General features: G+C 65.1%; 217 protein-coding genes and 1 tRNA gene (2 of these 218 running past the window's edge). 142 read left to right on the forward strand and 76 right to left on the reverse strand.

Features of this window, described 5'->3' with window-relative positions:
• From J2S32_RS01150 to J2S32_RS01165, 4 genes are all read right to left on the reverse strand, one after another.
• On the reverse strand, positions 1–979 hold the 5' portion of the coding sequence (locus tag J2S32_RS01150) for a mannose-1-phosphate guanylyltransferase (RefSeq protein WP_253515268.1). The gene continues 59 nt to the left of window position 1, outside the view; 979 of the gene's 1038 nt are visible here — the first part of the coding sequence; the start codon lies at positions 977–979; its stop codon lies off the left edge, out of view.
• A 99-nt stretch (positions 980–1078) separates the two neighbouring features.
• Positions 1079–2053 (reverse strand): hypothetical protein, encoded by a 975-nt coding sequence (locus J2S32_RS01155; RefSeq protein WP_253515270.1) that lies wholly within the window; start codon positions 2051–2053, stop codon positions 1079–1081.
• A 76-nt stretch (positions 2054–2129) separates the two neighbouring features.
• Entirely contained in the window at positions 2130–2918 is a 789-nt protein-coding gene (locus tag J2S32_RS01160) for a SapC family protein (protein WP_253515272.1), read from the reverse strand.
• Between the two features lie 66 nt (positions 2919–2984).
• Positions 2985–4433, reverse strand: a complete 1449-nt coding sequence (locus tag J2S32_RS01165) for an FAD-binding oxidoreductase (protein ID WP_253515273.1) — start codon at positions 4431–4433, stop codon at positions 2985–2987.
• Positions 4434–4589: 156 nt separating this feature from the next.
• On the opposite strand from J2S32_RS01165, the gene J2S32_RS01170 reads away from it, so the two are divergent.
• Positions 4590–5159, forward strand: coding sequence for a hypothetical protein (locus tag J2S32_RS01170; RefSeq protein WP_253515274.1), 570 nt, complete (start codon positions 4590–4592; stop codon positions 5157–5159).
• Positions 5160–5280: 121 nt separating this feature from the next.
• Positions 5281–6684 carry a DEAD/DEAH box helicase gene (locus tag J2S32_RS01175; RefSeq protein ID WP_253515275.1) on the forward strand — a complete coding sequence of 468 codons (1404 nt, stop codon included), beginning with the start codon at positions 5281–5283 and terminating at the stop codon, positions 6682–6684.
• 50 nt (positions 6685–6734) lie between these two features.
• On the opposite strand, the gene J2S32_RS01180 is transcribed toward J2S32_RS01175, so the two are convergent.
• A complete protein-coding gene (locus J2S32_RS01180) occupies positions 6735–9047 on the reverse strand; it encodes an ATP-dependent helicase (RefSeq protein WP_253515276.1) in 2313 nt (770 codons plus the stop codon).
• Between the two features lie 126 nt (positions 9048–9173).
• On the opposite strand from J2S32_RS01180, the gene J2S32_RS01185 reads away from it, so the two are divergent.
• Complete coding sequence (locus J2S32_RS01185; RefSeq protein WP_253515277.1) at positions 9174–9752, forward strand: hypothetical protein; 579 nt, start codon at positions 9174–9176, stop codon at positions 9750–9752.
• A gap of 263 nt (positions 9753–10015) precedes the next feature.
• Positions 10016–10447: a hypothetical protein gene (locus J2S32_RS01190; RefSeq protein ID WP_253515279.1), complete on the forward strand. Its 432-nt coding sequence runs from the start codon at positions 10016–10018 to the stop codon at positions 10445–10447.
• Between the two features lie 12 nt (positions 10448–10459).
• On the opposite strand, the gene rsmD is transcribed toward J2S32_RS01190, so the two are convergent.
• Genes rsmD through J2S32_RS01205 form a run of 3 tightly spaced genes read right to left on the reverse strand, consistent with a single transcriptional unit; the run spans position 10460 to position 12987 of the window.
• Positions 10460–11005, reverse strand: coding sequence for a 16S rRNA (guanine(966)-N(2))-methyltransferase RsmD (rsmD, locus tag J2S32_RS01195; RefSeq protein ID WP_253515281.1), 546 nt, complete (start codon positions 11003–11005; stop codon positions 10460–10462).
• Positions 11002–11769 (reverse strand): pseudouridine synthase, encoded by a 768-nt coding sequence (locus J2S32_RS01200; RefSeq protein WP_253515283.1) that lies wholly within the window; start codon positions 11767–11769, stop codon positions 11002–11004. Before J2S32_RS01200 ends, rsmD begins: the two co-directional genes overlap by 4 nt.
• A gap of 54 nt (positions 11770–11823) precedes the next feature.
• A complete protein-coding gene (locus J2S32_RS01205; protein WP_253515284.1) occupies positions 11824–12987 on the reverse strand; it encodes an aromatic ring-hydroxylating oxygenase subunit alpha in 1164 nt (387 codons plus the stop codon).
• A gap of 71 nt (positions 12988–13058) precedes the next feature.
• On the opposite strand from J2S32_RS01205, the gene J2S32_RS01210 reads away from it, so the two are divergent.
• Positions 13059–14786, forward strand: coding sequence for an AmpG family muropeptide MFS transporter (locus J2S32_RS01210; RefSeq protein ID WP_253515285.1), 1728 nt, complete (start codon positions 13059–13061; stop codon positions 14784–14786).
• A 7-nt stretch (positions 14787–14793) separates the two neighbouring features.
• Here the strand turns inward: J2S32_RS01210 and J2S32_RS01215 are convergent, their stop codons facing one another.
• From J2S32_RS01215 to purB, 8 genes are all read right to left on the reverse strand, one after another.
• The gene (locus tag J2S32_RS01215; protein WP_253515286.1) at positions 14794–16086 is read right to left on the reverse strand and encodes a bifunctional folylpolyglutamate synthase/dihydrofolate synthase; all 1293 of its coding nucleotides are present in this window, start codon (positions 16084–16086) and stop codon (positions 14794–14796) included.
• Between the two features lie 8 nt (positions 16087–16094).
• On the reverse strand, positions 16095–16943 hold the full coding sequence (gene accD / locus J2S32_RS01220; protein ID WP_253515287.1) for an acetyl-CoA carboxylase, carboxyltransferase subunit beta: 849 nt from the start codon (positions 16941–16943) through the stop codon (positions 16095–16097).
• A 151-nt stretch (positions 16944–17094) separates the two neighbouring features.
• The gene (trpA, locus tag J2S32_RS01225) at positions 17095–17883 is read right to left on the reverse strand and encodes a tryptophan synthase subunit alpha (RefSeq protein WP_437181913.1); all 789 of its coding nucleotides are present in this window, start codon (positions 17881–17883) and stop codon (positions 17095–17097) included.
• 414 nt (positions 17884–18297) lie between these two features.
• Positions 18298–19515 (reverse strand): tryptophan synthase subunit beta, encoded by a 1218-nt coding sequence (gene trpB, locus J2S32_RS01230; RefSeq protein WP_253515289.1) that lies wholly within the window; start codon positions 19513–19515, stop codon positions 18298–18300.
• 96 nt (positions 19516–19611) lie between these two features.
• On the reverse strand, positions 19612–20244 hold the full coding sequence (locus J2S32_RS01235) for a phosphoribosylanthranilate isomerase (RefSeq protein WP_253515290.1): 633 nt from the start codon (positions 20242–20244) through the stop codon (positions 19612–19614).
• 8 nt (positions 20245–20252) lie between these two features.
• Positions 20253–20927 carry an orotidine-5'-phosphate decarboxylase gene (gene pyrF, locus J2S32_RS01240; protein ID WP_253515292.1) on the reverse strand — a complete coding sequence of 225 codons (675 nt, stop codon included), beginning with the start codon at positions 20925–20927 and terminating at the stop codon, positions 20253–20255.
• Complete coding sequence (locus J2S32_RS01245) at positions 20924–21289, reverse strand: LapA family protein (protein WP_253515293.1); 366 nt, start codon at positions 21287–21289, stop codon at positions 20924–20926. The genes pyrF and J2S32_RS01245 overlap by 4 nt, the downstream gene beginning before the upstream one ends.
• Before the next feature lie 58 nt (positions 21290–21347).
• Complete coding sequence (gene purB / locus J2S32_RS01250; protein WP_253515294.1) at positions 21348–22658, reverse strand: adenylosuccinate lyase; 1311 nt, start codon at positions 22656–22658, stop codon at positions 21348–21350.
• 227 nt (positions 22659–22885) lie between these two features.
• Here purB and J2S32_RS01255 point away from each other — a divergent pair, with 227 nt between their 5' ends.
• Positions 22886–25636 carry a DUF3857 domain-containing protein gene (locus J2S32_RS01255; protein WP_253515295.1) on the forward strand — a complete coding sequence of 917 codons (2751 nt, stop codon included), beginning with the start codon at positions 22886–22888 and terminating at the stop codon, positions 25634–25636.
• Here J2S32_RS01255 and radC read toward each other — a convergent pair whose 3' ends face one another.
• Positions 25637–26347: a RadC family protein gene (radC, locus tag J2S32_RS01260; RefSeq protein WP_253522847.1), complete on the reverse strand. Its 711-nt coding sequence runs from the start codon at positions 26345–26347 to the stop codon at positions 25637–25639.
• Between the two features lie 60 nt (positions 26348–26407).
• Between radC and J2S32_RS01265 the strand changes: the two genes are divergently transcribed.
• The 8 genes from J2S32_RS01265 to J2S32_RS01300 all read left to right on the forward strand — a co-directional run bounded on the left by J2S32_RS01265 (position 26408) and on the right by J2S32_RS01300 (position 32946).
• Positions 26408–29632, forward strand: coding sequence for an intermembrane phospholipid transport protein YdbH family protein (locus tag J2S32_RS01265; protein ID WP_253515296.1), 3225 nt, complete (start codon positions 26408–26410; stop codon positions 29630–29632).
• A gap of 5 nt (positions 29633–29637) precedes the next feature.
• Positions 29638–29832, forward strand: coding sequence for a YnbE family lipoprotein (locus J2S32_RS01270; protein ID WP_253515297.1), 195 nt, complete (start codon positions 29638–29640; stop codon positions 29830–29832).
• 20 nt (positions 29833–29852) lie between these two features.
• Entirely contained in the window at positions 29853–30233 is a 381-nt protein-coding gene (locus tag J2S32_RS01275; RefSeq protein ID WP_253515298.1) for a YdbL family protein, read from the forward strand.
• A gap of 142 nt (positions 30234–30375) precedes the next feature.
• Positions 30376–30696 carry an AtpZ/AtpI family protein gene (locus J2S32_RS01280; protein WP_253515299.1) on the forward strand — a complete coding sequence of 107 codons (321 nt, stop codon included), beginning with the start codon at positions 30376–30378 and terminating at the stop codon, positions 30694–30696.
• Between the two features lie 54 nt (positions 30697–30750).
• Positions 30751–31539, forward strand: a complete 789-nt coding sequence (locus J2S32_RS01285) for a F0F1 ATP synthase subunit A (RefSeq protein WP_320180020.1) — start codon at positions 30751–30753, stop codon at positions 31537–31539.
• Between the two features lie 36 nt (positions 31540–31575).
• Positions 31576–31803: a F0F1 ATP synthase subunit C gene (locus tag J2S32_RS01290; protein WP_160726388.1), complete on the forward strand. Its 228-nt coding sequence runs from the start codon at positions 31576–31578 to the stop codon at positions 31801–31803.
• Between the two features lie 83 nt (positions 31804–31886).
• On the forward strand, positions 31887–32381 hold the full coding sequence (locus J2S32_RS01295; protein ID WP_253515300.1) for a F0F1 ATP synthase subunit B family protein: 495 nt from the start codon (positions 31887–31889) through the stop codon (positions 32379–32381).
• Positions 32374–32946, forward strand: a complete 573-nt coding sequence (locus tag J2S32_RS01300; RefSeq protein WP_253515301.1) for a F0F1 ATP synthase subunit B family protein — start codon at positions 32374–32376, stop codon at positions 32944–32946. Before J2S32_RS01295 ends, J2S32_RS01300 begins: the two co-directional genes overlap by 8 nt.
• Before the next feature lie 71 nt (positions 32947–33017).
• Here J2S32_RS01300 and J2S32_RS01305 read toward each other — a convergent pair whose 3' ends face one another.
• The 6 genes from J2S32_RS01305 to aroA form a co-directional block, all read right to left on the reverse strand.
• Positions 33018–33983: an NADPH:quinone oxidoreductase family protein gene (locus J2S32_RS01305; RefSeq protein WP_253515302.1), complete on the reverse strand. Its 966-nt coding sequence runs from the start codon at positions 33981–33983 to the stop codon at positions 33018–33020.
• Positions 33984–33988: 5 nt separating this feature from the next.
• Complete coding sequence (gloB, locus tag J2S32_RS01310) at positions 33989–34744, reverse strand: hydroxyacylglutathione hydrolase (RefSeq protein WP_253515303.1); 756 nt, start codon at positions 34742–34744, stop codon at positions 33989–33991.
• A gap of 145 nt (positions 34745–34889) precedes the next feature.
• The gene (gene rpsA / locus J2S32_RS01315) at positions 34890–36593 is read right to left on the reverse strand and encodes a 30S ribosomal protein S1 (RefSeq protein WP_253515304.1); all 1704 of its coding nucleotides are present in this window, start codon (positions 36591–36593) and stop codon (positions 34890–34892) included.
• A 456-nt stretch (positions 36594–37049) separates the two neighbouring features.
• Positions 37050–37670, reverse strand: a complete 621-nt coding sequence (locus J2S32_RS01320; protein ID WP_253515306.1) for a (d)CMP kinase — start codon at positions 37668–37670, stop codon at positions 37050–37052.
• A complete protein-coding gene (locus J2S32_RS01325; RefSeq protein WP_253515308.1) occupies positions 37667–37924 on the reverse strand; it encodes a CBU_0592 family membrane protein in 258 nt (85 codons plus the stop codon). Before J2S32_RS01325 ends, J2S32_RS01320 begins: the two co-directional genes overlap by 4 nt.
• Entirely contained in the window at positions 37921–39255 is a 1335-nt protein-coding gene (gene aroA, locus J2S32_RS01330; RefSeq protein WP_253515310.1) for a 3-phosphoshikimate 1-carboxyvinyltransferase, read from the reverse strand. Before aroA ends, J2S32_RS01325 begins: the two co-directional genes overlap by 4 nt.
• A 145-nt stretch (positions 39256–39400) precedes the next feature.
• Here aroA and J2S32_RS01335 point away from each other — a divergent pair, with 145 nt between their 5' ends.
• From J2S32_RS01335 to rimM, 5 genes are all read left to right on the forward strand, one after another.
• Positions 39401–39748, forward strand: a complete 348-nt coding sequence (locus J2S32_RS01335; protein WP_253515313.1) for a TIGR02300 family protein — start codon at positions 39401–39403, stop codon at positions 39746–39748.
• A 91-nt stretch (positions 39749–39839) separates the two neighbouring features.
• Positions 39840–39915 (forward strand) — tRNA-Ala (locus J2S32_RS01340).
• A 179-nt stretch (positions 39916–40094) separates the two neighbouring features.
• Entirely contained in the window at positions 40095–41576 is a 1482-nt protein-coding gene (ffh, locus tag J2S32_RS01345) for a signal recognition particle protein (protein ID WP_253515314.1), read from the forward strand.
• A gap of 34 nt (positions 41577–41610) precedes the next feature.
• On the forward strand, positions 41611–42111 hold the full coding sequence (gene rpsP / locus J2S32_RS01350) for a 30S ribosomal protein S16 (RefSeq protein ID WP_253515315.1): 501 nt from the start codon (positions 41611–41613) through the stop codon (positions 42109–42111).
• 8 nt (positions 42112–42119) lie between these two features.
• Positions 42120–42620 (forward strand): ribosome maturation factor RimM, encoded by a 501-nt coding sequence (rimM, locus tag J2S32_RS01355; RefSeq protein WP_253515316.1) that lies wholly within the window; start codon positions 42120–42122, stop codon positions 42618–42620.
• Between the two features lie 23 nt (positions 42621–42643).
• Here the strand turns inward: rimM and J2S32_RS01360 are convergent, their stop codons facing one another.
• Positions 42644–43558, reverse strand: coding sequence for an NAD(P)/FAD-dependent oxidoreductase (locus J2S32_RS01360; RefSeq protein WP_253515317.1), 915 nt, complete (start codon positions 43556–43558; stop codon positions 42644–42646).
• Between the two features lie 131 nt (positions 43559–43689).
• On the opposite strand from J2S32_RS01360, the gene J2S32_RS01365 reads away from it, so the two are divergent.
• The 14 genes from J2S32_RS01365 (at position 43690) to J2S32_RS01430 (ending at position 56730) form a co-directional block, all read left to right on the forward strand.
• The gene (locus tag J2S32_RS01365) at positions 43690–44004 is read left to right on the forward strand and encodes a hypothetical protein (protein ID WP_253515318.1); all 315 of its coding nucleotides are present in this window, start codon (positions 43690–43692) and stop codon (positions 44002–44004) included.
• Between the two features lie 51 nt (positions 44005–44055).
• Positions 44056–44796 (forward strand): tRNA (guanosine(37)-N1)-methyltransferase TrmD, encoded by a 741-nt coding sequence (gene trmD / locus J2S32_RS01370; protein WP_253515321.1) that lies wholly within the window; start codon positions 44056–44058, stop codon positions 44794–44796.
• Positions 44793–45161 (forward strand): 50S ribosomal protein L19, encoded by a 369-nt coding sequence (rplS, locus tag J2S32_RS01375; RefSeq protein ID WP_301298458.1) that lies wholly within the window; start codon positions 44793–44795, stop codon positions 45159–45161. Before trmD ends, rplS begins: the two co-directional genes overlap by 4 nt.
• A gap of 303 nt (positions 45162–45464) precedes the next feature.
• Entirely contained in the window at positions 45465–47711 is a 2247-nt protein-coding gene (locus J2S32_RS01380) for a S9 family peptidase (protein ID WP_253522856.1), read from the forward strand.
• Between the two features lie 85 nt (positions 47712–47796).
• On the forward strand, positions 47797–48822 hold the full coding sequence (locus tag J2S32_RS01385; RefSeq protein ID WP_253515324.1) for an aspartate-semialdehyde dehydrogenase: 1026 nt from the start codon (positions 47797–47799) through the stop codon (positions 48820–48822).
• Positions 48819–49376 carry a hypothetical protein gene (locus J2S32_RS01390; RefSeq protein WP_253515326.1) on the forward strand — a complete coding sequence of 186 codons (558 nt, stop codon included), beginning with the start codon at positions 48819–48821 and terminating at the stop codon, positions 49374–49376. The genes J2S32_RS01385 and J2S32_RS01390 overlap by 4 nt, the downstream gene beginning before the upstream one ends.
• Before the next feature lie 98 nt (positions 49377–49474).
• A complete protein-coding gene (locus tag J2S32_RS01395; RefSeq protein ID WP_253515327.1) occupies positions 49475–50122 on the forward strand; it encodes a 2-hydroxychromene-2-carboxylate isomerase in 648 nt (215 codons plus the stop codon).
• On the forward strand, positions 50119–50874 hold the full coding sequence (locus J2S32_RS01400) for an alpha/beta fold hydrolase (RefSeq protein WP_253515328.1): 756 nt from the start codon (positions 50119–50121) through the stop codon (positions 50872–50874). Before J2S32_RS01395 ends, J2S32_RS01400 begins: the two co-directional genes overlap by 4 nt.
• On the forward strand, positions 50871–51389 hold the full coding sequence (locus tag J2S32_RS01405) for a hypothetical protein (protein ID WP_253515329.1): 519 nt from the start codon (positions 50871–50873) through the stop codon (positions 51387–51389). The genes J2S32_RS01400 and J2S32_RS01405 overlap by 4 nt, the downstream gene beginning before the upstream one ends.
• A 69-nt stretch (positions 51390–51458) precedes the next feature.
• Positions 51459–53306, forward strand: coding sequence for a M2 family metallopeptidase (locus J2S32_RS01410; RefSeq protein ID WP_253515330.1), 1848 nt, complete (start codon positions 51459–51461; stop codon positions 53304–53306).
• A complete protein-coding gene (locus J2S32_RS01415; RefSeq protein WP_253515331.1) occupies positions 53300–54316 on the forward strand; it encodes a YncE family protein in 1017 nt (338 codons plus the stop codon). The genes J2S32_RS01410 and J2S32_RS01415 overlap by 7 nt, the downstream gene beginning before the upstream one ends.
• Positions 54313–54777 (forward strand): ATP-dependent zinc protease family protein, encoded by a 465-nt coding sequence (locus J2S32_RS01420; RefSeq protein WP_253515332.1) that lies wholly within the window; start codon positions 54313–54315, stop codon positions 54775–54777. Before J2S32_RS01415 ends, J2S32_RS01420 begins: the two co-directional genes overlap by 4 nt.
• Positions 54778–54787: 10 nt before the next feature.
• Positions 54788–55693: a 30S ribosomal protein S6--L-glutamate ligase gene (rimK, locus tag J2S32_RS01425; RefSeq protein ID WP_253515334.1), complete on the forward strand. Its 906-nt coding sequence runs from the start codon at positions 54788–54790 to the stop codon at positions 55691–55693.
• Positions 55694–55764: 71 nt separating this feature from the next.
• Complete coding sequence (locus tag J2S32_RS01430; RefSeq protein WP_253515336.1) at positions 55765–56730, forward strand: sensor histidine kinase; 966 nt, start codon at positions 55765–55767, stop codon at positions 56728–56730.
• A 13-nt stretch (positions 56731–56743) separates the two neighbouring features.
• Here the strand turns inward: J2S32_RS01430 and J2S32_RS01435 are convergent, their stop codons facing one another.
• The 5 genes from J2S32_RS01435 to rpsF all read right to left on the reverse strand — a co-directional run bounded on the left by J2S32_RS01435 (position 56744) and on the right by rpsF (position 60367).
• The gene (locus tag J2S32_RS01435; RefSeq protein ID WP_253515338.1) at positions 56744–57517 is read right to left on the reverse strand and encodes an SDR family NAD(P)-dependent oxidoreductase; all 774 of its coding nucleotides are present in this window, start codon (positions 57515–57517) and stop codon (positions 56744–56746) included.
• 27 nt (positions 57518–57544) lie between these two features.
• Positions 57545–58984, reverse strand: coding sequence for an AMP nucleosidase (locus tag J2S32_RS01440; RefSeq protein ID WP_253515340.1), 1440 nt, complete (start codon positions 58982–58984; stop codon positions 57545–57547).
• Between the two features lie 131 nt (positions 58985–59115).
• A complete protein-coding gene (rplI, locus tag J2S32_RS01445; RefSeq protein WP_253515342.1) occupies positions 59116–59766 on the reverse strand; it encodes a 50S ribosomal protein L9 in 651 nt (216 codons plus the stop codon).
• 11 nt (positions 59767–59777) lie between these two features.
• Positions 59778–60002, reverse strand: a complete 225-nt coding sequence (gene rpsR, locus J2S32_RS01450) for a 30S ribosomal protein S18 (protein WP_094062939.1) — start codon at positions 60000–60002, stop codon at positions 59778–59780.
• Entirely contained in the window at positions 60002–60367 is a 366-nt protein-coding gene (rpsF, locus tag J2S32_RS01455; protein ID WP_253515345.1) for a 30S ribosomal protein S6, read from the reverse strand. Before rpsF ends, rpsR begins: the two co-directional genes overlap by 1 nt.
• Before the next feature lie 214 nt (positions 60368–60581).
• Here rpsF and J2S32_RS01460 point away from each other — a divergent pair, with 214 nt between their 5' ends.
• On the forward strand, positions 60582–61532 hold the full coding sequence (locus J2S32_RS01460; protein WP_253515346.1) for a DUF808 domain-containing protein: 951 nt from the start codon (positions 60582–60584) through the stop codon (positions 61530–61532).
• The gene (locus J2S32_RS01465) at positions 61525–62163 is read left to right on the forward strand and encodes a glutathione S-transferase family protein (protein ID WP_253515347.1); all 639 of its coding nucleotides are present in this window, start codon (positions 61525–61527) and stop codon (positions 62161–62163) included. The genes J2S32_RS01460 and J2S32_RS01465 overlap by 8 nt, the downstream gene beginning before the upstream one ends.
• On the opposite strand, the gene J2S32_RS01470 is transcribed toward J2S32_RS01465, so the two are convergent.
• Complete coding sequence (locus J2S32_RS01470) at positions 62160–63587, reverse strand: glutamate ligase domain-containing protein (protein ID WP_253515348.1); 1428 nt, start codon at positions 63585–63587, stop codon at positions 62160–62162. The genes J2S32_RS01465 and J2S32_RS01470 overlap by 4 nt on opposite strands.
• A gap of 53 nt (positions 63588–63640) precedes the next feature.
• Here J2S32_RS01470 and J2S32_RS01475 point away from each other — a divergent pair, with 53 nt between their 5' ends.
• From J2S32_RS01475 to J2S32_RS01495, 5 genes are all read left to right on the forward strand, one after another.
• Entirely contained in the window at positions 63641–64465 is an 825-nt protein-coding gene (locus tag J2S32_RS01475) for an LD-carboxypeptidase (RefSeq protein ID WP_253515350.1), read from the forward strand.
• A gap of 22 nt (positions 64466–64487) precedes the next feature.
• Positions 64488–65426, forward strand: a complete 939-nt coding sequence (gene fabD / locus J2S32_RS01480) for an ACP S-malonyltransferase (RefSeq protein ID WP_253515351.1) — start codon at positions 64488–64490, stop codon at positions 65424–65426.
• Complete coding sequence (gene fabG, locus J2S32_RS01485) at positions 65426–66178, forward strand: 3-oxoacyl-[acyl-carrier-protein] reductase (protein ID WP_253515352.1); 753 nt, start codon at positions 65426–65428, stop codon at positions 66176–66178. Before fabD ends, fabG begins: the two co-directional genes overlap by 1 nt.
• Positions 66179–66325: 147 nt before the next feature.
• On the forward strand, positions 66326–67450 hold the full coding sequence (dnaN, locus tag J2S32_RS01490) for a DNA polymerase III subunit beta (protein WP_253515353.1): 1125 nt from the start codon (positions 66326–66328) through the stop codon (positions 67448–67450).
• A 54-nt stretch (positions 67451–67504) separates the two neighbouring features.
• The gene (locus J2S32_RS01495) at positions 67505–68575 is read left to right on the forward strand and encodes a DUF2855 family protein (RefSeq protein ID WP_253515354.1); all 1071 of its coding nucleotides are present in this window, start codon (positions 67505–67507) and stop codon (positions 68573–68575) included.
• On the opposite strand, the gene J2S32_RS01500 is transcribed toward J2S32_RS01495, so the two are convergent.
• From J2S32_RS01500 to J2S32_RS01515, 4 genes are all read right to left on the reverse strand, one after another.
• The gene (locus J2S32_RS01500; RefSeq protein ID WP_253515356.1) at positions 68572–69582 is read right to left on the reverse strand and encodes a zinc-dependent alcohol dehydrogenase family protein; all 1011 of its coding nucleotides are present in this window, start codon (positions 69580–69582) and stop codon (positions 68572–68574) included. The genes J2S32_RS01495 and J2S32_RS01500 overlap by 4 nt on opposite strands.
• Positions 69579–71330 (reverse strand): N-acyl-D-amino-acid deacylase family protein, encoded by a 1752-nt coding sequence (locus J2S32_RS01505; protein WP_253515358.1) that lies wholly within the window; start codon positions 71328–71330, stop codon positions 69579–69581. The genes J2S32_RS01500 and J2S32_RS01505 overlap by 4 nt, the downstream gene beginning before the upstream one ends.
• 61 nt (positions 71331–71391) lie before the next feature.
• Positions 71392–72879: an MFS transporter gene (locus J2S32_RS01510; protein WP_253515360.1), complete on the reverse strand. Its 1488-nt coding sequence runs from the start codon at positions 72877–72879 to the stop codon at positions 71392–71394.
• A 212-nt stretch (positions 72880–73091) separates the two neighbouring features.
• Positions 73092–74402 (reverse strand): FAD-dependent oxidoreductase, encoded by a 1311-nt coding sequence (locus J2S32_RS01515; protein WP_253522859.1) that lies wholly within the window; start codon positions 74400–74402, stop codon positions 73092–73094.
• Positions 74403–74585: 183 nt separating this feature from the next.
• Between J2S32_RS01515 and J2S32_RS01520 the strand changes: the two genes are divergently transcribed.
• The 6 genes from J2S32_RS01520 to J2S32_RS01545 all read left to right on the forward strand — a co-directional run bounded on the left by J2S32_RS01520 (position 74586) and on the right by J2S32_RS01545 (position 82452).
• Entirely contained in the window at positions 74586–76805 is a 2220-nt protein-coding gene (locus J2S32_RS01520; protein WP_253515362.1) for an EAL domain-containing protein, read from the forward strand.
• Between the two features lie 95 nt (positions 76806–76900).
• The gene (gene lepA / locus J2S32_RS01525) at positions 76901–78736 is read left to right on the forward strand and encodes a translation elongation factor 4 (RefSeq protein ID WP_253515365.1); all 1836 of its coding nucleotides are present in this window, start codon (positions 76901–76903) and stop codon (positions 78734–78736) included.
• Between the two features lie 85 nt (positions 78737–78821).
• Positions 78822–79148 (forward strand): DUF6481 family protein, encoded by a 327-nt coding sequence (locus tag J2S32_RS01530; protein WP_253515367.1) that lies wholly within the window; start codon positions 78822–78824, stop codon positions 79146–79148.
• Between the two features lie 310 nt (positions 79149–79458).
• Positions 79459–80649: a DNA adenine methylase gene (locus tag J2S32_RS01535; RefSeq protein ID WP_253515369.1), complete on the forward strand. Its 1191-nt coding sequence runs from the start codon at positions 79459–79461 to the stop codon at positions 80647–80649.
• A complete protein-coding gene (locus J2S32_RS01540) occupies positions 80649–81605 on the forward strand; it encodes a ParB/RepB/Spo0J family partition protein (protein ID WP_253515370.1) in 957 nt (318 codons plus the stop codon). Before J2S32_RS01535 ends, J2S32_RS01540 begins: the two co-directional genes overlap by 1 nt.
• Positions 81606–81609: 4 nt before the next feature.
• A complete protein-coding gene (locus J2S32_RS01545) occupies positions 81610–82452 on the forward strand; it encodes a hypothetical protein (protein ID WP_253515371.1) in 843 nt (280 codons plus the stop codon).
• Positions 82453–82464: 12 nt separating this feature from the next.
• On the opposite strand, the gene J2S32_RS01550 is transcribed toward J2S32_RS01545, so the two are convergent.
• Positions 82465–83319, reverse strand: a complete 855-nt coding sequence (locus tag J2S32_RS01550) for a hypothetical protein (protein ID WP_253515372.1) — start codon at positions 83317–83319, stop codon at positions 82465–82467.
• 468 nt (positions 83320–83787) lie between these two features.
• On the opposite strand from J2S32_RS01550, the gene J2S32_RS01555 reads away from it, so the two are divergent.
• From J2S32_RS01555 to J2S32_RS01570, 4 genes are read left to right on the forward strand one after another with little or no spacing between them, the layout of a single operon-like run.
• Entirely contained in the window at positions 83788–85728 is a 1941-nt protein-coding gene (locus tag J2S32_RS01555) for a TadE/TadG family type IV pilus assembly protein (protein WP_253515373.1), read from the forward strand.
• Positions 85725–86330, forward strand: coding sequence for a TadE/TadG family type IV pilus assembly protein (locus tag J2S32_RS01560; RefSeq protein WP_253515374.1), 606 nt, complete (start codon positions 85725–85727; stop codon positions 86328–86330). Before J2S32_RS01555 ends, J2S32_RS01560 begins: the two co-directional genes overlap by 4 nt.
• On the forward strand, positions 86327–86977 hold the full coding sequence (locus J2S32_RS01565; RefSeq protein WP_253515375.1) for a TadE/TadG family type IV pilus assembly protein: 651 nt from the start codon (positions 86327–86329) through the stop codon (positions 86975–86977). Before J2S32_RS01560 ends, J2S32_RS01565 begins: the two co-directional genes overlap by 4 nt.
• A gap of 47 nt (positions 86978–87024) precedes the next feature.
• The gene (locus J2S32_RS01570; protein ID WP_253515376.1) at positions 87025–87348 is read left to right on the forward strand and encodes a hypothetical protein; all 324 of its coding nucleotides are present in this window, start codon (positions 87025–87027) and stop codon (positions 87346–87348) included.
• 86 nt (positions 87349–87434) lie between these two features.
• Here J2S32_RS01570 and J2S32_RS01575 read toward each other — a convergent pair whose 3' ends face one another.
• Positions 87435–88700: a glutamate-5-semialdehyde dehydrogenase gene (locus tag J2S32_RS01575; RefSeq protein ID WP_253515377.1), complete on the reverse strand. Its 1266-nt coding sequence runs from the start codon at positions 88698–88700 to the stop codon at positions 87435–87437.
• A 44-nt stretch (positions 88701–88744) separates the two neighbouring features.
• On the reverse strand, positions 88745–89539 hold the full coding sequence (locus J2S32_RS15800) for a pyrroline-5-carboxylate reductase family protein (protein WP_335732863.1): 795 nt from the start codon (positions 89537–89539) through the stop codon (positions 88745–88747).
• 203 nt (positions 89540–89742) lie between these two features.
• Here J2S32_RS15800 and proB point away from each other — a divergent pair, with 203 nt between their 5' ends.
• Positions 89743–90891, forward strand: coding sequence for a glutamate 5-kinase (gene proB, locus J2S32_RS01585; protein WP_253515379.1), 1149 nt, complete (start codon positions 89743–89745; stop codon positions 90889–90891).
• A gap of 67 nt (positions 90892–90958) precedes the next feature.
• Complete coding sequence (locus J2S32_RS01590; RefSeq protein ID WP_253515380.1) at positions 90959–91876, forward strand: outer membrane protein assembly factor BamD; 918 nt, start codon at positions 90959–90961, stop codon at positions 91874–91876.
• Here the strand turns inward: J2S32_RS01590 and J2S32_RS15805 are convergent.
• On the reverse strand, positions 91777–92937 hold the full coding sequence (locus tag J2S32_RS15805) for a GGDEF domain-containing protein (RefSeq protein WP_253515383.1): 1161 nt from the start codon (positions 92935–92937) through the stop codon (positions 91777–91779). The two genes, J2S32_RS01590 and J2S32_RS15805, sit on opposite strands and share 100 nt — an antisense overlap.
• Before the next feature lie 130 nt (positions 92938–93067).
• Between J2S32_RS15805 and recN the strand changes: the two genes are divergently transcribed.
• The 4 genes from recN (at position 93068) to J2S32_RS01615 (ending at position 97871) form a co-directional block, all read left to right on the forward strand.
• Positions 93068–94732 (forward strand): DNA repair protein RecN, encoded by a 1665-nt coding sequence (recN, locus tag J2S32_RS01600; RefSeq protein ID WP_253515385.1) that lies wholly within the window; start codon positions 93068–93070, stop codon positions 94730–94732.
• Between the two features lie 101 nt (positions 94733–94833).
• Positions 94834–95193 (forward strand): endonuclease domain-containing protein, encoded by a 360-nt coding sequence (locus tag J2S32_RS01605; protein ID WP_253515387.1) that lies wholly within the window; start codon positions 94834–94836, stop codon positions 95191–95193.
• A 1-nt stretch (position 95194) separates the two neighbouring features.
• Positions 95195–97378 carry an NAD-dependent DNA ligase LigA gene (ligA, locus tag J2S32_RS01610; RefSeq protein ID WP_253515389.1) on the forward strand — a complete coding sequence of 728 codons (2184 nt, stop codon included), beginning with the start codon at positions 95195–95197 and terminating at the stop codon, positions 97376–97378.
• Between the two features lies 1 nt (position 97379).
• Positions 97380–97871, forward strand: coding sequence for a CinA family protein (locus J2S32_RS01615; RefSeq protein ID WP_253515390.1), 492 nt, complete (start codon positions 97380–97382; stop codon positions 97869–97871).
• On the opposite strand, the gene J2S32_RS01620 is transcribed toward J2S32_RS01615, so the two are convergent.
• Positions 97872–98543 carry an SDR family oxidoreductase gene (locus tag J2S32_RS01620; RefSeq protein ID WP_253515391.1) on the reverse strand — a complete coding sequence of 224 codons (672 nt, stop codon included), beginning with the start codon at positions 98541–98543 and terminating at the stop codon, positions 97872–97874.
• Positions 98544–98683: 140 nt separating this feature from the next.
• Here J2S32_RS01620 and J2S32_RS01625 point away from each other — a divergent pair, with 140 nt between their 5' ends.
• Positions 98684–100153, forward strand: a complete 1470-nt coding sequence (locus J2S32_RS01625; RefSeq protein ID WP_253515392.1) for an FAD-binding protein — start codon at positions 98684–98686, stop codon at positions 100151–100153.
• A 9-nt stretch (positions 100154–100162) separates the two neighbouring features.
• Here J2S32_RS01625 and J2S32_RS01630 read toward each other — a convergent pair whose 3' ends face one another.
• The 5 genes from J2S32_RS01630 to J2S32_RS01650 are packed head-to-tail and all read right to left on the reverse strand — an operon-like array spanning position 100163 to position 103965.
• On the reverse strand, positions 100163–100759 hold the full coding sequence (locus tag J2S32_RS01630) for a DUF2061 domain-containing protein (RefSeq protein WP_253515393.1): 597 nt from the start codon (positions 100757–100759) through the stop codon (positions 100163–100165).
• Between the two features lie 19 nt (positions 100760–100778).
• Complete coding sequence (locus tag J2S32_RS01635) at positions 100779–101486, reverse strand: DUF2459 domain-containing protein (protein WP_253515394.1); 708 nt, start codon at positions 101484–101486, stop codon at positions 100779–100781.
• Positions 101459–102415 carry a 50S ribosomal protein L11 methyltransferase gene (locus J2S32_RS01640; RefSeq protein ID WP_253515396.1) on the reverse strand — a complete coding sequence of 319 codons (957 nt, stop codon included), beginning with the start codon at positions 102413–102415 and terminating at the stop codon, positions 101459–101461. Before J2S32_RS01640 ends, J2S32_RS01635 begins: the two co-directional genes overlap by 28 nt.
• Positions 102357–103265, reverse strand: a complete 909-nt coding sequence (gene bla / locus J2S32_RS01645) for a subclass B3 metallo-beta-lactamase (protein WP_253515398.1) — start codon at positions 103263–103265, stop codon at positions 102357–102359. Before bla ends, J2S32_RS01640 begins: the two co-directional genes overlap by 59 nt.
• Positions 103255–103965: an SDR family NAD(P)-dependent oxidoreductase gene (locus J2S32_RS01650; RefSeq protein ID WP_253515399.1), complete on the reverse strand. Its 711-nt coding sequence runs from the start codon at positions 103963–103965 to the stop codon at positions 103255–103257. Before J2S32_RS01650 ends, bla begins: the two co-directional genes overlap by 11 nt.
• Before the next feature lie 108 nt (positions 103966–104073).
• On the opposite strand from J2S32_RS01650, the gene sdhC reads away from it, so the two are divergent.
• Genes sdhC through sdhA form a run of 3 tightly spaced genes read left to right on the forward strand, consistent with a single transcriptional unit; the run spans position 104074 to position 106796 of the window.
• On the forward strand, positions 104074–104454 hold the full coding sequence (gene sdhC, locus J2S32_RS01655; protein WP_253522862.1) for a succinate dehydrogenase, cytochrome b556 subunit: 381 nt from the start codon (positions 104074–104076) through the stop codon (positions 104452–104454).
• Between the two features lie 12 nt (positions 104455–104466).
• Entirely contained in the window at positions 104467–104853 is a 387-nt protein-coding gene (gene sdhD, locus J2S32_RS01660) for a succinate dehydrogenase, hydrophobic membrane anchor protein (RefSeq protein WP_253515400.1), read from the forward strand.
• Positions 104853–106796, forward strand: coding sequence for a succinate dehydrogenase flavoprotein subunit (gene sdhA, locus J2S32_RS01665; protein WP_253515401.1), 1944 nt, complete (start codon positions 104853–104855; stop codon positions 106794–106796). The genes sdhD and sdhA overlap by 1 nt, the downstream gene beginning before the upstream one ends.
• A gap of 61 nt (positions 106797–106857) precedes the next feature.
• Here the strand turns inward: sdhA and J2S32_RS01670 are convergent, their stop codons facing one another.
• Positions 106858–107154, reverse strand: coding sequence for a type II toxin-antitoxin system RelE/ParE family toxin (locus tag J2S32_RS01670; RefSeq protein WP_253515402.1), 297 nt, complete (start codon positions 107152–107154; stop codon positions 106858–106860).
• The gene (locus J2S32_RS01675) at positions 107141–107392 is read right to left on the reverse strand and encodes a type II toxin-antitoxin system ParD family antitoxin (RefSeq protein WP_253515403.1); all 252 of its coding nucleotides are present in this window, start codon (positions 107390–107392) and stop codon (positions 107141–107143) included. Before J2S32_RS01675 ends, J2S32_RS01670 begins: the two co-directional genes overlap by 14 nt.
• Positions 107393–107468: 76 nt before the next feature.
• On the opposite strand from J2S32_RS01675, the gene J2S32_RS01680 reads away from it, so the two are divergent.
• A complete protein-coding gene (locus J2S32_RS01680) occupies positions 107469–108770 on the forward strand; it encodes a M20/M25/M40 family metallo-hydrolase (RefSeq protein WP_253515404.1) in 1302 nt (433 codons plus the stop codon).
• Between the two features lie 108 nt (positions 108771–108878).
• Entirely contained in the window at positions 108879–110147 is a 1269-nt protein-coding gene (locus J2S32_RS01685) for an adenylate/guanylate cyclase domain-containing protein (RefSeq protein ID WP_253515406.1), read from the forward strand.
• 15 nt (positions 110148–110162) lie between these two features.
• Here the strand turns inward: J2S32_RS01685 and J2S32_RS01690 are convergent, their stop codons facing one another.
• The gene (locus J2S32_RS01690; RefSeq protein WP_253515407.1) at positions 110163–110813 is read right to left on the reverse strand and encodes a peptidylprolyl isomerase; all 651 of its coding nucleotides are present in this window, start codon (positions 110811–110813) and stop codon (positions 110163–110165) included.
• A gap of 147 nt (positions 110814–110960) precedes the next feature.
• On the opposite strand from J2S32_RS01690, the gene J2S32_RS01695 reads away from it, so the two are divergent.
• Positions 110961–111350, forward strand: coding sequence for a BlaI/MecI/CopY family transcriptional regulator (locus J2S32_RS01695; RefSeq protein ID WP_253515408.1), 390 nt, complete (start codon positions 110961–110963; stop codon positions 111348–111350).
• The gene (locus tag J2S32_RS01700; RefSeq protein WP_253515409.1) at positions 111347–113080 is read left to right on the forward strand and encodes a M56 family metallopeptidase; all 1734 of its coding nucleotides are present in this window, start codon (positions 111347–111349) and stop codon (positions 113078–113080) included. Before J2S32_RS01695 ends, J2S32_RS01700 begins: the two co-directional genes overlap by 4 nt.
• 72 nt (positions 113081–113152) lie before the next feature.
• On the opposite strand, the gene ypfJ is transcribed toward J2S32_RS01700, so the two are convergent.
• Positions 113153–114010, reverse strand: coding sequence for a KPN_02809 family neutral zinc metallopeptidase (ypfJ, locus tag J2S32_RS01705; protein ID WP_253515410.1), 858 nt, complete (start codon positions 114008–114010; stop codon positions 113153–113155).
• Between the two features lie 89 nt (positions 114011–114099).
• Between ypfJ and J2S32_RS01710 the strand changes: the two genes are divergently transcribed.
• The 6 genes from J2S32_RS01710 (at position 114100) to J2S32_RS01735 (ending at position 119112) form a co-directional block, all read left to right on the forward strand.
• A complete protein-coding gene (locus J2S32_RS01710; protein ID WP_253515411.1) occupies positions 114100–114867 on the forward strand; it encodes a 3-hydroxybutyrate dehydrogenase in 768 nt (255 codons plus the stop codon).
• A 6-nt stretch (positions 114868–114873) separates the two neighbouring features.
• On the forward strand, positions 114874–115212 hold the full coding sequence (locus J2S32_RS01715; protein WP_253515412.1) for a hypothetical protein: 339 nt from the start codon (positions 114874–114876) through the stop codon (positions 115210–115212).
• A gap of 137 nt (positions 115213–115349) precedes the next feature.
• Entirely contained in the window at positions 115350–116813 is a 1464-nt protein-coding gene (gene guaB / locus J2S32_RS01720) for an IMP dehydrogenase (protein ID WP_253515413.1), read from the forward strand.
• A gap of 3 nt (positions 116814–116816) precedes the next feature.
• A complete protein-coding gene (locus tag J2S32_RS01725; RefSeq protein WP_253515415.1) occupies positions 116817–118007 on the forward strand; it encodes an RsmB/NOP family class I SAM-dependent RNA methyltransferase in 1191 nt (396 codons plus the stop codon).
• Between the two features lie 103 nt (positions 118008–118110).
• Positions 118111–118617 carry a tetratricopeptide repeat protein gene (locus J2S32_RS01730; protein ID WP_253515417.1) on the forward strand — a complete coding sequence of 169 codons (507 nt, stop codon included), beginning with the start codon at positions 118111–118113 and terminating at the stop codon, positions 118615–118617.
• A gap of 18 nt (positions 118618–118635) precedes the next feature.
• On the forward strand, positions 118636–119112 hold the full coding sequence (locus J2S32_RS01735) for a hypothetical protein (RefSeq protein WP_253515418.1): 477 nt from the start codon (positions 118636–118638) through the stop codon (positions 119110–119112).
• Here J2S32_RS01735 and J2S32_RS01740 read toward each other — a convergent pair.
• On the reverse strand, positions 119073–119510 hold the full coding sequence (locus tag J2S32_RS01740; protein ID WP_253522866.1) for an RNA pyrophosphohydrolase: 438 nt from the start codon (positions 119508–119510) through the stop codon (positions 119073–119075). The genes J2S32_RS01735 and J2S32_RS01740 overlap by 40 nt on opposite strands.
• Positions 119511–119545: 35 nt before the next feature.
• The gene (locus J2S32_RS01745) at positions 119546–120496 is read right to left on the reverse strand and encodes an alpha/beta hydrolase (protein ID WP_253515419.1); all 951 of its coding nucleotides are present in this window, start codon (positions 120494–120496) and stop codon (positions 119546–119548) included.
• A gap of 175 nt (positions 120497–120671) precedes the next feature.
• Here J2S32_RS01745 and J2S32_RS01750 point away from each other — a divergent pair, with 175 nt between their 5' ends.
• From J2S32_RS01750 to J2S32_RS01780, 7 genes are all read left to right on the forward strand, one after another.
• On the forward strand, positions 120672–122675 hold the full coding sequence (locus J2S32_RS01750) for a 2-oxoacid:acceptor oxidoreductase subunit alpha (protein WP_253515420.1): 2004 nt from the start codon (positions 120672–120674) through the stop codon (positions 122673–122675).
• The gene (locus tag J2S32_RS01755; protein ID WP_253515421.1) at positions 122672–123706 is read left to right on the forward strand and encodes a 2-oxoacid:ferredoxin oxidoreductase subunit beta; all 1035 of its coding nucleotides are present in this window, start codon (positions 122672–122674) and stop codon (positions 123704–123706) included. The genes J2S32_RS01750 and J2S32_RS01755 overlap by 4 nt, the downstream gene beginning before the upstream one ends.
• Positions 123707–123805: 99 nt before the next feature.
• The gene (locus tag J2S32_RS01760) at positions 123806–124420 is read left to right on the forward strand and encodes a hypothetical protein (RefSeq protein WP_253515422.1); all 615 of its coding nucleotides are present in this window, start codon (positions 123806–123808) and stop codon (positions 124418–124420) included.
• Between the two features lie 84 nt (positions 124421–124504).
• Positions 124505–125512, forward strand: coding sequence for a metal-dependent hydrolase (locus J2S32_RS01765; RefSeq protein WP_253515423.1), 1008 nt, complete (start codon positions 124505–124507; stop codon positions 125510–125512).
• A gap of 110 nt (positions 125513–125622) precedes the next feature.
• Complete coding sequence (locus J2S32_RS01770) at positions 125623–127029, forward strand: cryptochrome/photolyase family protein (RefSeq protein WP_253522869.1); 1407 nt, start codon at positions 125623–125625, stop codon at positions 127027–127029.
• 38 nt (positions 127030–127067) lie between these two features.
• Positions 127068–128315: an SAM-dependent methyltransferase gene (locus tag J2S32_RS01775; protein ID WP_253515425.1), complete on the forward strand. Its 1248-nt coding sequence runs from the start codon at positions 127068–127070 to the stop codon at positions 128313–128315.
• Positions 128315–129517, forward strand: coding sequence for a serine hydrolase domain-containing protein (locus J2S32_RS01780; protein WP_253515426.1), 1203 nt, complete (start codon positions 128315–128317; stop codon positions 129515–129517). Before J2S32_RS01775 ends, J2S32_RS01780 begins: the two co-directional genes overlap by 1 nt.
• A 63-nt stretch (positions 129518–129580) precedes the next feature.
• On the opposite strand, the gene J2S32_RS01785 is transcribed toward J2S32_RS01780, so the two are convergent.
• The 3 genes from J2S32_RS01785 to purF all read right to left on the reverse strand — a co-directional run bounded on the left by J2S32_RS01785 (position 129581) and on the right by purF (position 132227).
• Entirely contained in the window at positions 129581–129931 is a 351-nt protein-coding gene (locus J2S32_RS01785; protein WP_253515427.1) for a PilZ domain-containing protein, read from the reverse strand.
• 113 nt (positions 129932–130044) lie between these two features.
• Positions 130045–130755 carry an SDR family NAD(P)-dependent oxidoreductase gene (locus J2S32_RS01790; RefSeq protein WP_253515428.1) on the reverse strand — a complete coding sequence of 237 codons (711 nt, stop codon included), beginning with the start codon at positions 130753–130755 and terminating at the stop codon, positions 130045–130047.
• Complete coding sequence (gene purF, locus J2S32_RS01795; RefSeq protein WP_253515429.1) at positions 130755–132227, reverse strand: amidophosphoribosyltransferase; 1473 nt, start codon at positions 132225–132227, stop codon at positions 130755–130757. The genes J2S32_RS01790 and purF overlap by 1 nt, the downstream gene beginning before the upstream one ends.
• A 169-nt stretch (positions 132228–132396) precedes the next feature.
• Here purF and J2S32_RS01800 point away from each other — a divergent pair, with 169 nt between their 5' ends.
• The 7 genes from J2S32_RS01800 (at position 132397) to J2S32_RS01830 (ending at position 141047) form a co-directional block, all read left to right on the forward strand.
• Entirely contained in the window at positions 132397–133638 is a 1242-nt protein-coding gene (locus J2S32_RS01800; RefSeq protein WP_253515430.1) for a lipoprotein-releasing ABC transporter permease subunit, read from the forward strand.
• Positions 133631–134317, forward strand: a complete 687-nt coding sequence (locus J2S32_RS01805) for an ABC transporter ATP-binding protein (RefSeq protein ID WP_253515431.1) — start codon at positions 133631–133633, stop codon at positions 134315–134317. The genes J2S32_RS01800 and J2S32_RS01805 overlap by 8 nt, the downstream gene beginning before the upstream one ends.
• Positions 134318–134364: 47 nt before the next feature.
• Entirely contained in the window at positions 134365–134643 is a 279-nt protein-coding gene (locus J2S32_RS01810; protein WP_253515432.1) for a hypothetical protein, read from the forward strand.
• A gap of 99 nt (positions 134644–134742) precedes the next feature.
• A complete protein-coding gene (locus tag J2S32_RS01815; protein WP_253515433.1) occupies positions 134743–135222 on the forward strand; it encodes a glutathione peroxidase in 480 nt (159 codons plus the stop codon).
• Positions 135223–135390: 168 nt separating this feature from the next.
• Entirely contained in the window at positions 135391–138882 is a 3492-nt protein-coding gene (gene dnaE / locus J2S32_RS01820) for a DNA polymerase III subunit alpha (RefSeq protein ID WP_253515435.1), read from the forward strand.
• 129 nt (positions 138883–139011) lie between these two features.
• The gene (locus J2S32_RS01825) at positions 139012–140613 is read left to right on the forward strand and encodes a long-chain fatty acid--CoA ligase (RefSeq protein WP_253515437.1); all 1602 of its coding nucleotides are present in this window, start codon (positions 139012–139014) and stop codon (positions 140611–140613) included.
• A 2-nt stretch (positions 140614–140615) separates the two neighbouring features.
• Entirely contained in the window at positions 140616–141047 is a 432-nt protein-coding gene (locus J2S32_RS01830) for a DUF1330 domain-containing protein (RefSeq protein ID WP_253515439.1), read from the forward strand.
• A 50-nt stretch (positions 141048–141097) separates the two neighbouring features.
• Here J2S32_RS01830 and J2S32_RS01835 read toward each other — a convergent pair whose 3' ends face one another.
• The 5 genes from J2S32_RS01835 to J2S32_RS01855 all read right to left on the reverse strand — a co-directional run bounded on the left by J2S32_RS01835 (position 141098) and on the right by J2S32_RS01855 (position 145811).
• Entirely contained in the window at positions 141098–141418 is a 321-nt protein-coding gene (locus J2S32_RS01835) for an endonuclease domain-containing protein (RefSeq protein WP_253515440.1), read from the reverse strand.
• A gap of 109 nt (positions 141419–141527) precedes the next feature.
• Positions 141528–142601 (reverse strand): PA0069 family radical SAM protein, encoded by a 1074-nt coding sequence (locus J2S32_RS01840; protein ID WP_367398963.1) that lies wholly within the window; start codon positions 142599–142601, stop codon positions 141528–141530.
• 170 nt (positions 142602–142771) lie between these two features.
• Entirely contained in the window at positions 142772–143299 is a 528-nt protein-coding gene (gene moaB, locus J2S32_RS01845) for a molybdenum cofactor biosynthesis protein B (protein ID WP_253515442.1), read from the reverse strand.
• Positions 143299–145029: a lytic transglycosylase domain-containing protein gene (locus J2S32_RS01850; protein ID WP_253515444.1), complete on the reverse strand. Its 1731-nt coding sequence runs from the start codon at positions 145027–145029 to the stop codon at positions 143299–143301. The genes moaB and J2S32_RS01850 overlap by 1 nt, the downstream gene beginning before the upstream one ends.
• Positions 145026–145811: a hypothetical protein gene (locus J2S32_RS01855; RefSeq protein WP_253515445.1), complete on the reverse strand. Its 786-nt coding sequence runs from the start codon at positions 145809–145811 to the stop codon at positions 145026–145028. The genes J2S32_RS01850 and J2S32_RS01855 overlap by 4 nt, the downstream gene beginning before the upstream one ends.
• A gap of 80 nt (positions 145812–145891) precedes the next feature.
• On the opposite strand from J2S32_RS01855, the gene J2S32_RS01860 reads away from it, so the two are divergent.
• From J2S32_RS01860 to J2S32_RS01890, 7 genes are all read left to right on the forward strand, one after another.
• Positions 145892–147541 (forward strand): electron transfer flavoprotein-ubiquinone oxidoreductase, encoded by a 1650-nt coding sequence (locus J2S32_RS01860; RefSeq protein WP_253515447.1) that lies wholly within the window; start codon positions 145892–145894, stop codon positions 147539–147541.
• Between the two features lie 107 nt (positions 147542–147648).
• Positions 147649–148461, forward strand: a complete 813-nt coding sequence (locus J2S32_RS01865; RefSeq protein ID WP_253515448.1) for a 4-(cytidine 5'-diphospho)-2-C-methyl-D-erythritol kinase — start codon at positions 147649–147651, stop codon at positions 148459–148461.
• Complete coding sequence (locus J2S32_RS01870; RefSeq protein WP_253522872.1) at positions 148461–149186, forward strand: N-formylglutamate amidohydrolase; 726 nt, start codon at positions 148461–148463, stop codon at positions 149184–149186. Before J2S32_RS01865 ends, J2S32_RS01870 begins: the two co-directional genes overlap by 1 nt.
• Positions 149187–149496: 310 nt before the next feature.
• Positions 149497–151344 (forward strand): dihydroxy-acid dehydratase, encoded by a 1848-nt coding sequence (gene ilvD / locus J2S32_RS01875; protein WP_253515449.1) that lies wholly within the window; start codon positions 149497–149499, stop codon positions 151342–151344.
• A 38-nt stretch (positions 151345–151382) separates the two neighbouring features.
• Positions 151383–151739: a hypothetical protein gene (locus J2S32_RS01880; RefSeq protein ID WP_253515450.1), complete on the forward strand. Its 357-nt coding sequence runs from the start codon at positions 151383–151385 to the stop codon at positions 151737–151739.
• The gene (locus tag J2S32_RS01885; RefSeq protein WP_253515451.1) at positions 151732–153117 is read left to right on the forward strand and encodes an NAD(P)H-hydrate dehydratase; all 1386 of its coding nucleotides are present in this window, start codon (positions 151732–151734) and stop codon (positions 153115–153117) included. Before J2S32_RS01880 ends, J2S32_RS01885 begins: the two co-directional genes overlap by 8 nt.
• Entirely contained in the window at positions 153114–154310 is a 1197-nt protein-coding gene (locus J2S32_RS01890; RefSeq protein ID WP_253515452.1) for a class I SAM-dependent RNA methyltransferase, read from the forward strand. The genes J2S32_RS01885 and J2S32_RS01890 overlap by 4 nt, the downstream gene beginning before the upstream one ends.
• Here the strand turns inward: J2S32_RS01890 and J2S32_RS01895 are convergent.
• The 4 genes from J2S32_RS01895 to J2S32_RS01910 are packed head-to-tail and all read right to left on the reverse strand — an operon-like array spanning position 154307 to position 157095.
• The gene (locus J2S32_RS01895) at positions 154307–155083 is read right to left on the reverse strand and encodes a hydrolase 1, exosortase A system-associated (RefSeq protein WP_253515453.1); all 777 of its coding nucleotides are present in this window, start codon (positions 155081–155083) and stop codon (positions 154307–154309) included. The two genes, J2S32_RS01890 and J2S32_RS01895, sit on opposite strands and share 4 nt — an antisense overlap.
• Positions 155080–155760, reverse strand: a complete 681-nt coding sequence (locus J2S32_RS01900) for a hypothetical protein (RefSeq protein ID WP_253515456.1) — start codon at positions 155758–155760, stop codon at positions 155080–155082. The genes J2S32_RS01895 and J2S32_RS01900 overlap by 4 nt, the downstream gene beginning before the upstream one ends.
• A gap of 8 nt (positions 155761–155768) precedes the next feature.
• Entirely contained in the window at positions 155769–156071 is a 303-nt protein-coding gene (locus tag J2S32_RS01905; RefSeq protein WP_253515457.1) for a phosphopantetheine-binding protein, read from the reverse strand.
• A 46-nt stretch (positions 156072–156117) separates the two neighbouring features.
• Positions 156118–157095, reverse strand: coding sequence for a GNAT family N-acetyltransferase (locus tag J2S32_RS01910; RefSeq protein WP_253515458.1), 978 nt, complete (start codon positions 157093–157095; stop codon positions 156118–156120).
• 26 nt (positions 157096–157121) lie between these two features.
• Here J2S32_RS01910 and J2S32_RS01915 point away from each other — a divergent pair, with 26 nt between their 5' ends.
• The 12 genes from J2S32_RS01915 to J2S32_RS01970 all read left to right on the forward strand — a co-directional run bounded on the left by J2S32_RS01915 (position 157122) and on the right by J2S32_RS01970 (position 172213).
• Positions 157122–158636 carry an acyl-CoA ligase (AMP-forming), exosortase A system-associated gene (locus tag J2S32_RS01915; protein ID WP_253515459.1) on the forward strand — a complete coding sequence of 505 codons (1515 nt, stop codon included), beginning with the start codon at positions 157122–157124 and terminating at the stop codon, positions 158634–158636.
• A complete protein-coding gene (locus J2S32_RS01920) occupies positions 158633–159859 on the forward strand; it encodes a pyridoxal-dependent decarboxylase, exosortase A system-associated (protein WP_253515460.1) in 1227 nt (408 codons plus the stop codon). The genes J2S32_RS01915 and J2S32_RS01920 overlap by 4 nt, the downstream gene beginning before the upstream one ends.
• Positions 159860–160021: 162 nt before the next feature.
• Entirely contained in the window at positions 160022–160666 is a 645-nt protein-coding gene (locus J2S32_RS01925) for an XrtA/PEP-CTERM system exopolysaccharide export protein (RefSeq protein WP_253515461.1), read from the forward strand.
• 14 nt (positions 160667–160680) lie between these two features.
• On the forward strand, positions 160681–162198 hold the full coding sequence (locus tag J2S32_RS01930; RefSeq protein ID WP_253515462.1) for an XrtA system polysaccharide chain length determinant: 1518 nt from the start codon (positions 160681–160683) through the stop codon (positions 162196–162198).
• Positions 162199–162213: 15 nt separating this feature from the next.
• Entirely contained in the window at positions 162214–163254 is a 1041-nt protein-coding gene (locus J2S32_RS01935; RefSeq protein WP_253515464.1) for a capsular biosynthesis protein, read from the forward strand.
• A 4-nt stretch (positions 163255–163258) separates the two neighbouring features.
• Positions 163259–164929 (forward strand): preprotein translocase subunit YajC, encoded by a 1671-nt coding sequence (locus J2S32_RS01940; protein WP_253515466.1) that lies wholly within the window; start codon positions 163259–163261, stop codon positions 164927–164929.
• Positions 164930–164942: 13 nt separating this feature from the next.
• Positions 164943–166160 (forward strand): XrtA/PEP-CTERM system-associated ATPase, encoded by a 1218-nt coding sequence (locus tag J2S32_RS01945; RefSeq protein ID WP_253515467.1) that lies wholly within the window; start codon positions 164943–164945, stop codon positions 166158–166160.
• 16 nt (positions 166161–166176) lie between these two features.
• Positions 166177–167046 carry an XrtA system polysaccharide deacetylase gene (locus J2S32_RS01950; RefSeq protein WP_253515468.1) on the forward strand — a complete coding sequence of 290 codons (870 nt, stop codon included), beginning with the start codon at positions 166177–166179 and terminating at the stop codon, positions 167044–167046.
• Positions 167043–168104: a FemAB family XrtA/PEP-CTERM system-associated protein gene (locus tag J2S32_RS01955; protein ID WP_253515469.1), complete on the forward strand. Its 1062-nt coding sequence runs from the start codon at positions 167043–167045 to the stop codon at positions 168102–168104. Before J2S32_RS01950 ends, J2S32_RS01955 begins: the two co-directional genes overlap by 4 nt.
• Position 168105: 1 nt before the next feature.
• The gene (locus tag J2S32_RS01960; protein ID WP_253515470.1) at positions 168106–169329 is read left to right on the forward strand and encodes a TIGR03087 family PEP-CTERM/XrtA system glycosyltransferase; all 1224 of its coding nucleotides are present in this window, start codon (positions 168106–168108) and stop codon (positions 169327–169329) included.
• Positions 169319–170302, forward strand: coding sequence for an exosortase A (gene xrtA / locus J2S32_RS01965; RefSeq protein WP_253515471.1), 984 nt, complete (start codon positions 169319–169321; stop codon positions 170300–170302). Before J2S32_RS01960 ends, xrtA begins: the two co-directional genes overlap by 11 nt.
• Before the next feature lie 12 nt (positions 170303–170314).
• Positions 170315–172213: an XrtA/PEP-CTERM system amidotransferase gene (locus J2S32_RS01970; protein ID WP_253515472.1), complete on the forward strand. Its 1899-nt coding sequence runs from the start codon at positions 170315–170317 to the stop codon at positions 172211–172213.
• On the opposite strand, the gene J2S32_RS01975 is transcribed toward J2S32_RS01970, so the two are convergent.
• The 4 genes from J2S32_RS01975 to J2S32_RS01990 all read right to left on the reverse strand — a co-directional run bounded on the left by J2S32_RS01975 (position 172210) and on the right by J2S32_RS01990 (position 175370).
• Positions 172210–172908: a pirin family protein gene (locus J2S32_RS01975; protein ID WP_253515473.1), complete on the reverse strand. Its 699-nt coding sequence runs from the start codon at positions 172906–172908 to the stop codon at positions 172210–172212. The genes J2S32_RS01970 and J2S32_RS01975 overlap by 4 nt on opposite strands.
• Positions 172909–173011: 103 nt before the next feature.
• Complete coding sequence (gene zapE, locus J2S32_RS01980) at positions 173012–174124, reverse strand: cell division protein ZapE (protein ID WP_253515475.1); 1113 nt, start codon at positions 174122–174124, stop codon at positions 173012–173014.
• Positions 174121–174588 (reverse strand): PaaI family thioesterase, encoded by a 468-nt coding sequence (locus tag J2S32_RS01985; protein WP_253515477.1) that lies wholly within the window; start codon positions 174586–174588, stop codon positions 174121–174123. Before J2S32_RS01985 ends, zapE begins: the two co-directional genes overlap by 4 nt.
• On the reverse strand, positions 174588–175370 hold the full coding sequence (locus tag J2S32_RS01990) for a succinate dehydrogenase iron-sulfur subunit (protein WP_301298487.1): 783 nt from the start codon (positions 175368–175370) through the stop codon (positions 174588–174590). Before J2S32_RS01990 ends, J2S32_RS01985 begins: the two co-directional genes overlap by 1 nt.
• 213 nt (positions 175371–175583) lie before the next feature.
• Here J2S32_RS01990 and J2S32_RS01995 point away from each other — a divergent pair, with 213 nt between their 5' ends.
• Positions 175584–176309, forward strand: coding sequence for an SDR family NAD(P)-dependent oxidoreductase (locus tag J2S32_RS01995; protein ID WP_253515479.1), 726 nt, complete (start codon positions 175584–175586; stop codon positions 176307–176309).
• A gap of 5 nt (positions 176310–176314) precedes the next feature.
• Here the strand turns inward: J2S32_RS01995 and J2S32_RS02000 are convergent, their stop codons facing one another.
• Positions 176315–177493, reverse strand: coding sequence for a sugar-transfer associated ATP-grasp domain-containing protein (locus tag J2S32_RS02000; protein ID WP_253515481.1), 1179 nt, complete (start codon positions 177491–177493; stop codon positions 176315–176317).
• Positions 177494–177499: 6 nt separating this feature from the next.
• Entirely contained in the window at positions 177500–178570 is a 1071-nt protein-coding gene (locus J2S32_RS02005; protein ID WP_253515483.1) for a phosphoribosylglycinamide synthetase, read from the reverse strand.
• Between the two features lie 106 nt (positions 178571–178676).
• On the opposite strand from J2S32_RS02005, the gene J2S32_RS02010 reads away from it, so the two are divergent.
• Positions 178677–179306, forward strand: coding sequence for a class I SAM-dependent methyltransferase (locus J2S32_RS02010; protein WP_253515485.1), 630 nt, complete (start codon positions 178677–178679; stop codon positions 179304–179306).
• Positions 179307–179345: 39 nt separating this feature from the next.
• Here J2S32_RS02010 and J2S32_RS02015 read toward each other — a convergent pair whose 3' ends face one another.
• Positions 179346–182117, reverse strand: a complete 2772-nt coding sequence (locus J2S32_RS02015) for an Rne/Rng family ribonuclease (RefSeq protein ID WP_253515486.1) — start codon at positions 182115–182117, stop codon at positions 179346–179348.
• A gap of 449 nt (positions 182118–182566) precedes the next feature.
• On the opposite strand from J2S32_RS02015, the gene J2S32_RS02020 reads away from it, so the two are divergent.
• The 9 genes from J2S32_RS02020 (at position 182567) to J2S32_RS02060 (ending at position 192374) form a co-directional block, all read left to right on the forward strand.
• A complete protein-coding gene (locus J2S32_RS02020) occupies positions 182567–183430 on the forward strand; it encodes an N-acetylmuramoyl-L-alanine amidase family protein (protein ID WP_253515487.1) in 864 nt (287 codons plus the stop codon).
• Between the two features lie 63 nt (positions 183431–183493).
• The gene (locus J2S32_RS02025; protein ID WP_253515488.1) at positions 183494–185992 is read left to right on the forward strand and encodes a penicillin-binding protein 1A; all 2499 of its coding nucleotides are present in this window, start codon (positions 183494–183496) and stop codon (positions 185990–185992) included.
• 43 nt (positions 185993–186035) lie between these two features.
• On the forward strand, positions 186036–186581 hold the full coding sequence (locus J2S32_RS02030) for a peroxiredoxin (protein WP_253515489.1): 546 nt from the start codon (positions 186036–186038) through the stop codon (positions 186579–186581).
• 77 nt (positions 186582–186658) lie between these two features.
• Positions 186659–187786 (forward strand): peptide chain release factor 2, encoded by a 1128-nt coding sequence (prfB, locus tag J2S32_RS02035; protein ID WP_253515490.1) that lies wholly within the window; start codon positions 186659–186661, stop codon positions 187784–187786.
• 1 nt (position 187787) lies between these two features.
• Positions 187788–188822, forward strand: coding sequence for a hypothetical protein (locus J2S32_RS02040; RefSeq protein ID WP_253515491.1), 1035 nt, complete (start codon positions 187788–187790; stop codon positions 188820–188822).
• A 17-nt stretch (positions 188823–188839) separates the two neighbouring features.
• Positions 188840–189670, forward strand: a complete 831-nt coding sequence (locus tag J2S32_RS02045; RefSeq protein ID WP_253515493.1) for a caspase family protein — start codon at positions 188840–188842, stop codon at positions 189668–189670.
• Positions 189671–189690: 20 nt separating this feature from the next.
• Positions 189691–190437, forward strand: a complete 747-nt coding sequence (locus J2S32_RS02050; RefSeq protein WP_253515494.1) for a class I SAM-dependent methyltransferase — start codon at positions 189691–189693, stop codon at positions 190435–190437.
• Between the two features lie 5 nt (positions 190438–190442).
• Positions 190443–191849 (forward strand): NAD(P)H-dependent flavin oxidoreductase, encoded by a 1407-nt coding sequence (locus J2S32_RS02055; RefSeq protein ID WP_253515495.1) that lies wholly within the window; start codon positions 190443–190445, stop codon positions 191847–191849.
• 90 nt (positions 191850–191939) lie between these two features.
• The gene (locus J2S32_RS02060) at positions 191940–192374 is read left to right on the forward strand and encodes a GNAT family N-acetyltransferase (RefSeq protein WP_253515496.1); all 435 of its coding nucleotides are present in this window, start codon (positions 191940–191942) and stop codon (positions 192372–192374) included.
• A gap of 4 nt (positions 192375–192378) precedes the next feature.
• Here the strand turns inward: J2S32_RS02060 and J2S32_RS02065 are convergent, their stop codons facing one another.
• A complete protein-coding gene (locus J2S32_RS02065; protein ID WP_253515497.1) occupies positions 192379–193395 on the reverse strand; it encodes a 2-hydroxyacid dehydrogenase in 1017 nt (338 codons plus the stop codon).
• Between the two features lie 108 nt (positions 193396–193503).
• Here J2S32_RS02065 and J2S32_RS02070 point away from each other — a divergent pair, with 108 nt between their 5' ends.
• The gene (locus tag J2S32_RS02070; protein ID WP_253515498.1) at positions 193504–193971 is read left to right on the forward strand and encodes an SH3 domain-containing protein; all 468 of its coding nucleotides are present in this window, start codon (positions 193504–193506) and stop codon (positions 193969–193971) included.
• A 66-nt stretch (positions 193972–194037) separates the two neighbouring features.
• On the opposite strand, the gene J2S32_RS02075 is transcribed toward J2S32_RS02070, so the two are convergent.
• Both J2S32_RS02075 and J2S32_RS02080 read right to left on the reverse strand, forming a co-directional pair.
• A complete protein-coding gene (locus tag J2S32_RS02075; protein WP_253515499.1) occupies positions 194038–194466 on the reverse strand; it encodes a hypothetical protein in 429 nt (142 codons plus the stop codon).
• A gap of 70 nt (positions 194467–194536) precedes the next feature.
• A complete protein-coding gene (locus tag J2S32_RS02080; RefSeq protein WP_253515500.1) occupies positions 194537–195733 on the reverse strand; it encodes a thiolase family protein in 1197 nt (398 codons plus the stop codon).
• A gap of 104 nt (positions 195734–195837) precedes the next feature.
• On the opposite strand from J2S32_RS02080, the gene J2S32_RS02085 reads away from it, so the two are divergent.
• From J2S32_RS02085 to J2S32_RS02195, 23 genes are all read left to right on the forward strand, one after another.
• On the forward strand, positions 195838–197268 hold the full coding sequence (locus tag J2S32_RS02085; protein WP_253515501.1) for a coniferyl aldehyde dehydrogenase: 1431 nt from the start codon (positions 195838–195840) through the stop codon (positions 197266–197268).
• Between the two features lie 131 nt (positions 197269–197399).
• Positions 197400–197774 carry an NADH-quinone oxidoreductase subunit A gene (locus J2S32_RS02090; protein WP_253515502.1) on the forward strand — a complete coding sequence of 125 codons (375 nt, stop codon included), beginning with the start codon at positions 197400–197402 and terminating at the stop codon, positions 197772–197774.
• 65 nt (positions 197775–197839) lie between these two features.
• Positions 197840–198382 carry a NuoB/complex I 20 kDa subunit family protein gene (locus J2S32_RS02095; protein ID WP_253522875.1) on the forward strand — a complete coding sequence of 181 codons (543 nt, stop codon included), beginning with the start codon at positions 197840–197842 and terminating at the stop codon, positions 198380–198382.
• Between the two features lie 6 nt (positions 198383–198388).
• Complete coding sequence (locus tag J2S32_RS02100) at positions 198389–199276, forward strand: NADH-quinone oxidoreductase subunit C (RefSeq protein WP_253515503.1); 888 nt, start codon at positions 198389–198391, stop codon at positions 199274–199276.
• On the forward strand, positions 199276–199809 hold the full coding sequence (locus J2S32_RS02105) for a hypothetical protein (RefSeq protein ID WP_253515504.1): 534 nt from the start codon (positions 199276–199278) through the stop codon (positions 199807–199809). Before J2S32_RS02100 ends, J2S32_RS02105 begins: the two co-directional genes overlap by 1 nt.
• Complete coding sequence (locus tag J2S32_RS02110) at positions 199806–201023, forward strand: NADH-quinone oxidoreductase subunit D (protein ID WP_253515505.1); 1218 nt, start codon at positions 199806–199808, stop codon at positions 201021–201023. The genes J2S32_RS02105 and J2S32_RS02110 overlap by 4 nt, the downstream gene beginning before the upstream one ends.
• Positions 201023–201691: a complex I 24 kDa subunit family protein gene (locus tag J2S32_RS02115; protein WP_253515507.1), complete on the forward strand. Its 669-nt coding sequence runs from the start codon at positions 201023–201025 to the stop codon at positions 201689–201691. Before J2S32_RS02110 ends, J2S32_RS02115 begins: the two co-directional genes overlap by 1 nt.
• The gene (locus tag J2S32_RS02120) at positions 201691–201831 is read left to right on the forward strand and encodes a hypothetical protein (protein ID WP_253515509.1); all 141 of its coding nucleotides are present in this window, start codon (positions 201691–201693) and stop codon (positions 201829–201831) included. The genes J2S32_RS02115 and J2S32_RS02120 overlap by 1 nt, the downstream gene beginning before the upstream one ends.
• Before the next feature lie 118 nt (positions 201832–201949).
• Positions 201950–203245, forward strand: a complete 1296-nt coding sequence (gene nuoF / locus J2S32_RS02125) for an NADH-quinone oxidoreductase subunit NuoF (RefSeq protein WP_253515511.1) — start codon at positions 201950–201952, stop codon at positions 203243–203245.
• A 44-nt stretch (positions 203246–203289) separates the two neighbouring features.
• Positions 203290–203832 carry a hypothetical protein gene (locus J2S32_RS02130; protein ID WP_253515512.1) on the forward strand — a complete coding sequence of 181 codons (543 nt, stop codon included), beginning with the start codon at positions 203290–203292 and terminating at the stop codon, positions 203830–203832.
• Positions 203825–204634: a hypothetical protein gene (locus J2S32_RS02135; protein ID WP_253515513.1), complete on the forward strand. Its 810-nt coding sequence runs from the start codon at positions 203825–203827 to the stop codon at positions 204632–204634. Before J2S32_RS02130 ends, J2S32_RS02135 begins: the two co-directional genes overlap by 8 nt.
• Positions 204634–206643 carry an NADH-quinone oxidoreductase subunit NuoG gene (gene nuoG, locus J2S32_RS02140; RefSeq protein ID WP_253515514.1) on the forward strand — a complete coding sequence of 670 codons (2010 nt, stop codon included), beginning with the start codon at positions 204634–204636 and terminating at the stop codon, positions 206641–206643. Before J2S32_RS02135 ends, nuoG begins: the two co-directional genes overlap by 1 nt.
• Entirely contained in the window at positions 206640–207686 is a 1047-nt protein-coding gene (nuoH, locus tag J2S32_RS02145; RefSeq protein ID WP_253515515.1) for an NADH-quinone oxidoreductase subunit NuoH, read from the forward strand. The genes nuoG and nuoH overlap by 4 nt, the downstream gene beginning before the upstream one ends.
• The gene (nuoI, locus tag J2S32_RS02150) at positions 207683–208168 is read left to right on the forward strand and encodes an NADH-quinone oxidoreductase subunit NuoI (protein ID WP_050601230.1); all 486 of its coding nucleotides are present in this window, start codon (positions 207683–207685) and stop codon (positions 208166–208168) included. Before nuoH ends, nuoI begins: the two co-directional genes overlap by 4 nt.
• A gap of 145 nt (positions 208169–208313) precedes the next feature.
• The gene (locus tag J2S32_RS02155) at positions 208314–208937 is read left to right on the forward strand and encodes an NADH-quinone oxidoreductase subunit J (protein ID WP_253515516.1); all 624 of its coding nucleotides are present in this window, start codon (positions 208314–208316) and stop codon (positions 208935–208937) included.
• On the forward strand, positions 208934–209239 hold the full coding sequence (nuoK, locus tag J2S32_RS02160; RefSeq protein ID WP_253515517.1) for an NADH-quinone oxidoreductase subunit NuoK: 306 nt from the start codon (positions 208934–208936) through the stop codon (positions 209237–209239). Before J2S32_RS02155 ends, nuoK begins: the two co-directional genes overlap by 4 nt.
• 6 nt (positions 209240–209245) lie before the next feature.
• The gene (nuoL, locus tag J2S32_RS02165) at positions 209246–211234 is read left to right on the forward strand and encodes an NADH-quinone oxidoreductase subunit L (RefSeq protein ID WP_253515518.1); all 1989 of its coding nucleotides are present in this window, start codon (positions 209246–209248) and stop codon (positions 211232–211234) included.
• A complete protein-coding gene (locus J2S32_RS02170) occupies positions 211234–212790 on the forward strand; it encodes an NADH-quinone oxidoreductase subunit M (RefSeq protein ID WP_253515519.1) in 1557 nt (518 codons plus the stop codon). Before nuoL ends, J2S32_RS02170 begins: the two co-directional genes overlap by 1 nt.
• On the forward strand, positions 212790–214253 hold the full coding sequence (gene nuoN / locus J2S32_RS02175; protein ID WP_253515521.1) for an NADH-quinone oxidoreductase subunit NuoN: 1464 nt from the start codon (positions 212790–212792) through the stop codon (positions 214251–214253). Before J2S32_RS02170 ends, nuoN begins: the two co-directional genes overlap by 1 nt.
• Positions 214250–214972 carry a biotin--[acetyl-CoA-carboxylase] ligase gene (locus J2S32_RS02180; RefSeq protein ID WP_253522878.1) on the forward strand — a complete coding sequence of 241 codons (723 nt, stop codon included), beginning with the start codon at positions 214250–214252 and terminating at the stop codon, positions 214970–214972. The genes nuoN and J2S32_RS02180 overlap by 4 nt, the downstream gene beginning before the upstream one ends.
• A 3-nt stretch (positions 214973–214975) precedes the next feature.
• A complete protein-coding gene (locus tag J2S32_RS02185; protein ID WP_253515523.1) occupies positions 214976–215749 on the forward strand; it encodes a type III pantothenate kinase in 774 nt (257 codons plus the stop codon).
• Positions 215746–217395 carry a ribonuclease J gene (locus tag J2S32_RS02190; RefSeq protein WP_253515525.1) on the forward strand — a complete coding sequence of 550 codons (1650 nt, stop codon included), beginning with the start codon at positions 215746–215748 and terminating at the stop codon, positions 217393–217395. The genes J2S32_RS02185 and J2S32_RS02190 overlap by 4 nt, the downstream gene beginning before the upstream one ends.
• Before the next feature lie 11 nt (positions 217396–217406).
• The gene (locus J2S32_RS02195; RefSeq protein ID WP_253515527.1) at positions 217407–217679 is read left to right on the forward strand and encodes a DUF1467 family protein; all 273 of its coding nucleotides are present in this window, start codon (positions 217407–217409) and stop codon (positions 217677–217679) included.
• On the opposite strand, the gene J2S32_RS02200 is transcribed toward J2S32_RS02195, so the two are convergent.
• Positions 217680–220304 (reverse strand): ATPase, encoded by a 2625-nt coding sequence (locus J2S32_RS02200; RefSeq protein ID WP_253515528.1) that lies wholly within the window; start codon positions 220302–220304, stop codon positions 217680–217682.
• A gap of 267 nt (positions 220305–220571) precedes the next feature.
• Here J2S32_RS02200 and J2S32_RS02205 point away from each other — a divergent pair, with 267 nt between their 5' ends.
• From J2S32_RS02205 to J2S32_RS02215, 3 genes are read left to right on the forward strand one after another with little or no spacing between them, the layout of a single operon-like run.
• Positions 220572–221750 (forward strand): hypothetical protein, encoded by a 1179-nt coding sequence (locus tag J2S32_RS02205; RefSeq protein ID WP_253515529.1) that lies wholly within the window; start codon positions 220572–220574, stop codon positions 221748–221750.
• A 35-nt stretch (positions 221751–221785) separates the two neighbouring features.
• On the forward strand, positions 221786–222748 hold the full coding sequence (locus J2S32_RS02210) for a hypothetical protein (protein ID WP_253515530.1): 963 nt from the start codon (positions 221786–221788) through the stop codon (positions 222746–222748).
• 2 nt (positions 222749–222750) lie between these two features.
• Positions 222751–224151: a sensor histidine kinase gene (locus tag J2S32_RS02215; RefSeq protein ID WP_253515531.1), complete on the forward strand. Its 1401-nt coding sequence runs from the start codon at positions 222751–222753 to the stop codon at positions 224149–224151.
• Here the strand turns inward: J2S32_RS02215 and J2S32_RS02220 are convergent, their stop codons facing one another.
• From J2S32_RS02220 to gltX, 3 genes are read right to left on the reverse strand one after another with little or no spacing between them, the layout of a single operon-like run.
• Positions 224152–224307, reverse strand: a complete 156-nt coding sequence (locus J2S32_RS02220) for a hypothetical protein (protein WP_253515532.1) — start codon at positions 224305–224307, stop codon at positions 224152–224154. It abuts the gene before it with no gap.
• A 37-nt stretch (positions 224308–224344) separates the two neighbouring features.
• Positions 224345–225631, reverse strand: a complete 1287-nt coding sequence (locus tag J2S32_RS02225) for a citrate synthase (RefSeq protein ID WP_253515533.1) — start codon at positions 225629–225631, stop codon at positions 224345–224347.
• A 10-nt stretch (positions 225632–225641) separates the two neighbouring features.
• Positions 225642–227093: a glutamate--tRNA ligase gene (gltX, locus tag J2S32_RS02230; RefSeq protein WP_253515534.1), complete on the reverse strand. Its 1452-nt coding sequence runs from the start codon at positions 227091–227093 to the stop codon at positions 225642–225644.
• Between the two features lie 28 nt (positions 227094–227121).
• On the opposite strand from gltX, the gene J2S32_RS02235 reads away from it, so the two are divergent.
• Positions 227122–228288: the 5' portion of a ComEC/Rec2 family competence protein gene (locus J2S32_RS02235; RefSeq protein WP_253515536.1), read on the forward strand. Its footprint extends 1035 nt past the window's final position; the window shows 1167 of its 2202 coding nt (coding positions 1–1167); it begins with the start codon at positions 227122–227124; its stop codon lies beyond the right edge, outside the window.

Consider the following 228288-nt stretch of genomic DNA (forward strand, 5'->3'; position numbering starts at 1 on the left):
CGAGGATGTCCTCGCCGTCGACGACCACGACGATATTGTCAGCACCGATCAGCGTTACATGCGGTCCGTCGCTGTCGATCATTGCGCCCTGCGCACCGATGATCTCTCCCGGCCCGACGATGACGTTGTCATCATCAGCGGTTTTGCGTTGGTGCAGCAGTGCGTCCCAATTGCCGATGTCCGACCATCCCATCGAGACATCGACCATGGCTGCACGATCGGTGTTTTCCATGATCGCGTAATCGACCGATTCCGGCGTGATTGCGGCGAAAAGCTCCGCGTCGGGACGAAAGTCTTCGCTTCCGGCGGCGCGGCTGTCGAAGGCCGCGGTTGCGGCTTGGGCCATAGCCGGACGATGCTTGGCGAGTTCGGACAGGAAATGGCCCGCACGAAAGGCGAAGATCCCGCCGTTCCAGGCGTAACCACCCTCGGCGAGGAAGCCGAGCGCGGTCTCCAAGTCGGGCTTTTCGACAAAACTGTGCACATGGTGGCCTCCACCAAGCGCTTCGCCGCGGCGGATATAGCCGTAGCCGGTCTCGGGAGCGGTTGCCTCGATGCCGAAGGCCACCAGCCAATCCCGGCTCGCCAACTCGGCGGCAGCCTCGGCGGCGGCTTCGAACGCCTGGCGATCGATAATATGGTGGTCGCTGGGGCAGACGAGCATGATGTCGTCCTTGTCGAGCGCTAGTGCAGCCAGCGCAATCGCAGGCGCCGTGTTCCGTCCCATGGGTTCGACGACGAACTGCGCATCGGGCGCGATATCTGCTGCTTGCGGCTTGGCAAACTCCAGATGTTTCTCGCCGATCACCACCAGCGGACGCGCAAACCGGCGTCGATCCGAACAGCGCTGGAGCGTCGCCTGGTAAAGTGTCTGCTCGCCGAGGAGCGGAATAAAAGGCTTCGGCTTCGCCGAGCGGCTACGCGGCCAGAGCCGGGTGCCGCTCCCCCCGCACAGTACGACTGGTACGATAGTGGGCAAGGAGTTCTCCATTAGTCCGTTCGGCGCGGTTCTGGCAGAAGTCGACAAGGCTTGGAAGGGGAAGCGCCCGGCGGTGTTACTTCGTAATCACCAAATGTGTCACTTTTCCGGAAGTTCTCTTGGTAGCTCTTGCTTGAAGAACATCGACCAATCGGCGCGCCCGTCCGTTCTCGACTGCTTGGCCGCCTCGATCGTCGCCAGTTCCGCTTCGATGAATTCAACGCGTTCATCCCACCCGTCGTGCGAGCGCTTGCGGAAGATCCATCCCCCATGCTTGGGTCCCCAGCGTCGCATGAAAGCGATCGCCGCTTGCGGATCGTAGCCTGCGTTTTGCAGCAACCAGGGCATCAGGCGGTCGGCATCGCGTTCGGACAGGCGGACAAGCTTCCGCTTCCAGCCGATCTCGCGGAAGGTCTGCGGATGACGAAGAATATTGTGCGCCATTTCATGCGCAATCGCTGCGGCGAAGGCGGCTTCCTCATAGGCAAGGCCAGGGAACCGTTCGCCGACAAGCACGCGCTCGCCATCCGCGGCAGCGTTGCTTTTCGAATCTATGAGTTCGAAGCGCGTTGGGCACGCGTCCACGCCTTCGATCGTCGCGGTACGGATCGTCCCTCCGGGTATCTGCCAGGTGATGTCTAGCGCCCCCAGGGCGAGTGCGCTGTCGATTGAATCACGAAGGCCGAATACGCGCTGCCAGCGAGGATCGGTTTTCGGCCAGTCCTGCGCGATTGTCTGGCCATTGATGGCCAGGATCGTGTTGTTGCGTTCTATTCCAGCTGCGGCCGCCGGGGACGCGGGAGCGACCGCCTGTACACCGATGTCGCCATGCAAGCCGAACAGTCGGTGCACGGCGACCGGGTCGCCATAGCTTTCCGCGTCGTGGATCAGCATGCCCGAGACCCGCACGGTTTGCGGGCAGAAATCGGCGTTGGCCGTCGCCAGGCGATAGCCGACGCGAAACAGCAGGTCTTCGCTACGTTGGAAAACTTCGAGCGGCTGCAGTTCGCGTGTCTCGGCGGAGTCCTGCTGCGCGAACGCCTGTATCGCCGGAAGCGCCAGTGCCAGCGCCACGCCGGTAGCGGCCGCGCGCAAGCGGCTGGGCGAGGGCGCGCGTCTCACTGCAAGACGCGCGCCCTTGCTCGGATTCTTAGGCAGTCGGGACACCGGCAGTCGCGGCGTCGGGCAGCGGCACCTTGCCCTGCTGGAGCTGGCGGCCGAAGATCGTGCGCATCATGTCCATCGAGAAAATCTGTGCCCAGATCAGCGGCAGCAGGCCGTTTTCGGTCCATTTGCGCAGCTGGTCGCCGCGCAGTTCGCGCAGCTTTTCCTGATTGATCATCTGGAACCCGCGATAGACGAACGGCTTGTCACTGCCCTGCTGGGTGATCGAGATTTCGCCTTCCATGAGAAGGTCGTGATCCTTCAGTTCCTTCATGAAGTTCTGCGTGCGCTGGCCGGCATGTTCGAACTGCTCGCAGAACTCGAGGATCTGCTTGGTGCCTTCGCTGGCTTCGCCATTTTCGAACAAGGCCTGGCCTTCTTCGAACTCGCCGATGTTCTCCGCGGTCGGATCGAAGCACAGCGACAGGTCCTCGCTGTCGGGCTTGAGCCGTGCGAGCATGAAGGGATAGCGGCGGACATAGGCGGGGATGTAGACCTGCTCGGTCACAGTGCCTTCTTCGTCCACGAAGGTGTTGACGCCGTCATTGAGGCCCATCAGCGCCAGCGGCACAGCTTCGGGGCCGGTCGAGAAGACGATCGGCATATCGCGCTGCGCCTGGACGAACTCGTCCACCGTCAGCGGCACGGCATGCTGCTTGGCGAGCCACGGTGCCTTGGTCATCGGACGCGAGCGGTAATTCGCATGGTCCTTGCTGTTGAGCGGCATCAGGTCTTTGAAGAACAGGGGCAGATTGGGCTGCGGCGCGCTGGCCATGGAACTCTCCGAAATTCGATTGAATTGAGCGGCAAACCCGATGGGCAAGCACACGAAGCGGGCGCTTTACGGCGTTGCGGCGTGCGGTGCAAGCGGCACCAGTTTGCCCGGGTTGAGTATCCCCTGCGGATCGAGCGCCTGCTTGACCTTGCGCATCAGCGAGAGCGCCACCGGATCGCCCAATCGCCCGAGTTCATCGCGTTTCATCTGGCCAATGCCGTGTTCCGCGCTGAGCGATCCGCCGAAGTCGGTCACGCGGTCATGGACGAACGCGCTGATCGCTTTCCCGTCGCCCATTTCCCATTCGCCGCGCACGGCACCGGCGGGGGCGAGAACATGGAAGTGGATATTGCCATCGCCCAGATGGCCGAACCCGACCGCGCGGGTGCCGGGAAACCGCTTTTCCACCTGCGGCGCCGCCGTTTCTACGAATTCGGCCATCCGTGCCACCGGAACCGAGATATCGTGCTGCATCGCCGGACCGATCGCGCGCTCCGCCGCGGAGATGCTGTCGCGTATCTGCCAGAAGGCTTCGGCCTGTGCCTCGCTGGTCGAGATCACGGCATCCTCGAGCAGGCCGTGCTCCATCGCACTCTCGAACACCTCGGCGACCAGGCTGTCGAGCTTTCCTGCGTCACCCGGGTCCGCGACCAGTTCCACCAGCGCATGCCAGGCATGCGTGCCCGCCAGGGGACTTCGCGCGGTAGGAACGTGGGCCAGGACCGATTCGAGGCAATGGCGGGGCAGCACCTCGAACCCCTCTAGCGCGTCGCTCGCGACCTTCTCGCAGTGGAGCAGCAATTCGCGCGCTGCCGAGATGCTGGGCAGGCCAACCCAGGCAACGCGGCGTTCGCCGATCTGCGGCACCAGCCGCAGGGTCGCGGCGGTTATGATCCCCAAGGTCCCTTCGGACCCGATCAGCATCTGCTTGAGATCGAAGCCGCGATTGTCCTTCTTGAGCGGGACCAGACCGGAGAAAATTTCGCCATCGGCCAGCACCGCTTCGATTCCGAGTACCTGCGCGCGCATCGTGCCGTGGCGCAGGACCTGCGTTCCCCCGGCATTGGTCGAGATGAGGCCGCCCACGGTGGCCGAACCCTTGCCCCCAAGCGTGAGGGGAAAGCGCAAGCCTTGCTTTTCGGCGGTCTCGTGCAGCGTCTGGAGCACCACGCCTGCGTCACAGGTAATTTGCTGTGCAGCGACATCGAAATCCCGGATCGCATCCATTCGGCGCAGCGAAAGCAATACGCTCGTGCCGCTCTCGTCGGGCGTGGCGCCGCCCGACATGCCGCTGTTCCCGCCCTGCGGGACGATCGGAATTCGGTGCGCTGCGCATAATTTGACGAACTGGGCGAGTTCGTCGGTCGACGCAGGCGAGGCCAGCCCGACCGCCTTGCCGGTGTACCGTCCCCGCCAGTCGGTTAGCCAAGGTTCGACTAGTTCGGGATCGCAGGTGAACCCGCGTGGTCCCAGGATGTCGGCGGCGGCGGCGCGAAAGGTGTCGGTCACGGTCATCTGCCGCATCCTTGCCATAGATGGACGGGCAAATGCCACCACTTGCCAATCGGGTCAGAACAATTAAGCCCGCATTCAAGCGTGGGGGCGCATCAGGCAACGCCATAACTTCCCGCACGTTAATCGACCTGCGGCCGAGGAGCGTTCGAACGAAGCATGCCCCTGCTGTCTCCCCTTTTTGCCATGCTCGTCGCATTGGGCACGCCGTCAGGCGCGGGGGAGGGTGCGGTCGCGCACCAGGCGCAAGTGTCAGAGGGCACCCGCCTGGATAGCGAGGCGCTATCGGCACGCGGTACCATCTGGACCGGATTTACCGACAGCCGCGGCATACCGGTCGCCAACCAGGTGCGGATCGAGCGCCGCGTCATCCTGCGAATCAGCCCGCAGCCCAGCAGCATGCGGCGCAGCTTTCTGACGGAACTGCCGCGCCAGGCCCCGTCGCCGCGGCTCGTCGAACGCCCTTACGGCAGCTGCGTCGATGCGAGCGATATCATCGGCGTATCCGACCGTGACAGCCGGCTGGTGATGTATATGCGCAACCGCCAGATCATTACCGCCGAGCTCGAGAAAAGCTGCAGCCCGCGCGATTTCTACCTCGGTTTCTATGTCGAGCAGAATGACGATGGCAAGCTGTGCGTCGATCGCGATCGCTTGCTGTCGCGCGCCGGGGCCAAGTGTCGCATTTCCAACCTCAATCGCCTCGTGGCGGTTACCGACGACCGCTGAGCAGCACTTCGCACCGTGATTTCTTGACTTTCGGCGTATTTCCAGCAAAGGGCGCGGCCAGCCGATGTTGCGGACGCGCAGCTTGTTGTCGGCCTATGTTCCAGGGACAATTTCGAACCGCATGACTTTTGCCGATCTCGGCCTTTCCGAAGACTTGCTCAGGGCAGTAAGCGAAGCTGGCTATACCGAGCCGACCGACATCCAGCGCGAGGCGATCCCGCCGGTGCTGATGATGAAGGATATTATCGGCATCGCCCAAACGGGCACCGGCAAGACCGCGAGCTTCGTGCTGCCGATGATCGACATCATGGCGAGCGGCCGTCGCCGCGCGCTGATGCCGCGTAGCCTCATCCTTGCCCCGACGCGCGAACTCGCTGCGCAGGTGGCGGAGAATTTCGAGAAATACGGCAAGAACCACGATCTCAAGCTCGCGCTGCTGATCGGCGGCGTGCAGATGGGCGACCAGGTCAAGGCGCTGAACGATGGCGTTGACGTGCTGATCGCTACGCCGGGCCGCCTGATGGACCTGTTCGAGCGCGGCAAGATCCTCCTCAATGGCTGCGAACTGCTGGTCATCGACGAAGCCGATCGCATGCTCGACATGGGCTTCATCCCCGATATCGAGTTCATCTGTTCGAAGCTGCCCGACGCACGCCAGACCATGCTGTTCTCGGCAACGATGCCGCCGCCGATCGAAAAGCTGGCCAAGAAGTTCCTCAACAATCCCAAGCGGATCGAAGTCAGCCGTGCAGCGACCACGAACAAGGACATCACCGCGTTCAAGGTACCCGTAAAGGCGCGCCAGAAGCGCGACACGCTGCGCTGGTTGCTTGAAAACGACCATGTCGAAACCGCGATCATCTTCGCCAATCGCAAGACCACTGTGCGCGAGCTCAACAAGAGCCTGCAGAGCTATGGTTTCGCTTCGAGCGAGATCCACGGCGATATGGATCAGTCGAACCGGCTCAAGGAACTCGACCGGTTCAAGGCCGGCGAGGTGAACATTCTCGTCGCATCGGACGTTGCTGCGCGCGGGCTCGACATCAAGGGTGTCAGCCACGTCTTCAATTTCGATACGCCGTGGCATCCGGACGATTACGTCCACCGCATCGGACGCACGGGCCGGGCCGGGGCCAAGGGCCGCGCCTTCACCCTCGTCGCCGAGGAAGATGCCGAAGCGATCGCCAATGTCGAGAAGCTGACCGGTGCGCAAGTTCCGGTGTTCGGCAAGAGCGACGTCCGGGTCGAACTGGTCGAGAAAGGCGCCAAGCCCGCCGATAAGGCGGTTGCAGCCGAGAAGGCCCCGGCACCCGAGAAAGCTTCGGCACCCGAGGACGAGGCAAAGCCGAAGCCCAAGCGCAGCCGCAAGCCGCGCGACGAGGACGATGCTCCGCGCGAAAAACCTGCGCGCAAGGCGAAGCCCAAGGGCGAACCGCGCAAACGCCGTGACGAGGACAGCGAGCCTGCCGCGTCGGGTGAGTGGAACGGGCCGCGGCCCGGCTTCCTCGACGTTTCCGCTATCTGACCAGCGGTTTCACCGCAGTCGAACCCTGCGACCCTGCCTGTCAGGCAGTCCTAGTCGTCAGCCAGTGTGACGAAGCTGTCGAGCACGCGCTTCTCGCCCGCCTTTTCGAATTCGATCGTCAGCTTGTTGCCTTCCTGGTCGGTCACGCAGCCATAGCCGAACTTGTCGTGGAACACGCGCGCTCCGATCGAAATGTCGCTGCGCGGTTGCGCGGCAAAGCTCGCCGCGCTGCGGCCGGGTTCGGCCAGGCGCTTGGGCGTCGCGTCATAGCCCGAGGATAGCGCTCGCTGCCACCCGGGGCCGCGGGCACCCGAACGATCGGGCCGGTTGGTCGAAACATGCGCGAAGGGATCGTCGGTCTCGCTCCAGTTCGCCCGCCATAGCGATGCGCCGCCGGTCATGGTGGTCTCGCTGGTGAGATATTCCTCGGGCAGATCCTCGATGAAGCGGCTGGGGATCGAGCTGGTCCATTGGCCGTAAATGCGCCGGTTGGCGGCATGCAGGATGGTGCAGCGGCGCTTGGCCCGGGTGATCGCGACGTATGCGAGGCGGCGCTCTTCCTCGAGACTGGCGAGGCCGCCCTCGTCGATCGCGCGCTGGCTGGGAAAGACGCCTTCTTCCCAGCCGGGCAGGAAGACATGGTCGAATTCGAGCCCCTTGGCCGCGTGCATGGTCATGATAGTGACCTTCTCGCCATCCCCGGCGCGGTCGTTGTCCATCACCAGCCCGACATGCTCGAGGAAATCGCCGAGCGTGTCGTAGTCCTCCATCGCGCGGGCGAGTTCGGTGAGGTTTTCCAGCCGCCCGGCGCTTTCGGCGCTGCGATCTTTCTGCAGCATGTCTTCATAGCCGCTTTCGGCGAGCACGCGGCGGAGCAGTTCGGACGGCGTGACCTTGTCCACCTGCTCGCGCCAATGGACGAACTGGCCGAGCAGGGCGACGAGGTTGTTCTTCGCACGCGCGGGCAATTCGTCGGTGTCGCACAGGTCGAGGCTGGCGGCGGTCAGCGGCATTTGTGTACGCCGTGCGTGGCGGCGCATGGCTTCCAGCGTCTTCGCGCCAAGCCCGCGCTTGGGCTGGTTGTAGATCCGCTCGAAAGCGAGGTCATCGGCGGGCTGGGCGATGGTGCGCAGATAGGCCAGCGCATCGCGGATTTCGGCGCGTTCGTAGAAACGGAAGCCCCCAACAATGCGGTAATTCAGGCCGATCTGGATGAACCGGTCTTCGAATTCGCGCGTCTGGTACTGCGCGCGTACGAGGATCGCGATCTGGTCGAGCGGGGCACCTTCGCGTTCCAGCCGCTCGATCTCCTCGCCCACGCGGCGAGCTTCCTCGGGACCGTCCCATACGCCGATGACGCGGATATTCTCGCCTGCCGGAAGCTCGGTCCACAGCGTCTTGCCCAGCCGTTCGCTATTGGCGTTGATCAATCCCGATGCCGCCCCGAGGATCTGCGGGGTGGAGCGATAATTCTGCTCCAGCTTGACCACCGCAGCGCCGGGAAAATCCTTTTCGAACTTGAGGATATTGGCGACTTCTGCGCCGCGCCATGAATAGATCGACTGGTCGTCGTCGCCCACCACGCAGATGTTCTTGCGGGCCTGGGCAAGCAGGCGCAGCCACAGATACTGGACCTGGTTGGTGTCCTGATATTCGTCGACGAGGATATATTTGAAGCGCTGTTGATACTGCGCCAGCACGTCGTGATGCTCGCGAAAGATGTTGAGCATATGGAGCAGCAGATCGCCGAAGTCGCAGGCGTTGAGCGCTTTCAGGCGGTCCTGGTAGAGCTTGTAGAACTGCGCGCCGCGGCCATTGGCGTAGCTTTCGTTCTCCACCGCATCGAGATCGCCGGGATTGAGCCCGCGGTTCTTCCAGCGGTCGAGCAGGCCGGCGAGCTGGCGCGCAGGCCAGCGCTTCTCGTCGAGATCGTTTTCCTGGATCAGCTGCTTGAGCAGCCGCAGCTGGTCGTCGGGATCGATGATTGTATAATTGCTCTTGAGCCCGACCAGTTCGGCATGGCGGCGCAGCATGCGTGCGCCGATCGAGTGGAACGTGCCCAGCCACGGCATTCCTTCGACCGCATCGCCGATATGCCGGCCCACGCGCTCGCGCATTTCGCGTGCGGCCTTGTTGGTGAAGGTGACGCAGAGGATCTCGCTGGGCCATGCGCGGCGCGTTGCGATGAGATGTGCCAGCCGTGCGGTGAGCGCCGCGGTCTTGCCGGTCCCCGCTCCGGCCAGCATCAGCACAGGCCCTTCGGTGGTCAGAACGGCCTCGCGCTGGGGCGCGTTCAACCGCGCTGCATAGGCGGGAAGCTGCGCATTCTCGGGCGCGTCGGACGGGGTGGGGAGATCGGTCATGAGGGTTCGGAACAGCTAGGGAACGCAGGGTCGCAAGACAAGCCCCGCGCGCAGGCATCCACCGGAACCGATAACCCTTTCGCTGCGTAAATTGGACGATGACAACGACGAATGGAGCAATCTCCGATGCGTAATCTTATCCTTGCCGGCGCCGCTGCGCTGGCCTTCACAGCCGCCCCGGCGCTGGCAGATCACCATATGGATGGCGAGGCCTATGCATGGTCGGCAGATCAGGAAGCCATGTACGATGCCTGGCCTGCCGACCGGCAAAGCGCCTATGATCGCTGGCCCGGCGATGTGCAGCAATATTACTGGACCCTCACCCCCGCGCAGACCGAGGGCTGGTGGGTGCTCACCGATGCCCAGCGTGTGAGCATCTACGAAATGACGCCCGAAGCGCGCGCACAGGCCTGGGCACAGGTGGCCGGGCAGATCGGTCCCGACGCCACGCCGGTGGCCCCTAGCGCAAGCGCCTCGGCCTCGACCGCCCCGCGGTTCGTGAGCAAGGAAGTCAGTCAGTCCACCCCGGCCGGATACACCTCCGCCTCGGGAGAAAATCTGCCCGTGTGCGACAGCATGCAGCAGGACGGCTGCATCAACAGCTGGGCCAAGAACAAGACGGGCAATCGCCCGCTTGAATACTGGCCGGGTCAGCCTGCGAGCGAGATTCCGGGCAAGCTGCCGGCCAAGAAGCCGGGTTCGTAAACGCACTCAAAGTCCGCGCAGCGACCGAAATTTATGCGCGCAATGTTTGGAAGGGGCGGGACTGCCGAGGCGATCCCGCCCCTTTTCGCGTGCGTGCTCGCAGGTTGCCGCATTTTGGGCACATTTGGCGACCGGACGTGTCGGGGACGGGTCTGGCGCCGGGGCGGTCCAGCGAAAGCGGCGTTGGTTCGGTATCCGGCGAGCGCATCTTCCGATGTGCCGCTGGACGGGCCTCGTCACGCCCCCACGTGAAAGGACTTATGATGCGTAAGACAATCTATTTTATCGCTGGCGGCGCGCTCGCCTCGCTGTCGATCCCCGCGATTGCCCAAGACATGTCGGCCGACGCGATAGCTGATGAAGCGGTGACTGCGGAGGCGGACCTTGATCTCTCCGCGGAGCAACAGGCATCCTACGATTCCTGGCCGGCCGAGCTGCAGGGACAGTTCGACGCCTGGCCCGCCGAAGTGCAGACCTACTACTGGTCGCTCACTCCCGAACGCAGGGAACTGTTCTGGCGCATCTCCGACGCCAACAAGCTGACCCTGAGCGTGTTGCCTGCCGAGCAGCAGGCGCAAGCCTGGATGCAGATCGAGGCCCAAGCCGCGACCCAGGTGGCACCGAGCGCAGGTGAACCGATGGCGGAGCCCGATCCGGCGACCGATATGGACTCCGACGCCACCGATCCGATGTAGTCGTGTCGTGAACTATCCGGCGAGGCGAAGCAGCGAAATCTTCGCCTTGCCGGTCTTTCGCTCGGCAACCAGTTCGAGCGTGCGCATGGCGCTGGCTTCCTTCGCGCCAGTTTCCAGCGCAATCCATGTCGCGGATCCGATCCAGCCAAGCCGGGTGAGACGCTCGAGCGCGACATAGCCGGCTCCCGTTTCGTAGGGCGGATCGAGCAGGATCAAGTCGTGCGGCGCCTTGGCGGTGCCCAGGCTCATGACCGAGGCTTGCTGCACCACACAGCGCGACCGTGCATCGAAGGTCTCGATATTGGTGCGGATGGCTTTCACCGCCTGGGCGTCCTGTTCGACGAACAGGCAGGATGCAGCGCCGCGTGACAGCGCTTCGAGTCCCAATGCGCCAGAACCGGCGAACAGGTCGAGCACCGCCAGGCCTTCGAAACTGCCCATGCGGCTGGCGAGCATGTTGAACAGCGTCTCGCGCGTCCGGTCGGCGGTCGGGCGGGTGAGTTCTCCCGGCGGCGCTACCAGCTTACGTCCGCGCCATTCGCCCGCGATGATCCTCAAAGCTGGCCCCCGCGCTTGAGCTGCTTGCGGAACCGTTCGACATCGGCCTGGCGAATTTCGACCGCCTGGCCGCGCGGCAGATCGGCGAGTTCGAACGGGCCATAGGCGGTGCGCAGCAAGCGGTTCACCTTGAGGCCGAGATGTTCGAGCACGCGCCGCACTTCGCGGTTCTTGCCTTCGGTCAGCGTCAACTGGATCCAGCGGTTCTTGCCCGATCCGCGCTCGAGATCGGCTTCGATCCGGCCATAACGCAGGCCGTCGACCTCGACGCCTTCGATCAGATCGTCGAGCTGCGCCTGCGTCACATCGCCGAAGGCCCGCGCACGATAGGTCCGCGGGATCGCAGAGGAGGGCAGTTCCATCGCCCGCTTCAACTCGCCATCATTGGTCAGCAGCAGCAGGCCTTCGGTGGTGAAGTCGAGCCGGCCAACCGGCATGACGCGGCCCGTTTCGCGGGGCAGGGCATTGCGCAAGGCGGTGTAGATCGTCGGGCGGCCGGCAGGATCGCGCTCGGCGGTGATCAGGCCGGACGGTTTGTGGAAGGCGAACAGCCGCGCTGCTTCGGCCTGTCCGACCGGCTTGCCATCGACGGTAACGCCGTTGAGATTCGCCAGCTTGACCGCGGGGGTGTCGAGCACCTTGCCCGCGATTGCGATGCGTCCGTCGGCGATCATCCGTTCGATCTCGCGGCGACTGGCGATGCCCGCACGGGCGAGCAGTTTGGCGATCCGGTCGCCTTCTTCGGGTAGTCGATTGTCGGCCATGGCCGCGCCAATACACACAAGTGCAATGCAGCGGAAGCGCTAGCTGTGTGGCGGCTAGGTCGCGGCGCGCAGGGCGTCCTCGACGGTCTCGTGATAACGCCGGATGCCGCCTTCCATCGTACCCAGCGTCAGCTGGGGTACGGCGCCCGTGGCAAGACCCTGCTGGCCCAGTTCCGCAGCGCGGAAATCCTCGCCCGCGAAGACCCCGCCATCGAGCAGCGCCCAGCTGCGTTCCCAGTGATCGCGCGCCTTGTCGGTCGAGGGGTGTTCGGGGATCAGCATGAAATCCTCGACCAGCGTGCGATCATGCGCCTGCGGCATCATCACCATGACATTGATATAGTCGGGGCTGGGGATGATCAGCGCGCCGGGCAGCAACTGGTAGGCATAGGTCACCACGCGGCGCAGCGCGGCCATATCCTCGAGATCGACATCGGCCATTTCCTCCAGCCGCCCGACCGCGCTGCGCGCATGCGGGCCGATCATGTCGCCGCTGGTCGCGCCGTCCTTGAAGAAGGGCCCGATGGTCTTCGCGTGCAGACGGGTGACATGATAGCTTTCGAGGAAGGCATCCATGATGAGCTTCCAGTTCCCCGCGACCTCATGCGTCTTGCGGCGGAACAGCACCTGTTCGCCCATGCCCAGCGCGTCGAAGTCCTTGCCGATGGTTTCGGCCACGCCGAAGTCGGCGGTCTCTTCCTGCGGGCAGAACCAGATCAGCCCGCCGGTCTCCCTGCTTGGCAATTCGACCAGGCCGTATTCGCCCTTGTCGAGACCGGGAAAGGTGTCGGGCCGGGGGAGGGCAAGCAGCCGCCCGTCCACCGCATAGGTCCAGGCATGATAGGGGCAGACGAGCTTCTTGGTGCATTGCACCTCGCTGCCCTCGACCAGCCGCGTGCCGCGGTGGCGGCAGACGTTGAGGAAGACATGCGCTTGGCCCGTGGCATCGCGCGTGATCAGCAGCGGGCGTCCGGTGGCATCATGCGGCACTGCCATGCCCGGATCGGGTAGCAGCGCGGAGGGGCACAGGATCTGCGGCAGGCGGTCATATATCGCGGCCTTTTCGCGGGCCCAGTAATCGGGATCGATATAGACGCTTGCAGGGACCGTGGTCGCCTCCGACGCATCGCGCTTGCACCCCGCCGCGATGTCCTTCGCCAGCGCCAGCATCCCTTCGGTCGGACGGCGCTGCGAATGTTTGGTGTCGACATCGTTCATGACGCCTGTTCCTCGCTCTCTCTCGTCGCTAGTGTCGCAAAAAATACGTCGAATTGGAAGGACGCTAGGGAATGGCCGCGGTCGCCGAAGAAACTAAGAAAATCTCCGCCTGGCGCGTGCTGGGCATGGCGCTGGGCAATCGCAAGACCGGTTTCATGCTGCTGTTCGGCTTCGCCAGCGGGCTTCCTTTCGCCCTGTTCCTCGGCACGTTGTTCGCCTGGCTGACCGAGGCCGAGGTCGATCTCGAAACGATGGGCATCTTCTCGCTGATCGGGCTGGCCTATGCGTTCCAGTTCCTGTGGTCGCCGCTGATCGACAAGGTCGACATCCCGCTGCTGCGCCGGCTCGGCAAGCGCAAGCAGTGGATCGTCCCGATGCAATTGCTGCTCGGGGCAATCCTGGTCACCATGAGCCTGCTCGAACCGCGCACGCAGCTGGGCATGTTTTCGCTGCTGGCGGGGATCGGCGCCTTCGCCAGTGCGACGCAGGACATCGCGATCAATGCGTGGCGTATCGATGTGGCGGACGAGGTGGCGACGATCGACATCCTCTCCACCGTCTACCAGATGGGCTTCCGGCTCTCATCGCTGGTCGGCGGCGCGCTCGGCCTGATCATCGCCGCGCGGATCGGCTGGCCCGAAACCTATATGATGATGGGCGGGATCCTGCTGGCAGTGGGCGCCGTCGGCCTGTTTGCCCCCAATGCCGAGGGTGCGGCCGAACTCACGGAGAACGACGAACAGGTCCGCGCGCTGCGCATGGCGGGCGAGCTGGCCCCGGCCATCCGCAACCGGGCTTTGGCAGCGGTCGGTCTGCTGTGGGCTGCGGCAATCGGCGCGGTGCTGGCCTTCATGATCATGTCGATGACCTATGCGCCCGAGGATCGGCCCAATCCGACCCAGTTCATCGTCGTCTGGGGTCCCTGGATCATCGTTGCGACGATCATCCTCCCCTCGCTCATCGCGGGGTGGCTATCGGGGCAGAAGAAAACCGGCAAGCACCTGCTGACTCACGATGCGCCGCCCGTCAGCGGAGGGTCCTATGTGCTCGATCACCTCTACCGCGCGCTGGTGCTGCCGCTGGTGGAACTGGTCGGGCGAATGGGTTGGTCGCTGGTGCTGATCTTTGCAGTCGTGCTCACCTATCGCATCTGCGATGCGATCTGGGGGACGTTTGCCTATCCCTTCTATCTGGGCGAGCTCGAATACACGAATGACGATGTGGCGTTTGCGTCCAAGTTCTTCGGCATCGGGGCGATCATCGCGGGGCTCGCGCTGGGCGGACTGCTGCTCACCACGATCGGGCGCATGGCGACGTTGCTGATAGGCGGGATCCTCGCGGCGCTGACGAACCTGCTCTATGCCGACATGGCGATCGGCGGACACACCATGCAGGCGTTCAGCGATGCGGTCGGCTTCACCTATCTCATCGAACAGGTTCCGGGCATCGGCGATGCCGCGCTTGCCAAGCTGACGATCACCATCGGCTTCGAAAACCTCGCCATCGGGATTGCGGGTGCAGCCTATGTCGCGTGGCTGTCCTCGATCGTGTCGAAGAAGTTCAGCGCGGTGCAATATGCGCTGCTGTCCTCGCTTACCCTGCTGGTCGGCACTTTGGGCCGCGGGGCATTGGGAGAGATGATCGAGAACCAGGGCTATTACGACGTCTTCGTCCTGACCACCTGGATCGGGCTTGGCGCGGCGGTGCTGGTGTGCGTCGAATGGTACCGCGAAAGCCGGTGGAAGGCTTCGGCCGGGATCGTCGCGCCCGAAGCGGGCGAAGCCGTACCCGCCAAATGAGGCGGCGCTAGTCGGGCAGTTCGGCGTTGAGCCGGAGGACCTCGCCCGCGAGATAGAGCGAACCCGCGATCAGCACGGGCAGGCCGTCTGCAGGCAAGTCGGCAAGCGCGGTCGTGATGTCCGGCTTGCTCACTGCCCGTGCCCCGAAAGCCGCCGCTGGATGCCACTCATGACCGGGGACGGGCACAACCGAAATGCTGGCCAGGCCGGGGGCCAGCGGTCCGGTCAGCGCCGCGGGGTCCTTGGCGTCGAGCATGCCGATGATGAGGTGTAGCCGTCGTCCCGCGAAATGCTCGCCCAGCATCCTGCCCGCGCCGGGATTGTGCCCGCCGTCGAGCCAGACTTCGCGCGCTCCGGCCAGGGGGCCATCCGCCAGCCGCTGGAGGCGCGCGGGCCAGCGCGCCTGCGCCAAGCCCTGCGCAATGGCAGCGGGCGAGACGGGAAGCCTGTCCTGATGGCGGAGCAGGGCCACTGCCAGCGCCGCATTCTGCGCCTGGTGCAGGCCCGGCAGCGCGGGGAGCGGCAGGGCGAGTTCGCCGCGCTCGTCGCGGTAGCGAAGCGCTTCGGCGATCTCGGTATCCCATTCCTCGCCCTGAATCGCCAGCGGCGCTGCCACGCGCGCAGCGGCGGCCATAACCTCGCCGCGTGCGTCGCCGGGATAGGACAGGCACACCAGCGGCGTGCCCGACTTGGCAATTCCCGTTTTCTCGAAGGCAATGCGCGCCAGTGGCTCTGTCGGTGCACCGGCCTCGGGCACCAGCAGGAAGCGCTCGTGGTCGATCCCCAGCGCGGCAATTCCGCAGGCGGCAAGCACTTCCGGCCCTAGCACATTGGTGGCATCGAACCGCCCGCCAAGCCCCACCTCGACCACGCAGGCATCGGCGGGCACCCGCGCGAATTCGGTGAAGGCGGCGGCGATGGTCACTTCGAAGAAGCTGGGATTGAGGTCTTCGCCGCTGTCGAGGACCTCGCACAGCAGCTCGGCCAGCCGTGCGTCCTCGATCAGCTTCCCGGCCAGCCGGATACGTTCGTTATAGCGCACCAGATGCGGGCTGGTGGTGACATGGACGCGGTATCCTTGCGCCTCCAGCATTGCGCGCAGGAAGGCACAGGTCGAGCCCTTGCCATTGGTCCCGGCGACGTGGAACACCGGGGGTAGCCGCAGCTGCGGATTGCCAAGCCGGTCGAGCAGCGCGCGGATCGTCTCGAGACCCAGCCGGCCGTCGGGCACGGACAGGCGGCCCAGCCGGTCAAGCTGGCGCTGCACTGCGGGGCTGTCGGAGCGGGCGAAATCCCGCATGCTGCGCGTCAGGCTGCCTCGGCGGGCGCCAGATAATCGAGCAGCGTCGCCAGCGTATCGGTCAGATCGTGGCGATGCACCACCATGTCGACCATGCCGTGCTTGTGCAGATATTCGGCGCGCTGGAACCCATCCGGGAGCTGTTCGCGGATGGTGTCCTGGATCACGCGCTGGCCGGCGAAACCGATCAGCGCGCCCGGTTCGGCGATATGCACGTCGCCCAGCATGGCATAGCTGGCAGTGACGCCGCCCGTGGTCGGGTCGGTCAGCACGACGATATAGGGCAGCTTGGCTTCCTTCAGCCGCCGCGTCATCACGGTCGCCTTGGGCATCTGCATCAGGCTGAGAATGCCTTCCTGCATCCGCGCGCCGCCGGCAGCGGTAACGACGATATAGGGGCAGTGCCGCGACAGCGCGCGCTCTGCGCCCTGACAGAAGGCGGTGCCCACCGCCATGCCCATCGATCCGCCCATGAATCCGAAGTCCTGCACGCCGACCACTGCCGGCTTGCCCTCGATCGCGCCCGATCCGACGAGGAATGCGTCCTTGTGCGGGCTCTTGGCGCGCGCCTTCTTGAGGCGGTCGGTATATTTCGCCGTATCGCGGAACTTGAGCGGGTCTTCCTTCACATCGGGGATGGGAAGGACGTCGTAGCCTTCGTCGAGCAGCTGGCGCAGCCGCTCGTCGGCGCCGATGCGGCCGTGTTGGTCGCAGCGCGGGCAGACGTAGGAATTCTCCTCATATTCCTGCGCGAACACCATCTGCTGGCAGCTGGGGCACTTGACCCACAGGTCCTTCTCGGTGCTGCGCTTGGACAGCGAGGTGATCGAATTGCGGACGCGCGTGAACCAGTTCATGCGTTGGGCCTATAGTCGGGTTGTCACAAAGCTCAAATAGTCAGCGAGCGGGCGGTAGACCGTCACCCCCGCGCAGGCGGGGATCCAGCTGAGCGATCGTCGGGCACACCGCATGCGTTATCTGGGCCCCTGCCTGCGCAGGGGCGACGGGTTAGCGGGCGGCGTGAACGGCTTCTGCCAGCGACGCGGTAAGTTCGCGCAGCTTGGCCGGCGCGTCGGTGCCATGCTCGGCCACCAGTTCGACCAGCGCCGAACCCACGACCACGCCATCGGCCACCCGCGCAATCTCGCGGGCCTGTTCGGGCGTGCGCACACCGAAGCCGACCGCGACGGGAATATCGGTCGCCGCCTTGATGCGCGACACATTCGCCTCGATCGATTCAATCGCCGCTTGCTGCATCCCGGTGATCCCCGCGACCGCGACGTAGTAGAGGAAGCCTTCGCTTCCTTCGACAACCGCGGGCAGGCGCTTGTCGTCGGTGGTGGGGGTGGCGAGCCGGATGGGGGCGATTCCCGCATCACGCAGTTGGGGGCCGAGCGCGTCGTCTTCCTCGGGCGGGATGTCGACGCAGATCACGCCGTCGACGCCCGCATTCTTCGCGGCTTGCGCGAACCATTCGGGTCCGCGGCGGATCATCGGGTTGGCATAGCCCATCAGCACCAGCGGCACCTCGGGATGGCGTGCGCGGAACTCGGTCGCGATGCGCAGTACACCGGCGGTCGTCGTGCCCTTGCCGAGCGAGCGGATATTGGCCTGCTGGATCGCGGGGCCGTCGGCCATCGGATCGGTAAAAGGCATGCCCAGCTCGATCACATCCGCGCCGCTTTCAACCAGCGCGTCGAGATTGGCCGCCGTGTCGCCGTCGCCTGCGGTCAGGAAGCAAACGAGCGCGGGGTGCGGCTTGGCGAAGGCTGCGGAAAGGCGATTCAGGGTGTTCATGGGGTCAGGTTCGTTCATCTAACTCGGCCGAAGTCTGAGACATGGACCGGGTGCTGCACTGTCCAAGGGCAGAAAAGCTTGCTGGCATGGATGGGCCTTTTTTCAGTGTGATCACGGATAAGGCAGAATGGTGGGCCATGCGGCGACAATTGCATGTTCTGCGTGGTGTAGGACAGGTCAGGTTTGGTGACAGTGATCGATAGGCCGGTCACGATTAGGCATTCTTTCTCGATGAGACCCGCAGCCAAATCAACGTGGTGAGCATGAAGCTACCAAGCATTGCCAACCGGATGGTGCTGACGTTGTCCCACGCGTCAAATATAAAGAGGGACGATGTGCCTAGGACTCCAATGACCACAAGTGGCAAAAGCAGGCCATAGCGACTGAGCCAAAAACGCTTGATCAAATTGACGATCAAATCTCCACTCCCAGCCGCTCTGCAACCGTGAAGATGTCCTTATCCCCGCGTCCGCACAGATTGGCGAGAATGACGCTGTCTTTCGGCATCTCCTTCGCGCGCTTGGCCACCGCCGCGATCGCGTGGCTGGGTTCGAGCGCGGGGATGATGCCCTCGGTGCGGCAGAGGAGTTGGAAGGCCTCCAATGCTTCCTCGTCGGTAATCGCGGTGTATTCGACGCGCTCCATATCCTTGAGCCAGGCGTGTTCGGGGCCGATGCCGGGATAGTCCAGCCCGGCGCTGATCGAGTGGCCTTTGGTGATCTGGCCGTCCTCGTCCTGCAGCAAATAGGTCTTGTTGCCGTGGAGCACGCCGGGGAAACCGCCGAGCAGGCTGGCTGCGTGTTCGTCGCCGTCGAGGCCGTGGCCTGCCGCCTCCACGCCGAGCATCTTCACGTCCGGATCGTCGAGGAAGGGGTGGAACAGGCCCAGCGCGTTCGAGCCGCCGCCGATCGCCGCGACCAGCAGGTCGGGCAGGCGGCCGATACGGTCCTGCATCTGCTGGCGCGCTTCCTTGCCGATCACGCTCTGGAAGTCGCGGACAAGCTCGGGGTAGGGATGCGGCCCCGCGGCGGTGCCGATGATGTAGAACGTGTCGTGGACATTGGCGACCCAGTCGCGCAGCCCCTCGTTCATCGCGTCCTTGAGCGTGCCGCGCCCGCTGGTCACGGGCACCACTTCGGCGCCGAGCAGCTTCATGCGGAAGACGTTGGGCGACTGCCGCCGGACATCTTCCGCGCCCATGTAGACCACGCAGGGCAGGCCGAAGCGCGCGCAGACGGTGGCGGTGGCGACGCCGTGCTGGCCCGCGCCGGTTTCGGCGATGATGCGCGTCTTGCCCATGCGGATCGCGAGCAGGATCTGCCCGATGCAATTGTTGATCTTGTGCGCGCCGGTATGGTTCAATTCGTCGCGCTTGAACCAGATCTGCGCACCCCCGACCGCCTCGGTCAGCCGCTCGGCGAAATAGAGCGGGCTGGGGCGGCCGACATAATGTTCGAGCAAATTGTCGAATTCACGCTGGAATTCGGGATCGGCCTGCGCCGCGCGATATTCACGCTCGAGATCGAGCACCAGCGGCATCAGCGTTTCGGCGACATAGCGCCCGCCGTAATCGCCGAAATGCCCGCGCTCGTCGGGCTGGGTGCGGTAGGAGTTGGGATTGATTTCGGTCATCGCTTTCCCCTTGCCGTTGCCAAGAGGCGAAGTCGAGACAGCTTTGCTATTTTGCAGAGCATCAGGACTGCGGACCGCAGGTATTCAGGCGGTGCGTCAGGCGCTCCGCACGGCGCGGCAGAAGTCGGCGATACGCTGCGGATCCTTGACGCCGGGCGCACTTTCCACCCCGCTCGAGGTATCGACCAGCGGTGCTTGGGTCGCGCGGATCGCCTCGGCGACGTTGTCTGCCGTGAGGCCGCCGGCCAGCGCCCAGTCGATCTTGTGGTCGTGCCCGGCAAGCAGCGACCAATCGAAGGCCGTGCCATTGCCACCCGGCAGCTTCTTGGCGGGGGCATCGAACAGCAGGCGATCGACCATGCCGATATATTTCTCGCTGCGGGTCAGCGTGCCCGCGTCTTTCAGCCCGACTGCCTTCCACACTTCATAGGACAGGCTCCGGCGTATGCCGCCGATCCACTTGGGCGTCTCGCTCCCGTGGAATTGGATGATGTCGGGCTGGATCGCGTTGAGCGCGCGCCCGGTCAGCTCGGGATCGGCATTGACCAGCAGCAACACCGCCTTGGCTTTGCCGCGAACCCGATCACGCAGTTCCCGGGCCTGGTCGAGCGCGACATGCCGCGGAGAGGGTTCGTAATGCACGAGCCCGATATGCGTCGCGCCCGCTTCGATCGCGGCGTCCACGGTTTCGGGCGTCGAGAGCCCGCAAATCTTGATCTGAACCGACATGGAGTGTCCTAGAGCGTCGCTTCGATATCGCGCGCGGCCTGCGCGGGATCTTCGGCGCGGCTGATCGGGCGGCCGATCACCAGCACGCTGGCGCCATCGTCGCGCGCCTGGCGCGGAGTGACGACGCGTTTCTGGTCGCCCACGGCGCTGCCTGCCGGGCGCAGGCCGGGAACGACGAAGAAGCCATCCTTCCACTGGTCGTGGACCGCCTTCATTTCCTGACCCGAGCAAACAATGCCGTCGAGACCCGCTTCGTGCGACAATTCGGCGAGGCGCTTCACATGATCGTGCGCGCTGCCCCTGATGCCGGTGCGCTCAAGGTCGCGATCGTCCATGCTGGTGAGCATGGTGACGCCCACGACCCTGGTATTCTCTCCCGCCGCGGCCTTGGCATCCTCGAGCATCGCGCGCCCGCCGCTGGCATGCACCGTGACGATGCTCGGTTCGAGCACGTGGATCGCCTGCATCGCGCCGGCAACGGTGTTGGGAATGTCGTAGAGCTTGAGGTCGAGGAAGATCGGCAGGCCAAGCTGGCCGATCATGTGCACCCCGTGCGCGCCATGTGCGCAGAAGAATTCGAGCCCCAGCTTGATCCCGCCGACATGGCCCTTGACCTTCTTGGCCAGATCGAGGCCGTCGCGCAGGTGCGGAACGTCGAGTGCAAGATAGATAGGGTTGGTCATGCGGGTTTCGACGGCTCGGGGTCGACCGGATTGACCGGTTCGGGCGGCAGGTCGCTGGCGGGTGTCTCGGCGGTGGGCGTTTGCGTCGGCGCGGGCGCGGGTGCCGCAGCCGGAGTTGCCAGGCGGGTGGTCGCAGCCTCCAGCGCATTGATGCGCCGCTGCGCACGCCATTTGCTGGCGCGGTGAACCAGCCACATCGGCACCAGGCCGAGCAGGAAGGAAATGATCACCAGCGCGGGCAGCTTGGTCTCGAGCACGAGGTTCGACCAGATCTGCACTTCGACCGGCTTCCAGTTGAAAAAGCTGAAGGCCAGCAGCGAGAACAGCAGCAGGACCCAACCGATGGTGCGCACGATTTGCATGAAGTGAAGCCCCTCTTGTGTCTTGTCGGGCGATGCTAGGCCGGGACCCGTCCCGCGTCTAGCCGAAGACCCGCGCGAAGATCGTGTCGACATGCTTGAAGTGGTATTCGAGGTCGAATTTCTCCTCGAGCTGCTGGGCGCCGAGCGCGGCGGTGACATCCTCGTCGCGCTTGAGCAGGTCGAGCAGCGTCAGCCGGCCATCCGATTCCCACACCTTCATCGCATTGCGCTGGACGAGGCGATAGGCATCCTCGCGGCTGACCCCGTTCTGCGTCAGCGCCAGCAGCACGCGCTGCGAATGGATCAACCCGCCCATGCGGTCCATGTTCGCTTGCATGCGCTCGGGATAGACCAGCAGCTTGTCGACCACGCCGGTCAGCCGCGCGAGCGCGAAATCGAGCGTGATGCAGGCATCGGGGCCGATGAAGCGTTCGACCGAGGAATGCGAGATATCGCGCTCGTGCCACAGCGCCACGTTTTCCAGCGCGGGCAGGGCATAGGCGCGGATCATGCGCGCCTGGCCGGTGAGGTTCTCGGTCAGGATCGGGTTGCGCTTGTGCGGCATCGCGCTCGACCCCTTCTGGCCGGGCGAGAAATATTCTTCCGCCTCGAGCACTTCGGTGCGCTGGAGATGGCGAACCTCGACCGCCAGCCGCTCGATCGAACCGGCGATAACCGCGAGCGTCGAAAAGAACATCGCGTGCCGGTCGCGCGGGATGACCTGCGTCGAGACCGGCTCCACGGTCAGGCCGAGCTTGTCGGCTACATGCTCTTCCACCTGCGGGTCGATATTGGCGAAAGTGCCGACAGCACCCGAAATGGCGCAGGTCGCAATTTCCGCGCGCGCCGCGAGCAGGCGGGTCTTGCAGCGGTCGAATTCGGCATAGGCCTGCGCCAGCTTGAGCCCGAAGGTCACCGGTTCGGCATGGATGCCGTGGCTGCGCCCGATGGTGGGCGTGTATTTGTGTTCCTCGGCGCGGCGCTTGATCGCCTCGAGCAGGCCGTCGAGATCGGCCAGCAGGATATCGGCAGAGCGGGCCAGTTGGACCGCCAGCGTCGTGTCGAGCACGTCGCTGCTGGTCATGCCCTGGTGCATGAAGCGCGCTTCGTCGCCGACATTCTCGGCCACCCAGGTAAGGAAGGCGATGACATCGTGCTTGGTGACCGCTTCGATCGCGTCGATCGCCTCGACGTCGATCTTGGGATCGGTTGCCCACCAGTCCCACAGCGCCTTGGCCGCGCTCGGCGGGACCACGCCCAATTCGCCCAGCTTTTCGGTCGCATGCGCCTCGATTTCGAACCAGATGCGATACTTCGCCTCGGCCTCCCACAAAGCGGTCATTTCGGGACGGGCGTAGCGGGGGACCATGGTGAGCTCCGGATGCGATAGGGGCTGAAACGTGGCGCTGCCGCTAGGCGGAGCGCAACCGAATAGCAAGGTTCGCGCGAGCCGGTCCGCACTGTGGTGCGCGCGGCACGCGCGGCGCGAAACAACAGCTTTCGGGCGGCGAAATATTGGCAGGCCGCCGCTTATCGCATAGATGCGCGGGAATTAGGGGGAGTTCCAAAGACTTGTCGTACCGTTCGCTTGTTGCCGTGCCGCTGTTTGTCCTCGCCGCTCCCGTGTTGGCGGGTGAGGAAGTCCGTTATGTCGAACCGCCCGCCTGGGTCGAACCGCTGTATGACGGCGGCCTTGCGGAATCGCGCGACAACATTCCCCTTTACGACCGGCAGGTCCGCCTCGAGGACGGGACCGTCACGCGCTACACCGATATCGCCTATTGGCTCGACACCACGCAGACGTTGCAGCAGGCGGGAACGATCCAGCTGGCCTGGCTGCCTGACAAGGGCGACCTGGCGGTGCACCGGCTCGAAATCCTGCGCGATGGCGCGGTCATCGATCTTCTTGCCGGGGGGCTGCGGCCCGAAATCCTGCGCCGCGAACGCGAACTCGAGCGGCGCTCGGTCGATGGCGTGCTGACCGCCGCTTTCGCCATTCCGGGGCTGAAGATCGGCGATGTGCTGCGGGTAACATCGTCGAGCACCCTGCGCGACCAGGCGCTGGCGGGCGAAATGCAGTTTGCCGAAGGAATTGTTGCCGAGCCGACCAAGATCGGGCTGGGACGCCTGCGGCTGTCATGGCCCGAATCGGCGCCGATACAGTGGAAGACGCTGGGCGATGTGGCTGCGCCCGAGAGCTGGAACGAGAGCGGGTATACCGTGCTCGATTTCAGCCTGCCGGTGGCCGAGCCCGACCCCATGCCCGAGGATGCGCCGGGCCGGTTTACGGTGGGGCCGCAAATCCAGGTCGGCAGCTTTACCGACTGGGCCCACGTCTCGCAGTCGATGAGCCGCTATTTCACGACCGAGGGTACCATTGCGCCCGCCGGCGCGATCGCCAGCGAGGTGGCGCGGATCGAACACGCCACCGACGTGCCGCTCGAACGCGCGGCGATGGCATTGCGGATGGTGCAGGACGAGGTCAGCTACCTGCTCAACGGCATGGACGGCGGCAATTACCTGCCCCAGGCGCCCGAATTGACCTGGGCGAACCGCTATGGCGACTGCAAGGCCAAGAGCCTGCTGCTGCTGGCCATGCTGCGCGCGATGGGGATCGAGGCCGAAGCGGTACTGGTCGATAGCGACAATGGCGATGCGGTGGCGATTTCGCAGCCGATCCCGGGCGCCTTCGACCACATGATCGTGCGCGCGCATATCGCCGGCACGGACTATTGGCTCGACGGGACCAATGCCGGGTCGCGGCTGGCGACGATCGACGAAGTGCCCGACTTCGGCTGGGCCCTGCCGATCCGCAGCGAAGGCGCCGACCTGATCCCGGTCACGCAGCGCTGGCCCCAAGCGCCCGACCGGCTGCTGAAAGTGACCTATGACATGTCGGCAGGGGTCGACATGCCTGTGCTGTATACCGCCGACATCGAATTTCGCGGCTCGATGGGTGCGCGTTGGCGCACGGAGGCTGCGCTGGACGATCAGATGATCGTGGTCGGGGCGGCGACCAAGTATCTCGAAGACGTCATCGGGGGCGTCGTTTACGACGCGCGCATTACCTATGACGACGAGGCCGGGGTTGCCCGGCTGGTCGCCGAGGGCATGGCCTTCGACCAGTTCGAATTCGATCGCGGCGTCGCCAGCCATTATGTGACCGGGGCGACCACCAATTGGAGCTTCCAGCCAGATCGTGCGCGCTCGGCATGGCGCGAGATCCCCTATCGCACCGGTGGCCCGCTGACGATGGCGGAACAGTGGACCTACCAGCTGCCCGAAAACAGCGACGCTGTTCAGCTGAGCGGTATCGACACACTCGACGAGCTCGCAGCGGGGACACGCTTCACCCGCGCCGCCGAACTGGGCGAGGAGACGTTCGAATTCCGGGATTCCACATCCTATGTTCCCACCGAGATTCCGGCGGCCGAACTCGGCGATGCGCGCCGTGCCATTCGCCGGATCGCCAGCGGGGACCCGGTGCTGCGCATCGAGGGCCCCGCGCGGCTGTGGGAGCTTGACGACAAGACCATCGCCCGGCGGCTCCAGCCGCATATCGACGGCGCGTCGAAACTGATCGAGCTCAAGTCCGATATGGCGGCCTTCCACGCCTTTCGCGGGACCCTGTTGACCCTGGCGCGCGACTACGAGGATGCGATCGCCGATTTGGATCGCGCGATCGATCTGGAAGGCAGCGCAGAGCTGTATCTGCTGCGCGGAGAGGCCTACAACGCCATGGGCGAATACGATTTGGCGCTGGCGGATGCGCAGACCGCTTTCGATTTGCAGGGCGATTTCGAATATGCCTCGAACCTCGCGCTGCGACTGTCGCTGGCGGGCCGCGCGGACGAGGCGCTCGACTTGCTCGACCGGCTGGGCCTGTCGGGGGACGAGGGCGTTGACGTCGACACCGCGTGGGCCGAAATGTCCGGCCATGCGGACCGCGCCGCCGAGGCGTGGGACCGGCTCCAGGTCGCTCTCGACCGGCAGCCCGACGACGTATCACTGCTCAATTCGCAGTGTTGGACCGCGGGTATCTGGAGCTACCAGCTCGAACTGGCCGAGGAGGTCTGCGACCGGGCAGTTGCGGTCTCGGGCAATGCGCCCGGCGTGCTCGATAGCCGCGCGCTTGCCTATTACCGTCTTGGCCGCAAGGACGAGGCGATGGCGGATCTGGAGGCGGCACTGGCGCAGGAGCCAGGGCAGGCGGCGAGCCTGTTCCTGCGCGGCCTGATCCGGCTGGAGAACGGTGACAAGAGCGGACGCGAGGATCTGATTTACGCCCGCCGTATCGAACCCGGCATCGATCGCCAGTATAAGGGCTACGGCCTGGTCCCGCGCTGATCAGATCAGGCCCTTCGCGCGCAGCGAGACATTGCCCTCGCGGCCGATGATCACATGGTCGTGCACAGTCACGCCGAGCAGGCGGCCGGCCTCGGCAATCCGCGCGGTGATTGCGATATCGGCACGGCTGGGCTCGGGATTGCCGCTGGGGTGGTTGTGCACCAGGATCAACGCGGTCGCGCCGATATCGAACGCCTTGCGGATTACTTCGCGCGGGTGGATCGCCGCCTCGTCGATCGACCCCTCGCCAAGCAGGTGGTCGAGGATCAGCCGGTTTTGCGCATTCAGGTAAAGCACGCGGACGCGCTCGTGAGCGAGATGCGCCATGTCGATCGCGAGATAATCGAGCAGCGCCTGCCAGCTCGCCAGCACCGGCTTGTCCTGTACTGCGCCGCGCGCCATCCGCCGCGCGGCCAGACTGCAGGCGTAGAGCGCCGCGGCGCTGGCTTCGCCCATGCCCTTGACCCGTTGCAGCGCCAGCGGATCGGCGGCGAGTACGCCCGAGAACGACCCGAAATGGGCAATCAGCGCCTTGGCCAGCGGCTTGGTATCGCCCTGGCGGATCGCGGCGAACAGCAGGAATTCGAGCAGTTCATAATCGGCAAGCGCTTCGGCACCGCCCGACAGCAGGCGTTCGCGCAGACGCTGTCGGTGCCCGGCACCGGCATGCGTCGCCGATTTATTCGTATCCGCCGGCAACCATTCCCCCATGCGCCGCGTTTGACGCACTTGCATTGCCTTTAGCAGGCAATACGCGCAAGTGTGGGATCGATGGAGCGGGCCGCGAGCGACGATGACATGACGGCCGCCGATTCCGTGCGGCGGGCAGGCTGGCGCCGCAAGCGCTGGGCGATTGCGCTTGGCTTCCTTGCGTTGTTGCTGGGCGCCGCGCTGGCGGTCTGGATGTCGCGCGAGCAGATTGTCGACGACATCATCCGTGACCAGCTCGATGCGAACAATATCCCCGCCAGTTACACGATCGACCGCGTCGGCGGCCAGACGCAGGTGCTGTCGCAGGTCGTGCTCGGCGACCCTGATGCGCCCGATTTTACCGCTGAACGGGTGATCGTAACGCTGCGGCACCGCTTCGGCGTGCCCGAGATCGGCGGGGTCACGCTGGTCGAACCACGTCTCTACGGGACCTATCGTGATGGCAAGTTCAGCCTGGGAAGCCTCGACCCGCTGGTGTTCGGGCCGAGCGAAAGCCCTGCCGGCCTGCCCAACCTCAATCTGACCATCCGCGACGGGCGCGGCTTGATCGAAACCGATTACGGGCCGGTCGGCCTCAAGATCGCGGGCGCCGGACTGGTCAGCCATGGCTGGGACGGGACGCTGGCAGCGCTTGCGCCCGGGCTTGCGCTGCCGGGGTGTGAAGCCGGCCGGACGAGCGCCTATGGCAAGCTCACCTCGACCTCTGGCGAACCGCAATTCTCCGGCCCGGTGCGTCTCGCCTCGCTGGCGTGCGAAGACCAGGCGCTCACGCTCGACGACTATGCGCTGGACCTCACGGTCGCGGCCGACACGCGATTGGCAAACCCCGCGATCGAGGCACGCCTCGAGGGCGGCGAAACGCGGTTTGCGGGCAATACCGCTTCCGCCATCATGGGCACGGTTCGCGCGCAAATGCGCGACCGGCTGACGACCGCGAAATATTCGCTCGCAGCACGCGGGGTCGATACCCCGCAGGTGCTTGCGGCGGTGCTGACCGCCGAAGGGCAGTTGCGTGCCAGCGACGGGGTCGAGCGGCTCCAGCTCGAAGGCAGCCTGGAAGGCAATGGGCTGCGGCTCGGGCGCGGATTGGTGGCGACGGTGGAATCGCTCGCGCGGACGGGCGAGGGGACGCTGGTCGCACCGCTGACCCGCAAGATGGCGAATGCCTTGCAGGCGGAGACCCGCGGCAGCGCGCTCGATGCCGATATCCGTTTGCGGTTCGATCCCGAGGGGTATTCGCTGCTCACCCCGCGCGCCGAATTGCGCGGCGGCAGCGGCGCGCGGCTGGTGTCGTTATCGCGCGTCGAAATCGCCGCACGTACCGGCGAAATGCCGCGCATCTTGGGCAATATCGCCACCGGCGGCGCGGACATGCCGCGGATCAGCGGGCGGATGGAGCGCAGCGATTCGGGCGGGTCGATCTTCCGCCTGGCGATGGAACGGTATGCTGCGGGCAGTTCGGTGCTTGCCGTGCCGCAGATCATGATCGCGCAGGGGCCGGGCGGGGCGCTCGGCTTTGCGGGCCGGGTGGAGGCCAGCGGCGCGCTGCCGGGCGGCTCGGCGACCAATCTGCAATTGCCGGTCGAGGGGCGGTACGGCGACGGACAGCTCGCTTTGTGGCGGTCGTGCACCGATGTCCGCTTCGATCGCCTCGAACTCGCCAACCTCGCCTTCGAGAAGCGCGGCCTGACGCTGTGCCCGCCGCGTGGGCGCGCGATTCTGAACAGCGGACCCGGCGGCCTGCGGATCGCCGCTGGAACATCGTCGCTCGATCTGGAGGGATATCTGGGCGAAACGCCGATCCGGCTCGCCTCCGGTCCGGTCGGTTTTGCTTATCCCGGTGTGATGACCGCCAAGGCAATCGATGTCGCGCTCGGCCCGGCGGACACCGCCAGCCGGTTCCGCGTGTCGGGGCTGGAGGCGCGCCTGGGCGACGATATTGCGGGGACGTTCAGCGATGCGGATATTGCGCTCGCGGCGGTGCCGATGAACCTGACGCAGGCCAGCGGCCAGTGGCGTTTCGCCGATGGCCAGCTGGCGATCGAGGAAGGCGAGTTCACGCTGGTCGACCGCGACGAACCCGCACGGTTCGAGCCGCTGGTCGCGCGCGGTGCGATGCTTGCGCTGATCGACAATGTCATCGCTGCGCAGGCCGATTTGCGCCATCCGGCGAGCGACCGGCTCGTCACCGCGGTCGATATTCGCCACGATCTGGCCAGTGGTGCGGGCTTTGCCGATCTTGCGGTGCCCGGCCTGCAGTTCGATGCCGGGCTGCAGCCGATGGAGCTGTCGAGCCTGACCAAGGGCGTGGTCGCCAATACCGAAGGAACCGTCACCGGACGCGGCCGGATCGACTGGGCGGCAGACGGGACCGTGACCAGCACCGGGCGCTTTACCACCGACGACCTCGATTTCGCCGCCGCCTTTGGCCCGGTGAAGGGCGCCAGCGGGACGATCGAGTTTACCGATTTGCTCAATTTGACGACTGCGCCCGGGCAGACGATTCGCGTCGCTTCGGTCAATCCCGGGGTCGAGGTGTTCGACGGCGAAGTCGGCTTTGCACTGCAAAACGGCGAATTGCTCGCGGTGTCGGGTGGCACCTGGCCGTTCATGGGCGGGCAGCTGATCCTGCGCGATGTCGATCTCAATCTCGGAGTCAGCGAGGAACGGCGCTACATCTTCGAGATCGTCGGTCTGGATGCCGGGACCTTCGTCACCGAGATGGAACTGGAGAACATCACCGCGACGGGGCTGTTCGACGGGACGGTACCGATCGTGTTCGACGAACGCGGCAATGGCCGGATCGATACCGGCGTCCTCATTTCGCGCCCGCCGGGCGGCACAGTCTCCTATGTTGGCGGACTGACCTATGAGGACCTCTCGCCGATCGCCAACTTTGCCTTCGATGCGCTGAAGAGCCTTGATTATTCGCAGATGCGGGTGATCATGGAAGGCCCGCTGACCGGCGAGATCGTGACCCGTGTCCGCTTCGACGGAATCCGGCAGGGGGAGGGCGCCAAGTCCAACTTCGTCACCAAGCGCCTCGCCTCGCTGCCGCTGCAGTTCCGCATCAACATCAAGGCCCAGTTCTACCAGCTGTTGAACAATCTCAAATCGCTGTACGATCCGGCATCGGTGCGCGATCCCCGTTCGCTGGGCTTGCTGTCCGACGATGGCACGCGATTGCTGCGCCGTTCGATCACCGGCGCCGAGGCCGAACCCATTATCGACCCGGACGACATCATTCCGGATGAAATCCCTATTCAGGAGCAGGAAAGCGAGTGAGGGCTATGAAATACCCCAAATTGACCGGGAGGATGGCGACCGCCATGCTGGCCACAGTCGCGCTGGGCGGATGCATTACCGTAAATGCGCCCGAAGAGCCGATCGTGATCGAGCTGAACGTCAACATCCGCCAGGAAGTGATCTACCGGCTCGCCGAGGATGCGGGCAATACGATCGAGGACAATGCGGATATCTTCTGATGGGTGACATTATGAACAAGATGACGAAACCGGTTCTGGTGGCTGCGGCCATGGCCACCGCGCTGGGCGGCTTCGCCGCACCGGCCTTCGCGCAGCGCGACCCCGCCTATGCCGCTGCCCGTTCCTCGGGCCAGGTCGGCGAGCGGATGGATGGCTATCTGGGTATCGTGGTCGGCGAAACGCCCGCGCTGCGCCGGATCGTCAACGACATCAACATCAAGCGCCGCGCGGTTTATTCCGAACGCGCCAAGGCGAACAATGCGACGATCGAGGAATATGCCCTGACTGCCGGGTGTCAGGCGATCCTCGCCACCGAACCGGGCGAGAAATACCAGGCGCCCGATGGCAGCTGGCAGACCCGCGGCACCGGCGCCCCGTTGCGCGATCCGCGTTGCCCGTAAGGAAAGCGGGTTTTTTGCGATACTTCGGGCGCCGCTAGCTCCGCTCCGTGTTGACTCGCCACGACCCCCCTTCTAAGGGGTCGGCGCCCTCGGCGGGCAAGTCCGTGCCCGTGCCGCGCAACCCCCTTAGAAGGAGCAAGGCATGAGCGACGACGAACCCGCACGGGAACCTATCGAGGAGGATGCGCGGATCGACGCGCTGGAGAAGCGGCTCTCGGCCGCCCAGCAGCGCGAAGAGCAGCGTAACCGTCCCACGGCTTCGGGTGCCGATGCGAATTATCGCAGCGGCAACCGGGTTCTGGCGGACCTTCTCGGCGGGCTTCTTGGCGGTGCGGTCATCGGTTATGCCATCGGCTATTTCACCGGTACCAATCCCTGGGGTCTGTTGATCGGCCTGTTCCTCGGAATAGTGGTCGCCTTCAGAAACATTTTCCGTGCGGCAAACAAGCGCCCCGACGAATGATCCCCGCGCGGGATTTCCGGGGCGTTCGTTACAGGTTCTAGGGACGAGACAGACGTGGCAGCCGAGCAGGCCAAAGTCGATCCGATGTACCAGTTCACCATCGAACCGCTTGGCGGTTCGGGCGGTTGGGAACTGGCCGGCTACAACATCGCCTTCACCAACAGCGCAATGTGGATGCTGATCACCACCGTGGTGCTCTTCCTCTTCGTGCTGGGCGGAATGAAGCGCGAGCTGGTGCCCGGGCGCTGGCAGATGACGGTGGAGACCTTCACCGGTTTCATCGACAACATGCTGGAAGCCAATATCGGCAAGGCGGGTCGCAAATACGTGCCCTATGTCTTCAGCCTGTTCATGTTCATCCTGTTCGCCAACCTCCTCGGCCTGCTGCCGCTGGGGATTTTCGGGCTGCACCCGTTTACCTTCACCAGCCACTTCACCGTCACCGGCGTGCTGGCGATCATCAGTTTCTCGATCGTGCTGCTGGTCGGCTTCTGGAAGCACGGTTTCCACTTCTTCAGCCTGTTCGTGCCGCAGGGCACGCCGCTGCCGATGATTCCGATCATCGCGCCGATCGAGTTCATCTCGTTCATGGTGCGTCCGTTCAGTCTCGGCCTGCGCCTGTTCGTCGCCATGATGGCCGGCCACGTGCTGCTCGAAGTGCTGTCGAGCTTCGTGATCGACGGCACCAATGCCGGCGCCACTTTCGGCCTGATGGTCGGCCTGCCCAGCTTTATCCTGATGATCGGCATCTGCGCTCTCGAGCTGCTGGTCGCCGGTATCCAGGCCTATGTTTTCGCACTTCTGACGTCGCTGTATATCAACGACGCCGAGAACCTTCACTAAGTCATCTATCAATCAGATTTTTCAAAGGAGTTTGTCATGGAAATGGAAGCTGCAAAGCTCATCGGTGCAGGCCTCGCAGCGATCGGTGCCGGTATGGCCGCGATCGGTGTGGGTAACGTCTTCGGTTCGTTCCTCGAAAGCGCGCTGCGCAATCCGGGTGCTGCCGACGGCCAGCAGGGCCGTCTGTTCATCGGCTTCGCCGCTGCCGAACTTCTCGGCCTGCTGGCGTTCGTCGTGTCGATGATCCTCATCTTCGTCGCCTAAACGCGACTGCCGATATCGCACCGGCCGGGGACATGCCCTGGCCGGTGCCGTGAATTTTTCGTACCCGCCTTTCGAGAGCTGCCATGCCCCAGATCGCACAGCTTGCCGAAACATGGTCCAGCCAGGTCTTCTGGCTGCTGGTCTTTTTCGGCATCACCTTCTTCGTCATCGGCCGCGGCATGGTGCCGAGGGTGATGGAAACCGTCGCCCAGCGTGACGGCCAGATCGCCGCCGATCTCGCTGCAGCCAAGGCTGCGCGCGATGCCGCCGACGCCGAGGAAGAAGCCTGGCGGGTCCGCGAGAACGAGAACCGCGCCGCGGCGCAGGCAATCGTGGCCGGGGCCAAGGACGAGGCTGCGGCCAAGTCCGAAAAGAAGCTGAAGGCGGCACAGGCGCGGCTCGACAAGAAACTTGCCGAAGCCGAAGACCGTATCGCCGAAGCCCGCACTGCGGCGCTGACCGAAGTCGAAGCGGTTGCTGCCGAAGCGGCGCAGGACATCGTCTCGCGTCTCGCCGGCGTCAGCGTGACCAAGCCCGTCGCCACTAAGGCCGTCAAGGAGGCCCTGAGCCATGGCTAACGCCGCGCCCGAAGTCTTCGCCACCGAAGCGGCCCAGGTCCTCGTCGAGGACGGCCACGGCGGTGCCGGAACGCATTCCGAACCCGAACTGTGGGGCCTGGCGCCGTTCCAGATCGTCTCGCTGTCGATGCTCGTCCTCCTGTTGATCGCGCTCTTCGGGGCCAAGGTCCACAAGACCATCGCCGGCGGGCTCGACGGCAAGATTGCCGCGATCAAGGACCAGCTCGACGAAGCCAAGCAACTGCGCGCCGAAGCCGAAGCGCTGCGCCAGGAATATGCCGCCAAGATCGCCGGTGCCGAAAAGGACGCCGAAGCGATGCTGGTCAATGCCCGGCACGAAGCCGACGCGCTGCTCGAAAAGGCCGAGGCCGACAGCAAGGCCATGGTCGAGCGCCGCAAGCGGATGGCCGAGGACAAGATCGCTGCAGCCGAGCGCGAAGCGGTCGACGATGTCCGCAATCGCGCGGTCAATGCCGCGACCCATGCCAGCCGCAAGCTGATTGCCGAAAAGCACGATGCCGCGGCCGACAAGGCGCTGGCCGATACGGTGATCGCCGGGATCTGATTTCGGCTGTCATGGTGATTTCGAAAGGGCGGTCCTGCGGGGCCGCCCTTTTGCGTTTCAGCGGGGCAATTCTACGGTTCGAGCACGAGCTTGCCGATGATCTCGCCATTGGCCATCGCTTCGAAAGCCTCGCGCCATGAGGCGAGGGGGAGGATGCGCTCGACATGGGGGGCGATCCGCCCCTCGCTGGCGAGCCGGTCGATCGCCTGCGCAATGCGGGCGCCGCGCTCGGGGAAACGACGGGCATATTCGCCCGCGCGGACACCGACGACCGAGAACCCCTTGATCAGCGGGATATTGACCGCGATTTCGGGGATGCGCCCGGCAACGAAACCGACCACCAGCAGTTTGCCGCCGAAGGTCACGCAGCGCGTGCTCTCGTCGAACACGTCGCCGCCCACGGGGTCGAAGACGAGGTCGCACAGCCGCCCGCCGGTCAATTCGCCGACCTGTTCGCGGAAGCGGCCGGTGTTGAGAATGGCCGCATCGGGCTGGGCGACGGCGCGCAAACGCTCCAGCTTATCCTCGCGGTGCGTGGCGGCGATCACCTTCGCGCCCATCGCGCGCGCCAGGTCGCAGGCGGCAAGGCCGACCCCCCCGCTGGCGCCATGCACCAGCACCGTCTGTCCGGCTTCCAGCCCGCCGATCTCGACCAGCGCGACATAGGCGGTGTGATAGGCCGCGCCCATCGCGGCAGCGTGCGCGAAGTCCATCGCCTCGGGCACCTTGCGCAGCGCGGCAGCGGGCAGCGCGACATATTCGGCAAAGGCGCCGATCTTGGCCCCGCCGCGGACCCGGTCGCCCGGGACGAAGCCGCTATCGGCAGGGGCTTCGAGGACCTCGCCGGCCATCTCGAGACCCGAGACAAAGGGCGGCTCGGGTTTGAACTGGTAGGTGCCCCGGGTCATCAGCAGGTCGGGGTAGTTGAGCGAGGCGGCGCGCACGCGCACCAGCACTTCGCCGGCAGGCTGGGCAATCTCGGCCAGCTCGACCCCCGACAGGTCGGGCGACAGTTCGCGGACGAGAACGGCCTTCATCGCGGTTAGAAACTGTCCTTGGCGGCGCGCAATGCGGCGAAGGTGTCTGCGGGGCTCGATCCGCCCCAGCGGTCGCGCAGATTGGCATCATCGGCCCGCAGGAAGGGGTTGGTCGCCAGTTCGCGCGACAGCAGCGTCGGGACGGTCGGTTCGCCCTTGGCGCGCTTCTCCTCGATCCGCGCGGCGTAGAGCGCAAGCTCGGCATTGTCGGGATCGGCATGGAGCGCGAACTTGGCATTCGCCGCGGTATATTCATGCGCGCAATAGAGCAGCGTATTGTCGGGCAGCTGGCGGATCCGGTCGAGGCTGTTCCAGAACTGCTCGGGCTCGCCTTCGAACATCCGCCCGCAGCCCAGCGCGAATACGCTGTCGCCAACGAAGGCCATGTCCGCCTCGGCAAGATGATAGGCGATATGGCCATTGGTATGGCCGGACACGTCGATCACGCGCGCCTGCCAGTCGCCCAGCGTGACGCTGTCGCCATTGCCGACCACGCGGTCGATCGGCGTAAGCCGCTCGACTTCGCGCGGTGCGATGACGGTGGCGCCGGTGGCTTCGACGATGGCCTTGTTCCCGCCCGCATGGTCGGGGTGCCAATGCGTGTTCCAGATCTGCGTGATGCGCCAGCCCCTGGCATCGGCCTGCTTGAGATATTCGGCGCCATCGGGCGTGTCGATCGCCGCGGTTTCGCCGCTGGCGGGATCGTGGAGCAGGAAACCGTAATTGTCGGACAGGCAGGGGAACTGGTGGACGTCTAGCATGCCGCGCAGCCTACGCGTCCCGTCCCCTATAGGAAAGGCCCGCCTGCCGGTGTGGCAAGCGGGCCTTCCTTAATCGACTGGATCCCCGCCTGCGCGGGGATGACGTTTCGCTAGGCACCCGCGATGCGGGCACCAAGCTGCATCGTCAGTCTTCCTTCTTCTTCAGCGCTTCGCCGAGGATGTCGCCAAGCGAGGCACCCGAGTCGGACGAACCGAACTGCTGCACCGCTTCCTTCTCTTCGGCGATCTGACGTGCCTTGATCGAGAAGTTGGGCTTCTTCGAACGGTCGAAACCGGTGACCATCGCGTCGACCTTGCCACCGACCTGGAAGCGGTCGGGGCGCTGTTCGTCGCGATCGCGGCCGAGATCGCTGCGCTTGATGAAGCCGGTCGCGCCGTCTTCGCCAACCTGCACTTCGAGGCCGCCATCGCGGACTTCGAGAACGGTGACGGTGACGGTTTCGCCCTTGCGGACGCTGCCGGCGGCACCGGCTTCGGTCGGCGCACCCTTTTCGAGCTGCTTCATGCCGAGGCTGATGCGTTCCTTGTCGGTATCGACATCGAGCACGACGGCTTCGACTTCTTCACCCTTGCGGTGCAGCGCGAGTGCGTCTTCACCCGAGATGCCCCAAGCGATGTCCGACATGTGGACCATGCCGTCGACGTCGCCATCGAGACCGATGAACAGGCCGAATTCGGTGGCGTTCTTGACTTCGCCAGCGACCTTCGAGCCAACCGGATGCTTCTCGGCGAACTCTTCCCACGGGTTGCGCTGGGCCTGCTTGAGGCCGAGGCTGATGCGCCGCTTTTCGCTGTCGACCTCGAGGACCATGACTTCGACTTCCTGCGAGGTCGAGACGATCTTGCCCGGGTGGACGTTCTTCTTGGTCCAGCTCATTTCCGAAACGTGGACCAGGCCTTCGATGCCCGGTTCGATTTCGACGAAGGCGCCGTATTCGGTGATGTTGGTCACGGTACCGGTCATCTTCATGCCGACGGGGTACTTCGCGGCAACGCCATCCCACGGATCGCTTTCCAGCTGCTTCATGCCGAGGCTGATGCGCTGGGTTTCTTCGTTGATGCGGATGATCTGGACGGTCACGGTGGCGCCGATTTCGATCATTTCGCTGGGGTGGTTGACCCGCTTGTAGCTCATGTCGGTGACGTGCAGCAGGCCGTCGATACCGCCGAGGTCGACGAAGGCGCCGTAATCGGTGATGTTCTTGACCACGCCGTCGATCACCTGGCCTTCGGCCAGCTTGTCGATCAGCTCGCTGCGCTGTTCGGCGCGGGTTTCTTCGAGCACGGCGCGGCGCGACACGACGATATTGCCGCGGCGACGGTCCATCTTGAGGATCTGGAAGGGCTGGGCCATGTCCATCAGCGGGGTAACATCGCGCACGGGGCGGATGTCGACCTGGCTGCCGGGCAGGAAGGCCACGGCGCCGTCGAGGTCGACGGTGAAGCCGCCCTTGACGCGGCCGAAGATGCGGCCTTCGACGCGCTTGCCTTCGCCGAATTCGTTTTCGAGCTTGTCCCAGGCGGCTTCGCGGCGGGCGCGGTCGCGGCTGAGCATCGCTTCGCCTTCGGCGTTTTCGACGCGGTCGACATAGACTTCGACTTCATCGCCGACGCCGGGCGCGGTTTCGGTTTCGGAGCGCTGGAATTCCTTGAGATCGACGCGGCCTTCGCTTTTGAGGCCGACATCGATGTGCGCCATGCCGTTTTCGATGGCAGTGACGGTGCCCTTGACGACGCGGCCTTCGAAGCCGCCGTCATCGGCGCCACCGAGCTGCTCGTCGAGCATGGCCGCGAAATCGTCGCGGGTGGGATTGGCTGAAGTTGCCATGTGTGAGTAGTCCTAACTTACGTTTGCTACCGGCCACCGGTTTTCCCGGGGTCTTTACCCGTCTCTGCGCACGATTGCGCAGGCCAACGGGGCAAGAGGGCCGCTGTACTCCCGCGAGGCCGGATGCCGCCGCGGAAGTCCTTTCAATCGGGGATTGAGAGAACGGGCGCGCGCCTAGGCGAAACAGGGGCAAAAGGCAAGCGAATTGCGGGGCGCCGCGATAGACATGGACCGCATGTTACACAGTCCTGGAGAGATTTATCCAGAGCCGGGCCCGCGTCTGGCGAAATGGCGAAATGGCGCGGTCTGTGGGGATTGGCGGCAGGCATGGCGATGACGCTGCCACCACTGGACCCATGTAGGAAAGCGGTGTTCGCGAAGCACGTCAGGCGAAGGCCGGGCAGGCGCATCAATCGCGTGCGGCGCCGAGTTCGCGGGCAAGCCGCGGCTGACTGGCTAGGAGGTGGCCTCCATCACCGCTTCGATTGCCGCCTCGATCGATTGCTCGCGGCTCAGCGGGCTGGTGTCGATGACCATTGCATCGGGGGCGGGGGCCAGCGGGGCGACCGTGCGATTGCGGTCGCGTTCGTCGCGGCGGCGCAGGTCGTCGGCGATCTCGAGCTTGGTGACATGCACGCCGCGCTCGCGCATTTCGAGGAAGCGGCGCTGCGCGCGCGCCTCGACGCTGGCGATGATGAACAGCTTGGCATCGGCCTCGGGCGCGATGACCGTGCCGATATCGCGTCCGTCGAGCACGGCGCCGCCATCCTGCGTGGCGAAGCGGCGCTGGCGGTCATACAGCGCCTGACGCACCGCGGGATGGACCGATACCCGGCTCGCCAGCCCACCGGTTTCCTCGTTGCGCAGATGCGGATCGAGCAGCAGCTCGTCGGGAAAGGCGCAGCCCGCGAGCGCGTCCCCGCCATTATCGGGGTCACCGCCGTCAAGGAAGACCTGCCGCCCGACCGCGCGATAGAGCAGCCCGGTATCGAGATGCGGCAGGCCGAAATGTTCGGCCAGCGCTTGCGCAATGGTGCCTTTGCCCGAGGCAGTCGGTCCGTCGACGGCGATAATCATCGTGCCTGTTTGCGCCCGCGGACCGCCTTGGCCAAGCCCCACACCGCAATCGCTGCCCAGAATCCTTCGAGCACGAGGCTCGGCCAATTGGTGTGAAACACCAGCGAGACGGTCAGCAAGGCGGCGCCCGCCAGATTGGTGCCATGCAGGATGAAGGGGTTCGGCTTCTCGGTGGAGGTCAGGTAGGCATAAGCGCCGATGACGCAGGCGGTGCCGACAAAACCGACCCAGGCTGCCCAGTCGAGTTCGGTCATGCCGCCGCGTCCGCCAACAGGCCGACGAAGCCGGGGAAGCTGGTCGCGATGGGGTCGACCGTGTCGAGCGCAACGCCCTCGCGGCTGGCAAGGCCGGCAATCGCCATGCTCATCGCAATGCGGTGATCGAGATGGGTGGTAACCGGACCGCCGCCCGCCAGAGGTGCGCCGCCAGTGCCTTCGATGATCAGGCCATCGTCGGTTTCTTCCAGCGTGACGCCCGCCGCGCGCAGTGCCTGCGCCATGGCGGAGAGGCGGTCGCTCTCCTTGACGCGCAATTCCTCGAGGCCGCTGGTAACGGTGGTGCCTTCGGCCAGCGCGGCGGCGACGAACATCACGGGGAACTCGTCGATCATGCGCGGGGCAATCGCGGGGTCGACCGTCACACCCGTCAGCGGCGCATGGCGCACGCGCAGGTCGGCCACCGGTTCGCCGCCGACTTCGCGCGCGTCCTGGTAATCGATGCGCGCGCCCATTTGCCCGAGCACTTCGAAAATGCCGTTGCGGGTCGGATTGAGGCCGACGTTTGCGATCACCAGGTCGCTGCCCGGGACGATGCTGGCCGCAACCGCAAAGAACGCCGCCGAGGACGGATCGCCCGGCACTTCGATATCGCAGGGGTGCAGGTCGGCGGGTCCGTGGATGCGGATGATGCGCGCGCCATCGGCCTCTTCGACGCTGAGTTCGGCGCCGAAGCCGCGCAGCATGCGCTCGGTATGGTCGCGCGTCGGAACGGGCTCGATCACGGTGGTGATCCCCGGCGTGTTGAGGCCCGCGAGCAGCACCGCGCTCTTCACCTGCGCGCTGGCGACGGGCAGGCGGTATTCGATCGGCACTGCGGGCTCGATGCCCTCCATCATCAGCGGCAGCGTGCCGCCGGGCGAGGGGGTGAAACTGGCCCCCATCAGCGATAGCGGATCGATGACCCGCCCCATCGGGCGCTTCGAAAGGCTGGCATCGCCGGTAAAGGCGGCAGTGATCGCGTGGCTTGCGACCAGGCCCAGCAGCAGGCGGGTGGAGGTGCCCGAATTGCCCATGTCGAGTGCTGCGTCCGGTTGCAGCAGCCCGCCCACACCGACACCGTCGACCACCCATTCATCGCCATCGCGCTCGATCTGCGCGCCCATCGCGCGCAGCGCGGCGGCGGTGGCGAGCACGTCTTCGCCTTCGAGCAGGCCCGAAATGCGGCTGCGGCCGACCGCCAGCGCGCCGAACATCAGCGCGCGGTGGCTGATCGATTTGTCGCCGGGCACGCGAATGCGTCCGGTCAGCGGTCCTGCGGGCGTGAAGCGGTGGGCGGTCAAGCGGGGGTTTCCGTATCGGCGGTTCATTCGGATGCGGCGCTTTGACAGTGGCAGGTGCTTCTGGCAAGGCGCGCGCGCTGTTGATTCCTGCGCTGCAGGTTCCCATCAATACGATTACGAATTCACGGCCCCTGCGCAGTTCGCCAGGGGCGGCAAAGCCTAAGGATTACACATGGTCAAACCGGAATGGGGCACCAAGCGGACCTGCCCGAACTGTGGCACCCGCTTCTACGATCTTAACAAGGACGATCCCGTCGCCTGCATCGAATGCGGCGAAGAATGGTCGCCCGAACCCGTGCTGAAGTCGAAGCAGCCGATTCTTGCCGAGGAAGAAAGCAAGAAGAAGAAGGACGCCGAGCCGGATAGCGATCTGAGCGGCGATGACGATGACGACGATCTCGATCTCGACATCGATGAAGATAACGATTCGCCCGACAATGAAGTCGATCTTGGCGGCGACGACGACCTCGGTGTCGAAACCAAGGCCAAGGGCGACGACGACGACGCGGACGAGAGCTGATTTTTTCGCTTGCCTTGCGCGGGGCGGCCCCATAAAGGGCTGCCTCCGCAAGGCTGGCGCGCCTCCCAGGGCGTGCCGATTGAAATGGCTCGGGGCCTTAGCTCAGCTGGGAGAGCGCTACAATGGCATTGTAGAGGTCAGCGGTTCGATCCCGCTAGGCTCCACCATTTCAACCACCGAGTGCGCTGGTAGCAGGCCGTGGCGACGGTTACGGCTTGCTTCCACCTCACCCGGGCACAGGTTTGGGTTTCATCGGGGATTTCCCCACGCTGACCGACGAGTTTTCGTCCGTCGGCGTTTTTCGCGTATTCGGGCCCTGTAGGGTTCGAAAGGAGTTTAGGCCGGCATGTTCGACAATCTGTCCGACCGCCTCGGTAATGTCTTCGACCGCCTGAAGGGGCGCGGCGCGCTGAGCGAAAGCGACGTGCGCGAGGCGATGCGCGAAATCCGCATCGCGCTGCTCGAAGCCGATGTCGCGCTGCCGGTCGTGCGCCGCTTTATCGATGCGGTCACCGAAAAGGCGATCGGCCAGGACGTCCTCAAATCGGTCACTCCGGGCCAGCAGGTCGTCAAGATCGTCGATGACGAGCTGGTCGACATGCTCGGCGGGACCGAGGTCGAGGGGCTCAATTTCGCCGCCAAGCCGCCGGTCGTGATCATGATGGTCGGCCTGCAGGGTTCGGGCAAGACCACCACCACCGCCAAGCTCGGCAAGCTGATCCGCCAGAAGCACGGCAAGAAGGCGCTGATGGCGTCGCTCGACGTCAACCGTCCCGCCGCGCAGGAGCAGCTCAAGGTGCTCGGCGAGCAGGTCGAGGTCGCCACGCTGCCGATCATCGAGGGCCAGCAGCCGGTCGATATCGCGCGCCGCGCGATGGAAAGCGCCAAGCTGCAGGCTGCCGACGTGCTGCTGCTCGATACGGCGGGCCGCCTGCATGTCGATGAAGCGCTGATGGCCGAGATGAAGGCCATCGCAGGCGTGTCGACGCCGACCGAAGTGCTGCTGGTGGTCGACAGCCTGACCGGCCAGGACGCGGTCAATGTCGCGCAGAGCTTTACCGGCGAAGTGCCGCTGACCGGCGTGGTGCTGACCCGCATGGACGGCGATGCGCGCGGCGGTGCGGCGCTGTCGATGCGCTATGTCACCGGCAAGCCGATCAAGTTCGCCGGCACGGGCGAAAAGCTCGACGCGATCGAGGCGTTCGATCCCCGGCGGGTGGCGGGCCGCATCCTCGGCATGGGCGATGTCGTGTCGCTGGTCGAGAAGGCCGCCGAGAGCATCAAGCAGGACGAGGCCGAAGCGCTCGCCAAGAAGATGGCGCAGGGCCAGTTCGACCTCGACGACCTGCGCATGCAATTGAAACAGATGCAGAACATGGGCGGGCTGGGCATGCTCGCCGGGATGCTGCCGGGCATGAAGAAGGCCAAGGCGGCGATGGCGGCGTCGAACATGGACGACCGGGTGCTGCTGCATATGGATGCGATCATCGGGTCGATGACGCCCAAGGAACGCACCAAGCCCGCGCTGCTCAACGCCAAGCGCAAGAAGCGCGTTGCGGCGGGTTCGGGCACCGACGTGCAGACCGTCAACAAGGTGCTCAAGATGCACCAGGAGATGGGCCGCGCCATGAAGCAGATCAAGAAAATGGGCGGTATGAAGGGCCTCGGCGCGCTGTTCGGCGGAGGCGGCATGGGTGCCGCCATGCCGGGCCTCGGCGGACCGGGAAGCGGTGCTGGCGGCCTGCCCGGAATGGGCGGCGGCAAGGGCCCCGGCGTGGATCCGTCCACGCTTCCCCCCGACCTCCAGAACCTGCTCAAGAAGAAATAAGTTTCAAACGTTTACATTCGAAAGGTAATACACAATGGCAGTTGCAATCCGGCTTTCGCGTGGTGGTGCCAAGAAGCGCCCCTACTACCGCATCGTCGTTGCCGATTCGCGCGCAGCGCGTGACGGCAAGTATCTCGAGCAGATCGGCACCTACAATCCCATGCTGCCCAAGGATTCGGGCGAGCGCGTGAAGCTCGACGAAGACCGCGCACGCCACTGGCTGAGCGTTGGCGCCACGCCGAGCGACCGCGTCCACCGTTTCCTCGACGCCGCGGGCATCCTCGAGCGCGAACAGCGCAACAACCCCAAGAAGGGTGAGCCGGGCGAAGCCGCCAAGGAACGTGCTGAAGAAAAGGCCGCCAAGGTCGCTGAAGCCGAAGAAGCCGCCAAGGCTGCCGAGGAAGAAGCCAAGACCGCTGCTGCAGCGCCTGCTGAAGAAGCCCCCGCTGAAGAAGCACCGGCCGAAGACGCCGCTGCCGCAGACGCTCCCGCCGAGGAAGCTGCGGCAGACGACGCCGAAGCCAAGGCCGAGTAAGCGGCTGCATGTCGGACAAACCCGTTACGCTTGCCGCCGTCACCGGTGCGCATGGGGTGACGGGCGAGGTCCGGCTGAAGCTGTTCGGCGAGGGGGTGGATGCCCTCAAGCCGCACAAGCGCTTCAATGCGGGTGAGACCGGGGGCACGCTGACCCTCGTGAAAATCCGCAGCGACAACAAGGGCGGTGCCATCGCACGCTTTACCGAGGTTGCGGATCGCACCTCGGCAGAGCGCTTGCGGGGCACCGCCCTGTCCGTCTCGCGCGAGGCGCTGCCCGCGCTGGAAGAGGGCGAATTCTATTTCTCCGACCTGCTCGGGCTTGCGGTGGTCAGCGACCAGGGCGAGCCGGTCGGACAGGTCTGCGCGGTCGAGAATTACGGCGCCACCGACATCGTCGAGATCGAACAGGTCGACGGCAAGAAATTCATGGTCCCGCTGACCGAGCAGGCCGTCCTGGGATGGACCGCCGAGACCCTGACGATCGCCGACGATTTCTGGGAGCGGTAACGGCCGTCTAAAAACTGGCTTGGCTAGCGCCTGAGCGGCCGTTCCGCCGCGAGATGGTTGCGGATCGTGGTCGCCGCGACACCCGCCTGGCCCATTGCATGGCTGATCTGGTCGAGCCCGAGCACCACGTCCCCCGCAGCGAACAGCCCGGGCACGCTGGTTTCGAGATGGTCGTCGACAATGATGCAGTCGCCTTCGGTCACCTCCGCGCCGCATCTCACCGCCAGGCCTGAGCGAACCACCGAGCCAAGCGCGGGATAGACCGTGTCGAAGGTCTTGCGCCCTTCGGCGGTATCGAAGGCAATGCGCCCGTTCTCGATCGCATAGCCGCCGCAGGGGCCGGCAATCCGCGCGATCCCCGCCTCGTCGAGCGCGCGCGAACACTGCGCCGATAGATCGTGGTCGCCATCCGGCGAAACCAGCGTCAGATCGCTGGTATAGGTGCGGACGAACTGCGCCTCCGCCGTGCCATGATCGCCGGTGCCGATCACCGCGACGCGCTGGTCGGTGACTTCATAGCCGTCGCACACCGGGCAATAGCGGATCAGCCCGCGCTGCATCGCTTCGGCGTGGAACTGCTCGTCGATTCCCTCGGGCCGGTTGTTGACCACGCCGGTGGCGAGCAGGACCGTGCGCGCGCGGAATTCCTCCTCCTCGCAGCACACCACGAAGTGGCGGTCTTCGCGCTTGAGGTCGGTGACCCGTTTTGGCTCGCGCATTGCGCCAAATCGGGCGGCCTGGTCGCGCATCCGCTCGAGCAGGTCATTGCCGTTGATGCCCTCGGGAAAGCCTGCATGGTTGTGGCTGGTCGGAATCCAGCTCGCGCGGCTGGTCCCACAGTCGAACATGCGGATCGAGAGGTGGTAGCGCGCGAGATAGATCGCGGCGGTCAGTCCGGCGGGCCCCGCACCCACGATGATGCAATCGTCGACATCCATGGCCCACCTACGCACCAGGCCCCGAAGTGTGCCGTTCGCAGAGGGATAATGGCTGCCCGACCGACCCGCGCTTTGCACCGGGCGGCGGCCATGCCACAACGTTGCCCCACCAAACGGAGGGCTGCAGACCAATGATCGACAATGTTGTATTTCTCGCGGGATCCTATGCCGCGATGGCAGCGGGGCTCAGCGCGGTCGTCGCCAAGGTTTCGCCTTCGATCGGGCCGCGCCTGCGCCATCTCTTCGCGGGCGGCGCGCCGCTGGCCGCGGTGCTCGGCGCGCGGCTGACCGAAGCCGATAGCGTCACCCTGCAGGGCATGGACCTGCTCGGCGCCGGAGGACTCGTGGTGCTCGGCGTCGTAACCTCGACCATGGTCGGCAAAGTCGTGCCGACCACCCCGCGCGTGCGCGCCAAACCTGCGGATCAGCGCCTGCCGATCCGCTGATGGTGGTTCGCGCTATGGTGCTGGTCGCGATTGGCCGCTAGGGCGCGCGCCATGGGTTTCGCCGCCACTATCCTGACGCTCTATCCCGAGATGTTTCCGGGACCCCTCGGGGTCTCGCTGGCAGGCCGCGCGCTCGAGCGCGGCGACTGGTCGTGCGAGACCGTGCAGATCCGCGATTTCGCCACGGACAAGCACCGCACCGTCGACGATACGCCTGCGGGCGGCGGCGCGGGGATGGTGCTCAAACCCGATGTGCTCTGCGCGGCGATCGCCAGCGTGGGCGAGGGGCGGCCGATCCTCGCCATGACCCCGCGCGGCAAGCCGATATCGCAGGCGCGCATCCGCGCCATCGCGCAGGGACCTGGCGTGGCCATTTTGTGCGGGCGTTTCGAGGGCTTCGACGAGCGTATTTTCGAGGCCTATCCGCAGATCGAGCAGGTCAGCCTTGCCGATATCGTCCTGTCGGGCGGCGAGACCGCCGCGCTGGCCATTCTCGACGCTTGCATTCGCCTGCTTCCCGGCGTAATGGGCGCGCCCGATAGCGGAGTCGAGGAGTCCTACGAAAACGGGCTCATCGAATATCCGCAATATACCCGACCTCAGCAATGGGAAGGGCGCACGATCCCTGAAGTGCTGCGATCGGGGGATCATGCGAAGATCGCTGCTTGGCGCAAGGCAAGGAGCGAGGAAGACACACGGTTACGCAGGCCGGACCTTTGGGATCGCTACAGTGGCGATCGGGACCGACCTGCCTCTGGCGCGCGGCGAAAAAACCAGGAAGACCAGGCATGAACCTGATCCAGCAGCTCGAAGCCGAAGCGATTGAAAACCTCGGCAAGGACATTCCCGAATTCCGTGCGGGCGACACCGTTCGCGTCGGCGTGAAGGTTGTCGAAGGCACTCGCGAGCGTGTCCAGAATTTCGAAGGCGTCGTCATTGCCCGCTCGAACCGCGGCATGGGCAGCAACTTCACCGTCCGCAAGATGAGCTTCGGCGAAGGCGTGGAACGTGTGTTCCCGCTCTACTCGCCGATCGTCGACAGCCTCACCGTGGTCCGCCGCGGTATCGTGCGTCGCGCCAAGCTCTATTACCTGCGCGGCCGCACCGGCAAGCGCGCCCGTATCGCCGAGCGCCGCGACAACGCGCCCAAGGCGTAAGCACCAACCCGTTTCTCTTCGTGAGAAGATTGAGGGCGGCCTCCCGTTGGGAAGGCCGCCCTTTTTCGTGGGAAGCGTGAAGGAGGCCGCAACTGGCCTCCTGTGTTTGACCCCGCGCGGCCGGTAAACCGGAATGGGCCGCCCGGGGTCATGGCCACTGTCGCCCCAAGGTCTTAGCCGAATTTCAACGCTCGCGCTTAAGCTGATATTAGGTGTGTTTGCACGGCGCGCGCTTGCTTTCGCTCGCGCTCGTTGCAAGGAGCCGCAGCCGATGCACCCCTGCCTGCATTGACCGGAGAGATGATGAGGCCGTTGAAATTGACCGCCGCGCTGGCGCTGGGCACCTGCCTCGCTGCGCCGCTTGCCGCACAGACCACCCCGCAAACCACGGAGACCGCGCCGATGGAACTGAGTTTCGAACGCGTCTTCGCGTCGCCCGACCTCGACGGGCCGAGCCCGCGCAAGGTCAAGCTGTCGCCCGATGGCCGCTATCTCACGCTGCTGCGCAACCGCGAGGAAGATCGTCAGCGCTACGATTTGTGGGCCTATGACCGCGAGAGCGCGGCATGGACGATGCTGGTCGACAGCGAGGCGCTGGGGACGGGGCGCGAATTGTCCGAGGACGAGAAGATGCAGCGCGAACGCGCGCGCGTCGGCAACCTCGCAGGCATTATCGACTATCAATGGACCGAGGATGGCACCGGCGTGCTCGTCCCGCTCGACGGCGATCTCTATCTCGCGCGGCTGGGCGGCGAGGTTGTGCGGCTGACCGATACCGAGGAAAGCGAGCTCAATCCCGCGCTGAGCAGTACGGGCAGCCATGTCTCCTTCGTTCGCGACCGGCGGCTGTGGGTCGGCGAAGTGGGCGGCGAAGCCCGGCCGGTCACGCCGCAGGAAGGCGAGACGATCCGCTGGGGCGAGGCCGAGTTCGTCGCGCAGGAGGAAATGGGGCGGATGACCGGCTATTGGTGGAGCCCCGAGGACCGCCGCATCGCGGTCGAGCGTTTCGACGAGAGCATGGTCGGCGTGGTTACGCGCGCGGCGATCGGCGCCACTGGCACCAAGGTGTTCGACCAGCGCTATCCGGTCGCGGGCAGCGCCAATGCCGAAGTCGCGCTGTATGTCATGGACCCCGATGGACAGAACCGCGTGCAGGTCGATCTGGGAGGGGACACCGACATCTATCTCGCGCGGGTCGACTGGGCGCCCGATGGCAGCGCGCTCTATGTCCAGCGCCAGAACCGCGCGCAGACCGTGCTCGATATGCTGAAGGTCGATCCGGCGACGGGGACAAGCGAAGTGCTGTTCACCGAGCGCGCCGCTGTCGACGATTACTGGATCAATCTGTCGGACGATTACAAATGGCTCGATGACGGCAGCCTGATCTGGTGGTCCGAACGCGATGGCTACGGCCATCTCTATCGCTATGCCGATGGCGCATGGACCCAGCTGACCCGGGGCGAATGGGTCGTGACCAAGCTGGTCGGGGTCGACCAGGATGCCGGACGGGTGTTTTTCCAGGGCACGAAGGACGATGTCCTCGCGCAGCAGGTCTATGCCTTCGACCTCGACGATCCGTCGCAGATCACGCTGCTGACCGATCCCGCCTATGCCAATTCGGCGAGCATGGACGGCAAGGCGCAAACGCTGGTCGTCAGCCGTTCGAACGACGACACGCCGCCGCAGAGCTATATCGCCGACCAGCAGGGGCAGCGGCTTGCGTGGATCGAGGAAAACGCGCTCGACGGCACGCATCCCTATGCGCTCTTCCTCGCCAGCCATCGCCCGGTGCAATATGGCACGCTTCCAGCAGAAGACGGGACGCCGCTCTATTGGGAAATGGTCACGCCCGAACTGGAGCCGGACAAGCGCTACCCGGTGTATTTCTATCACTATGGCGGGCCGGGACCGCAGATCGTCCACAAGGGGTGGAACGGCGCCTTGCCGCAGGCCGCGGTCGACCGGGGCTATATCTGGTTCGCGCTCGACAATCGCGGGTCGGCCAATCGCGGCGTCGCGTTCGAACAGCCGATCTATCGCGCGATGGGCGGGGTCGAAGTGCGCGACCAGAAGGCCGGGGCGGAGTATCTCAAGACGCTCGACTTCGTCGACCCGGCCAAGATCGCAATTGATGGCTGGTCCTATGGCGGCTATATGACGCTCAAGCAGCTGCAGGCCGACCCGGGGTATTATGCCGCGGGCATCAGCGGCGCGCCGGTCACGCGCTGGGAGCTCTACGATACGCATTATACCGAGCGCTACATGGGCACGCCCCAAGCCGATGGGGCTGCCTATGCCGCGACGAGCGCGATCCCCGACGCGGCCAAGATCACCGATCCGCTGCTGATCATCCATGGGATGGCCGATGACAATGTGGTGTTCGAAAACGCGACCGAGATCATCTCCGCCATGCAGGAAGCCAATGTGCCGTTCGAGATGATGCTCTATCCCGGATACACGCACCGCGTGTCGGGCGAACAGATCTCGCCGCATCGCTACAACACGATCTTCCGGTTTCTCGAGAGCCACGGCGTAACCCCGCCCGAATGACGCTTTAGCCCGTGCAATCGAATGTGCGCTTGCGGGTGCGTAGCTAATCGCTATCTCGGCGGCCTAGAGATACTGGAGACGTAATTTGGGTTATCGTGTTGCCGTGGTCGGCGCGACCGGGAATGTCGGGCGTGAAATCATGCAGGTCCTCGCCGAGCGCGGGTTCCCCTGCGACGAGGTGGCGGCTGTCGCCAGTTCGCGTTCGCATGGCACCGAGGTCGAATTCGGTGACACGGGCAAGATGCTCAAATGCAAGAATATCGAGCATTTCGACTGGACCGGCTGGGACATCGCGCTGTTTGCTGCGGGCAGCGGCCCGGCCAAGGAATTCGCCCCCAAGGCGGCGGCCGCGGGCTGCGTGGTGATCGACAACAGCTCGCTCTACCGCATGGACCCCGACGTGCCGCTGATCGTGCCCGAGGTGAACCCCGAGGCGATCCACGAATATGCCAAGCGCAATATCATCGCCAATCCGAACTGCTCGACCGCGCAGCTCGTGGTGGCGCTCAAGCCGCTGCACGATGCCGCCACGATCAAGCGCGTCGTCGTCTCGACCTACCAGTCGGTGTCGGGCGCGGGGAAGGCGGGGATGGACGAATTGTTCCAGCAGAGCCGCGCGATCTTCGTCGGCGACCAGGTCGAGCCGGTGAAGTTTACCAAGCAGATCGCCTTCAACGTCATCCCGCATATCGATGTCTTTCTCGACGATGGGTCGACCAAGGAAGAATGGAAGATGGTGGTCGAGACCAAGAAGATCCTCGACCCGAAGATCAAGCTTACCGCGACCTGCGTGCGCGTGCCGGTCTTCGTCGGGCATTCCGAAGCGGTCAGCATCGAGTTCGAGAACGAGATTTCCGCTGCCGAGGCGCAGGATATCCTGCGCGAGGCGCCGGGCTGCATGCTGGTCGATAAGCGCGAGGACGGCGGCTATATCACCGCGGTCGAAGCCGCGGGCGACAGCGCGACCTATATCAGCCGCGTGCGCGAGGACCCCACGGTCGAAAACGGCCTCAACCTGTGGTGCGTATCGGACAATCTGCGCAAGGGCGCAGCGCTCAATGCAGTGCAGATCGCCGAATTGCTGGGCCGCGAATGCCTCAAGAAGGGATGATCCGGAGCGCGCTCCGGCTTGCGCTGCCGCTGGCGCTCGCCGCCTGCGGCCAGTCCGAGCCCGCGCCCGAGCCGGTCGAGACCGCGTCGTCTGCTGCGAGTGTCGATCTGAGCGACGTCGTGATCGTCGTCGATGCCAATGGCCTTGGCGCGAAAGGCGAGGAACCACTGCGGTTCGGCGCAGCCCGGGACGATGTCGACCAGGCGATCGAGGCCGCCTTTGGCGCCGCGCCCGGAACTTCGAGCAATGAGGAATGCGGGGCCGGACCGATGGAGTTCAGCCAGTTCGGCGCGCTCCAGATTGCCTATTTGGACGGCAGCTTTGCCGGCTGGTTCCTGCGCGAGGGCGAGGGCATGGCCACGTCGGACGGCGTGCGTCCGGGTGAAACCACCTTCGCGGATCTCAAGCGCGACCGACAGGTCCGCGAGCTCGACACCACGCTGCCGGGTGAATTCCAGTATACCACCGCGGATTTCGGTACGATCACCGGCTTTGCCGAGGATGGCGAGACGGTCACCGCACTGCAGGCGGGGATAAGCTGCTTCTTCCGCTGACCGCCATCCCGGCGCAAACCGGGATCGCTCTCGATCTGGCGCGAGGCCGATAAAGGTCCCAGCTTCCGCTGGGGCGATGGAGATGTAAAAGTCTCTGCATGACCCTGACCGCAGAGCTCTATTTCAGCTTCCGTTCGCCCTACAGCTATCTTTCGGTCGGCCGGTACCGGGCCATGGCCGAGGAATACGATCTCGACATCGCGCTGCGCCCGGTCTGGCCGCTGGCGATCCGCGAACCCGATTTTTTCGAGCGCAACCATCCCAACTGGCTGGCCTATACGCTGCGCGACATGATGCGCGTGGCGCAGTTTCACGGCATTGCCTTCGGACCGCCGCGTCCTGATCCGATCGTGCAGGATCCCGCGACGCGCAAAATCGCCGCCGATCAGCCCTATATCCGCCGCGTCACGCGGCTGGGGCAGGCCGCGGCACGAAGGGGTAGGGGCCTCGTCTTCGCGCATGAGGCGGGGCAGTTGATCTGGGGCGGGCAGGAGAACTGGCACGAGGGCGACCACCTCGCCGCCGCGCTCGAACGCGCCGAGCTCGACGCGGCGGAGATCGATCGCGAGGTCGCCGCCGAGGAAGACACGCTCGACGCCGAAATCGCTGCCAACCAGGATGCGCTCGAGGCCTCGGGTCATTGGGGCGTGCCGACGCTGGTGTTCGGGAGCGAACCGTTCTTCGGGCAGGACCGTATCGAAATGGCGCAGTGGCGGATGGAGCAGCAGGGGCTTGCGAAGCGATGACCACCGAATTCTTCGACAGTTTCGACGGCACAAGGCTGGCGCTGCATCGGCATGGGGAAGGGCGGCCGTTCGTCCTCCTGCACGGCCTGTTTTCCAGCGCGCAGATGAACTGGATCAAATGGGGGCATCACGAGGCGATCGCGGCGCAGGGGTTCGAGGTGCTCATGCTCGATTTCCGCGTGCATGGCGACAGCGCCGCGCCGCATGATCCCGACAGCTATCCGAGCAATGTGCTGGTGCGCGACGTGGCCGCGCTCGTCGATCATCTCGGGCTCGACGATTACGACCTCGGCGGCTTCTCGCTCGGCGCGCGCACATCGCTGCATGGCGCGGCGCACGGCGTGCTGACGCCTGCGCATCTGGTCATTGGCGGGATGGGGACCGCGGGGCTGGGCGAATGGCAGCGCCGCGCGGCCAAGTTCCGCCGCGTGATCGACGAATTCGATGCCATTCCCCAGGGCGATCCCGACTATTTCTCGATGCAGTTCCTCAAGTCGCAGGGCGTCGACCGGGTCGCGGCGCGGCTGTTGCTTGGCACCATGCCCGATCTCGATCTCGCCTTGCTCGACAATATCACCATGCCCACGCTGGTGGTCTGCGGTGACGAGGACCGCGACAATGGTTCGGCCGCCGATCTGGCGAAACTGTTGCCCGATGCCGATTTCGCCGAAGTACCCGGGACGCATATGAGCAGCGTGACCAAGCCCGACCTCGGGCAGGCGATCGCCGACTGGCTGGGAGACAAGACATGAGCAGCACGCGCCCCGAATTGGGTTGGTGGATGTGGGGCCTCGTAGCCTTCGCCGTGGTAGTCGCGCTCAGTCTCGCGGTGACCGCTCCCGCCGATGTGACGCTCGGTATTGCCGAACACCAGGCGGCAGCGACGGCCGCGCGGGTCGATGAAATCCATGCGCAATGGCACGCGGGCGGCGTGCGGCCACTGGCGGTTTTCGCCATGATCGGCGATCTGGTATTCATCGCCATCTATGGCTGGGGTAGCTGGATCGCCGGGCGCAGCTTCATGGCCCTGGGCGGCATCGTCCGGATCATCGGTGCGGTCGTGGCCGCATCGGCGGCGGTATTCGTGCTGACCGACTATACCGAAACGCTGCTGCAACTGGTGCAATTGCTGCGCGATCAGGGGTCGGACCAGTTGGCGGGCATTGCTGCCACTGCGCGTCCGGTGAAGGTCGCCGCGTGGGTCGTGACCTTCCTCGGGGTAATCGCGGCATGGCTCATCCGCCGGTTTGCCGCGCCAACCGCTTGATTAAGCTGCGCGGCAGGTGCAATCCGGTAGCACGTGAAACCACATCATTCCGATCCTGAGAGGACCCGCATGAAATTCGCATCCGTCGCGCTCTCCGCGCTTGCCGTCTCGCTCGCAGCTCCGGCCATGGCCGATCATCATGCGGAGACATCCGAAGCGGCCACATCCGCCTATCCGATGACGCCGCAGGGCGCCGCCGACTGGGTCGCGATGGTCGAGCAGGACATGTTCGATTTCTCGGTCGAATACGGCCGGGTGCTGTGGCTCAACAACACCTATATCGTCCATGACAGCAACCAGCTGGCAGCGAAATACGGCGCGCAGGCGACCGAGAAATCGGTGACCTACGCCAATGAGGCGGCGCAATATGCGCGCGTTGCGGGGCTCGATCCCGAAGTCGCCCGCAAGCTCGATATCCTGCGCAACGGCATCGTCATGCCCGCGCCGGTCCGCGATGGCGCGGCGACCGAACTCAACGAAATCGCGACCAAGCTCGGCGCGGCGTATGGCCAGGGCACGGGCACGCTCAATGGCGAGGAAATCAACGGCAGCGATATCGAGGCCGAGATGGGCAATCTCGAGCGCACGCCTGCTGAACTCGCCGAAATGTGGACCAGCTGGCACGACAATGTCGGTGCGCCCATGCGCGAGGATTACCAGCGCATGATCGCGATCGCCAACGAAGGCTCGAAGGAGCTGGGCTTTGCCGATCTGGGCGCGATGTGGCGTTCGAACTACGACATGGATCCCGACCAGTTCGCCGGCGAGACCGAGCGGATGTGGCAGGAAGTGAAGCCGCTTTACATGGCGCTGCACACCTATGTCCGCAGCAAGCTCAACGAGAAATACGGCGACGATGTGCAGCCCGCCACCGGCGCGATCCGCGCCGATTTGCTCGGCAATATGTGGGCGCAGGAATGGGGCAATATCTACCCGCTGGTCGCGCCCGAAGGCGCGGGCGACATCGGGTACGACCTCACCGACCTGATTACCGCCAAGGGCCTCGACGAAATCCAGATGGTCCGCACGGGCGAGCAGTTCTTCTCTTCGCTCGGCTTCGACCCGCTGCCGGGCACCTTCTGGGAACGCAGCCAGTTCGTGAAGCCGCAGGACCGCGATGTGGTCTGCCATGCCAGTGCGTGGGACGTCGACAATGTCGACGATCTGCGCATCAAGATGTGCATCAAGAAGAATGCCGACGACTTCGTCACCATCCATCACGAGCTTGGCCACAATTACTACCAACGCGCCTACAACCAGCAGGACTACCTACACCTCAACGGCGCCAACGACGGCTTCCACGAGGCGATCGGCGACATGATCGCACTGTCGATCACGCCCGAATATCTCGTCCAGATCGACATGCTCGACGAGGCCGACGTGCCCAGCGCGGACAAGGATATCGGGCTGCTGCTGCGTCAGGCGATGGACAAGGTCGCCTTCCTGCCCTTCGGCCTGATGGTCGACCGCTATCGCTGGGGCCTGTTCGACGGGTCGATCCCCGCCGACCAGCTCAACACCGGCTGGAATGCGCTGCGGCTGGAATACCAGGGCATCACGCCGCCGGTCGCGCGCGACGAAAGCGGGTTCGATGCGGGTGCCAAATACCATATCCCGGGCAATGTGCCGTACACGCGCTATTTCCTCGCGCGGATCCTGCAGTTCCAGTTCTACAAGGCGGCCTGCGACCAGGCGGGCTGGGACGGGCCGCTGCACCGCTGTTCGTTCTACGGCAATGAAGAGGTCGGCAAGAATCTCGATGCAATGCTCGAAATGGGCGCCAGCAAGCCATGGCCCGACGCGCTCGAGGCGTTCACTGGTGAGCGCCAGATGAGCGGTGCCGCGATGGTCGAATATTTCGCGCCGCTCAAGGCGTGGCTCGACGAGCAGAATGCGGGCAAGACCGAAGGGTGGTAGGCCGCTTCGCCTCGTTCCTCGCGCTCCCGCTGGCGGCCGCCTGTGCGCCCGTCACGGGGGGCGGGGATGCTCCCTCGCTTCCCACGGCTGCGGATGTCGATGGCGCGCTGTTCGTGGCGGGCAAGTTCGGCAATACGCTGTCGAAGGTTGATCTGGAGAGCGGCGCGGTGGTCGCTTCGGTCGCCAGCTGTGCCAACCCGCATGAACTGGCGACTGCCCCCGGCGGGGCGCATGTCGCGCTTGCCTGTTACGGCGGGAAGACGGTCGATATTTTCCGCACTGCGGATCTCGAACGCGTCGCGAGCGTGGATCTGGGCGCAAATGCGCGCCCGCACGGGATCGTATGGCATGCCAATGGCGATCTCTATGCCACCGCCGAGGGCCGGCAGTCGATTGTCTGGATCCGCGACCCGCTGGGCGCAGCGCAAACCTTCGAATATGCCTCGGGCCAGCAGGGCACGCATATGCTCGCCATCGCGCCCGATGCCTTGCACGCCTGGACCACGAATCTGGGGTCGCGCACGGTCAGCCTGATCGACCTCAAGACTCGGCGCGCACCGCGTTCGGTCGAGATTGGCGAGGAACCCGAAGGCATCTGGCTGTCTCCGGACGGTGACACGCTGTGGGTGTCCGCGCGCAGCTCCAACGCGGCCTTCGCGCTCGACCCGCAGACGCTCGCGATCCGCCAGCGGGTCGAAACGGGCGCCTTTCCCTTGCGCATCACGCTGCGTCCGCAGGGCGATTACGCGGTCACCTCCGACCTCGCCGATGGCGGGCTGAGCGTGATCGATACCGCCAGCGGCGAAGTCGTGCGCAGTATCGCCGTGTCGAGCCCGGCAGAGGCGGAGGCGCGCACGCAGGTGACGATCCTGTTCTCGCCCGATGGTGAGCGGATATACGTCGCCGAAACCACCGCGAACACGATCGCCGAGGTCGATTTTGCCAGCGGCGCAGTGCTGCGCCGGCTGCCGGGTGAAGGCGGCGGTGACGGGATCGCGATCGTCGAATGAGCGCGAAACGCAACGCATTGCCCGTCGTCGGCTGGCGCGAGCTGGTCCACCTGCCCGAATTGGGGCTGCATGCCATGCCGGCCAAGATCGATACCGGGGCGCGCACGTCCTCGCTGCACGGTACGGTGCTTGAGGAATTCGAGCGCGACGGCGAGAAATTCGTCCGCTTCGCAGTCGATTTCGACCAGCAGCACGTGCGCCAGGTATGCGAGGCGGTGCATGTCGATATCCGCGGCATCACCAGTTCCAATGGCGAGACGCAGCGGCGCTATGTCATTAAGACGCCCATGCGAATCGGGGACCTGGAATTCCGCGCCGAGATCAGCCTCGCCGACCGCCGGGATATGAAATTCCCGATGCTGATCGGCCGTTCGTCTCTGCGCCGGCGTTTTGTAGTCGACAGCGGCTATTCCTGGTTGCAGACGCCCGAGCGCAAAACGACGAAGGGGCACAAGCCCTGAGGAGCCTCCGATGAAGATCGCCATGCTGGCGCGGAACGCCAATCTCTATTCGCACCAGCGCCTGCAGCAGGCGGCGGAGGAACGCGGGCACCAGTTCGATATCCTTAACACGACGCGCTGCACGGTGCATATCGCCAGCCACAAGCCCGAAGTGTTCTACAATGGCGAACCCTGCATCGGCTACGATGCGGTGATCCCGCGCATCGGCGCCTCGATCACCAATTACGGGCTCGCGATCCTGCGCCAGTTCGAGATGCGCGGCTGCTGGCCGCTCAACGAGAGCGTCGCCATCGGGCGCAGCCGCGACAAGCTGCGCAGCATGCAGATCCTCGCCAAGCACGGGCTGGGCCTGCCGCTGACCGCCTATGCCAACGATCCCAAGGCCGCTGAAGAGATCATCCGCGCGGTTAAGGGGCCGCCGGTGGTGATCAAGCTGCTCGAAGGCACGCAGGGCATCGGGGTGGTGCTGGCCGAAACGATGAGCAGCGCCAAGTCGGTGATCGAGGCCTTCCGCGGTGCCAACGTCAACATATTGGTGCAGGAGTTCATCAAGGAAGCCGGCGGCACCGACATCCGCGCGCTGGTGGTCGGGGGCAAGGTCGTCGCGGCGATGAAGCGCACCGGCGCGCCCGACGATTTCCGCAGCAATTTGCACCGCGGCGGCAGCGCGCAGCTGATCAAGATCACCCCCGAGGAACGCAGCACCGCCGTGCGGGCCGCGGGGCGCATGGGCCTCAACGTCTGCGGCGTCGACATGCTGCGGTCCAACCACGGCCCGGTGATCATGGAAGTCAATTCTTCGCCGGGGCTCGAAGGGATCGAGAATGCGACCGGCAAGGATATCGCCGGGATGATCATCGAATTCATCGAGAAGCGCGCGAGGGACGGGAAGACCAAGACCAAGGGGCAGGGGTGATCTTCCCTGCGCCGCATGGCGCTATGCGAAAAATATTTGGGCGCCGCCCGCAACGTGGATAGATTGGTCGCATGCCTGAGCTTGAGCACCTTGCCGAATCGTCGCTCGATCACCTGAGGCTGGTCCTTGCCGCCGGCCAGATCGGCATTTGGGAGCTCGATCTGGAAACCGGCACCGCATGGCGCAATTTCCGGCATGACGAGATATTCGGTTACGATGAATTACTTCCGCAATGGACCTATGAGCAATTCCTCGACCATGTGATCCCTGCGGATCGGGGGGAGGTCGATGACCGCCAGAAGCAAGCGCTGGAACGCGGCGAGGACTGGGTTTTCCAGTGCCGCATCACCCGGGCCGAGGGCGAAGAACGCTGGATCAGCGGCGCGGGGCGGCCGCTGATAGTCGATGGCGCGCCGACCAAGATCATCGGCCATGTGATCGATATCACCGATACCAAGCGCAACGAAACGCGGCTCGAAACCCTCACCGCGGAACTCAACCACCGCGTGCGCAACATGCTCGCCACGATCCGCGCGATGATTTCGATGTCGTCACGCAAGGCAAGCGATGTCGGCCGGTTTGGCAGGGCGCTGGAGGGCCGCGTCGCCGCCTTGTCGCGCACGCATGACCTGCTGGTGGAGAATGCCGACCAGCTGTTCAGCCCGCGAACGATCATCGAAGGCGAACTTGCGGCGTTCGAGGATGTCGCGGACCGGGTGACGCTGGAAGTGAGCGGCAGACCCAGACTGGAGGGGAATGTCGCCGAGGGCTTCACGCTGGTGGTGCACGAGCTCCTGACCAATGCCATCGCCCATGGCGCGCTCTCCAGCCCGGCAGGACGCGTGGCGATGGAGATCGAGAAAACCGCTGGCGGGATGCAGCTGGTCTGGGAAGAAAGCGGCGGTCCTCCGGTCGAGGCGGATATACAGCCCGGCTTCGGCACCCGCATGATGTCGATCGTGCTCGGCGGCGCGGGACAGGTCGAGTTCGACTACCGGCCCGAAGGGCTGCGCTGCGTGGTGACAATCACCGGCTGAAGGGGCGCAGGCCTCAGGCGTTGCGCGCCATCAACCCGCCATCGACCGGGATGACCGCCCCGGTGATATAGCTTGCCGCGGGCAGCACCAGCGACAGCGTCATATGCGCGACTTCCTCGGGTTCGCCATACCGTTTGAGCGCGGTGCGGCGCTTGGCGTAGATGGTCTTGTGTTCGTCGGGCACCGCGGCGGTCATCGCGGTGCGGATCGGTCCGGGGCAGATGCAGTTCACGGTGATCCCTTCCGGCCCGAGATCGACCGCGAGACCGCGGGTGAGGCCGGTCACGCCGGTCTTGGCGGCGACATAGGGTGTGTCGCCGGTTGTCGCACCGAGGCCTTCGGTGCTGGCGATATTGACGATCCGCGCGGCATCGCTGGCGCGCAGATGCGGGAGCGCGGCGCGGACCATGCGTTGATGCGCGGTCAGCATGACCGCCAGCGCGCGGTGCCAGACCTCTTCATAGGCGTCGCCATCATCGAGCGGGGCGAAGCTCGACACGCCGGCATTGTTGACGAGGATATCGATCCGCCCGAAATCCGCCGCGATCTGCGCCACGGTATCGGCGATCGCCTGCTTGTCGGCAACATCGAGCGCATAGGCACGCGCGCCATTGCCGCATTCTGCTGCCAGTTCTTCGCATGCCGGCAGATCGAGGTCGGTCACCGCGACCTGCGCGCCTTCGGCGGCGAACAGCCTGGCGGTGGCGGCGCCCATGCCGCTCGCCGCGCCGGTCACCACGGCCACCCGCCCCGCGATCGAGCGCGAGCGGTCCACTGTCTCGGTCATGCAGTCTCTCCCTTGCCGGGAGCAAGCTTACCTGAACGGCGGTTCGTTGAAAGCGCGCAATTTCCGGCTGTGGAGGCGCGGGCCTTCGGCCTTCAGCAGCTTGCACGCGGTCACACCGATCTGGAGATGCGCCGCGATGGCTTCCTCGTAGAAGGCATTGGCCTGGCCGGGCAGCTTGATCTCACCATGCAGCGGCTTGTCGGACACGCACAGCAGCGTGCCATAGGGCACACGGAAGCGGTATCCCTGGCCGGCGATCGTCGCGCTTTCCATATCGACCCCGACCGCACGGCTCAGGCTCATGCGATGCGCCGAACTGGTATAACGTAGCTCCCAGTTGCGATCGTCGGTGGTGACCACGGTGCCGGTGCGCATGCGCCGCTTGAGGTCGGCACCATGCGTCCCCGATACCTCTTGCGCGGCCCCGGCGAGCGCCTGCTGGACCTCGGCAATTGCGGGGAGGGGGATTTCCGGCGGCAGCACCGAATCGAGCACGTGATCGTCGCGCAGATAGGCATGGGCGAGCACGTAGTCGCCGATCTTCTGGCTCGGGCGCAGGCCGCCGCAATGGCCGATCATCAGCCACGCTTCGGGCCGCAGCACGGCAAGGTGATCGCAGATCGTCTTCGCATTGCTCGGGCCGACACCGATATTGACCAGCGTGATGCCTTCGCGGTTGGGACCGACCAGGTGATAGGCGGGCATCTGGTGCCGGCGCCATGCAGTGTCGGACAATTGCGCGCGGGCATTGTCGGTCTGCTCGGTCAGCATCATGCCGCCCGCACCGGCCAGCGCGGTATAGCCGTCCTTGCCGAGCTGCGAACCCGCCCAGTCAACGAATTCATCGACATAGCGGTGATAGTTCGTGAACAGGATGAACCGCTGGAAATGCTCGGTGCTGGTGCCGGTGTAATGCGCGAGCCGTGCGAGGCTGAAATCGGTCCGCAAACCGTCGAACAGCGACAGCGGGATGGGATCGTCGGCATTCTCGAGCATGATGCCGTCGGCCAGCTCGTCACCGATATCGGCCAGCTCGGTCGAGGGGAAATGCCGCGCGATGAGGTTGGGGTCGACACCGACCAGTTCCGCGCCGGCCTGGCCGTCGAGGACATAGGGGAAGGGGATTTCCTGCTTCGACGATCCGACCTCGATCTCGACTTCGTAATTCTCGTCGATCAGTTCGAGCTGCTCGCGCAGGTAGTCGCGGAACAGCGCGGGGCGGGTGACGGTGGTGGTGTAGAGGCCCGGCGCGTTGAGCCGTCCAAAGGCGCGGTTGCGATCCTCGGGCTGGTCGCCGCCGCGAAACCGCAGCCGCAGTTCGGGATAGGCATAGCTGCCGTCGCTGCGCCGTTCGGGGGCGGGAATCTCGCGTTCGCGGCCGAAGGCGATCACATCCTCGCGCAGCCGTTCCACTGCGGCGTCGTAGATCTTCTCAAGCCGGTCGAGGGTCTGTTCGATCGAATCCATGGGCGTTCCTCCTGCCTCTTGTTGTTTTCGCTTTCGCGTCTCGTGCCTGCACATAGGGTGTGCGGGCGGTACTTACAAAAAGGGCGCGGTGACCGAAGCCGCCGCGCCCTGTTTGATCGTGATCGCGGGGATCAGCCTTCGTCGCCGTCCGGCGCCGTGGCTTCGATCTTCGCTTCGGTCTCGCTCACGCCGTCTTCGAGCATGTCGGCGGGGATTTCGCCGGGCTCGAGGGTCGGGTCGGTCCGGTTGGCTTCGGCAGCTTCTTCGATCTCGCGCTGTTCGTCTTCGAACATCTGCGCCATCACGTCGATGCCCTGGCTCTGCAGTTCGGCTTCGTCGTCGCTGCGGGCGACGTTGGCCTTCACCGTGACCGAGACTTCGGGGTGGAGGTCGATGCGGACTTCATGCATGCCGATCGCCTTGATCGGATCACCCATGATGACCTGCTTCTTGTCGATCTCGTGGCCCTTTTCGCCCAGCGATGCAGCGATGTCGCGCACGTTGACCGAGCCGTAGAGCTGGCCGGTGTTCGACGCGGCGCGGATCAGGACGATTTCTTCGCCCTGGACCTTTTCGCCAGCCTTCTCGGCTTCGCCGCGACGTTCCGCATTTTCCTTTTCCAGGCGGTCGCGGTTCGCTTCGAAGACCTTCTTGTTCGATTCGTTGGCGCGCAGGGCCTTCTTCTGCGGAAGCAGGAAGTTGCGGGCATAGCCGTCCTTCACGGTGACCACGTCACCGATCGAGCCGAGCTTTTCGATCCTCTGAAGGAGAATGATATCCATGTGTCTTCCCCTTACTTCACGATGTACGGCAGCAGGCCGATGTGGCGAGCGCGCTTGATGGCCTTGGCCAGTTCACGCTGCTTCTTCGCGCTGACGGCGGTGATGCGGCTGGGGACGATCTTGCCACGCTCGGACATGAAGCCCTGCAGCAGGCGCACATCCTTGTAGTCGATCGCGGGGGCGTTCTTGCCCGAGAAGGGGCAGGACTTGCGGCGGCGGAAAAACGGGCGGGCCATCAGTTACGCTCCTCGCGGTCGCGGCGCTTCTTCGCATCGCGCTCGTTCTTGCGCATCATCACGCTGGGACCTTCTTCGTGCTCTTCGACACGGATGGTCATGTAGCGGATGACGTCTTCATTGATGCGGGTCTGGCGTTCGAGCTCCTGCACGACGGCGCCGGGGCCCTCGATGTTGAGCATCACGAAATGCGCCTTGCGGTTGCGGTCGATCTTGTAGGCGAGGTTCTTGAGGCCCCAGGTCTCCGTCTTGGTGACCTTGCCTTCGTTCTGCTCGACAATTTCGGTAGCGGTGGCGGCGAGCTGGTCGACCTGAGCCTGGCTCAGGTCCTGTCGCGCCAGGAAAACATGCTCGTATAGAGCCATGCCCTTGTCCTTTCACATATGGCCGATCGCTGGCTGATCCGCGGGATTGCGGGGCCCCTCCGGCTTTCTTCGTCATCCCCGAATCCGGTATCGCCGGACATGAGGGATGCGCGCACATAGCGGGATTGGCCGCGAATGCAAGCCACGTTCGGGGCTTGGCAGCGCGGAACCGGGAGGGCAGGGCGGCATTGCGTCTGCAACAAAGGAGTATTGCGTGCCTGGTGGATTAGTAGCCCTGCTCGACGACGTTTCGATCATCGCCCGCGCGGCGGCCGCCTCGGTCGACGATATCGGGGTGGCGGCCAGCCGCGCCGGCACGAAGACGGCGGGCGTCGTGATCGACGATGCGGCGGTCACGCCGAGCTATGTCACCGGCCTCAGCCCCGCGCGCGAGCTGCCGATCATCTGGAACATCACCAAGGGCAGCTTGAAGAACAAGCTGATCATCATGTTGCCCGGCGCCTTGTTGCTGAGCTGGCTGTTACCCAGCGCGATCATCTTCATCCTCATGCTCGGGGGCGGCTACCTGTCCTACGAAGGGGCGGAAAAGGTGATGGAGAAGCTGGGCAGCGAGAAACACGGCCTGACGGTGGATGACGAGATCGCCGATCCCGTTGCCTTCGAGAAACAGCGTGTCGCGGGCGCGATCCGGACCGATCTGATCCTGTCGGCGGAGATCATGGCGATCACGCTCAACGAAGTGGCATCGGAGGACTTCATCGTCCGCGCGGGCGTGCTGGCGATCGTCGGGATAGCGGTGACGCTGTTCGTCTATGGCGCGGTGGCGCTGATCGTGAAGCTCGACGACATCGGCCTGCACCTGCGCGAAAAGAGCTCCGAGCTGGCGCAGACCTTCGGCCAGTTCCTCGTCACCTCGGTCCCCTATCTGCTGACCACGCTGTCCTTCGTCGGCACGATCGCGATGCTGTGGGTCGGCGGCGGGATCATCCTGCACAGCCTCCACGAGCTCGGCCTGCATGGGCCTTCGGACTGGGCGCATGGCGTGCAGCACATGGTCGAGGGCGTCACCGGCGGCCTCTCCGGCATCCTCGGCTGGACGACCTATGCCGGCCTGTCCGCACTGGCCGGACTGGGGCTGGGCTTCGTGCTCGCGATCGTGATCCACAATGTGTTCAAGATCGGGAAGACGCACGGTCATGGCTGAGCGGCCGGTCCTCTACACCTGCGCGGGTTCGCGCGGGCTGCGTGCGACCTGGGCGGCGGAGGAGGCCGGGGTCGATGTCGAGCTGAAGCTGCTGCCGTTCCCGCCGCGCTTCACCGCGCCCGACTATCTCGAGATCAATCCGCTGGGTACGGTGCCCATGCTGGTCGAGGACGAGGTGCAGATGACCGAAAGCTGCGCCATCGCGCATTATCTGGCGACCAAGGGCAGCGACGCTTCGCTGACGGTGGCACCGGGGGAGTCGGATTATCCCGCCTATCTCGACTTCACCTATCACGCCGATGCGACGGTCACCTTCCCGCAGACCGTCTATATGCGCTTTGCCCTGTTCGAGAAGGACAAGGGCTGGGGCGAGGCGGGCGAAGCTTATGCGAAGTGGTTCTGGAAGCGGCTGGTCAAGCTCGAGCAGCGCCTCGAAACGCGCGAATTCCTGTGCGCGGATCGCTTTACCGTGGCCGATATCTGCTGCGGTTATGCGCTGATCCTCGCGGGCCGCGTCGGGCTGGACGAGGGCGTACCGCAATCGCTCAGGGACTACCGCGACCGGTTGACCGCACGCGAGGGATATCGCCGGGCCGTGGCGCGTGAGGCCGCGGGGCCTGCCGCGATTTAGGGCAGCCGGTCGAACAGGCCGCGGGCAAATACGCTCAGCGTATCGTCGCGCGCGCCCATGATGACGATCCGGTCGCCGGGCTGCGCGAGTTCGGCCAGCCGGTCGCCCACTGCCTCGCGCGTGGGGACGTGTTCCGCATGCCCGCCCGCTTCCTCGATCAGCCGCACGATCCGCTCGCTGCCTTCGCTGCGATCGACCGAGCCGCCGAAATAGACCGGATCGCACAGGATCACGCGGTCGCCATCGCCCAGTTCTTGCGCGAAGGTCTGGGCCAGTTCCTCGCCCATCTGGCGCAAGGGCCCGTAGCCATGCGGCTGGAAGAAGGCGAGCACGCGCCCCGGATGCGCCTTGAGCGTGCGCAGCGTGGCGGCGCATTTCTCGGGATTATGGCCGAAATCGTCGATCACGGTGATGGCCGAGGCGCTGGTGCCGATAATGTCGAAGCGGCGCGCGAGCCCTGCAAAGCCAGCCAGTGCGGCGACCGCCTTGGCCACCGGGATGCCCGCAGCGGCGGCCCCGGCGATGGCCGCCAGCGCATTGGACAGGTTGTGCCGCCCGGGCAGGTCGAGCGTCAGCGCATGCTCGCTCCCGTCATGCCGGTCGACGACTAGCGCGGCCTGGCGCATCGGGCCTTCCGCGACCGAGCCCGGTACCACGCCGATCTGCGCCTTTTCCTGTTCGATGCCGAAGGTGACGACTTCCTTCGCATGCGGCAGCAGCGCCAACGCTTCGGGATCGTCGGCATTAATCACCGAAATGCGGCTGCGCGACAGGTAATCGCCGAACAGCTGGCGCAGCTCTTCCATGCTCTTGTGGTCGAGACTGACATTGAGCAGCACGCCGACCGCGGGGCGATAGAGCGCGATCGAGCCGTCGCTCTCGTCGACTTCGCTGACATAGAGGCTCTGCCCGCCGACCACCGCGCTGGCATAGGGGCGTTCGGGTGAGACGAAGTTCTTCATCACCGCGCCGTTCATGATCGTCGGTTCGCGTCCGCAGGCATGGAGGATCCAGCCGAGCATGCCGGTGACGGTCGACTTGCCGCTGGTCCCGGCCACTGCCAGCCCCGCACCGCTGGTGTTGAAAAGGATCGAATTGAGCTCGGCGCGGGTAAGCCGCAGGCAGCCCAGTTCCTTGGCGCGCTTGGCATCGGGTACGGTGTCCTCGACTGCCGCGCTGGCGACGAGGATCTGCCCGGCCGAGACGATCCCGCTGCCGTCTTGGGGATGCAGCGTAAAACCCTGTTGTTCGAGCGCGGCGAATTTGTCGGGCGTGCGGCCCTGATCGTGGCTGCGATCCGATCCCTCGACCGTGCAGCCGCGACCTTTGAGGATCTGCGCCAGCGGCAGCATTCCCGATCCGCCGATCCCGCAGAAGAAGAAGGGACGGGCGAACAATTCATCTGGAGTGGGCATATCGCTCATGGCGGTGCAGCTATTGAGTTGTGCCGCGCGATACAAGCACGCTAGCAGGGCGCATGGTCAGAATTGCGATCTGCGCCCCCGGAAAGCGGTTGAAGCGCGAACGCGCCGCGGCGGTCGAAACGCTGGTGGCGGGGCGCAGCGACGTATCGTTGCAGTTCCACGTACAATGCTTTGCCGAAGACGGGCATTTCGCCGGCAGCGACGATGTGCGGCTCGCCGCCTTGCTCGATTGCGCCAACGATCCCGGTTTCGATGCGGTGTGGTTCGCGATGGGCGGCTATGGTTCGAACCGCATCGCCGCGCAGGCGATGGCGCAATTGAACGTGGCAGCGCGGGCCAAGTCCTATCTCGGCTATTCGGACACCGGCTTCCTGCTCGCCGCGCTGTACCGGCATGGCATCGGCCGCGTCGCGCACGGGCCGCTGGCGGGCGATGTCCGGCGCGAGGGCGGCGCCGCAGCGATCGAGCGCGCGCTCGGCTGGTTCAAGGGCGAGGAGGACGGTCTCGAACCCAGCCTCGACACGCGCCCCGCGGTGGCTTTCAACCTCGCCACGCTGGCGATGCTGGTCGGGACCGAGCTTGCCCCGGACCTGTCGGGCCATGTCGTCATGGTCGAGGAAGTGGCAGAGCATCTCTATGCGGTGGACCGGCTGCTGTTTCATGTGACGCAGCACCTTGGCGGCATCGCGGGCCTGCGCCTCGGCCGGATCAGCGATATCCCCGAGAACGACCGCCCCTTCGGCAGCGACGAGGTCGCGATCGCGCAGGACTGGTGCCGGCGCAGCGGCATTCCCTATCTCGGCAGGGCGGATATCGGGCACGACGCTGCCAACAAGATTGTCCCCTTCGGGCTTGAGGCGCGCGCCGCGCGCGACTAGGCGCGGCGGCGAGGAGAATTACATGACTGCATTCATCTTTCCCGGACAGGGAAGCCAGAAAGTCGGCATGGGCGCCGACCTCGCCGACGCCAGCGCGCATGCCCGCGCGGTATTCGAAGAGGTTGACGAGGCGCTCAAGCAGAAGCTCTCGGCGCTGATGAAGGACGGGCCGGAAAGCGAGTTGACGATGACTGCCAATGCGCAGCCCGCGATCATGGCCAATTCGGTGGCCACCGCCCGAGTCCTCGAAAAGGAATTCGGGATCGCTCTCGCCCAGAGCGCCGATTGCGTCGCGGGTCATTCGCTCGGCGAATACAGTGCGCTGTGCTCCGCCGGGGCATTCTCGCTGACCGACACCGCCAAGCTGCTGCGCCTGCGCGGCATTGCCATGCAGGATGCCGTGCCCATCGGCGTCGGCGCGATGGCCGCGCTGCTGGGCGCGGATATCGAGAAGGCCACCGCGCTCGCCGAAGCGGCCGCCGAAGGCCAGGTCTGCGAAGTCGCCAATGACAACGACCCGACGCAGGTGGTTATCTCCGGCCATGCCGAGGCGATCGACCGCGCGATCGAAATGGCCAAGGATCACGGGATCAAGCGCGGTATCAAGCTGCCCGTCTCGGCGCCGTTCCACTGTTCGCTGATGGGCCCTGCTGCGCTGCGCATGAAGAACGCGCTCGAAGCGACGCCGCCGCAGGCCTTTGCAGTGCCTCTGTTCGCCAATGTCACCGCCGCGCGCGTGACCGATCCGGCGCAAGAACAGGCATTGCTGGTCGAGCAGATCACCGGCCGCGTCCGCTGGCGCGAAAGCGTACTGGCGATGCGCGAAGCCGGCATCGAACGCTTCGTCGAAGTGGGCGGCAAGGTGCTTGCCCCGATGGTGGGCCGCATCGACAAGGAGGCGACCACGGTCAGCCTCGTGACCATGGAAGACCTCGAAAACTTCGCCAAGGAGAACGCGTGATGTTCAGCCTCGAAGGCAAGACCGCCCTTGTCACCGGTGCCAGCGGCGGGATCGGTTCATCGATCGCCTATGCGCTGGCCAAGCAGGGCGCGCGGCTCGCGCTGTCCGGCTCCAACGGCGACAAGCTGCGTGCCTTTCGCGAACAGCTCAACGACGAATTCGGCCACGACCATGTCGAGATCACCTGCGATTTGTCGAACACGACGCAGGTCGAGGAACTGATCCCGGCCACTGTCGATACGCTCGGGCGCATGGACATCCTCGTCAACAATGCCGGCATCACGCGCGACAATCTGGCGATGCGGATGAAGGATGACGAATGGGACCAGGTCATCCGCATCAATCTCGAGGCGAGCTTCCGCCTGATGCGCGCCAGCGCGCGGCCGATGATGAAGGCCAAGGGCGGGCGGATCATCTCGATCACCAGCGTCGTCGGCCATACCGGCAATCCGGGGCAGATGAACTATGTCGCTGCCAAATCGGGGCTTACCGGCATGTCTAAAAGCCTCGCGCAGGAACTGGCCAGTCGCAACATCACCGTGAACTGCGTCGCCCCCGGCTTCATCCGCACTGCGATGACCGAGGCGCTGACCGACGATCAGAAGGCGGCGATCAACGGCCGCATTCCGATGGGCCGCATGGGCGAGGGCGACGAGATCGGCGCCGCTGTGGCCTACCTTGCCAGCGACGAGGCAGCCTATGTCACCGGCCAGACGCTGCATGTGAACGGCGGCATGGCGATGATGGGCTGATTCCGCCCACTTTTCCCCAAGGAATTGCGGCGCCGCGGCGTCCGGCCTTGCCCCCCAAGCCCGCCCCGCTAGGGTGACTATCCGTATTCCGGCGCTGGTGGGGCGATTCCGGCCTGCCAGGCGCCCAAAAGGGACGAAAGTAGGACCATGAAGGCCACCATCGAACGCGCGACGCTGCTGCGTTGTCTCAGCCACGTGCAGTCGGTCGTAGAACGCCGCAATACCATCCCCATCCTCTCCAATGTGCTGATCGAGGCCGAAGGCGACAATTCGCTGAAGGTCATGGCGACCGATCTCGATCTGCAGGTTGTCGAGCATATGGATGCCAGCGTCGACAGCGCGGGCGCGATTACGGTTTCGGCGCACCTGCTGTTCGATATCGCGCGCAAGCTGCCCGAAGGGTCGCAGGTCAGCCTCGAGGCGGCGGATAACCGCATGGCGATCAACGCCGGACGGAGCCGCTTCTCGCTGCCCACGCTGCCGCGCGACGATTTCCCCGTGATCGTGGAAGGCGATCTGCCGACCAGCTTCGAACTGCCCGCCAAGACGCTGTCCGAACTGATCGACCGCACCCGCTTCGCGATCTCGACCGAAGAGACCCGGTACTATCTCAACGGTATCTTCTTCCACGTCTCGGACGACAATGAACCCGTGCTCAGGGCTGCCGCCACCGATGGCCACCGCCTCGCGCGCTTCACCCTGCCGCGGCCCGCGGGTGCGGAGGGCATGCCCGATGTCATCGTGCCGCGCAAAGCGGTGGCCGAATTGCGCAAGCTGCTCGACGAATCGCTCGACGGCAATGTCCAGATCGACCTGTCGGCCAGCAAGGTCCGCTTCAAGCTTGGCGGGACGGGCGGGGTGGTCCTGACCAGCAAGCTGATCGACGGCACCTTCCCGGATTATTCGCGCGTTATTCCAACGGGTAACGACAAGCTGTTGAGGCTCGATCCGAAGAGCTTCCACGAAGGCGTCGATCGTGTCGCGACGATCGCCACCGAGAAGACCCGTGCGGTCAAGATGGGGCTCGACAAGGACAAGGTCACGCTCACCGTTACCAGTCCCGACAATGGCACCGCGACCGAAGAAGTGCCGGCCGAATATTCGTCCGACGGGTTCGAGATCGGCTTTAACGCGGGCTATCTCAAGGACATCCTCAACCAGATCGATGCCGACACGGTGGAGATCCACCTGGCCGATGCTGGCGCCCCGACGCTGATCCGCAAGGACGAAAATTCGCCCGCGCTTTACGTGCTGATGCCGATGCGGGTTTAATCGCTCGCATTCGCACCGGCAGGTCGGTAGCCTGATCCGCAAGGAGAGGTGCGAATGCAGCAGGTTCATGTCCGCAAGGATGCCATTGCCACGGCCGAGCTGGTCGAGTGCGAGCAGGGGGAGTTGGCCGCAGGCGCCATCCGCCTCGCGATCGAGAGTTTCTCGGTTACTGCGAATAATGTGACCTACGCCGTCGTTGGCGACGGCTTCGGCTATTGGAACTTCTTCCCCGCTCCCGAAGGCATGGGCATCGTGCCCATGTGGGGGCACGCGCGGGTGATCGAGAGCAACCATCCCGAAATCGCGGTGGGCGAGCGGGTCTATGGCTACCTGCCCATGGCGACGCATCTCGATGTCGTGCCGGGCAAGGTCTCGGCGGGCGGTTTCGCTGACATGGCCGAACATCGCCAGCCGATGAGCCCGATCTACAACCAGTATTCGCGGCTCGCCGCCGACCCCGAGCATGACCCGGCGCGCGAGGGCGAACGGATGATCTTCGGGCCGCTGTTCAAGACCGGTTTCCTGATCGAATATTTCATGCGCTCGCAAGACTGGTTCGGTGCGCGGCAATTGGTCATCACCAGCGCCTCGTCAAAGACCGCAATGGGGCTGGCGAGCGTGGCAAAGCATCGTTCGCCCGCTGTGCGGCGGGTGGGACTGACCTCGGCGGGCAATGTCGCATTTGTCGAGGCGAGCGGACTGTACGACGAGGTGATCGCCTATGATCGCGTCGCCGAGCTGGAACAGGAGCCGAGTGTGGCGGTCGACTTCGCGGGCAATGCCGGCCTCCTGCGCGAAATTCACGAGCGGTTGGACGAGGTGTTGCAGTATTCCTGCCTCGTCGGGGCGACGCATATCGACGAACGCGGCGGGGGCACCGCAGAGCTTCCCGGGCCTACGCCGACGCTGTTCTTCGCCCCCGATCACGCGGTCGCGCTGTTCAGGGACCTCGGCCCCGAAGAAGCGGGCAAGCAGATGGCGGCAAGCTGGCGCGCGTTCCTCGCCGATGCGGGCGACAGCGTGACCATCGAACGGCTCGCGGGCCTCGCCGCCGCGCGCGACACCTTCACCGCCATGGCCGGCGGCAGCGTCGATCCCGCGAGGGGGATCGTGATCGAGCCCTAGATCTCGATCGCGATCTTGCCGAAGTGACCGCCGCTTTCCTGGTGGCGGAAGGCATCGGCCAGGTTTTCCAGCGCGAATGTATCGCTGATCTCGGGTTTCAACCCGTTCGCCTCGATCGCGGCGACCATATCCTGCTGCATCTTGCGGCTGCCCACGGTCAGGCCCTGCACCTTGAGGTTCTTGGAGAACAGCAGCGCGGTCTGCACCGGACCGGCAAAACCGGCCAGCACGCCGATCAGCGCGACATGCCCGCCGACGCGGCTTGCCAGCATCGATTGGTCGAGCGTTCCCGCACCGCCGATCTCGACCACGCAGTCGACCCCGCGGCCGCCGGTGATCTCCAGCGCCTTGGGGCCCCAGGCCTGCACTTCCTTGTAATTGATCAGATGGTCCGCGCCGAGCGCCTTCACCCGTTCGAGCTTCTCGTCCGAGGAAGAAGAGGCAATCACCGTCGCGCCGGCCGCCTTGGCGAATTGCAGCGCGAAGATGGACACGCCGCCGGTGCCCTGGACCAGCACCGTGTCACCCGGCTTGAGCGCGTAATCCACGAACAGGGCGCGCCACGCGGTCAGTCCGGCGCAGGTCAGCGTGGCCGCTTCGGCATGGCTGAAGCCCTTGGGCGCGCGGGTGAACCAATGCGTCGGCGCGGTGACCGCTTCGCGCGCATAGCCATCGATCCCGTCACCCGGTACGCGGGTGAAGGCACTGGTGGGCGGAGAGCCGTCGAGCCAGTCGGGAAAGAAGGTGCTGACGACGTGGTCGCCCACGGCGAATTCGGTCACGCCTTCGCCCACCGCGGTGACCACGCCCGCGCCATCGGACATCGGGATGCGGCCTTGCGGGGCGGGGATTATGCCCTTGACCACCGCATAGTCGTGATAGTTGAGCGAGCTTGCCTTCAACCCGACCGTAATCTCGCCGGGACCGGGCGCGGCGGTATCGTCGATGTCGCAATATTCCAGCGCGTCGAGCGTGGAGGGCGTCGCGCCCGTACGGATCGCTTTCATTCGGCTGCCTCCAGCAGTTCGACCCGCTGCGGACCGCGGATCAGCCCCCCGGGTGCCGCGCCGGTCCATTCGCCTTCGCGGAAAGTCACCTTGCCGTTCTTGATCGTGGCGACATAGCCTTCGGCCTTCTGCAGCAGGCGCTTGCCGCCGGCGGGCAGGTCGAAGGCGAGCCATGGCTTGCCCAGCCTGAGCCGGTCCATGTCGATGATGTTGATGTCCGCGAGATAGCCCGGCGCGAGCACGCCGCGATCTTCCAGCCCATAGAGCCGCGCGGTATCGTTGCACTGGCGCTTGATCGCGTTTTCCAGGCCGATCGTGCCGCGCGCCCGGTCGCGCACCCAGTGCTGCAGCATGAAGGTGGGCGAGGCGGCATCGCAGATCGTCCCGCAATGCGCGCCGCCATCGGACAGCGAATTCACCGTGTCGTCGGCATATTGCAGGTCTTTGAGGAAATCGAGATTGCCATCGGCGTAATTGAGGATCGGCAGGTAGATGAAGCCCTTGCCCTCGTCGCGGCAGAGCAGCTCGTAGGCATATTCATCGCCCGACAGCCCGGCGGCCTTGGCGCGTTCGAGAATGCTCTCTTCCGCGGTCGGTTCGTAATTGAAGTCGGGATCCATCTCGAACTGCATGTTCCAGCCGCCGCAGACCACCATGATCAGGCCCATGATGTCCTGATTGACCTCGGAGAAATCATGCTGTTCGGCGATCAGGCGCGCCTTGAACTCGGGATCGAACAGCTTTGCGCGCTGCTCTTCCCACGGCAGGTCCTCGATCTCCTTCCAGCTCGGTTTGAGCCGGAAGGGATGCACGGTGCCCTGCCACGCCATCACGATGCCGTTGCCGCGTAGCGCGATTTGCGCGACGATATTGGCGCCATTGTCGTTTTCGGCGCGCATGCTCTCGATCTGCTCGTCGAGTGGCATTTCCTTGGCGATCGACTGGAGCGCAGCGAAGGTGACGGGCAGGCCGGTTTCGCGGCTCATCTGCCCCATCCAGCCGAACTCGTCCCATTCGCGCATCATGTCGCTGGCCATTTCGAATACTCCGTGCCCCGCGCGGCCCATCGCGCGGCCGATCTCGACCAGTTCCTCGGCGGTCGCGGTGGTGCCGGGGACGACTTCGCCGCCGATATCGCGGTGCAGTACGGTGCGCGAGGTGGAGAAACCCAGCGCGCCCGCGCGTACGCCGTCTTCGACGATGCGGCTCATGGCGGCGATGTCTTCGGCGGTCGGCACGGCCCCGGGACGCTCGCGATCGCCCAGCACATAGGCGCGCACCGAACCGTGGGGCACATGCGTGCCGACGTCGACGGTGCGCGGCAGTTTCTCGAGCGCGTCGAGATATTCGGGAAAGGTTTCCCAGTCCCAATTCATGCCTTCGGCCAGTGCGGTGCCGGGAATATCCTCGACCCCTTCCATCAGGCCGATCAGCCATTCGTGCTTGTCGGGCTTGGCGGGGGCGAAGCCGACGCCGCAATTGCCCATCACCACGGTGGTGACGCCGTGCCAGCTCGAGGGGGCCATTTCCTGGTCCCAGGTGGCCTGTCCGTCATAATGCGTGTGGATGTCGACAAAGCCGGGCGTGACCAGATGGCCGTGCGCGTCGATTTCCTCGGCAGCATCGCCGCTGACTTCGCCCACCTGGGCGATCAGGCCATCCTTGACGGCGATATCGCCGGTAAAGCGGTCCTGGCCGGTGCCATCGACGATGGTCCCGTTACGAATGATCAGATCATATGCGGGCATGTTTGTGCTCCTCTCTCCACGGAGGAAGGTTCCACAATGCAACCGATGAGTCCAGCGCAGACTAGGCGGCCCGGTCGGGCATCCTCACCGTCAGCAGTGCAGCGAGGCCGATGACGAACAGCAGGTGGATCGACGTCATCCCGATCCGCTGGTCGCCCGACCACAGCGTGAACTGTTCGACCAGCAGCGGCCCCATCCACACGGTAATCGTGCCGGCGATAGCATAGAGCCCGAAGAATTCGCCGCTGCGCCCCGGCGGGGCGAGGGTGACGAGCATGCTCCGGCTCGACGAAATGCTGGCCGTGGCCGCGACCGCGATGACGCTGATCAGCCCGAGATAGACGAGGTCGGACAGCGTGCGGAAGACCAGCCCGTCCCACACCACGACATTCTCGACCAGCCCGAGGAACAGGCTGTCGCGCGTGATGCTGAGCTGGACCAGCCCGACGACGATCATCGCGAGGATTTCCAGCGCCAGCGCGCGCTTCACCCCGACCTTGCCCTCGAGCCAGCCGCCGAAGATCCCGCCGCAAAAGGCGCAGGCGCTGGCGAAGATCGCGTAACACAGCATTTCGAGGAAGTTCCAGCCGAGGAACAGTGCGACATAGACCGCGCCGAGCGCCAGCAGCGCGGCCATGGCATCGGCATAGAACATGCGCGCAACCAGGAATGTCATCAGCTGGCGGTATTGCGCCGCCTCGCGCACCGTGCGCCAGACGCTGCGCGCGCCATCGCGGAACGCCGCGATCCAGCTTGCCCCGGCGACGCCCGTATCGCGGGCGTTGCGGAAGAAGGGGATCGAGAACAGCACCAGCCAGACCGCGCAGATCGGGCCGACCATGCGGGCATGTTCGAAGCTCGCCAGATCGACGCCGAATTGCGGAACCGCGAAGGGCCAGCCGATCATCGCGGGCAGCACGAACAACAGCGCAATCGCGATGAAGATCAATGTCGCGGCGAGATTGCCCAGGCCCAGGCCGAGCCCCGAAATCATCGCCAACCGCCGCGGCTCCCCGGCGACGCTGAGCATCGCGTTATGCGTGACCTCGGAATAGGTGAAGCTGACATAGGCAATGACCAGCAGCGCCATTATCATCGGCACCGGCAGGCCCGCACCGCCCGGCATGGCGAACCACAGCAGCGCCGAGCAGATTGCGATCGAGCCGAGGAAAATGACCAGTATCGGCTTGAGCCGTCCCCCGCGATCGAGCGCCGCGCCCAGGAAGGGCGCGGTCAGCGCGGCAATGATCCCGGCCCATTTGGTGACCGAGGCGATCGTTGCCTGGCCTTGCGCATTGGCCGCAGCCAGCGCCGCCTCGGGCTCCATCGCGTCGAGTGCCCCGCTGGCCAGCAAATCCGCACCGATGATGTCGCGCGCGAAATAGGGCGCGAAAATGTAGATGACGACGAGAACGTAATAGGGATTGCGGGCCCATTCGAAGACCGCCCAGGCAAAGCCGGTTCGGCCCAGTGCGCCGCCTTCGCCGGAAGTCGGGCGAATGTGTTGGTGGGAGAGCGGATTGGCGGCCAGCGCCGGATCCCCGGCCACCTAGCTGGGGCTCCCCGACGATCTGTCCTTGGGGCGCAAGGAGACCGAAATCTCCCGCACCGATTGCTCACGGGGGCCGCAGCCGCCGGTGCGCCGCGCAGCTTCGCTGTCGAGCCTGGTCATGTTCGAGGGTCTCTCCGCTGATATTCTTATCGTTATAGTTGCGACCGCGGTGGTTCATGCTGCGGCGACGCGAATTAGGCAAGCGCGGCTTATTCCCCGCGCGCAGCGATCATGCTGGCGATATCGACGAACTTCTCGCGCGGCGCGCCGGCGCGGGCGGCCGCGATTTCGGCTTCCTCGATCTTCTGCCAGTCGCGGAAGGTCACCACGTCGAGTTCGCGCTCGCGGGCGAGCTGGTCGAACCCGTCGCGGCCGCGTTTGTCCGAACCGGCGCCGATGTCCGCGTCCACCACATCGATCACCGCATAGCCATCGGGCCGGTTGGTGCCGATCGTGCCGCTGGGTCCGCGCTTGGCCCAGCCGACGCAGTAAAGGCCGGGTCCGATCCGCCCCTCGTCATTGGCGAAGCGGCCGGCGCGCTCGTCGAAGGGCACCCCCGGTATCGGGGAGGTCTGGTAGCCGATACAGGTCACCACCAGATCAGCAGGCAGGCGGTAGGTCTCGCCCGTGCCCACGGCGCGGTCGTCCTCGATCGCTGTCCGCTCGACCTCGACACCGGTGACCTTGCCATCTTCGCTCAGGATCGCCTGCGGACTGGCGTAGAAGTCGAACGCGATCGTGAGCGGCTTCTCGTCCGCAGCCCCAGCGGGAAGGGCGGCGAATTCGCGTAGCAGGGTAACCGATTTGCGCTGGCCCGGCTCGAGCACGGCGTCGTCATCGACCGGCGGCAGGTCGGCCTCATCGACCCGCGGCCGCGCGCGCTCGAGATGCAGGAGTTCGCCCAGCTCCTTGGGCGTCATCATGATCTGGTGCGGGCCGCGGCGCCCGAGGATGGTGATCGTCTCGATACTGCTGGTGCGCAGGGTGTCGAGCGCATGGGTGACGATATCCGACCCGGCGAACTCGCTTTCGGTCTTGGCCAGGATCCGCGCGACATCGAGCGCGACATTGCCCATGCCAATCACGACTGCATGCTTGCCCGATAGCTGCGGACCGAGCGCGGCGAATTCGGGATGGCCATTGTACCAGCCGACGAAAGCCGCGCTGCCGATAACGTTGTCCGCTTCGGCCCCGGCAATCGGCAGCGCGCGGTCGACCGGCGCGCCGGTGGCCAGCACCACCGCATCGTAAAGCTCGCCCAGTTCGGCAATGGTGATGTCTTCGCCCACCGCGACATTGCCGACAAAACGTACCGTATCGCCGATCGCAGTCTTCTCGTAGCGCCGCGCGACGGCCTTGATCGACTGGTGGTCGGGGGCGACCCCGGTGCGGATCAGCCCGAAGGGTACGGGGAGTTTGTCGAACACATCGATGCGGGCGTCCTCGCCCCATTTCTTGACTGCCGCTTCGGCCGTGTAATAGCCCGCCGGGCCCGACCCCACGATCGCGATGTGCCGCATGTCCTTCTCCCACAAGACGGACAATCCATGCACGCGCGCCCGCTGGCTGGCAAGCCGATGCGGGCAACCGTAAACCTCCGGTAAACATGGTTAGCCGCCTGTTAAGGTACATTTGCTATGATTGGACTTCGCCGGGGGGCACCGGACTGCACCCGTGGGCAATCAATCGGAGCATCAATACACATGGCAGGGTTCTTCTCGCGATCGGTGCGGGCAACGGCGGATGAGGATGCAGCGTCGGACGAGGCCCCGCTGCGCCCGATCGCTGCTTCCGATGCCATCCGCCGGGTCGAACTGCTCGACAGTTTCGAGGCCGCGGGACTCGGCTGGTTCTGGGCCACCGACGCGCAGGGACGCCTGATCTATCTGTCCGATAATGCCGCCGAGAAGCTCGGCTGGTCCGATGGCGAGGCGATCGGCAAACCTCTGGGCGAATTGTTCATTCCCGAACGGGCCGACGACCCCAACAAGCCCCAGCGCCCGCTCGCCTTCCTGCTGAGCGCGCGCAACTCGATCAGCCAGCTCAATGTCCGCCTGGCCTTTACCAAGGACGAAGTCTGGTGGGAAATCGCCGGTAAACCCCAATTCGACGACAAGGGCCGTTTCACGGGCTACCGCGGCAGCGCCAAGGACATCTCTACCAGTCGCGAAAGCCGGCTCGACGCCGAACGGCTGGCGCAATTCGATCCCGTGACCGGACTGGCCAATCGTCATCGCCTGACCACGCGCCTGACCGAGACGCTCAAGGCCTATCGCAACTCCAAACGCGCTTGCGCGCTGCTGACGCTCGATCTCGACCGGTTCAAGCAGGTCAGCGACACACTGGGCCACCAGGCCGGCGACGAACTGCTCAAGCAGGTCGCGTCGCGGCTTGAGCGGATTGTCGCTGGCGCGGGCGAAATCGGTCATCTGGGCAGTGACGAATTCCAGATTGTGATGCCCGATGTCGATGATCGCGGCGCGCTCGGCGAACTTGGCCAGCGGCTCATCCAGATGCTGTCGCAGCCCTATTCGATCAATGGCGCGCGCGCGATCATCGGGGCCTCGATCGGCATCGCGATCGCGCCCTACGATGGGCTCGATACCGAGGAATTGGTCACCGCGGCCGATCTGGCGCTCTATGCAGCCAAGGGCGGCGGGCGCGGCCAGTACCGGTTCTATTCGAGCGACCTGAAGGATGGGGCGAGACATCGCCGCCAGGTCGAGGAGGATTTGCGCGACGCGATCTCCAATGGCCAGATTTCGATGCACTACCAACCGCTCGTCTGCGCCAGGACCCACAAGGTCGAGAGCTGCGAGGCGCTGATGCGCTGGGATCACCCCGAACATGGCGATATCCCGCCCGCGGTCTTTATCCCGGTCGCCGAGGATATGGGTATCATCAGGGATATGGGCGAATGGGCGCTCAACGAGGTTTGCCGCGACGCCAAGCAATGGCCGGTCGATCTGCGCGTCGCAGCGAATGTCTCGGCAATGCAGTTCGCGCATGACGATTTCGCGCAGACCGTCCGGAATGCGCTGACTAACAGCGGACTGGAGCCTGCGCGTCTCGAACTCGAGATCACCGAAAGCGTGTTCCTCGGCGATACCGGGCGCGTGCAGGCCATGTTCGCCGAACTCAAGGAACTGGGCGTCAAACTCGCGCTTGACGATTTCGGTACGGGCTACAGCTCGCTGAGCTATCTGCGCACTGCACGGTTCGACACGATCAAGATCGACCAGAGCTTCGTTCGCGGTGCGACCGAGGAAGGCAACAACAACGCCGCGATCCTGAGTGCGATCGTCGGGCTTGCCGATGCGCTGGGTATGGAAACGGTGGCCGAAGGGGTCGAGGCAAAGGACGAGCTCGAACTCGTCACCCAGCGCGGCGCAACGCTGGTCCAGGGCTTTATCTTCGCCCGCGCAATGCCGAACGCGGATTTCCTCGAGCGGCTGGCCGATGGGCAACTGACCTACGACGCGCGGGGGCCGGCCAAATATCGCGCTGCGCGCAAGACCGTGTTCCGCCGGATCGGACTGATCCACGAAGACAATCGCTACAAGGTCGTGATGCGCAACCTGTCGAAGACAGGGGCGATGATCGAGGGCCTGCTCGACGTCCCGCTGGGCACGCAGGTGGTGCTCGATCTCGGCGGCGGGCAGTTGGCGGTGGCAACCGTACGGCGTTCGAAGGGATCGCTGCAGGGCGTCGAGTTCGAGAACCCGCTGATCAGCGACGGGGCCGAGGGGCTATGTACGCGTCACCGCGTGTCGCCCTATCAGATCGAGGCTGCCGGGCGTCCGCTGGCCGCGTTGCCGGACGATCCCTATTCGCTGATCATGGGCGAGCAGGAGGGCGCGGGGACGCCGAAGCAGTTCGTCGAGGTCGAGGTGGGCACACCCAAACCGGGCACCGGTTACTGACCCCGCGAGGATACGGTGCTTGGCGAGTTAGCCTCCCCCGGCTAAGGCGCGCGCAAGGCACTGCGTGTGCCGCCTTTTCCGTTTAAGCAGTTTGTATGACCGACCTTACAAAAATACGCAATTTCAGTATCATCGCCCATATCGACCATGGCAAGTCGACGCTTGCCGACCGGCTGATCCAGCATTGCGGCGGGCTGACCGATCGCGAGATGTCCGAGCAAGTCCTTGATAACATGGACATTGAGAAGGAACGCGGGATCACGATCAAGGCGCAGACGGTGCGCCTCAACTATACCGCCAAGGATGGCGAGACCTATGAGCTCAACCTCATGGACACGCCCGGCCATGTCGACTTCGCTTATGAAGTCAGCCGCTCGCTCGCCGCGTGCGAAGGCGCGCTGCTGGTGGTCGATGCGGCGCAAGGCGTCGAGGCGCAGACGCTCGCCAATGTCTACCAGTCGATCGAGCACGACCACGAGATCCTCCCCGTCATCAACAAGATCGACCTCCCCGCCGCCGAACCGCAGCGCGTCGCGGAGGAAATCGAGGAAATCGTCGGTATCGAGGCCACCGGCCCGTGGCAGGAAGGCGGCGCGGTGCTCACTAGCGCCAAGTCCGGCATCGGCATCGAGGACACGCTCGAGGCGCTCGTCGCGCGCATTCCGCCCCCCACGGGCGACCGCGACGCGCCGCTCAAGGCCATGCTGGTCGACTCATGGTACGACCCCTATCTCGGCGTGGTCATCCTCGTCCGCGTGATCGACGGCGCGATCAAAAAGGGCCTCAACGTCAAATTCATGCAGGGCGGCACGCAGCACCTGATCGACCGTGTCGGCTGCTTCACTCCCAAGCGCACCGACCTGCCCGAACTGGGCCCGGGCGAGATCGGCTTCATCACCGCGCAGATCAAGGAAGTCGAACAGGCGCGCGTCGGCGACACGATCACCACGGTGAAGGGCGGGGCGGTCAAGGCGCTGCCCGGCTACAAGGAAGTCCAGCCGGTGGTGTTCTGCGGGCTGTTCCCCGTCGACGCCGCCGATTTCGAGAAGCTGCGCGAAAGCATCGGCAAGCTGCGGCTCAACGATGCCAGCTTCAGCTTCGAGGCCGAAAGCAGCGCCGCGCTGGGCTTCGGCTTCCGCGCGGGCTTCCTCGGCCTGCTGCACCTCGAGATCATCCAGGAACGCCTCACGCGCGAATACGATCTCGACCTGATCACCACCGCCCCCTCGGTGGTCTACCGCATCCAGCTCAACAAGTCGCGGACCGACCCGGCGCAGGAGCTGATGCTTCACAACCCCGCCGACTATCCCGATCCCAGCCGTATCGAGCAGATCGAGGAGCCGTGGATCAAGGCGGTGATCTACACCCCCGACGAATATCTCGGCTCGATCCTCAAGCTGTGCCAGGACCGCCGCGGCATCCAGGTCGATCTGACCTATGTCGGCGGCCGCGCGCAGGTGACCTACGAACTCCCGCTCAACGAAGTGGTGTTCGATTTCTACGACCGTCTGAAATCGATCAGCCGCGGCTATGCCAGCTTCGACTATGAACAGATCGGCCTGCGCGAGGGCGACCTCGTCAAGATGAGCATCCTGGTGAACAACGAACCGGTCGACGCGCTGTCGATGATCGTCCACCGCGATGTCGCCGAAAGCCGCGGGCGCGGCATGTGCGAACGGCTGAAAGACCTCATCCCGCGGCACCTGTTCAAGGTGCCCATCCAGGCCGCGATCGGCGGCAAGGTGATCGCGCGCGAAACCATCGCCGCGATGCGCAAGGACGTGACCGCCAAATGCTATGGCGGCGACATCAGCCGCAAGAAAAAGCTGCTCGAAAAGCAGAAGAAGGGCAAGGCCCGGATGCGCGAGTATGGCAATGTGAGTATCCCGCAGGAGGCGTTCATCGCCGCGCTGCGCATGGGCGAGGAATAGCCCCGCGCCCCCGGCGCCAGTGCTGTCCAGCCCCCATCAGCCCGCGGCTCACCCCGCCGGCCAACCAGAAAAGAGATTACCGCTTATGTCCGGATATAAGGACCCCAATCTGCAAGACCGCCTCGCCCTGGCGCAGAAGGCGCGCGAGGAGGCGCTGAAGAAGCTGGCCGCCGCGCCCAAGCTCGACGAGGCGACGATTGCCAAGCGCAAGGCCGCACAGGAAGCGCGCGAAGCCGCCATCGCCGAAAAGAGCGCCGCCAAGCGCGCCGCGATCGCGCAGGCCAAGGCCGAAAAGCAGGCCGCCGCCAAGGCCAAGGCCGAAGCCGACGCGGTGCCCGCCCCGACCGAAGCCGAACTGAAGGCCGCGCGCGACGCGAAATACGCGGCGCGGAAGAAGCGGAAGAAGGGGTAGGGGCGAGCGGGGGGCGGTGCGATACGATCCTACGTATGGGCGAAGAGTAGGTCTTATTCCGAGGATGCTGGATCGCCCGTATGTCGGCTCGTCCCGCGCAGACAGGGCGGAATGTGACTATCCCGCAGGACGGGTTTAGTGTTGCGCTGCGGATCAGGGAGGAACGAGGGTAGCTTCGTGCTACGAATATTGGGTTGGGTCGCTATTCTCGTCTGCTTTTTTCCAAGGCCTTGTGTTTCGGATACAAGCCCCTAGAATCCTGCGAAATTCTACAGATTGAAGTGGGCGGACCCAAAGGGGGGGAGGGGCAATGCGCTACATGGGCACCAAGCGTCACCTGACCGCGCAAATAATGGAGTTGTGCGGGAAAAGCCGTGACGGCCCGCTGCTCGACCTATTCGCGGGTACCTGCTCGGTCGGGAGGGCTTTGTCACCCCAGCGCAATGTTTGGTGCAATGACGCGCAGTTTTTTGCGTCGCAGCTTGCTACCGCGATTTTTACTTCGGTTTCGTTGCCGCCAAATGCGGACTCTATCGCGTCTAGTTGGGCGATGCCGATTGCCGCTGAAGAGATCGCCCTCTCGGAGGGCCACGTTGGGCTGGCCAAAGCCGAAAGTGATGCCGTTCGTGGGCAGGACTTGCGAGCCGCACAACGCATCTTCGAAAAATGCAATGCTGCCGCGCAGGAGTTGTCGAGGGAGAGGTTGGAGCCACCGCAGGCACTTCTCACTGCCTTGTATGGGGGGACATATTTTTCCATTAGCCAGGCGCTCGAAATGGATGCAATCCGTTCCGTAATATCTCGCTGCTCTCGAAGCGGTGAGATTGATCAGGATGAAGAGCGGTGGCTGCTTCTCGCCATGTGTGAGGCCGCCGATCGAATCGCAAATACTACTGGTCACTTTGCGCAATCACTATTTCCAAAAGACTCTAACTTCTCGCGCTATTCGCGGCAAAGGGATCGATCATTTAGATACGAGTGGTTGGCCTCATTGAAACGGCTGATGCCAATCGGTGGCCGTAATTGGCGGACGAAAAATATGGCCTTCCGAGGAGACGCCCTTGAGTGCCTCGAGAATCTAAAGAGCAATAGCGTACGACCAGCGATCGTCTACGCCGATCCGCCCTACACAAAAGACCAATACTCACGCTATTACAGCGTGCTCGAGACAATCATGCTGGGCGATTTCCCAGAGCTGACTGGTCGCGGATTGGTTAGAAAAGATGGGTTCAAATCTCAATTTTCGCAAACTTCTTCCGTAGAAGGATCGCTGATTTCTTTAATTGAAGGGGCGATGAATTTGGATGCTGATCTCATTATAAGCTATCCATCAAACGGTCTATGTGGGAACGCTGAGGAACTTGTGGTTGAAACGTCGCGCATTGCGTGTGGACGACTGCCTGAAATAGCAGAAGTTCAACATATTCACTCAAGCCTTGGTGCTTCTAAAGGTAAGGCGAAAGCTGCCGTAATCGAGAAATTATACAGGATAGCAGCGTGATGGCCGGCGCGAAAAGCACATTAAGGCAAATTTCGCCACTCAAGATTCAACCGAACCCGGAAAACCCACGCCTTATTTTTCGGCAGGAGGAGATGGACAGCCTTCTTAGGTCTATAGATCGGCATGGGATTCAGGTCCCCGTTACTGTCTACGAAGACGGTGGTCAGTTTTACTTGCTTGATGGTGAGCGGCGGTGGAGGTGCGCGAGCAAACTGAACCTCTCATCTATACCGTGTATCATTAAAGAAAAGCCGACAGAACTTCAAAATTTGGTTTTGATGTATAATATCCACGCCCTTCGTGAGCAGTGGGATTATTTTACTATCGCTTCTAAACTTGAACGAGTTATTGATCTATTTAAGGAAGAGAATGGAGAGGAGCCCAATGAGCGGGTTCTGTCGGAACTAACCGGACTTACAATCGGTGCCATTCGGCGTTGCCAAGCGCTGCTGGGGCTTCCTGAGCGCTTCAAAGAAATGCTTATGATCGAGCTCGAGAAACCGAAAGCTCATCAGAGAATTACAGAAGATTTTTTCATAGAAATGGAAAAATCTCTTAAGGCGGTGGTGAAGAGAATTCCGAAGTATGGAAGCAGACTAGACGAGGTCAGAGATACGCTAATTGAAAAGTTTCGCTCGAAAACTATTGGAGCTGTAACTGATTTTAGGATGCTATCCAAAATCGCGACGGCTGTTGAAAACCTGGGGGTTGCTCAAAAGCAAGCCGAACGAGAAATCGATAAGGTATTTGATAGAAAAACGAAGTATAGCATACAGGATGCTTATACTAGGTCAGTTCAGTTTGAGTATGTCGAAAGGAAAATTGAGCGGGAGGCGACAAATCTGATCGAGTTTCTAGGGGAGATTATCGAGGACGACAGGTCTAGTGAGTTAAATCAAGATGTGATCAGCGAACTTCGCCAATTACAAGATCTCCTTAAGAAGATTCTGGGTTAGAAACGTGACAGATGTCTCACTAACCTCCGGAACGGATTGGCTTCGCGACGCGGCGGAAAGTCACTTCAAGGATGTCTATCAGCTCGGCTCGGTGTCGGGGCCTGAGCAAATTGATGCAAAGCTTCAATGGGTCCCAGACTTCCACTTTTTGATCCATGACCACCTAATGGTGGCAGTTGAGGTGTCAGAGACTGCATATCCTGCGATATTGGCCATCCGAAGGGTTGATCTCGAGAAGCTGCAATTTCCGGTCTCAGTTTACAGCGTTTGCCCGGAGCAAGTTTACCTGGCTGAGCAAGCGGACGCGAAGCGGTTGATCAACGATGGGTATGGGCTGCTCACAGTTGATGACGAAGGATTCGTTCAAAAGCGAGCTTCGCCAACGCCAATTCTGCAGGTAATTCACCAAGAGGAATTTAAGGAACGCATTGCTCCCCTGCCACAATCAGCTCGAAAACGATTAGCTCGTTGCTTTGAGGCGTACACACAGAATCCTCCGCTCGGGGTTTCTGATATCACCGAGGTAGTTGAGGGCATGGTCCTTAAAGCCGGACGTTCTGCGGCCAACAAGGGTTGGATTGAAAAGAAGAACGCTAAACCGGGCAATCCATTTGCCACTCTCAAAGCTATGCAGGGGTCAGCGCAGATACAGAACTGCCTAGCCGCTGTAGGCGGAGTGCAAGCGTATGTTTCCACATGGCGTAATCTTAGCCACCACTTCCCAAAAAACCGCAAGAAAGCGGGTCAAAAGTATCGAGAATGCAGACATGCATTCATCGATGGAATTCACCATATTCAAAGTTTCAAGGAGTGCATGGGCAAGTTAGGGATACGCGTTACCTTTTAGGGATGTTGGACATTAGTCTTGGCTGTCATCCTTGATCGACCGACAGCGAGGGCCGCTGTCCTCAACTGGCTCCTCCGGCACCTCCCTTGCGCCCCTCTCCGGCAACGGTAACGGCATCGCCTCGTCCGCCTCGCCCCACTGCGCCTCGGGGTTCTGGTAGAGCTCGTGCTCGGGGTCGTCGTAGCAGAGGTAGCCTTCCTCGCGGTCGAGCGCCTCCAGCCGCCGGTATTCCTTCCACGCGGCGCGGGTGCGGGGGCTTAGCTGGGCGTACCAGTTCTCGTAGGACGCGTTCAGCTTGGTGTTGAGCGAGCGCAGCGTCTCTGCCTCTTCCTCGCCCGCGGCGGCGTTGCGCTCGGCCTCCCATTCCGTGCGCCATTGCTGCTTGAGCCGCTCGAGCTCCATCTTGCCCACCGCGTTGAGGCCCTTGGGCTTGCCTTCGGCAAAGCGCTCGGGCGCGCGGTTGCGCAGCATGAACATCAGCAGCCGGTCGTTATGCACCGTGCGGCTGCCGACGAGCTTGCCATAGGAATAGACCGGCACCTCGACCCCGTTCAGCGCGCGGTCCATCGCGACATCCTCGATCCGCTGCATGCCGAGATCGAGCGCGGCCTGCCATGCGGCGCGGAAGCTGGCGGCCTCGGGGTGGCGGCGCAGGAGGTAGGCGCCGACTTCGGCACGGCCGACCGCGCGGCAGGCGCTGGCGACGCTGCCGGTATCCGCCAGCGCCTCGATAAAGGCGCGCTGGACCTGCGGCTTCCACCCGTTCGACCGCTCGCGCAGGCGCGGGACGGGGGTGAAGGCGGGCAACGTGCCGCGCGCGGTGTGGGGGTGTTGGGTGGGGTTGGGGTCGGGGTTCGGGTGGTCCATCTGCGGGGATGGAGCAGATTTGGCGCGTGTAGGAAAATTCGGGGAGGGGGGAGAGGGAGGAGGAGGAGGAGGAGGAGGGGTCTTTGTTTTGCGAACCCGCATCCGCGGGTTCGTCCTCGCTAGATGTGCAGCAAGCTGCACCCGCTGCGGGCGGGCGGTCGCCCTTGCCTCGCCTGCGGCTCGGGATCATCGCGACCCGCTATCCTACCGCGCGAGTCCCGTTCGCGACCAGCGAACGGCAAGGCCGACCGGCCGCCCGCAGGGGCCCGCAGGAGCGCAGCGACGGAGGAACAGCCCCGAGGATGCGCCCGCGGATGCGGGTGCGTAACACAAAAAACTCCCCCGCAGATCCGGTGGGTATGCGAAATCTCTCCACCCGCTTACCGAATCTTAACCTCATCACGATAACGATCAGGCGGGGGCGGTACATCGGTGCCGGGTCCAACCCCATTTCGAAAGTGTTGACCGATGGCCTTGCTGTGTCGTCTGCTCGCGCAATTGTCGCGGGATACACGGGGTAACGTCCTGCCCATCGTCGGCGCGGCGCTGGTGCCGCTGACCATCATGATCGGCAGCGGGGTCGACCTCAGCCGCGCCTATATGGCCAAGAGCAAGATGCAGAGCGCGTGCGACGCCGCCAGCCTCGCCGCGCGGCGGGTGATGAAGGACGACGCGCTGTCGAGCGAGGTGGAGGCCACCGGTAAGGACTTCTTCGGTTTCAACTTTCCGCAAGGTCTGTACGGCACCGCCGGGTTCACCCCCGTGATCAGCCGCTCGGGCCCGGGCGTGGTCCGCGTGGCGGCGGAGACGACGATCCCGACGGTGGTGATGAACCTGTTCGGCTTTGGCTCGCTGCCCGTCTCGGTCAGCTGCGATGCCTCGCTCAATTTCGTCAATACCGATATCGTGCTGGTGCTCGATGTCACCGGCTCGATGGCCGAGAGCATCAGCGGGTCGACCAAGATCGCGGCGCTGCAGGATGCGGTGCTGGCGCTGTATGACGAACTCGCGCCGACGCAGGCGCAGCTCCAGGCGCAGGGATTGCGGCTGCGCTACGGCGTGGTGCCCTATTCGAGCACGGTCAATGTCGGCCGGCTCGTCTATGGCCAGAATGCGGGCTACATGCGCTCGAACGTGACTGTCCCGTCGCGCGTGGCGAACTTCAACCAGGCGGTCTACACCAGCAATGCCCCGACGCAGAGCGGGTCGTGGGAGGTCTATAACGGCAGCCTGTCGAACAGCGAATGCGAGAATTACGTGGGTGCGTCCAACACCAGCGGCGGGGGACCGCCGCCCAGTCCAACGACGGTGACCCGCTACCGGGGGACGTCGTCGAGCAACAGTTACAACCAGTCGCAGAACTGGGGCTGGTCGAATGCGCCCGACACCTCGGGCACCAACCGCAGCTGTCGCCGCTGGAAGAGCGTCGAGACCACGACCTATAAGGACAGCGGCACCAAGGCCTTCAGCAACTGGACCTATCGCCAGGTAGAGTACGACACGTCGGACTACATCAAACCGGGCGGCAAGCTGACCTTCGCCACCAGCGCGGCGGGCACCGTGCCCGCGCCGGGCGGGAGCTACAATGCGCAGCAGCTCGCCGCAGTGGGTACCGGCGTGAGCACGGCCGATGCGGTGTGGAACGGCTGTATCGAGGAACGCGACACCACCACCGGGATCGACGGCGGGACCAGCATGACGATCCCGTCGGGTGCGAAGGATCTCGACATCGACCTGATCCCCGGCAGCGATGCGACGCGCTGGCGCCCGATGGTGCCCGACCTGATCTTCACCCGCACTGCCGGCACCGCCTCGACCACCTCCAATGCGGATGCCGCCAATACCAGCGGCTGGATCAAGAACTATGCCTATAGCCAGGGCTACTGGGCCTGCCCGACCGAGGCGCGCCGGCTCGCCGAATGGGACCGCACCGCGCTCGACACTTACGTCAAGGGCCTGCAGACCGTCGGCGGCACCTATCACGACATCGGCATGATCTGGGGCGCGCGGTTCATCTCCACCGGCGGCGTGTTCGGCGATGGCTGCGACTATTACAATTCGATGCCGTGCAACCGCCATGTGATCTTCATGACCGATGGCGCTCAGACCGCCTATTGCAATGTCTATACCGCTTACGGGGTCGAGCAGAACGACATGCGCACGACCGGCTCGGGCAATTGTTCGAACCAGCTGGCGCGCCACGAGCAGCGCTTCCGCATGGCCTGCAACGCGGCCAAGAACCTCGGCGCTTCGCTGTGGGTCATCGGTTTCGACACCGCGCTCACTGCCAATCTGAGCGGCTGTGCCAGCAGCCCCGGACAAGCTTCGACCGTCGCCGACCGCGCCGCGCTGATCAGCAAGTTCCGCCAGATCGGCAACCAGATCGGCGCGCTGAGGCTGACCCAATGAGGAGCCTCGTCAAACGCTTGCGGCGGGACGAGCAGGGCGCGGCGATCGTCGAGTTCGCGCTGGTGCTGACGCCGCTGCTGTTGTTCCTGATCGGGGGGCTGGACCTCGGATACCAGGCCTATCTCCGCTCGGTCATCCAGGGTGCGCTCAACGATGTCGCGCGGACCGGTTCGCTCGAGGGGCCGACCTTCAACTGCACGGGCGACACGGTAGAGGAGCAGATCGGCTGTGCGATCCAGACGCGTTCGGACGTGATCGCGCGCGGCGCCACCTACCAGATCACCATGCGCAATTTCTACGATTTCTCAGGCATCGGCCGCAGCGAGAAGCTGGTCACCGATTACAATTCGAACGGCCAATACGACCTGGGCGATTGCTTCGTCGATCTCAATGCCAACGGGGCCTACGATACCAGCGCGGGCCGGACCGGCGTCGGCGGGGCGGACGATGTGGTGTTCTACGAAGTGCGGCTGAGCATGCCCCGGCTGTTCCCGATCCACAAATTCATCGACACGACGCCCGACTATCACATCTATGCCACGGCGGCGGTCCGCAACCAGCCCTATGCGGCGCAGAAAGTGCCTTCGACGGTGTGCGTATGAGCCGGAAAACACCCTCCGCAGCACGGCGTTTCATCCGCGCCCTGATCCGTTCGCGGCGCGGGATCGCGTTGACCGAATTCGCCTTCGCCCTGCCGATCTTCGTCACGCTGCTGTTCGGCGGGCTCGAGGTAATCAATCTGGTGATGGCCCACATGCGCATCAGCCAGATCGCGATTTCGGTGGCCGACAATGCCGGACGCGTGCGCCAGGGGATCGACGAGGCCGATATCTACGAAGTCTTCGCGGGTGCCGACCAGGTCGGGCGCGGGGTCGATTTCGCCACCAACGGGCGCGTGATCCTGTCCTCGCTCGAACCGAACGGCAGGACCGGCGGCCAGGCAGGCCAGATGATCAACTGGCAACGCTGCTACGGTGCGCTGGCCGCCACACCGCGCTACGGCACGCAGGATGCGGGCCGGACCGATGGCTCGCTCCGCGATGGGCTGGGTTCGACGGCGAGCAAGATCAAGGCCGCCGACGGGACCGCAGTGATGTTCGCCGAAGTGTCCTATCGCTACACGCCGCGGATCCTCCCCAGCATCGTCGCCAACGGTCTGGAACTGCGTTACGAAAGCGCGTTCAACGTGCGCGAACGGACCAACCAGAACCTGACCAATACGCAGAATCTGGCGACCAATTCCTGTTAGGCCAATTCCTGTTAGGCGAGGGGCGACCCTACGGCTTGAAAGTACCCATGATGGACAAGAAATTCGCGCTGTGCATGGCGGGCGGCATCTTGCTGGTCGTCGCTTCGACGATGGGCGAAGACGGGCCGGTGACGCGGCTGGCGGGGATGGATGCAGAGGACGCGCGGCAGGGCCAGCAAATCCTGCGCGAACGGGCCGGCGCGGCGCCCGCGGCACCGGCGGCGAACAGCGCTGCCAGCGCGGATTGGTACGCGCCCGATCCGGGACCTGTGCAACCGGCGATTCCCGTCTACCGCTATGAGAATGTCGAAGTGCACGTGCCGCAGGAAGTGTTCGACCCGGCGGTCGCCGCAGCGAGCGAGATCCGTTAGGGTCCCCAAACGCAAACCTCCCCGGATACCGACAAGGGCACCGGGGAGGCTTTAATTCTACTCAGCCGCCGGAGCGGGCGGGATGGTTACGGACGGATCTGGCCGTCGCCGTGGACGAGATATTTGAAGCTGCACAATTGTTCGAGGCCAACCGGCCCGCGCGCGTGCATCTTGCCCGTCGCAATCCCGATTTCCGCGCCCATGCCGAACTCGCCGCCATCGGCGAACTGCGTGCTGGCGTTGTGCATCACGATTGCGCTGTCGATGCTGGTCATGAACTTGCGCGCAGCGTCGTCGTCCTCGGTCAGGATCGCATCGGTGTGATGGCTCGAATGCGCTTCCACCCAGGCGATACCTTCATCGAGCCCATCGACGATCTTCACGCTCGCGATGGGGTCGAGATATTCAGTATTCCAGTCTTCCTCGGTCGCCTGCTTGAGGCGGCCGTCGATCGCCACCGCATCGGCATCGCCGCGCAACTCGCAATCGGCGCCCATCGTATCGGCGAACTTCGGGATGAAGGCTTCGGCCACTGCGCGGTCGACGACCACGCTTTCGGTCGCGCCGCACACGCCGGTCCGGCGCAGCTTGGCGTTGCGGATCACCTTGACCGCCTTGTCGAGATCGGCGGCGGCGTGGACATAGCTGTGACAATTGCCGTCGAGGTGGAGCAGCGTGGGCACGCTGGCCTGGTCGCGGACCAGTTCGACCAGCCCGCGTCCGCCGCGCGGGATCACCAGATCGACGAATTCATCGGCCTTGAGCAGCGCAGCGACGGCGTTGCGGTCGGTCGTGCCGACCGTCTGCACCGCATCCTCGGGCAGGCCGGCAGCTTTCAGCCCGGCGCGCATGCAATCGACGATCACGCGCGTCGAATAGCGGCTTTCGCTGCCGCCGCGCAGGATCACCGCATTGCCCGATTTGAGGCAGAGCGCGCTGGCGTCGGCGCCGACATTGGGGCGCGATTCGTAAATCATGCCGATCACGCCGATCGGCACGGCGACGCGTTCGATGGTGAGGCCGTTGGGCCGCTCGAACGTCGCCAGCTGGCGGCCGACGGGGTCGGGCAGTTCGGCGATTTCCTCCAGCGCGCCGGCCATGCCCGCGATCCGCTCCTCGGTCAGGCGCAGACGGTCGATGAAGCTTTCGGGCTTGCTGCCTTCGACGCTCTTTACATCCTTTGCATTGGCTTCGAGCAGGTCGGGCGTGCGGTCGCGCAGCGCCTTCGCGGCTTCGCGCAGCGCGGTGTTTTTCGCCTCGGTGCTGGCCGACAGCAGGCCGCGAGCTGCCTTGCGCGCGCGCTGGCCGAGGTCGTGGATATGCAATTGCGGGTCGAGTGTCTGGTCGGTCATAGTATCTCTCATATATCTCGTTTCGGGGCGGGAGTCGCTGGCGTTCAGCGCAACTCGACCGCCCGGTCGTAGGCTGCCTGCAAGGTATCATGCAGGCGTTTGGAAAGGCCGCCATCTGCATTGAGGGCGCCGAGACCGGCGGCAGTGGTGCCGCCCTTGCTGGTCACCGAATTGCGCAATTCCTCAAGGCTGGGCGCCGACGGTTCGCTGGCCATGGCGATCGCGCCGCCAATGGTGCCGAGCACCATGTCGCGCGCTTCGTCCTCGTCGAAACCCTGCGCCATGGCCGCTTCGGCATAAGCGCGGGCGATCTCGAAGACATAGCCGGGGCCCGAACCCGCCACGGCGGTCACCTTGTCGAGCTTGTCTTCGCTGCCGACGGTAATGGTTGCGCCCGCGCGGCGCATGAACGCTTCTGCATGGGTGACATGGATCGAACTGGCATGCGGGCCGGGGCAGATGCCGCTGACGCCGCGGCCGATCGCCGCGGGCAGGTTGGGCATCGTGCGGATGACCGGCGCATCGCCCATCAGCTTGGAGAGGCGCGCTCCCGAATAGCCGGCGGCGATCGAGAGGACGTATCCTCCCGGCGCCAGATGCTCGATATAATCGGCCATGATGTCGTCGATCAGCTGCGGCTTCACCGCGGCAACGATGCAGTCGAATCGCTTATCGGCGATCTGTTCGCGGTCGGTGACGAGAGTGACCTCTTCGGGCACGTCGCTACCGGCTGGATCGACCACGGTGATCCTTTCGGGTCCCTCGACCCATTGCGAAAGTAAAGCGGAGCCCATTTTTCCGCATCCGACAATACAAACAGTTTTTATAATGACTAAAATCCGTTTCCGAGCGCCATGGCTCTTGTGTAATCTTGTGCTTACTTGACTATAAGAAGAGCTTCCTGGAAGCTTACTGCCTTAACTATACCAAATACGATCTTATTCATGTTAGGTCGGTATTTTCAAAAAGGCGGTTGTGCAGTGCACAACCACTATCTATATTGTGCTCGAGAAATTTCAAGCCTACGCAACATTCGAAAAATATGACCCAAAAACGAAACATCGTCGTCAAAATCGGTTCGGCCCTCCTTGCCAACCAACAGCTCCTCACTCCGCGTTATGGCTTCCTCCAGCGTCTGCTGGAAGACATTGCCCAGTTGCGCGCCGAAGGTACCAATGTGATCCTGTGCTCGTCGGGCTCGGTCGCACTGGGCCTGCGCATCATCGGGGAAACGCCCGAAAGCGCCGGAGTATCCGACAAGCAGGCCGCCGCCGCTTGCGGCATGCCGCTGCTGCTCAATGCCTATAAGCAGGTCGGGCACGAGTTTGGCTTCGAGATTGCGCAGGTGCTGCTGACGCTGGGCGATTTCGAGGATCACCGCCGTTTCCTCAACACGCGCAACACCGTGCACCGCCTGCTCCAGTCCAACGTGGTCCCGATCGTCAACGAGAACGATACCATCACCACCGAGGAAATCCGTGTCGGCGACAACGACCGGCTGGCGGCCAAGGTCGCGCAGATGGTCGGCGCGGACGATTTCGTGATTCTCACCGGTGTCGACGGCCTTTACGACCGCAATCCCGACGATCCCGAAGCGCAATTCGTGCCCGAGGTCGAGGATGTCAGCCTGTATATGGACGCGACCAAGGGCAAGAGCACGCTCGGCACGGGCGGAATGGAGACCAAGCTGCTGGCCGCCAACATGGCGCAGGAAGCGGGCGTCACCACCTGGATCGCGCAGGGCGAGGCGGATCACCCGGTCTCCAGCGTGCTGGCGCAGACGCGCCGCTCGACCAAGATTCTCCCGCATCCCAATCCGCTGTCGGGCTGGGACAGCTGGATCGCCAACCGCCTGCAGATGGCGGGCAGCCTGGTGATTTCCGACACCACCGCATCGGGGCTGGGGGGCGATCGCCCGATCCGCCGCGGCGACGTGATCTCGATGACCGGCGATTTCTCGCGCGGCGACGTGCTCCATATCTACGACAGCAAGGGCATCGAACGCGCCCGCGGGCTGAGCGATTTCACCTCAGAGGAACTGCGCGTGCTTACGAGCAATCCCGATACGCAGGCCGAACAATTGCTCGGTTATCGCACCAAGGGCGAAGTGATCCGCAGCGCCAATCTGGTGATGCTCGAAAACCGCCACCTGTTGTGGGATGCCCCCGAAGAAATTTCCAGCGCACAATAGCGCTCGGGGGACAGCGGCGCGAACTTCACTTGGCGTTCATCGGGACGCTGGTTATAGGCTGCTTCCCATGACAACCCAGACCCGCTCCACCCCCAAGCTCATCCTCGGCGCCGCGCTTGCGGGTGCGACGCTTCTCACCGCCGGATGTGCGGGCCGCGACAACGGCCCCCGCGACACCGCCTATGTCGCGCGCGACGTGGAATCGCTGTACTGGGAGGCCAAGCGCCGGCTCGACAACGGCCAGGCCGAAATGGCCGCCGCGCTGTTCGACGAGGTCGAGCGCCAGCATCCCTATTCGCCCTGGGCGCGCCGGGCGCAGCTGATGGGTTCGTTCAGCTATTACGTTGCGCAGGATTACAACAAGGCGATCCAGGCGGCGCAGCGCTTCCTGCAGATCCACCCGGGCAACAAGGACGCGCCTTACGCCTTCTACCTGATCGCGCTAAGCTATTACGAGCAGATCAGCGACGTCCAGCGCGACCAGAAGATCACCGACCAGGCGCTCACCGCGCTCAACGAGATCAACCGCCGCTTCCCCAACAGCGATTACGCCGCCGATGCGCGGCTCAAGATCGACCTCGTGCGCGATCACCTCGCGGGCAAGGAAATGGAGATCGGCCGTCATTACGAACGCTCGGGCAAGTGGATCGCGGCGCAGATCCGCTTCCAGAACGTGGTCGACAATTACGAGACCACCAGCCACGCGCCCGAAGCGCTCTACCGGCTGACCGAAACCAGCCTTGCGCTGGGAATTCCCGCCGAAGCGGTGAAATATGCCGCGGTGCTCGGGGCGAACTATCCGGGCAACGACTGGTACGACAAGGCGTATGAGCTGGTCCAGGACCACGCAGCGGGCGTGAACCCCAGCGGATCCGCGCCCCCGGGTCAGGCGCGGCGTGCGCGCAAGGCCTCGACCTGCGCGCTGGACGCCGCCTCCGCATCGAATGACATGACCCGGTTGCGGCCTTCGTTCTTGGCGCGATAGAGCGCGCGATCGGCCTCGCCATAGAGCGCGGTCCAGTCCTCGGGACCGGCCACCACTGCATCCGCCACCCCGATGCTGGCAGTGATCTGTTCGCCATGCGGCATGTAGGCGCCGCGAATTTCGCCCAGCACCTGCAATGCGATAGCCGGGTCGAGCGTGTCGGCGCTGGCGAGCAGCGCGAACTCCTCGCCGCCCAGCCGTGCCGCGCAGATCTCGCCGCGCGCATGGATCGCCAGCAGCTCGGCGAAAGCGCGCAGCACGTCGTCGCCCATATCGTGACCGAAGCGGTCGTTGATATTCTTGAAGCGGTCGATATCGACCACCATCAGCCGCACCGCGCGGCCGCGCTCGGCAAAGCCCTCGAAATGCTCCATCAGCGCGCGGCGGTTGGCGAGGCCGGTGAGCGGATCGTGCCGCGCCAGCTCGGCCGATCTGTAGCGTTCCTCGACCAGGCTTAGCAGCAAATGGTGGTGGCGCCGCATCATCAGCAGCTGGAACCCCACCGCGATGACCACTGCGGTGGCCAGCACCGCGTCCATTACCTGACCCGTGCTCGCCAGCGCAGCGGCCACCGGACCCAGCGTCACCAGCAGCACCGACAGGCCGATGCCGCGCACCGCGGTCAGGCAATAGCCGAGCATCAGCGCGCCGAGCGACATGATCGCAGGGTAGTAGATCCGCGTTTCGACCGGCGCACTCGCCCAGCTGGCAATGCACCAGATGCTGCCGACCGCGGCGGAGAGCAGGCACAGCTTCCACACCGTGGCGATGGCCCGCCGCGCATCCTGCGTGGTCGAGGTGTCGAAATCGATCGGGCGCGCCAGCAGGATCAGCCCGAGCGTGGCAAGCGCCAGCACCACCAGCGGCAGCCCGTAGGCGACCAGCGGCCCCGCGCCCGGGCTCGCCCCATAGGCGACCACCGGCAGGCTGAGGATAAAGCCGGCAAACAGCAGCCGCGCCTGGCCGATCATGTGGTGGGCAGTGAGCATGGTGAAGTCGTCCCGCAGATGCGCGGGAATGCCCGGCCCGCCAAGGCCGTTCAGGATGCTTCGCCAAAACACCCCTATGCCATAATATAGCATTTGCTAATTCGACGTTTACGGATGCGCCGGATCGTGTGGCTGCCAAGCTTGTCGATTGCGCGCAAAGGCTTGCTGACTTGGCTTGCGGCAGCGGCTAACAGGGCCTGGCATGCTGACCCGGCTCTCCATCCGCAATATCGTGCTGATCGAAGCGCTCGACCTCGCCTTCGGGCGCGGGCTGGGCGTGCTCACGGGCGAAACCGGGGCGGGCAAGTCGATCCTGCTCGATGCGCTGGGGCTGGTGCTGGGCAACCGCGCCGACAGCGGGCTGGTGCGCAGCGGCGAGGACAAGGCCAGCGTTTCGGGAACCTTCGACTTCAACACCCTGCCGCGCGGCCTTGCCCGATTGCTCGACGATGCGGATATCGAACTGGAGGACGGCGAACCGCTGATCGTGCGGCGCCAGCTCAAACCCGATGGCAAAAGCCGCGCCTTCGTCAACGACCAGCCGGTCAGCGTCGGCCTGCTGCGCGACATGGCGGGTTTCCTCGTCGAACTGCATGGCCAGCATGACGACCGCGGGCTGGTCAATCCGCGCGGGCACCGGGCGCTGCTCGACCGTTTCGCCGGGGCGGACACCGCGCGGGTCGCGGAGGCGTGGAGCAAATGGCGCAGCGCCGAGGAGGCGCTGGCCGAAGCGCGCGGCGCGGTGGAAACCGCCAAGGCCGACCAGGATTTGCTGCTCGCGCATCTCGCCGAACTGACCGCGCTCGAACCGCAGGCGGGCGAAGAGGCGCGGCTCGCCGCAACCCGCGCGGACATGCAGAAGGGCGAGAAGCTGTCGGGCGATCTCGAGGAATTGCGGCATTTGTGGGAAGGCTCGGACTCGCCGCTCGCATCGCTGCGCGTGGCAGCACGGCGGCTCGACCGGATCGCGCCCGAACATGCGCTGCTGGCCGAAGCGCTGGGCGCGCTCGACCGCGCGGTGATCGAAGCGGGCGAGGCGGAGGAAAAGCTGCAGGCCGCCGCCGAGGCGCTGGTCCACGACCCCGCCGCGCTCGATGCCGCCGAAACGCGGCTGTTCGAACTGCGCGCGCTGGCGCGCAAGCACCGCTGCGAAGTGGACGAGCTGCCCGAGACGATGCGCGCCATGCGCAGCCGGCTCGAAAGCATCGAGGGCGGCGAGGCCGAGCTCGATGCGCTCGAAGCGGCGGCGAAGGACGCGGGCGCGGGCTACCGCGCGGCGGCCGAAGCGCTGCACGCCAACCGCCTTGCCGCCGCGCTGCGGCTCGACGAGGCGGTGACGCGCGAACTGGCGCCGCTCAAGCTCGACGCCGCGCGTTTCCGCACTGCGGTGACCGCCTTGCCCGAGGACAAATGGGGCGCGAGCGGCATGGATGCGGTCGAATTCCTCATCGCCACCAATCCCGGCGCCGATTTCGCGCCGCTCACCAAGATTGCCAGCGGCGGCGAACTGTCGCGCTTCATCCTCGCGCTCAAGGTCGCGCTGGCCGAGCAGGGCGGGGCGGCGACGGTGATCTTCGACGAGATCGACCGCGGCGTCGGCGGCGCGGTCGCCAGCGCGATTGGCGAACGGCTCGCGCGGCTCTCCGCCGACGGGCAATTGCTCGCGGTAACGCACAGCCCGCAGGTCGCCGCGCGCGGACGCATGCATTACATGATCGCCAAGTCGAGCGACGGCACGGTGACCAAGACCAGCGTCGCGCTGCTCGACGAAGGCGGGCGGCAGGAAGAGATCGCGCGTATGCTCTCGGGAGCCGAAGTTACGCCTGAAGCCCGTGCACAAGCCGATCGGCTGCTGGAGGGGGTGTGATGCCCGCGCCAAAGGCCCCCTCTTCTTCAGAGGAGGGGGTTGGGGGTGGTGGCGTCTCGCCAGAGACGCTTCGCGCCCGAGCCGCCCGAATGCGCCGCGATATGCCCGAGCCCGAACGGCGCCTGTGGAATGAATTGCGCGGCAAGCGGCTTTCCGGCTTGAAATTCAGGCGACAGGTCGTGATCGGGCACCGGATCGTCGATTTCTTCTGTCCCGCGAAAGGGCTGGTGATCGAAGTGGAGGGCGATACACATGACCCGGTGGCCGATGCGGACCGCGATGGGGCGATGCTTCGGGACCATGGGTTTGCCACCGTGCGTTTCACCAATCACCAGATCATGCGCAATCTGGACGGGGTGCTGGAGAAGTTGACGAGCGTGCTTGAAGAAACAGCGGATCGCTGGCCGAAAGGTCGCGAACACCACCCCCAAACCCCCTCCTCTGAAGAAGAGGGGGCTTAAAATGGCAATCGACATTACCGAAGCCGAAGCCGCCAATGAATTGATGCGGCTGGCGAAACAGATCGCGCATCACGACCGGCTCTACCATGCCGAAGACGCGCCCGAGATTAGCGATCCGGAATATGACGCGCTGGTGCGGCGCAATGCCGCGCTGGAGGCGGAATTTCCGCATCTGGTGCGTGAGGATTCGCCCAGCCGCAAGGTCGGCCATACGGCCACCACCTCGCCGCTGAGCAAGGTGACGCACGAGGTTCGGATGATGAGCCTCGACAATGCCTTCAACGCCGAAGAGGTCGAGGAATGGGTCGCCCGCGTGCGGCGCTTCCTCTCGCTGTCCGAAGACGATCCGGTGGCGTTCACTGCCGAGGACAAGATCGACGGCCTGTCGTGCTCGCTGCGCTACGAGAAGGGCGCTCTGGTGCGCGCGGCGACGCGCGGGGACGGGCAGGTGGGCGAGGACGTGACGCCCAATGTCGCGCATATTCCCGACATTCCGCAGCAGCTTTGCGGCGATGCGCCCGAGGTGTTCGAGATCCGCGGCGAGGTCTATATGGGGCGCGCCGATTTCGAGGCGCTCAACGCGCGGCTGATGGATGATGCGCGCGCTGCGGCGGAGGAAAAGGGCGAGGAGCTCGACCCGGCCAAGGTCCGCCAGTTCGCCAATCCGCGCAATGCCGCCGCCGGATCGCTGCGACAGAAGGATGCCGAAGTCACCGCGCAGCGCCCGCTCAAGTTCTGGGCGCATGGCTGGGGTGCGGCTTCCGATGTGCCGGGCGGAACGCAGGAAGAGGTGGTCCGCGTGATCGAGCGCTGGGGCGTGCCCGTCTCGCCGCTGTTCGCGCGGTTCCACGATGCCGCAGCGATCCTCGCACATTACGAGACCATCGCCGCCGCGCGGCCCGACTTGCCCTATGAAATCGACGGCGTGGTCTATAAGGTCGACCGGCTCGACTACCAGCAGCGGCTCGGCTTTGTCGCCAAGGCACCGCGCTGGGCGCTGGCGCATAAATTTCCCGCAGAACAGGCCGAGACCACGCTCGAGAGCATCGATATCCAGGTCGGGCGGACGGGCAAGCTGACTCCGGTCGGGCGGCTCGCCCCGGTCCTCGTCGGCGGGGTCACCGTGACCAATGTCACGCTGCACAATCGCGACGAGATCGCACGGCTGGGCGTGCGGCCGGGCGACCGCGTGGTGGTCCAGCGCGCGGGCGACGTTATTCCACAGCTTGTGGATAACCTCACGCCCGAGGCGGACCGCGAACCCTATGTTTTCCCCGGCCATTGCCCCGAATGCGGCAGCGAGGCGGTGGCGGAAGAGGGCGAGGTCGACGTGCGTTGCACAGGCGGTCTCATATGTCCCGCACAACGCACGGAAAGGCTTAAGCATTTCGTCAGCCGCGGCGCGCTCGACATCGACGGGCTGGGCGAGAAGACGATCGACCAGTTCTTCGCGCTCGGCTGGCTCGAAAGCCCCGCCGACATCTTCCGCCTAAAGCAGCGGCGGGCGGACATTCTCGCGCTCGACGGGTGGAAGGAGCGCTCTGTGGATAATTTGTTGGAATCTGTGGAAGCGCGCCGTGGACCCGATGCCGCGCGGCTGCTGTTCGGGCTGGGGATCCGCCATGTCGGCGCGGTCACCGCGCGCGATTTAATGAAGGGGCTGGGCGATATCCGCCTGCTGCCCCGAAAGGCCGCCGAGTTCCGCACCTACTGCGTCGAACACCCGCGCGCCGAGGGCGAGAAGGAAAGCCCGTTCAACACGCGCATGGTCGAGGCGGTGAAACGCATTTTTGAAGTCCGCACCGACGGGATCGGCACTGCGGTGGGCCATGCACTGGCCGACTTCTTCCATGAAGAGCACAACCGCAGCGTGTGGAACGATTTGATCGGCGAGGCACCGGGCGAAGGGGTGGTCGAGCCCCAGCGCTACGAGGTCGAGACACGCGACAGCCCGGTCAGCGGCAAGACGGTGGTGTTTACTGGCAAGCTCGAGACGATGAGCCGCGACGAGGCCAAGGCGCAGGCCGAACGGCTGGGCGCCAAGGCCAGCGGATCGGTCAGCGCCAAGACCGATCTGCTGGTTGCGGGGCCGGGCGCGGGCAGCAAGCTGAAAAAGGCCGCCGAACTCGGGATCGAGGTGGTGGACGAGGCCGGCTGGGCCGAAATCGTCAAGGCGGCCGGCTGACATGCTCGAGCAGACCCATAAACAGGCGCTGCGCATTGCCGATCTGCTGCGTCAGCGCGGCGAGAAGGTCGCGGTAGCCGATGGCGCGACCGGCGGGCTGGTCGCGGCATCGCTGCTGACCGTGCCCGGCGCGCTCGACTTTTTCGTTGGAGGCGGAGTGGTCTATTCCTTCCGCGCCCGCGACGTGCTTTTCGATCTTCCGCGCGAGGCCTATGCCGGAATGCGTGGGGCAAGCGAGGATTATGCGCTGCTGCAGGCGCGCGCGATCCGCGACAATTTCGGCGCGCAATGGGGGCTGGCGGAAAGCGGTTCGGTCGGCGGGTCGAGCCACCCCAGCGGTGCGCCCGCGGGGCGCAGCTGCGCGGCGGTGGCGGGGCCCGGCGGGTTCGAATTCACCCGCCGGACCGAGACCGGCAGCGACGACCGGATCGCCAATATGGAAGCCTTTGCGCGCGCCGCGCTGGCGACGCTGGAAGACGCGCTGCGCGGCTAATCAGCCGCCCGGCATGATGTGGATTTCGCGCACATCCGCGCTGCGCGGCTGCGACAGCGCAAAGACCACCGCATTGGCGACATCGTCGGGCTGGATCTTGTCGGGCTTGGGCTCATCGAAGAACGGCGTGTCGACCATGCCGGGGGTGATCAGCGTGCAGCGGCCGCCCCATTCGCGCATTTCCTCGGCCAGATTGCCCGCGAAGCCCTGCACGAACCACTTGGTCGCGCCGTAAACCGAGCCCTTCATGTGGTCGCGCCCGGCCTTCGACCCGGTGACCACGAAATGCCCCCTGGTCTTGCGCAGATGCGGCAGCGTGGCATGCGCGGTGGTGAGCACGGCGAGTACGTTGAGATGGATCATGGCGTGCCACTCGTCGGGATCGCCCTGCTCGATACCGGGAGTGGAGGTGCCCTTGCCGGCATTGGCATAGACCGCGTCGAGCCCGCCGAAATGCTCCACTGCCTGCGCCACCGCCTCGTCCAGCTCGTCGCGCGTGGTCACATCGCAGGGCAGCGCGAGCGCCTGCTCGCCGATGTCCCCGGCAAGGTCTGCCAATGTATCTTTCGAGCGCGCGAGCAGCGCGACGTTCCAGCCCGCCTGTGCCGCAGCGCGGGCGGTGGCGGCGCCGATGCCGGTCGAGGCGCCGGTGATGAGCAGCGTCTTGGTCATGGGGTCTCCTGGTTCCGAATGCTCCTCCAACAGCGGTCCGGCCGGGCGGAGGTTCCGGTGCGTATTGTCGTTCCTGTCCTCGATTCCCGGCCCGCGGCGGGTTATGGCGTGCGCACAAGGGGTTGGCAGGGGGAAACGCCATGATGGGGTATTATCGTCGCTATTGCGAACGGCGCGCGGACGCGCGGGCCGTGGGCACGAATGGCAAACGCTGGATTCGCACGTGGATCAACGTCTTTCGCACCGAGACCGAAGCGCGGGTGCCGCAGGACGAGGCGCAGCTGGCCCAGCTGATCTGCGAGGGCGAGTTCAGCTGCGTGGGCAAGTCGCATTCCTATAACGGCGTGCAGGTGGTCCCCAGCGTCACCGCGATGATGATGCGCGAGGGGGGGCTGACGACGCTGGCCTATGACCCGGCGAGCGAGACCGTGCGCGTGGGGGCCTCGGTCTCGGTACGCGATCTCAAGGTATATCTACGCGACGAGCATCGCCGCGGGTTGCACAATGCGGGCAATTACATGGAGCAATCGGTGATCGGCGCGCTGGCGACCGGGACGCATGGCTTCGGCCCGCGCGCGGTGATGGCCGATGCGATCGTCGAGCTGACCTTCCTCGACGGCAGCGGGCAGCGCGTCACGCTCAAGCGCGGCGATCCGGAGTTTGGCTATGTCGCGCTGTCCTTCGGGACGATCGCGCCGATCTTGGAACTGGTGCTCGAGACCAAGCCGCTCGAATCCTATGTCTCGGTGAGCTCGATGAGCCGCCTGTCCAAGCTCGACGAGCTCAAGCAGGGCGCGCTCGCGGTGAACTGGGCGGTGATGCCCTATACCAACCCCGAAGACCCGGTGATCATGCTTCACGCGCTGGCCGAATGCGACCAGGCGGGGGCCATCGCCACGCACCCCAAGGCCAGCGGCGGCAGCGGCAAGTTCGCCGCCTGGTTCCTGCGGCGCTATTACAAGCTCGACCGGTTCCTCCCCAAGCTGCGCCGCCCGATGCAACGGATCATCGACTGGCTCGACCTGAAGCAGAGCGAGCGGGTGATCACCGATCCCGACGATCTCGATTACCTCTACGATCCGCAGCCGGGGCTGAAGGAAAACCGTGCGCCGAGCATTACGCGCGGGCTCTTCTCGACCACCTATACCGGTTATAATCTCGCGTTCTTCGTCCCGCTCGAGAAAGCGCCCGCGGTGGTCAAGTTCATCATCCGCGAGGCCGACGGGCTGCGCGATCTCGGCTTCTTCCTCAAGGGGATCATCTCGGTGCGCGAGATGCCGGGCGAGGCGGGGCCGCATTTCGCGGCCAATGCCGAGCGCCCGATGGCCGCGATCGACCTGTTCGCCGATCCGCGCGATTATGCCTGGCTCGAACGGCTCCAGCGGCTGGTGATGCATTACGAACCCGACACGCGCCCCCATTTCGGCAAGAGCGCGCTGGGCCCCGAGTTCTGCAAGACGCTGGACAATGCGCATCTGGCCGAGCTGATGCGGATCCACCGCCGCTATTATCCGCAAGGCCAGCTGATGTTCTCCGAACGGGTGCGCGCGATGCTCGATGTCGGGCGCCCGGTCGCAGGTGTGCCCGCGGCGGATGCGGGTCTCGCCTGAGGCGCTGCGCTAGGAGGCGGCGCTTTCGGACAGCCGCGCGTCGAGCGGATCGTTTGCCATGCGGGCCGCTGGCGCGCCTGCGACGATGCCGTAGCCGATGTTCGCCCACACGCGCTCGTGAAAGAAATAGAGCACCAGCTTGGTTGCCACTTCGAGCCCGCCGATCGAGAGCGCGGTGGCCACGCTGCCGGTAAACAGCCACGCCAGCAGCGTCGTGTCGAGCGAGGCAAGTACACGCCATGTCGCGGTTTTCGTCGTGCTGCGGCGGTAGCTTTCGCGGCGCCTGGTCCCCAGCAGCTCGGTGCCCCAGCGGTTCCATTCCCAGAACCGTTCATGGAGATAATAGAGCACCATCTTGGTCGCCACTTCGGTCAGCGCGATCAGGCTGGCCGCACCCATCGCCTCGCGCGGACTGTGTTCGAGCCCGAACATCGGCCCGAGATAGGTGATCAGCAGGAAGGACAGGAGCAGCGTGTCGAGCGAGCCGACCACGCGCCACGAGACCGCCTTGGCGAGCGAGCGGCGGCGGGTGATCAGCGGATGGACGGGTGAGGCGGAAGAACCGGTCTCGGGCCCGGATATCGAAGGCTCGGGAGCGTCTTGCATGGCGGCCACCTAGCCGCGCCTAGCGGGCGCTGTCGAGCGTTTCATAGGGAACCCAGCGCATCACGCCGCCGGCCAGCGGGGTCCAGCGACCCGTGCGGATACCCGCTTCGGCCAGCGTGTCGCTGGTCCACTGGTTGCAGGTGTTCCCCAGATGATAGGTCCCCGGCGCGTCGTAGAAGACGTCATGGGCGTAATATCCGCGATAGGATATGCGCGCAGCGGGCGGCAGGACCTGGCGCTCGATCGCCGCAACCAGCAGGGCGTATTGCCTTCGGGTTATCCGCAGCGGGCGGATCGTGTCGCTGGGTGCGGGCCGGGTGTAATGCGCGATATGGAGCAGGCTGTCGCCGCCCACCGCCGCGCCCAGGATCGTGGCGGGCGTGATATCGCCCCAGGTCGGCGTGTTGAGGAAGACCTCGCGCTCGCCCCAGCTGACCGACACATGCGTATAGGGGCGAAAAGGCGCATCGAGATCGCCCACCGGGAAAGCGGGCCGCCAATCCTTCTGCGCGGTCACCAGCGGCATGACGATTGCGGTATGCACGCCATTGGTTTCGATCATGATCTCGACGCCGGTGGCGGGCTCGACCCAGTCGCCATTGCGCGGGAGCGCGCTGCCGATCCACGCGGCGAGGAGGAACAGCGTCAGCAGGGAAAGCGGCACCGCGATCGCCCAGGCGGCCCATTTCGCCGCGTGGTTCACCGCACGCGGCTTTTGCGCAGCCACAGGATCGACCAGTCGCCGCGCACCAGCCGCCGTGCCAGCCGGAAGCCCTGTGCGCGGTAGGCACGGCGCACGCGCGCCTCCTGCGTTTCGAGCAGCCCTGCGAGCAGCAGGTTCCCGCCCGGCGTAATGGCGGCGGTGAAGGACGGCGCAAGTTCGACCAGCGGCACGGCCAGGATATTGGCGATGAACAGGTCGTAGGGACCGCGCAGCGCCAGCAGCGGATCGTCCATCCCGTCGGCGATGACCATGGTCAGTTCGCCGGGACCGTGGCCTTGGCGGACCGCGTTGGTCGCCATGTTGTCACGCACCACGCCCGCGCAAACCGGGTCGATATCCGATGCGGTAGCGGTGGCGTGCGGCCACAGATGGATCGCGGCAAAGGCGAGCAGGCCGGTGCCGGTGCCGATATCTGCATGGTTGCGCGCGATCACGCCCTCGCGCTTCATCAGGTCGAGCATGGCGAGGCAGCCCGCAGTGGTCTGGTGCTGCCCCGTCCCGAAGGCCTGGCTGGCCGGAACGATGAAATCGACCATTGCCGGGTCGGCCGGATGTTCGGGCGTGCGGACATGGAACCGGCCCGCACGGATCGGGTCGACGCCTTTCTGGCTTTCGGTCACCCAGTCGGTATCGGGCAGCTTCTCGACCACGAAAGCGGGCGGCTTGCCTTCAAACAGCGCCGCCACGCGTTGCAGGTCGGAGGATTTCGGCTGGCGATCGAGATAGACTTCGACCGTCCAGTCATCGGGCAAATGGTCGGCGACCTCCATTCCGGTGACCACCCATTCGACCGGCCAGTCGGGCGCATCCTCATGCGCGACCAGCGCGGCCTTGGCGACGGGCTTCGACACTTCGGCGAGGATCTTCCACGCATCAGCCACCGGCTTCATCCGCCAGTCGCTTGTCGAGCCGGGCTTCGACTGCGTCGGCATAGTCGGCGCAGGACATCCCGCCGATCAGCAAACCGCTGGCCGCGCGCGCGACCATCTCGCTGGCCGAGGGATGCGGTGTGAGCAGGAGGTCGCATTTCAGGTCGCGCAGGCGTTGCAGGCCCGCGCGATAGGCGGCGACATAATCGGGATGGTCGCCGAAGCGGTAGTCGTCGCGGCTCACCGGCGAAAGCGAATCGGCATAGACGATGCCGATGCACTCGCCCGCCGCATCGCAGGAGTCCCACGCCCAGCTCAGCGCGCCCGGTGTATGCCCCGGCGTGGCGATCGCGGTCAGCGCGGCGGTTTCGCTGCGGATGGTCTCGCCACCATGCACCACGACATCGACGGCGACCGGTTCCATCGGATCGTGCATGCCATATTGCGGATCGTCGGGATCGTCCTGGCTGCTGCGCAAGACCGCGGCGGCGCGCGGCGAGGCGACGACATGCGCGCCGCTCGCCTGCTTGATCGCCGCATGCCCGCCGACATGGTCGAAATGCTCGTGGCTGTGCAGCAGGCTGGCGATCTCGTTGGGGCGGAAGCCGAGCTTGCCGATATTGTCGAGCACCACCTGCGCGCCCGCTACGGTGCCGCTGTCGATCAACACGTGTCCCTGCGTGCCCGCGACGAGGATGGCGGAGATACCGCAAGTGCCGACGTAATAGGTCGAACCGTGGATGCGGTAGGGCGGGGCGGGCTTGTCCCATTCGTCCCATTCGGAACAGGTCGCCGCCCATTGCTGCGGGGTGACCTGTTCGCTCGGCGGCAGCGGGGCCAGCGTCTGGATCGGCGGCGCGCAGGCGGATGCGAGCAACGCCGGGGCGAGGGCGGACAACAGTCTAGCGGACATAGCTGGCTCCATTGGCATCGAGCGTGGCGCCCGTCATGCTGGGCGGCGCATCGAGTGCGCAGAATTCGACCAGCCTGGCAATCTCTTCGGGCTCGGCCACGCGCCCCAACGGGATATCCGCGAGCAGGCCGGGCCCGCCGCGGCTGTCGAGGTAATCGCCCGCCATCGAGGTGTCGGTAAAGCCCGGGGTAATGGCGAAGCTCAGGATACCCTCGCGCGCATATTGGCGGGCGATGGTCTTGTGCATCGCCAGCATCCCGCCCTTGCTTGCCGCATAATGCCAATGCGCGGGCGAATCGCCGCGGTGCCCCGCGCGGCTGGCGACATGGACGATCCGGCCCGCCGCGCCGCGCTCCTTCCAGTGCCGCACCGCGAACCGGCTGAGCTGCGCCGCCGCGGTCAGATTGATCCGCATGGTGTCCTCCCATGCATCGAGCCAGGCGATATCCGAACGGTCGATCGGATTGGGATCGAACAGTCCGGCATTGTTGACCAGCACGTCGATCTGCCCGCCCGCCCGCGCGAGCGCTGCCTGCCACACTTCCTGCGGTGCCCCCGGTTCGCAGAAATCGGCGGGGATGGTGTCGATCGAATTGCTCCGCGTGGCCTGGCCGATGACCTGGGCGCCGCGGGCCTCGAGCGCGGTTTTTGCCGCCGCCCCGATCCCGCGGCTGGAGCCGGTAAGAAGAATGCATGTCATGCAAACCCTATTCGAAAAATTTGCGCAACTTGTCAAGGCCGCGCGCCTTGTCACACACGCCCATATCGCTAAGGGAAGCACTCCAATTGTCTCAACCGGAAGATGACCATGGCCAACCGCCCGATGGCGCCGCACCTGCAAATCTGGAAATGGGGTCCGCATATGGCGGTCTCGATCCTCCACCGCGTGACCGGCGACGGCATGGCGCTGGTCGGTCTCGGCGTGCTGCTGTGGTGGCTGGGCGCAATGGCCGCGGGACCCGAGGCCTATGGCCAGTTCGAAACCCTGATGGGTTCGCCGCTGGGCATGGTCGTGCTGGTCGGGCTGAGCTGGGCGTTCTTCAGCCACATGATGAGCGGCCTGCGCCACTTCGTGCTCGATCTCGGGGCCGGCTACGAACTCGACACCAACAAGACCTGGTCGGTCCTCGCACCGCTGTTCGGCATCCTTCTCACTGCGGGCTTCTGGGCCCTCATCCTGCTTCGCTAAAGGGCAATACCCATGGGTAACGGAACCTCCATCGGACGCGTGCGCGGGCTCGGCTCGGCGCATGAAGGCGCGCATCACTGGCTGCTGCAGCGCTTCACCGCGATCGGCAATCTGGTGCTGATGCTGTTTCTCGCGGTCAGCCTCGCGCTGCTGCCCGACTATTCCTACGGCACGGTCGCCGGCTGGGCCTCGCAGACGGTGCCCGCTACCGCGCTGGCGCTGCTCATCGTCTCGGTCTTCTGGCATGCCCGCCTCGGCCTGCAGGTGCTGATCGAGGATTATGTCCATACTCCCGGAAACAAGTTCGCCTGTATCGCTGCGCTCAACCTGGCGGCGATCGGCGGCGGTGTCTTCGGTCTCGTTTCGATTGCGCGCATCGCGCTTGGAGGAATTTCCTGATGACTAGTGGTGCGAACAATGGCGCGCCGCCGCACGGTGGGCGCGACGATACCAATACGGGCAATGTGGACAGTTCCAACCAATCTCCGACAACCGCTCCGGCAACGCCCGGATCCGCCCCTGGAACGAAACGGCAGGGCGGCGCCGCCGCCTATCCGATCGTCGAGCATACCTATGACGTAATCGTCGTCGGCGCCGGCGGTTCGGGCCTGCGCGCCACGATGGGCGCCGCCGAAAGCGGCCTCAAGACCGCCAACATCACCAAGGTTTTCCCGACCCGTTCGCACACCGTCGCGGCGCAGGGCGGTATCGCCGCCAGTCTCGGCAACAACACGCCCGACCACTGGCAGTGGCATATGTACGATACGGTCAAGGGCTCCGACTGGCTCGGCGACCAGGACGCGATCGAATATCTGGTGCGCGAAGCACCGCAGGCGGTTTACGAGCTGGAGCACGCCGGCGTGCCCTTCAGCCGCAATGACGACGGCACGATCTACCAGCGCCCGTTCGGCGGGCATATGCAGAACATGGGCGAAGGCCCGCCGGTGCAGCGCACCTGCGCCGCGGCCGACCGGACCGGTCACGCCATGCTCCACGCGCTCTACCAGCAGAGCCTGAAGTACGACGCGGACTTCTTCATCGAATATTTCGCGCTCGACCTGATCATGAAGGACGGCGTCTGCGTCGGCGTCATGGCCATGTGCCTCGATGACGGTACGATCCACCGCTTCCGCGCAAAGGCGGTGGTGCTGGCGACCGGCGGCTATGGCCGCTGCTATTACACCGCGACCAGCGCGCATACCTGCACCGGCGATGGCGGCGGCATGGTGCTGCGCGCCGGACTGCCGCTGCAGGACATGGAATTCGTCCAGTTCCACCCCACCGGCATCTACGGCGCGGGCGTGCTCATCACCGAGGGCGCACGCGGCGAGGGCGGCTACCTCACCAATTCCGAGGGCGAGCGGTTCATGGAACGCTATGCGCCGAGCGCGAAGGACCTCGCCAGCCGCGACGTCGTCAGCCGCTCGATGGCGCTTGAAATGCGCGAAGGCCGCGGCGTGGGCCCCGAAAAGGACCACATCTACCTCCATCTCGACCACATCGATCCGACCGTGCTCGGCCAGCGCCTGCCGGGGATCACCGAGAGCGGCAAGATCTTCGCCGGGGTCGACCTGACCCGCGAACCGCTGCCCGTCACTCCGACGGTGCATTACAACATGGGCGGCATCCCCTGTAACTATCACGGCGAAGTGATGGCGGGCGACAAGAACGATCCCGAAAAGATCGTCCCCGGCCTGTTCGCGGTGGGCGAAGCCGCCTGCGTTTCGGTCCACGGCGCCAACCGCCTCGGTTCGAACTCGCTGATCGACCTCGTGGTGTTCGGCCGCGCGACCGGCCACCGCCTCAAGGAACTGATCAAGCCGGGCACCAGCCATGACGAGCTGCCCGCCGACAGCGCCGACCTGTCGCTCACCCGGCTCGACCATTTCCGCTATGCCGATGGCGGCACGCCGACGGCGGAGCTGCGCGCGGACATGCAGAAGACCATGACCCGCCATGCCGCGGTGTTCCGCGACAGCAAGCTGATGGCCGAGGGCGTGGAAAACCTGAAGCAGATCAACAAGCGGATGGAGGACGTGAAGGTCTTCGACCGCTCGCTGATCTGGAACAGCGATTTGATCGAGACGCTCGAGCTCGACAATCTCATGGCGCAGGCCAATGTCACCATGGCTTCGGCGGAAAACCGCAAGGAAAGCCGCGGCGCGCATGCGCATGAGGATTTCCCCGACCGCAACGACGCCGAATGGATGAAGCACACCATCGCCTGGTTCGACGGCTGGGGCGGCAATGGCGGCGGCGTGAAGATCGATTACCGCCCGGTCCACGAATACACGCTGACCGACGACGCGAAGTACATCGAGCCGAAGAAGCGGGTTTACTGATGCGGGCGGGGCGCCCGCCGGTTTACGGCCGGCGCCCGAGGCGTTCCCGACAGGGCCTGCGCTAGAGACTGTCGTCCGCATCCATGCGATTGTGCAGGATGCGGACGATGTCGATCGCCGTCTCGCCGACCCGGTAGAAGATCAGGTGCTCGCCGCTGGAGAGCTTGCGGAAGGCGCCAAGTCGGCTTTCATAGGCTGGGTGCATGAGTGGAAAGCGTGACAGGCCCTCTATGTCGTGGCGCAGGTCCGAGACGTAGCGGCGCGCCTGATCTTTGCCCCAGCGCGCCTTGGTATAGACGGCGATGTCGTCGAGATCGGCTTGCGCGGGCGATAGGAGGCGAACCTCATACATCGTCATCGGGCCCGAAATGGCGCTCCATGAAACTGTCCCAATCGAACGGGCGGGCGGGGCCGCTGTCGAGTCCTTCCTTGAGCGCGCGGTCGAGCGCTTCGCGCTTCGCATCCTTCGCAATGTAATGCCGCATGGCTTCGCGCACGACCTCGCTCGTGGTCGCGAATTCACCGCTTTCCACCTTCTTGCGCGCGAAATCGGTGTAGGGTTTGCCGAGGGCGATCGAAGTGTTCTTGCTGACCATGCGTCTCAGGATACCAAAAATTGGTATTCGCGGCAATCGCGTTGACTTTGTCCGTCCGGCTTGGCCAAGTCCGGCGATGCGTTTCGTTCTTCCCGCGCTGGTCTTCGCCGCCGCATTCGCCAGCCCTCTCGCCGCGCAGCTCACTGCGCCCGAACAGGCCATTGTCGCTACCGTCGAGGAAGGGTTCGAGCGCGATGTCGCGCTGCTCGAGGAAATCACGCTCATCAATTCGGGTTCGCACAACCATGCGGGCGTGAAGGCGGTTGCCGACATGCTGGCGCCCAAGTTCGCGGCGCTCGGCTTTGACGTCGAATGGATCGACCAGTCGGCTCAGGGGCGCGCAGGCCACCTGTTTGCGCGGCACGAAGGCGCACCGGGCACCACGAAGATGCTGCTGATCGGCCATCTCGATACGGTGTTCGAACCCGATTCCCCGTTCACCGGCTTCGTCCGCGAGGGCGACAGCGCCGCCGGCCCCGGCGTGGTCGACGACAAGGGCGGCATCGTGGTGATGCTCGCCGCGCTGCGCGCAATGCAGGCGGCAGGTACGCTGGAAGGCGCGAATATCGTCGTCGCGCTGACCGGCGACGAGGAAGATGCGGGCGAACCGCTGGAAGCCGCGCGCCGCGACCTGGTCGACGCGGGTAAATGGGCCGATGTCGCGCTGGGTTATGAAGGGCTGTCGGTGCTGGACGGCAAGGACGCGGGCGTGATCGCGCGGCGCTCGTCGGGCAGCTGGACGCTGACCACGCACGCGGGCAGCGGGCACAGCTCGGGCATCTTCTCCGACCATGCGGGCTATGGCGCAATCTACGAAATGGCGCGCATCCTCGATGCCTTCCGGCGCGAATTGCCCGAGGAAAACCTCACCTACAACGTGGGCTTCATGGCGGGCGGAACCCCCGCCGAGCTGGGCGAGGACGGCCTTTCCGCCACCACCAGCGGCAAGACCAACATCATCCCCTCGCAGGCGGTGGCGCGCGGCGATCTGCGCGCGCTGACCCCGGAACAGAACGAGGCGACCGCCGAGCGGATGCGCGCCATCGTCGCGCAGCACCTGCCGGGCACCGAGGCGACCATCGCGATCGAGTTCCGCTATCCGCCGATGGCGCCGACCGCGGGCAATGCCGCGCTGCTCGACCGGCTCAATGCGATCAATGCCGATCTCGGGCGCGAGGCGATGCAGCCCTATCCCCCGTCGCGGCGCGGGGCGGCCGATATCAGCTTCGTCGCGCCCTATGTTGATGGCCTGGCGGGGATGGGGCCGGCGGGCAGCGGGAGCCATGCCGAGGGCGAGACGATCGACTTGCGCTCGATCGTGCGGCAGGCGCAGCGCTCGGCCATCCTGATGAGCCGACTGGCGCGCGAAACCCGCTGATATTCGCACTGCGCCCGGCCGGGCCGGGCACCTGCCTGCGCCAGCCGCTGGTCTTGCCGCGCGGCATTGGGTAGGTTCGCCGGTGCAGGGGGCATTGGGGGGCAATCGATGCTGGGGCGTTTCGAAGATCCGGATACTGAACGCGCCTATGTCGAGGGCGAGCGGCTGGCGCGCATTCCCGGTACCCGCTTCCTTGCCGGGATCGGCATTGTTACGCTGCTTTCCTATATCGGGTTCAATCCGCTGCATTTCCCGCGCGAGGGAGTGATCGCCTACAATCTCGCGGCGGGCATCTTCATCGCCGCGCTGGTCGGGATCATCGCGCTCACCTTTACGTGGTTCTATGTCGAGCGGGGATGGGTCGACATGCTCATCTTCACCGCGCTGGGCGTGGCGATGATCATGCTGATCGACGCGCTGGGCGACCAAGCCGCGATCACCGGCATTTCGCGTTTCGGCATGGCGATCATAAACCTCGGCATCTTGATGGTTTTCGCCAGCGTCGGCTTCGTCGCGACCACCCGCTATTACCTCGCCTGGGCCGGGGTCGTGCTGGTGATCTATCTCGCCTTCCTGGTGCAGGCCGACCGGGGGATCGTGAACAAGGTCTATACCTTCACCAATTTCACCACCTTCTTCACCTTCGCCACCTTCGTGAACTGGGACATCGACCGCCGCGCGCGCAAGACCTTCGCCGCAGGGCAGGCGCTCGAACTCGAACGCCGCAAGACCGAGGAACTGCTCTTCAACGTGCTCCCGCCCGAAGTCGCTGCGCGGCTGCGCGAAGGGCAGGCGGTGGCCGATTCTTTCTCCGACGTATCGGTGATCTTCATCGATATCGTCGGCTTCTCCAAGCTAGCGCGCAGGCTGTCGCCCGGCATGCTGGTCAAGGTACTCAACGAAGTCTTCTCGATCGCCGACGAGTGCGCCGACCGCACCGGAGTAGAGAAGGTCAAGACCATCGGCGATGCCTATCTGGCGGTTTCGGGCGGGCAGGCCTCGGGCGATCGCGGCGCGGGCGAGGCGATCGCTTTTGCCTGCGACATCATCCGCAGCATCCGCGCCTTCGCGCAGGAAACCGACCTCGACGTCCAGGTCCGCGTCGGCATCCACACCGGCCCGGTGGTCGGCGGCGTGGTTGGCAGCCGCCGCTATGCCTATGACTACTGGGGCGACACGATGAATGTCGCCAGCCGGGTCGAAGGTATTGCCGAACCCGGCGGTATCGCGGTGAGCGAATCCACCTATCTCTCGGCGCGGACCGCGATGCCCTTCTCGGGCGCGGAACTGCACACGCTGAAAGGGGTGGGGGAGGTCAAGATTTTCCGCATCGACCGGGCCAGCGTATGCGGCGATGCCGGGGGGCCAACCGCCTAGCTGCCGGGTATCCGGTCAGTCCGTGCCGGTCGGCGCATCCACCCGGCGCATATCGATGATTTCGACCGGATCGGCCAGCAATTGCCCCTTCATCCAGCCTTCGCCCTTGTCGGGATCGGGCGGGAGCGCGTGGATCGCATGGACCACGTCCATCCCGTCGACCACATGGCCGAACACCGCGAAGCCCGCCTGCAGGCTCGGATCGGACGAGGCCGGGGTCGCATCGAGCCCGGTCTGGTCCTTGATCATGATCGAGAAATCGCCCGTCGCGCTGCCCGGATCGTAACGCGCCATCGACAGCGCGCCATCGGTATGGCTGAGGCCGGTCTGGGTCGTCGGTTCATGCGCGATCGGGTCGAGCACGCGGTCGGGGTGCATCTGCGTGCCGCCCTGCAGCAACCCGTTGGGCGATTCGCCCCAGTCGAGATGCATCGCGCGGTAGAAAGTGGTGCCGTCGAACCGGTCCTCGTCGACATAGCGCAGGAAATTACCTGCGGTCACCGGTGCGCGCTCGATCTCGATTTCCACCGTGATATCGCCCATGGCGGTTTCGATCACGACCAGCTGGGTGGCGTAGATCTCCGCCTCGGGCAGCGAGTCGTCCTGCGCGGCGATCGGCGTGGCGAAAAGGGTGAGCGGGGCCAGCGCGGCCAGAATCCGTGTCATTGATCCAGAGTGATATGTCGTTGGTCGAGAAGCAAGGACCTTTCCCGCGCATTCATCCACGCTTCAGGTTTACATTCGTAGTCGCTGTGGCTACAGACGTAATCGAAGAATTACGCGTGACGATCAGACGACGATCAGGAGGTGGGAATGAGCAAGCGCAAGGACGCCCCGGGCGAGCGGATCAGCGAAGCCGAGCACGCCGTCATGGAAGTGCTGTGGGACCGCAACCCGATCTCCGCCGCCGAAGTGTGCGAGGCGATCTGCGCCCGGCGCGACTGGTCGATCCCGACCGTCAAGACGCTGCTCAGCCGTCTCGTCCAGAAGCAGGTGGTCAGCACCGAGCCCCAGGGTCGCAAATTCCTGTATCGCCCGCTGATCGAGCGGTCCGACTATGTCGGTGGTGAAAGCCGCCGCCTGGTCGACCGGCTGTTCGGCGGCCGCGCCGCCCCGCTTTTCGCCCAACTGGCCGAGAGCGAGGCGCTCACCGACGACGACCTCGTCGAAATCGAAGCGCTCTTGAGGGAGATGCGCAAATGACCGAGCTAATCCGCGAATATTGGAGCCTGTTCCTGCTCGATACGCTGGTATGGACCGGCGCACTCATCGGCGTCGCGCTGCTGCTGCGCCGCCCGGTGGCCAAATATCTCGGCGCGGGCGCGGCCTATGCGCTGTGGTTCCTGCCGCTTATCCGGATGCTGTTCCCGCCGGTGACACTGCCTGCATGGATGCGTCCCGACCTTTCGGGTGGTGGCGACGCCGGCAGCGAGGTGATTGCCGCCGATCTGGCGTTTGCGCCGAGTGCCGAGAGTGGGTTTTCCTACAGCGAATTCGTCTCCCCCGCCGCGACTGCGCCGCTCGACACTCCGATCGACCTGCTCACACCGGTGGTGATCGTCTGGCTGGTCGGCGCGGCAATCTTCATGGGCCGCCGGTTCTGGCTGTATGGCGAACTGCGCCGCGAATTGCTCGAGGATGCGCGCCCCGTCGGCGAGGTCGGCCCGATCCGGCTGATCGAGACCACTGCAATCTCGGGTCCGATGGCCTTCGGGGTGTTCGACAAGGTTGTGGCATTGCCCGATGGCTTCATGGCCAGCCGCGAGCGCCAAGTGCGCGATCTCGCGATTGCGCATGAGCTTGCCCATCACCGCGGCCACGACATCCTCGTCAATGTGCTGGTCCAGCCGCTGTTCGCGATCCACTGGTTCAACCCGCTGGGCTGGATGGGCTGGTCCGCCATGCGCCGCGACCAGGAAGCCGCCTGCGATGCGCGCGTGGTGGCCAGCCGCAGCCGCGAAGAACGCGCCGCCTATGCCGCGATCATCGCCGATTTCGCCCGCCGTCCGCAGATCGCGCCGCGGCCCGCGCTGGCGGCGCCGATGGCCTGTCCCGTGCTCGGCGACAAGTCGATCATCCATCGGCTGCGCAGCCTGCCGATGACCGACCATTCGCGCCGCCGCCGCTTTGCCGTACGCGGCGCGGTGGCCGCCGCCGTGTTCGCGCTGCCGATGACCGCCAGCATCGGGTATGCCGAAGGGATTGCCGCCCACGTGCCGGAAGAGCCCTTTGCGCTGCAAACGCCCGTCGCGCCGCTGTCGCCGCTCGCGCCGGAAGCGCCGGATGCCCCGCAAGCGCCCGAACCGCCCAGCGACCGCGAATTCGTCGCCGCGATGGAGCGCACGATCGAGCGTGAGTTTGACCGCGCCGAGCGCGATATCGAGCGCGCCGAACGCGAGCTCGAACGGGCACGCGAATCGATGGCACGTGTCGAGCGCGACCCGGCGCGCCATGCCCGCTGGGACGGCCGCAACTGGGACCAGATGAGCGACAAGGAAAAGCGCGCCTTCAAGAAGGAAATGGCGCAATTGCGCGAGGACCTGGCGGATGGCGGCAAGGTGCAGCGCGAACTGCAGCAGATCGAAGCGCGGCAGGTCGACCGGGCGGAAAGCCGACGCGAGGTCCAGCTTGCCCTGGCCGAAGCGCATGCCGAAGTGGCACAGGTCCGCGCCGAGGCAGTGGCGGAAAAGGCCATCGCCAGCGCGCCGAAAGTGGTGATGAAATGCCTCGACAAGGACCGCGCGGTCACCACCAAGGTCGATGCCAAGGGCCGCACCACCATGTATGTGTGCGAAAGCTATGGCGATACGGTGGCGCTGAAGGCGCTCAAGCACACGCGCGAGTCGCTCGCAGCGGATCGGAACTGGTCCGATGAGATGCGTGCCGAGATCCTCGCGGATATCGACGCGGAGATCGAGCGGCTGTCGCGCTGAGCCCCTGCAGCGCTAGCCTAACGGACGCGGGCGACGGGAGCGCGCCCTTTTTCGCGCCCGCGGGCGCGCCGATCAGCCGATATTGGTAATCCGGTCGCAGGCGCGATCATCGCCCTGCAGGCCCAGCCGCAAGGCATCGCTGCGCTGCTGCGACGTGCCGTGGGTGAAGTTCTCCGACGATACCCGCCCGCCGGTCAGCCGGTCGTCGCCGATCGCGGCGGCGGCCTGCATGCCTTCCTCGATATCGCCCGGCTCGATCAGATTGCGGTTCTTGCCCGCCCAGACCCCGGCATAGCAGTCCGCCTGCAATTCCATCAGCACCTGCAGCTGGTTCGCCCGGCTGGGGTTCTGCTGCTGCGCGCTGCGGATCTGGCTGGAAATCCCGGTGATCGTCTGGATGTGGTGGCCATATTCATGCGCGAGCACGTAATAACGCGCGAAATCGCCGCCCGCGCCAAGCTGGCGTTCGAGCGTGTCGTAGAAGCTGGTATCGATATAGATCGTCTGGTCGGCGGGGCAGTAGAACGGCCCCATCGCCGAGGTCCCGCTGCCGCAGCCGGTGTTCACCCCGCCGCCGCCATAGAGGTCGAGCGTGGGCTGGCGGAACTGGTCGCCATAACCCTGCGCCTCGAAAGTGCCCGCCCAGGTCTGGTTGAGCGATTGCAGGCCGTTGCATGCCTCGCGCGCAAATTCGCTGCTGGTGCACACTTCCTGTTCGTTGGTGTTCGCCGGGCCCGCCTGCTGCTGGCCCTGCTGGACGCCTTCGACCATGCCCGCGGTCTGCATCGGGTCGAGCCCGAAGACGAAATAGCCCACTGCGGCGATCACGATCGTGCCGCAGCCGATCCCGCCTGCCTTGCCGCCGGGGACACCGCCGCCACCGCTCGATCGTACGTTGATATTGCCGGTATTGAACGGATTGAGCCGCATGCGCTCCCCCTTATGCCTGACCGCTTTACAGCGCTTGGTATGTGCGCAATGGCCGAAATCGACTATTCCCACAACGTCCGGAGAGCCAAATGTTTCACGCCGAATTCCTCAAGGGCAAGCGCGCACTGGTGACCGGATCGACCAGCGGCATCGGCCTCGCCATCGCGCGCGCGCTGGCGGGGGCGGGGGCGCAGCTGGTCCTCAACGGCTTTGGCGATGCGGGTGAGATCGCCGGATTGTGCGAGGAACTGGGCGCGACGCACAGCGGAGCGGACCTGACCGATGTCGCGCAAATCGAGACGATGATGGCCGAGGCGGGCGAGATCGACGTGCTCGTCAACAATGCCGGGATGCAGCATGTCGCGCCGGTGGAGGATTTCCCGGTCGAGAAATGGGACACGATCATCGCGCTCAACCTGACCGCGGCGTTCCATACCACGCGGCTCGCCGCGCTCGCGATGAAGCGCAAGGGGTGGGGGCGGATCATCAACACCGCCAGCGCGCATTCCAAGGTCGCCAGCCCGTTCAAGTCGGCGTATAATTCGGCCAAGCACGGGCTCGACGGCCTGACCAAGACCGTGGCGCTCGAACTCGCCGAATTCGGCGTGACCGCCAATTGCATCAGCCCCGGCTATGTCTGGACCCCGCTGGTCGAAAACCAGATCCCCGACACGATGGCGGCGCGCGGGCTGACCCGCGAGCAGGTCATCAATGATGTGCTGCTGGTCAAGCAGGCGACCAAGAAGTTCGTCCAGCCCGACGAAATCGGCGCGCTCGCCGTGTTCCTCTGCCGCGACGAGGCGCAGAATGTGAACGGCGCCAATTGGAGCGTCGATGGCGGCTGGACCGCGGAGTAAGCGCGCGTGCCGAGTATGCTGGTGCCGTTCCTTGTGGCCGCGGGCGCAAGTCTCGTCCTCGGCGTGGGGGGAGCCTTTGCTGCCCTGCGCGAACCCGGTCTTGCGCTGAAACCCCTGTGGGCAGTCCTCGCCTTCGTCGGCGTGGGCGGTGCGGCACTGGTTCCGCACGCACCGGAACAGCTTTACTGGTTTCTTGGCGCGGCGATCCCGACGGTGTCGTTCAGCGCAGCGGCGGGCAGCTGGGAGCCCGAGGTCGTGCGCGCCCTGTTTCCGCTCGGCGCACTCGTGGCGTGGGGCCGGATCTACCTCCATCGCAATCGGCAGCGGTCGGGGCATCGAGCGTAGGACCGCGCCGACCGAAACGGGATAATCTGCGCGCCTTAACGGGCCAGCTCGCAAAGCGCGGTTATGGGCACTAGCTAGTTTCCCCATCCGTCGTTACATGGGCCGCCACATTTCTCCCCCGGCAGGCGATTCTCCACGTGGCACATTTCGACATTCCCCTCGGCCTTACTTTCGACGACGTTCTCCTGCGTCCGGCCGAGAGCGATATCCTGCCGTCGATGGCGCGGACCGCCAGTCGGCTGACGCGCGAGATCGGCCTCAGCATCCCGGTGGTGTCCAGCGCGATGGACACCGTAACCGAAGCCGACATGGCGATCGCCATGGCGCAGCTGGGCGGGATCGGCGTGCTGCACCGCAATCTCGAAGTCGACGAACAGGTCGCTGCAGTGCGCGCGGTCAAGCGCTATGAAAGCGGCATGGTGGTCAATCCGATCACCATCCACCCCGAAGCCACACTGGGCGAGGCGCAGGACATCATGTCCGTCAACCGCATCAGCGGCATCCCGGTGACCGATCGCGACGGCAAGCTTGTCGGGATACTGACCAATCGCGACGTCCGCTTTGCCGAGAACCCGCGCCAGCCCATCGGCGAACTGATGACGACCGAAAACCTCGCCACCGTGCCGCTCGGCACCGGGCAGGAAGAGGCGCGGCGGCTGCTCCACCAACGGCGGATCGAAAAGCTGCTGGTGGTCGATGATGCGGGGCGCTGCGTCGGGCTGATCACGGTCAAGGATATCGAGAAGGCGGTCGCCTATCCCGATGCCACCAAGGACCCCACCGGACGCCTGCGCGTCGCTGCCGCGACCACCGTGGGCGACAAGGGCTTCGAACGCACCGAAGCGCTGATCGATGCCGAGGTCGATGTGGTGGTGATCGATACCGCGCATGGCCACAACATGGATGTCGCGCGCGCGGTCGAGCGAGTGAAGAAGCTGTCGAACAGCGTGCAGGTAATCGCGGGCAATGTCGCCACTGCCGAAGCGACCAAGGCACTGGCCGGGGCAGGCGCCGATGCGGTCAAGGTCGGGATCGGCCCGGGCTCGATCTGCACCACGCGCGTGGTCGCGGGCGTCGGCGTGCCGCAGCTGACCGCGGTGATGGACAGCGCCGAGGCGGCCGAGGAATACGGCATCCCCGTCATCGCCGATGGCGGCCTGCGCACCAGCGGCGATGCCGCCAAGGCGCTGGCTGCGGGCGCGAGCACGGTGATGATCGGCTCGATGCTGGCCGGGACCGAGGAAGCGCCGGGCGAAACCTTCATCTACCAGGGCCGCAGCTACAAGGCCTATCGCGGCATGGGCAGCGTCAGCGCGATGGCGCGCGGCAGCGCCGACCGCTATTTCCAGGCCGATATCAGCCAGCAGAAACTGGTCCCCGAGGGGATCGAGGGACAAGTGCCCTACAAGGGCCCGGCCAGCGCGGTGGTTCACCAGCTGGTCGGCGGGATCAAGGCGGCGATGGGCTATACCGGCAGCGCCACGATCGACGATTTGCGCAAGCGCGCGCAATTCGTCCGGATCACCAATGCCGGGCTGGCCGAAAGCCATGTCCATGACGTGGCGATCACGCGCGAAGCGCCCAACTATCCGACGCGCTAGGCCATGACGCCCGCTGCCCGGGTCCAGACTGCGATCGAGCTGCTCGACCGGATCGTCGAGGCCGCGCGCGCGAAAGCCGCGCCCGCCGACCGCATCCTCGCCGAATGGTTCCGCAACAACCGCTTCGCCGGGTCGAAGGACCGGCGCGCGATCCGCGAGCTGGTCTATGCCGCGATCCGCGCCTGCGGTCCGGTGCCCGCCAGCGGCCGCGCGGCGATGCTGCGGCTGGCCGAGACCGATCCCGCGATCGCGCCGCTGTTCGATGGCTCCAATTATGGCGCCGCGCCGATTGCCGAGGGCGAGCCGGTCGCCGAGGGCGGCGTCGCGCCGTCCTGGCTGATCGCGCGACTGGCGGCCTCGGGTGTCGAAGGCGGCGAGGCCGAGGCCCTGCTCGACCGCGCGCCGCTCGATCTGCGCGTCAACACGCTCAAGGCCGAACGCGCCACGGTGACGCTGCCCGAGCCCGCCGAACCCACCGCCGCCCCGCACGGGCTACGGCTCGCCACTGGTACGCCGGTCGAGCAATGGCCGGCTTTCCGCGCGGGCGAGATCGAGGTGCAGGACACCGGTTCGCAGCTCGCCTGCCTCGCGGCGGGCGCGCAGCCGGGCGAGACCGTGATCGATTTGTGCGCGGGCGGGGGCGGCAAGACGCTCGCGCTGGCCGCGGCGATGGACAACCAGGGGCGGCTGATCGCCTCGGACACCGATCGCAACCGCCTCTCGCGGCTGGCTCCGCGCGCCGACCGCGCAGGCGCGGCGGATATCGCCACCATCCTGCTCAATCCGCAGCGCGAGATGGAGGCGCTGGCCGAGTTCGCCGGCCAGGCCGATGCGGTGCTGGTCGACGCGCCCTGTTCGGGCACCGGCACCTGGCGCCGCAATCCCGAAGCGCGCTGGCGGCTCGACGAACAGGAACTGTCCCGGTTAACCACGCTGCAGGCCTATCTGCTCGATGTGGCGGCGCAGCTGGTGAAGCCCGGCGGGCGGATCGTCTATGTCACCTGCTCGCTGCTCGACGAGGAAGGGGCAGGGCAGTTCGACGCCCTGCTCGCCCGCCACCCCGACCTGCAGCCGCGCGCGCTTGCGCTGCCGCTGGGGCGTCCGCGCGGGCAGGGTATCCGCCTGTCGCCGGCGCCCGATTCCACCGACGGGTTCTTCATTGCCTGTGCAGCGCGGGTTCAGGCCGCTGCGTGAAGACGGGGATTATCACGCTTGGGCCTGACCGCTTCCCGTGTTAGCCATAAGCATTATGGCTGACCCGCCACCTATTCGACGGACGACCCCGCTGGAGACGATTATGCGTTTTGCCCCCGCCGCTGCCGCCCTTTCGCTGGCGCTTGCCATGACATCGAGCGTTGGCTGGGCCGGGGACGACGCGCCGACGCCGCGCGCGGCCGTGTTGATTGCCGAGGGCGAAGCGGCGCTGGCGCAGGGCGATACGCAGGGCGCAATCGACGCGTTCGAGGCGGCGCTGGCGGTCGATCCGGGGCATACGCCGATCTTCCTGCGGCTCGCCGAAGCCGCCCGTGCCGACAGCCTGCAGGGCAAGGCGATCCGCTATTACCGCGAAGCGCTGACGCGCGAGCCGCGCAACCTGGCCGCGATCGCGGGCGAGGGCGAAGCGCTGGTCGAGAAGGGCGCGATCGAAAAGGCGCGCGGCAGCCTGGCCAAGCTGGAATCGCTGTGCGGCCAGAGCTGCGCCGAAACGCAGCAGCTCAACGCGCGTATCGCCGCCGGACCCCCGGCGCGCGTACAGACGGCCGAGGCAAGTTTACCGAACGGTATTACCTCGCAGGCTAACTGACCTCCGCAAGGAGGTCGCATGCAGCCACAAAGAGTTTCGAAATCCGCCGAGATCATGTGGGTCTTGGCGCTTACCGCGGGCGTGTTTAGTAGCATTGGGCTGCTAAGCTTTCTCATCCTTCAGGGGGCATCCGTCGCGGGCTTCGAAAACTCTGTGACGCGCGTGCGCGAATATCAATATCCTTGGTGGCTGTACTGGTTGGGCTCGGTTCTATTATCGGTGATCGGAGCATTGCCGAACATGGTTGCCGCACTGGCGCTGGCCTTACTTTCCCGACGCTGGAGCTGGGCGAACCATCCGGTTTTGTGGGTGCTGGTGGCTGCAGCCGCAGTTCAGGTGCTTTACGTTTTCGTTGGCATTGATGAACGGCGCACTCTGGGCGAGTGGCTGATCATAACCATTTCCGCAATGATCGCCGGTGTCGCCGGCTGGCACGGGCTGCGTTTGGCGCGGCGTCAGACCAGCTCGCGAAACGCGTCCACCACGGCGCGGTAGACGCGTTTCTTGAAGGGCACGATCAGGTCGGGCAGCTGCTCCGCCTCGACCCATTTCCAGTCGCAGAATTCGGGCGGATCATGCGCTTCGAGGTCGATGTCGGCATCCGCGCCGGCAAACCGCGCCAGATACCACACCTGTTCCTGCCCGCGGTACTTGCCGCCCCATAGCTTGCCGATCAGCTCTTCGGGAAGGTCGTAACGGATCGGCTCGTCCATCGCCTTGAGGATGGTCACATGCTCGGGACGAACCCCGGTTTCCTCGCCCAGTTCGCGCAGCGCGGCATCACGCAGGTCTTCGCCTTCGTCGACGCCGCCCTGCGGCATCTGCCACCAGTCGCCTTCCTTATTGTCGATCCGGCGACCGACGAACACCTTGCCGTCGCCGTTAACCAGCATCACACCCACACACGGGCGGTATCCCAGCGTTTCGCTCACCTGTATCGCTCCACCATCAGTTTCGTCGCGTCGAGGAACGCTTCGAGATCCCTCTGACCGCTCGGTATCGCTTTTCTCAGCGTGGTAAACCCGTGAATGATGCCGGGAAACTCGAGATAGACCACTTCCGTGCCGAGTTGCACCAGATGTGCGGCGTATTCCCGGCCGGAATCGCGCAAGGGATCGAGACCCGCGGTGCACACGACGGTCGGCGGGGTGTTCGTGCAATCGCCGACCATCGGCGTGTGGCGCGGATCGCCCGCATCGCCGCCATATTGATCGTTGAACCAGGCCATCGCCGCACCGGTCAGCAGGAAGCCTTCGGTGAACATCGCGAAGCTGCTGTGTTGCGAGGTGTCGCTGGCGACCGGATAGATGGGGGCCTGCACGATTACCGGTACGTCGGCGGGCTCGTTCATCAGCTGGTTGGTGGTGACGATGGTCAGATTGCCGCCCGCGCTGTCGCCGGTGATGACCAGCCCGGTGATCGTCCGGTCAAGTTCAGCGGGCGATGCGGCGAGCCAGCGCGCCACCGCCTCGCAATCGTCGGGCGCGGCGGGGAAGGGGTGTTCGGGCGCGAGGCGGTAGTCGACCGAGATGACCGGCAGGTCGAGATGGTGCGAAATCTCGGTGCACAGCGCGTGATAGACTTCCAGATCGCCGATCACGAAACCGCCGCCGTGGATGAAAATCACACAGGGGCCGGGCGCGCGCTCGGCCTTGACGTCGTAGAAGCGCAGCGGGATCGGGCCCGCGGGACCGGGGCATGTCAGATCGCGCTGCACCGCCATCGTCCGCGGCTCGGCCTCGGCCACCGCGCCCATCGCGCGCATCTGCTGGCGCGCTTCTTCGGCACCGACTTCCTCGACCCCCTTGCCGCCCATTGCTTCGAGCATGTCGAGGAACCCGCGTACATCGTCGCGGACATAATGTTCGGTATCGGCCATTGCGTTCTCTCCCATATGCGTTTCTTTTTGGGACTTAGCGTGTTCGCAGCGCTTTTCCATGCGGCTTTTTTGGCCTAGCAGAGAAACTTCATTGCGAGAGGATGGGGCGCGCCCTAGGTGGCGCTTCCCATTGGAAACGGCGCCGCAAGCGATGGCGCAGACAAGGAATATCCGGATGGCAACAGCCGCCACCGCCCCGCAGGACGGCCTCCCCGCAACCCCCGAAAGCGTCGTTGTGCGCTTCGCCGGCGATTCCGGCGATGGCATGCAGCTGACGGGTGGGCAGTTCACCCTGTCGACCGCGCTGGCCGGCAATGATCTGGCCACCTTCCCCGATTTCCCCGCCGAAATCCGCGCGCCGCAGGGCACGCTGTTCGGCGTCTCGGCCTTCCAGATCAATTTCGGCAGCCGCGAAATCAACACCGCGGGCGATGCGCCCGATGTGCTGGTGGCGATGAACCCGGCGGCGCTGAAGACCAATATCGCGGCGCTCAAGCCCGGCGGGCTGGTGATTGCCGACACCGGCGCGTTCACCAAGCGCAACCTCGACAAGGCGCATTACGAGGCCAATCCGCTCGAGGATGACAGCCTCGCCAAGTACGACCTGCTTGCCTTCGACATCAGCGAAAAGACGATCGAGGCGGTCAAGCCCTACGGCCTGGGCAACAAGGATGCGCTGCGGTCCAAGAACATGTGGACGCTGGGCCTCGCGCTGTGGATGTTCGACCGTCCGCGCGAACCGATCCACGACTGGCTCAAGGCCAAGTTCAAATCCAAGCCCGAAATCGCCGATGCCAATATCGCCGCGCTCGATGCGGGCCATGCCTATGGCGAAACCGCCGAGCTCGCGGGGCCGCTCAAGCAGGTCCATATCGATCCGGTGCCCAGCGCGCCGGGGCTTTATCGCACCGTCACCGGCGCCGAAGCGGTCAGCTTGGGCCTGGTCGCGGGCGCACAGCTGGCCAGCCTGCCGATGTTCTTCGGCGGCTATCCGATCACCCCCGCCAGCGCGATCCTGCACCATCTCGCGCGGCTCAAGGAATTCGACGTCACCACCTTCCAGGCGGAAGACGAAATTGCCGCGATCTGCGCTGCCATCGGTGCCAGCTATGCGGGTAGCCTCGGGATCACCAGCTCTTCGGGTCCGGGCATTGCGCTCAAGGGCGAGGCGATGGGCCTCGCCATCATGACCGAATTGCCGCTGGTGATCGTCAACTCGCAGCGCGGCGGCCCGTCCACGGGCCTGCCGACCAAGACCGAGCAGAGCGATCTCTACCAGGCGGTCTATGGCCGCAATGGCGATGCGCCGATGCCGGTGATTGCCGCCAGCAGCCCGGGCGATGCCTTCGAGGTGGCGATCGAGGCCTGCCGCATCGCGGTGCAATACATGACCCCCGTCATGCTGCTCACCGATGGCTATATCGCCAATGCCGCCGAGCCGTGGAAAGTGCCCGATCCGGCCACGTTCGAACCGTTCCCGGCGCAGTTCCTGACCGAGAAGAACGCGGTCGACGATCAGGGGGCCGAGACCTTCCTGCCCTACAAGCGCGACGAGAAGGGCGCACGGCCCTGGGTCAAGCCCGGGACGCCCGGCCTGATGCACCGCATCGGCGGGATCGAGAAGCACGAGCTGAGCGGCAATATCGACTATTCGCCCGACAACCACCAGCGCATGACCGACCTGCGCAAGGGCAAGATCGACGGCATCGCCGTGCCCGACCAGGAAGTCTGCCTCGGCAACACCTCGGGCAAGCTCGCGGTCGTCGGTTGGGGCAGCACGTTCGGCCCGATCCACCGCGCGGTCGACAATGCGCGCCGCCAGGGGCGGGACGTGAGCCACATCCATGTGCGCCACATCTGGCCGCTGCCGAAGAACCTCGGCGACCTGCTGCGCGGGTTCGAGCATGTGCTGGTGCCCGAAATGAACACCGGCCAGTTCAAGACCGTGCTGCGCGACCAGTTCCTCGTCGATGCGACGCCGCTGACCAAGACCAGCGGCCAGCCCTTCCAGATCGCCGAAATGGAAGAAGCGATCGGCAAGTATTTCGACGGCGTCGAAGGCAATGAAGGCGGCGAGGTCCCGGTCAATGACGACCAGTTGCCGCATCTGGAATCCGGACATGACGACGGATCGCTGAAGAACCAGTCGTCACCGCAATCGCAGGAGCTCGGCTCGTGAACGCACCCGTAAAGATCGAAACCACGCTCAAGGACTGGGAAACCGACCAGGAGGTCCGCTGGTGCCCGGGTTGCGGCGACTACGCGATCCTCAAGGCGGTGCAGCGCACGCTGCCGCAGCTGGGCGCGGACCCGGCCAACACCGTGTTCATCAGCGGGATCGGCTGTTCGAGCCGCTTCCCCTATTATGTCGAGAGCTACGGCTTCCACACCATCCACGGCCGCGCGCCCGCCTTTGCCACGGGCGCGAAGCTCGCCAATCCGGACCTCGACATCTGGTTGGTGACCGGTGACGGCGATGGTTTGTCGATCGGCGGCAATCACCTGATGCATGTCCTGCGGCGCAATGTGAACATGCAGATCATGCTGTTCAACAACGAGATCTACGGACTCACCAAGGGCCAGGCCTCGCCCACCAGCCGCGAGGGCACCAAGTCGCCCTCGACCCCGATCGGCAGCTACGACCATCCCGCGCGCCCCGCCGCTTTCGCGCTGGGTGCCGGCGCGCGCTTCGTCGGCCGCGGGTTCGACGTGTCGAAGCACCTGCCCGATGTGCTGAAAGCCGCGCATGCGCACCAGGGCGCTGCCTTCATCGAGATCTTCCAGAACTGCATCGTCTACAACAAGGACGTGTTCAACGATTTCGCTGCGCCCAAGGGCGCCGAGGACCAGCAGCTGTGGCTCGAAAACGGCAAGCCGATGCTGTTCGCGAAGGATGCCAAGGGCATCGCGCTCGACCGCGACAAGCTCGAGCTCAAGGTGGTCGATGTGGTCGATGGCGACTGGGAAGCCGCGGGGGTGATCGTCCACGATGTCACCAACCGCTCGATCGCGCATATGCTCGTCGAGATGCCCTTCGGGCCGTTCCCGATGGCGCTGGGCGTGCTCTATGACGATCCGCGCCCGACCTTCGAGGCCGCCGCGATGGCCGAAAAGGCCGCCGCGAGCCAGGGCAAGGAGGCCAATCTCGCCAAGCTGCTCGGCAAGGGCCAGACCTGGACCGTCGACGGCACCGCGCAGGATCCTGTTTGACGCGCTGACAGCATTTCGCAGTTTTTCGGACCGATCGCGGTTCGGCTCCGTTGGTTGGACATATCCCTGCCGCTGCAGGGTCCAACCAATGGAGAAGACATGAATATTTCGATCAAGACGACTGCACTGTCCACGCTTGCGCTGGCGCTTGCCGCCTGCGGCGACGACGTGGCCGAGGACCCGGTAGTCGGCAGCGAAATGGCCGATACCGAAACCGCGATGGTGGACGAATACGATCCCATGACGCGCGATTACATGCTGGGCGACGATGCGCAGACGCGCCGCGATGCGTTCGATTCCGACGCCTTCCGCAGCGAATATCGCACCTATCGCGACGAGGTGGTGAACGAGCAGGTCGCACAGGCCGATGCTACCGACGCCTCGCAGGACATGAGCGATGACGAGCGCGAGGAAATGGATGCCGCGTCGCAGGAACGCGATGGCGAGACCAACATGCGCCTGCGCCAGAACATGACCTGGGGCTATCTCGACCGTAATGACGACGACCAGCTCTCGGTTGCCGAATATGCGATCTGGGCGATCCCGCTCAATCCGCAGCACGAGGCGATCAACGACCAGGGCGAGCCCGAGCTGAAGGCCGACACGATCAACAAGGCCGCCGACAGCTTCTTTTATTACGACATGGACGGCGACACCTATCTCGACCGCCGCGAATTCACCGCCGCGCGTCGCGGTGAAACGTCCGATTCCTGATCGAGGCTGAACCTATGGGACGAGGGCGGCGGGGTAACCTGCCGCCCTTTCCTTTTGGACGGGGCGAGCTAACACTCGCGCGCAATGGACAATATTACACACAGCCTCGTCGGGGCATTGATCGGGGAGGCGGGGCTCAAGCGGAAGACCGGGCTGGCGATGCCCGCGCTGATCATCGGCGCGAACCTGCCCGATGTCGATGCGGCCTGTTTCTTCTGGCTCGACGGGGTCGAACACCTCGGCTTCCGCCGCGGGATCACGCATGGACCGATCGCCTGGGTGCTGCTGCCGCTGTTACTGGCGGGGCTGCTCTATGGGTTCGACCGCTGGCAGGCGAGGCGCGGCAAGCGGCCCGAGGCGCGCCTGCCGGTCAATTTCAAATGGCTGTACGCACTCGCGCTGCTCGGCTGCCTGACGCATCCCGCGCTCGACTGGCTCAACGTCTACGGCATCCGCCTGCTCGAGCCGTTCTCGAGCCGCTGGTTCTACGGCGACACGCTGTTCATCATCGATGTGTGGCTGTGGGCGCTGCTGGGTTTCGCGACATGGTTTTCGCTCCGCCGGGAGAAGCGGGGCGGAGAGTGGCGAAGGCCTGCGCGGATCGCGATAGCGGTGGGGCTGGCGTATATTGGAGTGAATGCGGGTATTACTGCTCAACAGGAGAGGCACGGCTCTCTGCATGCAGTAATAGCATTCGGAGAGCACATTCGGATCGGTGATGGGTTTGTCTTGGAAGGACCAGTTGCAGCTGAAGTGATTGCCAATCCGGTGCCGTTTGCTTTTTGGAAGCGCGAGCTCATGTTCGGGCGGGATGGCAGATGGCTACAGGAGAAGTGTTGGACTTATGATGATTGCTTCGCTGAACCCCTCGGCGAGCCAATATGTGAGTTTCCCGATATGGTGGTCGGGCATACAGACAACAGCCAACTTGACGCCTTCCTCTTCTGGTCCCGCGCCCCCTTCGCCGAACGCGCACCCGATGGCTCGGTCATCCTCCGCGACGCTCGCTTCTACGATCCGCGCGCGCGGGATCGGTTCTCGGTGGCGCTGCCCGATGTCGAGTGCGAACCTCTAGCCAATCCGTCACCCTGAACTTGTTTCAGGGTCCATCCTGCCTCCCGCTCGACCTGAGTGGGCCGAAGAATGGGTGCTGAAACAAGTTCAGCATGACGGGGTTGATAGGTGGCATCGGGAGAAGACTTATCGCTAACCCACATATCGTCTGGCTGCGGCGCGATTTGCGCATGGCCGACCAGCCTGCGCTCCATGCCGCCGCGCAGGCCGGCCCCGTCATCCCGGTCTATGTGCTCGACGACGAACGCGCAGGTGATCATGCCTATGGCGGTGCCTCGCTGGTCTGGCTGCACTATTCGCTCGAAAGCCTCGGCACATCGCTTGGGAAGCGTCGCTCGAAGATCGTGCTGCTCCGGGGCGACGCCCCGCAGGTGCTTGCCGCGCTCGCCGACGAGGTCGGGGCCACCTGCATCCACGCGATGCGTCACTACGAGCCGTGGTGGAAGGAAGCCGAGGACGAACTGCGCGATGCGCTTGCAGGTTCGGGGGGCGAGGAGCGCAGGCTGTGCCTCTACGACGGCAATTACCTGCTTCCGCCCGGCAGCGTGACCACCGGTTCGGGCGATCCGTACAAGATCTACACCCCGTTTGCGAAATCCATGCTGGAGGTGATGCCGCCGCGCGACCCGTTGCCCGAGCCCGAGACGCTGTCGTCGCCCGATAGCTGGCCCGACAGCGACGAACTGGCCGATTGGGCGCTGCTTCCGACCAATCCCGACTGGGCGGACGGCATCCGCGATTTCTGGGAGTTCGGCGAGGACGCCGCGCATGACCGGCTCGACTGGTGGGCCGATGTGGTGGGCGAGTACGACGAGGGCCGCAATCTGCCGTCCGAAGACACAACCTCGCGTCTCTCGCCGCATTTGCACTGGGGCGAGATCAGCCCCGCGCAGGTGTGGCACGCATTGAAGGACAAGCGCAGCGACGGCTGGAACACCTTCGCCAAGGAAGTGATCTGGCGCGATTATGCGCAGAACGTGATCGACCAGTTCCCCGACTACCCGCGCGAAAGCTACCGCGACTACGACGAACGCACGCTGTGGCGGAACCCCAATGCGGGGCATCTGATCGCGCAGGACCTTGCGTGCTGGCAGAAGGGCATGACCGGCTATCCGGTAGTCGATGCGGGGATGCGCCAGCTGTGGCGCACCGGGTGGATGCACAACCGCGTGCGGATGATCTGCGCCAGCTTCCTTGTGAAGCACCTGCTGATCGACTGGCGCTTCGGCGAACAATGGTACTGGGACTGCCTGGTCGATGCCGATTACGCCAATAACGGCGTCAACTGGCAGTGGATCTCGGGCACCGGGGTGGACAGCAACATGTTCGTGCGGATCATGGCCCCGCTGACGCAGAGCGAGAAGTTCGGCGCCGCCGATTACATTCGCGAATATGTCCCCGAACTGGCCGATCTGGGCGACGATTGCATCCACGACCCGCCCGACGGGAAGCGCGGCGACTACCCGGCCAAGATGATCGGCCACAGGGAAGCGCGCGAGCGGGCACTGGCGGCGTACCGGTCGGCCAAAGGCTAGCTTGCGTCCGCCGCCGCGCCGCGCAATAGCAGCGCGCGATGGATATGCCGACTACCCCCCGCACGCACGACCTTATCGCCGGATCACAGCGCTTTGCGCGCCGGCCCGGCTGGTTCGCGCGGTTGGTGGCGCCCGGTTTCGAGAGAATTCTCGACCGGATCGATTCCGCGCTGACCTCGGGGACTATCCACGGCGTCCTGCCCGATGGCAGCCGCCGTACGCTGGGCGGGCATGCACCGGGGTTCGAATGCGAGGTCGAGCTGCGCAGCTGGAATGCGCTGATCCGGCTGGCGAGCAATGGCTCGGTCGGCTGGTACCAGGCATGGGAGGCGGGCGAATGGTGGAGCCCCGACCCGGTCCCGCTGTTCGCGCTGTTCATGCAGCATGCGTCGCGGCTGGGCGATACCGCCCGCGCCAAGGGCCCGTTCCGCCACGCGCTCAAGCTGGCGCATCTGGTCAATCGCAACACGCATGAAGGCGCGCGGAAAAATATCAGCGCGCATTACGACCTCGGCAATGATTTCTACGAGGCGTGGCTCGACCCGACGATGAGCTATTCCTCGGCGCTGGAGCCTGGCGAGGACGGCCTCGAGGCTGCGCAGCGGCGCAAGTGGGATGCGCTGGCCGCGCGTATCGGCGCAGCGCCCAAGGTGCTCGAAATCGGCTGCGGCTGGGGCGGGTTGGCAGGCTTCCTCGCCGCGCGCGGGGCAGACGTCACAGCGATCAGCCTGTCCGACGAACAATTGGCCTGGGCCGCCGCGCACCACGGCGCGGGGGTCGATTTCCGCAAGCAGGACTATCGCGATTGCGAAGGCCAGTTCGACGCGATCGTCAGCGTCGAGATGGTCGAGGCGCTGGGGCGCGAATACTGGCCGACCTTTATGGACTGCATCGCGCGCAATCTGAAACCGGGCGGGCGCGCGGCGATCCAGTATATCGCGATGCGCGACGATCTGTTCGATGCCTATGCCAAGAGCGCCGATTTCATCCAGGCTTATATCTTCCCCGGCGGGCTGCTGATCCGCACGAGCGAGTTTCGCCGGCTGGCGGAGGAGCGCGGCCTCGCGTGGCAGGACCAGCGCGATTTCGGCGGGGACTATGCCGCCACGCTCGCACACTGGCGGCACAATTTCGACGCGGCGGCTGCCGCAGGACACCTGCCCGAAGGATTCGACGAGCAGTTCTACGATTTGTGGCGCTATTACCTGATGTATTGCGAAGGCGGGTTCCGCGGTGGCGGGATCGACGTCCACCAGGTTACACTGGTGAAAGAGGGAGAGATGTGATGCGTGGATTATTGATTTCGGTGGCGGCCCTGGCGCTGACGGGTTGCGCGGCGGCTTACGACACCGTCGCAACCGCACCCCCGGCACCGCCGGCGGTAACCCAGTCGATGCCCGCGCAAATGGCGAGCCTGGATCCGGGCGATTCGATCCTGTTCTGGAACGACGCGCGCCGCTCGGCCGCGTTCCGCGATATGGAATCTGCTTTCCCCGGGCTCGAAGTGGCACCTGCCAACACGGTCCGCACGCTGCCGCGGCAGGAAGGCCGCGTGCCCGCCGCGCTGCGGGCGGATATCCGTGCCTATATGGCCGAAACGCAGGCGGCCGGCCTCATGGTCCTCAAGGACGGTGCGATCGTGTTCGAGGATTACGGTCTGGGTTTTGGCCCGACCGGACGGTGGACCAGCTTCTCGGTCGCCAAGAGCTTTACCTCGACCCTGCTGGGGGCGGCAATCGCGGATGGCGCGATCGCCAGCGTCGATACGCCGGTCACCGACATCATCCCCGCGCTGGCAGGCACCGCCTATGACGGGGTGAGCGTCGGCCAGATCGCCACGATGACCTCGGGCGTGGCGTGGAACGAGGATTACACCGATCCCGACAGCGACGTCGCGCGGATGCTCGGCGTGGCCCCGGTGGCGGGCGAATCGCAGGCTGTGACCTATGCCCGCACGCTGACGCGCGAGGCGCCCGCGGGCGAGAAATGGGTCTACAAAACGCTCGAGACCAATCTGCTCGGCCTGATCGTCGAACAGGCGACCGGCCAGTCGCTCGCTGCCTATGCGGCCGAGAAGATCGTCGAGCCCGCCGGGTTCGAGGGCGGGCTGTTCTGGATGCAGGACCTGACCGGCGGCAATATCGGTGGCTGCTGCCTCTCGCTGCGATTGTCGGACTATGCCCGCATGGGCCAGTTCGCGCTCGAGGGCGGGGAGGGCGTGGTGCCCGCAGGCTGGTTCGCCAAGGCGGGCTCGCCGCTGGTCGATTTCGCGCCCGAGGCCCCCGGCTTCGGATACGGCTACCAGTGGTGGACCTATCCCGGCGACATGTACGGCGCACAGGGAATTTTCGGGCAGGCGATCACCATCGTGCCCGATGAGCAATTGGTCGTGGCCGTGGTGAGCAATTGGCCAACCGCGACCAGCCGCGCGCACCGCGACGGGTTCCGCACGCTGGTGGGCAGGCTGGTCGAAACGCTGGAAGACTAACTAGGGGCGGGCAGGGTGGCGGTGTCCGGGTAACGGCGCACCGTCCCCGGATTGTCTCGCCGTTCAGTAGGGCCGGTAGGCGGCGCCTTCGCTGGTGTAGCGGGCGAGAATGTTGTCGTGGACGATCGAGCCCAGCAATTCGCTGAAGGCGCAGCCGACCATCGAGTTTTCCCACCACACGACCTGTGCCTGCAGCGATTCAAGCCCGGGCAGGGTGAGCCAGCACAGCTGGCCTTCATGCATGCGGTTGAGCGCGGCGGCGGAGAAGCCCGACACCGACAGGTCGTGGATCACGGTCTGGAAGGCGCGGCCGCCGCTGGCGCGCAATTGGCCGGGGATGGCCAATTTGGCGCGCGGTGCACAGCGGTCTTCCTGCGCGGCCAGCGTGTATGGATCTTGCGAATGTTGGATCATGACGGGCGCCCCTCCTCGATCAATCCGGATGAAGTGTGACCCGGCGTATGCGCAACGGGATTTAACGAGTATCGCGGATCAGGGTTTAGCATTCGTCGCCGAAGCTGGTTAATTCACCCGTCGACGCGCTCGCGGTGGAAGCCGGTGAAATCGTTAACAAGCAATTCGACAAGACGGTCGGCGACCGTGGCAGGGTCCTTGACCGATTGCGGGTCTTCGCCCGGATAGGCCTTGGCGCGCATGGCAGTGCGCGTGGCGCCCGGATCGACCAGCGCGACGCGAACCTTGGAGATCTTCTCGACCTCCTGCGCATAGCTTTCGAGCAGATTGTCGAACGCCGCCTTGGTCGCGCCATAGGCGGACCAATAGGCGCGCGGGCTGGCCCCGACGCTGCTGGTCAGGCCGATCACCCGGCCCGCCTCGGCGCGTTTGAGCAGCGGGTCGAAATTGGCCAGCAGTGCCTGCGTGGCGAGGAAATTGACGGTCAGCGCCTGGCTGAGCTGCTTGCCGTCGATCTGCGTAACCGGTGTGAGGGCCGGCAGATAGGCTGCGGAAATCACGAGATAATCGAGCTTGTCCCAGCGGCCTGCAATGGCCGAGGCAAGCCGTGCCAGCCCGTCGCTTTCGGCAAGGTCCACCGGGGCGATGGTCGATGCCCCGCCGACTGCGTGGATCGCATCCTCGACCGCTTCTAGCGCGGGAACGTCGCGGCCGGTCAGCACCACATGCGCCCCGGCGGCGGCCAGCGCGCGGGCGGTGGCGGCGCCGATCCCCTTGCTTGCCCCGGTGACGAGCGCGAGGCGATTGGCGAGCGGCTGGTCCATCAGGCGACCTGTTCGGAGGTGAAGGAGAGCTGCTGCTGCTTGTCCTCGCGCCGCATCAGATCGGTGAGCGAAGTGGGATAGTCGCCGGTGAAACAGGCGTCGCAGAACTGCGGGCAGGCCGAATTGCGCGGTTTTTCGCCGACCGCGCGATAGAGACCGTCGATCGAGACGAAGGCGAGGCTGTCAGCCTTGATGAATTCGCGCATCGGCTCGACATCCATCCGCGCGGCGAGCAGCTTGCTGCGTTCGGGCGTGTCGACGCCGTAGAAGCAGCTATGCGCGGTGGGCGGGCTGGCGACACGGAAATGCACTTCGGTGGCCCCGGCCTCGCGCATCATCTCGACGATCTGCAGGCTGGTGGTGCCGCGCACGATGCTGTCGTCGATCAGGACGATGCGCTTGCCCTCGACCAGCGCGCGGTTGGCATTGTGCTTGCGCTTGACGCCGGCATGGCGCGCGCCGTCGCTCGGCTGGATGAAGGTGCGGCCGACATAATGCGAGCGGATGATCCCCAGTTCGAACGGGATCCCCGCTTCCTGCGCATAGCCGATCGCTGCGGGGACGCCGCTGTCGGGTACCGGAATGACGAGGTCGGCTTCGACCGGCGTCTCGCGCGCCAGTTCGGCGCCGATCGCCTTGCGTGCGGCATAGATGCTGCGCCCGTCGAATACCGAATCCGGACGGCTGAAATAGACATGCTCGAAAATGCAGGGCCGCGCCGAATGATTGCCGAAGGGATGCAGCGAATCGATATTGCCGTCGAAATCGACCTTGATCACTTCGCCCGGTTCGACCTGGCGGACGAATTCGGCGCCGACCACGTCGAAGGCGACGGTTTCCGACGCGAACAGCGTGGCATCGCCGATCCGGCCCATCTGCAGCGGGCGGATGCCCAGCGGATCGCGGCAGGCGATCATGCCCTCGGGGGTCATGACGATCAGCGCATAGGCGCCTTCGAGCAGCCGCAGCGCATCGATCAGCCGGTCCATGATGGTGGGGTAGCGGCTGGTCGCGACGAGGTGGATGATGACCTCGGTGTCGCTGGTCGACTGGAAGATCGACCCGCGCCGCACCAGATCCTCGCGCAGCACGCCTGCGTTCGAGATATTGCCGTTATGCGCCACCGCGAAGCCGCCACTGGCAAGATCGGCATAGAGCGGCTGGATATTGCGCAGGCCCGAGCCGCCGGTGGTCGAATAGCGGACATGCCCTGCCGCCATCATGCCGGGCAGTTCGGCGATCGCTTCCTGGCTGGAGAAATTGTCCGCCACATGGCCAAGCCCGCGCAGCGTGAAGAATTCGGTGCCGTTGAAACTCGTGATACCCGCGGCTTCCTGGCCGCGGTGTTGCAGCGCGTGGAGGCCCAGGGCGGTGACGGCGGAAGCATCGGTCGCGTTGACTGCGCCGAACACGCCGCACTCTTCGCGCAACTTGTCGCCATCCTCGTCTAGAAACGGGTGCGTGAGGTTCATCGAAAGGCCTGTCCGCCGCGGCTGATCGGGATGCGCGCCCAATGGCGGTGTTACGAACCGATTACAAGGGCAGTGCGACCAATGCCCGCCCATCCGACACGATTTCATTGCGCAGCAAGGATTGCCTGCCTAAACGCGCTGCACTCCGCAGCCATAAACCAGGGCCGTCTTGATCCTCTCCCCATTCGAATGGACTATCGCCAAACGCTATTTGCTTCCAGGCAAGGGCGAGGCCTTCATTGCCCTGGTGGCAAGCATCTCGATCGGCGTGGTGATGCTGTCGGTCGCCATGCTGGTGGTGGTGATGAGCGTGATGAACGGATTTCGCGCCGAACTGCTCGACAAGATCGTCGGCCTCAACGGCCACGCCATCGTGCAGGCCTATGGCGGACGGATGGACGATTGGGAGAACATTCTCGAGGAAGTGCGGCAGACGCCGGGTGTGGTCGATGCGAGCCCGCTGATCGAACAACCGCTGCTGACGAGTTTCAACGGACGCGTCGAGGCGATCATCGTGCGCGGCAACACTGACGAAGACATCGACGAACTCGCAAGCAAGGCAGTCAGCGGCAATTTCGATGCGCTGCAAGCGGGCGCAAGCAAGGTCGCGATCGGCATTCGGCTGGCCGAGAATATCGGCGCCCGCGTCGGCGACACGATCACGATCATCAATCCGCAGGGCCGCTCGACCCCTTTCGGCACGGTTCCGCGGCAGGTCGGTTACGAAGTCGCGGCGATCTTCGAAGTCGGCGTCTATGACTATGATGGGGCTTTCGTCGTCATGCCGATGCAGGACGCGCAGACGCTGATGCTGATCGGCGATACCGTCGGCATGATCGAAGTGACGGTGGAGGATGCCGACGAGGTCGGCGAGATCCTCGAACCTGTCCAGCGCGCGGTCGAGGGCAGGGCGGTGGTCGCCGACTGGAAAACCATCAACGCGACGCTGTTCGAGGCGCTGCAGGTCGAGCGCGCGGCGATGGCCTTCGCGCTCAGTTTCATGGTGCTGGTGGCGGCGTTCAACATCCTCTCCAGCCTCGTCATGCTGGTGCGCGCCAAGACGCGCGACATTGCGATCATGCGGACCATGGGCGCGTCACGGCAAAGCCTGATGAAAATCTTCGTCACCACCGGGTTTACCGTGGGCGCAATCGGCACAGTCGTTGGGCTTGCGCTGGGCTTCTCGATCCTCGCCGGACGGCAACAGATCGTGCAGGCGATCGGCGCGCTGACGGGACAGAATCTGTGGGACCCGCAATATCGCTTTCTCACCACGATCCCGTCGAAGGTCGATGGCAGCGAAGTGACGATGATCGCCTTACTCGCGCTGGGCCTCAGCTTCCTCGCTACGCTCTACCCCGCGTGGAAGGCGGCGAACACCGATCCCGTGCAGGTGCTGCGTTATGAGTAATATGGGCGTGAAACCGGTGGTCGAGCTCAAGCAGCTTACCCGCAGCTTCGAGCAGGGCGGCGAGCGGATCGACGTGCTGCGCGGGGTCGACCTTGCGATCCGCCCGGGCGAGATCGTCGCGCTGCTCGGGCCTTCGGGATCGGGCAAGTCGACGCTGCTCCAGGCGGTAGGCCTGCTCGAGGGGGGCTTCGGCGGCGAGATCGTCATTGGCGGTCATTCGGCGGAAAAATCGAACTCGCGCGCGCGCACCGTGCTGCGCCGCGACCATCTCGGCTTCGTCTACCAGTTCCATCACCTGCTCCCCGATTTCGATGCGCGCGAGAATGTCGTCCTGCCCCAGCTTGTCGCCGGCCGCCCGCATGTGGAGGCAGAGGCGCGCGCCGAACAATTGCTTATCGCGCTGGGGCTCGGGCACCGGCTCGATCATCGCCCGAGCCAGCTTTCGGGCGGCGAACAGCAACGCGTCGCGGTTGCGCGCGGGCTGGCCAACAAGCCCGATCTCGTGCTGGCCGACGAACCGACCGGCAATCTCGACGAGGCCACCGCCGACAAGGTGCTCGCCGAATTCCTCGGGCTGGTGCGCGGCGAAGGCAGCGCAGCGCTGATCGCGACGCATAACGAACGCCTGGCACAGAGGATGGACCGTGTGGTCCGGCTGCACGACGGCGTGCTGGCTTAGCGGACCCGCAAGCCGCTTCGGTCGTTGGTCTCGCGAAGGAGATTTCAATGACCGACCACCCCAGCACTTTCAAAGGCGACGACAACCACGCTCACGGCATCCAATGGGACGACCGTGCCAGCCTGCACCGCGTGGATGATGGCGACGGCGTGCTCGACGCGGCCAAGGGGCTGCGCAGCGGCACTTTCGCCGAACTGATCCGCCACATGATGCTGATGCCAGAAGCCGAACGAGCGCAATATTGCATCGAGAAGGCGGGCGACCGCGAATATCACGCTGCCGAGGTAGCGGGCCTGTCGCAGCGCCCGGATTTCCCTGCCGCCTGAACAGGCGCTCTGCGCGCCGGTGATGGCCGCCCTTGTGCGGTCAGCGCCGCGCGTGCAGACCCTGTCCCACTTGTTCGTCGCTGCAAGGAATACCCCCGCATGACCACTATCGCCGATTTCGCCGTCACCACGAACAAGGGCGACGAGCTCGCCCTTTCGGAAAAGCTGGGCAAGGTCCTGCTGGTGGTCAACACTGCCAGCAAATGCGGTTTCACTCCGCAATATGACGGGCTGGAAGAACTCTACCAGGACTACCGCGACAAGGGCTTCGAAGTGCTTGCCTTCCCCTGCAACCAGTTCGGCGGCCAGGAGCCGGGCGATGCGGGCGAGATCGCCGAGTTCTGCAAGGTCAATTTCGGCCTCACCTTCCCGCTGATGGCCAAGGTCGACGTCAATGGCGACAATGCCAGCCCGCTGTTCGACTGGATGAAGCGCGAAAAGCCCGGCGTGATGGGATCGAAGGCGATCAAGTGGAACTTCACCAAATTCCTGATCGACCGTTCGGGTCAGGTCGCGAAGCGATACGGGCCGACCGATGCGCCCAAGACGATCGCCAAGGACATCGAAAAGCTGCTGTAGCTCCTAGGAAATGACTGTCGCCTCTGCCTAGGCGGGGGCCCGGGTGATCAAACTTTTGGCGAATCGTTTCCGTTATCTGGATCCCTGCCTTCGCAGGGATGACGGAACGGAGGAAAGCGCGGCGCGCGCGGGTTGGCGAATCCCCTCCCGCGCCGCATATTGGCACGCATGTCCTTCAAGCCCTTCGTCCCGTTCCGTATCCTGTCGGCCTATACGATGCTCGAAGGCGCGATCGACCCCAAGGCGATGGCCAAGCTGGCGAAGGAACGCGGTTTTCCCGCTATCGCGATCGCCGACCGTAACGGGCTTTATGGCGCGGTCATGTTCGCCAATGCCTGCAAGGCCGAAGGCGTGCAGCCGATCATCGGCGCCCTGCTGGGCGTGGCGCGCCCGAGCCGCGACGAGGGGGCGGAAGGCAAGCAGGTCGATTACCTGCCGCTCTACGCGCAGGACGAGGCGGGATACGACAATCTGTGCCATCTCGTGTCGAAGGCGCATCTCGAACGCCCGCTCGAATTCGAGCCGCATGTGCGGATCGGCGACCTTGATGGCCGCACCGATGGGCTGATCGCTTTTACTGGTGCAAGCGAAGGCGCGGTCACGCGGCTGCTTGCCGAAGGCCAGCAGAGCCATGCCGAGGCCCTGCTCGACCGCCTGCAGGTGCTGTTCCCCGACCGGCTCTATATCGAACTGGCACGGCGCGGCGATCCGATCGAGGAGCGCGCCGAAGCGGCGCTGGTCGATCTCGCCTATGCGCGCGACCTGCCGCTGGTGGCGACCAATCCCGCCAATTTCGCCGAACCGCATATGCACAAGGCGCATGACGCGATGCTGTGCATTGCCGGCTCGACGCATGTCGATGCGGAGGAACGCGCGCGGTCGAACCCCGAAAGCTATGTGAAGACCTACCACATGATGGAGGAGGCCTTCGCCGACCTGCCCGAAGCGGTGCAGAACACCGTGGTGGTTGCGCAGCGCTGCGCTTATGCGCCGCCCTATCGCAAGCCGATCCTGCCCAGCCTCGCGGGCGACCTCGAAGGCGAGGCGCGCGCGCTGGAGGAAGATGCGCGCAAGGGGCTGGAGGCGCGGCTCGCGCCCTATGGCGAGATGAGCGAGGAGGAACGCAAGGTCTATTTCGACCGGCTGCAGTTCGAGGTCGACATCATCAACCAGATGGGTTTCCCCGGCTACTTCCTGATCGTTGCCGACTTCATCAAATGGGCCAAGGACCACGACATTCCCGTGGGACCGGGGCGTGGTTCGGGTGCGGGCAGCCTTGTCGCCTGGTCGCTGACGATCACCGATCTCGACCCGATCCAGCTGGGCCTGCTGTTCGAACGCTTCCTCAACCCCGAACGCGTGTCGATGCCCGACTTCGACATCGACTTCTGCGAAACCCGCCGCGGCGAGGTGATCCGCTACGTCCAGCAGAAATACGGCCACGACCACGTCGCGCAGATTATCACCTTCGGCAAGCTCAAGGCGCGCGCGGTGCTGCGCGATACGGGGCGCATCCTGCAAATGAGCTACGGCCATGTCGACCGGCTGTGCAAGATGGTGCCCAATCACCCGACCGACCCGTGGACGCTGCCGCGCGCGCTCAATGGAGCGGCCGATTTCAAGAACGAATACGACAATGACAATGAGGTGAAGCGGCTCGTCGACCTGGCGATGCAACTCGAGGGCTTCCCGCGCAACAGTTCGACTCACGCGGCGGGCGTGGTGATCGGCGACCGGCCGCTGGCCAAGCTGGTGCCGCTTTACCGCGATCCGCGCTCGGACATGCCGGTGACGCAATACGACATGAAGAATGTCGAGAGCTCGGGACTGGTCAAGTTCGACTTTCTCGGGCTGAAGACGCTGTCGGTGCTCAAGAAGGCGGTCGACCTGCTCAAGCGGCGCGAGATCGATATCGACCTGTCCCAGCTGCCGCTCGACGATCCCAAGGTCTACGAGCTGATGAAGGCGGGCAACACGGTGGGCGTGTTCCAGCTCGAATCGGAAGGCATGCGGCGCACGCTGACTGCAGTGAAGCCGACCAATTTCGGCGACATCATCGCGCTCGTCTCGCTCTACCGCCCGGGCCCGATGGACAACATCCCACTGTTCGGCAAGCGCAAGGCAGGCGAGGTCGCGATCGAGTTTCCGCATGCCAAGCTCGAAGGCATCCTGGCCGAGACCTACGGCATCTTCGTCTACCAGGAACAGGTGATGCAGGCGGCGCAGATCCTTGCCGGCTATTCGCTCGGGGACGCCGATCTGCTGCGCCGCGCGATGGGCAAGAAGGTCCAGGCCGAAATGGACATCCAGCGCGAACGCTTCGTCACCGGGTGCAAGGAAGTCAGCGGGATCGAGAAGGCCGAGGCCAATGCGCTGTTCGATTTGATCGACAAGTTTGCCGGCTATGGTTTCAACAAGTCGCACGCCGCCGCCTATGCGCTGCTCGCCTACCAGACCGCGTGGCTCAAGGCGCATTACCCGGAAGAATTCTACGCTGCCTCGATGTGTTTCGACATGCACCAGTCCGAAAAGCTGGCGATCTTCGTCGACGATGCGCGCCGCGGCGGGATCACGGTGCTGCCGCCCTCGCTCAATCATTCGGAGGCGGAATATACCGTCGAGCAGACCGACGATGGTTACGCCGTGCGCTACGCGCTGGCGGGCATCCGCAATGTCGGCGAACGCGCGATGGAAGCGATCGTCGAGGAACGCGAGGCGGCGGGCCGGTTCGAAAGCCTCAAGGACCTGTTCGAACGCCTGCCCAAGGGATCGATGAATTCGCGCCAGCTCGAGGCGCTCATCAGCGCGGGCGCGCTCGACAAGTTCGAGCCCAATCGCGCGAAGCTGATGGCCAATGCCGACATGCTGCTCGCGGTGGCCGATGCGGCCGAGCGCGAGCGCTCGAGCGGCCAGGCGGGCCTGTTCGGCGGCGAGGACGCAGCGGTCGATGACGATCTGCGATTGAAGGACGCGGAAGACTGGTCGCTCAGCGAGGCGCGCGCCCGCGAGAAGGAGAACATGGGCTTCTCCTTCAAGCAGCATGCGACCGCTGCCTATCGCGAGATCGCCAGCGCGCAAGGTGCCCGTTCGCACGCCTCGCTGATGTCCGGCGGCGTGCCCGGTGGCGGGCGCATGGGCGCGGTGATGGCGGTGCAGGTCGAAGGCGCCAGTAAGGGCACGACCAAGCGCGGCAAGCCCTTCGTCCGCGCCGATTTTTCCGACGCCTCCGGCCAGTTCAGCGCCGCCTGTTTCGAAGAGGGGCTGGTCGAGAAGTTCCTCGAATGGGCCAGGAGCGGCACTTGCGTGAAGCTCGATGTCGAACTCGACAGCCCGAGCCCCGACGAACCGCCGCGGATCACCGTGCGCGGGGCGGTCCCGCTCGACGCGGTGCGCGGGAGCATGGCGATGCTGCTGACGCTGGAGATCGAGAGTGCCGAGGCGGTGACCCAGCTGGCGCTGGCGCTGGGCGAGGGCGGGCAGGGGGGCGACGAGGCGGTCGCCACGCTGCTCACCGGGGACCCGGCCCCGCCCGTCGTGCGGCTGGGCCGAACATTTTCTATCGACGGCGAGCTCGCCGAACGCTTGGCAAGCGTGCCCGGCCTTGCCAAGGTGCAGTTAACCGCGCGACGGGGGAAGGCAAACCTGCGCCTCGTCGCTTGAGGACAAAGTCATTGCGAGCCGCAGGCGAAGCAATCCATTTCCCGCCGTTGCTCCGATTTGCGACGAGTGAAGCTGGATTGCCGCGCCGCCTTCGGCGCCTCGCAATGACCAGAATGGAGAGGAATACATATGTCGCTTGGCGCGATGCAGGACTGGGGCATGCGGATCTCGCATGTGATCGACCACGCAGCCCGGGAAGCCCCGAACCGCGAAATCGTCACCCGCTGGGCGGATGGCAGCGAGACCCGCACCGACTGGGCGGGCGTGCGCCGTGATGCGAAGAAGATGAGCCAGGCGCTGCAGGCGCTGGGCCTCGGCAAGGGCGACAAGGTCGCCAGCCTCGCCATGAACCACGCGCGCCACCTGGTCAGCTGGTTCGGCGTCGCGGGGATGGGCGGGGTGCTGCACACCTGCAATCCGCGCCTGTTCGAAGACCAGCTCGAGTACATCGTCAATCACGCCGAGGACAAGGTGATGATCTACGATGCGGCGTTCCAGCCGATCGTGGACAAGATGCGCGACAAATGGCCCACGGTCGAACATTACATCTGCTTCGACAGCGGCGAGCACACCACCAGCTTCGAAGACTGGATCGGCGAGCAGGACGGCGACTTCGAATGGGTCGATGGCGACGAGCGCGACCCCTGCATGATCTGCTATACCAGCGGCACCACGGGCAATCCCAAGGGCGTGCAGTACGAGCATCGCTCGACGCTGCTGCACGCGCTGGCCGGACTGCAGCCGTCGACCTTCAACTTTACCGCGTCCTCGGTGATGCTCCCGGTGGTGCCGATGTTCCACGCGGCCAGCTGGGGCCTGCCCTATGCCGGGGCGATGGCAGGGATCAAGTTCGTCTTCAGCGCGGTCAACGACCCCGCAGTGCTCGACGAGGTGATGAAAACCGAGAAGGTCACCGATTCGGCGGGCGTGCCCACGGTGTGGCTGGCGCATTTCCAATATTGCGACGCCAACAATCTCGAACTGCCCAAGCTGCGCGCGGCGACGATCGGGGGTTCGGCCGCGCCGCGCTTCATGATCGAACGGCTGATGAAGAACGGCACCCGCGTCCAGCATGCCTGGGGGATGACCGAGACCTCGCCGATCGGCACCGTTGGCGGCCCCACGGCCGACTGGGACCAGCTGACCTTCGACCAGAAAGTCGAGAAGACGATGAAGCAGGGCCGCCCGATCTTCGGCGTGGAACTGCGCACGGTCGATCTCGATGATCCGACCAAGGTCCTGCCGCGCGACGGCGAAAGCTCGGGCGCGCTGCATATCCGCGGGCCCTGGGTGGTGAAGCGCTATTTCAAGGCCGAGGAAGACGCGATCGATGCGGACGGCTGGTTCAACACCGGCGACGTGGCGATCCTGCATCCCGACGGCACGATGCAGATCACCGACCGGACCAAGGACGTGATCAAGTCGGGCGGCGAATGGATCAGCTCGGTCGAACTCGAAAACGCCGCGGTTGGCCACCCGGCGGTCGCCGAAGCCGCCGCCATCGGCATGATGCATCCCAAGTGGGACGAGCGCCCGGTGCTGTTCGTGGTCAAGCAGGAAGGCAAGGAAGTCACCGCGGAAGAGGTGATCAACTTCCTGTCCGACAAGGTCGCCAAGTGGTGGCTGCCCGATGCGGTCGAATTCGTCGACGACATCCCGCACACCGCGACGGGCAAGATCAGCAAGAAGGACCTGCGCGAACGGTTCAGCGACTACGCGCTGGAGATCTGACCATGGCCGACAGCTATATCGATCCGAGCCCCGCGAACTTCCAGGCGTTCAAGGACCTGCCGCGCGACGAGCCGATCCACATGCTCAACCTGCTCGAATATCGCGAGCAGGCGGAATATCCGGAAGGTCACGAACACGCCGGCAAGGGCTGGAGCGGGCGGCGCGCCTATGAGGAATACGGCAAGACCAGCGGCCCGATCTTCCGCCGCGTGGGCGGTGAGATCGTCTGGCGCGGCAGCTTCCAGACCATGGTGACCGGCCCCGACGCCAAGCGCTGGCACGACGGTTTCGTCGCGCAATACCCCAATTCGGGTGCCTTCTTCGCAATGATCAAGGATCCTGAATACCAGCAGGCAGTGGTCAACCGCACCGCCGCGCTGGCGGACAGCCGCCTGATGCGCTTCACGCCAGGCGAAGCGGGTGAGGGGTTCTAGTAGCCTCCCCGGTAGGGGGAGGGGGACCACGAAGTGGTGGAGGGGCACCTTCACTGCTCGGGCAGGTCGCTCGCTCGCGCGTCGCATATGTCCAGTAAGCGCGTTATCGTCGCTTCGATATCGTCCATCACTGCCGCGGCGGGGATCCGCGTAGTTGCGATTCCCTGCGAGCGCAGGAACGCCGATTTGGCCTGATCCCTTTTTATTGTTTCCGCGCTGTCATGCGCCCAGCCGTCGACCTCGATGGCGAGCCGCAGCCGCGCGCAATAGAAGTCAATGATGTAGGCGCCGGCGGGATGCTGGCGGCGGAACTTGAGGCCGCGCGGACGCCCGCGAAGATGTCGCCAGAGAATTCGTTCGGGCACCGACATTTCGCTACGCAGTTGCCTTGCGCGTTTGACTGTGTCCCGTGGTCCAGTGATCATAGGATGTGCCCCTCCACCGCCTTCGGCGGTCCCCCTCCCCAGGGTGGGGAGGCTGTCATAGCAACCGCATCTGTCCGCCTAGCGCGGGCGGCCTGAACTGCGTGCAATCCAGCTCGAACTTCGCCTTGCCCAGCCCGGCGCGCTTGCAGGCGAGGCGGAAGCGCGCGCGGAAGAGATCCGCCCATACGCCGCTAGGCTTCATGCGAGTGTGAAAGTCGGGATCGTTGTCGCGTCCGCCGCGGATCGAGCGGACGATGCCCATTACCTTGTCGCCGCGCTCGGGATAATGGACCGAGAGCCATTCGCGGAACAGCGGGGCGACTTCGTGCGGCAGCCGCAGCGGGATCCAGCCGGCGCTGTCGACCCCGAGCGCGGCCGCGCGCTGGACGATCTCTTCCATGAACTCATCGGTGATCGCGGGTATGATCGGCGAGACCGAGCAATGCGTCGGTACCCCCGCCGCGGCCAGTTTCCCCAGCGCCTGCAATCGCTTGGCCGGGGCCGCCGCGCGCGGTTCGAGCTTGCGCGACAGTTTCGGGTCGAGCGAGGTGACCGAAATCGCCACCGCCACCAGCCGCCGCTCGGCCAGTTCGGCCAGCAGGTCGAGATCGGCGAGCACGCGATCGGACTTGGTGGTGATCGTCACCGGATGGCGCGCGTCGAGGCACACTTCGAGCACCTGCCGCGTGATCCTGTAGCGCGCCTCGATCGGCTGGTAGGGATCGGTATTGGTCCCCATCGCCAGCGGGCGCGGGCGGTATTTGGGCTTGGCCAGCGTGGCGCGCAGCAGCTGCGCCGCATTGGGCTTGGCGAACAGCTTGGTTTCGAAATCGAGCCCGGGCGAGAGGTCGTGATAGGCATGCGTGGGCCGCGCAAAGCAATAGACGCAGCCATGCTCGCAGCCGCGATAAGCATTGACCGAGCGGTCGAAGGGCACGTCGGGCGACTGGTTGAAGCTGAGGATCGTCTTGGGGAATTCCTCGGTCACCTGGGTGCGCAGTTTTACCGGCAGGCCTTCATCGGGGGCGACCAACTGCTCCATATAATCGCGCCAGTCGCCGTCCTCCTCGCGCGTGGCGAGGCCGAAGCGCGTGGGCACCGCTGCGCCCTGTGCGCCGCGTCCTGACATGGCAGGGGCGAGTCGTCGTTCCATGCACGAGAACATACACGGAACAAAGCTGGCCTTCCATAGTCATTGCGAGCAAAGCGAAGCAATCCAGCGCTCCGTTGGTCCGGCTTGCGCAAGGAAGATGCATTGCCGCGGAGCCTTCGGCTCCTCGCAATGACTGGCTGGCGAATTTACCGCTCGCGCAGCCGCGGCATCAGTTCGACGAAATTGCAGGGGCGGAAGCGGCTGTCGAGCTGATGTAGCAGGATCTTGTCCCACCCGTCCTTCACCGCGCCGTTCGATCCGGGCAGCGCGAAGATATAGGTCCCGCGCGCCAGCACGGCGCAGGCGCGGCTCTGGATCGTGCTGGTGCCGATGGTTTCGAAGCTGAGCCAGCGGAACATCTCGCCGAAGCCGGGAATGTCCTTGTCCTTCACGCGGTCGAGCGCCTCGGGCGTCACATCGCGCCCGGTCAGCCCGGTGCCGCCGGTGGTGATGACGCAATCGATCTGGGTGTCGTCGATCCAGCGGTGCAGATGCGCGGCGATCTCATTCTTGCTGTCGCGGCTGATCTCGCGCGTGGCGAGGGTGTGCCCCGCGTCCACGATCCGCGCGGCGAGAATGTCGCCCGAGCTGTCATCGGCCAGCGTGCGCGTGTCGGAAACCGTGAGCAGCGCGATACGGACAGGTTTGAACGGGAGGCTCTCGTCGATCGGCATCAGCGTAAACCCGGGAACATCGGCCAGTCGTTTTCGGCCAGTTCCACCCGGCTGGGCGCCGGGGCATCCGCCTGGCGCAGATACATCCAGTAATTGCGCATCACGATGGCGACATAGCCGCGCGTCTCCCAATAGGGGATCGATTCCATATACAGCAGCGGGTCGCCCTGGTCACGGATCTCGCTTTCCCAGCGCGAAACCGGCGAAGGCCCGGCGTTATAGGCAGCCATGACCTTGGGCAGACGGCCCTGCGTGTAGCTCGAACTGCCCAGCGATTCGAGCGTGCGCTGCCCGAAGGCGAGATTGACTGCCGGGTCCTTGAGATCGGCGCCGCTGCTCATATTGATCGAGGCGGCATATTCGCGCTGCGTGATCGGCATGATCTGCATCAGCCCGATCGCGCCCGCGGGGCTGACCACGCGTTCGCGGAAATTCGATTCCTGCAGCGCATGCGCGAAGGCCAGCGCGGGGTCGACGCGCCAGCCGCCCACCGGGGTGCGGAAGGTGACGGGGTAGCGCAGGCTGGGATGCGCGCCTTCGCCGCGCGGCGCGTTATAGGCCATGAAGGTCTGTGCCCCGGTCAGGCCGAGCGCGCGCGCCAGCCGCGAGAGCGCGGGGTAATCATCGGGGTCGCCCGTGCGGACCAGCCAGGTCAGGTCGCGCTCGGCCTCTTCGCGCCGACCGATTTCGGCCAGCATGACCGCCTGCCGCGCGGCTTCCTCGTCGCGCAGGCGCCGCCAGTCGGCTTCGGTCAGATCGGGCTGCGCATGCGTGCGCGGCAGGTCGCGGCCCATCTGTTCATGCGCGAGCATCCCGTAGAGCGTTTCGGGAAAGCGGGCCGCGCCGCGCAATTGTTCGTCGGCCTTTTCGGGAAAGCGGCAGCGGATCAGCGCGCGGCTGGCCCAGTAATGCGCCGCGGCGGCGAGATTGGGGCTGACTGCACCCGCTGCGCTGCGCTGGAACGCTTCGGCGGCCTTGTCGCAATCGCCCAGCCGCCAGGCGGCGAGGCCCGCTGCCCAATCGCCTTCCGCGACCCAGGCCCCGCTGCCGCCGTCACGCGCGGTATCGGCCAGCGCCCAGGCCTGCGCGTCCTGGTTCTCGATGTAGTAGCTCCACGCGACCCGGTAGCGCCATTCGCCGCGCGCCTGCGAACTCAGCGTCGCGTCCACCCCGTCGAGCAGCAGGCGGGCGCCATCGGGATCGTCATTGGTGATCCGTTCGAGGATCGCCGCCTTGACGCTTTCGGGCATCGTCCCGTCATTGATCGCGCTGGGCCGGATCCGCTTGGTCGAGCCGGGCTGGCGCACCAGATCGCGCGCGCGCAGCAGGCTGGGCGGATTTTCGAGACCGCGGGTTAGCCCGAGCCGGACGATTGCCTCGGCCTCGGGGAGGCGCGCATAGCGGTCGAGCCAGCTTTCGATCCGCCCGAGTTCGATCCGCGGGCTTTCGGGGTGGAGATAATAGCTCGCCAGCGCCGCGCCGTGCAGCGGCCCGTCCGCGCGGCCCGCCAGCATGACCTCGACCCGGTCCCAATTGCGGCTGTCGATCGCTTCGAACAGCGAGCCGTAAAAGGCGCGGTCGTCGCTCGACAGCAATTGCGGCAGCGCGGCGGAATGCGAGCGGGTGAAATATTCGACGCTGCTCTGCTGCGCGAGCGCGGGCGCGGGCGCGGCGGGCAGCGCGGCGACGAGGATGGCGGCGAGGGTGAGGGGGAGTGGGCGAATGGTCATTGGGTCCAGTCCAGCCAGCGGTTCCAGAAATTCTCGCGCCGCGCAGCCGAGCGCGCGAGGTTGCGCAGATCGGGTGCGGCGAGCAGCGGATGGGGCTTGCCCGCACAATCGATCGACAGCGGCTCGCGCGCGCGTTCACGCGCAATGCCGAACAGTTCGAGCTGTGCGCGTCCGAACAGGAGCACGCGCTGCGGCGCGGCCAGCGCAATATGATGCCGCGCTACCTCGCCCAGCCCGCTGGCGGCCAGCCGCGTCCAGTCGGGCATGGCCGTGGGCACGGGGAGCGCGCTGGCGACATAGACGTCATGCGCTGCCAGCCCCATCGCACGCAGCATCGCCTCGGCAAATGCGCGCGCGCCCCCGCTCAGCAGGCCATCGCCATCGTCGTCGAAGGGCTGGGGCAGCAGCACCATCAGCGCGGCACCCGCGACCCCGCGCGGCGGGACGCGCCGGTCGAGCGCACCATCCGCCAGCGAAGGCGCCGTCATCCACCATTCGCGAAATTTTTCGAGCGTGTCGGGCAGTTCGGTCCGATCGATGCCCGAGGCCGTCCCGTCGGGCTGGTCGAGCGCGCGCTCGAGCGCGGTCTTGCGTTTGACCGGCGGCGGGGCGGGCGGCGGGGGAGCCGCTACGGCATCGTCGCTCTTGGGTTCGGCGAGCCAGCCGCTTGCCTCATCGGCGAAATCGGCATCGACGCCGGCCTCGCGCCACCAGTCGAGCGCGCCTTCGAGGCTCGCGAGCGCTGTAAAATCGCGCGGGTTCGGCGGGTCGGCGTGCATCATTCCTCGAAGCGCAGGTCTTGACCTCAATAGCGCCACCAATCAAGGCACTCGCACAAGTTACGCGACGAAAAGAGAGAGTCATGAGCGAACGCGAATCGATGCCCTGCGACGTCGTCATCATCGGCGGCGGTGTCGCCGGCCTGGCGGCAGCAATCCGGTTGAAGCAGATCAACGAGGACCTCGAGGTCGTGGTGCTCGAAAAGGGCAGCGAAATCGGTGCGCACGTGCTGTCGGGCGCGGTGGTCGATCCCAGGGCGCTGGACGAATTGCTGCCCGAATGGCGCGACATGGACTGCCCGATGGCGGAAACCCCGGTGACCGAGAACCACCACTGGGTGCTGTCGGCAACCGGCCAGTCGGACCTGCCCGAATTCCTGCTGCCCCCCTTCATGGGCAATCACGGCAATTACACCGGCTCGCTCGGCAATCTCGCTCGCTGGCTGGGTGAACAGGCCGAGGGTCTTGGCGTAATGGTCTTCCCCGGCTTCCCCGCGGCAGAGGTGCTGTTCGACGAGCAGGGCGCGGTGACCGGCGTGGTGACGCAGGACATGGGCATCGCCGAGGATGGCTCGCAGAAGGGCGATTACCAGCCGGGCATGGAAATCCACGCCAAGTACACGCTCTTCGCCGAGGGTGCGCGCGGCAATCTGACCAAGAAGATGAAGGCGAAGTACGACCTCGAGGCCGATTGCGAGCCGCAGGTCTACGGGCTCGGCATCAAGGAACTTTGGGACATCGATCCCGCCAAGCACGAGCCGGGCCGCGTGATCCACACGCAGGGCTGGCCGCTGAGCGAAACCGGCACCTGGGGCGGGGGCTTCCTCTACCACCAAGCCAACGGCCAGGTAGCGCTCGGTTTCGTGACTGCGCTCGATTACAAGAACCCTTACGTCTCGCCCTATCAGGAATTCCAGCGCTGGAAGCACCACCCGGCGATCGCGGCCATCCTCGAAGGCGGCAAGCGCGTGGCCTATGGCGGCCGCGTCATCAACGAGGGTGGCTGGCAGTCGGTCCCGAAGCTGGCCTTTCCCGGCGGTGCGCTGATCGGTTGCGCCGCAGGCTTCGTCAACGTGCCGCGGATCAAGGGCAGCCACACCGCGATGAAGAGCGGCATGCTGGCGGCGGAAAGCATCGCCGCGGCGATCGCCGGCGGTGCCGAGCACAGCGAGCTGATGGATTACGATGCCGCGGTCCGGTCGAGCTGGATCGCCGAAGAGCTGCAGAAGGTAAAGAACGCGCAGCCCGCGGTGGCCAAGTGGGGCGAAGACCTCGGCACCGTGCTGGCCGGCATCGACATGTGGATGCGCACGCTCAAGATCGGCCTGCCGATCACGATGAAGCATCACCGCGACCACGAGATGCTGCAGCGCGCCGATCTGCATCAGAAGATCGCCTATCCCAAGCCCGACGGGAAGCTGAGCTTCGACAAGCTGACCAATGTCGCCTTCAGCTACACCAATCACGCCGAGGACCAGCCGGTCCATCTGAAGGTGTGCGACTGGGAGCTGCAGAATACCAGCGAACTGGCCGAATACGACGGCCCTTCGAACCGCTATTGCCCCGCAGGCGTCTACGAATGGCTTGCCGACGAGGACACGGGCGAGATGAAGTTCCAGATCAATTCGCAGAACTGCATCCACTGCAAGACCTGCGACATCAAGGATCCGAACCAGAACATCGAATGGACCACGCCTGAAGGCGGGGGCGGCCCGAACTACCCGAATATGTGATCGCCGGCGTCGCTTGCTCTGTCATTGCGAGGAGCGAAGCGACGCGGCAATCCACGGCAGCGCCCTGGATTGCTTCGCTTCGCTCGCAATGACGAGGGAGCCTACGGGTGGCCATTGCTGAGATCGCATACGCCAAGATCAATCTCGCGCTGCATGTCCGCAACCGGCGCGAGGATGGCTATCACGAGCTCGAGACGCTGTTCGCCTTCGTCGATGCGGGCGATGTGCTGACCGCGTCCGCCGCGGCGCAGGACAGCGTGCGGGTGCTCGGGGAATTTTCCGGCGGGCTCGACAATCCCTTCGACAACCTCGTCGCCAAGGCGCTGGGCAAGTTTCCACGCGCCGAGGGGCTGGCGGTGACGCTCGAGAAGAACCTGCCCGTCGCGGCGGGGCTGGGCGGCGGGTCGGCCGATGCGGGCGCGGTCTTCCGCATGGTGCGCGAACGCTACAGCTTGCCAGAGGACTGGCACGCACGCGCCACCGCGCTGGGGGCCGATGTGCCCGCGTGTGTTGAGAGCCGTACCTGTATCGGCCGCGGGACCGGAACCGAGCTCGAAGCGGTGGACGAAAGCCTTGCGGGCACCCCCGTGCTGCTGGTCAACCCGCGCGTCCCGCTCGCCACCGGTCCGGTGTTTGCGCATTGGGACGGCACCGACCGCGGTGCGCTGCCAAAAGGCGATGCCGGCACCATTGCGCTGGAGGGGCGCAACGACCTCGAAATTCCGGCCATTTCGCTGTGTCCGCAGATCGCCGGCGTGCTCGCCGCATTGCGCGGAACCTCGCCCGTGCTCGCCCGTATGTCAGGCTCCGGCGCGACGTCTTTTGCGCTGTTCGACAGCGACGCCGCGCGTGACGAAGCCGCGGCACGCATCGCCGCCGAGCATTCGGGATGGTGGCAGCTGAAGGGATCCCTGCGATGATGATCGACAATCTGCCTTACCGCCAGGTCGGCACCGAGGACCTGCGGCCCGGCGGCCTGCTGTGCGTTGCCGATCACGCGTCCAACTTCGTTCCCGAAGACATCGAACTGGGCATCGATCGCAAACTGCTCACCGAGCATATCGCGGTCGATATCGGGGTCGAGGGGATCGCCGACCGTCTGGCGCGCCGCCATGGCATGCCCGCGCATATCGCCTGCGTCAGCCGGCTGGTGTGCGACATGCACCGCAAGGAAGACGAAGCCGCGGTCGTCCCGGCGACCAGCGACGGCCATCTGATCCCGGGCAATATCGGCGCCAATATCGAGGCGCGGCTCGACCGCTTTCATCGTCCCTATCACGCGGCGCTCGCCGATCTGATCGCGGAGGCGAAACCCAAGCTGCTGGTCGCGCTCCACAGCTTCACCCCCAGCCTCGCCACCAGCGACGAGGAGCGGCCATGGGAAGTCGCGCTGCTTTACAACCAGGATGATCGCGCGGCCCGCCATGCGATCCGCCTGTTCGGCGAGCAGGGCCTCAATGTGGGCGACAACCAGCCCTATTCGGGCAAGCAGCTCAATGCGACGATGGACCGCCATGCCGAAGCGCACGGCATCCCTTATTGCACGATCGAAATCCGCCAGGACCAGATCGCCAACGAGGCCGGTCAGGCACGCTGGGCGGTGATGATTGCCGACGTCATGGGCCGCGTCGCGCTGGAGTTCTGAGCTGGTCCTTTCGCCTGTTGCCGGGCGGAGGCGGTGCCGCGTTTCTCCTTGCGAAGGCGTGGAGGCAAATTTCCTTCCGCTTTCCCGTCATCCCCGCGAAGGCGGGGATCCAGCTGACGTGGCGTTAAAGAACGAAGGGCATCTGGGCCCCTGCCTGCGCAGGGGCGACGCGGCGGTTGCGGGCCCGAAGGTTCCTCCGGTCCCCAGCGCGCAAATCCCGCATCTAGCTTCGCGTAAAGATTTTCCGCTTCGACCCGCACCCGCGATCCTCTAGTCTGTCCTCCTCCCCGAAGCCGACCGGACCAATATCATGCCCGCCTATCGTTCCCGCACCACCACTCACGGCCGCAACATGGCCGGCGCGCGCGGATTGTGGCGCGCGACGGGCATGAAGGATGGCGATTTCGGCAAGCCGATCATCGCGGTCGTGAACAGCTTCACCCAGTTCGTCCCGGGCCATGTCCACCTCAAGGACCTCGGCCAGCTGGTCGCGCGCGAGATCGAGGCAGCGGGCGGCGTGGCCAAGGAATTCAACACCATCGCGGTCGATGACGGGATCGCGATGGGGCACGACGGCATGCTCTATTCGCTGCCCAGCCGCGACCTGATCGCCGACAGCGTCGAATATATGGTCAACGCGCATTGCGCCGATGCGATGGTCTGCATCTCGAACTGCGACAAGATCACCCCGGGCATGCTGATGGCCTCGATGCGGCTCAACATCCCCAGCGTGTTCGTGTCGGGCGGGCCGATGGAAGCGGGCAAGGTCGTGCTCAAGGGCAAGGAAGTCGCGCTCGACCTCGTCGATGCGATGGTCGCTGCCGCCGACGAAAGCTACACCGACGAGGAAGTGACCGCGATCGAGCAGAATGCCTGCCCGACCTGCGGATCGTGCAGCGGCATGTTTACTGCCAATTCGATGAACTGCCTGACCGAGGCGCTCGGGCTTTCGCTGCCCGGCAATGGCTCGACGCTGGCGACGCATGCCGACCGCAAGGGCCTGTTCGAACGCGCCGGGCGGCTCGTGGTGACACTGGCCAAGCGCTATTACGAAGAGGACGATGAAAGCGTCCTGCCGCGCACGATCGCCGGGTTCGAGGCGTTCGAGAATGCGATGAGCCTCGACATTGCGATGGGTGGATCGACCAACACCGTGCTCCACTTGCTCGCCGCCGCGCATGAAGCGGGGGTCGATTTCACCATGAAGGATATCGACCGGCTGAGCCGGCGGGTACCGTGCCTGTCCAAGGTCGCGCCCGCCAAGAGCGATGTCCATATGGAGGACGTTCACCGCGCGGGCGGGATCATGTCGATCCTCGGCGAGCTCGAGAAGGCGGGGCTGCTGCACACCGCGCTCCCCACGGTGCACAGTCCGACGATGGGCGATGCGCTCGACGATTGGGATATCGGCCGCACGCATAACAACAAGGTGCGCGAATTCTTTGCTGCCGCGCCGGGCGGGGTGCCGACGCAAACAGCCTTCAGCCAGGCGCGCCGGTGGGACGAACTCGATCTCGACCGCGAAAACGGGGTGATCCGCAGCGCCGAGCACGCCTTCAGCAAGGATGGCGGGCTCGCGGTGCTTTACGGCAATATCGCGCGCGACGGCTGCATCGTGAAGACCGCGGGTGTCGACGAGAGCATTCTGAACTTCTCGGGTCCGGCGAAGGTCTATGAGAGCCAGGACGACGCGGTCACCGCGATCCTTACCGGGCAGGTGGTCGAAGGCGACGTGGTGGTGATCCGCTACGAAGGGCCGCGCGGCGGGCCGGGCATGCAGGAAATGCTCTATCCGACCAGCTATCTCAAATCGAAGGGGCTGGGCGCGGCCTGCGCGCTGCTGACCGACGGGCGATTCTCGGGCGGAACTTCTGGCCTGTCGATCGGCCATGTCTCGCCCGAGGCGGCCGAAGGCGGGGCGATCGGACTGGTCGAAACCGGCGACAGGATCGAGATTTCGATTCCCGAGCGCTCGATCAACCTCGCGGTGGCAGACGAGGTGCTGGCCGAGCGCCGCGCTGCGATGGAGGCCAGGGGCTGGGCACCGGCCAAGCCGCGCGAGCGCCGCGTCTCGCCCGCGCTCGAAGCCTATGCCGCAATGACCACCTCTGCTGCGCGCGGCGCGATCCGCGACGTTTCGCAGATCAAGCGCGGCTGAGGCTTGCTCCGCGCCCCCGCGCATGGCAGCGGCGGGGCATGGCAATTTTACGGCGCTTCCTCCCTGTGCCGGTGCTGGCGCTGATGGCGCTCGGCGCCTGCGAGCTGTCACCCCCTATCAATGCCGAGGGCGGCACGCCCGTCGCCTGTGCGCTGCGAGGGGCGAGCGACTTTGCGAGCGAGTGCCGCCTTGTCGAAATGGACGAGGGCGTCGAACGCTATTTCGTCATGCGCCATCCCGATGGCGGCTTCCGCAAGCTTGCCCGCGCCGATACCCCGGCGGGGCTGGTCGAATTCGACGGAGCGCAGCGCGCCAAGAGCCAGCGGGTAGGCGATGAGATCGTCCTCTCCATTGGCGACGACCGCTATCGCTGGGATGCACCAGGCGATGAATGAGCCGATCCTCACCGTCGCGCAGATGCGCGCCGCCGAACGCGCGGCGATGGCCGCCGGGACCACCGAATGGGAATTGATGCAGCGCGCGGGCGAAGGTGCGGCGCAATGGGTCATGCGGGTCGCCGCGGGACGGCCGGTGACCGTGCTGTGCGGGCCGGGCAACAATGGCGGTGACGGCTATGTGATCGCCGAAACCCTCTTGCGAAACGGGAACACGGTGCAGGTGATTGCGCCGGTCGAACCTGCCACCGATACCGCGCGCAAGGTGCGGACGCAGTTCGGCGGTACCGTCTCCGCGGAGGCAGCGCCGCGCCATCCGGTCGTAGTCGATTGCCTGTTCGGATACGGTCTAACGCGGCAGGTCGAGGGTGTATTTGCCGCTTTACTCGAACAAGTCGGCACAAGAGACTGTTATAGAATAGCAATCGATGTGCCTAGCGCAGTTTCCAGCGATAGCGGCGAAGTGCTCGGCCCGCTGCCGCAGTACGATATGACGCTGGCGCTGGGGGCCTGGAAGCAGGCCCATGGACTGATGCCAGCGATGGCCGCGATGGGCACGCGGAGGCTGGTTCCGATCGGACTCGACCTCGGACCGGTCTCGACTGGCTTCTCGTCGCGGCCGCATCTGGCGGTACCGTCGCCCGAAGCGCATAAATACCGCCGCGGACTGCTCGCGATCGTGGCGGGTGCGATGCCCGGCGCACCGCTGCTGGCCGCCGAAGCGGCGATGCGCGCAGGCGCGGGCTATGTGAAGCTCCTCAGCGAGCATTCGCACCCCGATGCGCCAGCGGATCTGGTGATCGAACAGGACAGGTTCGGAGAGAGCCTTTGCGACGAGCGGATATCGGCCTTGCTGGTCGGTCCGGGACTGGGGCGCGATGGGGACGCCCGGAGGCGCCTGGCCGACGCTCTCAAACAGCGGCAGCCTGTCGTACTCGATGCCGATGCGCTGCACTTGCTCGGGCCGAATATGCTCGGGGGAGCCGACGTCACGACGGTTTGCCTCACCCCGCATGAGGGTGAACTCGCCAAGCTCTGCGAGGCTTTCGGCGTGAGTGGCGACGGCAAGCTTGCACGCACGCGACGCCTTCGTGACGTCACCGGCATGACCGTGCTCGCCAAGGGCCCTGACACGATCCTCGCAAGTGACGTCATGACGCACTTCTTCCCGCGCGGGTCGAGCTGGCTTTCGGTCGCCGGCACGGGCGATGTCCTTGCGGGCATCGTCGCCTCGCGCCTCGCGGTGCATGGCGACCCGCAGCGCGCCTGCGTCGAGGGCGTATGGCTCCACCAGGAGGCGGCGCGGATCGCATCACCCGCTTTTTCGGCCGGGGACCTTGCCCGCGCGGTCAAACCGGCCATGGCGTCGTTCCTGTGAGCGAGATCGAAATCATCCAGCGCATCGCCGCACGCGGCGACGGCATCACCGCCTCGGGCCGCCATATCGCGGGCGGCGTGCCCGGCGACCGTATCGCGCCCGACGGAACGCTGACGCCGGGGCCGCATCATGTCGCCCCGCCGTGCCGACATTTCCCGACCTGCGGCGGCTGCCAGCTGCAGCATGCCGACGAGGAGGCGCTGCGCCAGTTCGTCACCGACCGCGTGGTCCATGCCGCCGAGGGGCAGGGCATCGCGCCGGCAACGCTGCTCGAAACGCATTTGTCGCCGCCCCGGTCGCGCCGCCGGGCCACGCTCCACGGCATGCGCACGGGGCGCAGTGCGGTGCTGGGCTTTCGCGAGGGCGGCTCGCACCGCATCGTCGATATGCGCGAATGCCATATCCTCACACCCGAACTCTTCGCGCTCGTCGCTCCGCTCAAGACCCTGATCGCCGCGCATGGCGGGCGGCAGGCGGTCGATATCGAGCTGACGCTGGCGGACCAGGGAATCGATTGCCTGCTCAAGGGCATTGCAGCCGAGGGGCTGGCGGCGACCGAGGCGCTGCTCGATTTCGCGCGTGATCACGCACTGGCGCGGCTCTCGCTTGATAATGGCTTTGGGCCCGAGACGCTGTGGGAACCCGAACCGCTGACGGTTACGCTGGGCGCGGTCCCCGTCCCGTTTCCGCAGGGCAGTTTTCTCCAGCCAACCCCCGATGGCGAGGCCGTGCTGATCGAGGATGCACGCCGGTATCTCGCCGGGGCGGAGACGATTGCGGACCTCTTTTCCGGCCTTGGTACCTTCGCCTTCGCACTGGCCGGGCCGCGCAAGGTCCTCGCGGTGGAGGCGGCGCGCGAGCCGCATCTCGCGTGCAAGACCGCGGCGAATATGCGCGGGCTCCCGGTGCTGACGCTGCACCGCGACCTGTTCCGCAACCCGCTGCAAAGCGACGAGGTGAGCCGGTTCGGCGCGGTCCTGCTCGATCCGCCGCGCGCAGGGGCACGCGAGCAGGTGGCGCAGATCGCCGCCAGCACGGCCACGCGGGTGGTCTATGTCAGTTGCAACCCGGCGAGTTGGGCACGCGATGCCAAGCTGCTGGCCGAGGCCGGGTTCCGGCTCGAAACGCTGCGTCCCGTCGGCCAGTTCCGCTGGTCGACGCATGTCGAAGTGACGAGCTACTTCACCCGCTAGCGGCGCAGCGTCTCGAGGATGCGGCTGCGCAGCCAGGCGCGCGCTTCCACGCTTGAATAGGCATGGTCGGCACCGGGGCAGCGCGCGATCCGCGTATCGTCGGCGTCCCAGCGCTCGGCAAAGACCTGCGCGGTCCGGTCGCCATCCGCGAGCAGGAATTTCACCGGACCCGTGAATCCGGCCAGCCCGGTACGCATCTTGTCTGCGAGCGACGAGGATTTGCTGCGGGGCCGTGCCGCCCGGACCATCCCTTTGGCGAGCTTGCCGAGGTCGACCCGGCCTGAAACAAGCCGTGCAAGTTCCCGTGGATTCTTGAGTTTTTCGGCATAGCGCGAACGGACCGCGGCGGGGGGCGGGATATCGTCCTCGTCCTCTTCCATGGTCCAGGGGTTGCTCAGCACCAGCGCATCGCATTCGGCGCCGCTCGCCAGCATCAGCGCCGATGCGGCATCGCAATTGCCGAACCCGGTCACCCGCTGGACCTGCGGCGCAATCGCCCGAAACGCGAGAAGAGCGGCCGCTATATCCTTGCTCGACTTGCGGAAATCCCGATTGTCGCCCTCACTGTCGCCGATCCCGCGTCGGTCGAAGCGAAACACGGGAAAACCCGCCGCGGCGATCGTCGCCGCCAGCCGCGCCTGGCCGTTGAAAGCGCCCGCGCGGATCTCGTTGCCGCCGCTGACCATGAGCAGCCCGGTCGTTCCCGGTGCGCTGTCGAGCGTCGCAGCGCAGCGCACACCCTGGCATTCGAAGGTGAGGTGGAGGCGAGTCACAGGCCGTGAATGCCAATCGCGACGATCGCCGCGAGCGCATCGGCTTGTTCGGGGTCATCGTCATTCTCGGCGCGCAGCCACAGCGGTTGGCCGCCGACATCGGAGTGTTCGATCACGATCTGCGCGCCGGTGGGCGTCGCTTCCTCCGCTTCGAGCTCGCGGACAAGCTGTGCGCCGAGTGGCCATCCGGCCAGCTCGATGCCTTCGGTCCGCGCGGTTTCGAGCAGCCCGTCCGAGGTCTCGTCACGCCCCGCTTCGCGCGCCGCGATAATCCGCGCGCGCAGCAGGCTGCGCAGGACCTGTCGGGGTTTGACCGGGGCATAAAGCCATCCCGGAATATCGCCGGGCACCAGCCACCCGCCGGAGCGGATCGCGAGGACGTGCGTAGCGCGAAAATGCGTCGCTGCTGCGGCTACGGCGGCGCGCCATTGGCCCAACGTCTGCTGCATCAGATCGGCCGTGCTTTCATTGCAGCCGGGCAGGTCGGGGAGGAAGCAATCCACCTCGCGGGTATCGATCCTGCGCATGATTTCAAATATTTGATGGCGAAACTTGTTGGCTTCATCGAAGAGCGGAGGGATCACCAGCAGGCGCTGCGCCCGCGCGGCATCGAAGCCGAGCACCATTTCCTCGCCCATGCGGCCATTCGGCAGCGGACAAGGCCATGTGGCATACATGGTCGAGGTCAGGCCCCGATGGCCTTGGCTTCGGCAAAGACGAGCAGGCCGCCGTAGCTTTCGAGCATTTCACCATCGACGTCTTCATCGTCGATAACGATGTCGAGCCGATCTTCCATTTCAGTGAACAGGCCGGCGACGGCCATTGAATCGAGTTCGGGGAGATGACCGAACAGGCCGGTGTCGTTGTCGAAACCGTCGACCTGTGCCTGGTCCAGCCCGAGTACGTCGCGCAGAATCCCGCGCAGCGTCTGATCGATCTCGCTGCGGCTCGGCCCGGTCGGCGCGGCATGTGCGGTTTCGGCGGTCATTCCTGCGGCTTCCCCTGCGTTTGGCCTGTGCATAAAGGCGATGCCCTTAGCTGGGGCGATTGTGCGGTGCAAGGTGGCGCACCCAGGCCTTGGCCGCGGCCGGCCAGGCGCGTGGCTGGCGCCAGTCGAGACAGGTCAGGCGATAGCGCGGGCGGTTCGCCTCCATCCAGTCGCGCTTATAGGCATCGGTGCCGGTGCCGAAATCGACCAGATCGACCTTATCGGTGTCGATCACCTGTTCGAATAGCGCGGCGCTGAGCGTCGTCCCGGCAGAGAGCGGCTTGGCCGCTTCGATATGCGCCAGCTTGTGAATATAGGCGGTGCCGTTCTCGACCGTCCAGAACTGCGCTGCCACGGGGACTCCATCGGCGCGCGCGATACCCAGCCGGAGGCGACCGGCTGCGCCCTCCGCCCGGGCAAATTGCTCCAGGATATCGGCGCGTTCTTCGGCGGGCTTCCAGCTTTCGGCATAGACCGCCTGATAGTCGCGCCAGGCGGTCTCGTCGAAATGGTCGAGGATATCCACGTCCACCTTCTTCGCCTTGCGCTTGAGCGTGGTGCGCATCTTGCCGGGGCGCTGCGCCCAGTAGTCGGCGAAACGGCGCCCTGCGACCCGGAGCACGTGGTTCTCGTCGCATTGTGCGCGCCAGATCCACCAGCCGGCCTCGCGAAAGGCGCGTTCGAGAGCGGCGGTGCTGCCGTCTTCCGCCGGTAGGGGTGCCATATCGATCCGGTGTGTCTTGCTGCGCAGGTCGCGGGCGAGCGCGGTAAGCAGGTCGGTATTTTGTCCCAGTGGCCGCCAGGTGAAGGAAAACCAGTTTGCCAGGCTGGCAAGCCCGGCAGGCTGGTGCTGCAGCGGCAGGGCCAGCTGCTCGCCATCGCGTTCGGCAAGCGCGATCAGCGGGCGGATGTCGCCCGTCTCCAGCAACGCAAACCATGCGAGCCTGTCGAAAGGACCCGCACCGGGCCCATCCAGCCCTTGCAGTTTGGTAACCGTGTCGTGATAGCTGACCGCGATGCCCACCGGAATTCCCTCGCCTCGGAGCGTTAATGCCTGATCCCACGCCCTATCCGCTCGATCAACTGGCCGAGCGCGGGGATGCACAGGCGCCTGCGCTGGTGCTGCGCGATCGCACGCTTAGCTTCGAGGAGTTGAGGAACCGTGTGACGCTGCTCGCCGGATGGCTGGCAGGCCGGGCGGGGAAGGGCGCCCGCGTCGCCAGCTGGGCGGCAAAGGGCGAGCTGACCTGCCTGCTGCCGCTGGCCGCAGCGCGCGCGGGGCTGGTGCATGTCCCCATCAATCCGCTGCTCAAGCGTGCACAGGTCGCGCATATCCTCGGCGATAGCGGCGCGGTCCTGCTGATGGGGACCAAGGCGCGCCTGGCGTCGCTGGGCGACGGCGACGTGCCGCCGGGGTGCGATGTCGTGGACGAGAACGACGTCTTTGCGGCGGCCGAGGCAGAGGGCGCGTCACTGACCGCGTCGACCCACGATCCCGACGATCTGGCGGCAATCCTCTATACCAGCGGCTCGACCGGCAAACCCAAGGGGGTGATGCTGAGCCACGCCAATATGTGGCTGGGTGCCGTCAGTGTGGCGGATTATCTCGGGCTCGCCAGCGACGATGTCACGCTCGCCGTGCTGCCGCTCAGCTTCGACTATGGTCAGAGCCAGCTGCTGTCGACTTGGTATGCGGGGGGCTGCGTGGTCCCGCTCGATTATCTCTTCCCGCGCGATGTCGCAAAGGCCTGCGCCAGGCACGGCGTGACGACGCTGGCAGCGGTTCCCCCGCTATGGGTCCAGCTGACCGAGATTGAATGGCCGGGTGACGCCATTGCAAGCATGCGCCGACTGACCAATTCGGGCGGCGCACTGACCATCGAACTCGTGCGCGATTTGCGCGCTATTTTCCCGCAAACACGCCTGTTTCCCATGTACGGCCTGACCGAGGCCTTCCGTTCGACCTTTCTCGATCCCGAGTGTGTCGATCACCATCCCACATCGATGGGCCGCGCCATTCCCTTCGCCGAAATCCTCGTCATCGCCGATGACGGAACTCTGGCCGAACCGGGCGAGGAAGGCGAACTGGTCCATTGCGGACCGCTGGTGGCGCAAGGCTATTGGCAGGACGCTCAACGCACGGCGGAGCGCTTCCGCCCGGCGCCCGCAATGTCCGCATATGGCGGGACCGCGGTGTGGTCGGGCGACCGCGTCCGGCGCGACGAGGATGGCCTGCTCTATTTCGTCGGGCGGCGCGATGCGATGATCAAGAACGCGGGCAATAGGATCAGCCCGCAGGAAGTCGAAAGCGCGGCGCTCGCCACCGGCCTGGTCGCCGAAGCGGTCGCGCTGGGGGTTCCGGACGAGCGGCTCGGCCATGCGATCCACCTCGTCGTACGTCCCGCGGCGGATGCCACCGACCCCGAGACCGCGCTGCCCAAGGCGCTGCAGAAGGAGCTACCAAATTTCATGCAGCCGCATGCGATCCACTGGCGCGATACGCTGCCGCTCAATCCCAATGGCAAGCTCGACCGGACCGCGATTGCGGCGGAGCTGGGCGCATGAAGCCGCTGGGCCCCATTCCTGCCGGCTATGCGGCGATCGGCGGCGAGCTGGCCATCGGCGGCAAGCCGGTAAGCCATTGGGTGGAACAGGCCGGACGGACCCCGCTGTTCGTCTATTCGCGTGATCGCATTGCGCAGCGTTTCGAGATGCTGCGCGCTGCCATGCCCGACCGCCTCAAGATCAATTATGCGATAAAGGCCAACAGTTTCGGCCCGCTTCTTTCCTTTGTTTCAACGCTGGCCGACGGGCTCGATATCGCGTCGGGCGGCGAGCTTGAACTGGTTCGGGCGACCGGGTTCGACCTGGGCCGAGTGAGCTTCGCCGGGCCGGGCAAACGGGACATCGAACTCGAAGCCGCGATCGCCGCGGGCGTCACGCTCAATCTCGAAAGCGAAGCCGAAGCGGGCCGCGCGCTCGCGATCGCCAAACGGCTTGGCATGACGCCGCGTCTCGCGGTCCGCGTCAATCCCGATTTCGAGCTCAAGGGATCGGGGATGAAAATGGGCGGCGGGCCCAAGCCCTTCGGGATCGACGCCGCGCGGGTCCCCGCGCTGGTCCGGCAGATCGTCACCGCGGGGTGCGACTTTCGCGGCCTGCATATCTTCACCGGCAGCCAGGCGCTGTCGGCTGAAGCAGTGATCGACATGCAGGCCAAGGTACTCGACTGCGCGCATCGCATTGCAGTCGACGCCGGGGTCACGCTGCCCAAGCTCAATATGGGGGGCGGCTTCGGCATCCCCTATTTCCCGGGCGACGAACCGTTGGACATTGCCGCTGTCGGAGCCGCGCTGGAAGAGCGCTTCCGCGACCTGCCCAAGACGCTGGCCGACGCCGAACTGTTCATCGAACTCGGTCGCTACCTCGTGGGCGAGGCGGGCGTTTACCTGACGCGGATCGTAGATCGCAAGGAAAGCTACGGCGAAACCTATCTCGTCACCGACGGCGGATTGCACCACCAGCTCGCCGCCTCGGGCAATTTCGGGACGGTGGTGCGGCGCAACTACCCTGTCGCCATCGCCAGCCGCTTTGCCGCCGAGCCCGCGGAGGAAGCTAATGTCGTCGGGTGCCTGTGCACCCCGCTCGACCGGCTGGCCGACAAGGCGCACCTGCCGCGCGCCGAGGTCGGCGATCTAGTGGCGGTGTTCTGCGCCGGGGCCTATGGCGCCAGCGCCTCGCCCAGTGCCTTTTTGGGACAGGGGCCTGCCGCCGAAATGCTAGTCTGAACCCGATCTGCTAAATCCCGCGAATCCTTCGATTTCTGCGGGTGCCAGCCGCCATGGCTAACCGTCTGTTCACCTTTTTCGGGCAATAGTTCGCCCAAACACGGGGGTATCGGGCGCAGCATGCGGCCCGCGCATCCCCTGACACAAGCAGGAAACCGACCTATGCGCTTCACCCGTATTGCCTCTCTCGTCGCCGGATGCGCCGCCAGCACGCTCGTGCTTGGCGGGTGCGCGGGCGGCGGTGGCACGGAACTGCCCCCGGCGACCTTCGTCGCGATGCAGGAAGGTCCGGGCGAGGAATATGTCATCGGCCCGCTCGACGAGCTGACGATCCATGTCTGGCGCAATCCCGAACTCGGCGCGGAAAATATCCAGGTGCGCCCCGATGGCCGCATCACCATTCCACTGGTCAAGGATATGCCGGCGGTGGGCAAGACGCCCTCGATGCTGGAAGAGGATATCCGCCTCCAGCTCAGCCAGTATATCGAGGACCCGCTGGTCTCGGTGATCGTCAATGAGTTTGCCGGCACCTTCAGCCAGCAGGTCCGCATCGTCGGTGCGACGGCGCAGCCGGCTTCGCTGCCTTACCGCGCGAACATGACCGTGCTCGACGCGATGATCGCGGTGGGCGGCCTGTCCGAATTTGCTGCGGGCAACCGCGCCAAGCTGATCCGCTTCGACAAGCAACTGGGCCGCCAGCGTGAATACGCCTTGCGCCTGACCGATCTGCTCAAGCGCGGCGACAGCAAGGCCAATGTCCTCCTCCAGCCGGGCGATGTGATCATCATCCCCGAGAGCACGTTCTAGGGAGCTGCGGGGGCATGCAGGAAGTCTTCGACGAACTTCGCAGCGCGCTGCATACGGTGTGGAACCGCCGCTGGCTTGCGCTCGCCGTGGCCTGGGGGGTCTGCATCCTCGGCTGGCTTGCGGTTGCCTTCATCCCCAACAGCTATGAAAGCCGGGCACGGATCTATGTCGAGCTCGAGGATGTCCTGTCCGAACAGCTCGAAATTTCCGGCGACGGCAAGCAGGCAATCACCAAGGTCCGCCAGACGCTGGTCAGCGTGGTCAATCTCGAACGCGTGGTGCGCACGACCAAGCTCGGCGAGAAAATTGCCACCGACAATGAGATGCAGAGCGCGGTAGCCCGCCTGACCGAGAATATCGTCGTCGAGAGCGAGCAGGACAATCTGTTCGAGATCACCGCCACGGTTGGCAAGTCGAACCTCAGCGACGCGGAAAACGCGGTACTGGCCAAGGACGTCGTCCAGAGCCTGATCGATATTTTTCGCGAATCCAACATTGCCGGCAATCGCGGCGACGTTGCCGATACCATCGCCTTTCTCGACGAGCAGCTGGAAGACCGCAAACGCGAACTCGAAGCCGCCGAACAGCGCCGCCTGATTTTCGAGGCGAAGCATCCCGATCTGATCGGTGGCACCGGCACCGTAACCGGACGGCTCCAGACGATGCGCACCGAAATGCGCGGAATCGACGCCGATATCGCCGCCGCGCAGAGCGCCCTGGCAGCGATCAACGGCCAGCTCGCCAGCACACCGCGCAGCATCATGACCGCCGAAAGCGGCGGGGCACGCGGCGCGCTGATGGCGGCGCAGTCGCAGCTCGCCGCGATGCGCTCGCGCGGCCTGACCGACAGCCACCCCGATATCCAGTCGCAGCGGCGCCAGATCGATGCGCTGCGCGAACAGGCGGCCAATGAACCCGCCGGGTCCAGCGGCACGCCCAATCCGGCCTATACCTCGCTCACCTCGATCCGCGCCGAGCGTCAGGCCAATGTGCAGGCGCTCCAGGCGCGCAAGGCAGCGCTGCAATCGGACATTTCCGGCCTGATCGCCGCGCAGGCCGACGAGCCCGCCGTGGCCGCCGAGGCCAACCGCATCAGCCGCGATTACGAAGTCCTCAAGGACAAGTATGACGACCTGCTCAACGATCGCGAGGAAATGCGCCTGCGCGGACAGGTCGAAACCGAGCGCAGCGCCTTCCAGTTCGAAGTCATCGACCCGCCGACCGCGCCGCGTAATCCGGCAGCACCCAATCGGCCGCTCCTGCTACTCGGAGTGCTCATCGCCGGTCTTGGCGCGGGCGCCGGGGTGGCCTTCGTGATGGGCCAGCTCAAATCCAGCTTTACTACAGCCGACAAGCTCGAGCGCACGCTCGACCTGCCGGTCATCGGCACCATTTCGCGTTCGATGACCACGGCCGCGCGCAAGCACGAGAAGCTGCGGCTCAAACAGTTCGTCGCGGGCGTCGGAGCGTTGGGAGCGGTCTGCTTCCTGCTGCTGGTCGTCGAAATGGTCCAGGTCGGCTCGGTCGCCTGAGGGGGGAATGTGTCAGTGAACAAGCCCACCAATATCGAACCGCCCAAATCGGGCGATGCGAAGCCCAAGCGCACTTCGCTGCTCGAACGTGCCAGCGGCGCCTTCGGCCTCGACCGGCTTGCCCCGGCGGCGGTGCCCGACAAGCTCGAAGACGAGAAGGCCAAGAAGTTTGCGCCCAAGCGCAAGTCGGAGCCCTCGACGCCGCCCGAAATGCCCCGGCGCCGCGCATCCGACCGCTTCGCCCAGCCGCAGCCCGCTGGCGCGGCCACGCCGGTGCCACCTGTGCCGCCTGCGGCACCGTCGGAGCCGGACAAGCCGGTGGTAACGCTGACCGGGCCCAGGCAGCATGTCGTCCGCTCGCTCCTGCGCGAGCAGGGGCTGATCGATCCCGATGGCGGTGCGTCGATGCTGCTCGAGGAGTTCCGCATCGTGAAGCGGCAGGTCCTCGCGACCGCCAAGGCCAAGCCGGGCCCACAGGCGCGCCGCGTGCTCGTCTGCTCGCCGCATTCGAACGAGGGCAAGACCTTCTGCGCGCTCAATCTGGCGATCGCGCTGGCGGGTGAACGCGATATGGAAGTCGTGCTGGTCGATGCCGATTTCGGCAAGCCCTCGATCATGGCCAAACTCGGTCTCGAACACGGCAAGGGCTTCATGGATGTGCTCGCCGATCCCACCGCGAAGGTCGAGGACGTCGTGGTCGGCACCGATATTCCGGGCCTGTGGGTACTCCCCGCGGGCCAGCGGACGGGGCGCGACAGCGAGTATCTCGCCAGCGAGCGAACCTGGAAGGTGCTCGACAATCTGACGCTCGGCGCACGCAACCGCATCATCGTGTTCGACAGCCCCCCCGCACTCGCGGCAACGCCTGCAGCCGATCTGGCCAAGCATGCCGGCCAGGCGCTGCTCGTGGCGCGCGCGGATATGAGCGGGCGCGCTGCGTTGGAAGACGCGGTGGATCTCCTGTCAGCCTGTCCCGACATCAAGCTGCTGCTCAATGATGCGACGTTCAGTCCGAGCGGTCGCAAGTTCGGCAGCTATTACGGATATGGGGAGTAAGCACATGAGCTATCGTGTGAAATTCCGTCATCTCGCCACGACGGCTGCGGCCCTGGCGCTTCTGCATGGCGCGCCGCTGCAGGCGCAGTCCTACCAAGGCGCCGATGCCGGCGAATCCGGCGGTGAGGGGTTCTCCTCCGACCGTGGCCGCACCAGCATCGATCCCTATATCGAAGCCAATTCGCTCGCCAGCTGGCAAATCTCGCCCGGCAGCGACGTGGTCACCTATACGCAGCTCGCGGCAGGCGTCGACGCATCCATCGCCGGGCGCAACAACGGCGGCAGCGTGTCGCTACGTTACGAACGCAATTTCGCGCATCAGTCGGAGGGGTCGGATTCGGACACGATCACCGGCCTCGCGCGCGGCTATGCGACGATCATCCCGCGGGTCCTGACTTTCGAGGCGGGTGGGCTGGCAAGCAGCACGCGGGTCGATGCGCAGGGCCGTTCGGTGATCAATCCGCTGGTCGACGACAATCTCTCCACCCAGACTTATTCGGCCTATGCCGGGCCCAATCTGCAGACCCGCATGGGCGCTGTCGATGTGAGCGCCAATTACCGCATCGGGTACACACGCGTCGACGGCCCCGATTTCCTCACCCAGTCGGGAACGCAGGCCGACCTGTTCGACGAAAGCGTCACGCATAGCGCTACCGTGCGTGCCGGGACGCGTCCGGGCGACCCGCTGCCAGTCGGCATCGGTGTCGGCGCCGGATATTATCAGGAAGACGTCTCCAACCTCGATCAGCGCGTCCGCGACGCCTATGTCCGCGGCGATGTAACCGTGCCGATCACCCCCACACTGGCCTTCGTCGCCGGGGCAGGGGTCGAGGATGTCGAAGTGTCGAGCCGCGACGCGGTGCGCGACGCGGATGGCAACCCGGTCATCGGCGACAACGGCCGATATGTGACCGACACCGCCAGCCCGCGCATCATCGCCTATGAGGCGAGCGGGCTGATCTGGGATGTCGGCGTGGTCTGGACGCCCAGCAGCCGAACCCAGCTCGAAGCACATTTCGGTCGCCGCTACGATAGCGAGACCTTTTACGGCAATTTCAGCTGGCGTCCGAGCAGTCGGAGCAACCTTTCGATCGGCGTCTATGACGGGATCCAGGGCTTTGGCGGGCGCCTGAACAATGCATTGGCCGCCTTGCCGACCGATTTCACCGTGACGCGCGATCCGGTTACGGGTGAGCTGACCGGCTGTGTCAGCACGCTCGACGGCAGCGGCTGTCTCGACGGCCTGCTTGGCTCGGTGCGCTCCTCGGTCTTCCGCGGACGCGGGGTCGTTGCCAGCTACAGCCGCCAGATCGGCCGGATGACCGCTGCGATCGGCGCAGGGTACGACCGGCGCAAGTTCATCGGCGCACCAGGTACGGTGCTGGAACTGGCCGACGGGATCGTCGATGAAAGCTACTATGTCGCGGCGGGGGTCTCGGGCCCGGTCGGACAGCGTGGCAGCTTCTCGCTCAACAGCTATGCCAACTGGTTCGACAGCGGGACTGCCGGATCCGGCGATGTTCGTGTACTCGGCAGTTCGGCGAGCTATTCGGAAGAGGTTGTCCGCAACCTTTCGGCACGCGCCGCGGTCGCCATCTCGATGCTCGACAGCGATATCGCGCCCGACAATTTCACGACCGCATCGGCCCTGCTCGGCCTGCGCTACGATTTCTGATAGGATCGGTTCGATGTACGAAGAATATTATGGATTCAGCGAGCGGCCGTTCCAGCTCACGCCCGATCCGGCGTTCTATTACGAGAGCGTCACGCACAAGAAGGCGCTGAGCTATCTCGGCTATGGCCTCAACCAGGGCGAGGGCTTCGTGGTAATCACCGGCGAAGTCGGTGCGGGCAAGTCGACGCTGGTCGCGCATCTCAAGCAGAAGCTCGACGATGATCGCATGACCGTGGGCGAAGTGGTCACCAGCGCGCTCGACGGCGAGGAGATGATCCACGTCGCCGCGCGCAGCTTCGGGCTCGACGTCACCGGCGGCGACAAGGCCGCCGATCTCGCGGCAATCGAGCTGTTCCTGCACGAGGAAGCGCGCAACGGACGCCGCACCTTGCTGATCGTCGACGAGGCGCAGAACCTGTCGATCGGCGCGCTCGAAGAATTGCGGATGCTGTCGAACTTCCAGCTCGGGTCGCATCCGCTGCTGCAAACGCTGCTGCTAGGCCAGCCCGAATTCAAGCAGTTGCTTGCGCATTCGGACGAACTCGAACAGCTGCGCCAGCGCGTGATCGCCGCGCATCATCTGGAACCGATGCAGCCGGGCGAGATCGAACCCTATGTCATGCACCGCCTGTCGCGCGTCGGCTGGAACGAGAATCCGGAAATCGATGGCGGCATCTGGGTCAAGCTGCACAAGGCCACCGGGGGTATCCCGCGCAAGGTCAACCAGGTGATGACCCGCCTGCTGCTGCTTGGCGCAGTCGAGGAGCAATCGGTGCTCGAGGTCGACATGCTCGAAGCGGTCGTCGAGGAAATGACCGGCGACGCGGCTCCGGCCGAGGCGCCAGCCAAGCCGCGCCCCGATCGCGAAGGTCCGGCGGCAGATGCGATTGCGCGCGCGAAGGACGAGGCACGGCAGGCATCCAACGAACTCCCTGCTGCGCCCGTTGCGGCCCCCGCCGAAGCCGGCGGGGCGCCCGACAAGGGCCTGCTCGACCATCAGATCGAAGCCATCGAGGCGGCCTTCGCCGAGCGCGACAAGCATATGTCTGCGCTGCGCCGCGAGGTCGAGAAGCTAAGCCAGGAGCGCGCGACAGACGATCTGCCCGCGGATGTCGACCAGCGGCTCGCGTCGATCGAGGCGCGTCTCGACGAGCAGGAGCGTTCGCTGCGCCACGTGCTGACCATGATGATCGACTATTTCGAATCGCAGGGTTCGCGCGCTGCCGCGTAACATCGGGGAGAGCGCGTTGAGCGATAACACGATCGTCAACGGCCTCTCGGTCGATGTCGAGGACTGGTTCCAGGTGGGCGCGTTCGAGAACACCATTGCGCGCGAGGACTGGGACGGGCTCGAATTGCGTGTGGGCGACAATGTCGCACGCATTCTCGATCTGTTCGATGCCGCGGGGGTCAAGGCGACCTTCTTCACGCTGGGCTGGGTGGCCGAGCGTAACAAGCCGGCCATTCGCGCCATCATCGATCGCGGGCACGAGCTGGCCAGCCACGGCTATGACCACACCCGCGTGTTCACCTTCATGCGCGAGGAATTCGCCGCCGATCTCGCCAAGGCGCGCGCCATCCTCGAGGATGTCGGAGGTGCGCCAGTCACCGGCTATCGCGCGCCGAGCTTCTCGATCGATGCGCGCAACCCCTGGGCGCATGAAGTGCTGGCCGAGCATGGCTATGCCTATTCCTCTTCTGTCGCGCCGGTGGTTCACGACCATTACGGCTGGCGCGAAGCACCGCGCTTTGCGTTCAACCCGGTAGCGGGCAGCGACCTTATCGAAATCCCCGTAACGACCGCGCTGCTGCGCGGCAGGCGGCTGGCTGCGGGCGGGGGCGGGTTCTTCCGCGTGCTTCCCTATGCGTTCAGCCGCTGGGCAATCAGGCAGGTGAACCGCGATGGCCGGCCCGCGGTGTTCTATTTCCACCCGTGGGAAGTCGATCCAAACCAGCCGCGGGTCGCGGGGGCACCGCTGCGTTCGCGGCTGCGGCATTACACCAATCTGTCGAAAATGGCGGATAAGCTCACCGGATTGCTCGGCGATTTCGCGTGGGGCCGGATGGATGCGCTGGCGGCGCGGGAAAAGCCGCGCAGCCTCGATTGGGCAGCATGAAACCCCAGTCCGCCCATTGCGGCACAATTCGCCAGGCCGACCTGCACGTCCCGGCCGAAGCCGCCCGGATCGAGGCGTTCGTCGCGGAGCACGGCGCGACGCCCTTTCACCGCCCGGCCTGGCTGCTTGCGATCGAGCAGGGGACGGGCCAGCGCGCGCTTGGCCTGGTCGCCGAACGCGCAGGTGTGCTCGAAGGTTGGCTGCCGCTGACCGAGGTACGCTCGCCGCTGTTTGCTTCCGCCCTCGTGTCCAGTGCCTTTGGCGTCGGGGGCGGCCCGCTGGCCGATAACGAGACCGCTTCGCTGCTGCTATGCCGTGCGGCCGAAGAGCTGGCGCAGCGCCACGCGGTAAGCTCGGTCGAAATCCGCGGCGGCAGCGCGCCCGAAGGCTGGCAGGCGATTACCGGCAAGCACGCAAATTTCTCGCGTCCGCTGGCCACTGACCGCGAAGCCGAGTTGCTCGCCATCCCGCGCAAGGCCCGCGCCGAGGTCCGCAAATCTCTGCAGTCGCCGTTGGAAATTGTCACCGGACGCAGCGCGAACGATCTTGCGGCTTTCTACCCCTGCTATGCCGCCAGTGTGCACAACCTCGGCACGCCGGTATTTCCGCGGCAGCTGTTTGCAGCGGTGCTCGACCATTTCGGCGAGGATGCCGACATCATCACCGCGCTGCATGACGGGCAGGCCGTATCGAGCGTCTTGTCGCTCTACCATGATGGTGCGGTCATGCCGTTCTGGGGCGGGGGCGGGTTCGCCGCACGCGCACTCAAGGCAAATGAACGGTGCTATTTCGAATTGATGGACCATGGCCGCGCGCGCGGATGCACGCGCTATGATTACGGTCGCTCGAAAATTGGCACCGGGCCGTACAAGTTCAAGAAATGGCAGGGCTTCGAACCCGAACCGCTGACCTATTGGACGTGGACCGCGCCGGGCAGGACCGCGCGCAATATCGATCCGACCGACCAGGGCTATTCGTCGAGCATCGCGTTGTGGAAGAAACTGCCGCTTTCCGTCGCTACGCGCGTCGGGCCGTGGATTGCGCGGGGGCTCGGCTGACATGGGCGAAGTGCTGTTCCTCGCACACCGCGTGCCCTTTCCGCCCGATCGCGGCGACAAGATCCGCTCGCATCACCTGCTGGCTGGGCTGGCAAAGCTTGGCCCCGTGCATGTCGGTACCTTTGGTGAAACCGTGCAGGACATGGCGCAAAAGCCGCTGCTGGTGGAAATGGCCCGCACGCATGCGCTGATCGAGCGGAGCAAGCCGCTTCACCTTGCCGGGGTCGAGGCGCTGCTCAAGGGCAGGGCGGTCAGCCTGACCGCGTTCGATGACGAGGCGATGCACCGCTATGTCGCCAAGACGCTGGGCAACCACCGTATCGACACCATCTTCGTTTTCTCAGGCCAGATGGGGCAATATATCCCCGACAGCTTCGACGGGCGTGTCGTGTTCGACATGTGCGATGTCGATAGCGCCAAGTTCGCCGCCTATGCCGAGGCCGGCCAGCGCAAATGGATCAACCGCCGCGAAGGACGCTTGCTCGCCCGCGAGGAAGAACGGCTTGCCGCGCGCGCCGATGCCACCTTGCTGATCAGCGAAAACGAGGCGGACCTGTTCAGATCCCGGCTTACCCGGCCCGAGGCGGTCAGCCTGCATGCACTGGGCAATGGCATCGACGCGCAGTTTTTCGACCCGGGGCGCGTGAGCTCGCATCCCGACCTCGACGAGGGCGAAGGGCCGCAGATCGTCTTTACCGGGCAGATGGATTATGCGCCCAATGTCGCGGCTGCGGAGTGGATGATCGCGCATGTCATGCCTGCTTTGCGCAAGACGCATGCGCGGGCGCGCTTCCATATCGTCGGCCGCGCGCCGGTGCGCGCCTTGCGGGACCGCCATGGCGAGCACGGAGTGCGCGTCTGGGGCGAGGTAGAGGATGTGCGACCGTTCCTCAAATCCGCCGATCTGGTGGTCGCGCCGCTGCTGATCGCGCGCGGGGTGCAGAACAAGGTGCTCGAGGCGATGGCGATGGCGTGCCCGGTGGTGGCGACCCCCGGGGCGGCGACCGGGATCGACGCGGCCCATGGCGAGCATCTGATCATCTCCTCGCCCGACCCGCAGCAATTGCTCGCTGCGATCGATCGCCTGCTTGCCGATCCGCTGCACGCGCGCGCGATGGGTGAAGCCGCGCGGCGGTTCGTCCTCGAGCGGATGAGCTGGGACAAGGTCGAAACGGAGCTTGCCGAACTGGTCCGCGGCGCCGAGTTGCCTATCGATGCAGCGTGACCTGCCACTACCGCGCACCGCTGGGCGTAGCGCTCCGGGTGTGATGCTCGCTATCGCCTGGGCGGCGCTGTTCGCGCTGACCTTCGCCGAATGGCGCGCGATGGCGCATCAGTGGTGGGATATCGACACTTACAGCCATATCCTGCTTGTCCCCCCGATCATCGCCTGGCTGGTCTGGATCCGCCGCGACGAACTGGCGCGCGCCGGCGCAGCCGGATGGTGGCCGGGGCTGGCGTGGCTCGTCTTCGGGCTCGTCCTCTGGCTGGTGGGGCGGAGCCTCGACATCAACACGATCGGGCAAGGCGGCGCAGTGGTCGCCATGCAGGGCGCGGTCCTCGCGCTGTTCGGATTGCGGGCGGCCCTGATCCTCGCCTTTCCGCTCGTCTACGGCTTTCTCATGGTCCCCGTCGGGGGCGAGATCATCCCGCAGTTGCAGATGATTACTGCCCAGATCGCGAGTGCGCTGACGCGGCTGAGCGGGATCGAGATGGTCGCGCAGGGCATCCATATCGACACCCCCGCAGGGCTGTTTATCGTCGCCGAGGAATGCGCCGGCGTGAAATTTCTGATCGCCATGCTCGCGCTTGGCCTGCTGGTCGCACATAGCTGTTTTACCAGCTGGAACAGGCGCGCGTGGTTCCTGCTGGCCTGCGTCGTTGTCCCGGTGATCGCCAACGGCATCCGCGCCTGGGCCACGATCTTCCTCGCGCAATATGTTGGGGCAGAGGCTGCCGGCGGGTTCGACCATCTCGTCTATGGCTGGCTGTTCTTCGGGATCGTCATCGCGCTGGTCCTGGGCGCGGCATGGCGCTGGTTCGAGCGTGAGCCTGAAGACGCAGGCTGGACTGCCGACGAAGTCGCTGCCTTTCCGCTGGTTGCGCGCTGGGAAGGCCGCGCTGGCAACCCGGCTCTCGTCCTTGGTGCGATACTGCTGGCCGCAGGAAGCTTTGCCGTGCTCACGCAGCTGGGCTAGGCACGCTCGCATATGTGCGGAATTGCGGGGATTTTCCATTACGAGACGGTGAAACCGGTCGATCCCCGACGGGTCGAGCGGATGACCGATGCGCTCGGCCATCGCGGTCCCGACGGCAGCGGCGTTTGGACCGCGCCGGGTGTGGGCCTCGGGCATCGCCGGCTGTCGATCATCGACCTCGAAGGTTCGCCGCAGCCGATGCACGCCGCCGATGGCCGCGCGGTGATCTCCTTCAATGGCGAGATCTACAATTACCGCGAATTGCGCCGCGAGCTCGAACAGGGCGGGGCGCAGTTTCGCACCCATGGCGATACCGAAGTGATCCTCGCCGCATGGCAGAGATGGGGCCCCGACTGCCTCGCGCGGCTCGATGGCATGTTCGCCTTCGCGCTCTACGATCTCGACCGGCGGCAGCTGTTCCTCGCACGCGACCGGCTGGGGGTGAAACCGCTCTACCTTGCGCGGCTCGAGGGCGGGGCGCTGGCCTTCGCCAGCGAAATGAAGGGGCTGCTCGCCAACCCCCTGATGCGGCGCGAGGTCGATCCGCTGGCGATCGAGGATTACATGACCTGGGGTTATGTCCCCGATCACCGCGCAATCCTCAAGGGCGTCGAAAAGTTGCCCGCGGGTCATTTCCTGCTGCTCGAACATGGCCGCGAACCGGGGTCGCCACGCCAATGGTGGGATGTCGATTTCGCCGCGCGCGAGAAGGGGCGGACCCAGGACCTCTCGGCGCAATTGCTCCATCTCATGCGCGAAGGCGTGACCAGCCGGATGGTTGCCGATGTACCGCTCGGGGCCTTCCTTTCGGGCGGGGTCGACAGTTCCTCGGTCGTCGCACTGATGAGCGAGGCGAGCGCGCAACCGGTCACCAGCTGTTCGATCGGCTTCGATGTCGCGAGCGTCGACGAGACGCGCCATGCGCGGCAGGTCGCCGAACTGTTCGGCACCGACCACCACGAGCGGATCGTCTCGTCCGACCAGTTCGGCGAGATAGACCGGATTGCTGCGATTTTCGACGAGCCGTTCGCCGATGCCAGCGCGCTGCCCACCTTGCGGGTGTGCGAACTCGCGCGCGAGCAGGTCACCGTGGCGCTGTCGGGCGATGGCGCGGACGAGGCTTTCGCCGGCTATCGCCGCCAGATGTTCCATGCGCGCGAGGAACAGGCGCGCTCGGTCCTGCCGCGCGCCTTGCGCGAACCGGTGTTCGGCGCGCTCGGGCGGGTCTGGCCCAAGGCCGACTGGGCGCCGCGCCCGCTGCGCGCGAAGACGACCCTGCTGTCGTTGGCCGAGAGCGGCGAGGCGGGCTATGCGCGTGCGTTGGCAATCCTCGCGCCCGAGCAGCGGCAGGCGCTTTATGGCGAGGTCCTGCTGAGGCAGCGTGGCACCTATCGCGCCGAACAGCCGCTTGAAAAGCTGATGCGCGAGGCGCCCGCAAGGAGCGGTCTCGACAGCGCGCAATATGCCGATCTCAAGTTCTGGCTGCCCGGCGATATCCTGACCAAGACCGACCGCACCAGCATGGCGGTCGGGCTCGAGGCGCGCGAGCCGCTGCTCGATCATCGGCTGATCGAATTCGGCGCCCGCTTGCCGCAGCGCCAGCGCCTGCGCGGCACCACCGGCAAATGGCTGATGAAGCACACGATGGAGCGCTATCTGCCCGAAGACATCCTCTATCGCCGCAAACAGGGCTTCGTGACCCCGCTGGCGGAGTGGTTCCGCGGTCCGCTTGCGGGAGAGGCGAGGGCGGTCGCCGCGAGCGAACTGCTTACCGGGAGCGGGTGGTTCGCCCGCAAGGCGCTGTCACGCCTCGCGGACGACCATATTTCCGGCCGCAGCGACCATGGCCGGGTGCTGTGGCAATTGCTGATGCTGGAGCGATCGCTCCGGCAATTGAAGCCCAGCGCCTAGCGCGCGTCGACCAAGACGATCTCGGCGTCGTCGAGCGCTTCGACCACGATTTCGCTCTCGCCCGTCACGGCGATCCCGTCGCGCGGCTGCGCTTCGTGCCCGTTGACCGTGACCCGGCCCTTTGGCGCAACCAGATACTGGTGGCGTTGGCCCGAGGTGTTCCAGACCGCGCTCTGGCCTTTCGCCAGCGTCGCCGCGGCGACCTTCGCATCCGTCCGGATCGGCAGCGCATCATCGGCTTCGGCATCGCCGCTGGCGAGCACTTCGAAGCCGCCTTCGCGCGTGGCCTTGGGAAACTCGCGCTGGCCCCAGCCGGGCTGCTCACCCTGCCGATCGGGAATGATCCATATCTGGAACAGCGTGGTCGCCTCGTCCTCGCGATTCATCTCGGCATGGGTGATGCCGGTGCCCGCGCTCATCACCTGCACGTCGCCCGCGGCGGTGCGGCCTTCATTGCCCAGACTGTCGCGGTGCGTAATCGCGCCGCTGCGCACGAAGGTGACGATTTCCATGTCGCGGTGCGGGTGCGGCGGGAAACCGCTCTGCGCCGCGATCGTGTCGTCGTTCCACACGCGGATGCTGCCCCAACCCATCCGGTCGGGGTCGTGGTAATTGGCGAAGCTGAAATGGTGCCGTGCGTCGAGCCAGCCGTGGTCGGCATGGCCAAGCGTGGCGAAGGGTCGGATATCGATCATGGTTCAGTCTCACATCGGCGGGGTGTTGACGCCGGTATGCGGGTGATGTGGGGGCGGCGCGAAAGCCGTCAAGAAACACCGATGTAACTGCCTCGCGGCCCGGCTAGTCGGCGCCGTGACCCCGCGCCATGTAATCCGCGCTCTGCATTTCCTTGAGGCGGCTGACCGTGCGCTCGAACTCGAACGCACCATCGCCGGCGGTGTAGAGGTTTTCCGGTTCGGCCGCCGCCGCGACGAAGAGCTTCACATTGTTCTCGTACAGTGCATCGACCAGCTTGGTGAAGCGGATCGCCTCGTTGCGGTTGTCGGGCGACATCGCGGGGACACCGACCACGATCACGGTATGATAGGCATGCGCGATCGCGAGATAGTCCGCCGCCCCGCGGTTCTCGCCGCACAACCGCTTGAAGCTGAACACGCCGACACCCTTGAGGCTCTTGGGCACGTGGATCGTCCGCCCGCCGCCCAGGTCCAGTTCGGCGCTGGGAACGTGTTCGGCATCCTCGGGCGCGTAATCGGTGAGGCGGAAAAAGGCCTCGCGCACCTGCGCGGTCGCCTCGTCGCCCAGCGGGGCGTGCCACGTCTCGATATCGCCCAGCCGGTCGAGCCGGTAATCGGTCGGACCGTTGAGCGGCAGCACGTCCATTTCGTCTTCGACAAGATCGATGAAGGGCAGGAAGAGCGAGCGGTTGATCCCGTCCTTGTAGAGATCGCGCGGCGGGCGGTTGCTGGTGGTGACCACGGTCACGCCCTCGTCGCGGATCAGCGCGGTGAACAGCCGTGCCATGATCGCCGCATCGGCGGTGTTGTTCACCACCATCTCGTCGAAGGCGAGACAGCGCACATCGGCGGCGATATCGCGTGCGACCTTGCCGGTTGGATCGCCGGGATCGCTGGTTCGCCGCTCGCGCATGCGCCGGTCGACCTCGAGCATGAACTCGTGGAAATGCGCGCGGCGTTTCTCGGCGATCCCCAGCGTCTCGACGAACAGGTCCATCAGCATCGACTTGCCGCGCCCGACGCCGCCCCACATGTAGACGCCCTCGGGCCGCGCCTTCTTCGGCTTGAACAGCTGTGCGAGCAGCCCGCCCGAACTCTCCGCCTCGAGGTCCTTCTGCAGTCGGTCGAGCCGCTGTGCGGCGCGGCGCTGGTCGGGATCGGCCTGCAATTCGCCCGCCGAGACGAGCCGCTCGTAGCGGGCTAGCATTCCGGTCACGCGGCGGCGCGGGGCTTGATCTTCTTGACGATGCCCGAGAAGCTGGCGACCGCGTGGTCTTCCTGGACCACCGTGCCGCGCACGAACACCATGCTGCCCGTCTCGCGGACGATCTCGCACACCGCGTCGAGCGGCATGTCGGGCTTGCCGCCGCCCACGAACTGGGTCGATAGCTCGACCGTCACCGACGGGCCCGCATTGCCGCTGCCGATATTGTGCATGGTGGTGAACAGCGAAATGTCGATCAGCGACAGCGTCACCGCGCCGTGGATGATGCCCTGCAGGTTCAGGTGGCGCCGTTCGGGGAACATGCGCAGCCGCGCCTTGCCGTCATCGTCCACCCGGGTGATGAGCTTGCCCATCACCGCGCCGTTGAACAGCGTTTCGTCCTTCAGGTTCCAGTGGCGCCAGCCCGGGTTTTCCGGGTCGGGGCCATGGTCGAACACCTCGTCGCGCAGGGCCATCAGATCGCGCGTTCGGCGATCATTTTCTTGGTTTCGGCGATTGCCTTGGCGGGGCTGAGGCCCTTGGGGCAGACATTCGCGCAGTTCATGATCGTGTGGCAGCGATAGAGGCGGAAGGGGTCCTCCAGCTGGTCGAGCCGTTCACCGGTCATCTCGTCGCGGCTGTCGGCCAGCCAGCGATAGGCCTGCAGCAGGATCGCCGGGCCGAGGAACTTGTCCGAATTCCACCAGTAGCTGGGGCAGGCGGTCGAGCAGCAGGCGCACAGGATGCACTCGTAGAGCCCGTCGAGCTTCTCGCGCTGTTCCGGCGACTGCAGCCGTTCCTTGCCGCTGGGCGTGGTCGAGACGGTCTGCAGCCAGGGACGGATGCTGGCGTATTGCGCATAGAAATGCGTGAAGTCGGGCACGAGATCCTTGATCACGTCCATGCTCGGCAGCGGGGTGATGCGAATCTCGCCCTTGAGATCCTCGATCGCGGTGGTGCAGGCGAGACCGTTCTTGCCGTTGAGGTTCATCGAGCACGAACCGCAGATACCTTCGCGGCACGAACGGCGGAAGGTCAGCGTCGGGTCGATCTCGTTCTTGATCTTGAACAATGCGTCGAGCACCATCGGGCCGCATTCGTCGAGGTCGAGCTCGAAGGTGTCGTAGCGCGGGTTTTCGCCGCTGTCGGGATCGTAGCGGTAGACCTTGAACTTGCGGATGCGCGTACCGCCGGTCGCCGTATGGGCGCGGCTCTTGCCGGTGATCTTCGAATTCTTGGGAAGGGTGAAGGTCGCCATTACGCTGTCAGTCCTGTTTCTTTGCGCAACCCATCTAGCGGTTCGGGCGCTTGGCGCAAGGCCATGTGTGACGCATTTCCTGCAACGGGTGTCCTACAACATGGACCGGGTGTTACACGGTTCAGGGCAAAAACAGCTTCTTGCGCCAAAAGCCCGGTAATCGGGTGAATTCGGGGGCACCACGGGGCGTTATCGGAGGTCTAGAGCGGTAGGATGAATGTAGGAAAGCCCTTTCGGCGCGCCGCGATCTTCGGCGCCAGCGGCGGTATCGGCGGCGCGCTGGCGACAAGGCTGGCGGAGCGCGGTGTCGAGGTATGGGCGGGAAGCCGTTCGGGCACGGCAGCAGACCCCTCGCTGCGCGCCTTTCGCTTCGATCTGTCCGACGAAGCCTCGATCGCCGCGGCCGCTGCCGCGATGGCCGAGGCGCCGCCCGATCTGGTGGTGGTCGCCAGTGGTGTGCTGACACTGGCCGATGGCTCGGGCCCCGAACGCAGTTACAAGCAGATCGACGGCGCGGCGATGGAAGAGGTGTTCCGGCTCAACACCATCGGCCCCGCGTTGGTGGCCAAGCATGTGCTGCCCCTGTTGCCGCGCGACCGCCGCAGCGTCTTCGCGACGCTATCGGCGCGGGTGGGGTCGATCGGCGACAATCGCCTGGGCGGTTGGCACAGCTACCGTGCCAGCAAGGCTGCGCTCAACATGCTGCGCAAGAATTTTGCGATCGAGCTGGGCCGGACGCACAAGCAGGCGATCGTGGCAGGCCTGCATCCGGGCACGGTGGATTCGGCGCTGTCCGAACCCTTCCAGGCCAATCTGCCCGCGGGCCAGCTGACCCGGCCCGCCGATGCGGCGGACAACCTGCTGAATGTCATCGACGGGCTGACGGTGGTGGACAGCGGCGGCGTGTTCGACTGGAAGGGCGAAGCCGTTCCGGCCTAGGCGGCCTACGCGCCCGCCCGCCCGGTTTCGGCACGCTCGAGATTGAAGGCGAGCAGTTCTCCATAGCGCTGGCCCGCCAGACCCTTGCGGCCGCTGCGCTGCGGCATCAGCACCCCGGGCTTGGCATTGCCTTCGACCACCATCGGCCCGTCGGGCGTGAACGCGATATCCCAGCCGATAAGCGTATATTCGGGGAACGCCGCGGCATGCGCGCGGCAGGCGAGCGCCACGGTCTTTTCCCAATCGGGCAGCTGCAGATCGCCAAAGGCCGCGCCGCTGACCGGATGGCATTCGTAATCGCCGCCACCATAGCCCTTGCAGGCGGTACCCGCGCGCCCGGTTTCGAAATCGACCGGCATGATCAGCCCGCCCGCCTTCATGTTATCGATCACCGGGCCGCGCAGCGAAGGCACGCGAAGCACGGTGCTGACCAGTTCGGGTTCTCCCGTCTCATTACGCATCGTGGTGAGCCGCGCAGTCGCCAGCGCATCCATCGCATAGTCCGCCAGCGCTGCGTGGTTGCCCAGTGCGCGCTGGATCACCCACACTTGCCGGTCATCGACATAGGGCGCGATCGCCTGGGCGAAGGCGGCCTGGTCGGTGATATCGGACACGGCATGGGGGAGCAGCGCGACACCGCGGCCGCCTTCGCCGTGCGTGGGCTTGGCAATCAGCGGGTGTCCGCGGGCGGGGCGAAAATCGCGCAATCCGCGATCGTAGACCGCGTGCACGGCGGGATGGGGCAGGCCGTGCGCGGCGCAGCGGCGATAGAACGCCGCCTTGTCGACCAGCACGCAGGCGCGGCTCCATCCCTGCGAGTTGATGATCTTGTTGAAGCCCGCATCCTCGAACCGCCGGATATAGTGATCGAGCTCCTCGGGCCGCTCGATCCGGAACAGCGCGATGTCATTGGGATCGACGAAACGTTCGCGCGCGATTGCCAGCGCCTGCCGTTCCCACTGCGCATCCATGCCGTACTTGCGCGCGACAGCGAAGGTTCGTGATGGCAGCCATGCAGCAAAGCCCCGCGCAATGCCCCGGTCGAGCATTGTACGCGCCGGTGACCGGCTGCGGCGGCGGCGCTCGTAATGCGCAGCGAAGGCCGGGGCGCTGGCGGCTTCGGCCCCGCCGGGGAACAGCGCGAACGCCTTCTTGGCGTAATAGGCGAGTTCGGCGGGGTGCATGGCGGGTCAGACTTCGATGGTTTCGCCGCCGACATCCTCGGGCATCATCGCTAGGTCGAACGGCACCCGTTCTGCCGTGATCACTCCCTGCCGGTCCATGCTGTAGGCCGCGATATGCTCGATCAGCTGGGCATGCGTCAGCCCGGCCAGTTGCGCCGCGCCCGAGACGGTCTTCTTCGACCACAGGTTGCACGACAGATTAACTTCCATGAACAGCACTTCGCCGGTCGTCGGGGTATAGCGGAACTCGAAGCGCCCGTAGTCGAACGGCCACAGTTCGGGCAGCATGGCCCGCGTATATTCGCGGATCTTGCGCGTCATGACCGGGTTCTTCATCGCGACCAGCCGTTCCTTCGGACCTTCGGACAGCCCACGCTTTTCCTCGTAGGAGCGGAAATTGCCCTCATCGCCCGGCATTTCGAAGCGCATTGTCGACAGCAGGATCGGCTCGGCTCCGCCCAGCACGGGGACCACCACGTCATAGGCGCCCTCATAGCGTTCGACGATCACGTCGTGGCCTTCCTCGTGGAGCTTTGCGATGTCGCGTTTCGCATCGTCCCAATTGGTCGGCATGGTGACGCCCCAACTGGCGGATGAGGCGTTGGGTTTGACCACCAGCCGTTCGAAAGCGAAGTCGGGATAGGGAATGTGCATGCACCCCCGCCGCGCGATCAGCCAGGGGGCGACGGGTACGCCGCGCGCGACCGCCACGGTCTTCATCAGATGCTTGTCGTCCGACAGGCCGCGCAGAATGGGCGAGGCGCCGAGCGCGGGCAGGCCGATGCGCTGCGCCAACAGCGGGCCGAGCATCTCGCTCATCGGATATCCCGCGCGGTTGAGCAGGGTGAAGACGTAATCGAAATCGGTCTTTTCGAACAAGGCGGTAAAATCGCTCGCCGGGGTCACGTCGAGACCGATCGCGCGCAAGGTGTCGAGCACTTCGTGGTGATAGACCGCATGATTGCCGTCTTCGCCATGCAGCTGGCCGCCGGCGGTGGCATGCTTGGCAAGGAACAGGACGCGCAGCCGATCCTTGTCGGCGGCGGGTATCGTGAACAGGTCGATCGTGTGACTCATGCGCGCGCCTTTACCTGTGGCCCATGACAGGGTCACGAATTTTGTGCTTGTCGCAAATCCGAAAACGGATAGCTTTCCTTGGCGAGCGCCGGTCAAGGAGAGCGCGATGGGGCTAAGGGCCTGGTACGATCGTCACGTAATGCCGCGGTTGATCACGGCAGCCTGCGGGCAGGACGGTATCGAGAAACGCCGCCGCCAGCTGATCCCGCTTGCCGAGGGCCGCGTGTTCGAACTCGGCTGCGGAGGCGGGCTCAACCAGGCGCTTTACGACAGCGACAAGATCACCTCTTTTGCCGGGATCGATCCGCATGAAAAGCTGCTCGCCGGCGCGCGCGAACGTGCGCGGGCGAAGGGGTGGGAGACCGATATCCGTGCGGGCGTGGGCGAGGATATTCCTTTTCCCTCGGGCTCGTTCGATACGGTGGTGTGCACCTATACGCTGTGTTCGGTCGACGATCCGGACAAAGTGCTGTCGGAACTGCGCCGGATACTGGCCCCGCGCGGACAACTGCTGTTTCTCGAACATGGCCGTGCGCCCGATGCGGGCGTCGCGCAGTGGCAGGACCGTCTGGAGCCGCTGTGGAAACCGCTGGCCGGCGGGTGCCATCTGACGCGGCCGGTGGGCGCATCGCTGCGCCGTGCGGGCTTTGCGGTCGAACCGCTCGGCCAGGCCTATCTCAAGCAAGCGCCCAAGGTACTGGGCTGGATGGAATGGGGTGTGGCGCGCAAGGCCTGAGGGCCGGCGAGTGCAAGACCCGCCGGCCCCCTGGGCTTGCTATTCGTCGCCGAAGGTGCGCTGCCACCAGCCGCGCTTGGGCTTGGCGGGTTCGGCCGATGCCGCGCTGTCTTCGGTTACCGCTTTGGGTGCCGCCGGCTCGGGAGCAGGCTGGGCAGCGGGTGCGGGTGCGGCTTCGACCGGCGCTGCGGGAGCAGCTTCGGTCTCGGCCTTCTTCTTGCGCGGCGCGCGCTTCTTGGGCGCGGGCTTGGCTTCGGTTTCACCCTCTGCCGGTGCAGCGGCAGCGGCTTCGGTCTCGGCCTTTTTCTTGCGCGGTGCGCGCTTCTTGGGCGCGGGCTTGGCTTCGGCCTCGGCGTCCGCCTCTACCGGTGCGTCGGTAGCGGGTGCGGCTTCAGCTTCGGCATCGGTCTTCTTCTTGCGCGGGGCACGCTTGCGCGGCTTGGGCTTTTCTTCCGTCTCGGCAGCAGCCTCGGCGGTTTCTGGCGAATCCTCGGGACCCGCGACCACGGCCATGTCCTCGACCACCGCGTCCGAAACCCCTTCGAGTTTCTCGGCGTCTTCGGACGTTACCTCGTCCGAGGTCCGGCCGCGACCACGGCCACCCCGGCGGCGACCACCCCGGCGGCGGCGCTTCTTCGGCCGGTCATCGCCGTCGTCGCTTTCGCTATCGGCGTCGGTATCCGTGTCCGTGTCCGTGTCGTCGTCGCTGTCATCGCCATTGTCGTCGTCATCCGAATCGTCGCGATCGTCATCGTCGGAATGCTGGCGACCCTTGTTGCGTCCGCGACCGCCCCGGCGGCGGCGGCGCTTCTTGCGCGGACGATCGTCGTCCTCGCCGCCATTGCTGTCGTCGCGTTCGCTGTCGTCGTCGTTCTCGTCGAGGATTTCTTCATCGTCCTCGTCATCGACGATGGTGTCGAAACGCGGCGCATCCTTGGGCTTGGGCCCATGGCTGGAGACCGACATCTTCGCGCCTTCGTCCTCGCCTTCGGGCACGACTTCGACGGTCACATGATAACGCTGTTCGATCTCCATGAGATCGGCGCGCTTTTCGTTGAGCAGATAGACTGCGGCTTCGGTGCTGGCTGCCAGGCGGATGGTCGAGCCCTTGCCCTTGGCGGCTTCGTCCTCGATCTGGCGCAGCGCCGACAGGCCCGCGCTCGACGCGGTGCGCACCAGGCCGGTACCGTCGCAATGCGGACATTCGCGGGTGGTCGCTTCGAGCACGCCGGTGCGCAGGCGCTGGCGGCTCATTTCCATCAGGCCGAAGCTCGAGATGCGGCCGACCTGGATGCGCGCGCGGTCGGTCTTGAGCGCGTCCTTCATCGCCTTTTCGACCTTGCGCGTGTTGGAGTGGTGCTCCTGGTCGATGAAGTCGATCACCACGAGACCGGCCATGTCGCGCAGGCGCAACTGGCGGGCGATCTCGCGCGCGGCTTCGAGATTGGTGTGCAGCGCGGTCTGCTCGATATTGTGCTCCTTGGTGGAGCGGCCCGAGTTGATGTCGATCGACACCAGTGCCTCGGTCGGGTTGATGACCAGATAGCCACCCGATTTGAGCTGGACGACCGGATCGTACATCGCCTTGAGCTGGTCTTCGGCGCCGTAGCGCTGGAACAGCGGCACGGGGTCCGAATACTGCTTCACCCGGCGGGCATGGCTGGGCATCAGCAGTTTCATGAACTGCTTGGCCAGCTTGTAGCCTTCTTCGCCCTCGACCACGACTTCCTCGATGTCGCGATTGTAGATGTCGCGGATCGCGCGCTTGATCAGGTCGCTGTCCGAATGGATCAGCGCGGGTGCGCTCGAATCCAGCGTGCGTTCGCGGATCTCGTCCCACAGGCGGGCGAGGTAATCGAAATCGCGCTTGATTTCGGTCTTGGTGCGGCTGAGCCCGGCGGTGCGGACGATCAGCCCCATGGTGCGCGGCAGGGTGAGGTCGCTGACGACCTGCTTGAGCCGCTTGCGGTCGGCCGCGCTGGAAATCTTGCGCGAAATGCCGCCGCCGTGGCTGCTGTTGGGCATCAGCACGGTGTAACGACCGGCGAGGCTGAGATAGCTGGTCAGCGCAGCGCCCTTGTTGCCGCGTTCTTCCTTGACGACCTGGACGAGCAGCACCTGGCGGCGCTGGATGACGTCCTGGATCTTGTAGCGGCGACGCAGCGCCATGCGCTTGGCGCGTGCTTCGTCGACTTCCTTGGCGCGGGTGCGGCCCTTGCCCTGGCCCTGGCGGCGACCGCGGCCGCGACGGCCCTGGTTGCGGCCCTTGCGGCGATTGTCGCCATCCGATTCCTCTTCGTCGGAATCGTCGTCGCCATCGTCATCATCGTCGTCGTCGCGGTCGAGATGACCTTCCTCGATCGTCGCGACATCGTCCTTGTCGGACGTGTCGACTTCCTCGAGCCCGTCTTCGGCGAGGTCTTCGGCGAGGGCGCCGGAGCTTTCGTCATCGGCGTCGTACTCGTCGCCGGGCATTTCGCCGCGGTCTTCTTCCTCGTCGCGCAGACGGGCTTCTTCCTCGGCCGCTTCGGCCTCGGCAGCGAGCAGTTCGTCGCGGTCTTCCTTGGGGATCTGGTAATAATCGGGGTGGATCTCGCTGAAGGCGAGGAAGCCGTGGCGATTACCGCCGAAATCCACGAACGCCGCCTGCAGCGACGGTTCGACCCTGGTTACCTTGGCAAGGTAGATATTGCCCTTGATTTGCTTGTGGTCGGCGGATTCGAAATCGAATTCTTCAATCCGGTTGCCCTTGAGCACCGCCACCCGGGTTTCTTCCGAGTGGCGCGCATCGATAAGCATGCGCGTTGCCATTGATATGTCTCCAGCCGCGCCGGGGCAGGAGTGATCCTGCTGGGGCGCGGCGTATTCTGTTGGAAAGTCCGCGGCCCTGTCGGGGCGTCGCGGTGTTTGCGAACCGGCCGTGTCCTGCATATGCGAGGGGCCGGGTATTCGTGACTGCGGGACTGGCCTCGCGCAGGGTCTGCGCTGTCCGGCCCGACGCAGCGGCAAAGGCGGGTGCCTGTGCTGCCAATGTCGGGGAGTAACGGGCCATGTCCGGCATCAACCTGTATTGCATTGGACCGGAACGATACGAACGCTGCGGTCTGAAAGTTAACGGTTTTCTTCGATGACCCTCTTCGTCGCGGATTGTTCGCGCCGATCGGAGGCACCGGAAAACCGATATGGTGTCGCTAGCACCGTGGGTTTCACACGGCAACCATATTGCGTCATCTGACAACAAGGCCGTAACCATGCATGCCATGTCGATCCGGACGCACATCCTCCTGCTGGTCCTGCTGCCGCTGGCAGTGGTGGCCGCGCTGGTGGCGACAGCGCAGCGCATTCCCGTGCCCGAGATCGGGCGCGCCTATGTGCTGCGCGTCGACTTGCCCGCGGCGGATGCGCCGGGCGCCTTACCCGATGTGGCGGGCCGCGAGGGGTTGCCTCTGGTGGTGATCGATGCCGGTCATGGCGGACACGATCCCGGGGCATCGGGGCAGGGCTACCGCGAAAAGACAGTCGTCCTTGGCCTCGCCCGCGCGCTACGCGCCGAGCTGGAGAAGGAAGGCAATGTCCGCGTTGCCATGACCCGCGAGGATGATCGCTATCTGGTTCATGCCGAGCGGGTGGCGATCGCGCGGCGGCTCGATGCCGACCTGTTCCTCTCGATCCATGCCGACAGCGCGGGCGAGGCCGCCGAGGTCACCGGGGCGAGCATCTATACGCTGTCGAACCAGGCCTCGAGCGAGGCCGCCGCGCGCTTCGCCGAGCGCGAGAATGCTTCCGACCGGCTCAACGGCGTCGATGTCGGCGGGCGGAGCGATGTGGTGAACACGATTCTCGTCGAATTGTCGCAGCGGCGCACGCAGGAGCAATCGGACGAATTTGCGCGGTTGATCCGCCGCGAGGGCGGGGATGCGATCCGGTTCCATCCGCAGGCACGCCGGTCGGCCGCGCTCAAGGTGCTGCGTGCACCCGATGTGCCCTCGGTCCTGTTCGAAAGCGGGTTCATCACCAACGAGGCCGATGCGCAGCGGCTCGCCTCGCCCGAAGGCCGCGCGCGTTTTGCCGAGGTGATGGCGCGTGCGATCCGCATCTATTTCGCCCGCCAGCAAGAAAGCTGACGGCGAGGCGCTAATCCTTCTGGCGAATTGCCAAATTGGCGTGCTAGAGGCTCATCCGACACCATGCCCGACCAGCCAGCCCTGCAATATTACCGTTACCGCATCAGCCGCGATCCCAAGCGGCTGATCGCGTGGTTCGACGACAATTGGTCGCGCAACCGCAAGCTGCGGCTCGCGAGCTATGTCACCGGTTTCGCAGTGGTGATGATCGTGCTCGCCTGGGCGACGCTCGGACGCAACCTGCCCGATGCCGAATCGCTGCTCGAATACGAGACCCCGCTGCCCAGCGTGGTGCGCGGGATCGATGGCGAGATCGTCAATACCTATGCCCGCGAACGCCGCGTGCAGCTGCAATATGTGGATTTTCCCGAGCAGCTCGTCGAAGCCTTCCTCTCGGCCGAGGACAAGACCTTCTTCAGCCATGGCGGCGTCGACGTTACCGGCACGGCCAATGCGGTGATCGATTACGCAACCAAGTTCAGTTCGGGCGAACGCGCGGTCGGCGGCTCGACCATCACCCAGCAAGTCGCCAAGAACCTGCTGCTGGGCGATGAATATTCGGTCACGCGCAAGCTCAAGGAAATGATCCTCGCCACGCGCATCGAAAGCGTGCTGACCAAGGAGGAAATCCTCGAGCTCTATCTCAACGAGATCCCACTGGGTCGGCGCAGCTTTGGCGTGCAGGCGGCGTCGCGCGCCTATTTCGACAGGGATGTCGGCGATCTCGAGCTGCACCAGATCGCATTTCTCGCGATCCTGCCCAAGGCGCCCGAACGCTATGGCCGCGAGCGCTATCACGACCTTGCCATCGCGCGGCGCAATTTCGTGCTCGACCAGATGGTCGCTAACGACTTCATCACTGCGAGCGCTGGCGAAGCAGCCAAGCGGATGGATCTAGGACTGGTCGAGCAGCGCGGCACGCGCTCGGCCGATGCGGGCTATTTCCTCGAGGAAGTGCGCCGCCAGCTGATCGACCGCTTCGGCGAAACCGCCGATGACGGGCGCAACAGCGTCTATTCGGGCGGGCTGTGGGTGCGCACCTCGCTCGACCTCGAACTCCAGGAGGCGGCGCGCGATGCGCTGCGCGCGCAGCTTATCAGCTATCACGGCAATCGCGGCTTTACCGGGCCGATCGCCACGCTCAATCCGGACAATGGCGATCTCACCGCGCAGCTCGCTTCCTCCAACATCGGGATCAACTACCGCGACTGGCGCGTGGGCGTGGTCACCGCGCCGGGCCGGATCGGCTTCAGCGATGGCGAGGAATTCGCGCTGTCGGGCGGCCCATCGTCGCTCAAGCCCGGCGATGTCGTGGCGGCGGCGCGTTCGGGCGCAGGCTATGCCATTCGCGGCGTACCCGAAGTGTCGGGTGCCTTCCTCGCCGAAGCGCCGCAGACGGGCCGCATCCTCGCCATGCAGGGCGGGTTCGACAGCCGCCTGGGCAGTTTCAATCGCGCCACGCAGGCCCTGCGCCAGCCGGGCTCGACAATCAAACCGTTCGTCTATGCCGCCGCGCTCGACCAGGGGATGACCCCCGCGACGCAGGTTCCCGACCAGACCTTCTGCGTGTGGCAGGGTGCCAATCTGGGCGAGAAATGTTTCCGTAATTTCGGTGGCGGCGGGGGCGGGATCCACACGCTGCGCTGGGGGCTCGAACAGAGCCGCAATCTGATGACCGTCCATATCGCCGACGATACCGGGATGGACAATGTCATCCAGACCATCGACCGGCTGGGCATCGGGTCCTACGAACCATATTATTCCTTCGCTCTGGGGGCAGGCGACACCACCGTGGCACGGATGGTCAACGGCTATGCCGCACTCGCCAATTGGGGCCGCCAGAATGCCGGATCGGTGATCGATTACGTGCAGGACCGCGATGGCAAGGTCATCTTCCGCACCGACACGCGCGATTGTACCGGCTGCAACCTCGAAGAATGGGACGGCCAGCCGATGCCGCGCTTCGACGTGTCGGGCAAGCAGGTGCTCGACCCGCGCACCGCGTTCCAGATGGTCCATATGCTGCAGGGCGTGGTCACCCGCGGTACCGCGGTCCGGCTGCGCAGCCTCGACCTGCCGCTGTTCGGCAAGACCGGCACCACCAACGGCCCGACCAATGCCTGGTTCGTCGGCGGCTCGCCCGAAATCATCGCCGGCATGTATGTCGGCTTCGACCAGCCGCGCAATCTTGGCGGCTGGGTGCAGGGCGGTAATACCGCGGCGACAATCATGAAGCGCTTCATCGAAGCGACCAAGGATCGCTGGACGGCGGAGGACTTCGTCGCCCCGCCGGGAGTCCGGATGGTCAAGATCGACCGGCGCAGCGGCAAGCGCGTGTTCGAGGGAACGCCGTCGGACGAACCCACCGCGACGATCATCTGGGAAGCCTTCAAGCCCGACACCGAACCGCCGCGCGCGACGCGCAGTGACGCCATCGCCGCCAAGCGCAACGAGATCCTCGAACTGATCCGCCGCGGCCGCCTCGAGGCACAGCAGGCGGCGGCGAACGATCGCGGCGACCAGCCCAACGACTTCGTCGAGGACCAGGGCGGAATCTACTGATCGCGGCTTGGCAGCGGCGGCGGTGCGGTTCATGATGCGGCGCATGAAGACGCTCCACACCCTGTTCGCCGCCGCTGCGCTCGGCCTGACTGCAACACCGGTCCTTGCAGCGCTCGACCGGGGTGCGCAGGCGCCGGGGTTCACGGCGCAGGGTGCGCTCGCGGGCAAACCGATCCGCGTCGATTTGCGTACGTCGCTCAAGCAGGGCCCGGTGGTGCTCTATTTCTTCCCCGCGGCCTTTACCTCGGGGTGCAATCTCGAGGCGCAGGCCTTTGCCGCCGCTATCGACGAGTTCCGCGCGGCCGGGGCCACGGTCATCGGCATGACCGGCGGCAATACCGATCAGCTGCGCGAGTTTTCCGCCAAGCATTGTGCGGGCGAGTTTCCCGTCGCTGCGGCGACGCCCGAGCTGATCGCGCAATATGACGTCTCGCTCGGCGCAAAGGGCGGCGCCCGTGCCGGGTGGAGCGACCGCACGACCTATGTGATCGATACCGATGGAACGATCGCCTTCGTCTATTCGGATCTGAAGCCGAATGAACATATCGCGCGCAGCCTGGCCGCGGTGCGCTCGCTGAAGCGCAAGTAACCACGCCGCAGCACCTTTCCCGCGCCGCGCGTCTGCGCTAGGCGGCGCGCCCGCACACCTTTTCTCAGGAGAGTTCCATGCGTGCCGAAGGGCAGGCCCATATCGAACGGATCGAAGCCGCACTGGCGCTGGTCCGCCAGTCGCTCGACTGGGACCGCGCGCTGCGCCGGCTCGAGGAACTCGACGCGCGCGTACAGGACCCCACCCTGTGGGACGATCCCAAGCAGGCGCAGGCGATCACGCAGGAGCAGAAGCGGCTCGAAACCGCGATCAACACCGTGCGCGAAATCGAAAGTGAGATGCGCGACGCGGTCGAATTCGTCGACATGGGCGAGGCCGAAGGCGATGCCGAGGTCGAGCGCGAGGGACTGGACACGCTGTCCCGGTTGGCCGAGCGCGCCGATCGCGACAAGGTGCAGGCGCTGCTCTCGGGCGAGGCGGATGGCGCCGATACCTATCTGCAGATCAATGCCGGTGCCGGCGGGACCGAGAGTCAGGACTGGGCCGAGATGCTGCTGCGCATGTATGCGCGCTGGGCCGAACGGCGCGGGTTCAAGGTCGAGACGGTCGAATATGCCGCGGGCGACCAGGCCGGGATCAAGAGCGCGACGCTGCTGATCAAGGGCGAGAACGCCTATGGCTATGCCAAGACCGAGAGCGGCGTCCATCGGTTGGTACGTATAAGCCCTTATGACAGCTCGGCGCGACGTCACACCAGCTTCAGCTCGGTCTGGGTCTATCCGGTGATCGACGACGATATCGACATCGAGATCAACCCGTCCGATCTCAAGATCGACACCTACCGGGCATCGGGTGCGGGCGGGCAGCACGTCAACACGACCGATTCCGCGGTCCGGATCACCCACCAGCCGACCGGTATCGTGGTGGCGAGCCAGAACGACCGCAGCCAGCACAAGAACCGCGCAACCGCGATGAACATGCTCAAGGCGCGTCTGTTCGAACGCGAGATGGCCGAACGCGAGGCCGCCGCTTCGGGCGAATATCAGGAAAAGAGCGAGATCGGGTGGGGCCACCAGATCCGCTCCTATGTCCTCCAGCCGTACCAGATGGTGAAGGATTTGCGTACCGGCGTGCAGTCGCCTACGCCTGACGACGTGCTCGACGGCGCGCTGGACCCGTTCATTTCCGCCGCGCTGGCCCAGCGCGTGACCGGCGAAACGGTCGAGGTGGAGGATACCGAATAGGATGCGCAAACAGCTTGCCCTGGCCAGTCTCGCGGTACTGGCCGCGGCAACTGCAACTCCGGCCCGCGCCGATGTCGTCATCGGCCCGCGCGTGTCCTATTATTTCGACAACTCGAACCTGCGCACATCGGGCATCGATCCCGGGCTGGACGAAGGCGATGCGCTCGACCCGGCGGATATCGCGGTGCTGCGCACCGCTTTCGGCGTCGAACCGCAGCTGACCACGGTGAGCGAGGGCGAAGGCGTCCTGTCCGACCAGGTAGGCTATCCGATGATCGGCGCGATGGTCAATTTCGGCGACGATCGCGACCGGTTCACGCTTACCGCCATGTATGGCAGCGGCGAGGGCGATGCCGCGCTGTCGGCGACTGTGTCGCGTACGCTGGCGCTGGGGGCCACCGAATTCATCGACCTCGTCAATTTCGATGCCGACACGGTCAGCAGCACCGACCGCATCGATATCGAACTGACCTGGCAGCGCCGGCAGAGCGAAAGTTTCGCGCTGCTCGGCGGTATTCGCTACGAGCGGCTCGATACTGCCTTCGTCGGCGACCTGCGGATCGTGCAAAGCGTCGCGATCCCCACGGTCATCGCGCTGTCGCGTGCTGCGATCGAGGGCGATCCGGCACCGCCGGTCATTCCTTCGGTCCCGCCGCTGATCGCCGGCGTGCGGCAGGACGGCACTATCCAGACCTTCAGCGCGCGCGGCGGCGCGACCGCCTTCGTGCCGTTCGGCGACAATGCGGTCGCCTTCTTCAACGGCATGCTGCAGGCCAGCTATCGTCCCGATTACGATGTGCTGACCGTCATCGAAGACCCCTCGGGACTGTTCAGCGACAGCATCGCCGGGCGCGAGGAGGGCGAGTTCAGCATCGGACCCGATTTCGCAGTCGGCGCACAGTTCATCCTGTCGGAGAACCTCGCGCTCGACCTGCGCTATCGCGCGGTGCTGTTCTTCCCGCTGACCGGGGTGCAGGATTTCAGCGATGCGCGGGTCAGCCACGGGGTCAATCTCGGATTGTCGCTGCGGCTCTGATCCGATACCTTCGGGCCATGTCTATGGGTCGTATTCTCCTGCCCTTGCTGGGACTTCTGGCGGCGCTTGCGCCAACTGCGCTGCATGCCGAGATCAAGGCACTGGTGGTCGCTTCGGATTATTCGTCGGCACGCATGGCGGGTTTGCAGCTGGCCAATCCGGTCGTCGACGCGCGCATGATCGAGGCGGCGCTCAAACGCAGCGCCGTGGCCGAAGTCGCTCTGGTCGAGGAACCCGACGCGCGGGAATGGGACGAAGCTTTCGACCTGTTCGCCAATTCGCTCAACGGCGACGATGTCGCGCTGATGTATTTCGCCGGCCATGGCTTCCAGATAGATGGAGCCAATTATTTCCTCGCTTCGGATGGCTATTCGCTGATCGGGCTCGATCCCATCCTCCAGCGTCTGACCAAGCAGGCGCGCGGGGTAGTGTTCGTGGTCGATGCCTGCCGCAACAATCCGGTCAGCGAGGCGGTGGACGATGCCGCGTTCCAGGTGATCGAGGTCGAGGGCGGGCAGCGCGGGCTGGCGCGGGTCACGCTCGACGATATCGTCTATGCCGACAAGGGACTGGCACAGGTCGGCAATCTGCGCGGGCTGTCGGCGCTGGTGTTCTTCTCTACCGAGCCGGGCAATACCGCCGAAGATGGCGCCACGCCGGGCAAGGGCAGCCCCTTCGCCAAGGAATTCGCCCGCCAGCTGCCGCGGCGCCAGTCGCTCGACGAGCTGGTCCGCAAGACCGCGGTGGCAGTGAACGAGCGCACCGAAGGCCGGCAATCGCCCTGGCGGCAGGGCGATCTGGCGTTCGACGTGTTCATCGGCGGCATGCGGGCATTGCCCATCCCCTGACGGAACGGCATAGGCGCTGCATGACACGGATTGCTGCCATCGCCCTGCTCGGGCTTGCGCTGGGTGCCTGCGACGCGCCGACCGAACCGGGTGCGCGTTTCCCCGCCCCCGACCGCCCGGTATCCGAAATCGGCTCGAACCAGTTTTCCACCGAAGACCAGCGCGACAGCCGCGGCGAGGCGCAGACGGTGATGGACCTCGCGGAGATCGAACCTGGGATGACCGTTGCCGATATCGGCGCGGGCAATGGCTATTACACCGTCCGCCTGGCGGAACGCGTGGGCGAGGGCGGGCGCGTGCTCGCACAGGATATCGATCGCGATGCGCTCAGCCGGCTTGGCCAGCGGATCGAGCGCCAGCGGCTCGAAAACGTCTCGATCCGGCTTGGCGAAACCGGCGATCCCAAATTGCCGGACAATAGCTTCGACCGCATCTTCATGGTCCATATGTACCACGAGATCGAAAGCCCGTATGAATTCCTCTGGCGGATGTGGCCCGCGCTGGACAAGGGCGGCCAGGTGGTCGTCGTCGATATCGACCGGCCGACCGACCAGCACGGGATCGACCCGCTGCTGCTGAGCTGCGAATTCGAAGCGGTCGGTTACGAACTGGTGGCGTTCAAGGACGCGCCCGAACTGGCCGGGTACTATGCACAGTTCAAGGCAGCCGCTACGAGGCCCGCTCCCGGAGAGATAGAGCGCTGCCGCGGCGACCGTGCCGCGATGGACGCTGGGGCCTCGCACCCCGCCAAAAAAGAGAAAGCGTAGAATATATGAGTTTCAAGGGTCTCAAGCCGATCAGCTACGGCGGCAAGGAAGTCTGGCCGCTCGTCGAAGGCGGCAAGGGTGTTTCCGCCACCAATCACATGAGCTCCGGCGCCTGGGCTGCTGCTGGCGGCATCGGTACTGTCAGCGCGGTCAATGCCGACAGCTATGACGAGGACGGCAACCCGATCCCGCAGATCTACCCGCAGGCGACCCGCGTCGAACGCTTCGAACAATTGGTCCGCTACGGCATCGAGGGCGGCACCGAACAGGTCAAGCGCGCGCACGAAATCTCGGGCGGCAAGGGCGCGATCAACATCAACGTGCTGTGGGAAATGGGCGGTGCGCAGCAGGTCCTCGAAGGCATCCTTGAAAACTGCCCCGGCCTTGTCACCGGCGTTACCTGCGGCGCGGGCATGCCCTACAAGCTCGCAGAAATCGCGGCGAAGCATAACGTCCATTATCTGCCGATCGTCAGCTCGGCGCGCGCGTTCCGTGCGCTGTGGAAGCGCAGCTATTCCAAGGTTCCCGACCTGATGGCGGCAGTGGTCTATGAAGACCCCTGGCTGGCGGGCGGGCACAACGGCCTGTCCAACGCCGAGGACCCGACCAAGCCCGAAGATCCCTATCCGCGCGTTGCCGCGCTGCGCGAGACGATGCGCAAGGAAGGCGTCTCCGAAGACACCGCCATCGTCATGGCGGGCGGCGTGTGGTTCCTGCGCGAATGGAACGACTGGATCGACAATCCCGAGCTGGGCAAGATCATGTTCCAGTTCGGCACCCGCCCGTTGCTGACGCAGGAAAGCCCCATCCCCAATGTGTGGAAGGACATGCTGCGCACGGTCGAGCCGGGCGATGTGCTGCTGCACAAGTTCAGCCCCACCGGCTTCTATTCGAGCGCGGTGAAGACGCCGTTCCTCTACGATCTGATGCACCGCAGCGAACGCCAGATCCCGATCTTCAAGCGCGACGAGGAAGAGGGCACGATCCCGCTGGCCGATCACGGCAAGGCGAAATATTTCTTCGTCCACCCGGGCGACCAGCGCAAGGCGCAGGCCTGGATGCACGAGGGCTTTACCGAAGCGCTCAAGACCCCCGACGATACGGTGGTATTCGCCACGCCCGAAAGCGCCGAGCAAATCCGCGCCGACCAGCAGGCCTGCATGGGCTGCCTGTCGCATTGCCAGTTCTCGAGCTGGAAGGATCACGACAACCACACCACCGGGCGGCTCGCCGATCCGCGCAGCTTCTGCATCCAGAAAACGCTGCAGGACATCGCGCATGGCGGCGACCCGGACGAGAACCTCGCCTTTGCCGGCCACGCGGCCTACCGCTTCAAGCAGGACCCGTTCTATTCGAACAACTACACCCCCACGGTGCAGGAACTGGTCGAGCGGATTTTGACGGGGGATTGAGCGCAGGGGCGCTTCCCTTCGGGCGACGGAATTCGGTGCGGGGGGATGGGAGGTTAGGGGCGAGAGATGGTGCAAGTTTCAGCTGCCAACTTGGCCGATAACGACGTTCGCAGCCTCATCACGCTGCACCAGCGGCGGATGTACGATGCTTCGCCCCCGGGAACCTCGTTCGCGCTCGACTTGAGCGGGCTCGAGGATGCGGCTGTGATCGTCCTTGAGGCACGCGACGCCGGTGCCTTGCTGGGGGTCGGCGCCTTGCTCGAACTCTCGGCAACCGAAGGCGAAATCAAGTCGATGCGCACCGCCGACACTGCGCTCCGGCGGGGCGTCGGGCAGTCACTGCTCGACCGGATCATCGCTATCGCACGGGAGCGCGGCTATCGCCGAGTGCTGCTGGAAACCGGCACGGGTGAGACTTTCGAACCCGCCAACCGGCTCTATCTTCGCAACGGCTTCACACGCTGCGCGCCGTTCGGCGCTTATGCCGAAACGGACTTCAACATCTTTTACGAATTGGCGCTCTAGCGGCTCAGCCCAGGCCCGAGAGCACCTGGTCAGGCGGGCGGTGGCCGTCGGCCCACATGCGGATGTTGGCGATGACCTTGAGGCCGCTGTCCTCGCGGCCCTCGCGCGTGGCACTGCCGATATGGGGGAGGGTCATCACATTGGGATGGCGGATCAGGCGCGTGTCGACATTGGGCTCGTCGGGATAGACGTCGAGCCCCGCTCCGGCGAGCTTGCCGCTTTCGAGCGCCGCCACCAGCGCCTCCTGCTCGACCAGGTCGCCGCGCGCGGTATTGATCAGGCTGGCACCGTCCTTCATCAGCGCGATCCGGCGCGCGTCGATCATGTGATGCGTGTTCGGCCCGGCGGGGCAGTGGAGCGAGAGGATGTCCGCTTCGCCCATCAATCCATCGAGGCTGTCCACCCAGCGCGCCTGGAACATGCGTTCGACCGCTTCAGGCAACCGCTTGCGGTTGTGATAGGCGATCTCCAGCCCAAAGGCGCGCGCGCGGTGCGCGACCGCCTGGCCGATCCGCCCCATGCCGACGATGCCGAGAACCTTGCCCGCGAGCTTGGTGCCGAGCAGCGCAGTCGGCGTCCAGCCGGTCCATTTGCCGCTGCGGATCAATTCGACGCCTTCGCGGATGCGGCGCGGCACGCCGATGATCCCGGCCATCGCAAGATCGGCGGTGTCGTCGGTGAAGACGCCCGGCGTGTTGGTGACGAGGATATGGCGGTCGGCGGCGGCCTGCAGGTCGAGATGCTCGGTCCCCGCCCCGAAATTGGCGATCAGCCCCAGGTCCTTGCCCGCGCCCGCGATCATTTCGGCGTCGATCCGGTCGGTAACGGTGGGAACGAGCACGTCGCAGTCCTGCATCGCGGCAACCAGCTGGTCGCGCGTCAGCGGCACATCCGTGGTGTTGAGGCGGGCATCGAACAGCTCGCTCATCCGCTCCTCGACCGGGGGCATCAGATGGCGCGTGACGAAAACGCGCGGCGTGCGCTCGAGGCGTTTGGCGGGGCGGGTGTCGGTGCTTTCCATGCGGGCAGTAGCGCTAGGACGCGCGGTGGGGAGCGGTCAAGGATTCGGACGGGAATTGCCCCGTTAACGGCGTTGACTGTTCGCGCGCGATCCCCGATTCAGGCGCGCATGTTCACACGGCTTTTCATACTCTTCCTGCTGCTAGCCGGAATCACCGGGACGGCGCGGGCGCAGGAGCGCGAAACGCCCTATTGGGCGACCATCCGCGCCAGCGTGCTCAACATGCGGGTCGGCCCCAGCGCCGATTACAAGATCGACTGGGTCTATCGCCGGCCCGGCCTGCCGGTGAAGGTCGTGCGGCTGATGGAAGGATGGCGGCTGATCGAGGATCCGGACGGCACGCGCGGATGGGTGGTCGCGCGCCTGCTCAGCCCCGATCGCGGTGCCATCGTCATCGGCGACGGGGTGGCCGATTTGCGCGCTAGCGACAGCGAAGATGCCGAACTCAAGTGGCGCGTCGAGCCGGGCGTGGTTGGGGTGCTGGGCGATTGCGACGAGGGCTGGTGCGAATTCGCCGTGGGCGAACGCTATGGGCTGATCCGCGAAACGCGCCTGTGGGGCGTGGGCGAACCGTGAAGTGACAGGCCTGACCGGTCGGGGCGGACCGATTGGGCCCGCCCCGCCGATTTCAGAACGTTTGTACTATTCGGCCGGAGCCATCGCGGCCTCGGCCTGCGCGTCGATCTTGCGCACGGTCGACTGGACGGTGCCGTCTTCGCCGCGCATTTCGAACGCGCCGTCTTCGCCGGGGGCACCGCCGGAATAGCATTCCTCAGCCGTGTCGCCTTCGGGATCGAAGCACATCGCGCCGTCGTCGCCCGCACGCCAGGTGCCGCCGCCGGTGCGCGTGCCATCGGGCGTGGCTTCGACATAGGTGCCGTCGGCATTGATCGTCTGCATGGTGACGCTGCCGTCAGCCAGCTGGACCTCATAGGTCCCGGTCATGTCGCCGGTGGCGGTGCTGTCGAGCGTGGTTTCGGCGGTGTCGACCGGTTCGATCGGCTCTTCGGCCTCGTTCGAACCGCAGGCGGCGAGCGCGGCACAGGCCGCGATAATGGAAAATTTCTTCATGGACACTTCCCCTTTTCCGGGCGCGCCAGAACGCGCTGCCAGGGGAAGTGCCCTGAAAAACGGTGTCCGTCTAGACGAGTTCTACCGCGATGGCAGTGGCTTCACCGCCGCCGATGCACAGGCTGGCGACGCCGCGCGTCTTGCCCTGCTGCTTGAGCGCGTTGAGCAGCGTCACGATGATGCGCGTGCCGCTGGCCCCGATCGGGTGGCCCAGCGCGGTGCCGCCGCCGTTGATGTTGATCCGGTCGTGCGGGATGCCGATGTCGCGCATGGCGAACATGGCGACGCAGGCGAAGGCTTCGTTGACTTCCCACAGTTCGACCTCGTCCGCGCTCCACCCGGCCTTTTCCAGCACCTTCTCGATCGCGCCGATCGGGGCGACGGTGAACTGCGCGGGTTCCTGCGCATGCGCGGCCATGGCGACGATCTTCGCCACCGGCTGTTGGCCATTGGCCTTGGCAACGCTTTCGCGGCTCAGAACCACGGCCGCCGCGCCGTCGGAGATCGAGGAGGAGGTCGCCGCGGTGATCGTGCCGTCCTTGGCGAAGGCGGGGCGCAGCTGCGGGATCTTGTCGGGACGGCCCTTGCCGGGCTGCTCGTCATGTTCGACCGTGACCTCGCCCTTGCGGGTCGAGAAGGTGACCGGGACGACTTCGTCGGCAAAGGCACCGCTGTCGATCGCGGCGTTCGCGCGGCGCAGCGATTCGATGGAGTATTCGTCCATTTCCTCGCGCGTCATCTGGTAGTCATTGGCGGTTTCCTGCGCGAAGGTCCCCATCGCGCGGCCTTCTTCGTACGCGTCCTCGAGCCCGTCGAGGAACATGTGGTCATAGGTGGTGTCGTGTCCGAGCCGCGCGCCGCTGCGGTGCTTCTTGAGCAGGTAGGGAGCATTGGTCATGCTCTCCATCCCGCCCGCGACGACATAGTCCACCGTGCCGCTGGCCAGCGCTTCGGCGCCCATGATCACCGTCTGCATGCCGCTGCCGCAGACCTTGTTGACTGTGGTCGCCTGTACCGACTTGGGCAGGCCTGCCTTGATCGATGCCTGGCGCGCGGGCGCCTGGCCCAGCCCGGCGGGCAGCACGCAGCCCATGTAGGTGCGGTCGAAACTGTCCACCGGCACGCCCGAGCGCTCGACCGCGGCCTTCACTGCCGTGGCCCCGAGATCGGTGGCCGAGACATCGGCAAGCGCGCCCTGCATGCCGCCCATCGGGGTGCGGGCGTAAGACAGGATGACGACGGGATCGGATGCGCTGAACTGGGTCATGCTTGTGTATGTCCTTCGGTTCTGGAATATCGGTTGCCAATGGCGACCTATCTGGTGGCCCACAACCTAGTGCTGCGATGCAGCAATATCAAACGGAGAGAGCAATGGCGGACGACCGGAAAACCGAAATGGAAGCCGTATTGCGCAAGCAGCGCGCCGCGCACCACCAGATGCGCCCCGAACCGATGGCGCTGCGCAAGGACCGCATCCAGCGCGCGATGAAGCTGCTCACCGACCATGCGGACGATCTGTGCAAGGTGATGGCGGCCGATTTCGGCAACCGCTCGCCGCACCAGTCGATGATTACCGACATCGCGGGCACGGTGAATTTCGGCAAATATTGCCTCAAGCACATGGACAAGTGGTCGCGCCCCGAAAAGCGCCATGTCCAGTTCCCGCTCGGCCTGCTCGGCGCAAAGGCCGAGGTGCGCTACGAGCCCAAGGGCGTGGTGGGCATCCTCAGCCCGTGGAACTTTCCCGTCAATCTCAGCTTCGGCCCGCTGATGCAGATCTTTGCGGCGGGCAATCGCGCGATGATCAAGCCGAGCGAGTTCACCGAGAAGACCAGCCTGCTGACCAAGGAACTGGTCGAGGAATATTTCACCCCCGACGAATGCGCGGTGTTCACCGGCGGGCCCGAAGTCGCCGCGGCTTTCAGCGAAATGCCGTTCGACCACCTGATCTTCACCGGTTCGACCGCGACGGGGCGCAAGGTGATGGAATCGGCGGCCAAGAACCTCGTCCCCGTCACGCTCGAACTGGGCGGCAAGAGCCCGGTGTTCCTCGGCGAGAGCGCCGATTTCGCCAAGGCGGGCGAGCGGGTGGCGCTGGGCAAGATGCTCAATGCGGGCCAGATTTGCCTTGCACCCGATTACCTCTATGTGCCCGAAAGCAAGCAGGACGAGGCGATCCACGGCGTGTGGCAGGGCACGGCCAACATGTATCCCACGCTGCTCGATAACGAGGACTACGCCAGCGTGGTCACCGACCGCCATTTCGACCGCCTGCAGGAGCTGGTTGCCGATGCGCGCGACAAAGGCGCCGAGGTGATCGAGGTCAATCCCGGGAACGAGGATTTCTCCAACACCAATGCGCGCAAGATGCCGCTGACGATCCTCAAGAACGTCAATGACGACATGCGCGCGATGCAGGAGGAAATCTTCGGGCCGGTCCTGCCGGTGAAGACCTATCGCCACATCGACGAAGCGATCGACTATGTGAACGAGCACGATCGCCCGCTCGGCCTCTATTACTTCGGGCAGGATTCGAACGAGCGCGAGAAGGTGCTGACCAAGACCATCAGCGGCGGCGTGACCGTCAACGACGTGATCTTCCACGTGTCGATGGAGGACCTGCCCTTCGGCGGGGTCGGACCCAGCGGCATGGGCAGCTATCACGGGGTCGAGGGCTTCCGCGAATTCAGCCATGCGCGCAGCTTCTATACACAGCCCAAAATCGACGTGGCCAAACTTGGCGGATTCAAGCCGCCCTATGGCCCGGCAACCGAAAAAGCGGTCAAATCGATGATGAAATAGCGGGTGTCTGCAAGGGTGCGCCGCATAAGGCGGTTTTGTTGCGAATTGTTCGCATTTCTGCACCCTTGCACCATCTGGGCGAGCGGCCTAGAGGCGGGCGCGAACCAAGCCTGACGCCTTAGGAATCATTCGTGGTCGACCTCGAACAATACCTGCCCATCCTGATCTTTCTGTTTGTCGCCGTCGGTCTGTCGGCGCTCTTCGTGTTCCTCCCGATGGGCGTCTCGCGCCTGACGGGGACGCACCAGCCGGATGCGGAAAAGAACAGCGAATATGAATGCGGCTTCCCGGCCTTCGAGGATCCGCGCAGCCAGTTCGATGTGCGCTTCTACCTCATCGCCATCCTGTTCATCATCTTCGATCTCGAAGCGGCCTTCCTGTTTCCGTGGGCGGTCAGCCTCGACCTGACGGGCTGGCCGGGCTGGATCACGATGATGGTGTTCCTTGGCGAACTCGCCGTCGGGCTGGCCTATGCCTGGAAAGTTGGAGCGCTGGAATGGGAGTAGATCGTACGCGAGACGACGTGCCGCGGGTCGACCATTATCGTCCGCTGGCACCGGCGCATAACCAGATGCTGCACGACAGCGCGACCGCGCTCGCCGGCGAAACCCGCCAGCCGGAGGCGGATTATTTCAACGCACTCCAGTCCGAGGTGAACGACAAGGGCTTCCTCGTCACCAGCACCGAGGACCTGTTCCAGTGGGCGCGCACCGGATCGCTGTGGTGGATGACCTTCGGGCTTGCCTGCTGCGCGGTCGAGATGATCCACGTCAACATGCCGCGCTACGACATGGAGCGCTTCGGCGTCGCCCCGCGCGCCTCGCCGCGCCAGAGCGATGTGATGATTGTGGCGGGCACGCTGTGCAACAAGATGGCGCCCGCGCTGCGCAAGGTCTACGACCAGATGTCGGAGCCGAAATACGTCATCTCGATGGGCAGCTGCGCCAATGGCGGCGGCTATTACCACTATTCCTACAGCGTCGTGCGTGGCTGCGACCGCATCGTGCCGGTCGATATCTATGTCCCCGGCTGCCCGCCGACCGCCGAAGCGCTGCTTTACGGCGTGATGCAGTTGCAGCGGAAGATCCGCCGCGCGGGCACGATCGAGAGGTAGGGCGCAATGGCTACGCTACATTCGGCACCCCGCTTCACGCAGATCGACGGGCTGAAGGACACGCTCGCCAATGCGCTGGGCGTCCACCTGCTCGAAGCGCATGAGGAGCATGGCGAGCTGCTGCTCACCGTGAAGCGCGACAGCATCAAAGAGGTGCTGCGCATCCTGCGCGACGATCACAAATACCAGCAGCTGATGGAAATCGCCGGCGTCGACTATCCGAGCCGCGCGGAGCGGTTCGAAGTCGTTTACATGTTGCTGTCGCTGACGACCAACAGCCGCATCATGGTCAAGTGCTCGGCGGCCGAGGACACGCCCGTGCCGACGGTGACGACGCTGTGGCCCAATGCGGGCTGGCTCGAACGCGAAGTGTTCGACATGTACGGCGTGCTGTTCGCGGGCAATCCCGACCTGCGCCGGATCCTCACCGATTACGGTTTCGAGGGGCATCCCTTCCGCAAGGACTTCCCGCTCACCGGCTATCACGAATTGCGCTATTCCGAAGACGAGAAGCGTGTGGTGTATGAGCCGGTCGAACTGGCGCAGGACCTGCGGCAATTCGATTTCATGAGCCCGTGGGAGGGCGCGGACTATGTCCTGCCGGGCGACGAGAAGGCCGAAACGCCGCCCGTCGCCGATCCCAAGACCACCGAGAAACCTTCGGACACCGGTGCGGGCGAGAAGACCGACAAGCATGCCGCGGACAAGGTCAGCGCGGGTGCGCCGGCCGAGGAAGACGGCGGTGACGAGGCCCCGGCGCCCGAACCGACCGAGGACCAGCCCGCGCGTGCCAAGCGCCAGGGCAAGACCACCGATACCGCGAGCGCGACCGAGCCCAAGACCAAGGCCCGCGCCAAGCGCAAGCCCGCGACCAAGAAGAAGGATGCCGAGTGATGCGAAAGGTGCTCCTCCTTGCTCTTCCGCTTGCCCTGGCAGCCTGTTCCTCCGAACCAGCCGAGCCCGAAAGCGCGGACGATTTCGCGAGCCGCATTGGCCAGAACGGCGAAGCGCTCGATCCCGCGCAGCGTGATCCCGATGCGCCCAATACCGCCAATACCGCGCCGCCTTCGGGCGCCGACCTGACGCAGCTGCAGAAGCTGGGCGATATCGGCGGCGTCGATCTCGGCCCGCGCGATGGCGGTTGCACGCTGATGGTCGGCAAGGACGAGATGATCATCGCCGGCGCGATGAATGACGGGGCGATCCCCGGGAAAGCCGTGGTCCGCGTCGGTAACAGCCTGACCATGGTCGATGCCGAGGTGGGCGGGCTGGACGCGATCCGGAACGGCACCACCTTCACCGGCGAGGGCTTTACTATCTCGGTCGCCCCGGCAGCGGGCGACCAGCAGCGCCGTCGGGCCAATGTCACCGTGCGCGACGCCGCCGGCCAGACACAGAGCTATAGCGGCAATTGGATCTGCTCATGAGCCACGCCATGCATCTTGAAGAATCGCCCACCACCGGCGACGAAGTGATCACCAATTATACGATCAATTTTGGCCCGCAGCATCCGGCGGCGCACGGCGTGCTGCGGATGGTGATGGAGCTCGACGGCGAAATCATCGAACGGATCGATCCGCATGTCGGCCTGCTCCACCGCGGCACCGAAAAGCTGATCGAGCACAAGACCTATCTGCAGGCGCTGCCCTATTTCGACCGGCTCGATTATTGCAGCCCGCTGGCGCAGGAATACAGCTACGTTCTCGCGATCGAGAAGCTGCTCAATATCGCCGTGCCCGAACGCGCGCAGTATCTGCGCGTGCTGTTCGCCGAGCTGACGCGCATTTCCAACCACATGCTCAACATCGGTGCGCATGTCATGGATGTCGGCGCGATGACGCCGAACCTGTGGGTGTTCGAACTGCGCGAAGACTGCATGAACTTCTTCGAGCGGGCTTCGGGCGCGCGCATGCACAGCGCCTATTTCCGCCCCGGCGGGGTCCATCAGGACGTGCCCGAAAAGCTGCTCGTCGATATTGGCGAATGGCTCGACAACCGCCTGCCCGAACTGTTCGGCGATGCGATGAGCCTCGTGCTCGACAACCGCATCTTCAAGCAGCGCAATGTCGATATTGCCGTGGTCAGCAAGGACGATGCGGTGGCCTGGGGCTTCTCGGGCCCGATGATCCGCGCTGCGGGCATTCCGTGGGACCTGCGCAAGTCGCAGCCCTATGACGTTTACGAGCGGATGGAATTCGACATTCCCGTGGGCACCAATTCGGATTGCTACGACCGCTTCGTGGTGCGCGTGAAGGAAGTCTACGAAAGCGCCAAGATCATCAAGCAGTGCCTGGCGCAGATGCCAGGTGGCCCGATCGCCAGCGACGACCGCAAGGTCGCACCGCCCAAGCGCGCCGAGATGAAGCAGTCGATGGAAGCGCTGATCCACCACTTCAAGCTCTATACCGAAGGCTTCCACGTGCCCGCGGGCGAAGTTTACGTGGCGACCGAGAGCCCCAAGGGCGAATTCGGCGTCTATCTCGTCAGCGACGGGTCGAACAAACCCTACCGCTGCAAGATCCGCCCGACCGCTTTCAGCCATCTACAAGCAATGGATTTCATGAGCAAAGGCCACATGCTGCCCGACGCCACCGCTATCCTCGGCGCCATCGACGTCGTATTCGGGGAGTGTGACCGCTAATGGCCGACCGTTCCCCCGCACCCGATACTCCCGAGCTGCGTGAGCGCTGGGGCGCTTTCGAGTTTACCGAGAGCTACCGCGAACGTGCGGACACCGCGATCGCGCGCTATCCCGAGGGGCGGCAGCGCTCGGCCGTGATGCCGCTGCTCGACCTCGCGCAGCGCCAGGTGGGCGAGGAAACCTCTACGCAGGGCTGGTTGCCGCTGCCGGTGATCGAATATGTTGCCGACTATCTCGACATGCCGGTGATCCGCGTGCTCGAGGTCGCGACCTTTTACTTCATGTATAACTTGAAGCCGGTGGGCAAGTACCACGTGCAGGTCTGCGGCACGACGCCGTGCATGCTGCGCGGTTCGGACGGCCTGTTCGAAACCTGCAAGAAGCGCGGGATGGAAAAGGGCCACGTTTCCGCAGACGGTTTGTGGACGCTGACCGAGGTCGAATGCATGGGCAATTGCGCCACCGCGCCGATGGTCCAGATCAATGACGACAATTACGAAGATCTGACGCCCAAGCGGCTCGACACGATCCTCGACGCGCTGGCCAAGGGGGAAAGCCCCAAGACCGGCACGCAGGAGCCGGGCCGCCACACCAGCGAACCCGCGAACGCGCTGAGCACGCTGCCCGAAATGGTCGACGCCAACCACGATTACCGGAAGGATTGGTGATGAGCATCGCCACCATGCTCATCGCGCTGGTTGTCGGCTTTATCGCGTGGAAGCTGCTCGTCGGCCTCGTGAAATTCGGTGCGCTGGCGCTGATCGCGGTGGCGGCCATCTATTTCCTCTCGCAGGGAGGCTTCGCATGAGCATTTCCCTCACCCGTCATCCTGAACTCGTTTCTGGATCCATTTCTCAACCCGCATCGTCCGCTCGTGGGGCGCGATGGATGCTGAAACAAGTTCAGCATGACGAAGGGGGCAGGTCGTGAGCCTTCAAGACAAGGATCGCATCTTCACCAATCTCTACGGCTTCCAGGACTGGGGGCTGAAGGCGGCGCAGCAGCGCGGCGATTGGGACGATACCAAGGCGCTGATCGCGCGCGGGCATGACAGCATCATCGACGAGATGAAGGCTTCGGGCCTGCGCGGCCGGGGCGGGGCGGGCTTCCCCACGGGCCTCAAATGGTCGTTCATGCCGAAGGAAAGCAAGGACGGTCGTCCCAGCTTCCTCGTCATCAATGCCGACGAGAGCGAACCCGGCAGCTGCAAGGATCGCGAGATCATCCGCCACGATCCGCACAAGCTGATCGAAGGCGCGCTGGTCGCGGGCTATGCGATGCGGGCGCGGGCGGCCTATATCTACATCCGCGGCGAATATATCCGCGAGGCGGAAACGCTGCAGGCGGCAATCGACGAGGCTTATTCCGCGGGTCTGATCGGCAGGAATGCCTCGAAGTCGGGCTATGATTTCGACGTTTTCCTGCACCGCGGTGCGGGCGCCTATATCTGCGGCGAAGAAACCGCGATGATCGAAAGCCTTGAAGGCAAGAAGGGCCAGCCGCGGCTCAAGCCGCCGTTCCCGGCGGGCGCGGGCCTCTATGGCTGCCCGACCACGGTCAACAATGTCGAAAGCATCGCGGTGGTGCCGACCATCCTGCGGCGCGGCGCGAGCTGGTTCTCCAGCTTCGGACGCGAGAACAACAAGGGCACCAAGCTGTTCCAGATCAGCGGGCATGTGAACAAGCCCTGCGTGGTCGAGGAAGCGCTGTCGATCCCGTTCAGCGAGCTGATCGAGAAGCATTGCGGCGGCATCATCGGCGGCAAGGACAACCTGCTCGCGGTGATCCCAGGCGGTTCGTCGGTTCCGCTGGTCCCGGCCGAGCAGATTTGGGACGCGCCGATGGATTTCGACGGGCTGAAGGACCTCGGCTCGGGCCTCGGCACCGCGGGCGTGATCGTGATGGACAAGTCGACCGACATCGTCCGCGCGATCAGCCGGTTGAGCTATTTCTACAAGCACGAAAGCTGCGGCCAGTGCACGCCCTGCCGCGAAGGCACGGGCTGGATGTGGCGCATGATGGAACGCCTGCGCACCGGCGATGCCGCGATCGAGGAAATCGACATGCTGCAGCAGGTCACCAAGCAGGTCGAAGGCCACACGATCTGCGCGCTGGGCGACGCAGCGGCATGGCCGATCCAGGGCCTGATCCGCCACTTCCGCCCCGAGCTCGAACGGCGGATCGAAGAACACAACGCCAAGTTTGCGGAGGCGGCAGAGTGACGTTTCGGCGGATCTTGAAGGGCGCGTTGATCGTCTGTGCATCCATGGCGATGCCCGTTGGCGCACACGCGAAGGACGACGGCGCGAGGGCGCTCGAACGGCTCGCCGCTTGTACGGCGGACCACCCGAAGTGGCGCATCAAGGTCGAGGAATTTCTCGTCCTCTCGCATTTCGACCCCGCGTATTTCCCGCTAATGAAAGAACTCGCGTTGAACGAGGAGTGCGACAAGCATTTCAATGGGATGATCCACTTTTCGCCGAGCGCCTTCCGCGATACCCTCTACACGGCGTGGGCAAAGGCTTCACCCGACACCGAGAAATTGATGGCTTCGCAGATGCAGATGTTTGCGGATTGCCTGGTGGGCAGCGAGACCGAGAGCGCGCGCGCCTTCATCGCCTCTTCGGAGGGCGATGTGGCCGAAAGCGAAGCGCTCGCGCCTTTGGCGTCCGCCATGCCCCATTGCCTTGTCGAAGGGGCCACACTTGAACTCACGAAGACTTCGCTGCGCGCGGTGCTGACCAGTACACTGGCTCTTTCGAGCGCAGCTGATCGACAGCAGGAATTGAAGGCAAACGACGATGCCTAAAGCCACCGATGATCGAAGAACACCACGCGAAGTTCGCGGAGGCAGGCGAATGAAGCCGTTTGGTCTGGCCCTGGTGTTCGCAGCACTCGCAAGCGTTCCGACTGCCGTGCAGGCGCAAACGTTTGGTGAGCAACAGGTTGGGTCGCGATTTGAACGCCCTGCGGAGCAAGCCGACGATCGCTATGCGCGAGCGTTCAAAGAGGCCTTCAAGCATTGCTACTATCGGAACTATCCCGAACGGGCTGAAAGCTTCCTGAGGCAGACCGATGCCTATTCTGTCGGTATTCCGAAAGGAACCATTGATCGCCTCAGCTTGCGACCGAACAAATGGTCGGCCCGGTGCCAATTTGACCAGCGTGCCACGGTTATCGAATCACGGCTGAGCTTCGATACGCGGGCGCTGCGCTATATGATGGCCGAGGGAGCATACCTCTATCACTATGGCGACGCTGCTCCTGCCGGGATGGCGCCGGACACCGCTGCTGCCAGCCCCACATGGAACGTCGACCGTCATTATGTTTCGACGGGCGAAGACCTCGGCAAAGCGCGCTTTTTCGGCGACTTCGCCGATTGCATCGTGGCCAAGGATCCCGTCTCGGCGGATCGCTTGGTACGTACCGAAATTCAATCGCCGGAGGAGCGGCAAGCCGCAATGCAATTGGTGGACGCCTTGGGTGCCTGCCTTATCGCAGGCCACGAATTCGAGCTCACTCCTACGAATATCCGTAATTTCGCCGCCGATGGGCTTTGGCAGCGCTATGTCGCTGATCCCGGCAAGGCAGCAGTAGAGGCAGCCGAATAATGCCCAAAGTCACCGTAGACGGACAGGAACTCGAAGTCCCCGAGGGCGCGACCGTGCTTCAGGCGTGCGAGCTTGCGGGCAAGGAAATCCCGCGCTTCTGCTATCACGAGCGGCTGTCGATCGCCGGCAATTGCCGCATGTGCCTGGTCGAGGTGAAGCCCGGACCGCCCAAGCCGCAGGCGAGCTGCGCGCTGCCCGCCACCGACGGGCAGGAAATCCGCACCGACAGCGAAATGGTCAAGACCGCGCGCGAAGGCGTGATGGAATTCCTGCTCATCAACCACCCGCTCGATTGCCCAATCTGCGATCAGGGCGGCGAATGCGATCTGCAGGACCAGTCGGTCGCCTATGGCCGCGGCGCGACGCGCTATGACGAAAACAAACGCGCGGTGACCGAGAAATACATGGGTCCGCTGATCAAGACGGTCATGACCCGCTGCATCCACTGTACCCGCTGCGTGCGCTTCTCCGAAGAGATCGCCGGCGTGGACGAAATCGGCGCGCTGGGGCGCGGCGAGGACATGCAGATCACCACCTATCTCGAGCAGGCGGCCGAGCACGAGCTGTCCGCCAATGTGATCGACCTGTGCCCGGTCGGTGCGCTGACCAGCCGCCCCTACGCCTTCGAAGCGCGTCCGTGGGAGCTCAAGAAGACGCTTAGCATCGATGTGTCCGACGCGGTCGGTGCGAACATCCGTCTCGACAGCCGCGGGCGCGAAGTCATGCGCGCGCTTCCGCGCATCAATGACGACGTCAACGAGGAATGGATCTCGGACAAGGCGCGCTACCAGGTCGATGGCCTGTCGAAGCGCCGCCTCGACAAGGTCTTCATGCGCAAGCGGGGCAAATTGCAGCAGGCCAGCTGGGACGAGGCGTTCAAGGCGATCGCCAAGGCCAAGCCCGGCAACAGCATTGCCGCCATCGCGGGCGACATGGTCGATTGCGAAACCATGTTCGGGGCCAAGACGCTGCTCAAGGCCTGCGGTTCGAGCCTGATCGAAGGCCGCCAGACCGGCATGGATTACGACGTGTCGAACCTGGCCGCGGTCAATTTCAATTCGACCTTCGCCGGGATCGAGACGGCCGATGCGATCCTGATCGTGGGCAGCCACATCCGCTGGGAAGCGCCGCTGGTCAATGTGCGGATCCGCAAGGCGGTCAAGCGCGGTGCGCAGGTATTCGTGGTCGGATCGTTCTGGGATACGACATACCCGGCACATTTCCTCGGTGACGAGCTTTCGGTCCTCGGCGATGTGCCGCAGGAAATCGCCGATGTGTTCGCCACGGCCGAGCGGCCCGCGATCATCATGGGCGGCGCGGCGCTGGCCAAGGGCGCACTGGGCGCGGGCCTTGCCTTCGCCGACCGGTTCGGACTGGTGAAGGATGGCTGGAACGGTTTCAACGTGCTGCATTTCTCGGCCGCGCGCATGGGCGGGCTGATGCTCGGCTTCGCGCAGCAGGGCGGCATGGCGGATATCGCGCAGGCGAAACCCAAGGTGGTCATCAGCCTGGGTGCGGACGAGATGGATTTCGAACCCTACGCCGATAGCCTCAAGGTCTATATCGGCCATCACGGCGACAAGGGCGCGCATGCGGCGGACATCATCCTGCCCGGCGCCAGCTATGCCGAAAAGGATGGCACCTACGTCAATACCGAAGGGCGCGTGCAGTTTGCCGAAAAGGCCGTCTTCGCGCCGGGTGATGCGCGCGAGGACTGGACGATCCTGCGAGCGCTTGCCGATGCGCTGAAGGTCGAAGTCGGCTTCGACAGCTTTGCCGAACTGCAGGCCGCAATGGTCCGCGAAGTGCCTGCGCTGGGCGAAGAAGGCCTGGCCGCGTACGGCGACCTGCCCAAGGCGGATGCCGATGCGCAGGCGGAGGGCACGATCAGCGGCTATCCGATCCAGGACTTCTACCTCACCAATCCGATCGCCCGTGCCAGCGCGGTGATGCAGCAGTGTTCGAGCGAATTGCTCGGCGGCGGCGAGCTTGCGGAGGCCGCGGAATGACCGAATTCTTCCAATCGCTCGGCATGAGTTACGAATGGGCGTGGTTTACCGCGACCTTCGCGGGCATCCTGCTGATCGCGCTGCCGCTGATGCTGGCGGTCGCAATGATCATCTATGTCGACCGCAAGGTCTGGGCAGCGATCAATCTGCGCCGCGGCCCCAATGTGGTCGGCCCCTTCGGCCTGCTGCAGAGCTTTGCCGACGGTCTGAAGGTGTTCCTCCAGGAAACCATCATTCCCTCTGCCGCGAACAAGGGCATCTTCATCCTTGCGCCGATCGTCACCTTCACCGTGGCGCTCGCGGCATGGGCGGTGGTTCCCTTCAGCGCCACCGCGGTTCTGGCGGATATCAATATCGGCCTGCTCTACATCCTCGCGATCAGCTCGCTGTCGGTGTACGGCGTGGTGATGAGCGGGTGGGCGAGTAACTCGAAATACCCGTTCTTCTCCGCCATGCGCGCCGCCGCGCAGATGATCAGCTACGAGGTCTCGATCGGCTTCATCCTGATCTGCGTCGTGCTGTTCGCAGGCACGTTCAATCTCAACGACATCGTGCGCGCGCAGGAAGGCTTCGGCCTCGGCGTCATCAACGCCTATGTCATCCACCCGCTGCTGTTCCCGATGTGGGTGATGTTCTTCATCAGCTCGCTGGCGGAAACCCAGCGCGTGCCGTTCGACCTGACCGAGGCCGAGAGCGAGCTCGTCGCCGGGTACCAGACCGAATACAGCTCGATGAGCTTCGCGCTGTTCTGGCTGGGCGAATATGCCAACATCCTGCTGATGTGCATTCTCAATGCGCTGCTGTTCTGGGGTGGCTGGCTGCCGCCGTTCGACTGGGCGCCGCTCTATTACGTGCCCGGGATCGTCTGGCTGCTGCTCAAGACGTTCTTCTTCTTCTTCATGTTCAGCTGGGTGATGGCGACCGTACCGCGCTATCGCTACGACCAGCTGATGCGCCTAGGCTGGAAGGTCTTCCTTCCCATCAGCCTCGGCTTTGTCGTCGTCATTTCGGGCTATCTGATGGCCACGGGACATTACGGATGAGTATCGCGCAAACCATCAAGGCGTTCACCCTGTGGGAGTTCGTGAAGGCGCATGCCCTCACGCTGAAGTACTTCTTCAAGCCCAAGGTGACGATCAACTATCCGTTCGAGAAGAACCCGATCTCGCCCCGTTTCCGCGGCGAGCATGCGCTGCGCCGTTATCCCAATGGCGAAGAGCGCTGCATTGCCTGCAAGCTGTGCGAGGCCGTGTGCCCCGCGCAGGCGATCACCATCGAGAGCGAACCGCGCGAGGACGGCAGCCGCCGCACGACGCGCTACGACATCGACATGACCAAGTGCATCTATTGCGGCTTCTGCCAGGAAGCCTGCCCGGTGGATGCCGTGGTCGAAGGGCCGAACTTCGAATATGCGACCGAGACGCGCGAAGAACTGCTCTACGACAAGGCCAAACTGCTCGCCAACGGGGACAAGTGGGAGCGCGCCATCGCCGCGAACCTTGAAGCCGATGCACCGTACCGATAGGGGCCGCGCGTGACCGGGGCATACCAAATCACCACCACCTCCGTCGTCCCCGCGCAGGCGGGGATCCATGCGACGGCAGTGGCGCCTAGTAACGTTATCTGGATCCCCGCCTTCGCGGGGATGACGAAAGAGGTTTGAGGGAAAAGTGATACAGACTCTCGCCTTCTATCTGTTCGCCGCGCTCGTTATCGCCAGCGCCGTCATGGTCATCATGGCGCGCAACCCGGTGCATTCGGTCCTGTGGCTGATCCTCGCCTTCTTCAACGCCGCGGGCCTGATGGTCCTTGTCGGCGCTGAGTTCATCGCCGCGCTGCTGGTGATCGTCTATGTCGGCGCGGTCGCGGTGTTGTTCCTGTTCGTGGTGATGATGCTCGACATCGATTTCACCGAACTGCGCGCCGGTTTCGTCAAGAATTTCCCGCTCGGCATCGCGATTGCGCTGGTGCTTGCGGCCGAGCTGATCTTCGGTATCGGCGCCTATCAGGCGGGCCGGATCGAGCTGGGCGTGGCAAGCGGGGCGGCAGCGCCGATCCTCGGTGCCTCGAACACCGCCAGCATCGGCGCGGTGCTGTATCGCGACTATTTGTTCCTGTTCGAAGCGGCGGGCCTCATCCTGCTCGTCGCCATGGTCGGCGCGATCGTGCTGACCCACCGCCAGCGCCCCGATGGCGCGCGCGGGCACCAGAACATCACCAAGCAGGTCCGCCGCAATCCCGATGAGGCGACCGTCATGAAGCAGCCCGAAGTGGGCAAGGGGATCGAGCTGTGATCGGCATCGAGCATTACATCGTCGTCAGCGCGATCCTGTTCGTGCTCGGCGTGCTGGGCATCTTCCTCAACCGCAAGAACATCATCGTCATCCTGATGGCGATCGAGCTGATCCTGCTGAGCGTGAACATCCAGCTGGTGGCCTTCAGTGCCTATCTGGGCGATCTCGTCGGACAGGTCTTCGCGATGTTCGTGCTTACCGTGGCGGCGGGCGAGGCCGCGGTCGGGCTGGCCATTCTCGTCATCTATTTCCGTGGCCGCGGTACGATCGCGGTCGACGACGTCGACCGGCTGAAGGGGTAAGCCACGGTGGAAATTCTCGTCATCGTCTTCCTGCCGCTGATCGCGGCGATTGTCGCCGGCCTGACCAACAAGGCCGCGCCGAGCGTGTTCGCCAAGTCGATCACCACCGGCGCGCTGTTCATCAGCGCGGCGCTCAGCTGGCCGATCTTCCTCGGCTTCGTCAATGGCACTGCCGAACCCACCGTGGTGCCGGTGCTGACCTGGGTCCAGTCGGGCACGCTCGCCTTCGACTGGGCACTGCGCGTCGATACGCTCACCGCGATCATGCTGGTCGTGATCAACACTGTCTCGGCGCTCGTCCACCTCTATAGCTGGGGCTATATGGACGAAGACCCGGACCAGCCGCGGTTCTTCGCCTATCTCTCGCTGTTCACCTTCGCCATGCTGATGCTGGTGACCGCCGACAATCTCGTCCAGATGTTCTTCGGATGGGAAGGGGTGGGGCTGGCGTCCTACCTGCTGATCGGCTTCTGGTTCAAAAAGCCCAGCGCCAATGCTGCCGCGATCAAGGCCTTCGTGGTCAACCGCGTGGGCGACCTCGGCTTCATGCTCGGCATCTTCGGCACCTATCTGGTGTTCGACACCGTCTCGATCAGCGAGATCCTCGCCGCCGCACCGGGCATGAGCGGGGCAACGATCGGGTTCCTCGGTTACAGCGTGCAGACGATGGATGTCCTGTGCATCCTGCTGTTCATCGGCGCGATGGGCAAATCGGCGCAACTCGGCCTGCACACCTGGCTGCCCGATGCAATGGAAGGCCCGACCCCGGTGTCCGCGCTGATTCATGCCGCCACCATGGTGACCGCGGGTGTGTTCATGGTCTGCCGCCTGAGCCCCATGTTCGAGACCGCACCGGTTGCGCTGGCCATGGTGACCTTCGTCGGCGCCGCCACCTGTATCTTTGCCGCCACCGTCGGCACGGTGCAGTGGGACATCAAGCGCGTGATCGCCTATTCGACCTGTTCGCAGCTCGGCTACATGTTCTTTGCCGCAGGCGTCGGTGCCTATGGCGGTGCGATGTTCCACCTGTTCACGCATGCCTTCTTCAAGGCGCTGCTGTTCCTGGGTGCGGGCTCGGTCATCCATGCGATGCACCACGAACAGGACATGCGCTATTACGGCCAGCTGCGGAAACACATCCCGCTGACTTTCTGGGCGATGATGATGGGGACGCTGGCGATCACCGGCGTGGGCATCTACCACCTCGGCGCGGGCTTTGCCGGCTTTTGGTCGAAGGATGCGATCCTCGAAGTGGCCTATGGCCGCGGGACCGAGCTGGGCAATTTCGCCTTCTGGATGGGCACTTTCGCCGCGCTGCTCACCAGCTTCTACAGCTGGCGGCTGATGTTCCTCACCTTCTGGGGCAAGCCGCGCTGGATCGAGAGCGAGCATATCCGCCACAGCGTCCACAAGACTCCGGCGGAAGCGGGCGAGGACACCACCGGCGGCTATCATCCGCATGAAAGCCCGCTGACGATGCTGATCCCGCTCGGCGTGCTGTCGATCGGGGCAGTGCTGGCAGGACAGCTGTTCGCGCCGACATTCCTCGACGATGCCGCATTCTGGGGCAGCTCGATCTTCTACAACGAGCCGCTGATCCACGCGATGCACGGCGTGCCCTATCTGGTGAAGTACGCCGCATTCATCGTGATGGTGATCGGCCTGTTCGTCGCCTGGCTGGCCTATATCAAGGACACCAGCATTCCGGGCAAAACGGCCGAGCAACTCGGTCCGATCTACCGCTTCCTCTACAACAAGTGGTATTTCGACGAGCTCTATCACTACCTCTTCGTGGTGCCGGCCTTCTGGCTTGGCCGCCAGTTCTGGAAGCTTGGCGATGTCGGCACGATCGACCGCTTCGGCCCCAATGGCATCGCCTGGGTGGTCGAGAAGGGCGCGGTGGGTGCCCGCCGGTTCCAGACCGGATACCTCTATAGCTATGCGCTGGTGATGCTCCTCGGGCTCGTCGCCGCGATCACCTGGGTGCTGTTCTGATGGAATTTCCCATCCTTTCGCTGATGCTCGCCGTGCCGCTAGCCGGCGCAATTGCCTGCCTGTTCCTCGGCGCGCACACTGCGCGCATGGTCGCACTGGTGGCCACGCTGATCGATCTTGCGCTCGGCGTGCTGCTGTGGCTCAATTACGATATCGGCGGCGCGCAATGGCAGTTCACTGAGCGCGCGGAGATCTTCGCGGGCTTCAGCTATGCGCTGGGGATCGACGGGATCGCGCTGATGCTGATCATGCTCAGCGTGTTCCTGATGCCGATCTGCATCCTCGCCAGCTGGGCTTCGATCAGCAAGCGCGTCGGCGAATACATGAGCGCCTTCCTGTTCATGGAAGTGCTGATGATCGGCGTGTTTGCCGCGCAGGACATGTTCCTTTTCTACATCTTCTTCGAAGCCGGCCTGATCCCGATGTATCTGATCATCGGCGTATGGGGCGGCGATAACCGTATCTATGCGTCGTATAAGTTCTTCCTCTACACGCTGCTCGGCTCGGTGCTGATGCTGATCGCGATGATGTGGATGGTGAACGAAGCGGGCACGACCGACATCCCGACGCTGCTGAACTACGATTTTGCCCCGCAGGCGCAGACCTGGCTTTGGCTGGCCTTCTTCGCCAGCTTCGCGGTCAAGATGCCGATGTGGCCGGTGCATACCTGGCTGCCCGATGCCCACGTGCAGGCCCCGACCGCCGGGTCGGTCATTCTAGCCGGCGTGCTGCTCAAGCTGGGCGGCTACGGTTTCATCCGCTTCAGCCTGCCGATGTTCCCCGAAGCGAGCGCGCAGTTCACCTGGTTCGTCTTCGTGCTGTCGATGATCGCGGTGATATACACCTCGCTCGTAGCGCTGGTGCAGAGCGACATGAAGAAGCTCATCGCCTATTCCTCGGTCGCGCATATGGCGATCGTGACCGCGGGCATCTTCGCGTTCAACGCGCAGGGCATCGAAGGCGCGGTGATGGTCATGCTGGGCCACGGGCTGGTCTCGGGCGCGCTGTTCCTGTGCGTCGGCGTCATCTACGACCGGCTGCACACGCGCGAGATCGCGCGCTATGGCGGCCTCGCCATCAACATGCCGCGCTATGCGCTGTTCTTCCTGCTGTTCACGATGGCCTCGATCGGCCTGCCGGGCACCAGCAACTTCGTCGGCGAATTTCTTGCGCTGGCGGGCCTCTACAAGGTCTCGACGCTGGTCACGCTGGTCTGCACCACCGGGATCATCCTCGGTGCCGCCTACATGCTGTATCTCTACCGCCGCGTCGTCTTCGGGCTTCAGGTCAATGAAGATGCCGCGCGCATGCCCGACCTCAACGCCCGCGAATGGGCCATGCTCGCGCCGATCGCAGCCGCCGTGCTGTGGATGGGCGTCTACCCGGAAAGCTTCCTAGCCCCCATGCGTCAGGATATTGCCGCTCTCGAGGCGCGCGTGGCGCGCGCCGCACCCGATTTCGACGCCGATAACGTCGTCGGTACGCCGCGCGGGCGCAATGCGAACTATGTCGCGGCGACCCATGGCGAAAGCCATGGTGAGGAGGGAGCGCACTGATGTCCTACGCCACCTCGCTTTATCTCACCGGCGCCGAAGTCGGACTGTCGCTCACCGGGCTGGTCATGCTGCTGGTGGCCGCCTGGACCGGAACCCGGTCTGCGCGCATGCTCACGATCGTCACGGTTGCCGCGCTCATCGGTGCGGCACTCTTCAGCATGAGCCTGTTCGATCGCGCCACCGGTGAAGTCGCCGGCCGCGCCTTCGGCGATCTCTACCGCGCGGATGCCTTCGGCAGTTTCGCCAAGATCCTGATCTATCTCGCCTCGGCTGCGGTGCTGGTGGTTACCCCGCGCTTCTTCGCGCAGACGGGCAGCTACCGCGCCGAATACCCCGTGCTGATGATCTTCAACGCGGTCGGGATGGGCATGATGGTGTCCGCCACCGATCTGATGACGCTCTATATCGGTCTCGAGATGTCGAGCCTGTCGAGCTACGTGCTGGCCAGCTTCCTGCGTCAGGACGGCCGGTCGAGCGAAGCGGGCCTCAAGTATTTCGTGCTCGGCGCGCTGGCTTCGGGGATCATCCTTTACGGCGTGAGCCTCGTCTACGGCTTTACCGGTTCGACCAATTACGACGGTATCCGCGCCGCCTTCGAAACCGATTTCTCGACCGGCGCGCTGTTCGGCGTGGTCTTCGTGCTCGCGGGGCTCGCCTTCAAGGTCAGCGCCGTGCCGTTCCACATGTGGACGCCCGACGTCTATGAAGGCGCGCCCACGCCGGTCACCGCGTTCTTCGCCACGGCCCCCAAGGTCGCGGCGATGGGCATGCTGGTGCGCATCGCGATGGACCCGTTTGCGGGCGAGGTCGACAGCTGGCGCCAGATCGTGATCTGCGCCGCGCTCGCCTCGGTCGTGGTCGGCGCGCTTGGCGCGATCGGGCAGCAGAACCTGAAGCGCCTGCTCGCCTATTCCTCGATCAACAATGTCGGCTTCATCCTGATCGGCCTGGCCGCTGCCACCCCTGCGGGTGTGGCGAGCGTGCTGACCTATCTCGCGATCTATGTCGCGATGACCGTCGGCAGCTTCACCGCGCTGCTGATGCTGCGCGATCCCGAAGGGCAGAACCTCGAGACCTTCGCGGACATCGCCGGCCTGTCGACCATGCGCCCGGGATTGGCCTGGTCGCTGCTCGTGATGATGTTCAGCCTTGCCGGCATCCCGCCGCTGTTCGGTTTCTGGGGCAAGTTCGTGGTCTTCCAGGCCGCGGTGCAGGCCGATCTGGTCGCGCTGGCCGCGATCGGGATCGCTGCCAGCGTGATCGGGGCGTTCTACTACCTCAAGTTCATCAAGGTGATGTTCTTCGACGAGCCCACGCGCGCGGTCGAAAGCAAGAGCCCGCTGAGCCATTGGGTGGTGCTGGGACTGTGCGTGGCGATCCTCTCGCCGCTCGGCTATCTGCTGACCATCCCGCTGGGTGAATGGACCGCCCAGGCCGCTGCCTCGTTCATCGCGGCTGCGTGATCCGTTTCGTCGCCGAAACCGGCTCGACCAATTCGGACCTCGCTGCGCAACTGCGCGCCGGCGAGGCTGTGCCCGAGGGCCACTGGCTGGTCGCCGACCGGCAGTTCGCCGGGCGCGGGCGGCAGGCGCGTAACTGGTTCGACAGCACCGGCAATTTCATGGGATCGACGCTGGTGCGCATTTCATCGCGCGATCCGAGCCCGGCCACGCTTGCGCTCGTCGCAGCCGTGGCGGCCTACGAGGCGGTGGCCGCGCTGCTGGCGGAGCCTGCGAAGCTGCGGCTCAAATGGCCCAACGACCTGATGCTCGATGGCGCCAAATTGTCGGGCATCCTGCTCGAGCGCGAAGGCGATGCAATCATCGTCGGCATGGGCGTGAACCTGGCGGCGGCTCCCGATCTGCCCGATCGCAAGACCGCTTCGCTGGCCGATTACGGACCCGCTCCCGATCGCGATATGTTTGCCCATTCGCTGGCAGCCGCTTTCGCGCGCGAGCTCGACCGGTGGCGGACCTATGGCCTCGAACCGCTTGCGCGGCGCTGGGAAAGCGTCGCCCATCCGCTCGGTACGCCGCTGGTGGTGCAGCCTCCGGGCGAGGAGCGGATCGGAGGCGCGTTCGGCGGGCTTACACCCGACGGGGCCCTCTCACTGCGCTTGGCGGATGGTTCGACCCGTGTCATCCATGCAGGTGACGTTATGCTCCAGAACGAGGAAAGTTGAGCCATGCTGCTCGCCGCCGATGTCGGAAACACCAATGTGGTCTTCGCCCTGATCGATGGACGCGAGATCAAGGCCCGCTGGCGGATCGCCTCGGACCCGCGCCGGACCGGCGATGAATACGCGGTCTGGCTGCTGCAACTGGCCGAGTTCCAGGGGTTCAGCAGCGGCGATATCGACCAGGTTATCATCGGTTCGGTCGTGCCGCGCGCGGTTCACAACCTCACCGTCCTGTCCGAAAAGTACCTCGGCATCACGCCGCTGATCGCGGGGCAGGGCGCGGCCGACTGGGGATTCGAGCTCGACATCGAACAGCCCAGTTCGCTCGGCGCCGACCGCGCGCTCAACACGATCGCCGCGCACCGGAAGTATGACGGCGACCTGATCGTCATCGATTTCGGCACCGCCACCACGTTCGACGCGGTGGATTTTACCGGCGCCTACAAGGGCGGGATCATCGCGCCCGGGATCAATCTGTCGCTCGACGCGCTGGTCGGAAACACCGCCAAGCTGCCGCGCATTGCGATCGAGAAACCGGCCATCGACAGCGTCATCGGGCGCAATACCGAAGACCAAATGCTGATCGGCGTGTTCTGGGGCTATGTCGGGCTTATCGAAGGCCTGATTGCCCGGATGAAGAAGGAAATCGGGCGGCCCGTCAAAGTGGTCGCCACCGGCGGACTGGCGATCCTGTTCGACGAACATACCGAGCTGTTCGATGCGGTCGATTCCGACCTGACCCTCGACGGACTCGCCATACTTGCGGAGCGTGCAGCGTGAAGAAGGATTTCACTCCCGAAGACGAACTGCTGTTCCTCGCGCTTGGCGGCTCGGGCGAAATCGGCATGAACGTCAACCTCTACGGTTGCCAGGGCCGGTGGCTGATGGTCGATCTGGGCATGACCTTTTCGGGGGACCAGTATCCGGGGGTCGACCTGGTCTTCGCCGATCTGGAATTCATCGAAGAACGCAGCAAGCAACTCGACGCGATCGTGCTGACCCATGCGCATGAGGATCATATCGGCGCCGTGCCTTACTTCGCGGCCGATCTGGGCGTGCCGATCTATGCCACGCCGTTCACTGCCGACCTTGTCCGCCGCAAACTGTCCGAAGCGGGACTGGTCGACGAGGTCGAACTGCATGTAATCCCGGACGACCACGGCAGCTTCGAAGTCGGCCCGTTCGAAATCACCTATCTTCCGCTTGCGCATTCGATCGCCGAGGGAAATGCGCTGCTGATCGACACGCCGCACGGGCGCATTTTCCACACCGGCGACTGGAAGCTCGACGAAGACCCGATCATCGGCGAGCCGACGACCGAGGCAGAGCTGACCGAGATCGGCGACGAGGGCGTGCTCGCGCTGGTCTGCGACAGCACCAATGTTTTCAATCCCGCGCCCAGCGGATCCGAAGGCGCGGTCCACAAGGGGCTGCTCGAAGAAGTCCAGCGGCATGCGGGCAAGCGCGTGCTGGTGACGACCTTCGCCAGCAATGTCGCGCGGTTGCAGACGCTGGGCGATGTCGCACGCGAAACCGGGCGTCAGGTGTGCGTTGCAGGGCGTTCGCTCGACCGCATCATCGAGGTGGCGCAGGACAATGGCTATCTCGAGGATTTCCCCGAGACCGTCGATTTCGATACCGCCATGGGACTGCCGCGGGGCGAGATACTCATCCTCGCCACCGGCGGGCAGGGGGAACCCCGCGCCGCGCTGGCGCGGGTGGCGGACGAGAACCACCCGATCGAACTGGTCAGCGGCGATGTCGTGCTGTTTTCGAGCCGGCAGATCCCGGGCAATGAACTGTCCATCGGGATCGTGCAGAACAAGCTCGCGGCGCGCGGCATCACCATGGTCACCGACCGGCAGAGCATGATCCACGTCTCGGGCCATCCCGGGCGTCCCGAACTCGAAGCGCTTTATGGCTGGCTGCGGCCCGAAATCCTCGTCCCCGTCCATGGCGAGATGCGCCACATGCAGGAACAGGGCCGCGTCGGGGAGGCCAGCGGCATCCCCGAACGGGTCGTGCAGCAGAATGGCGACCTTGTCCGCCTCGCGCCCGGCGCACCGGGCAAGATTGCCGAGGTCAAGGCGGGGCGGCTCGTCCTCGACGGCGACATCATCGTGCCTGCCAATGGCGAGGCGATTGCCATGCGCCGCCGGATCATGCGCGAAGGCGTGGTGATCGTGGCGCTCGACGGCGATCTCAACCCCCGTATCGACAGTCTCGGACTGCCGCTCGACGAGGATTACGAGAGCTTCGTCGCCGAGGCGGTCAGCGATATCCGCACGGCCATCGGCAAGCTGCGCGGCGCCGATCGGCGCAATGAGGGCAGCGTGCACGAAGCGGCGCGTCTGGCTGCACGGCGCGCGGCGCAGCGCTGGTCGGGCAAGCGCCCGCAGGTTCGCGTGATCGTGCCCAATTTGTAGGAGACCGGTCGATGCAATGGACCAGCATAGTCGCGATCTATTTCCTGTTCTTCGTCTTCAGCGCCTTCGTGCTGCTGCCCTTCGGCGTGCGCACACATGACGAGGCGGGGGTGGCGAAGATCCCCGGCCAGGCCGACAGCGCTCCGGTCGAATTTCGCGGGTGGCGGCTCCTGGGACGCGCAGCGATCTTAGCGGCCGTGGTCACTGCCGCCTATGTGCTCAACTACATCAATGGCTGGATCACAATCGACGACCTTGCCGTCTGGGGGCCATCCTTCGAGTGATTACTGCCGCAGGCGTTCGAGCGCCTGTGCGAGCACCACGTAGAGCTTGCCCATATCGCTGCTGAGCAGCGTAACGCTGACCGCATTGCCGTCGCGGGTCGACAGCATGGTCCGCAACATAGCCTCGAAATCGTGGATGTAGCGGCTGACATGCTCGCGGAAATCGTGGTCGGCGTCGTAGAGTTCGGCGATTTCGCGCGCTTCGGTATTGTCAAGCAGCCGCACCGCGCGCCGGGTGAAGATACCCCGGTCGCCGCGCAGATAGCTGGCCCAGGCGGTATCGGTGACCTCGGTCGACAGCACCTTGGCGATGTCGATGGCGTTCGAATTGAGGCTTTCGGTGATCAGCGCGACCCGGCGGGAGAAATCGTTGTCGACGTCCTCGGTCGCGCGCTCGCGCGCATGCGAGATGCGGTTTTCCAGATTGCCGGTCAGCTCGTTGACCTTGGCCAGCTGGTCGCGCAGCTGGCGCATGACTTCGCGGCCAGCCTCGGCCGAGCGTTCGGTAGCCAGATCGAGCGAGCTGATCGCTTCCACGGTGTGCTCGCGTAGCGCCTCGTCGATGGCCTGGGCGCTTTGTTCGCCCACCTTGCTGGCGATATGCGCGATCCGTTCGGCCTGTTCGGTCTCGATTGCGGCGAGGGCCTCGCGCGCACTTGTTTCCAGCGCACCGATCGCGACGCGCAATTCGCCCTGTGCGCGGGCCGAGATGGCAGCGCTTTCCTCGCCCAGTTCGGCGAGACTTCTGCGCAGGCGCTCGATCCCTTCGACCTGCGAGGCGGAAGTGTCGCCGAACCGCGTATTAAAGTCGTCGACCCCGGCCATCGCCTCGCGGCTGCGCAGGTCGGCGGTGTCCATGCTCGCGGTGAGCGCTTCGCCCGCCGATTTGGCCTGGTCGAGCAGGTTCTTGACCTCTTCGGCCCGGCGTTCGATTTCGGCAAGGCGCGCCTCGCTCGCTTCCATCGCCACGGGCAAATCGTCACGGCTGTGCTTGGCGCTCGCCTGGATAAGCTCGAGCAGGCGGACGCTGGCATCGGTCAGGTCGGAGACCGCGCCATCGGTGTCGTCGAGCGCACCGCGGCTTTCGTCGAGCTTGGCGGTGAGCGCCGCGATGCCGGCGGTAAGCTCCACGCGCGCCTCGCGCCCCTGTGCCGATATGGCCTGGAACATCGGGCCGAGCGCGGCGATCCGTTCGCCCAGCTCGTCACCTTCGGCGGCCATCAGCGCGAGCTGTTCGGCCTGCGCCGCGCGGCGTTCTGCGATCGCTTCGTCGAGCACAGCAAGACGCTCGGTCAGCTGCGCATGCGCGGCTTCCTCCGCCTGTGACAATTCGGACTGCCGGCGGCCGGTCTCTTCGGCGAACAGGCGATTGCGCTCGATCAGGCGGGCATCGACCGTCTCGGCCTGCCCGAACAGATCGGTCAGCCGCGAATTGGCGGCGTCCAGCGCGGCATCGTCGATCCGTGTGACTTCGCCGATCGCTTCGCGCAGCCGTTCCTGCATCTCCTCGATCTGGTTGCGCCACGCGGTCAGGGCATGCGCTTCGCCGTCGCGGATCGCGGTGGCGGCTTCGGCGGTTTCCCGGCGCATGGTGTCGAGACGGTCGCGCAGGCTGTCCATCGCCGCGTCGCGTTCTCTCGCGGTGACGGCATCGGCCTCGGCCATCTCGTCGCGCAGTGTTTCGAAGCGCGCACGGATCGAGGCCAGCGCGGCGACCTCGCGACTGTCGAGTTCGCCGCGGAAGCTTTCGCTATTGTCGCGCAGTTCGGCAAAGCGCTGCGCGGTGATCGTGCCGAGTTGGTCGGCCTGCGCGGAAAAGGCCTCGAGCGCTTCGTCGATCCGCTTGCGCAGCGATCCGACCTGGCGTTCGCTCGCCGAACCGAATTCGTTGAGCCGTTCGAAGCCCTGGACCAGTTCATCGAGCTGGCTCTGCGCTTCGCGCCCGGCGCCGCCGATCTGGTTCGAAACATCCTTGGCGGAATTGGCGATAACCGGCAGGTTGTCGCGCAGTTTATCCATGTTTTCCAGCGCAGTAACGCTGACACGGGCGATCGCGTCGACCTGTTCGCCATTCTCGCCGACCAGCGCCTGCAGGCGTTCGGCATGTTCGGACAAACGCTCGGTCGCGGTGCGTCCGAGATAGTCGAGTTCCTTGGTCTGGGTCGCGAGGAATTCGCGCGCCAGGCTCAACTCGCGGTTGACGGTGACGAGGCGCGTTTCGAGTTCGGCGGATTGCGCCGACAGCGTCTGCGCGACATCGGAAAAACGCCGCGCCTCGCGGGTGGAATTGCGCAAGGCAAGCAGCCAGAGCGAGACGATAAGCAGCACCGGGACTGCCCACTGCGTAACGAGGCCGGTCCAGGCGGCCGGGGCAGGGGCGGCGATAATTTCGGCCTGATGGGCCCAGCCAAAGAAACCGGTCCAGCCAAGGATCGCGAGAATGGCAAGCGCCGGGACCACCCATGCAAAACTGCGCACCGGTTCGGGCTCCGCATACCATTCTTCTTCGAAGACCTCTTCAGTCTCGTTCGAAATTGGTTGGGCAACCCCCTCGGAACCTTCGGTTTCCGTGGCGGTGTCATCGGTCGTCTGGTCGACGGCCTGGATCAGCGAGCGCTTTCTCATCGCATGAAATCTACCACCAAAGGTGTTGGCCATAAACCAAAATTAACCACAACGGCGCGCGTCTGTGGCCATTGCGTATCACCTCGGACCTTTCCATGCGGCATCGGCGAGGCGTTCGCGCGGGGAGGGGCCGGTTCGGGCGGCCCGACCTGATCCATACATGCAGCGTCATTCGCGCCTGAGGGAAACCGGCATGAGCGACTTGGCGAGGAGGGGCTGTCGCCCCTAGAAGCAGGTTCGTTCCACCAGTCGCAACGGGAGTTTAGCGTGCGCGTCGCCCTGTTGTCCGTGCTCGATAGCCAAGCCGATCCGCGCCGGGTTCCGGCCCCGTTCCGGATGCTCGCCGGCGCGCGCCTCGTCGACCGGCAGCTCGACATCGCGCTGGCGGCGGGATGCGAGACCATCGCCTGCCTCGCCAATACGGTGGGGCGCGAGGTCATCGACCTTCAGCACCGCGCCGAAGCGGCGGGTGCGCGTTTCATCGCCATCCGCGAACCGCGCAAGCTTTCGGGTATCGTCACGGCAAACGATGAGCTGCTGGTGCTCGCACCCGGCGTCCTCCCCGATGAGGACGCGGTGATGCGGCATCTGGCCAAACCGTGCGTGCTGGTCTTCCCTGCGGATCCGGCGGTCCAGCGCGGCTATGAGCGTATCGACCTGCATTTCGCCTGGGCGGGTGCGTTGGTGGTGCGCGGCACTGCGGTCGAGCAGCTCGCGCAGCTGCCGGGCGATGTCGACACGCCCTCCGCGCTGCTGCGGATCGCGCTGCAATCGGGCGTCCGTACGCACCCGCTTGAAACGCGCCTGCTCGACGAGCTCAGCTGGCTGCGCGATCCGACGCCCGAGGAACTCGCCACGCGCGAGCGGAACTGGGTCGCGGGCCATGCCGATGTCGCTCCGTTCTCCGCACCGGGGCTCGCGATTGCCGAGCGCATGGGCGCCCGGCTTGCGCAAGACACAATGGGCGGAACGCTGCCGCGCGCGTTGGCGCTGGGGTCGGCGGTCGCGGCGCTGGTCGCGCTGACGCTGGCGATGACCGGATGGGCGGTGCCGGGCTTCGGTTTCGCCGCGCTCGCCGCATTGCTGTTCGCGATGGAAGGGGTGGTCCGCCGCGTGGCCAGTGCGGGGCAATTGCGCCCGCGCGTGCCGGTGCTGGTGCAGGCGCTGACCGTCCTGCTCGATCCGCTGTACCTGATCCTGATCGCCCGCGCGTCCGCGGAAGACACCGGATGGCTGCGGCTGTTCGTCCCCGCCGTTTTGTTCGGCCTGCTGCACCTAGGCGAGCGGCTGAGCATGAGGCGCTGGCGGCGCAGCTATGCCGATCGGGTCATCCTGACGCTGATCCTGCTCCCCGCGGTCGTTGTGGGAATTACGCTGCCGGTAGTGGCGGTGCTGGCGCTGGCGGTTCTGGTGACGCTTTTTCTCACTCTGGAACCGCGGGACTAACCGGCGCTTAACCATGTCGATGATATCCGCGATCCATGTCGATGCCTGACACTGTATCCCCCGAACCCGCCGCCGGGCAGGAGAGCCTACGCGAGGCGCTTGCGCGCGGGAATACCACGCTTGCGCGGATCGGGCCGATCCTCTCGCATTTGCTCGCTACACCGGACCATTCGCTGTTCAGCGACGAGCTGGTCGCGCGCATTCGCGGCATGTGTCACCACCTCGCCTGGCAGGTGCTGCGTGCGCAGGCCGAAGCGGGCGGGCAGAGTGGACGTGAGGCGTTTGCCGATCGCCATGGCGAAGCCCTGGCGGAACATTTCTTCGGCAGTCCGGCATTGCTTGCCCATTGCCATGCGCTGGCGCTCGAATGGCAGCTGACCGAAAGGCTCGAGAGCCAATATGGCCTCGACCCGGTGCTGTCGCCGCTGGTGCAGGAACTGATCGCTGCCGAGGACAGCAGCCTCGCCAGCACCGCCATGGCTGCACTCACCGCGCAGGCGCGCTTTGCCCAGACCCAGCGCCGCATGGAATTGCCGCTCAGCGAATTGCCCGGCGACCTGTTCCACGACCTGCTGATGGGCTGGCGTGCGTTTAGCGGCCAGTTGCGGTCCGATGCCATGATCCGCGCCGAGACCAAGCTGCGCAATGTCTTCGACGAGGGCGCGGGCCGCATTTCGCTGCTGTCGCGCGTGGTCGTCGGCATGGGCGGCTCCGCCTTGCAGGCGCTCGATATCGACCGCGCGGGTGCGGCGCTGTTCCTGTCCGCGCTGGCGGCGCGGTCGGGCCAGACCCGCGTTGCGGCGGTGCTGTCGACCAACCACCAGCAGACCGCACGCCTCGCGCTGGGCCTGCGGAGCACGGGGCTCGAAAGCGCCGAGGTCGAAAGGCAGGTCCTGCGCCTCGATCCGCAAGCGGTTCCGCCGCGTGAGATCTCAGCGCTCCCGCCCGAGGATGCCCGCCGGCTGCTTGCCGAATCCGGTTTGGGGGGAGCGGCCTGACCATGACAACTGTCGGAACCCGCTATATCGCTCATGCGAAGACTGATGCCGAAGCCAGGCTAGTCGAAGCCGATGACCTGCTGGCCGAGCTTCAGCAGGCCTGCGGCGGTTCGATCGGGACGCGTATCGCGATCCCCGAACTGCTCGCGCTGGTCGAAAAAGCGCAAACCTATGGCCTGCGCTTGGCGCGGCAGTTCGAAGCGGTGGACGGCGAACACCGGATTACCGCCTGGGTCGAAATCGCACCGCAGACGAATGACGAGGGCGAGGCCGAGGGCTGCGCGATCGATGTCGTCAACTGGCATACCGAGGCATTGCCGCCGGAGAACGACATCGAGGCGGCGCGGCGGCGCATGGAGATAAACCGGCACCTGGCCGACTGCACTGCGCGGCTCGATTCGCAGCAGCGGTTGCTCTCGGTCGATACCGAGGCGGCCGATCTGGCCGAATTTGCGCAGAAGGCGCTGGCCCATGTCGGCAAGCCCTGGACCGATTTTGTTATCCTGCCGGGCAATACGCACCAGCAGCCGCTGCATTGGCGCCTGCTCGACGGGACGACATGCGAGATCGAGGGGTCGGCGCGCCGCTGGACGGCACATCTCGAACCGCTTGGCCAACCGCAACCCGGCAGCGCGGGCTTTGTGCTCTACCTGACCGCCGAACGACCCTTGTCCAGTGCGGGCGATGAGGACGAGTCCGGCGACCGCGAGGGGCCGTCTTTCGGACGCGACCTCACCCCCGTCCTGCGTCAGCCGATCAACCGGATCATCGCCAATGCGGAGACGATCCGCACCAAGCTCGCCGGGCCGCTGGCGGATGAATACAGTTCCTACGCCGCAGATATCGCCACCGCAGCGCAGCATTTGCTCGCGCTGATCGACGACCTTTCCGATCTCGAGGTGGTCGAATCGGAGGATTTCGCGACCGCGCCCGACCGGATTGAGCTAGCGGATGTCGCGCGCCGTGCCTGCGGGATACTAGGCGTGAGGGCACGCGAGAAGGGGATTGTGTTGGTCGCACCGCCCGAAGGCGAAAGCCAACTAGCAATCGCCGAATTTCGCCGGGTGTTGCAGATCCTGCTCAACCTGGTGGGCAATGCGATCCGCTATTCGCCCGCTGACAGCCAGGTATGGATTCGCCTCGACCGGATCGGCAACCGGGCGCTGATTACCGTCGCCGATCAGGGCCACGGGCTGGGCGAAGACCAGCAGGAACGCGTTTTCGAGAAGTTCGAGCGTCTTGGCCGCAGCGGCGACGGGGGGTCGGGTCTCGGCCTCTATATCTCGCGTCGGATCGCGCGCGCGATGGATGGCGATCTGACCGTCGAAAGCGCGCCGGGGCAGGGCGCACGGTTTACTCTGTCGGTGCCCGCAGCGGAAGATCTACGCGAAAAACCGCGCTGATCAGCGCCGCCGCGCGGCTTTCCAGAACAGCAGAAGCCCGATGAGGAAGGTGATGGTGCCGTAAAGCGCCCAGCGCTGCTCGGCGAGCATGAAGCTCTCCGCCGGCCACATCACCAAGCCCAGCCCTTGGAACGCCCACAGGCCTCCGGAGAGCATCAAAGCCACTCCGAAGACCTGAAGGACGAAGCGCATATCAGCGCTGGCTGATGGAGACGTAGTCGCGTTCGGTCGGGCCGGTGTAAAGCTGGCGCGGACGGCCGATGACCTGTGCGGGGTCGGAGATCATTTCGTTCCACTGCGCGACCCAGCCGACGGTGCGGGCAAGCGCGAACAGCGCGGTGAACATCGTCGTCGGGAAACCGATCGCGTTGAGGATGATGCCCGAATAGAAGTCGACGTTCGGGAAAAGCTTCTTTTCCTTGAAGTAGTCGTCGTTGAGCGCGAGTTCCTCGAGCTTGAGCGCGGTCTCGAACACCGGGTCCTTGACGTTGAGCGCCTCGAACACTTCGCGCAGCGTCTGCTGCATCACGGTCGCCCGCGGGTCGTAGTTCTTGTACACGCGGTGGCCGAAACCCATCAGACGGAACGGGTCGTTCTTGTCCTTGGCGCGCTCGATGTAGTGCGGGATGCGATCGGGCGTGCCGATTTCCTGCAGCATGTTGAGCGCGGCTTCGTTGGCGCCACCATGCGCCGGACCCCACAGGCAGGCGATTCCGGCCGCGATGCAGGCGAACGGATTGGCGCCCGACGAACCGGCAAGGCGCACGGTCGAGGTCGAGGCGTTCTGTTCGTGGTCGGCATGGAGGATGAAAATGCGATCCATCGCGCGCTCGATGGCGGGGTGGATTTCATATTCCTCGGCCGGGACGCCGAAGGTCATGCGCAGGAAATTGCCCGTGTAGCTCAGCGAGTTGTCGGGCTGCATCATCGGCTGACCGACCGAATATTTATACGCCATGGCGGCAATGGTCGGCATCTTGGCGATCAGCCGGTGGCTGGCGATCTTGCGCTGCTCGGGGTCCGAGATGTCGGTGCTGTCGTGATAGAAGGCCGACAGCGCGCCGACCACGCCGCACATGATTGCCATGGGGTGCGCATCGCGGCGGAAACCCTGGTAGAACTGGCGCAGCTGGTCGTGCAGCATGGTGTGCCGCGTGATCGTGTAGGTGAAGTCGTCGAGTTCGCTCTGCTGAGGCAATTCGCCATTGAGCAGCAGGTAGGAGACTTCCATGAAGGAGGAATTTTCCGCCAGCTGGCCGATCGGATAGCCGCGGTGCAGCAGGATGCCTTCTTCACCGTCGATATAGGTCAGCGCGCTTTCGCAGCTGGCGGTCGACTTGTAGCCCGGGTCGTAAGTGAACTTGCCGGTGGTGCCGTACAGCTTGCGGATATCGACCACATCGGGGCCGACGCTGCCCTGCAGCACGGGGAATTCCTGGGTCTGACCGCCCAGATCGAGGGTTGCCTGCTTGTCGGCCACGCGTGTCTCCTCACTCGTTCTCTTCGGTGCCTGCGGGCGAGGCGGCCTGCGCATCGATACGCAAGAGCGACTCTTCCTTGCCCAACAGGACCAGCACATCGAAAATGCCGGGTGACGTTGTCGTCCCCGTCAGCGCTGCGCGCATGGGTTGCGCGAGCTTGCCGAGACCCAGTTCGAGTTGCTCGGCATAGGCCTTCGTAGTGGCTTCCAGCGCCTCGATTGTCCAGTCATTTTGCACATGCAGCATTTTGGACAATCCGGCGAGGCGCGCGCGCGCTTCATCGTCCAGCAAGCCCGCCGCTTTCTCGGTCATATCGAGCGGATGCTTGGCGAACAGAAATGCAGCCCCATCAACAAGTTCGTTGACGGACTTTGCGCGCGTTTTGAGCACCGGCATCGCCTCGGCAAGCAGCGCTTCATCGGCCTGTTCGCCAATCCGCTCCGCCACGATTTTGGCGAGCCGGGCATCGTCCGCTTCGCGGATGTAATGGCCGTTGAGGTTCTGCAGCTTCTTGATGTCGAACCGCGCGGGCCCCTTGCCGACGCCGCCGAGATCGAACAGCTCGATCGCTTCCTCGCGCGTGATCTCCTCGCGGTCGCCATGGCCCCAACCGAGACGGAGGAGATAGTTGAACAGCGCTTCGGGAAGGACGCCTTCGTCATCGCGATAGGCGGCAACCCCGACGGCGCCGTGGCGCTTGGACATCTTCGCGCCGTCCGGTCCGTGGATGAGTGGGACATGCGCATAGACCGGATCGGGCCAATTGCCTTCGACCTGGTCCATCGCGCGGACCACCGGCAGCTGGCGAAAGGCGTTGTTGAGATGATCGTCGCCGCGGATCACATGCGTCACGCCCATGTCGTGATCGTCGACCACCACCGCGAGCATGTAGGTGGGGGTCCCGTCGGCGCGCAGCAGGACATAGTCGTCGATCTCGGCATTCTTCACCGTGACCTTGCCCTGGACCTGGTCGTGGATCGTGGTTTCGCCCTCGGTCGGAACCTTGAGGCGGATCACATAGGGCGCGGCCTCGGGCGCTTCGCTTGCGTCGCGATCGCGCCACCGGCGGTCGTAGCGCATCGGCTGCTTGTTGGCCCGCTGCTCGGCGCGCATTGCCTCGAGTTCTTCGGGCGTGGCGAAGCATTTGTAGGCGTGTCCCGCGTCGAGCAGCTTGTGCGCGACCTCGGCGTGGCGTTCGGCGCGGTCGGACTGGAAGATCGGCGGTTCGTCGAAATCGAGGCCGAGCCAGTCGAGCCCCTCGATGATCTTGTCGATCGCATCCTGCGTGCTGCGCTTGCGATCGGTATCCTCGATCCGCAGCAAGGTGCGACCGCCATGGTGCCGCGCATAGAGCCAGTTGAACAGCGCCGTACGTGCGCCGCCGATATGGAGATATCCGGTGGGCGAGGGAGCGAAGCGGGTGACGACCGGAGGGGTCTCGCTGCCACTATCGCTTGCCATTGTCACTCGCTTCCTTTCAAACACTTGCATGGCGACGCAGGGGACGCCTTCGGTACCGATGGGGGAGGCGGACGAAGAGGCCCGCCCCGCAGTGCCGCGCCCTTGGCGCATGCGCGGTCTCTTGTCCAGTTTCGCCGGGCGATCCGAAGCATTTCTGGAAGGCGCGCAATTCGACCGTGGGCCGTGGCTGGCGGTCGCGTTCGCCGCGGGCATCGGGCTGTGGTTCTATCTCGGCGCGCCATGGCAATGGCTGGCGGTAATCGGCGGCACGGCGGGCGCTGCAACCGCAGCCTTCGCGCGGTGGCGCGGCAGGGACGAACGCGCCTATTTGCTGGCTGCAAGCCTGTCGGTCCTGATCGCGCTGGCGCTCGGCATGTCGCTGGTATGGGCGCGCTCGGCGATGGTGGGGGCGGAGCCGCTCGCCTATCCGCGGTTCGAGCGGATCGACGGGCGTATCCTCGAGCGCGAGGAGCAACCGGCGGAGGACCGCGTCCGGCTTATCCTTGCCGCGCGCAATGCGGAGACGGGGCGGGCGGTCGCCTATCGCGTGAACCTGCCTCTGGCGAAGGACCAGCCCGGCTTGCGCGAGGGCGCGCGGGTGCGGCTGTCGGCGCGGCTGATGCCGCCGTCCCCGCCAATCATCCCCGGAGCGTATAATTTCGCGCGGCGTGCCTGGTTCGACGGGCTGTCGGCTACGGGATCGGTCGTGGGCGAGGTCGAACTGGTCACGCCGCCGCCGCAGTCGCGCCTGACCGTGGCTTCGATCCAGCGGCGGCTGTCGGCGCATGTGCGCAGCCGGCTCGACGGCACGCCGGGCGCGATTGCCGCGACGCTGGCCAGCGGCGATCGCGGCGCCATTCCCGAACGCGACGAAGAGGCCATGCGCGATGCGGGGCTGACCCATTTGCTGTCGATCAGCGGGCTGCATGTCAGCGCGATCATCGCGGCGAGCTATATCGTGGTCCTGAAGCTGCTGGCGCTATGGCCGTGGCTGGCCTTGCGGGTGCGGCTGCCGCTGGTCGCTGCGGGTGCAGCGGCGCTGGCGGGGATCGCCTATACGCTGCTGACGGGCGCGCAGGTGCCGACCGTGCGCAGCTGTATCGGCGCGCTGCTGGTGCTGGTTGCGCTGGCTTTGGGGCGTGAACCGCTTTCGCTGCGGATGGTCGCGATTGCCGCAGGCGTCGTGCTGGCGCTG

This window comes from Qipengyuania citrea, assembly GCF_024171405.1.
In the GTDB taxonomy this organism is placed as follows: Bacteria; Pseudomonadota; Alphaproteobacteria; order Sphingomonadales; family Sphingomonadaceae; genus Qipengyuania; species Qipengyuania profunda.

Coding starts and splice junctions, on each gene's coding strand:
- J2S32_RS01810 (WP_253515432.1), top strand. CDS start 134,365: ATGACCGACCACCCCAGCACTTTCAAAGGCGACGACAACCACGCTCAC.
- rplI (WP_253515342.1), bottom strand. CDS start 59,766: ATGGATATCATTCTCCTTCAGAGGATCGAAAAGCTCGGCTCGATCGGT.
- J2S32_RS01275 (WP_253515298.1), top strand. CDS start 29,853: ATGACGAAACCGGTTCTGGTGGCTGCGGCCATGGCCACCGCGCTGGGC.
- J2S32_RS02085 (WP_253515501.1), top strand. CDS start 195,838: ATGGCGGACGACCGGAAAACCGAAATGGAAGCCGTATTGCGCAAGCAG.
- dnaE (WP_253515435.1), top strand. CDS start 135,391: ATGTCCTTCAAGCCCTTCGTCCCGTTCCGTATCCTGTCGGCCTATACG.
- J2S32_RS01245 (WP_253515293.1), bottom strand. CDS start 21,289: ATGCAAATCGTGCGCACCATCGGTTGGGTCCTGCTGCTGTTCTCGCTG.
- J2S32_RS01710 (WP_253515411.1), top strand. CDS start 114,100: ATGTTTCACGCCGAATTCCTCAAGGGCAAGCGCGCACTGGTGACCGGA.
- J2S32_RS01930 (WP_253515462.1), top strand. CDS start 160,681: ATGCAGGAAGTCTTCGACGAACTTCGCAGCGCGCTGCATACGGTGTGG.
- J2S32_RS01805 (WP_253515431.1), top strand. CDS start 133,631: ATGAGTAATATGGGCGTGAAACCGGTGGTCGAGCTCAAGCAGCTTACC.
- J2S32_RS02120 (WP_253515509.1), top strand. CDS start 201,691: ATGAGCATCGCCACCATGCTCATCGCGCTGGTTGTCGGCTTTATCGCG.
- J2S32_RS01730 (WP_253515417.1), top strand. CDS start 118,111: ATGCGTTTTGCCCCCGCCGCTGCCGCCCTTTCGCTGGCGCTTGCCATG.
- J2S32_RS01670 (WP_253515402.1), bottom strand. CDS start 107,154: ATGACGATGTATGAGGTTCGCCTCCTATCGCCCGCGCAAGCCGATCTC.
- J2S32_RS01530 (WP_253515367.1), top strand. CDS start 78,822: ATGTCCGGATATAAGGACCCCAATCTGCAAGACCGCCTCGCCCTGGCG.
- J2S32_RS01235 (WP_253515290.1), bottom strand. CDS start 20,244: ATGTCGGTTCAGATCAAGATTTGCGGGCTCTCGACGCCCGAAACCGTG.
- J2S32_RS01495 (WP_253515354.1), top strand. CDS start 67,505: ATGCAGCAGGTTCATGTCCGCAAGGATGCCATTGCCACGGCCGAGCTG.
- J2S32_RS02185 (WP_253515523.1), top strand. CDS start 214,976: ATGCTGCTCGCCGCCGATGTCGGAAACACCAATGTGGTCTTCGCCCTG.
- J2S32_RS01830 (WP_253515439.1), top strand. CDS start 140,616: ATGGCCGACAGCTATATCGATCCGAGCCCCGCGAACTTCCAGGCGTTC.
- J2S32_RS02005 (WP_253515483.1), bottom strand. CDS start 178,570: ATGAGTCACACGATCGACCTGTTCACGATACCCGCCGCCGACAAGGAT.
- rpsR (WP_094062939.1), bottom strand. CDS start 60,002: ATGGCCCGCCCGTTTTTCCGCCGCCGCAAGTCCTGCCCCTTCTCGGGC.
- J2S32_RS01590 (WP_253515380.1), top strand. CDS start 90,959: ATGACAACCCAGACCCGCTCCACCCCCAAGCTCATCCTCGGCGCCGCG.
- J2S32_RS01210 (WP_253515285.1), top strand. CDS start 13,059: ATGGCCGCGGTCGCCGAAGAAACTAAGAAAATCTCCGCCTGGCGCGTG.
- J2S32_RS01410 (WP_253515330.1), top strand. CDS start 51,459: ATGAAATTCGCATCCGTCGCGCTCTCCGCGCTTGCCGTCTCGCTCGCA.
- J2S32_RS01505 (WP_253515358.1), bottom strand. CDS start 71,330: ATGCCCGCATATGATCTGATCATTCGTAACGGGACCATCGTCGATGGC.
- J2S32_RS02030 (WP_253515489.1), top strand. CDS start 186,036: ATGAAGACGCTCCACACCCTGTTCGCCGCCGCTGCGCTCGGCCTGACT.
- purB (WP_253515294.1), bottom strand. CDS start 22,658: ATGGTCCCCCGCTACGCCCGTCCCGAAATGACCGCTTTGTGGGAGGCC.
- J2S32_RS01470 (WP_253515348.1), bottom strand. CDS start 63,587: ATGAGCGATATGCCCACTCCAGATGAATTGTTCGCCCGTCCCTTCTTC.
- aroA (WP_253515310.1), bottom strand. CDS start 39,255: ATGAACCGCCGATACGGAAACCCCCGCTTGACCGCCCACCGCTTCACG.
- dnaN (WP_253515353.1), top strand. CDS start 66,326: ATGAAGGCCACCATCGAACGCGCGACGCTGCTGCGTTGTCTCAGCCAC.
- rpsF (WP_253515345.1), bottom strand. CDS start 60,367: ATGGCTCTATACGAGCATGTTTTCCTGGCGCGACAGGACCTGAGCCAG.
- J2S32_RS01430 (WP_253515336.1), top strand. CDS start 55,765: ATGCCTGAGCTTGAGCACCTTGCCGAATCGTCGCTCGATCACCTGAGG.
- J2S32_RS02000 (WP_253515481.1), bottom strand. CDS start 177,493: ATGCACCCCGCCGAACTCGCCTATTACGCCAAGAAGGCGTTCGCGCTG.
- J2S32_RS01765 (WP_253515423.1), top strand. CDS start 124,505: ATGGACAATATTACACACAGCCTCGTCGGGGCATTGATCGGGGAGGCG.
- moaB (WP_253515442.1), bottom strand. CDS start 143,299: ATGCCGATCGACGAGAGCCTCCCGTTCAAACCTGTCCGTATCGCGCTG.
- J2S32_RS01825 (WP_253515437.1), top strand. CDS start 139,012: ATGTCGCTTGGCGCGATGCAGGACTGGGGCATGCGGATCTCGCATGTG.
- J2S32_RS01535 (WP_253515369.1), top strand. CDS start 79,459: ATGCGCTACATGGGCACCAAGCGTCACCTGACCGCGCAAATAATGGAG.
- J2S32_RS01640 (WP_253515396.1), bottom strand. CDS start 102,415: ATGCCGACGCAGTCGAAGCCCGGCTCGACAAGCGACTGGCGGATGAAG.
- nuoI (WP_050601230.1), top strand. CDS start 207,683: ATGAGTATCGCGCAAACCATCAAGGCGTTCACCCTGTGGGAGTTCGTG.
- J2S32_RS01925 (WP_253515461.1), top strand. CDS start 160,022: ATGCGCTTCACCCGTATTGCCTCTCTCGTCGCCGGATGCGCCGCCAGC.
- bla (WP_253515398.1), bottom strand. CDS start 103,265: ATGTCCGCTAGACTGTTGTCCGCCCTCGCCCCGGCGTTGCTCGCATCC.
- J2S32_RS01305 (WP_253515302.1), bottom strand. CDS start 33,983: ATGAAGGCCGTTCTCGTCCGCGAACTGTCGCCCGACCTGTCGGGGGTC.
- J2S32_RS01605 (WP_253515387.1), top strand. CDS start 94,834: ATGCCCGAGCCCGAACGGCGCCTGTGGAATGAATTGCGCGGCAAGCGG.
- J2S32_RS01745 (WP_253515419.1), bottom strand. CDS start 120,496: ATGGCCGATACCGAACATTATGTCCGCGACGATGTACGCGGGTTCCTC.
- ffh (WP_253515314.1), top strand. CDS start 40,095: ATGTTCGACAATCTGTCCGACCGCCTCGGTAATGTCTTCGACCGCCTG.
- J2S32_RS01300 (WP_253515301.1), top strand. CDS start 32,374: ATGGCTAACGCCGCGCCCGAAGTCTTCGCCACCGAAGCGGCCCAGGTC.
- J2S32_RS01780 (WP_253515426.1), top strand. CDS start 128,315: ATGCGTGGATTATTGATTTCGGTGGCGGCCCTGGCGCTGACGGGTTGC.
- J2S32_RS01920 (WP_253515460.1), top strand. CDS start 158,633: ATGAAGCCGCTGGGCCCCATTCCTGCCGGCTATGCGGCGATCGGCGGC.
- radC (WP_253522847.1), bottom strand. CDS start 26,347: ATGGGGGAATGGTTGCCGGCGGATACGAATAAATCGGCGACGCATGCC.
- proB (WP_253515379.1), top strand. CDS start 89,743: ATGACCCAAAAACGAAACATCGTCGTCAAAATCGGTTCGGCCCTCCTT.
- sdhA (WP_253515401.1), top strand. CDS start 104,853: ATGACTAGTGGTGCGAACAATGGCGCGCCGCCGCACGGTGGGCGCGAC.
- J2S32_RS02115 (WP_253515507.1), top strand. CDS start 201,023: ATGGCCGACCGTTCCCCCGCACCCGATACTCCCGAGCTGCGTGAGCGC.
- J2S32_RS01990 (WP_301298487.1), bottom strand. CDS start 175,370: ATGGCGACCTTCACCCTTCCCAAGAATTCGAAGATCACCGGCAAGAGC.
- J2S32_RS01395 (WP_253515327.1), top strand. CDS start 49,475: ATGACCCTGACCGCAGAGCTCTATTTCAGCTTCCGTTCGCCCTACAGC.
- J2S32_RS01565 (WP_253515375.1), top strand. CDS start 86,327: ATGAGCCGGAAAACACCCTCCGCAGCACGGCGTTTCATCCGCGCCCTG.
- purF (WP_253515429.1), bottom strand. CDS start 132,227: ATGAACCTCACGCACCCGTTTCTAGACGAGGATGGCGACAAGTTGCGC.
- J2S32_RS02050 (WP_253515494.1), top strand. CDS start 189,691: ATGACACGGATTGCTGCCATCGCCCTGCTCGGGCTTGCGCTGGGTGCC.
- J2S32_RS01215 (WP_253515286.1), bottom strand. CDS start 16,086: ATGCGGGATTTCGCCCGCTCCGACAGCCCCGCAGTGCAGCGCCAGCTT.
- J2S32_RS01550 (WP_253515372.1), bottom strand. CDS start 83,319: ATGGACCACCCGAACCCCGACCCCAACCCCACCCAACACCCCCACACC.
- rpsA (WP_253515304.1), bottom strand. CDS start 36,593: ATGGCAACTTCAGCCAATCCCACCCGCGACGATTTCGCGGCCATGCTC.
- J2S32_RS01270 (WP_253515297.1), top strand. CDS start 29,638: ATGAAATACCCCAAATTGACCGGGAGGATGGCGACCGCCATGCTGGCC.
- J2S32_RS01675 (WP_253515403.1), bottom strand. CDS start 107,392: ATGGTCAGCAAGAACACTTCGATCGCCCTCGGCAAACCCTACACCGAT.
- rimM (WP_253515316.1), top strand. CDS start 42,120: ATGTCGGACAAACCCGTTACGCTTGCCGCCGTCACCGGTGCGCATGGG.
- sdhC (WP_253522862.1), top strand. CDS start 104,074: ATGGCCAACCGCCCGATGGCGCCGCACCTGCAAATCTGGAAATGGGGT.
- J2S32_RS01400 (WP_253515328.1), top strand. CDS start 50,119: ATGACCACCGAATTCTTCGACAGTTTCGACGGCACAAGGCTGGCGCTG.
- J2S32_RS01900 (WP_253515456.1), bottom strand. CDS start 155,760: ATGTATGCCACATGGCCTTGTCCGCTGCCGAATGGCCGCATGGGCGAG.
- gltX (WP_253515534.1), bottom strand. CDS start 227,093: ATGGCAAGCGATAGTGGCAGCGAGACCCCTCCGGTCGTCACCCGCTTC.
- J2S32_RS01475 (WP_253515350.1), top strand. CDS start 63,641: ATGGTCAGAATTGCGATCTGCGCCCCCGGAAAGCGGTTGAAGCGCGAA.
- trmD (WP_253515321.1), top strand. CDS start 44,056: ATGGGTTTCGCCGCCACTATCCTGACGCTCTATCCCGAGATGTTTCCG.
- J2S32_RS01860 (WP_253515447.1), top strand. CDS start 145,892: ATGAGCGAACGCGAATCGATGCCCTGCGACGTCGTCATCATCGGCGGC.
- J2S32_RS01815 (WP_253515433.1), top strand. CDS start 134,743: ATGACCACTATCGCCGATTTCGCCGTCACCACGAACAAGGGCGACGAG.
- J2S32_RS01960 (WP_253515470.1), top strand. CDS start 168,106: ATGGGCGAAGTGCTGTTCCTCGCACACCGCGTGCCCTTTCCGCCCGAT.
- J2S32_RS01760 (WP_253515422.1), top strand. CDS start 123,806: ATGAATATTTCGATCAAGACGACTGCACTGTCCACGCTTGCGCTGGCG.
- sdhD (WP_253515400.1), top strand. CDS start 104,467: ATGGGTAACGGAACCTCCATCGGACGCGTGCGCGGGCTCGGCTCGGCG.
- rpsP (WP_253515315.1), top strand. CDS start 41,611: ATGGCAGTTGCAATCCGGCTTTCGCGTGGTGGTGCCAAGAAGCGCCCC.
- J2S32_RS01685 (WP_253515406.1), top strand. CDS start 108,879: ATGCTGGGGCGTTTCGAAGATCCGGATACTGAACGCGCCTATGTCGAG.
- J2S32_RS01690 (WP_253515407.1), bottom strand. CDS start 110,813: ATGACACGGATTCTGGCCGCGCTGGCCCCGCTCACCCTTTTCGCCACG.
- J2S32_RS01625 (WP_253515392.1), top strand. CDS start 98,684: ATGATGGGGTATTATCGTCGCTATTGCGAACGGCGCGCGGACGCGCGG.
- J2S32_RS01885 (WP_253515451.1), top strand. CDS start 151,732: ATGAATGAGCCGATCCTCACCGTCGCGCAGATGCGCGCCGCCGAACGC.
- J2S32_RS02210 (WP_253515530.1), top strand. CDS start 221,786: ATGTCGATGCCTGACACTGTATCCCCCGAACCCGCCGCCGGGCAGGAG.
- J2S32_RS02045 (WP_253515493.1), top strand. CDS start 188,840: ATGTCTATGGGTCGTATTCTCCTGCCCTTGCTGGGACTTCTGGCGGCG.
- J2S32_RS01615 (WP_253515390.1), top strand. CDS start 97,380: ATGCTCGAGCAGACCCATAAACAGGCGCTGCGCATTGCCGATCTGCTG.
- J2S32_RS01165 (WP_253515273.1), bottom strand. CDS start 4,433: ATGACCGTGACCGACACCTTTCGCGCCGCCGCCGCCGACATCCTGGGA.
- J2S32_RS01915 (WP_253515459.1), top strand. CDS start 157,122: ATGCCTGATCCCACGCCCTATCCGCTCGATCAACTGGCCGAGCGCGGG.
- J2S32_RS02020 (WP_253515487.1), top strand. CDS start 182,567: ATGTCGATCCGGACGCACATCCTCCTGCTGGTCCTGCTGCCGCTGGCA.
- rplS (WP_301298458.1), top strand. CDS start 44,793: ATGAACCTGATCCAGCAGCTCGAAGCCGAAGCGATTGAAAACCTCGGC.
- J2S32_RS01420 (WP_253515332.1), top strand. CDS start 54,313: ATGAGCGCGAAACGCAACGCATTGCCCGTCGTCGGCTGGCGCGAGCTG.
- J2S32_RS01520 (WP_253515362.1), top strand. CDS start 74,586: ATGGCAGGGTTCTTCTCGCGATCGGTGCGGGCAACGGCGGATGAGGAT.
- J2S32_RS01905 (WP_253515457.1), bottom strand. CDS start 156,071: ATGACCGCCGAAACCGCACATGCCGCGCCGACCGGGCCGAGCCGCAGC.
- J2S32_RS01290 (WP_160726388.1), top strand. CDS start 31,576: ATGGAAATGGAAGCTGCAAAGCTCATCGGTGCAGGCCTCGCAGCGATC.
- J2S32_RS01465 (WP_253515347.1), top strand. CDS start 61,525: ATGGCTGAGCGGCCGGTCCTCTACACCTGCGCGGGTTCGCGCGGGCTG.
- J2S32_RS01320 (WP_253515306.1), bottom strand. CDS start 37,670: ATGATTATCGCCGTCGACGGACCGACTGCCTCGGGCAAAGGCACCATT.
- J2S32_RS02135 (WP_253515513.1), top strand. CDS start 203,825: ATGCCTAAAGCCACCGATGATCGAAGAACACCACGCGAAGTTCGCGGA.
- J2S32_RS01335 (WP_253515313.1), top strand. CDS start 39,401: ATGGTCAAACCGGAATGGGGCACCAAGCGGACCTGCCCGAACTGTGGC.
- J2S32_RS02040 (WP_253515491.1), top strand. CDS start 187,788: ATGCGCAAACAGCTTGCCCTGGCCAGTCTCGCGGTACTGGCCGCGGCA.
- J2S32_RS01790 (WP_253515428.1), bottom strand. CDS start 130,755: ATGGACCAGCCGCTCGCCAATCGCCTCGCGCTCGTCACCGGGGCAAGC.
- J2S32_RS01970 (WP_253515472.1), top strand. CDS start 170,315: ATGTGCGGAATTGCGGGGATTTTCCATTACGAGACGGTGAAACCGGTC.
- J2S32_RS01265 (WP_253515296.1), top strand. CDS start 26,408: ATGGAGCGGGCCGCGAGCGACGATGACATGACGGCCGCCGATTCCGTG.
- J2S32_RS01945 (WP_253515467.1), top strand. CDS start 164,943: ATGTACGAAGAATATTATGGATTCAGCGAGCGGCCGTTCCAGCTCACG.
- J2S32_RS01985 (WP_253515477.1), bottom strand. CDS start 174,588: ATGGCCCTGCGCGACGAGGTGTTCGACCATGGCCCCGACCCGGAAAAC.
- ligA (WP_253515389.1), top strand. CDS start 95,195: ATGGCAATCGACATTACCGAAGCCGAAGCCGCCAATGAATTGATGCGG.
- J2S32_RS01180 (WP_253515276.1), bottom strand. CDS start 9,047: ATGACCGATCTCCCCACCCCGTCCGACGCGCCCGAGAATGCGCAGCTT.
- J2S32_RS01570 (WP_253515376.1), top strand. CDS start 87,025: ATGATGGACAAGAAATTCGCGCTGTGCATGGCGGGCGGCATCTTGCTG.
- J2S32_RS02170 (WP_253515519.1), top strand. CDS start 211,234: ATGGAATTTCCCATCCTTTCGCTGATGCTCGCCGTGCCGCTAGCCGGC.
- nuoH (WP_253515515.1), top strand. CDS start 206,640: ATGACCGAATTCTTCCAATCGCTCGGCATGAGTTACGAATGGGCGTGG.
- J2S32_RS01380 (WP_253522856.1), top strand. CDS start 45,465: ATGAGGCCGTTGAAATTGACCGCCGCGCTGGCGCTGGGCACCTGCCTC.
- J2S32_RS02105 (WP_253515504.1), top strand. CDS start 199,276: ATGCGAAAGGTGCTCCTCCTTGCTCTTCCGCTTGCCCTGGCAGCCTGT.
- fabG (WP_253515352.1), top strand. CDS start 65,426: ATGTTCAGCCTCGAAGGCAAGACCGCCCTTGTCACCGGTGCCAGCGGC.
- J2S32_RS01440 (WP_253515340.1), bottom strand. CDS start 58,984: ATGGATTCGATCGAACAGACCCTCGACCGGCTTGAGAAGATCTACGAC.
- gloB (WP_253515303.1), bottom strand. CDS start 34,744: ATGCTAGACGTCCACCAGTTCCCCTGCCTGTCCGACAATTACGGTTTC.
- J2S32_RS02015 (WP_253515486.1), bottom strand. CDS start 182,117: ATGGCAACGCGCATGCTTATCGATGCGCGCCACTCGGAAGAAACCCGG.
- trpA (WP_437181913.1), bottom strand. CDS start 17,883: ATGAACACCCTGAATCGCCTTTCCGCAGCCTTCGCCAAGCCGCACCCC.
- J2S32_RS02065 (WP_253515497.1), bottom strand. CDS start 193,395: ATGGAAAGCACCGACACCCGCCCCGCCAAACGCCTCGAGCGCACGCCG.
- J2S32_RS01515 (WP_253522859.1), bottom strand. CDS start 74,402: ATGCGGCACATCGCGATCGTGGGGTCGGGCCCGGCGGGCTATTACACG.
- J2S32_RS02200 (WP_253515528.1), bottom strand. CDS start 220,304: ATGAGAAAGCGCTCGCTGATCCAGGCCGTCGACCAGACGACCGATGAC.
- J2S32_RS01560 (WP_253515374.1), top strand. CDS start 85,725: ATGAGGAGCCTCGTCAAACGCTTGCGGCGGGACGAGCAGGGCGCGGCG.
- J2S32_RS01695 (WP_253515408.1), top strand. CDS start 110,961: ATGAGCAAGCGCAAGGACGCCCCGGGCGAGCGGATCAGCGAAGCCGAG.
- ypfJ (WP_253515410.1), bottom strand. CDS start 114,010: ATGCGGCTCAATCCGTTCAATACCGGCAATATCAACGTACGATCGAGC.
- J2S32_RS01995 (WP_253515479.1), top strand. CDS start 175,584: ATGAATGTAGGAAAGCCCTTTCGGCGCGCCGCGATCTTCGGCGCCAGC.
- rimK (WP_253515334.1), top strand. CDS start 54,788: ATGAAGATCGCCATGCTGGCGCGGAACGCCAATCTCTATTCGCACCAG.
- nuoN (WP_253515521.1), top strand. CDS start 212,790: ATGTCCTACGCCACCTCGCTTTATCTCACCGGCGCCGAAGTCGGACTG.
- J2S32_RS01175 (WP_253515275.1), top strand. CDS start 5,281: ATGACTTTTGCCGATCTCGGCCTTTCCGAAGACTTGCTCAGGGCAGTA.
- J2S32_RS01650 (WP_253515399.1), bottom strand. CDS start 103,965: ATGACATGCATTCTTCTTACCGGCTCCAGCCGCGGGATCGGGGCGGCG.
- J2S32_RS02010 (WP_253515485.1), top strand. CDS start 178,677: ATGGGGCTAAGGGCCTGGTACGATCGTCACGTAATGCCGCGGTTGATC.
- J2S32_RS01785 (WP_253515427.1), bottom strand. CDS start 129,931: ATGATCCAACATTCGCAAGATCCATACACGCTGGCCGCGCAGGAAGAC.
- J2S32_RS01725 (WP_253515415.1), top strand. CDS start 116,817: ATGACGCCCGCTGCCCGGGTCCAGACTGCGATCGAGCTGCTCGACCGG.
- J2S32_RS01975 (WP_253515473.1), bottom strand. CDS start 172,908: ATGATCGATATCCGACCCTTCGCCACGCTTGGCCATGCCGACCACGGC.
- J2S32_RS01940 (WP_253515466.1), top strand. CDS start 163,259: ATGAGCTATCGTGTGAAATTCCGTCATCTCGCCACGACGGCTGCGGCC.
- trpB (WP_253515289.1), bottom strand. CDS start 19,515: ATGACCGAAATCAATCCCAACTCCTACCGCACCCAGCCCGACGAGCGC.
- J2S32_RS02195 (WP_253515527.1), top strand. CDS start 217,407: ATGCAATGGACCAGCATAGTCGCGATCTATTTCCTGTTCTTCGTCTTC.
- J2S32_RS01170 (WP_253515274.1), top strand. CDS start 4,590: ATGCCCCTGCTGTCTCCCCTTTTTGCCATGCTCGTCGCATTGGGCACG.
- J2S32_RS01575 (WP_253515377.1), bottom strand. CDS start 88,700: ATGACCGACCAGACACTCGACCCGCAATTGCATATCCACGACCTCGGC.
- lepA (WP_253515365.1), top strand. CDS start 76,901: ATGACCGACCTTACAAAAATACGCAATTTCAGTATCATCGCCCATATC.
- J2S32_RS01365 (WP_253515318.1), top strand. CDS start 43,690: ATGATCGACAATGTTGTATTTCTCGCGGGATCCTATGCCGCGATGGCA.
- J2S32_RS01555 (WP_253515373.1), top strand. CDS start 83,788: ATGGCCTTGCTGTGTCGTCTGCTCGCGCAATTGTCGCGGGATACACGG.
- J2S32_RS01435 (WP_253515338.1), bottom strand. CDS start 57,517: ATGACCGAGACAGTGGACCGCTCGCGCTCGATCGCGGGGCGGGTGGCC.
- J2S32_RS01325 (WP_253515308.1), bottom strand. CDS start 37,924: ATGACCGAACTCGACTGGGCAGCCTGGGTCGGTTTTGTCGGCACCGCC.
- J2S32_RS02075 (WP_253515499.1), bottom strand. CDS start 194,466: ATGAAGAAATTTTCCATTATCGCGGCCTGTGCCGCGCTCGCCGCCTGC.
- J2S32_RS01855 (WP_253515445.1), bottom strand. CDS start 145,811: ATGATGCACGCCGACCCGCCGAACCCGCGCGATTTTACAGCGCTCGCG.
- nuoG (WP_253515514.1), top strand. CDS start 204,634: ATGCCCAAAGTCACCGTAGACGGACAGGAACTCGAAGTCCCCGAGGGC.
- J2S32_RS01735 (WP_253515418.1), top strand. CDS start 118,636: ATGCAGCCACAAAGAGTTTCGAAATCCGCCGAGATCATGTGGGTCTTG.
- J2S32_RS02220 (WP_253515532.1), bottom strand. CDS start 224,307: ATGCTCTCCGGAGGCCTGTGGGCGTTCCAAGGGCTGGGCTTGGTGATG.
- recN (WP_253515385.1), top strand. CDS start 93,068: ATGCTGACCCGGCTCTCCATCCGCAATATCGTGCTGATCGAAGCGCTC.
- accD (WP_253515287.1), bottom strand. CDS start 16,943: ATGAACTGGTTCACGCGCGTCCGCAATTCGATCACCTCGCTGTCCAAG.
- J2S32_RS01185 (WP_253515277.1), top strand. CDS start 9,174: ATGCGTAATCTTATCCTTGCCGGCGCCGCTGCGCTGGCCTTCACAGCC.
- pyrF (WP_253515292.1), bottom strand. CDS start 20,927: ATGACCAACCCTATCTATCTTGCACTCGACGTTCCGCACCTGCGCGAC.
- J2S32_RS01700 (WP_253515409.1), top strand. CDS start 111,347: ATGACCGAGCTAATCCGCGAATATTGGAGCCTGTTCCTGCTCGATACG.
- J2S32_RS02055 (WP_253515495.1), top strand. CDS start 190,443: ATGAGTTTCAAGGGTCTCAAGCCGATCAGCTACGGCGGCAAGGAAGTC.
- ilvD (WP_253515449.1), top strand. CDS start 149,497: ATGCCCGCCTATCGTTCCCGCACCACCACTCACGGCCGCAACATGGCC.
- J2S32_RS01295 (WP_253515300.1), top strand. CDS start 31,887: ATGCCCCAGATCGCACAGCTTGCCGAAACATGGTCCAGCCAGGTCTTC.
- J2S32_RS02080 (WP_253515500.1), bottom strand. CDS start 195,733: ATGACCCAGTTCAGCGCATCCGATCCCGTCGTCATCCTGTCTTACGCC.
- J2S32_RS02070 (WP_253515498.1), top strand. CDS start 193,504: ATGTTCACACGGCTTTTCATACTCTTCCTGCTGCTAGCCGGAATCACC.
- J2S32_RS01955 (WP_253515469.1), top strand. CDS start 167,043: ATGAAACCCCAGTCCGCCCATTGCGGCACAATTCGCCAGGCCGACCTG.
- J2S32_RS01190 (WP_253515279.1), top strand. CDS start 10,016: ATGCGTAAGACAATCTATTTTATCGCTGGCGGCGCGCTCGCCTCGCTG.
- J2S32_RS01630 (WP_253515393.1), bottom strand. CDS start 100,759: ATGCAAGACGCTCCCGAGCCTTCGATATCCGGGCCCGAGACCGGTTCT.
- J2S32_RS01850 (WP_253515444.1), bottom strand. CDS start 145,029: ATGACCATTCGCCCACTCCCCCTCACCCTCGCCGCCATCCTCGTCGCC.
- J2S32_RS02095 (WP_253522875.1), top strand. CDS start 197,840: ATGCTGCACGACAGCGCGACCGCGCTCGCCGGCGAAACCCGCCAGCCG.
- J2S32_RS01500 (WP_253515356.1), bottom strand. CDS start 69,582: ATGAAAGCGATCCGTACGGGCGCGACGCCCTCCACGCTCGACGCGCTG.
- J2S32_RS01280 (WP_253515299.1), top strand. CDS start 30,376: ATGAGCGACGACGAACCCGCACGGGAACCTATCGAGGAGGATGCGCGG.
- J2S32_RS01775 (WP_253515425.1), top strand. CDS start 127,068: ATGGATATGCCGACTACCCCCCGCACGCACGACCTTATCGCCGGATCA.
- prfB (WP_253515490.1), top strand. CDS start 186,659: ATGCGTGCCGAAGGGCAGGCCCATATCGAACGGATCGAAGCCGCACTG.
- J2S32_RS01680 (WP_253515404.1), top strand. CDS start 107,469: ATGCGTTTCGTTCTTCCCGCGCTGGTCTTCGCCGCCGCATTCGCCAGC.
- J2S32_RS02100 (WP_253515503.1), top strand. CDS start 198,389: ATGGCTACGCTACATTCGGCACCCCGCTTCACGCAGATCGACGGGCTG.
- J2S32_RS02130 (WP_253515512.1), top strand. CDS start 203,290: ATGGCGATGCCCGTTGGCGCACACGCGAAGGACGACGGCGCGAGGGCG.
- J2S32_RS01870 (WP_253522872.1), top strand. CDS start 148,461: ATGATCGACAATCTGCCTTACCGCCAGGTCGGCACCGAGGACCTGCGG.
- J2S32_RS01880 (WP_253515450.1), top strand. CDS start 151,383: ATGGCAATTTTACGGCGCTTCCTCCCTGTGCCGGTGCTGGCGCTGATG.
- J2S32_RS01840 (WP_367398963.1), bottom strand. CDS start 142,601: ATGTCAGGACGCGGCGCACAGGGCGCAGCGGTGCCCACGCGCTTCGGC.
- J2S32_RS01740 (WP_253522866.1), bottom strand. CDS start 119,510: ATGCTGGTTAACGGCGACGGCAAGGTGTTCGTCGGTCGCCGGATCGAC.
- J2S32_RS01200 (WP_253515283.1), bottom strand. CDS start 11,769: ATGGCCGACAATCGACTACCCGAAGAAGGCGACCGGATCGCCAAACTG.
- J2S32_RS01160 (WP_253515272.1), bottom strand. CDS start 2,918: ATGGCCAGCGCGCCGCAGCCCAATCTGCCCCTGTTCTTCAAAGACCTG.
- fabD (WP_253515351.1), top strand. CDS start 64,488: ATGACTGCATTCATCTTTCCCGGACAGGGAAGCCAGAAAGTCGGCATG.
- J2S32_RS01390 (WP_253515326.1), top strand. CDS start 48,819: ATGATCCGGAGCGCGCTCCGGCTTGCGCTGCCGCTGGCGCTCGCCGCC.
- J2S32_RS01360 (WP_253515317.1), bottom strand. CDS start 43,558: ATGGATGTCGACGATTGCATCATCGTGGGTGCGGGGCCCGCCGGACTG.
- J2S32_RS02110 (WP_253515505.1), top strand. CDS start 199,806: ATGAGCCACGCCATGCATCTTGAAGAATCGCCCACCACCGGCGACGAA.
- J2S32_RS01750 (WP_253515420.1), top strand. CDS start 120,672: ATGGCAACAGCCGCCACCGCCCCGCAGGACGGCCTCCCCGCAACCCCC.
- J2S32_RS02025 (WP_253515488.1), top strand. CDS start 183,494: ATGCCCGACCAGCCAGCCCTGCAATATTACCGTTACCGCATCAGCCGC.
- J2S32_RS01405 (WP_253515329.1), top strand. CDS start 50,871: ATGAGCAGCACGCGCCCCGAATTGGGTTGGTGGATGTGGGGCCTCGTA.
- J2S32_RS01620 (WP_253515391.1), bottom strand. CDS start 98,543: ATGACCAAGACGCTGCTCATCACCGGCGCCTCGACCGGCATCGGCGCC.
- J2S32_RS01540 (WP_253515370.1), top strand. CDS start 80,649: ATGGCCGGCGCGAAAAGCACATTAAGGCAAATTTCGCCACTCAAGATT.
- J2S32_RS01205 (WP_253515284.1), bottom strand. CDS start 12,987: ATGAACGATGTCGACACCAAACATTCGCAGCGCCGTCCGACCGAAGGG.
- J2S32_RS01835 (WP_253515440.1), bottom strand. CDS start 141,418: ATGTCGGTGCCCGAACGAATTCTCTGGCGACATCTTCGCGGGCGTCCG.
- J2S32_RS02215 (WP_253515531.1), top strand. CDS start 222,751: ATGACAACTGTCGGAACCCGCTATATCGCTCATGCGAAGACTGATGCC.
- xrtA (WP_253515471.1), top strand. CDS start 169,319: ATGCAGCGTGACCTGCCACTACCGCGCACCGCTGGGCGTAGCGCTCCG.